Annotated in this window: 194 protein-coding genes and 5 tRNA genes (2 of these 199 running past the window's edge); 72 read left to right on the top strand and 127 right to left on the bottom strand. The window is 71.0% G+C overall.

The features are described 5' to 3' along the window. From AC07DC_RS13570 to AC07DC_RS13560, 3 genes are all read left to right on the top strand, one after another. Nucleotides 1-166, top strand: partial view of an MFS transporter gene (locus AC07DC_RS13570; RefSeq protein ID WP_478914520.1) — the 3' portion only. The gene continues 1,277 nt to the left of window position 1, outside the view; the window shows 166 of its 1,443 coding nt (coding positions 1,278-1,443); its start codon lies off the left edge, out of view; the stop codon is at nt 164-166. 89 nt (nt 167-255) lie between these two features. Beyond that, a complete protein-coding gene (locus AC07DC_RS13565) occupies nt 256-1,266 on the top strand; it encodes an aldo/keto reductase (protein ID WP_478914641.1) in 1,011 nt (336 codons plus the stop codon). A gap of 197 nt (nt 1,267-1,463) precedes the next feature. Further along, nucleotides 1,464-2,108 (top strand): TetR/AcrR family transcriptional regulator, encoded by a 645-nt coding sequence (locus tag AC07DC_RS13560; RefSeq protein WP_478914519.1) that lies wholly within the window; start codon nt 1,464-1,466, stop codon nt 2,106-2,108. Here AC07DC_RS13560 and AC07DC_RS13555 read toward each other — a convergent pair. From AC07DC_RS13555 to AC07DC_RS13545, 3 genes are read right to left on the bottom strand one after another with little or no spacing between them, the layout of a single operon-like run. Continuing rightward, complete coding sequence (locus AC07DC_RS13555; protein WP_478914518.1) at nt 2,051-2,914, bottom strand: DUF4097 family beta strand repeat-containing protein; 864 nt, start codon at nt 2,912-2,914, stop codon at nt 2,051-2,053. The two genes, AC07DC_RS13560 and AC07DC_RS13555, sit on opposite strands and share 58 nt — an antisense overlap. Continuing rightward, nucleotides 2,911-3,555 carry a response regulator gene (locus tag AC07DC_RS13550; RefSeq protein ID WP_478914517.1) on the bottom strand — a complete coding sequence of 215 codons (645 nt, stop codon included), beginning with the start codon at nt 3,553-3,555 and terminating at the stop codon, nt 2,911-2,913. Before AC07DC_RS13550 ends, AC07DC_RS13555 begins: the two co-directional genes overlap by 4 nt. Continuing rightward, on the bottom strand, nt 3,543-4,787 hold the full coding sequence (locus tag AC07DC_RS13545) for a sensor histidine kinase (RefSeq protein WP_478914516.1): 1,245 nt from the start codon (nt 4,785-4,787) through the stop codon (nt 3,543-3,545). The genes AC07DC_RS13550 and AC07DC_RS13545 overlap by 13 nt, the downstream gene beginning before the upstream one ends. Nucleotides 4,788-4,956: 169 nt before the next feature. On the opposite strand from AC07DC_RS13545, the gene AC07DC_RS13540 reads away from it, so the two are divergent. After that, a complete protein-coding gene (locus AC07DC_RS13540; protein ID WP_478914515.1) occupies nt 4,957-5,475 on the top strand; it encodes a hypothetical protein in 519 nt (172 codons plus the stop codon). Nucleotides 5,476-5,534: 59 nt separating this feature from the next. Here the strand turns inward: AC07DC_RS13540 and AC07DC_RS13535 are convergent, their stop codons facing one another. Next, nucleotides 5,535-6,917 carry a glycine--tRNA ligase gene (locus tag AC07DC_RS13535; RefSeq protein ID WP_250975825.1) on the bottom strand — a complete coding sequence of 461 codons (1,383 nt, stop codon included), beginning with the start codon at nt 6,915-6,917 and terminating at the stop codon, nt 5,535-5,537. A 141-nt stretch (nt 6,918-7,058) separates the two neighbouring features. Here AC07DC_RS13535 and AC07DC_RS13530 point away from each other — a divergent pair, with 141 nt between their 5' ends. The 4 genes from AC07DC_RS13530 (at nt 7,059) to AC07DC_RS13515 (ending at nt 10,211) form a co-directional block, all read left to right on the top strand. Next, nucleotides 7,059-8,024 (top strand): metal ABC transporter substrate-binding protein, encoded by a 966-nt coding sequence (locus AC07DC_RS13530; RefSeq protein WP_478914514.1) that lies wholly within the window; start codon nt 7,059-7,061, stop codon nt 8,022-8,024. Between the two features lie 8 nt (nt 8,025-8,032). Continuing rightward, entirely contained in the window at nt 8,033-8,818 is a 786-nt protein-coding gene (locus AC07DC_RS13525) for a metal ABC transporter ATP-binding protein (RefSeq protein WP_478914513.1), read from the top strand. After that, entirely contained in the window at nt 8,818-9,711 is an 894-nt protein-coding gene (locus AC07DC_RS13520; RefSeq protein ID WP_478914512.1) for a metal ABC transporter permease, read from the top strand. The genes AC07DC_RS13525 and AC07DC_RS13520 overlap by 1 nt, the downstream gene beginning before the upstream one ends. A 74-nt stretch (nt 9,712-9,785) precedes the next feature. Next, a complete protein-coding gene (locus AC07DC_RS13515; protein WP_478914511.1) occupies nt 9,786-10,211 on the top strand; it encodes a Fur family transcriptional regulator in 426 nt (141 codons plus the stop codon). An 80-nt stretch (nt 10,212-10,291) separates the two neighbouring features. Here the strand turns inward: AC07DC_RS13515 and AC07DC_RS13510 are convergent, their stop codons facing one another. Further along, on the bottom strand, nt 10,292-11,122 hold the full coding sequence (locus tag AC07DC_RS13510) for an isoprenyl transferase (protein WP_478914510.1): 831 nt from the start codon (nt 11,120-11,122) through the stop codon (nt 10,292-10,294). Between the two features lie 74 nt (nt 11,123-11,196). Beyond that, the gene (gene recO / locus AC07DC_RS13505) at nt 11,197-11,943 is read right to left on the bottom strand and encodes a DNA repair protein RecO (protein WP_269272521.1); all 747 of its coding nucleotides are present in this window, start codon (nt 11,941-11,943) and stop codon (nt 11,197-11,199) included. Between the two features lie 82 nt (nt 11,944-12,025). Here recO and AC07DC_RS13500 point away from each other — a divergent pair, with 82 nt between their 5' ends. Beyond that, entirely contained in the window at nt 12,026-12,388 is a 363-nt protein-coding gene (locus tag AC07DC_RS13500) for a DUF1304 domain-containing protein (RefSeq protein ID WP_478914509.1), read from the top strand. A gap of 49 nt (nt 12,389-12,437) precedes the next feature. On the opposite strand, the gene AC07DC_RS13495 is transcribed toward AC07DC_RS13500, so the two are convergent. From AC07DC_RS13495 to leuA, 5 genes are all read right to left on the bottom strand, one after another. Next, nucleotides 12,438-13,151, bottom strand: a complete 714-nt coding sequence (locus tag AC07DC_RS13495) for a response regulator transcription factor (protein WP_478914508.1) — start codon at nt 13,149-13,151, stop codon at nt 12,438-12,440. Continuing rightward, nucleotides 13,148-14,458 carry a sensor histidine kinase gene (locus AC07DC_RS13490; RefSeq protein ID WP_478914507.1) on the bottom strand — a complete coding sequence of 437 codons (1,311 nt, stop codon included), beginning with the start codon at nt 14,456-14,458 and terminating at the stop codon, nt 13,148-13,150. The genes AC07DC_RS13495 and AC07DC_RS13490 overlap by 4 nt, the downstream gene beginning before the upstream one ends. Nucleotides 14,459-14,568: 110 nt before the next feature. Continuing rightward, on the bottom strand, nt 14,569-16,650 hold the full coding sequence (locus AC07DC_RS13485) for an MMPL family transporter (protein WP_478914506.1): 2,082 nt from the start codon (nt 16,648-16,650) through the stop codon (nt 14,569-14,571). A gap of 139 nt (nt 16,651-16,789) precedes the next feature. Next, nucleotides 16,790-17,557, bottom strand: coding sequence for a TerB family tellurite resistance protein (locus AC07DC_RS13480; RefSeq protein ID WP_478914505.1), 768 nt, complete (start codon nt 17,555-17,557; stop codon nt 16,790-16,792). Nucleotides 17,558-17,887: 330 nt separating this feature from the next. Next, nucleotides 17,888-19,657 carry a 2-isopropylmalate synthase gene (gene leuA / locus AC07DC_RS13475; RefSeq protein ID WP_478914504.1) on the bottom strand — a complete coding sequence of 590 codons (1,770 nt, stop codon included), beginning with the start codon at nt 19,655-19,657 and terminating at the stop codon, nt 17,888-17,890. Nucleotides 19,658-19,962: 305 nt separating this feature from the next. Between leuA and AC07DC_RS13470 the strand changes: the two genes are divergently transcribed. Both AC07DC_RS13470 and AC07DC_RS13465 read left to right on the top strand, forming a co-directional pair. Then, the gene (locus tag AC07DC_RS13470) at nt 19,963-21,015 is read left to right on the top strand and encodes a M4 family metallopeptidase (protein WP_478914503.1); all 1,053 of its coding nucleotides are present in this window, start codon (nt 19,963-19,965) and stop codon (nt 21,013-21,015) included. 30 nt (nt 21,016-21,045) lie between these two features. After that, nucleotides 21,046-21,312, top strand: coding sequence for a protealysin inhibitor emfourin (locus AC07DC_RS13465; protein ID WP_478914502.1), 267 nt, complete (start codon nt 21,046-21,048; stop codon nt 21,310-21,312). A 69-nt stretch (nt 21,313-21,381) separates the two neighbouring features. Here the strand turns inward: AC07DC_RS13465 and era are convergent, their stop codons facing one another. Continuing rightward, on the bottom strand, nt 21,382-22,332 hold the full coding sequence (era, locus tag AC07DC_RS13460) for a GTPase Era (protein ID WP_478914501.1): 951 nt from the start codon (nt 22,330-22,332) through the stop codon (nt 21,382-21,384). A 200-nt stretch (nt 22,333-22,532) separates the two neighbouring features. Between era and AC07DC_RS13455 the strand changes: the two genes are divergently transcribed. Both AC07DC_RS13455 and AC07DC_RS13450 read left to right on the top strand, forming a co-directional pair. Further along, a complete protein-coding gene (locus AC07DC_RS13455; RefSeq protein WP_478914500.1) occupies nt 22,533-23,861 on the top strand; it encodes an ammonium transporter in 1,329 nt (442 codons plus the stop codon). Next, a complete protein-coding gene (locus AC07DC_RS13450) occupies nt 23,858-24,196 on the top strand; it encodes a P-II family nitrogen regulator (RefSeq protein ID WP_478914499.1) in 339 nt (112 codons plus the stop codon). The genes AC07DC_RS13455 and AC07DC_RS13450 overlap by 4 nt, the downstream gene beginning before the upstream one ends. Before the next feature lie 23 nt (nt 24,197-24,219). On the opposite strand, the gene AC07DC_RS13445 is transcribed toward AC07DC_RS13450, so the two are convergent. Together AC07DC_RS13445 and AC07DC_RS13440 are read right to left on the bottom strand one after the other, a co-directional pair. Continuing rightward, complete coding sequence (locus AC07DC_RS13445; protein WP_478914498.1) at nt 24,220-24,573, bottom strand: cytidine deaminase; 354 nt, start codon at nt 24,571-24,573, stop codon at nt 24,220-24,222. 89 nt (nt 24,574-24,662) lie between these two features. Further along, entirely contained in the window at nt 24,663-25,478 is an 816-nt protein-coding gene (locus AC07DC_RS13440; protein ID WP_478914640.1) for a helix-turn-helix transcriptional regulator, read from the bottom strand. A 152-nt stretch (nt 25,479-25,630) separates the two neighbouring features. Between AC07DC_RS13440 and AC07DC_RS13435 the strand changes: the two genes are divergently transcribed. Both AC07DC_RS13435 and AC07DC_RS13430 read left to right on the top strand, forming a co-directional pair. Beyond that, nucleotides 25,631-27,085: an MFS transporter gene (locus AC07DC_RS13435; protein ID WP_478914497.1), complete on the top strand. Its 1,455-nt coding sequence runs from the start codon at nt 25,631-25,633 to the stop codon at nt 27,083-27,085. A 255-nt stretch (nt 27,086-27,340) separates the two neighbouring features. Then, the gene (locus AC07DC_RS13430) at nt 27,341-28,489 is read left to right on the top strand and encodes an esterase/lipase family protein (RefSeq protein WP_478914496.1); all 1,149 of its coding nucleotides are present in this window, start codon (nt 27,341-27,343) and stop codon (nt 28,487-28,489) included. Nucleotides 28,490-29,134: 645 nt separating this feature from the next. On the opposite strand, the gene AC07DC_RS13425 is transcribed toward AC07DC_RS13430, so the two are convergent. Beyond that, nucleotides 29,135-29,572 carry a hypothetical protein gene (locus AC07DC_RS13425; RefSeq protein WP_478914495.1) on the bottom strand — a complete coding sequence of 146 codons (438 nt, stop codon included), beginning with the start codon at nt 29,570-29,572 and terminating at the stop codon, nt 29,135-29,137. A gap of 127 nt (nt 29,573-29,699) precedes the next feature. Between AC07DC_RS13425 and AC07DC_RS13420 the strand changes: the two genes are divergently transcribed. Both AC07DC_RS13420 and AC07DC_RS13415 read left to right on the top strand, forming a co-directional pair. Then, nucleotides 29,700-30,512 carry a helix-turn-helix domain-containing protein gene (locus tag AC07DC_RS13420; protein ID WP_478914494.1) on the top strand — a complete coding sequence of 271 codons (813 nt, stop codon included), beginning with the start codon at nt 29,700-29,702 and terminating at the stop codon, nt 30,510-30,512. Continuing rightward, nucleotides 30,509-30,754 (top strand): DUF397 domain-containing protein, encoded by a 246-nt coding sequence (locus AC07DC_RS13415; RefSeq protein ID WP_478914493.1) that lies wholly within the window; start codon nt 30,509-30,511, stop codon nt 30,752-30,754. The genes AC07DC_RS13420 and AC07DC_RS13415 overlap by 4 nt, the downstream gene beginning before the upstream one ends. A gap of 126 nt (nt 30,755-30,880) precedes the next feature. On the opposite strand, the gene AC07DC_RS13410 is transcribed toward AC07DC_RS13415, so the two are convergent. The 4 genes from AC07DC_RS13410 to AC07DC_RS13395 form a co-directional block, all read right to left on the bottom strand. Beyond that, nucleotides 30,881-32,212, bottom strand: a complete 1,332-nt coding sequence (locus AC07DC_RS13410; protein WP_478914492.1) for a hemolysin family protein — start codon at nt 32,210-32,212, stop codon at nt 30,881-30,883. A gap of 5 nt (nt 32,213-32,217) precedes the next feature. Further along, nucleotides 32,218-32,715 carry an rRNA maturation RNase YbeY gene (gene ybeY, locus AC07DC_RS13405; protein WP_478914491.1) on the bottom strand — a complete coding sequence of 166 codons (498 nt, stop codon included), beginning with the start codon at nt 32,713-32,715 and terminating at the stop codon, nt 32,218-32,220. A 22-nt stretch (nt 32,716-32,737) separates the two neighbouring features. Further along, nucleotides 32,738-33,784: a PhoH family protein gene (locus AC07DC_RS13400; RefSeq protein ID WP_478914490.1), complete on the bottom strand. Its 1,047-nt coding sequence runs from the start codon at nt 33,782-33,784 to the stop codon at nt 32,738-32,740. Nucleotides 33,785-33,977: 193 nt separating this feature from the next. After that, on the bottom strand, nt 33,978-35,093 hold the full coding sequence (locus tag AC07DC_RS13395; protein WP_478914489.1) for a carbohydrate kinase family protein: 1,116 nt from the start codon (nt 35,091-35,093) through the stop codon (nt 33,978-33,980). 46 nt (nt 35,094-35,139) lie between these two features. On the opposite strand from AC07DC_RS13395, the gene AC07DC_RS13390 reads away from it, so the two are divergent. Continuing rightward, a complete protein-coding gene (locus AC07DC_RS13390; protein WP_478914488.1) occupies nt 35,140-36,474 on the top strand; it encodes a family 4 glycosyl hydrolase in 1,335 nt (444 codons plus the stop codon). A 114-nt stretch (nt 36,475-36,588) separates the two neighbouring features. Here the strand turns inward: AC07DC_RS13390 and AC07DC_RS13385 are convergent, their stop codons facing one another. Then, nucleotides 36,589-36,732, bottom strand: a complete 144-nt coding sequence (locus AC07DC_RS13385) for a hypothetical protein (protein WP_478914650.1) — start codon at nt 36,730-36,732, stop codon at nt 36,589-36,591. A gap of 60 nt (nt 36,733-36,792) precedes the next feature. Here AC07DC_RS13385 and AC07DC_RS13380 point away from each other — a divergent pair, with 60 nt between their 5' ends. Continuing rightward, nucleotides 36,793-37,581: an HAD family acid phosphatase gene (locus tag AC07DC_RS13380; RefSeq protein WP_478914487.1), complete on the top strand. Its 789-nt coding sequence runs from the start codon at nt 36,793-36,795 to the stop codon at nt 37,579-37,581. A gap of 91 nt (nt 37,582-37,672) precedes the next feature. On the opposite strand, the gene AC07DC_RS13375 is transcribed toward AC07DC_RS13380, so the two are convergent. From AC07DC_RS13375 to hrcA, 9 genes are all read right to left on the bottom strand, one after another. Continuing rightward, nucleotides 37,673-38,665, bottom strand: coding sequence for an adenosine deaminase (locus AC07DC_RS13375; RefSeq protein ID WP_478914486.1), 993 nt, complete (start codon nt 38,663-38,665; stop codon nt 37,673-37,675). Nucleotides 38,666-38,937: 272 nt separating this feature from the next. Then, nucleotides 38,938-39,843: a ribonuclease Z gene (locus AC07DC_RS13370; protein ID WP_478914485.1), complete on the bottom strand. Its 906-nt coding sequence runs from the start codon at nt 39,841-39,843 to the stop codon at nt 38,938-38,940. 5 nt (nt 39,844-39,848) lie between these two features. Beyond that, on the bottom strand, nt 39,849-40,208 hold the full coding sequence (locus AC07DC_RS13365) for a histidine triad nucleotide-binding protein (protein WP_478914484.1): 360 nt from the start codon (nt 40,206-40,208) through the stop codon (nt 39,849-39,851). A gap of 113 nt (nt 40,209-40,321) precedes the next feature. Further along, nucleotides 40,322-43,567 carry a S41 family peptidase gene (locus AC07DC_RS13360; RefSeq protein ID WP_478914483.1) on the bottom strand — a complete coding sequence of 1,082 codons (3,246 nt, stop codon included), beginning with the start codon at nt 43,565-43,567 and terminating at the stop codon, nt 40,322-40,324. A 46-nt stretch (nt 43,568-43,613) separates the two neighbouring features. Further along, the gene (locus AC07DC_RS13355) at nt 43,614-44,078 is read right to left on the bottom strand and encodes a hypothetical protein (protein WP_478914482.1); all 465 of its coding nucleotides are present in this window, start codon (nt 44,076-44,078) and stop codon (nt 43,614-43,616) included. Nucleotides 44,079-44,217: 139 nt separating this feature from the next. Then, nucleotides 44,218-45,021, bottom strand: a complete 804-nt coding sequence (locus AC07DC_RS13350) for a 16S rRNA (uracil(1498)-N(3))-methyltransferase (RefSeq protein WP_478914481.1) — start codon at nt 45,019-45,021, stop codon at nt 44,218-44,220. Then, on the bottom strand, nt 45,018-46,082 hold the full coding sequence (locus AC07DC_RS13345) for a nitronate monooxygenase (protein WP_478914480.1): 1,065 nt from the start codon (nt 46,080-46,082) through the stop codon (nt 45,018-45,020). The genes AC07DC_RS13350 and AC07DC_RS13345 overlap by 4 nt, the downstream gene beginning before the upstream one ends. Nucleotides 46,083-46,206: 124 nt before the next feature. Next, a complete protein-coding gene (gene dnaJ, locus AC07DC_RS13340; protein WP_138353165.1) occupies nt 46,207-47,340 on the bottom strand; it encodes a molecular chaperone DnaJ in 1,134 nt (377 codons plus the stop codon). After that, the gene (gene hrcA / locus AC07DC_RS13335) at nt 47,341-48,357 is read right to left on the bottom strand and encodes a heat-inducible transcriptional repressor HrcA (RefSeq protein ID WP_138353257.1); all 1,017 of its coding nucleotides are present in this window, start codon (nt 48,355-48,357) and stop codon (nt 47,341-47,343) included. A 168-nt stretch (nt 48,358-48,525) separates the two neighbouring features. Between hrcA and AC07DC_RS13330 the strand changes: the two genes are divergently transcribed. After that, the gene (locus tag AC07DC_RS13330; RefSeq protein ID WP_478914479.1) at nt 48,526-49,251 is read left to right on the top strand and encodes an MBL fold metallo-hydrolase; all 726 of its coding nucleotides are present in this window, start codon (nt 48,526-48,528) and stop codon (nt 49,249-49,251) included. A gap of 38 nt (nt 49,252-49,289) precedes the next feature. Further along, nucleotides 49,290-50,123: a DUF3097 domain-containing protein gene (locus AC07DC_RS13325; RefSeq protein WP_478914478.1), complete on the top strand. Its 834-nt coding sequence runs from the start codon at nt 49,290-49,292 to the stop codon at nt 50,121-50,123. Nucleotides 50,124-50,232: 109 nt separating this feature from the next. Here the strand turns inward: AC07DC_RS13325 and hemW are convergent, their stop codons facing one another. The 3 genes from hemW to lepA form a co-directional block, all read right to left on the bottom strand. Continuing rightward, the gene (gene hemW / locus AC07DC_RS13320; protein WP_478914477.1) at nt 50,233-51,465 is read right to left on the bottom strand and encodes a radical SAM family heme chaperone HemW; all 1,233 of its coding nucleotides are present in this window, start codon (nt 51,463-51,465) and stop codon (nt 50,233-50,235) included. A gap of 104 nt (nt 51,466-51,569) precedes the next feature. Continuing rightward, entirely contained in the window at nt 51,570-53,459 is a 1,890-nt protein-coding gene (locus tag AC07DC_RS13315) for an AMP-dependent synthetase/ligase (protein WP_478914476.1), read from the bottom strand. 285 nt (nt 53,460-53,744) lie between these two features. Next, complete coding sequence (gene lepA / locus AC07DC_RS13310) at nt 53,745-55,631, bottom strand: translation elongation factor 4 (protein WP_478914475.1); 1,887 nt, start codon at nt 55,629-55,631, stop codon at nt 53,745-53,747. A gap of 197 nt (nt 55,632-55,828) precedes the next feature. On the opposite strand from lepA, the gene rpsT reads away from it, so the two are divergent. Continuing rightward, the gene (gene rpsT / locus AC07DC_RS13305; protein ID WP_478914474.1) at nt 55,829-56,095 is read left to right on the top strand and encodes a 30S ribosomal protein S20; all 267 of its coding nucleotides are present in this window, start codon (nt 55,829-55,831) and stop codon (nt 56,093-56,095) included. A gap of 203 nt (nt 56,096-56,298) precedes the next feature. Further along, nucleotides 56,299-57,162, top strand: coding sequence for a hypothetical protein (locus AC07DC_RS13300; protein WP_478914473.1), 864 nt, complete (start codon nt 56,299-56,301; stop codon nt 57,160-57,162). Between the two features lie 121 nt (nt 57,163-57,283). Here the strand turns inward: AC07DC_RS13300 and holA are convergent, their stop codons facing one another. Continuing rightward, on the bottom strand, nt 57,284-58,270 hold the full coding sequence (holA, locus tag AC07DC_RS13295) for a DNA polymerase III subunit delta (protein WP_478914472.1): 987 nt from the start codon (nt 58,268-58,270) through the stop codon (nt 57,284-57,286). 57 nt (nt 58,271-58,327) lie between these two features. Here holA and AC07DC_RS13290 point away from each other — a divergent pair, with 57 nt between their 5' ends. The 3 genes from AC07DC_RS13290 to AC07DC_RS13280 all read left to right on the top strand — a co-directional run bounded on the left by AC07DC_RS13290 (nt 58,328) and on the right by AC07DC_RS13280 (nt 60,820). Continuing rightward, entirely contained in the window at nt 58,328-58,579 is a 252-nt protein-coding gene (locus tag AC07DC_RS13290; RefSeq protein WP_478914471.1) for a hypothetical protein, read from the top strand. 95 nt (nt 58,580-58,674) lie between these two features. Continuing rightward, entirely contained in the window at nt 58,675-59,160 is a 486-nt protein-coding gene (locus AC07DC_RS13285; RefSeq protein ID WP_478914470.1) for a pyridoxamine 5'-phosphate oxidase family protein, read from the top strand. Between the two features lie 211 nt (nt 59,161-59,371). Next, nucleotides 59,372-60,820, top strand: a complete 1,449-nt coding sequence (locus AC07DC_RS13280; RefSeq protein ID WP_478914469.1) for an APC family permease — start codon at nt 59,372-59,374, stop codon at nt 60,818-60,820. A 19-nt stretch (nt 60,821-60,839) separates the two neighbouring features. On the opposite strand, the gene AC07DC_RS13275 is transcribed toward AC07DC_RS13280, so the two are convergent. The 8 genes from AC07DC_RS13275 to AC07DC_RS13240 all read right to left on the bottom strand — a co-directional run bounded on the left by AC07DC_RS13275 (nt 60,840) and on the right by AC07DC_RS13240 (nt 73,559). Further along, a complete protein-coding gene (locus tag AC07DC_RS13275; protein WP_478914468.1) occupies nt 60,840-62,120 on the bottom strand; it encodes an MFS transporter in 1,281 nt (426 codons plus the stop codon). Nucleotides 62,121-62,122: 2 nt separating this feature from the next. Then, complete coding sequence (locus AC07DC_RS13270; RefSeq protein ID WP_478914467.1) at nt 62,123-62,740, bottom strand: helix-turn-helix domain-containing protein; 618 nt, start codon at nt 62,738-62,740, stop codon at nt 62,123-62,125. A gap of 43 nt (nt 62,741-62,783) precedes the next feature. Continuing rightward, nucleotides 62,784-65,237: a ComEC/Rec2 family competence protein gene (locus AC07DC_RS13265; protein WP_478914639.1), complete on the bottom strand. Its 2,454-nt coding sequence runs from the start codon at nt 65,235-65,237 to the stop codon at nt 62,784-62,786. 203 nt (nt 65,238-65,440) lie between these two features. Next, nucleotides 65,441-66,211, bottom strand: coding sequence for a ComEA family DNA-binding protein (locus AC07DC_RS13260; RefSeq protein ID WP_478914466.1), 771 nt, complete (start codon nt 66,209-66,211; stop codon nt 65,441-65,443). A gap of 365 nt (nt 66,212-66,576) precedes the next feature. Next, complete coding sequence (locus AC07DC_RS13255; protein ID WP_478914465.1) at nt 66,577-67,422, bottom strand: DegV family protein; 846 nt, start codon at nt 67,420-67,422, stop codon at nt 66,577-66,579. Nucleotides 67,423-67,470: 48 nt separating this feature from the next. Continuing rightward, the gene (locus tag AC07DC_RS13250; protein ID WP_478914464.1) at nt 67,471-68,124 is read right to left on the bottom strand and encodes a hypothetical protein; all 654 of its coding nucleotides are present in this window, start codon (nt 68,122-68,124) and stop codon (nt 67,471-67,473) included. Nucleotides 68,125-68,444: 320 nt separating this feature from the next. Then, nucleotides 68,445-71,333, bottom strand: coding sequence for a leucine--tRNA ligase (gene leuS, locus AC07DC_RS13245; RefSeq protein ID WP_478914463.1), 2,889 nt, complete (start codon nt 71,331-71,333; stop codon nt 68,445-68,447). A gap of 264 nt (nt 71,334-71,597) precedes the next feature. Continuing rightward, nucleotides 71,598-73,559 carry a S53 family peptidase gene (locus AC07DC_RS13240; protein ID WP_478914462.1) on the bottom strand — a complete coding sequence of 654 codons (1,962 nt, stop codon included), beginning with the start codon at nt 73,557-73,559 and terminating at the stop codon, nt 71,598-71,600. Between the two features lie 277 nt (nt 73,560-73,836). Here AC07DC_RS13240 and AC07DC_RS13235 point away from each other — a divergent pair, with 277 nt between their 5' ends. Next, the gene (locus tag AC07DC_RS13235) at nt 73,837-74,649 is read left to right on the top strand and encodes a hypothetical protein (protein WP_478914461.1); all 813 of its coding nucleotides are present in this window, start codon (nt 73,837-73,839) and stop codon (nt 74,647-74,649) included. 119 nt (nt 74,650-74,768) lie between these two features. Here the strand turns inward: AC07DC_RS13235 and AC07DC_RS13230 are convergent. Then, nucleotides 74,769-74,841, bottom strand: a tRNA-Ala gene (locus tag AC07DC_RS13230). Nucleotides 74,842-75,050: 209 nt separating this feature from the next. Here AC07DC_RS13230 and AC07DC_RS13225 point away from each other — a divergent pair. Beyond that, nucleotides 75,051-76,400, top strand: a complete 1,350-nt coding sequence (locus tag AC07DC_RS13225; RefSeq protein WP_478914460.1) for a glycosyltransferase 87 family protein — start codon at nt 75,051-75,053, stop codon at nt 76,398-76,400. Between the two features lie 83 nt (nt 76,401-76,483). Here AC07DC_RS13225 and AC07DC_RS13220 read toward each other — a convergent pair whose 3' ends face one another. Then, a complete protein-coding gene (locus AC07DC_RS13220) occupies nt 76,484-77,839 on the bottom strand; it encodes an MFS transporter (RefSeq protein WP_478914638.1) in 1,356 nt (451 codons plus the stop codon). A gap of 187 nt (nt 77,840-78,026) precedes the next feature. On the opposite strand from AC07DC_RS13220, the gene AC07DC_RS13215 reads away from it, so the two are divergent. Continuing rightward, entirely contained in the window at nt 78,027-78,986 is a 960-nt protein-coding gene (locus AC07DC_RS13215) for a helix-turn-helix transcriptional regulator (RefSeq protein ID WP_478914459.1), read from the top strand. 51 nt (nt 78,987-79,037) lie between these two features. On the opposite strand, the gene AC07DC_RS13210 is transcribed toward AC07DC_RS13215, so the two are convergent. Together AC07DC_RS13210 and AC07DC_RS13205 are read right to left on the bottom strand one after the other, a co-directional pair. Further along, nucleotides 79,038-79,679 (bottom strand): NAD(P)-dependent oxidoreductase, encoded by a 642-nt coding sequence (locus tag AC07DC_RS13210; RefSeq protein WP_478914458.1) that lies wholly within the window; start codon nt 79,677-79,679, stop codon nt 79,038-79,040. A 2-nt stretch (nt 79,680-79,681) separates the two neighbouring features. Continuing rightward, nucleotides 79,682-80,665 (bottom strand): EamA family transporter, encoded by a 984-nt coding sequence (locus tag AC07DC_RS13205; RefSeq protein ID WP_478914457.1) that lies wholly within the window; start codon nt 80,663-80,665, stop codon nt 79,682-79,684. A gap of 44 nt (nt 80,666-80,709) precedes the next feature. On the opposite strand from AC07DC_RS13205, the gene AC07DC_RS13200 reads away from it, so the two are divergent. Then, entirely contained in the window at nt 80,710-81,207 is a 498-nt protein-coding gene (locus AC07DC_RS13200; RefSeq protein ID WP_478914456.1) for a MarR family winged helix-turn-helix transcriptional regulator, read from the top strand. A gap of 105 nt (nt 81,208-81,312) precedes the next feature. Here AC07DC_RS13200 and AC07DC_RS13195 read toward each other — a convergent pair. From AC07DC_RS13195 to AC07DC_RS13170, 6 genes are all read right to left on the bottom strand, one after another. After that, nucleotides 81,313-81,385 (bottom strand) — tRNA-Ala (locus AC07DC_RS13195). Between the two features lie 94 nt (nt 81,386-81,479). Beyond that, on the bottom strand, nt 81,480-82,133 hold the full coding sequence (locus AC07DC_RS13190) for a histidine phosphatase family protein (protein WP_478914637.1): 654 nt from the start codon (nt 82,131-82,133) through the stop codon (nt 81,480-81,482). Further along, on the bottom strand, nt 82,130-82,564 hold the full coding sequence (gene rsfS / locus AC07DC_RS13185; RefSeq protein ID WP_138353142.1) for a ribosome silencing factor: 435 nt from the start codon (nt 82,562-82,564) through the stop codon (nt 82,130-82,132). The genes AC07DC_RS13190 and rsfS overlap by 4 nt, the downstream gene beginning before the upstream one ends. 140 nt (nt 82,565-82,704) lie before the next feature. After that, nucleotides 82,705-84,438, bottom strand: coding sequence for an LCP family protein (locus AC07DC_RS13180; protein WP_478914455.1), 1,734 nt, complete (start codon nt 84,436-84,438; stop codon nt 82,705-82,707). A 27-nt stretch (nt 84,439-84,465) separates the two neighbouring features. Beyond that, on the bottom strand, nt 84,466-85,068 hold the full coding sequence (gene nadD / locus AC07DC_RS13175) for a nicotinate-nucleotide adenylyltransferase (RefSeq protein ID WP_478914454.1): 603 nt from the start codon (nt 85,066-85,068) through the stop codon (nt 84,466-84,468). 8 nt (nt 85,069-85,076) lie between these two features. After that, nucleotides 85,077-85,229 carry a hypothetical protein gene (locus AC07DC_RS13170; protein WP_187144878.1) on the bottom strand — a complete coding sequence of 51 codons (153 nt, stop codon included), beginning with the start codon at nt 85,227-85,229 and terminating at the stop codon, nt 85,077-85,079. A gap of 136 nt (nt 85,230-85,365) precedes the next feature. Between AC07DC_RS13170 and AC07DC_RS13165 the strand changes: the two genes are divergently transcribed. Then, nucleotides 85,366-86,511: a M48 family metallopeptidase gene (locus AC07DC_RS13165; RefSeq protein ID WP_478914453.1), complete on the top strand. Its 1,146-nt coding sequence runs from the start codon at nt 85,366-85,368 to the stop codon at nt 86,509-86,511. 35 nt (nt 86,512-86,546) lie between these two features. Here the strand turns inward: AC07DC_RS13165 and AC07DC_RS13160 are convergent, their stop codons facing one another. The 6 genes from AC07DC_RS13160 to galE all read right to left on the bottom strand — a co-directional run bounded on the left by AC07DC_RS13160 (nt 86,547) and on the right by galE (nt 92,566). Continuing rightward, complete coding sequence (locus tag AC07DC_RS13160; protein ID WP_478914452.1) at nt 86,547-87,650, bottom strand: SCO2583 family membrane protein; 1,104 nt, start codon at nt 87,648-87,650, stop codon at nt 86,547-86,549. 79 nt (nt 87,651-87,729) lie between these two features. After that, a complete protein-coding gene (locus AC07DC_RS13155) occupies nt 87,730-88,164 on the bottom strand; it encodes an SCO2583/SCO2584 N-terminal domain-containing protein (RefSeq protein WP_478914451.1) in 435 nt (144 codons plus the stop codon). A gap of 99 nt (nt 88,165-88,263) precedes the next feature. After that, nucleotides 88,264-89,574 carry a glutamate-5-semialdehyde dehydrogenase gene (locus tag AC07DC_RS13150; protein ID WP_478914450.1) on the bottom strand — a complete coding sequence of 437 codons (1,311 nt, stop codon included), beginning with the start codon at nt 89,572-89,574 and terminating at the stop codon, nt 88,264-88,266. 99 nt (nt 89,575-89,673) lie between these two features. After that, complete coding sequence (locus AC07DC_RS13145) at nt 89,674-90,126, bottom strand: hypothetical protein (RefSeq protein WP_478914449.1); 453 nt, start codon at nt 90,124-90,126, stop codon at nt 89,674-89,676. 169 nt (nt 90,127-90,295) lie between these two features. Continuing rightward, a complete protein-coding gene (gene proB, locus AC07DC_RS13140) occupies nt 90,296-91,426 on the bottom strand; it encodes a glutamate 5-kinase (protein ID WP_478914448.1) in 1,131 nt (376 codons plus the stop codon). Between the two features lie 159 nt (nt 91,427-91,585). Next, nucleotides 91,586-92,566 (bottom strand): UDP-glucose 4-epimerase GalE, encoded by a 981-nt coding sequence (gene galE / locus AC07DC_RS13135; RefSeq protein WP_478914447.1) that lies wholly within the window; start codon nt 92,564-92,566, stop codon nt 91,586-91,588. A 122-nt stretch (nt 92,567-92,688) separates the two neighbouring features. Between galE and AC07DC_RS13130 the strand changes: the two genes are divergently transcribed. Continuing rightward, nucleotides 92,689-96,258: a bifunctional glycosyltransferase/CDP-glycerol:glycerophosphate glycerophosphotransferase gene (locus tag AC07DC_RS13130; RefSeq protein ID WP_478914446.1), complete on the top strand. Its 3,570-nt coding sequence runs from the start codon at nt 92,689-92,691 to the stop codon at nt 96,256-96,258. Nucleotides 96,259-96,335: 77 nt separating this feature from the next. Here AC07DC_RS13130 and AC07DC_RS13125 read toward each other — a convergent pair whose 3' ends face one another. From AC07DC_RS13125 to AC07DC_RS13090, 8 genes are all read right to left on the bottom strand, one after another. Continuing rightward, complete coding sequence (locus AC07DC_RS13125) at nt 96,336-97,898, bottom strand: glycosyltransferase family 2 protein (RefSeq protein WP_478914445.1); 1,563 nt, start codon at nt 97,896-97,898, stop codon at nt 96,336-96,338. Between the two features lie 120 nt (nt 97,899-98,018). After that, nucleotides 98,019-99,449, bottom strand: a complete 1,431-nt coding sequence (gene obgE, locus AC07DC_RS13120; RefSeq protein WP_478914444.1) for a GTPase ObgE — start codon at nt 99,447-99,449, stop codon at nt 98,019-98,021. Nucleotides 99,450-99,584: 135 nt separating this feature from the next. After that, entirely contained in the window at nt 99,585-99,842 is a 258-nt protein-coding gene (gene rpmA, locus AC07DC_RS13115) for a 50S ribosomal protein L27 (protein ID WP_138359421.1), read from the bottom strand. 14 nt (nt 99,843-99,856) lie between these two features. Continuing rightward, a complete protein-coding gene (gene rplU / locus AC07DC_RS13110; protein ID WP_138359423.1) occupies nt 99,857-100,177 on the bottom strand; it encodes a 50S ribosomal protein L21 in 321 nt (106 codons plus the stop codon). A 262-nt stretch (nt 100,178-100,439) separates the two neighbouring features. Beyond that, nucleotides 100,440-104,441: an Rne/Rng family ribonuclease gene (locus AC07DC_RS13105; protein WP_478914443.1), complete on the bottom strand. Its 4,002-nt coding sequence runs from the start codon at nt 104,439-104,441 to the stop codon at nt 100,440-100,442. 222 nt (nt 104,442-104,663) lie between these two features. Then, the gene (locus AC07DC_RS13100; RefSeq protein ID WP_478914442.1) at nt 104,664-105,443 is read right to left on the bottom strand and encodes a TIGR03936 family radical SAM-associated protein; all 780 of its coding nucleotides are present in this window, start codon (nt 105,441-105,443) and stop codon (nt 104,664-104,666) included. A gap of 227 nt (nt 105,444-105,670) precedes the next feature. After that, nucleotides 105,671-107,128, bottom strand: a complete 1,458-nt coding sequence (locus tag AC07DC_RS13095) for a hypothetical protein (protein WP_478914441.1) — start codon at nt 107,126-107,128, stop codon at nt 105,671-105,673. Between the two features lie 91 nt (nt 107,129-107,219). Further along, nucleotides 107,220-108,686: an APC family permease gene (locus AC07DC_RS13090; protein WP_478914440.1), complete on the bottom strand. Its 1,467-nt coding sequence runs from the start codon at nt 108,684-108,686 to the stop codon at nt 107,220-107,222. A 146-nt stretch (nt 108,687-108,832) separates the two neighbouring features. Between AC07DC_RS13090 and AC07DC_RS13085 the strand changes: the two genes are divergently transcribed. Beyond that, complete coding sequence (locus AC07DC_RS13085) at nt 108,833-110,017, top strand: ROK family transcriptional regulator (protein ID WP_478914439.1); 1,185 nt, start codon at nt 108,833-108,835, stop codon at nt 110,015-110,017. Nucleotides 110,018-110,040: 23 nt separating this feature from the next. Here the strand turns inward: AC07DC_RS13085 and AC07DC_RS13080 are convergent, their stop codons facing one another. The 11 genes from AC07DC_RS13080 to AC07DC_RS13030 all read right to left on the bottom strand — a co-directional run bounded on the left by AC07DC_RS13080 (nt 110,041) and on the right by AC07DC_RS13030 (nt 125,317). Further along, entirely contained in the window at nt 110,041-111,966 is a 1,926-nt protein-coding gene (locus tag AC07DC_RS13080; RefSeq protein WP_478914438.1) for a TIGR03960 family B12-binding radical SAM protein, read from the bottom strand. An 89-nt stretch (nt 111,967-112,055) separates the two neighbouring features. Then, nucleotides 112,056-113,582, bottom strand: a complete 1,527-nt coding sequence (locus AC07DC_RS13075) for a CYTH and CHAD domain-containing protein (protein WP_478914437.1) — start codon at nt 113,580-113,582, stop codon at nt 112,056-112,058. A gap of 83 nt (nt 113,583-113,665) precedes the next feature. Further along, nucleotides 113,666-114,862, bottom strand: a complete 1,197-nt coding sequence (rodA, locus tag AC07DC_RS13070; protein ID WP_478914436.1) for a rod shape-determining protein RodA — start codon at nt 114,860-114,862, stop codon at nt 113,666-113,668. Then, nucleotides 114,859-117,072 (bottom strand): penicillin-binding protein 2, encoded by a 2,214-nt coding sequence (gene mrdA, locus AC07DC_RS13065; protein ID WP_478914435.1) that lies wholly within the window; start codon nt 117,070-117,072, stop codon nt 114,859-114,861. The genes rodA and mrdA overlap by 4 nt, the downstream gene beginning before the upstream one ends. Nucleotides 117,073-117,147: 75 nt before the next feature. After that, a complete protein-coding gene (gene mreD, locus AC07DC_RS13060) occupies nt 117,148-117,786 on the bottom strand; it encodes a rod shape-determining protein MreD (protein ID WP_478914434.1) in 639 nt (212 codons plus the stop codon). A 2-nt stretch (nt 117,787-117,788) separates the two neighbouring features. Continuing rightward, nucleotides 117,789-118,742 (bottom strand): rod shape-determining protein MreC, encoded by a 954-nt coding sequence (gene mreC / locus AC07DC_RS13055; RefSeq protein WP_478914433.1) that lies wholly within the window; start codon nt 118,740-118,742, stop codon nt 117,789-117,791. A gap of 128 nt (nt 118,743-118,870) precedes the next feature. After that, the gene (locus AC07DC_RS13050; RefSeq protein WP_250980162.1) at nt 118,871-119,896 is read right to left on the bottom strand and encodes a rod shape-determining protein; all 1,026 of its coding nucleotides are present in this window, start codon (nt 119,894-119,896) and stop codon (nt 118,871-118,873) included. 309 nt (nt 119,897-120,205) lie between these two features. Next, nucleotides 120,206-120,619: a nucleoside-diphosphate kinase gene (ndk, locus tag AC07DC_RS13045; protein ID WP_478914432.1), complete on the bottom strand. Its 414-nt coding sequence runs from the start codon at nt 120,617-120,619 to the stop codon at nt 120,206-120,208. A gap of 50 nt (nt 120,620-120,669) precedes the next feature. Beyond that, nucleotides 120,670-121,005 carry a DUF4233 domain-containing protein gene (locus tag AC07DC_RS13040; protein ID WP_478914431.1) on the bottom strand — a complete coding sequence of 112 codons (336 nt, stop codon included), beginning with the start codon at nt 121,003-121,005 and terminating at the stop codon, nt 120,670-120,672. A 9-nt stretch (nt 121,006-121,014) separates the two neighbouring features. After that, the gene (gene folC, locus AC07DC_RS13035) at nt 121,015-122,502 is read right to left on the bottom strand and encodes a bifunctional tetrahydrofolate synthase/dihydrofolate synthase (RefSeq protein WP_478914636.1); all 1,488 of its coding nucleotides are present in this window, start codon (nt 122,500-122,502) and stop codon (nt 121,015-121,017) included. A gap of 184 nt (nt 122,503-122,686) precedes the next feature. Continuing rightward, nucleotides 122,687-125,317 (bottom strand): valine--tRNA ligase, encoded by a 2,631-nt coding sequence (locus AC07DC_RS13030; RefSeq protein WP_478914430.1) that lies wholly within the window; start codon nt 125,315-125,317, stop codon nt 122,687-122,689. Nucleotides 125,318-125,437: 120 nt separating this feature from the next. Between AC07DC_RS13030 and AC07DC_RS13025 the strand changes: the two genes are divergently transcribed. Further along, nucleotides 125,438-126,376, top strand: coding sequence for a hypothetical protein (locus AC07DC_RS13025; RefSeq protein WP_478914429.1), 939 nt, complete (start codon nt 125,438-125,440; stop codon nt 126,374-126,376). A 118-nt stretch (nt 126,377-126,494) separates the two neighbouring features. Continuing rightward, a complete protein-coding gene (locus AC07DC_RS13020; RefSeq protein WP_478914428.1) occupies nt 126,495-127,271 on the top strand; it encodes a hypothetical protein in 777 nt (258 codons plus the stop codon). 81 nt (nt 127,272-127,352) lie between these two features. Here AC07DC_RS13020 and clpX read toward each other — a convergent pair whose 3' ends face one another. The 5 genes from clpX to AC07DC_RS12995 form a co-directional block, all read right to left on the bottom strand. Beyond that, complete coding sequence (gene clpX, locus AC07DC_RS13015; protein ID WP_138357760.1) at nt 127,353-128,636, bottom strand: ATP-dependent Clp protease ATP-binding subunit ClpX; 1,284 nt, start codon at nt 128,634-128,636, stop codon at nt 127,353-127,355. Between the two features lie 173 nt (nt 128,637-128,809). Then, nucleotides 128,810-129,448, bottom strand: a complete 639-nt coding sequence (locus AC07DC_RS13010) for an ATP-dependent Clp protease proteolytic subunit (RefSeq protein WP_478914635.1) — start codon at nt 129,446-129,448, stop codon at nt 128,810-128,812. A gap of 106 nt (nt 129,449-129,554) precedes the next feature. Beyond that, a complete protein-coding gene (locus tag AC07DC_RS13005) occupies nt 129,555-130,160 on the bottom strand; it encodes an ATP-dependent Clp protease proteolytic subunit (RefSeq protein WP_478914634.1) in 606 nt (201 codons plus the stop codon). A 272-nt stretch (nt 130,161-130,432) separates the two neighbouring features. Continuing rightward, nucleotides 130,433-131,839 carry a trigger factor gene (gene tig / locus AC07DC_RS13000; protein ID WP_478914427.1) on the bottom strand — a complete coding sequence of 469 codons (1,407 nt, stop codon included), beginning with the start codon at nt 131,837-131,839 and terminating at the stop codon, nt 130,433-130,435. Nucleotides 131,840-132,032: 193 nt separating this feature from the next. Beyond that, nucleotides 132,033-132,109, bottom strand: a tRNA-Pro gene (locus AC07DC_RS12995). 180 nt (nt 132,110-132,289) lie between these two features. Between AC07DC_RS12995 and AC07DC_RS12990 the strand changes: the two genes are divergently transcribed. Both AC07DC_RS12990 and AC07DC_RS12985 read left to right on the top strand, forming a co-directional pair. After that, nucleotides 132,290-132,360, top strand: a tRNA-Gly gene (locus AC07DC_RS12990). Nucleotides 132,361-132,433: 73 nt separating this feature from the next. Continuing rightward, on the top strand, nt 132,434-132,823 hold the full coding sequence (locus AC07DC_RS12985) for an arsenate reductase family protein (protein WP_478914426.1): 390 nt from the start codon (nt 132,434-132,436) through the stop codon (nt 132,821-132,823). Here the strand turns inward: AC07DC_RS12985 and AC07DC_RS12980 are convergent. Beyond that, a complete protein-coding gene (locus AC07DC_RS12980; protein ID WP_138357640.1) occupies nt 132,792-133,244 on the bottom strand; it encodes an Lrp/AsnC family transcriptional regulator in 453 nt (150 codons plus the stop codon). The genes AC07DC_RS12985 and AC07DC_RS12980 overlap by 32 nt on opposite strands. Nucleotides 133,245-133,361: 117 nt before the next feature. On the opposite strand from AC07DC_RS12980, the gene AC07DC_RS12975 reads away from it, so the two are divergent. Continuing rightward, the gene (locus AC07DC_RS12975; protein ID WP_478914633.1) at nt 133,362-134,375 is read left to right on the top strand and encodes an asparaginase; all 1,014 of its coding nucleotides are present in this window, start codon (nt 133,362-133,364) and stop codon (nt 134,373-134,375) included. Here AC07DC_RS12975 and AC07DC_RS12970 read toward each other — a convergent pair. Both AC07DC_RS12970 and AC07DC_RS12965 read right to left on the bottom strand, forming a co-directional pair. Further along, nucleotides 134,340-134,534, bottom strand: coding sequence for a hypothetical protein (locus tag AC07DC_RS12970; protein ID WP_478914425.1), 195 nt, complete (start codon nt 134,532-134,534; stop codon nt 134,340-134,342). The two genes, AC07DC_RS12975 and AC07DC_RS12970, sit on opposite strands and share 36 nt — an antisense overlap. A 229-nt stretch (nt 134,535-134,763) precedes the next feature. Next, a complete protein-coding gene (locus AC07DC_RS12965; protein ID WP_478914424.1) occupies nt 134,764-135,906 on the bottom strand; it encodes a SpoIIE family protein phosphatase in 1,143 nt (380 codons plus the stop codon). Between the two features lie 112 nt (nt 135,907-136,018). On the opposite strand from AC07DC_RS12965, the gene AC07DC_RS12960 reads away from it, so the two are divergent. Beyond that, the gene (locus AC07DC_RS12960; protein ID WP_478914423.1) at nt 136,019-137,251 is read left to right on the top strand and encodes a GNAT family N-acetyltransferase; all 1,233 of its coding nucleotides are present in this window, start codon (nt 136,019-136,021) and stop codon (nt 137,249-137,251) included. Between the two features lie 9 nt (nt 137,252-137,260). On the opposite strand, the gene AC07DC_RS12955 is transcribed toward AC07DC_RS12960, so the two are convergent. Together AC07DC_RS12955 and AC07DC_RS12950 are read right to left on the bottom strand one after the other, a co-directional pair. Next, nucleotides 137,261-138,085, bottom strand: a complete 825-nt coding sequence (locus AC07DC_RS12955; protein WP_478914422.1) for an Fpg/Nei family DNA glycosylase — start codon at nt 138,083-138,085, stop codon at nt 137,261-137,263. A 7-nt stretch (nt 138,086-138,092) separates the two neighbouring features. Beyond that, nucleotides 138,093-138,578, bottom strand: coding sequence for a ribose-5-phosphate isomerase (locus tag AC07DC_RS12950; protein ID WP_478914421.1), 486 nt, complete (start codon nt 138,576-138,578; stop codon nt 138,093-138,095). Between the two features lie 148 nt (nt 138,579-138,726). On the opposite strand from AC07DC_RS12950, the gene AC07DC_RS12945 reads away from it, so the two are divergent. Next, nucleotides 138,727-140,172 (top strand): amino acid permease, encoded by a 1,446-nt coding sequence (locus AC07DC_RS12945; RefSeq protein ID WP_478914420.1) that lies wholly within the window; start codon nt 138,727-138,729, stop codon nt 140,170-140,172. 61 nt (nt 140,173-140,233) lie between these two features. Here the strand turns inward: AC07DC_RS12945 and AC07DC_RS12940 are convergent, their stop codons facing one another. Further along, a complete protein-coding gene (locus tag AC07DC_RS12940) occupies nt 140,234-140,836 on the bottom strand; it encodes a biotin transporter BioY (RefSeq protein ID WP_478914419.1) in 603 nt (200 codons plus the stop codon). A gap of 382 nt (nt 140,837-141,218) precedes the next feature. Here AC07DC_RS12940 and AC07DC_RS12935 point away from each other — a divergent pair, with 382 nt between their 5' ends. After that, nucleotides 141,219-141,563, top strand: a complete 345-nt coding sequence (locus tag AC07DC_RS12935; RefSeq protein WP_478914632.1) for a Fe-Mn family superoxide dismutase — start codon at nt 141,219-141,221, stop codon at nt 141,561-141,563. An 87-nt stretch (nt 141,564-141,650) separates the two neighbouring features. On the opposite strand, the gene AC07DC_RS12930 is transcribed toward AC07DC_RS12935, so the two are convergent. Together AC07DC_RS12930 and AC07DC_RS12925 are read right to left on the bottom strand one after the other, a co-directional pair. After that, nucleotides 141,651-142,037, bottom strand: a complete 387-nt coding sequence (locus AC07DC_RS12930) for a VOC family protein (protein WP_478914418.1) — start codon at nt 142,035-142,037, stop codon at nt 141,651-141,653. Continuing rightward, nucleotides 142,037-142,675 (bottom strand): mycothiol-dependent nitroreductase Rv2466c family protein, encoded by a 639-nt coding sequence (locus AC07DC_RS12925; protein WP_478914417.1) that lies wholly within the window; start codon nt 142,673-142,675, stop codon nt 142,037-142,039. Before AC07DC_RS12925 ends, AC07DC_RS12930 begins: the two co-directional genes overlap by 1 nt. Before the next feature lie 150 nt (nt 142,676-142,825). Between AC07DC_RS12925 and pepN (AC07DC_RS12920) the strand changes: the two genes are divergently transcribed. The 3 genes from pepN (AC07DC_RS12920) to AC07DC_RS12910 all read left to right on the top strand — a co-directional run bounded on the left by pepN (AC07DC_RS12920) (nt 142,826) and on the right by AC07DC_RS12910 (nt 150,298). Further along, nucleotides 142,826-145,402: an aminopeptidase N gene (gene pepN, locus AC07DC_RS12920; RefSeq protein ID WP_478914416.1), complete on the top strand. Its 2,577-nt coding sequence runs from the start codon at nt 142,826-142,828 to the stop codon at nt 145,400-145,402. Nucleotides 145,403-145,814: 412 nt separating this feature from the next. Continuing rightward, nucleotides 145,815-146,822 carry a hypothetical protein gene (locus AC07DC_RS12915; protein WP_478914415.1) on the top strand — a complete coding sequence of 336 codons (1,008 nt, stop codon included), beginning with the start codon at nt 145,815-145,817 and terminating at the stop codon, nt 146,820-146,822. A 155-nt stretch (nt 146,823-146,977) separates the two neighbouring features. Then, nucleotides 146,978-150,298 carry a S8 family serine peptidase gene (locus AC07DC_RS12910; RefSeq protein WP_478914414.1) on the top strand — a complete coding sequence of 1,107 codons (3,321 nt, stop codon included), beginning with the start codon at nt 146,978-146,980 and terminating at the stop codon, nt 150,296-150,298. 100 nt (nt 150,299-150,398) lie between these two features. Here AC07DC_RS12910 and AC07DC_RS12905 read toward each other — a convergent pair whose 3' ends face one another. Then, a complete protein-coding gene (locus AC07DC_RS12905; protein ID WP_478914413.1) occupies nt 150,399-152,930 on the bottom strand; it encodes an FtsX-like permease family protein in 2,532 nt (843 codons plus the stop codon). Continuing rightward, nucleotides 152,927-153,796 (bottom strand): ABC transporter ATP-binding protein, encoded by an 870-nt coding sequence (locus AC07DC_RS12900; protein WP_478914412.1) that lies wholly within the window; start codon nt 153,794-153,796, stop codon nt 152,927-152,929. Before AC07DC_RS12900 ends, AC07DC_RS12905 begins: the two co-directional genes overlap by 4 nt. A gap of 184 nt (nt 153,797-153,980) precedes the next feature. Between AC07DC_RS12900 and pepN (AC07DC_RS12895) the strand changes: the two genes are divergently transcribed. Together pepN (AC07DC_RS12895) and AC07DC_RS12890 are read left to right on the top strand one after the other, a co-directional pair. After that, complete coding sequence (gene pepN / locus AC07DC_RS12895) at nt 153,981-156,560, top strand: aminopeptidase N (protein ID WP_478914411.1); 2,580 nt, start codon at nt 153,981-153,983, stop codon at nt 156,558-156,560. Nucleotides 156,561-156,720: 160 nt separating this feature from the next. Then, the gene (locus AC07DC_RS12890; protein WP_478914410.1) at nt 156,721-158,142 is read left to right on the top strand and encodes an ATP-binding protein; all 1,422 of its coding nucleotides are present in this window, start codon (nt 156,721-156,723) and stop codon (nt 158,140-158,142) included. Here the strand turns inward: AC07DC_RS12890 and AC07DC_RS12885 are convergent. After that, nucleotides 158,126-159,070 carry a DMT family transporter gene (locus AC07DC_RS12885; protein WP_478914409.1) on the bottom strand — a complete coding sequence of 315 codons (945 nt, stop codon included), beginning with the start codon at nt 159,068-159,070 and terminating at the stop codon, nt 158,126-158,128. The genes AC07DC_RS12890 and AC07DC_RS12885 overlap by 17 nt on opposite strands. 148 nt (nt 159,071-159,218) lie before the next feature. On the opposite strand from AC07DC_RS12885, the gene AC07DC_RS12880 reads away from it, so the two are divergent. Beyond that, nucleotides 159,219-159,842 carry a class I SAM-dependent methyltransferase gene (locus AC07DC_RS12880; RefSeq protein ID WP_478914408.1) on the top strand — a complete coding sequence of 208 codons (624 nt, stop codon included), beginning with the start codon at nt 159,219-159,221 and terminating at the stop codon, nt 159,840-159,842. Nucleotides 159,843-159,862: 20 nt separating this feature from the next. Here the strand turns inward: AC07DC_RS12880 and AC07DC_RS12875 are convergent, their stop codons facing one another. Further along, a complete protein-coding gene (locus tag AC07DC_RS12875; protein ID WP_478914407.1) occupies nt 159,863-160,795 on the bottom strand; it encodes an EamA family transporter in 933 nt (310 codons plus the stop codon). Between the two features lie 87 nt (nt 160,796-160,882). Then, nucleotides 160,883-162,163 (bottom strand): MFS transporter, encoded by a 1,281-nt coding sequence (locus tag AC07DC_RS12870; RefSeq protein WP_478914406.1) that lies wholly within the window; start codon nt 162,161-162,163, stop codon nt 160,883-160,885. Nucleotides 162,164-162,278: 115 nt separating this feature from the next. Between AC07DC_RS12870 and AC07DC_RS12865 the strand changes: the two genes are divergently transcribed. Then, nucleotides 162,279-162,809 carry a MarR family winged helix-turn-helix transcriptional regulator gene (locus AC07DC_RS12865; RefSeq protein WP_478914405.1) on the top strand — a complete coding sequence of 177 codons (531 nt, stop codon included), beginning with the start codon at nt 162,279-162,281 and terminating at the stop codon, nt 162,807-162,809. Nucleotides 162,810-162,854: 45 nt separating this feature from the next. Here the strand turns inward: AC07DC_RS12865 and AC07DC_RS12860 are convergent, their stop codons facing one another. The 3 genes from AC07DC_RS12860 to AC07DC_RS12850 form a co-directional block, all read right to left on the bottom strand. Further along, a complete protein-coding gene (locus AC07DC_RS12860; protein ID WP_478914631.1) occupies nt 162,855-163,040 on the bottom strand; it encodes a hypothetical protein in 186 nt (61 codons plus the stop codon). 164 nt (nt 163,041-163,204) lie between these two features. After that, on the bottom strand, nt 163,205-165,259 hold the full coding sequence (gene malQ, locus AC07DC_RS12855) for a 4-alpha-glucanotransferase (protein WP_478914404.1): 2,055 nt from the start codon (nt 165,257-165,259) through the stop codon (nt 163,205-163,207). A gap of 92 nt (nt 165,260-165,351) precedes the next feature. Continuing rightward, a complete protein-coding gene (locus AC07DC_RS12850; protein ID WP_478914403.1) occupies nt 165,352-166,758 on the bottom strand; it encodes an amidase in 1,407 nt (468 codons plus the stop codon). Between the two features lie 672 nt (nt 166,759-167,430). Here AC07DC_RS12850 and AC07DC_RS12845 point away from each other — a divergent pair. Then, nucleotides 167,431-170,895 (top strand): beta-N-acetylglucosaminidase domain-containing protein, encoded by a 3,465-nt coding sequence (locus tag AC07DC_RS12845; RefSeq protein ID WP_478914402.1) that lies wholly within the window; start codon nt 167,431-167,433, stop codon nt 170,893-170,895. Between the two features lie 217 nt (nt 170,896-171,112). On the opposite strand, the gene AC07DC_RS12840 is transcribed toward AC07DC_RS12845, so the two are convergent. Then, entirely contained in the window at nt 171,113-171,649 is a 537-nt protein-coding gene (locus AC07DC_RS12840; RefSeq protein ID WP_138355113.1) for an HNH endonuclease, read from the bottom strand. 233 nt (nt 171,650-171,882) lie between these two features. Here AC07DC_RS12840 and AC07DC_RS12835 point away from each other — a divergent pair, with 233 nt between their 5' ends. The 15 genes from AC07DC_RS12835 to AC07DC_RS12765 all read left to right on the top strand — a co-directional run bounded on the left by AC07DC_RS12835 (nt 171,883) and on the right by AC07DC_RS12765 (nt 193,792). Next, nucleotides 171,883-172,950 carry a mechanosensitive ion channel family protein gene (locus tag AC07DC_RS12835; protein WP_478914401.1) on the top strand — a complete coding sequence of 356 codons (1,068 nt, stop codon included), beginning with the start codon at nt 171,883-171,885 and terminating at the stop codon, nt 172,948-172,950. A 200-nt stretch (nt 172,951-173,150) separates the two neighbouring features. Continuing rightward, nucleotides 173,151-174,389: an ROK family transcriptional regulator gene (locus AC07DC_RS12830; RefSeq protein WP_478914400.1), complete on the top strand. Its 1,239-nt coding sequence runs from the start codon at nt 173,151-173,153 to the stop codon at nt 174,387-174,389. 132 nt (nt 174,390-174,521) lie between these two features. Then, entirely contained in the window at nt 174,522-175,850 is a 1,329-nt protein-coding gene (locus AC07DC_RS12825) for an extracellular solute-binding protein (protein WP_478914399.1), read from the top strand. After that, nucleotides 175,850-176,797, top strand: a complete 948-nt coding sequence (locus AC07DC_RS12820) for a carbohydrate ABC transporter permease (RefSeq protein WP_478914398.1) — start codon at nt 175,850-175,852, stop codon at nt 176,795-176,797. Before AC07DC_RS12825 ends, AC07DC_RS12820 begins: the two co-directional genes overlap by 1 nt. 6 nt (nt 176,798-176,803) lie before the next feature. Further along, complete coding sequence (locus AC07DC_RS12815) at nt 176,804-177,709, top strand: carbohydrate ABC transporter permease (protein ID WP_478914397.1); 906 nt, start codon at nt 176,804-176,806, stop codon at nt 177,707-177,709. Then, nucleotides 177,706-178,968 (top strand): 6-phospho-beta-glucosidase, encoded by a 1,263-nt coding sequence (locus tag AC07DC_RS12810; RefSeq protein WP_478914396.1) that lies wholly within the window; start codon nt 177,706-177,708, stop codon nt 178,966-178,968. The genes AC07DC_RS12815 and AC07DC_RS12810 overlap by 4 nt, the downstream gene beginning before the upstream one ends. Further along, nucleotides 178,959-179,957: an N-acetylglucosamine kinase gene (locus AC07DC_RS12805; protein WP_478914395.1), complete on the top strand. Its 999-nt coding sequence runs from the start codon at nt 178,959-178,961 to the stop codon at nt 179,955-179,957. Before AC07DC_RS12810 ends, AC07DC_RS12805 begins: the two co-directional genes overlap by 10 nt. Before the next feature lie 247 nt (nt 179,958-180,204). Beyond that, the gene (locus AC07DC_RS12800; protein WP_478914394.1) at nt 180,205-181,665 is read left to right on the top strand and encodes a hypothetical protein; all 1,461 of its coding nucleotides are present in this window, start codon (nt 180,205-180,207) and stop codon (nt 181,663-181,665) included. A 29-nt stretch (nt 181,666-181,694) separates the two neighbouring features. Beyond that, nucleotides 181,695-182,711: a glutamate ABC transporter substrate-binding protein gene (locus AC07DC_RS12795; protein WP_478914630.1), complete on the top strand. Its 1,017-nt coding sequence runs from the start codon at nt 181,695-181,697 to the stop codon at nt 182,709-182,711. A gap of 90 nt (nt 182,712-182,801) precedes the next feature. Beyond that, entirely contained in the window at nt 182,802-184,121 is a 1,320-nt protein-coding gene (locus AC07DC_RS12790) for a hypothetical protein (protein ID WP_478914393.1), read from the top strand. A 127-nt stretch (nt 184,122-184,248) separates the two neighbouring features. After that, entirely contained in the window at nt 184,249-186,840 is a 2,592-nt protein-coding gene (locus tag AC07DC_RS12785; protein ID WP_478914629.1) for a serine/threonine-protein kinase, read from the top strand. A 13-nt stretch (nt 186,841-186,853) separates the two neighbouring features. Continuing rightward, nucleotides 186,854-188,128: a PP2C family protein-serine/threonine phosphatase gene (locus AC07DC_RS12780; RefSeq protein ID WP_478914628.1), complete on the top strand. Its 1,275-nt coding sequence runs from the start codon at nt 186,854-186,856 to the stop codon at nt 188,126-188,128. A 58-nt stretch (nt 188,129-188,186) separates the two neighbouring features. Beyond that, on the top strand, nt 188,187-189,530 hold the full coding sequence (locus AC07DC_RS12775; protein ID WP_478914392.1) for a vWA domain-containing protein: 1,344 nt from the start codon (nt 188,187-188,189) through the stop codon (nt 189,528-189,530). Nucleotides 189,531-189,562: 32 nt separating this feature from the next. Further along, nucleotides 189,563-190,477 carry an FHA domain-containing protein gene (locus AC07DC_RS12770; protein ID WP_478914391.1) on the top strand — a complete coding sequence of 305 codons (915 nt, stop codon included), beginning with the start codon at nt 189,563-189,565 and terminating at the stop codon, nt 190,475-190,477. 345 nt (nt 190,478-190,822) lie between these two features. Continuing rightward, nucleotides 190,823-193,792: a S53 family peptidase gene (locus AC07DC_RS12765; RefSeq protein ID WP_478914390.1), complete on the top strand. Its 2,970-nt coding sequence runs from the start codon at nt 190,823-190,825 to the stop codon at nt 193,790-193,792. Between the two features lie 102 nt (nt 193,793-193,894). Here the strand turns inward: AC07DC_RS12765 and AC07DC_RS12760 are convergent, their stop codons facing one another. Beyond that, nucleotides 193,895-195,061 carry a methyltransferase domain-containing protein gene (locus tag AC07DC_RS12760; protein WP_478914389.1) on the bottom strand — a complete coding sequence of 389 codons (1,167 nt, stop codon included), beginning with the start codon at nt 195,059-195,061 and terminating at the stop codon, nt 193,895-193,897. A gap of 227 nt (nt 195,062-195,288) precedes the next feature. Here AC07DC_RS12760 and AC07DC_RS12755 point away from each other — a divergent pair, with 227 nt between their 5' ends. The 4 genes from AC07DC_RS12755 (at nt 195,289) to AC07DC_RS12740 (ending at nt 203,049) form a co-directional block, all read left to right on the top strand. Continuing rightward, entirely contained in the window at nt 195,289-195,693 is a 405-nt protein-coding gene (locus AC07DC_RS12755) for a globin (protein WP_478914388.1), read from the top strand. Between the two features lie 192 nt (nt 195,694-195,885). Continuing rightward, nucleotides 195,886-199,227 carry an FtsX-like permease family protein gene (locus tag AC07DC_RS12750; RefSeq protein WP_478914387.1) on the top strand — a complete coding sequence of 1,114 codons (3,342 nt, stop codon included), beginning with the start codon at nt 195,886-195,888 and terminating at the stop codon, nt 199,225-199,227. Nucleotide 199,228: 1 nt separating this feature from the next. Beyond that, nucleotides 199,229-202,057, top strand: a complete 2,829-nt coding sequence (locus tag AC07DC_RS12745; RefSeq protein ID WP_478914386.1) for an FtsX-like permease family protein — start codon at nt 199,229-199,231, stop codon at nt 202,055-202,057. Then, on the top strand, nt 202,054-203,049 hold the full coding sequence (locus AC07DC_RS12740; protein ID WP_478914385.1) for an ABC transporter ATP-binding protein: 996 nt from the start codon (nt 202,054-202,056) through the stop codon (nt 203,047-203,049). Before AC07DC_RS12745 ends, AC07DC_RS12740 begins: the two co-directional genes overlap by 4 nt. A 155-nt stretch (nt 203,050-203,204) precedes the next feature. Here AC07DC_RS12740 and AC07DC_RS12735 read toward each other — a convergent pair whose 3' ends face one another. The 7 genes from AC07DC_RS12735 to AC07DC_RS12705 form a co-directional block, all read right to left on the bottom strand. Continuing rightward, nucleotides 203,205-203,897: a DUF8185 domain-containing protein gene (locus AC07DC_RS12735; protein ID WP_478914384.1), complete on the bottom strand. Its 693-nt coding sequence runs from the start codon at nt 203,895-203,897 to the stop codon at nt 203,205-203,207. Next, entirely contained in the window at nt 203,894-204,346 is a 453-nt protein-coding gene (locus AC07DC_RS12730) for an acyl-CoA thioesterase (RefSeq protein WP_478914383.1), read from the bottom strand. Before AC07DC_RS12730 ends, AC07DC_RS12735 begins: the two co-directional genes overlap by 4 nt. Then, the gene (gene ettA, locus AC07DC_RS12725; RefSeq protein ID WP_138355090.1) at nt 204,346-206,010 is read right to left on the bottom strand and encodes an energy-dependent translational throttle protein EttA; all 1,665 of its coding nucleotides are present in this window, start codon (nt 206,008-206,010) and stop codon (nt 204,346-204,348) included. Before ettA ends, AC07DC_RS12730 begins: the two co-directional genes overlap by 1 nt. 364 nt (nt 206,011-206,374) lie before the next feature. Then, a complete protein-coding gene (locus AC07DC_RS12720) occupies nt 206,375-207,766 on the bottom strand; it encodes an LAETG motif-containing sortase-dependent surface protein (RefSeq protein WP_478914382.1) in 1,392 nt (463 codons plus the stop codon). 236 nt (nt 207,767-208,002) lie between these two features. Then, nucleotides 208,003-208,407 carry a single-stranded DNA-binding protein gene (locus tag AC07DC_RS12715; protein ID WP_478914627.1) on the bottom strand — a complete coding sequence of 135 codons (405 nt, stop codon included), beginning with the start codon at nt 208,405-208,407 and terminating at the stop codon, nt 208,003-208,005. Between the two features lie 268 nt (nt 208,408-208,675). Continuing rightward, nucleotides 208,676-210,325: a GTPase gene (locus AC07DC_RS12710; protein ID WP_478914381.1), complete on the bottom strand. Its 1,650-nt coding sequence runs from the start codon at nt 210,323-210,325 to the stop codon at nt 208,676-208,678. Nucleotides 210,326-210,435: 110 nt separating this feature from the next. Further along, the gene (locus AC07DC_RS12705; RefSeq protein WP_478914626.1) at nt 210,436-212,037 is read right to left on the bottom strand and encodes a dynamin family protein; all 1,602 of its coding nucleotides are present in this window, start codon (nt 212,035-212,037) and stop codon (nt 210,436-210,438) included. A gap of 327 nt (nt 212,038-212,364) precedes the next feature. Between AC07DC_RS12705 and AC07DC_RS12700 the strand changes: the two genes are divergently transcribed. Together AC07DC_RS12700 and AC07DC_RS12695 are read left to right on the top strand one after the other, a co-directional pair. After that, nucleotides 212,365-212,440, top strand: a tRNA-Arg gene (locus tag AC07DC_RS12700). Nucleotides 212,441-212,668: 228 nt separating this feature from the next. After that, nucleotides 212,669-212,968: a barstar family protein gene (locus AC07DC_RS12695; RefSeq protein ID WP_478914380.1), complete on the top strand. Its 300-nt coding sequence runs from the start codon at nt 212,669-212,671 to the stop codon at nt 212,966-212,968. 765 nt (nt 212,969-213,733) lie between these two features. Here AC07DC_RS12695 and AC07DC_RS12690 read toward each other — a convergent pair. The 20 genes from AC07DC_RS12690 to AC07DC_RS12595 form a co-directional block, all read right to left on the bottom strand. Beyond that, a complete protein-coding gene (locus AC07DC_RS12690; protein WP_478914379.1) occupies nt 213,734-214,948 on the bottom strand; it encodes a hypothetical protein in 1,215 nt (404 codons plus the stop codon). Between the two features lie 629 nt (nt 214,949-215,577). Then, nucleotides 215,578-216,942 carry a tyrosine-type recombinase/integrase gene (locus AC07DC_RS12685; protein ID WP_478914378.1) on the bottom strand — a complete coding sequence of 455 codons (1,365 nt, stop codon included), beginning with the start codon at nt 216,940-216,942 and terminating at the stop codon, nt 215,578-215,580. Next, nucleotides 216,942-217,142 (bottom strand): helix-turn-helix transcriptional regulator, encoded by a 201-nt coding sequence (locus AC07DC_RS12680; RefSeq protein WP_478914377.1) that lies wholly within the window; start codon nt 217,140-217,142, stop codon nt 216,942-216,944. Before AC07DC_RS12680 ends, AC07DC_RS12685 begins: the two co-directional genes overlap by 1 nt. Further along, a complete protein-coding gene (locus tag AC07DC_RS12675) occupies nt 217,139-218,287 on the bottom strand; it encodes an AAA family ATPase (protein WP_478914376.1) in 1,149 nt (382 codons plus the stop codon). Before AC07DC_RS12675 ends, AC07DC_RS12680 begins: the two co-directional genes overlap by 4 nt. Next, nucleotides 218,284-219,180 carry a bifunctional DNA primase/polymerase gene (locus tag AC07DC_RS12670; RefSeq protein WP_478914375.1) on the bottom strand — a complete coding sequence of 299 codons (897 nt, stop codon included), beginning with the start codon at nt 219,178-219,180 and terminating at the stop codon, nt 218,284-218,286. Before AC07DC_RS12670 ends, AC07DC_RS12675 begins: the two co-directional genes overlap by 4 nt. An 88-nt stretch (nt 219,181-219,268) precedes the next feature. After that, the gene (gene ssb, locus AC07DC_RS12665) at nt 219,269-219,742 is read right to left on the bottom strand and encodes a single-stranded DNA-binding protein (RefSeq protein ID WP_478914374.1); all 474 of its coding nucleotides are present in this window, start codon (nt 219,740-219,742) and stop codon (nt 219,269-219,271) included. 46 nt (nt 219,743-219,788) lie between these two features. After that, nucleotides 219,789-221,228 carry a DNA cytosine methyltransferase gene (locus AC07DC_RS12660; protein WP_478914373.1) on the bottom strand — a complete coding sequence of 480 codons (1,440 nt, stop codon included), beginning with the start codon at nt 221,226-221,228 and terminating at the stop codon, nt 219,789-219,791. A gap of 90 nt (nt 221,229-221,318) precedes the next feature. Beyond that, nucleotides 221,319-221,543 (bottom strand): hypothetical protein, encoded by a 225-nt coding sequence (locus AC07DC_RS12655; protein WP_478914372.1) that lies wholly within the window; start codon nt 221,541-221,543, stop codon nt 221,319-221,321. 56 nt (nt 221,544-221,599) lie between these two features. Next, entirely contained in the window at nt 221,600-221,842 is a 243-nt protein-coding gene (locus AC07DC_RS12650) for a hypothetical protein (RefSeq protein WP_478914371.1), read from the bottom strand. Next, nucleotides 221,839-222,048: a hypothetical protein gene (locus tag AC07DC_RS12645; protein ID WP_478914370.1), complete on the bottom strand. Its 210-nt coding sequence runs from the start codon at nt 222,046-222,048 to the stop codon at nt 221,839-221,841. The genes AC07DC_RS12650 and AC07DC_RS12645 overlap by 4 nt, the downstream gene beginning before the upstream one ends. A 16-nt stretch (nt 222,049-222,064) precedes the next feature. After that, complete coding sequence (locus AC07DC_RS12640; protein ID WP_478914369.1) at nt 222,065-222,259, bottom strand: hypothetical protein; 195 nt, start codon at nt 222,257-222,259, stop codon at nt 222,065-222,067. Between the two features lie 94 nt (nt 222,260-222,353). After that, nucleotides 222,354-222,605 (bottom strand): hypothetical protein, encoded by a 252-nt coding sequence (locus AC07DC_RS12635; RefSeq protein ID WP_478914368.1) that lies wholly within the window; start codon nt 222,603-222,605, stop codon nt 222,354-222,356. Between the two features lie 140 nt (nt 222,606-222,745). Next, complete coding sequence (locus AC07DC_RS12630; RefSeq protein ID WP_478914367.1) at nt 222,746-224,962, bottom strand: cell division protein FtsK; 2,217 nt, start codon at nt 224,960-224,962, stop codon at nt 222,746-222,748. Between the two features lie 82 nt (nt 224,963-225,044). After that, nucleotides 225,045-225,356, bottom strand: a complete 312-nt coding sequence (locus AC07DC_RS12625) for a hypothetical protein (RefSeq protein WP_478914366.1) — start codon at nt 225,354-225,356, stop codon at nt 225,045-225,047. Beyond that, nucleotides 225,353-226,018: a hypothetical protein gene (locus AC07DC_RS12620; protein ID WP_478914365.1), complete on the bottom strand. Its 666-nt coding sequence runs from the start codon at nt 226,016-226,018 to the stop codon at nt 225,353-225,355. The genes AC07DC_RS12625 and AC07DC_RS12620 overlap by 4 nt, the downstream gene beginning before the upstream one ends. Next, a complete protein-coding gene (locus AC07DC_RS12615) occupies nt 226,015-226,362 on the bottom strand; it encodes a hypothetical protein (RefSeq protein ID WP_478914364.1) in 348 nt (115 codons plus the stop codon). The genes AC07DC_RS12620 and AC07DC_RS12615 overlap by 4 nt, the downstream gene beginning before the upstream one ends. Then, nucleotides 226,359-227,396: a DUF2637 domain-containing protein gene (locus AC07DC_RS12610; protein WP_478914363.1), complete on the bottom strand. Its 1,038-nt coding sequence runs from the start codon at nt 227,394-227,396 to the stop codon at nt 226,359-226,361. Before AC07DC_RS12610 ends, AC07DC_RS12615 begins: the two co-directional genes overlap by 4 nt. Continuing rightward, nucleotides 227,393-228,049, bottom strand: coding sequence for a GGDEF domain-containing protein (locus tag AC07DC_RS12605; RefSeq protein WP_478914362.1), 657 nt, complete (start codon nt 228,047-228,049; stop codon nt 227,393-227,395). Before AC07DC_RS12605 ends, AC07DC_RS12610 begins: the two co-directional genes overlap by 4 nt. Then, entirely contained in the window at nt 228,046-228,168 is a 123-nt protein-coding gene (locus AC07DC_RS12600) for a hypothetical protein (RefSeq protein WP_478914361.1), read from the bottom strand. The genes AC07DC_RS12605 and AC07DC_RS12600 overlap by 4 nt, the downstream gene beginning before the upstream one ends. Next, nucleotides 228,165-228,464: a hypothetical protein gene (locus tag AC07DC_RS12595; protein ID WP_478914625.1), complete on the bottom strand. Its 300-nt coding sequence runs from the start codon at nt 228,462-228,464 to the stop codon at nt 228,165-228,167. Before AC07DC_RS12595 ends, AC07DC_RS12600 begins: the two co-directional genes overlap by 4 nt. Nucleotides 228,465-228,988: 524 nt before the next feature. On the opposite strand from AC07DC_RS12595, the gene AC07DC_RS12590 reads away from it, so the two are divergent. Next, nucleotides 228,989-230,107, top strand: coding sequence for a hypothetical protein (locus AC07DC_RS12590; protein WP_478914360.1), 1,119 nt, complete (start codon nt 228,989-228,991; stop codon nt 230,105-230,107). Nucleotides 230,108-230,111: 4 nt separating this feature from the next. Further along, nucleotides 230,112-230,372 carry a hypothetical protein gene (locus AC07DC_RS12585; protein ID WP_478914359.1) on the top strand — a complete coding sequence of 87 codons (261 nt, stop codon included), beginning with the start codon at nt 230,112-230,114 and terminating at the stop codon, nt 230,370-230,372. Here AC07DC_RS12585 and AC07DC_RS12580 read toward each other — a convergent pair. Next, nucleotides 230,369-230,686: the end of a phosphotransferase enzyme family protein gene (locus AC07DC_RS12580; RefSeq protein WP_478914358.1), read on the bottom strand. 585 nt of this gene lie beyond the right edge of the window; only the last 318 of its 903 coding nucleotides appear in the window; its start codon lies beyond the right edge, outside the window; its stop codon occupies nt 230,369-230,371. The genes AC07DC_RS12585 and AC07DC_RS12580 overlap by 4 nt on opposite strands.

Below are 230,686 nucleotides of genomic sequence, written 5' to 3'. Positions count from 1 at the left end.
GCAGTCCGCGCTCGCGCTCGGCGTGGCGACGCTCGGAACGCTCTTCCTCGCCCTGATCCCCTCGGCCGGTATGCGGAACGCCCTGGTCATCACGCTGCTCGTGCAGCTCGGCGCGGTCGCGCTGACGATCCTGCTGAGCCTGCGGCTCCCCCGCCACGTCTCCTGAGCCGAGTGGAATGACAATTATTGAAATCTGTCACTCCATATGCCATGCTTCAGTCATCCCCTCCTCCACCGTCCAAGGAGCACCCCGTGCTGAAGCACCGCACCCTCGGAACCACCGGCCCCTCCGTCTCCGCCCTCGGCCTCGGCGCCATGGGCATGTCGGCCCTCTACGGCGGCACTGACGACGTCGAGTCGACCGCCACCATCCATGCCGCCCTCGACGCCGGCGTCACCCTCATCGACACCGGCGACTTCTACGGCATGGGCCACAACGAACTCCTCATCCGCGACGCCCTGCGCAGCAGCTCGCAGGGGCGCGACCAGGCCGTCATCAGCGTCAAGTTCGGGGCGCTGCGCGACATCGACGGCGGCTGGTCCGGCTACGACGGCCGGCCCGCCGCCGTGAAGAACTTCCTCGCCTACTCCCTCAACCGCCTCGGCACCGACCACATCGACATCTACCGGATCGCCCGCGTCGACCCCGGCGTGCCGATCGAGGAGACCGTCGGCGCCATCGCCGAGCAGGTCCAGGCCGGTCACGTACGGCACATCGGCCTCTCCGAGGTCGGCGCGGACGCGCTGCGCCGGGCCGCGGCCACCGCCCCGATCTCGGACCTGCAGATCGAGTACTCGCTCTTCTCCCGCGGCATCGAGGCGGAGATCCTGCCCACCGCCCGTGAGCTGGGCATCGGCGTCACCGCGTACGGCGTGCTCTCCCGCGGGCTGCTCAGCGGCCACTGGACCCGCGAGCGCTCCGAGCAGAGCAGCGCCAACGGTGACTTCCGCGGGATGAGCCCGCGCTTCTCCGGCGACAACCTGGACCGCAACCTCGGCCTCGTCGAGGCGCTCCGCAAGATCGCCGGGGCCAAGGGCGTCAGCGTCGCGCAGGCCGCGATCGGCTGGGTGCTGGCGCAGGGCGAGGACATCGTGCCGCTCGTCGGCGCGCGCCGTCGCGACCGCCTCACCGAGGCGCTCGGCGCCCTGGACGTCACCTTCGACGCGGCCGACCTCGCGGCCATCGAGGCCGCCGTCCCGGCCGGCGCCGCGGCCGGCGACCGCTACCCGCAGGCGCAGATGGCCCACCTGGACAGCGAGCAGTAGCCCTCCCGGCGGGTCAGGTAAGTGAGCACCTGCGGCGGGGGTGCGGGTACGTAGGTCCCTGCGGCACCGTTGCGCCTGCGGCGGGCTTTCCCCACCCTCCCGCCCATTGCCTCCCGGCGGGGTCGCCTGCGGCGGACTTCGGACACGCCTCCGCACCCGCACACTGGGGACGTAGCACCCCGCACCGAAAGGCCACCATGCCGCCCGTGACCCTGACCACCGACCGCATCCTCGAAGCCACCGAGGACGTGCTCCGCCGCTTCGGCCCCGCCAAGGCCACCGTCGTGGATGTGGCGCGGGCCCTGGGCGTCAGCCATGGCACCGTCTACCGGCACTTCGCCAGCAAGGCGGCGCTCCGCGAGGCCGTCACCCAGCGGTGGCTGGACCAGTCGCACTCGACGCTGTCCGCCGTCGCGGCCGGGCCGCAGCCCGCGCCCGTACGGCTGCGGCAGTGGCTGACGGAGCTGTTCGCCTCGAAGCGCCGCAAGGCCGGCGGTGACCCGGAGCTGTTCGCGACGTACATGGCGCTCGCGGGCGAGGCCAGCGCGGTGGTCGCCCGGCACGTCGAGGACCTGGTCGGGCAGCTCGCGGGCATCGTCGAGGACGGGGTCGGTCGCGGAGAGTTCTCGCTGCCCGCATCCGTCGACCCCGCCACCGCCGCCCGCGCCGTCTGGGACGCCACCGGCCGCTTCCACGACCCGGCGTACGCCGCCGAGTGGTCGCAGCCCGGTATCGACGCCGCCTTCGACGCGGTCTGTGACCTGCTGCTGCACGGACTGCGGGCTCAGGGCGCGGCCGGCGCCCCCGGCACCCCGGACGCCGCCGGATCCCCGGACGTGTAGCCGACGTCCACCGCGCCCGATCCCGCCGTCGCGTCGATGATCCGCGGCGAAGTGCTCTCCTCCAGCCCCGTGGCGTACTCCCGCGACCCGCTCCCGCTGCGCCCGACCACCTGGTAGTGGGAGCCCGGCGGGACGCCGATCGTCACGGAGCCGGAGCGCACCTTCGCCGTCACCCTGTCGGGGGCGGCGGCGAACGACAGGTCCAGCGAACCGGAGTTCGCCCCCACGTCGGCAGTCCGGAAGGTGAGCCCGGTGCCGTCGATCGCACCCGATCCGGTGCGGGCCCAGATGGTGCCGCCGACATCGGTCAGGGTGGTCGACCCCGAGGTGCTCGTCAGGTCCAGGCGGCCGGTGGTGCCGCGCACCTCGGTGGAGCCCGAGGTGCCGACGATCTGGATCTCGATCTCCGGCGGGACGTCGAACTCCAGCTTCACCGAGCAGTCCAGCCCGGTCAGCGACCACCAGCCGGGGCACTCCGCCTGCACCTTCAGGACACCGCCGTCCCACACCTTCCTGACCTGCGGCTTCGTCGTGGACCAGGTCAGCGTCTGCTTGACGCGCACCTGGCCGGCGGGCCCGGGGCGCACCGTCACCGACGCGCTGCCCGCGTCCACCTGCAGCCGCTGGACCCGTCCCGCCGGAGGGAGTTCGAGCGTCTGGGTGGGCTCGGGCCGGTGCCCGCCGAAGTACGCCCAGGTCTCCACGGCCATCGGCGACACGATGAACAGCGCGCTGATCACCGCGACAACGAGCCATGCCCCGCGGTGCTTCCGGCGCCCCGCACCCACGGCGCCTCCGGCGCTCACGCCCCCTCCAGGAAGCGCAGTACGGCGAGCACCCGGCGGTGGTCGCCGTCGGCCTGCGGCAGATCCAGCTTGGCGAAGATGTTGTTGATGTGTTTCGCGACCGCGCTCTCGCTGACCACCAGGTGCTCGGCGATACCCGCGTTGGAGCGGCCCTCCGCCATCAGCGAGAGCACCTCGCGCTCGCGCGGTGTCAGCCGCTCCAGCGGGTCGGAGTTGCGCCGCAGCAGCAGCTGCGCGACCACCTGCGGGTCCAGCGCGGTGCCGCCGTTCGCCACCCGGCGCAGCGCGTCGATGAACTCCTCGACGTCCGCGACCCGTTGCTTGAGCAGATAGCCGATACCGCCGCCGCGCGCCGACAGCAGATCGGCCGCGTACCGCTCCTCGACGAACTGGGAGAGCAGCAGGACGGCGGTGTCCGGCCACTGCCGCCGGATCATCAGGGCGGCCCGTACGCCCTCGTCGGTGAAGCCGGGCGGCATCCTGACGTCCACCAGGGCCAGTTGCGGCCGGTGTTCGTCGACGGCCGACAACAGGGCCTCGGCGTCGCCCACTTCGGCGGCGACCTCGAAGCCCGCGGTCTCCAGGACCTTGGCCAGTCCGATGCGCAACAGGACCGAGTCCTCGGCGATTACAGCCCGCACGGCAACTCCACAGTGATGATGGTCGGGCCCCCTGCGGGGCTGCTGATCCTGATCGATCCGTCGACGGAGCCGACGCGCTGCGCGAGCCCGGCGAGTCCGGTACCGCCCGCCACGTCCGCGCCGCCGATCCCGTCGTCGGTGACGGTCACCCGCAGGACGTCCTCGCGCGACCGCACCGCGACGTCCACCCGCTCCGCCCGGGCGTGCTTGGCGACGTTCGCGAGCGCCTCGGAGACCACGAAGTACGCGACGGCCTCCACGGTGGGCGAAGCGCGCCGCTCCATCTCCACCTTCAGATGGACCGGCAGCGGCGCCCGCGCGGCCACCCCGGACAGCGCGGCGTCCAGGCCCCGGTCGTCCAGGACGGCCGGGTGCAGGCCGCGCACCAGATTGCTGAGCTCCTCGATGGCCTCCTTGGCCTCGCGGTGCGCCTCGTCGATCACCCGGCGCGCCTCGGGCGGCAGGTCCTTGAGGGTGGCGCGGGCCAGGCCCAGGTTCATCGCGAGGGAGACCAGCCGCTGCTGCGCGCCGTCGTGCAGATCGCGTTCGATCCGGCGGCGTTCGGCGTCCGCGGCGTCCACCACCCCCGCCCGGCTCTCGGCGAGGTCCTCGACGCGGCGCCGCAGCTCCTTTGCCCGGTTGGGCCCCAGCAGCGCGGCGGCGGCCGAGGTGTCGAGCCGGGCGACGCCGGCGGCCAGGAAGGGCGCCAGGAGCAGCAGGACGATCCCCACGACGGTGACGAGCGTGTACCGCTCGGTCCAGCCGGGCAGCCGGTCCTCCACGGGCAGCGCCCACACCCAGGAGAAGACCAGCGCGCCGAAGATCCCCGCGACCCAGGAGCAGACGACGAGCACCGCTCCGGCCGCCGCCAGCGGGGCCGCCACCAGGTGGTAGCCGAACTGCCGCCAGGTCGCCTCCGAACGCAGCCACTGCCAGCCGCCGCGCGGGGTGTACCAGGGGTGCGCCCTCGGCACCCGGGGGACGTTCAGCCCCAGCAGCGACCAGAACCGGCTGCGCTGGAGCAGCGTCAGCGGACCGCACACCAGGGGCAGCGCGGGCAGCAGGATCACCGACCGCCAGTCCGTCACGAGGTCGAAGACCAGCAGCGCGCTCACCCCGGCCAGCGGCACGCCCGCCGTGACGAACGCCGTGTTGCGCCATGCCCAGGCCGACCACGGGGCGTACCCGGCGGCTTGCTGGAGTGCACGCCGCAGCGGCCCTGTTGATGCCATGCGCTCACCGTAGAGCCCCAGGTGGGGCGGTGTGCATCCCGTAGGGGTCCGCTCTCGGGGTATAGCCAGCACCACCACAGGTCGGACCCGGGCGTTACTGACCTTCGCGGGCCGGACGACGAGGCTTGTTCCCGTACCCGACCGCCGGGTCCGGAAGGAGTTCACCACCATGTCCGTCCTGGAGATGCCGGCCACCCGGATCCGTCCGACCGCCACCGAGCACGGCAGCACCGGTGCCGAGATCATCGAGTTGTACGCCGTCCCGGAGCGGGAGCCGCGCCGGCCCAGACCGCTCGGCTACGTCCTGATCGCGCTCGGACTGGCCCTGATCCCCTGGCTCTTCGTCCTCGCGACCTCGCTCCCGGCCACCGCGCAGGCGTCCCACTGGTCGACGGCCTGGGTGGGCCTCGACGCCCTGGAGGCCGTCGGCCTCATCGGCACCGGCCTGCTCCTGCGCCGCCGCGACCACCGCCGCGGCCTCGCGGCGGCCGCCACCGCGATGCTGCTCGTGGTCGACGCCTGGTTCGACGTCACAACAGCCGCCCCGGGGGCGGACGTCGCGTCCGCCCTGCTGATGGCGGTCTTCCTCGAACTGCCGCTGGCCGCGCTGTGCGCGGTGCTGGCCGTACGGACGTCCGCACACGCAAACGCCGGCGGGGCTGGAAAATCCAGCCCGGCCGGCGTTTGAGGCGATTCGTGCAACCCGCCTGGAGGGCGACTAGTGCTCTGGCCTTTCCGGTCAGAGCACTAGCAGCCGAGGAGCCGACCGCCGAGGTACGACTGGATCTGGTCCAGTGACACGCGCTCCTGCTTCATGGTGTCGCGCTCGCGCACCGTCACCGCGTTGTCGTCGAGGGTGTCGAAGTCCACGGTGACGCAGAACGGCGTACCGATCTCGTCCTGACGGCGGTAGCGGCGGCCGATGGCACCCGCGTCGTCGAATTCGATGTTCCAGTTCTTCCGCAGGTCGGTCGCCAGGCCCTTGGCCTTCGGCGACAGCTGCGGGTTGCGGGACAGCGGCAGGACGGCGACCTTGACCGGCGCCAGGCGCGGGTCGAGGCGCATGACCGTGCGCTTCTCCATGACGCCCTTGGCGTTGGGCGCCTCGTCCTCGTTGTACGCGTCGAGCATGAAGGCGAGCATGGCGCGGTTGACGCCCGCCGCCGGCTCGATGACGTACGGGAACCAGCGCTCGCCGGCCTCCTGGTCGAAGTACGACAGGTCCTGGCCGGAGGCCTCGGAGTGCGCCTTGAGGTCGAAGTCGGTGCGGTTGGCCACACCCTCCAGCTCGGAGAACTCGTTGCCACCGAAGTTGAAGCGGTACTCGATGTCAGTGGTGCGCTTCGAGTAGTGCGACAGCTTCTCCTTGGCGTGCTCGAACCAGCGCATGTTGTCCGGGTTGAGGCCCAGGCCGGTGTACCAGTTCCAGCGCTGCTCCATCCAGTACTCGTGCCACTGCTCGTCCTCGCCCGGCTTGACGAAGAACTCCATCTCCATCTGCTCGAACTCGCGGGTCCGGAAGATGAAGTTGCCGGGCGTGATCTCGTTGCGGAAGCTCTTGCCGGTCTGGGCGATACCGAACGGCGGCTTCTTGCGCGAGGTCGTCTGCACCTGGGCGAAGTTGGTGAAGATGCCCTGGGCGGTCTCCGGCCGCAGGTACGCGACGGAGCCCGCGTCCTGGGTCGGGCCGAGGTGCGTCTGCAGCATGCCGGAGAACTGCTTGGGCTCGGTGAAGGCGCCCTTGTTGCCGCAGTTCGGGCAGTTGATGTCGGCGAGACCGTTGGCCGGCGGACGGCCGTGCTTGGACTCGTACGCCTCCTCCAGGTGGTCCGCGCGGTAGCGCTTGTGACAGGAGGTGCACTCGGTCAGCGGGTCCGAGAACGTCGCGACGTGGCCGGACGCCTCCCAGACCTCGCGCGCCAGGATCACCGACGAGTCGAGTCCGACAACGTCGTCGCGCGAGGTGACCATGGAGCGCCACCACTGGCGCTTGATGTTCTCCTTGAGCTCGACGCCGAGCGGCCCGTAGTCCCAGGCGGCCTTCGAGCCGCCGTAGATCTCACTGCACGGGAAAACGAAGCCTCGGCGCTTGCTCAGGCTGACGATGGTGTCGATCTTGTCGGCGGCCACGGTGCTCTCTTCAGTACGACGAAGCGGTCAGTTGCCCCAGGTTACCGGCGGGCCCGGCCCCCATATCAAATCGGTTCCGGTGGAACTCCGGGGACCGAGGGCAATTGACAATCGTTTCCACTTCAGATGAAAATGAGTGTCATGAACAAACGCTCCCGTCTGATACCCGCCGTCGTCGCCGGATCCGCCGCCCTGGGCCTGCTCACGCTGAGTGCCTGCTCGGCGTCCGACGCCGCGGACGGTGCGGGAAGCAACGGAAAACTGAAGGTCACAGCGTCCTTCTACCCCATGGAATTCCTGGCGAAGGAGATCGGCGGCGACCATGTCGCTGTGACGGCGCTCACCAAGCCGGGCGTCGAACCGCACGATCTGGAGCTCACCCCGCGGCAGACCGCCGCCCTCGGCAAGGCCGACGTGATCGTCTACCTCAAGGGCCTGCAGCCCGCCGTGGACGAGGCCGTCAAGCAGTCCGGCGTGAAGAACACCGCCGATGCCGCTTCGCTGACCGCCCTCGAAGAGCACGGCACCGAGGTCGACGGCCACGCGCACACCACCGGCGACAACCACTCCGGCGAGGGCGAGGCCGGCGCCGACCCGCACATCTGGCTCGACCCGGTGAAGTACGCCGAGGTCGCCAAGGGCGTCAACACCACGCTCGCCAAGGCCGACCCCGACAACGCCGCCACGTACCAGAAGAACACGGACGCGCTGGTCAAGAAGTTGGACGCGCTGAACAACCAGTTCAAGGACGGTCTCAAGAACCGCGCCTCCGACACCTTCATCACCACCCACGCGGCCTTCGGCTACCTCGCCGAGCGGTACGGACTGGTCGAGGAGGCCATCGGCGGCATCGACCCGGAGGCCGAGCCCAGCGGCGCCCGCATCAAGGCGCTGCAGCAGCTCTCCTCCGAGCACCACGTCACGACGGTCTTCTTCGAGACGCTCGCCAGCAACGCCACCGCCAAGACCCTGGCCGGCGACCTGAAGCTCAAGACCGATGTACTGGATCCCCTCGAGGGCATCACCGACAAGTCCAAGGGCGCCGACTACTTCGAGGTCCAGCAGAGCAACCTCAAGGCTCTGCAGACGGCGCTCGGCAGCAAGTGAAGGAAGCGATGACGGAGGTAGGCATGGAGCCGGTCCCGGTCATATCCCTGCGCGGGGCGACGGCCTCGCTCGGATCCCGGCCCGTACTGCGCGGGGTGGACCTGACGGTCGGCTGCGGCGAGGTCGTCGCGCTGCTCGGCGCGAACGGCTCCGGCAAGTCGACGGCGGTCCGCGCCGTCGTCGGCCAGGTGCCGCTCAGCGAAGGCCGGCTGGAACTCTTCGGCACCCCGCTCAAGCGCTTCCGCGACTGGGCCAGGATCGGCTACGTGCCGCAGCGCACCACCGCCGCCAGCGGCGTGCCCGCCACCGTCCGCGAGGTCGTCTCCTCCGGCCGGCTGGCCCGCACCCGGCTGCGGCCGCTCGGCCGGGACGACCGCGCGGCGGTCGACCGGGCGCTGGAGCTGGTCGGCATGGCCGACCGCGCCAAGGACTCCGTCAACGCGCTGTCCGGCGGACAGCACCAGCGGGTGCTCATCGCCCGTGCGCTGGCCGTGAGCCCCGAACTGCTGATCATGGACGAGCCGATGGCCGGCGTGGACGTCGCCAGCCAGGAGATCCTGGCCGGCACGCTGCGCGAGCAGGTCGCGGGCGGCGCCACCGTGCTCCTCGTGCTGCACGAGCTCGGCCCGCTGGAGCCGCTGATCGACCGCGCGGTGGTGCTGCGCGACGGCTGCGTCGTCCACGACGGACCGCCGCCGCGCGCCGTTGGCCAGCACGCGCTGCCCGGCCACGACCATGTGCACCCGCACGCGGCGCACGACGCCGAACCGATCAGGACGGGGCTGCTGAGCTGATGGACATCCTCGACTACGCCTTCATGCAGCGGGCCCTGATCGCCGCCGTCCTGGTCGGCATCACCGCCCCCGCCATCGGCATCTACCTCGTCCAGCGCCGCCAGGCGCTGATGGGCGACGGCATCGGCCATGTCGCGATGACCGGCGTCGGCCTCGGCTTCCTGCTGAACGCCAGCCCGATCCGGATGGCGACCGCCGTCGCCGTCGTCGGCTCCGTGGCCATCGAGCTGATCCGCTGGTACGGCAAGACGCACGGCGACATCGCGCTCGCGATGCTCTTCTACGGCGGCATGGCCGGCGGCGTGATGCTGATGAGCATGTCCGACACGGGATCCAACGCCAACCTCGTCACGTACCTCTTCGGCTCCCTCAACACCGTCTCACCGCAGGACGTCACCACCATCTGCGTGCTCGCCGCGTTTGTGGTGCTCGTCACGGTCGGGCTGCGCCGGCAGCTCTTCGCGATCTGTCAGGACGAGGAGTTCGCCCGCGTCACGGGCCTGCCGGTCCGGCTGCTGAACCTGCTCGTGGCGGTCACCGCCGCGGTCACCGTCACCGTCGCGATGCGCGTCGTCGGCCTGCTGCTCGTCAGCGCCCTCATGGTCGTCCCGGTCGCCGCCGCCCAGCAGCTGTCCCGCAGCTTCGCGATGACGTTCGCGCTGGCCGTCCTGATCGGCGTGACGGTCTCGCTCTCCGGAGCCGTCACCTCGTTCTACGTCGATGTACCTTCGGGGCCCACGATCGTTCTGCTGGCCATCGCCATCTTCATCGCCCTGGCCCTGCTGGCAGGTCCGCTGGCAAGAAAACGGGCTCGCGGTTCCGCTGCCGCCGCGGAACGGTGCACCCTGGAGGTACCCGGCGCGCGCGTCCCCCAGGACGACGTTCGGGTTTAGGCCCTGTGGCCTGACACAATGACGACCGACCGGACATCTGGACGGTGACGGTTACGACCGAGAAGGAGGCACCGGTGACGACCGCCAAGCCCCCCGTGCAGGGCCGATCGACCCGGCAGCGTGCTGCCGTCGCCGCCGCGCTCGACGAGGTCGAGGAATTCCGCAGCGCCCAGGACCTCCACGACCTTCTCAAGCACCGCGGCGACTCCGTCGGCCTCACCACCGTCTACCGCACGCTGCAGTCGCTCGCCGACGCCGGCGAGGTCGACGTGCTGCGCACGGACGACGGCGAGTCCGTCTACCGCCGCTGCTCCGACGGCCACCACCACCACCTCGTCTGCCGCATGTGCGGCAAGGCCGTCGAGGTCGAGGGCCCGGCCGTCGAGAAGTGGGCCGAGGCCATCGCCACCGACCACGGCTTCGTCAACGTCGCCCACACCGTAGAGATCTTCGGCACCTGCGCCGACTGCGCCACCCCGCCTCCGACTACGGAAGCCTGACCGCAGAGCAGTCACGACGAAAGCCGATGGTCCGCCGCGTCTTACGCAGCGGACCATCGGCTTTCGCGCTCACGCGCGCCTCAGCCGCGCTTGTCCGCGTCCGGGGCGAGGTCGTTCGGGAGGGCGCCGCCGAAGCGGCGGTCGCGGGAGGCGTATTCGTGGCAGGCGCGCCAGAGGTCGCGGCGGTCGAAGTCGGGCCACAGGACGTCCTGGAAGACCATCTCGGCGTAGGCGGTCTGCCAGAGCAGGAAGTTGGAGGTGCGCTGCTCGCCGGAGGGGCGGATGAAGAGGTCCACGTCCGGCATGTCCGGGTAGTACAGGTACTTCGCGAAGGTCTTCTCGTTGACCTTGGAGGGGTCGAGCTTGCCGGCCTTCACGTCCGCGGCCATGGCGGCGGCCGCGTCCGCGACCTCCGCGCGGCCGCCGTAGTTGACGCAGAAGTACAGCGTCATGGCGTCGTTGTCCTTCGTCTGCTCCTGGGCGACCTGGAGCTCCTGGACGACGGACTTCCACAGCTTGGGCATCCGGCCCACCCAGCGGATGCGGATACCGAGGGCGTCCATCTCGTCGCGGCGGCGGCGGATGACGTCGCGGTTGAAGTTCATGAGGAAGCGCACCTCGTCGGGCGAGCGCTTCCAGTTCTCGGTGGAGAAGGCGTACAGGGAGAGGTTCTTGACGCCCAGCTCGATGCTGCCCTTGAGGACGTCGAGGACGACGGATTCGCCGACCTTGTGGCCCTCGGTGCGCGGGAGACCGCGCTCCTTCGCCCAGCGGCCGTTGCCGTCCATGACGATGGCGACGTGCTGCGGCACCAGCTCCCCCGGAATCTTGGGGGGCACCGCACCGGACGGATGCGGGTCCGGAGTCCGGTACTCCGGTCGGGAACGGCCCAGAATCCCGCGACGTGCCATGCGCGTTGCCTCTCCTACATCTCGGTACTACTACTGCCAGTCCTGCGTGCTGCCGGTTCTGCGTGCTGCCAGGTCTACTTCTCGACGAATTTCAACGAGCGCAGCCCGCGCTCCAGGTGCCACTGCAGATACGCCGCGACCAGCCCGCTGCCCTCCCGGCAGAAGTGCGGCTCGCAGGCGTCCGCCGTCTCCCAGTCCCCGCCCAGCAGCGCGCCGAGGAGTTCCAGGGACTCCCGTGAGGGTACGACGCTTCCCGGCACACGGCACTCGGCGCAGACGACTCCTCCCGCTCCTACCGAAAAGAACCGATTCGGCCCGTCCATACCGCATTTGGCACAGTTGTCGAAGCTCGGCGCGTAGCCGTTCACGGCCAGCGAGCGCAGCAGGAAGGCATCGAGGATCAGCCGCGGCTGGTGCTCGCCGGAGGCCAGGGTGCGCAGGGCGCCGACGAGGAGCAGGTACTGCTGGACGGCTGGTTCGCCCTCGTGATCGGTGAACCGTTCCGCCGTCTCCAGCATCGCCGTGCCGGCGGTGTAGCGGTCGTAGTCGGCCGCGATGGCGCTACCGTACGGAGCGATCGTCTCACCCTGCGTACACAACGGCAGCCCGCGCCCGACCAGTTCCCCGCCCCGCGCGAACAGCTGCACATCGACATGGCTGAACGGCTCCAGCCGCGCCCCGAACTTCGATTTCGTGCGGCGCACCCCCCGGGCCACCGCCCGGACCCTCCCGTGCCTGCGGGTGAGCAGCGTGATGATCCGGTCCGCCTCACCCAGCTTCTGGGTGCGCAGCACGATGCCGTCGTCGCGGAACAGACTCATACGGCCCATTGTCCCGTACGGGAAGGGACCTCCGGGCACCCTGGGGCCCCATGGCTGTCACGGGCCCCATACGCTGCCGCCTATGTCGATCACCGCAACCGTGGCAGTGCTGGCCATCGCCGCCCTGCATGTGTACATCCTGGTCCTGGAGATGTTCCTGTGGACCACTCCGAAGGGCAGGGCCGCCTTCGGTCTGACGCCGGAGTTCGCCGCCGAGACCAAGGCCCTGGCCGCGAATCAGGGGCTCTACAACGGGTTCCTCGCGGCCGGCCTGGCGTGGGCCGCGTTCGCCTCCGACCCGGTGGGCTTCCAGACGAGGATCTTCTTCCTGGCCTGCGTCGCCGTGGCCGGCGTGTACGGGGCCGCCACCGCGAGCCGCCGCATCCTCTTCGTCCAGACCGTGCCGGCACTCGTCGCGCTGGCACTGGTCCTCATCGCCCACTGACGCCGGGCCGAGGCGGTGACCGGCACCGCCCGGTCCGGCCGGACCGTCCCTAGCCTTCTCCTGCCGCCCGGATCAGTCCCGACTCGTAGGCGGCGATGACCAGTTGGGCGCGGTCGCGGACATCGAGCTTGCCCATGATGCGGCTGACGTGCGTCTTGGCGGTGAGCGGGCTGAGCCCGAGGGCCTCGCCGATCTCGGTGTTGTTCAGGCCCCGGCCGACGAGGGTCAGCACCTCCCGCTCCCGGTCCGACAGACCCGTGAGACCGACCGGGGCGGGGCCGGGCGGCGGCCGGTCCGGCAGCCGCAGGACACGGGCGATGAGGCGGGCCGTGGGTCCGGGCGACAACAGCGCATCGCCCGCGGCGACGGTGCGGATGGCGTCCAGGAGCTCGGCGGGCCTGGTGTCCTTGACCAGGAAGCCGCTGGCTCCCGCCCGGAGCGCCGCGACCACGTGCTCGTCGGTGTCGTACGTGGTGAGCACCAGCACCCGCACCCCGGCGAGAGCGCCGTCCGCGGCGATGATCCTGGTCGCCTCGATGCCGTCGAGGTCCGGCATCCGAATGTCCATCACCACCACATCGGCGCCGGTGCTGCCGGCCAGCGCCGCGGCCTCCCGGCCGGTCCCCGCCTGCCCGACCACCTCCATGTCGGCCGCGGACCCGACCAGCATCGCGAACGCGGCCCGCACCAGCGTCTGATCATCGGCGAGCAGCACCCGGATCGTCGGCGGAGCGGTCACGGGCGATGCCATGGGTGACGTCATCGGGTCGCTCCCTCAAGTGGATCTGCGATCGGGTCTGTGAGCAGGACGTCCGGCCGGGCTGCCGGTGGTCCTTCCATCATGTCGTCGCCGTCCTCGGGCGATCCCCCGAGCGGGAGCACCGCCGTGACGGCGAACCCGGCGCCGTCCGCCCGGGGTTCGGCCGCCAGCCGGCCGCCGACGCTGCGGGCCCGCTCCCGCATGCCGACGATTCCGTAGCCGTCGGTACGGGCCGGTCCGTGCGGAGTGCCCACGGCCGGGCCGTCGTCCAGGACGGACACGTCGAGCACCGCCGCGCGGCGGGTGAGCGTCACCCGGACATGCGAGCCGCTCGCGTGCCGCGCGGCGTTGGTGAGCGCCTCCTGCACGATGCGGTAGGCGGCGGCGCCGACCGCGGGCGGCGCGTGGTCCGCGCCCTCGCCGATCATGAGTTCCACCCGCGCCCCGGCCGCCTCGGCGACACGGACCAGGTCGGGTACGCCCGGCAGCCCCGGCAGCGGCCCCAGTGGGCCGTCGGATCCCAGTGCGCCCTGGCCGGCATCGGCGGTGTCGGATCGCAACACCCGTAAAGTGGCGCGGAGTTCCGCGCGGGCGTCCCGGCAGGTGTCGGAGATGGCTTCCAGCGAGGCGGCGATCGCCTCCCGGTCCAGCTTGTCCGGGTCGGCGATCAGGACATGCGCGGCCACCGAGGTCTGCACGCCCACCAGCGTGATCGTGTGCGCCAGCAGATCGTGGAGATCGCGGGCGATCCGCAGCCGCTCCTCCGCGACCCGGCGGGCCGCTTCCTCCTCGCGGGTGCGCTCCGCCCGCTCGGCGCGTTCCACGATCGCCCCGATGTACTTGCGGTGCATCCGTACCGCCTCGCCGACCAGCACGACCGCGAAGATCCAGCCGGCGTTGCTGAGCATGTGAACGCCCGTGTCGGGCCGGTCGAGCGTGAGCGTCATCACCACGGCCATGAAGCCGACCAGGGCCGGGACCACCAGGAAGGTGCGCAGTGGCGGCCCGGCGACCGCCAGGCTGTAGAGCGCGACCATGGTGGCGGGGATCACCGCCTGGTGGACGTTGTCCATGCCGTGGTAGGTCGCCGCGACCGGCGCCAGTGCCAGCACCATGAGCAGCGGCGCCCGCCGCCGCCACACCTGGAAGACCGCGATGGCCACCAGGAGCGTCCACCCCACGGCATCCGGCCGGTGGCCGTTACCGGCTGAGACGGGCAGCGTCAGGGCCATGACCGTCTGGAGCGCCAGCAGCCCGGCGGCGAGCAGTAGATCGTTGCGCGTGAGGCGCACCTCGGGGGTGGTTCTCATGGATGACACCGTTCCATCCTGCGGGCTGTTCGACGACGTGTCACCGGACGGGCTGCTCCCAGCCCGTCCGGCGCTCGGTGAGAAGGTTCTCAACGACGTGGTCCGTGTGCCTAGCGGACCAACTCCAGTTCCACGGCCGTCGGCTCGGGCGGCCGGGGAACCTCACGGCTGAGGCCGCCCGGCCACCAGACGCGGGCGCCCAGCAGGGTGCTCGCGGCCGGGACCAGGAAGGTCCGCACCACGAAAGTGTCCAGCAGGACGCCGAGGGCGATCGTCGTACCCATCTCGACCATCATCACCAGGGGCAGGGAGGCGAGGACGGTGAAGGTGGCAGCGAGCACGATGCCCGCCGAGGCGATGACACCGCCGGTCGCCTCCAGGGCGGTGACGGCCGACCGCCCGGCGTCGGCGCCGTGTTCGGCCTCCTCCCGCATCCGGTGCATGAGGAAGATCCCGTAATCGACGCCGAGGGCGACGAGGAAGACGAAGCTCAGCAGTGGCAGCCCCGGATCCATGCCGTGGAAGCCGAGGACCGGGCCGAAGACCAGTCCGCCGATGCCGAGCGAGGCCGCCCAGACGGCGGCCATCGCCGCCACCAGCAGCAGGGGTGCGACCAGGCTGCGCAGCAGCGCGGCGAGCAGCAGGAAGACGGCGACGAGCACCAGCGGCACGACGATCTTCCGGTCGCGGGAGGACGTGTCGGCGGTGTCGAGCTGCTGGGCGCTGAAGCCGCCGACGAGCCCGTGGTCGGCGGCCGTCCCGGTACGCAGCCGTTCGATCGTGCCGCGCTCGGCGGCCGTGTCGGGCGCGGCGGACGGGAAGGCCTCGATCTCGGTCCACCCGTTCGCGGTCCTGCCCTTCGCCGTTCCCGCGACGCCGTCGGTGGCGCGGATCCTGGCCAGGACCGTGTCGGCGCGGGCGCTGGGGGCCAGCACGACGACAGCCTGGGCGCTGCGCTCGGGGAAGGCCCGCTGAAGGGTGTGCGCGGCCGTCACGGACTCCGAGGTGACGGTGAAGGTGTCGTCCTGGCGCAGGTCGCCGGGGAGGTTCCCGATGCCGAGCGCGAGCGCCCCGACGGCGACCGCGGAGGCGGCCAGCACCGCCACCGGACGGCGTACGACGAGCGCGCCGATCCGGCCGTAGAAGCCGCTGCCCGCCTTCTTCGGCTCGCTGCCGTAGCCGGGGATCAGCGGCCAGAACACCCGGCGGCCGAGCAGCACCAGGACGGCGGGGAGCAGGGTGGTCATCGCGGCGAGCGCGCAGACGATGCCGATGGCGCCGGTCGGGCCGAGGCCGCGGCTGCTGTTGAGGTCGGCGGCGAGCAGGCAGAGCAGCCCGGCGACCACGGTCCCGGCGGAGGTGAGCACGGCGGGGCCGACGCCGCGCAGGGCGGTGCGCATGGCCTCGTACGGGTCCGTCCGGCGGCGCAGTTCCTCCCGATAGCGGGCGATGAGCAGCAGCGCGTAGTCCGTTCCCGCGCCGAAGATGAGAACGGTCATCACCGAGGAGCTCATGCTGGAGACGGTCAGTCCGAAGGCCCGCACCATGGCGTAGACGATGGCCATCGCGGTCCCCGCGGCGACGCCGACGCAGACGAGGGGCACCAGCCACAGGAACGGGCTGCGGTAGGTGACGATCAGCAGGAGCGCGACGACGGCGACGGTACCGATGAGCAGGGTGCCGTCGATGCTGTTGAAGACGGTCTTGGCGTCGGCCTGCATCCCGCCGGGGCCGCCGACGCGGACGGTCAGCCCGTCCGGACGGTCCTTGGCGAGCATCACCCGGACGTCTGCGACCACGTCCTCGGGCTTTCCGTCCTTTTCGGCGATCGCAACCGGCACCATCAGTGTCCGGCCGTCCTTCGCCGCCACGACCCGGGGCGCGCCGCCCACCAGGTCGTACGCGGCGTCCACGGACGCCGTCTGCCGCTGGACCGCGGCGCGGTCGGTGCCGGTGATCCCGGAGGCACGGTCGTAGACCAGCACGAGATCCGTCGACCCGCCGCCCGGCATCGTCTGCTGGATCTTCGCGACCTGGGTCGACTGGGCACTCGCCGGCAGATAGTCGACGGCGTCGTCGTGCTTGACGCCGTCGAGTTTCCCGGCGAACACCCCGGTGACGGCGAGCACCACGATCCAGAACCCGATCACCGCCCATGGCAGCGCTCTGCGTTTCGTCCGTGTGGCCCGCATCAGGGCCTCCCCTCGTGGAACGGCTGGTTTCCTACGCACCAGCGTCCCCGTGGAAGGGATCTCTTTCGTCGCGCTCACGGCCGACCTTGCCGCTACTCCCGCCGTTGCCCGCCCGCCCGGCTACTCCCCCGGGAGTACGTCAGGACGGCGCGCCCGCGGCCTCGGCGAGGAGCCGGTCGGTGTCCCCCGCGGGCAGTGACAGGCAGCGGCCGACCGCCACCAGCGCCTCCCGCTCGGCGGGCAGGTAGGGACCGTCGGCGAGGGCGATCCTCGCCCCCTGCAGCAGGATCCGCTCGCGCCCCTGCGGGGCGAGGTGGGCGGAGAGCGGTTCCAGCGCCTCATGGAGCTCGATGGAGAGCCAACTGCCGCAGCCGTCCAGGGCGTCGGCGAAGGAGTCCGGGCCGAGGGCGTCGGCGGCGCCGGGGAACCGGCCCGCGTCGGCGACGATCGCCGCCAGCAGTCCGAGGAGCTGGTCCTCCGTGCAGTCGGTGAAGCCCGCCGAGCGCACCGCGCGGACGGCCTCTTCCCGGGCCGGCCGGCCGGTGGCCCCGCCCGCCGTCAGCACAGCGAGTGCGACGGTGTGGACGGCGTCGCGCAGCATCGCCGAGAACCGGGTCGTCGTGAGGTGGTCGAGCGTCTCGGCACCGAAGTGCCCGTGGCAGCCGCTGCATTCGATGACGACACCGGCCGGACCCCGCGTCAGCAGGGGAACGTTGAGCACGGTCAGGCGCCGCGTGCCGCTGCGCCGGTGATAGGCACGGTCGCCACCGCAGTCGGGGCAGAAGAACTCCCCGTCGTCCTCGGTGTGCCATGCGGTGCGCACACCCCAGAAGCACAGCCCTCGCAGCTGAACCACGTTGCACCCTCCGGCGTTTCGTCCCGGTACGCACCGATCCGGCACGCACATGTGCGTAACGCCTCGGCAACGGTGCCGTTACTGCTGCCGTGATGTTAGCCACACCAATGACGCGCAGTCAGTACCGCGTAAGGGGGGATTTCCGGATCGGCCGCGTCCGCACCACGTCGTGGCAGGTCACAGCGGGTCGGCCGGAGAAGAGGATTGACGTGATCTCGCATTTCGCCCGCACCCCGATGTTGCAGGGCACACGACAGGGGTTGCCGGACGCGCCAACGGCCGCGGCGAGGCCCGTGAGGGCCGCCGCGGCCGTTGCCGAGGGGTTGCGTCCGTCCGCCGGCGGGCCGGCTCAGGAGCGGATGCGCTCACCCGAAGGGAGACTCAGCGGGACGCCCGGTTGACGGCCGAGACGACCGCCTTCAGGGAGGCGCGCGTGGTGTTGGGGTCGATGCCGATGCCCCACAGCACCTTGCCGTCGATCGCGCACTCGATGTACGACGCCGCCCGGGCGCTCGCGCCCTCGCTCAGCGTGTGCTCGGTGTAGTCCAGCAGCCGCGCGTCGATGCCGACCGAGGACAGCGCATCGAAGAACGCGGAGATCGGACCGTTGCCGCGACCGGTGAGCACCGTCGGGACGCCGTCCACGACCGCTTCCACGGTCAGCGCGTCGCCGCCGTCGGTCGTGGTCTCGGCCTGGGCGGAGCGCAGTTCGATGCGGCCCCAGGCGTTCTCCGTCGTCGGCAGGTACTCGTCGCGGAAGGCCGCCCAGATCTCGGCGGGCGTGATCTCGCCGCCCACGTCATCGGTCCTGGTCTGAATGATCTTGGAGAACTCGATCTGCATGCGGCGCGGCAGGTCCAGCTTGTGGTCGTTCTTCAGGACGTACGCGATACCGCCCTTGCCGGACTGCGAGTTGACCCGGATGACGGCCTCGTAGGAGCGGCCGACGTCCTTCGGGTCGATCGGCAGGTACGGGACGGCCCAGGGGATCTCGTCGACGGTCTTGCCGGCGGCGGCCGCGTCGGCCTCCATCGCCTCGAAGCCCTTCTTGATGGCGTCCTGGTGGGAGCCGGAGAAGGACGTGTAGACCAGGTCGCCCGCGTACGGGTGGCGCGGGTGGATCTCCATCTGGTTGCAGTACTCGGTGGTGCGGCGGATCTCGTCGATCTGCGAGAAGTCGATCTCCGGGTCCACGCCCTGGCTGAACAGGTTCATGCCCAGCGTGACCAGGTCGACGTTGCCGGTGCGCTCGCCCTGCCCGAACAGGCACCCCTCGATACGGTCGGCGCCCGCCATGATCGCCAGCTCAGCGGCGGCCACCGCGGTGCCCCGGTCGTTGTGCGGGTGCACCGACAGGCACACGTTCTCGCGGCGCGACAGGTTGCGCGACATCCACTCGAAGCGGTCGGCGTGCGTGCTGGCGGCGGAGCGCTCGACGGTCGCCGGCAGGTTCAGGATGATCTCGCGGCCGGCCTCCGGCTGCCAGACGTCCATGACGCCCTCGCAGACCTCCAGGGCGAAGTCCAGCTCGGTGTCGGTGAAGATCTCCGGGCTGTACTGGTAGCCGAAGACCGTGTCGGAGCCCAGGATCTTGTCCGCGTACTCCATGACCAGCCGGGTGCCGTCCACGGCGATCGCCTTGACCTGCTCCTTGGTGCCGCGGAAGACCACCCGGCGGAAGACCGGCGCCGTCGCGTTGTACAGGTGGACGGTGGCCTGGCGCGCGCCGACCAGCGATTCGACGGTCCGCTCGATCAGTTCCTCGCGGGCCTGCGTCAGGACGGAGATCGTCACGTCCTCGGGGATCGCGCCCTCTTCGATGATGGAGCGCACGAACGCGAAGTCCGTCTCGCCGGATGACGGAAACCCGACCTCGATCTCCTTGTAGCCCATCTTCACCAGCAGATCGAACATCGCCCGCTTGCGCGCCGGGGACATCGGGTCGATCAGGGCCTGGTTGCCGTCCCGCAGGTCCGTGGAGAGCCAGCGCGGCGCCTTGGTGATCCGCGTGTTCGGCCAGGTGCGGTCGGCGATGTCGACGGCGCCGTAGGGCGCGTACTTGTGGATCGGCATCGCGGTGGGGCGCTGGCGCACGCTCGCCGCCGTGATGGGCGTGGGGCGGCCTACGGAATTCACAGGGTTCTGGGACATCTGCGGTGGGCTCCTCATGGGTCCGGCTCCAGTACGGCCGACGGCGATGCGCACGCCAGAACTCCGCGGGGAGGGGGTCGGCCTACGACTACAGGCCCTCGCCGCGGCAGCTAAGGAGAAGCAGCCCGAAACGCATGATGTGGACGACCATAGCCGAGCCCGCTCGAATATCGCACTCGAAGCGCGCTCCCTCTCAGTATGCAAGACGAGTGGTTCTGTCCAGTAAAACCATGATCTTCCCTCCCTTTTCGGTAATCATCGTTGCAAGCAGTGACAGGACGGTCGCGGCGTGCCAGATTGCCGCCATGGACGCGACACGCACTTTCTGCACGATCATTCCTCCGCACGTCCTCGACAAGATGGCCACGTCCGAGGACCGCGCGCTCTCCGAGCTCGGCCGCCGCACCCTGGAGCGGGATGCCTACGAGCGCACTCACCGCCGGCTGACCACCGTCATCGGCGCACCTTCCATCGCCGGCGCGATCGTCTCCGACCAGCCGAAACGGACCATCTTCGACGCCAAGCACCAGACGGCGCTGCCCGGCCGCAAGACGCACGGCGAGGCCGACAAGGACAGCAAGGACCAGACCGTCAACCGCGCGCACAGCGGTCTCGGCGCCACCTTCGAGCTGTACCTCAAGGCGTACGGGCGGCATTCGATCGACGATCAGGGCCTGCCGCTCAACGCGACCGTGCACTACAGCCAGGGGTACAACAACGCCTTCTGGAACGGCGAGCAGATGGTCTTCGGGGACGGCGACGGGGAGATCTTCCTCGACTTCACCCTGCCCGTGGACGTGATCGGCCACGAGCTCACCCACGGCGTCACCCAGTACACGGCGAACCTGGCCTACTTCGGCCAGTCGGGCGCGCTCAACGAGTCGATGTCCGACGTGTTCGGCTCGCTCATCAAGCAGTACTCACTGCAGCAGACGGCCGATACGGCCGACTGGCTCATCGGCGCCGGACTGCTCGGCCCGAACATCCACGGTGACGCGCTGCGCTCGATGAGGGCACCCGGCACGGCCTACGACGACCCGCAGCTCGGCAAGGACCCGCAGCCCGGCAGCATGGACCAGTATGTGACGACCGGCCGCGACAACGGCGGTGTGCACATCAACTCCGGCATCCCCAACCACGCCTTCTACCTGGTGGCCGAGTCCATCGGCGGGAATGCCTGGGAGAAGGCCGGGCAGATCTGGTACGACGTGCTGGTCGGCGGGGAGCTCTCCACGAAGGCGACGTTCGACGAGTTCGCCCGGCTGACCGTCGCCGCCGCCCAGGCGCGGTTCGGGGAGGGCGAGGCGCACCAGGCCGTACTGAAGGCGTGGTCGCAGGTCGGAGTCCCCACGTCCTGAAGGCGTGGGCCATGAGGGCTGAGGAGCACCGTGCATATTGAAGTCATCCGTTCCGGCGGCTTCGCCGGAATCGAGCGTCGGGCCGTGCTGGACACCACCGGCCGACCCGATGCCGATCATCTGCACGGTGTGGCCCTCAAGGCCGTCGAGGAGGGTGGTTCCGCGCCGGACCGCGGGGTGCCGGACGGTTTCCACTACGAGATCACGGTCGACGGCCGCACGGTCCACTGCGCGGACCCGCACCTGACCGACGCGCAGCGCGATCTGATCCAGACGGTGCTCAAAGAAGGTGCGTGACGGGTGGCTTCGAGCGCCGACCGGCGCTCGAAGCCACCTCCGTCCACATCCGACTGAAATCGGGCCCGGTCAGAAGCCGAGCTTGCGCAGCTGCTTGGGGTCGCGCTGCCAGTCCTTGGCGATCTTGACGTGCAGGTCCAGGAAGACCGGAGTGCCGAGCAGCGCCTCGATGTGCTTGCGCGACTTGGTGCCGACGTCCTTGAGGCGGGCGCCCTTCGGGCCGATGATGATGCCCTTCTGGCTGGACCGCTCGATGTAGATGTTGGCGTGGATGTCGAGCAGCGGCCTGTCCTTCGGCCGGTCCTCGCGCGGGATCATCTCCTCGACGACGACCGCGATGGAGTGCGGCAGCTCGTCGCGTACGCCTTCGAGCGCGGCCTCGCGGATCAGCTCGGCGACCATGATCTGCTCGGGCTCGTCGGTGAGGTCGCCGTCCGCGTAGAGCTGCGGGCCCTCCGGGAGCAGCGGGATGATGAGGTCGGCGAGCAGGCCGACCTGGACGTCCGCGACGGCCGAGACGGGGATGATCTCCGCCCATTCGATGCCCAGCTCGCGGCCGAGCTCCGAGATGGCGAGGAGCTGCTCGCGCAGCACCTTGTCGTCGACCAGGTCCGTCTTCGTGACGATCGCGATCTTCGGGGTCTTGCGGACCCCCGCGAGCTCCTTGGCGATGTACTTGTCACCGGGGCCGAGCTTCTGGTCGGCGGGCACGCAGAAGCCGATCACGTCGACCTCGGCCCAGGTGGAGCGGACCACGTCGTTGAGCCGCTCGCCCAGCAGCGTGCGCGGCTTGTGCAGACCAGGGGTGTCGACCAGGATCAACTGCGCGTCCGGGCGGTGCACGATGCCGCGCACCGTGTGCCGGGTGGTCTGCGGCCGGCTTGAGGTGATGGCGACCTTGATGCCGACGAGAGCGTTCGTGAGGGTCGACTTGCCCGCGTTGGGGCGGCCGACGAAGCATGCGAAGCCGGACCGGTGGACGGCCTCGGAGGACTGGGTACTGGCGCTCATGCGGCCCATTCTCCCCGATCGCGGCGGGCCCGGGTCACACCGGCACCCGGGGAGCCGGGCGGCGGCCGGATGTGAGGCGCCGGAAACTCCTCCGCAACACGAAACACGGCGGAAACACGTCTGCCCACATCCGGAAACCGCCGACGGTGAGGCTCGTGTCCATCCACCGCCGCGCACCACCCCCCGCCGCCCCGGGAAGGGATGTCCTCGTGCCGTATCTGTCGGCCGGAATCGACTCCGGAGACACCGCCTGGCTGCTCGCCGCCACCGCGCTCGTCCTGCTGATGACACCGGGCCTCGCCCTGTTCTACGGCGGCATGGTCCGCACGAAGAGCGTCCTCAACATGCTGATGATGAGCTTCGTGTCGATCGCGCTCGTGACGGTGGTCTGGCTGGTCGCGGGCTATTCGCTCGCCTTCGGGCCGGACGCCGGAGGCCTCGGGCTGATCGGCGGCCTCGACCATCTGGGCATGCACGACATCGGCCCGACGAGCGTCACCGGCCATGTACCGACGCTGCTGTTCGCCACGTTCCAGCTGACGTTCGCCGTCGTCACGGCCGCGCTGATCAGCGGCGCCATCGCCGACCGCGCGAAGTTCGGCGCCTGGGTGGCCTTCGTCCTCGTCTGGACGCTGCTCGTATACGTCCCGGTGGCCCACTGGGTCTTCGGCACCGGTGGCTGGATCGTGACGAAGCTGGGCGCTCTGGACTTCGCGGGCGGCACCGTCGTCGAGGTCTGCTCCGGCGCCTCCGGGCTGGCGCTGGCGCTGGTCCTCGGCCCGCGGCTCGGCTTCCGCAAGGAGGCCATGCGCCCGCACAACCTTCCGCTGGTGGTGCTCGGCGCGGGCCTGCTCTGGTTCGGCTGGTTCGGCTTCAACGCGGGCTCGGCACTCGGCGCGAACGGCCTGGCCGCGGCCGCGTTCCTCAACACCCAGGTCGCGGGGTGCGCCGGACTGCTCGGCTGGCTGATCGTGGAGAAGCGCCGCGACGGTCACGCCACGACGCTGGGCGCCGCCTCCGGTGCGGTGGCCGGTCTGGTCGCGATCACCCCGGCCTGCGGCTCGGTGGACCTGATGGGTGCGCTGGTCGTGGGCCTGGCGGCCGGGGTGCTCTGCTCGTTCGCCGTCAGCTGGAAGTTCCGGCTCGGCTACGACGACTCCCTCGACGTGGTCGGGGTGCACCTCATCGGTGGCATCGTCGGGACCCTGCTCATCGGCTTCCTCGCGACCGCCACCATGACCGGCGGCCCCGAGGGGCTGTTCTACGGCGGCGGCCTCGGCCAACTCGGCAAGCAGGCCGTCGCGGTCGCGGTCGTCGGGGCGTACGCCTTCACCGTCACGTACGGGATCGGGAAGGTCATCGACCGGCTGATGGGCTTCCGGGTCTCCGCGGAGGACGAACTCACCGGCCTCGACCTGACCGTCCACGCGGAGTCGGCATACGATCACGGCGTCGTCTCGCAGGGCGCCCCGCACGTGCACGCCTCGGCTCTCGCCCAGGCCCTTGCCCACGCCAAGAACAGGAGCTCCGCCGAATGAAGCTGGTCACCGGCGTCATCAAGCCGTTCAAGCTGGACGAGGTGAAGACGGCGCTCCTGGAGCTCGGCGTCCACGGCCTCACCGTCACCGAGGCCAGCGGCTACGGGCGCCAGCGCGGCCACACCGAGGTCTACCGGGGCGCCGAGTACCGCGTCGACCTCGTCCCGAAGGTCCGTATCGAGGTGCTGGTGGAGGACGCCGACGCCGAGGCCGTCATCGAGGCGGTGGTCGACGCCGCCCGCACCGGCAAGATCGGCGACGGCAAGGTCTGGTCGGTGCCGGTCGAGACGGCCGTACGGGTCCGCACCGGCGAGCGCGGACCCGACGCGCTCTGAGAGCTTCCGTCCGAGCGTTACCGTCAGCCGGCCTGGACGGTGACGCGCAGCGTTCCGTCGGGGCCCGCGAGGTGCACCGGGGTGTCCGGTCCACCGAGGTCGCGGACGGCGGCCCGGTCGGCGTCGGCCGGGGTCTCGGCGGCGCTGACGACGGCCGCCGCCTCCAGGGACTGGGCGCCGCTGGCGACCGCCATCGCGACGGCGGTCTGCAGGGCGCTGAGCTTCAGCGAGTCCAGCGCGACGGTGCCGGCGACGTACGTACGGCCGGTCTCGTCGCGGACGGCCGCACCTTCGGGCACGCCGTTGCGGGCGCGGGCGGACCGCGCCAGGGTGATGATCTTCAGGTCCTCGGGCCCCAGCGGGGTCGCATCGCTCATACCGGCGAGCATAAAGCGCCCGCCCCGGCAACGTTCCCGGGGCTCGGCCCGCGTCGACCGGCCGGGCCCCGGCCCGCGACCGGAGGGTCCTAGCCCGCGACCGGCCGCATCGTGTCCCGGCGCCCCTGCGGGGACGTCAGCCGCTCCAGCTTGGCCGCGGTCTCCGTGCCCGGGAGCGGGTTGTGCATGACGATGGTCAGGTCCGGGCGGGCCGGCAGCCGCAGCTGGGTGCTCTCGAAGTGCAGCGACCCGACGGTCGGATGCACGATCTCCTTCAGCGTCTGCCCGCTGGCCTGCACATCCCCGCGCGCCCAGAGCTCCGCGAACTCCGGGCTGACGGCGGCCAGTTCCTCGACCACCGTGCGGAAACCCTCGTCGTCCGGCCGCTCGGAGGCCGTCGCGCGGTACTGGGCGACGACGGTCGCGGCCAGCTCCGCGCGGTTGTTGGTGCGGCTGCGGTACAGCGGGCTGGTGAAGAAGGAGACCAGGCAGTTCGTGTCGTCCTTCGTGAAGCCGAAGGTCAGCCCGGCCGCGTCGTTGAAGGCGACGATGTTCCAGTACGCGTCCATGACGTGGGCGGGGAACGGCATCCAGGCGTCGATCAGCCGGTGCAGCCCGTCGCAGAAGTCGGTGTCGGGAACGGCCTCCGGCAGCGGCGGGTTGAGCCCGGCCAGCCCGTAGAGATGGCGGCGCTCGGTGCCGTTCAGCTTCAGTACGCGCGCCACCGCGTCCAGCACCTGCGGCGAGACGGTGATCTCGCGCCCCTGCTCCAACCACTGGTACCAGGACACCCCGACCCCGGCGAGCACCGCGACCTCCTCGCGGCGCAGCCCCGGGGTGCGGCGGCGGGCGCCGCCGTCCGGCAGGCCGGCCTCGGCGGGGCTGATCCGGGCCCGGCGGGCCATCAGGAACTCGCGCAACTCCTGACGGCGGTACGACTTGGCGGACGGTGTCGACTTGGCCGCGTTCTCCACTCCCGCTCCCCCTGGCTGGTGGTCCGGCCACCAGCATAAGCACGGGCTCCCCACCCCGTGGTGATCAGCCCGAGGGTTGGGGCATGGCGATCGAGACCCCCTCCCCAACTGCCCCGGCTCCGACCCAGGCCCCGACCACCGGCCCGGCGCCGTCCCCCGGCGCCGACAAGCTCACCACCCGCGCGAAGCTGGTCCTGTTCGTGCTGTGCGCGGCCCAGTTCATGGTCGCGCTCGACTTCTCCATCCTGAACGTCTCGCTGCCGGTGCTCGGCAAGGACCTGGGCATGACCCAGGCCAATCTGCAGTGGGCCGTCACCGCGTTCGCGCTGCCCTCCGGCGGCTTCCTGCTGCTCTTCGGCCGGATCGCGGACCTCGTCGGACGGCGCAAGCTCTTCCTGACCGGTCTTGCCGTCTTCACCGCGGCCTCGGTCCTGGCGACCCTGGCCTGGGACCCGGCCTCCTTCCTGGCCGCCCGCGCGATCCAGGGCCTGGGCGCGGCCGTCATCGTGCCGACCGGCATGTCCCTGCTGACCACCACGTTCCCCGAGGGCCCGCAGCGGGACCGCGCGCTCGGCATCAGCGGCACGCTGCTCTCGCTGGGCTTCACCATCGGCGTCGTCCTGGGCGGCGTCTTCACCGACAACTTCGGCTGGCGCTCCACCATGGCCATCCTCGCCGTGGCCGGCGTCATCGTGCTGGCCGCCGCTCCCGGCCTGCTGACCGAGTCACGGCACCCGCAGCGTCCCCGGATCGACATCCCCGGCGCGATCACCGTCACCGGTGGCCTGCTGGCGCTGATCTACGCCCTGACCACCGCCGCCCAGCAGGGCTTCGGACGGGCCGACGTCGTCGGCTCGCTCGTCGCGGGGTTCGCGCTGTTGATCGCGTTCGTCGTGGTCGAGTCCCGTGCCGCCGAGCCGCTGGTCTCGCTGCAGATGCTGCGCAAGCGCACGGTGGCCTGGGGCAACCTCGCCGGGATCACCACCTTCGCGATGATGAGCACCGTCGTGTTCCTGCTGACCCTGTACCTGCAGGAGATCCGCGGACTCTCCGCGTTCCGGACGGGTCTGGTCTTCGGCGTGCAGGGAATCGGCGCCGCGATCACCGGCATGACGGCGTCCAGGGTGATCGGCCGCTTCGGCACCCGCGCCGTCCTGATCGGCGGCCTGCTCCTGCAGGCCGCGCTGACCGCCGCGCTGCTCTTCCTCGGCACCGGCCCCTCCGGCACCTGGATCGCCCTGGTCGCCGTCACCGTGGCCTGCGTCGGACACCTCTGGGTGATCGTCTCCTACGGCATCACCGCCACCTCCGGGCTGCCCGACCACGAACAGGGGCTGGCCACCGGTCTGGTCACCAGCTCCCAGCAGATCGGCCTCACCATCGGCATCCCGCTGCTGAGTGCCCTGGCCTCCAGCCGCAGCCGGCTGCTCGACGGCATCCACCTGGCGATCGCCGCCGACGTCGCGATCCTGCTCGTGGTGGCAGTACTGGTGACGGTCGGCCTGCGGCGGGCCGGCGCGACGCGCAAGACGGCCTAACGGGCCAATTGATCCTGCTATAAGCGTCTTTTGGCCTTATTACCGGTGTTCGGTCATGTTCGGATTACTTCTTGCCGCTTCCGGCGATACGTTCGCGGCGGCCGTCGGGGATCCCGGCGGCCACCGGGAGCACGGAGGGCCCACGGGCCCATGGGGCACATAGGAGGGGACCGACCTATGACCGGACCTGCTGTTCAACCGTTCGGCTCACTGGGAGCCACCACCCGCGCGACACGCGAACCTCACGTCGGACCCGTGGTCGACGAGACCTGGGAGTTCGAGGGCGGCACCGCCTGGGTGTTCTACGCCGAAGGCCACACGGAACTGGTGAAGCCCGTCATCCTGAGCGACGGCTTCTCGATGGGACCGAGCAATCTCTTCCTGTTCTGGGAAGGGCTGGACCACGGCGAGTACCCGTTCGTCCGCGAACTGGGCGCCCGCGGCTACGACTTGATCATCCTCGGTTACGCCGAGCGGTCCGCGTCGATCCTGAAGAACGCGGAGGTCGCGATCTCCTGTATCAACCGCGCGAAGGACCAGCGCGCGAACAAGAGCGACCTCATGGCGGTCGGCGGGTTCAGCATGGGAGGGCTCGTCACCCGGTTCGCCCTCGCCAAGATGGAGCACGAGGGCAGCAACCACGAGGTCGGCACCTACATCTCCTACGACAGCCCGCACCGGGGCGCCTGGATCCCGCTCAGCCTGCAGTCGCTGGCGCACTTCCTCGCGCCGATCAGCGACGGCATGAAGAACATGATCAACAGCGAGGCCGCCACCGAACTCATGTGGCGGCACAAGGCGAGCATCGTCGCAGAGCCCATCCAGCACAAGAACCGTACGGACTTCCTCGCGAAGCTGGCGGAGTACGGATGGTGGCCGACCGGCCCCCTCAACCCGAACGGGATCCGCAAGATCGGCGTCGCCAACGGCTCCGGCACCGGCGCCCCCAACGGCGTCCCGGCCGGCGATCTGGCCCTGGAGATCACCGGCGGCCTCTTCAAGGACACCGCCCTGTACCTCCAGGACGACACCGAGAACCAACTCGTGGCCTACCTCAAGGTGTTCCTCCAGCCCGCCAAGGAGGTCCGTACCTCGGGGTTGCCCGAAATGGACGGAGCTCCCGGCGGAACCCTCGAATCCTTCGGCATCGCCGCCGACGAACTCAACGGCGCCGACCAGCCCGCCACCGCCCACTACCGCTCGATCGCCTTCGTCCCGGCCGTCAGCGCGGTCGCCATCCGCGACATCGACACCCACGAGGACCTCTACGCCGACATCAGCGCGATCCCGTCCCAGGAGAGCGAACTCGACGCATTCCTGTGCGCCTCCCAGAACGAGGAACACACCCTCATGACGGAGGAACTGGGCAGCTGGATCATCGACCAACTGGAGCTCAACAAGTAGCCCTCCGGGGGGAGGGGTAAGGGAGGCCCGCCCGGGAGGGCGGGCCTCCTCCCGTGTGTACGGGTGCGGGTGGGTGGGTGGCTGGCTGGGGTCAGAGCGGTACGGAGTGCTTTTCTGCGTCGCTTCGCGCCTTGACCGGGCGGAGGGAGGGGCCACGGCGCTGCGCGCCTGCCAGTGAGGCCGGCCCGCTGCGCGGCCCGGAGCGAAGCGAGGGCGGTCCGCTGCGCTCCCCTTGCCGGGTGGTGGGGTTACGGCCGGGGGTGCCCTGCGGGTGGCGGTCGTCGGCCGGGATGGACTTCCGATCCACTCTCCCTGCTGGAATGTGGGGCAGATGTGACGAGTGGACTCTCATGGGACCTATGAGGCGGTCCTTCAGTGGATGTGGATCACTAAGGACGGCCAAATGTCCACTTGGCGGGGCTCCGGCCGTCCCACTCTCAGCAACCAACCCCCACTCCGCGCCCGGGAAGCGCAGCGGACCGGCCTCACTTCGCACCCGGGGAGCGAAGCGGACCGGATTCGCCGCACATCAACCGGGCCGCGCAGCGGGGCGGACTCACTGGCAGGCGCGCAGCGCCGGGGCCTCCCCCTCCGCCCGGTCAAGGCGCGCAGCGACGCAGAAGAACACTTCGCATCGCCTGAACCTCAGCCCCTCCCCAACGGGCGCGGTTCCCAGCCGAGTTGCGCGCAGAGCGTGCCGTGCAGGAGATCCGGATCGACGAGCCGGCGATCCGGCAGGGGCGCGCAGCGCCAGCTCAGGGGCCAGGTGAGTCCGGTGAGCGCGGGAATGCCTACGTAGGCGTCGCGGCCACCCGATCCCAGACGGGTGGTGCCCGGTGGCCAACTGCGGCCCGCGGAACTCCCGGCCGCGACCAGGAAGTACATCCACCGGCACCCGGCCGACTCCCCGATCACCGGCCCCGGTTCACCGTTCGTCAGAGCTTCGAGACGCGTCGCCAGCTCCTCCCCGACCTCTTCCGCGACACGTACCGCATCGAAGAAGACGCCCGCCTTGCGCAGCCGGTGCCCGGAAACCGGCAGCCAGGGGTGCAGGACGTTTACCCGGTTACTTTCTGTATTCATACGTCCACTGTCGGCACGCACAGCTAGCCTGAACAGGACCGGACCCTCGACAGAGGCTGGGTGGGGGTTCGGTTCGAACTCCCGTGGAGACGTGTGGAATTGAGCTGACGGGTGTGGGGTGGCGGGAATGGGTCAAAGCGCTGGATCCTCGGGGACCGCACGGTACTTCGCCGAGCTATTGCGTACGTTCCGCAAGTCGCGCGGCCTCACACAGGCCCAGCTGGGCGAGCTGGTCCATGTCTCCGACTCGTACGTCAGCGCCGTCGAGACCTGCGAACGGATCCCGTCGCCTGAGTTCATCGCGGCGGCTGATCAGGCGCTGGAAGCGGGTGGATTTCTGGCGATCGCTACTGAGCACCTGGCTAACGACCGGTACCCCGCGTTCTTCAAGGACTTCGCGAAGTTGGAGGCGGAGGCGCTGAGTGTCTCGTCCTACAGCACGCACATGCTGAACGGGCTGCTGCAGACGGAGACTTATGCGCGGGCCGTGATCGGCTCGCGCTTCCCGCCGCTGGAGGACGAGGAGGTCGAGCGACTGGTCGAGGCGCGCCTCGCACGGCAGACGCTGTTCTTCCGCAAGCCGGTGGCGTTGTTCAGCTTCGTGATCGAAGAGTCCGTCCTGAGGCGCCGGTTCGGCAACCGCGACGTCATACACGAGCTGCTTGACCACATCCTGCGCTGCGCGGCCCTGCGGAACGTGGTCCTCCAGGTCGCGTCATCGGATCACGGCGAGCATGCCGGAGCCGATGGCCCACTGACTCTGGTGGAGACTCCCGGCCATAAACATTTGGCCTATCTTGAGGCCCAGGAACGCAGCCTGCTGATCTCAGACCCGGATGAGGTGGCCCGCTACTCCCAGCGTTATGCAATGATCCGAACGCAGGCCCTCGGGATCGAGGAATCCGCAGCTCTGATCAAGCAGTTGGCGGGAGAATTATGAACGACCTGGTCTGGTTCAAAAGCACCTACAGCGGCGCCAGCGGCGGCGAGTGCATCGAGATCGCCTACGACTGGCGCAAGTCCACCCACAGTGGCAGCAGCGGCGGTGAGTGCGTGGAAGTAGCCATCCACCCCACCACCGTCCACATCCGCGACTCCAAGGACCCGCAGGGGCCGGCCCTCGCCGTCCCCGCCTCCTCCTGGGCCGCTTTCGTCGCTTTCGCCGCCGCTCAGCCCAGCTGAGCTGAGCACAGTCGGGGGTCACCGGGCGCTCTATATGGTCAGCCGCCGCGCCCGCGTGCGCGTCCTCAAGGACGGGACCGTCGTCCCGATCACGTCACGCCAGCGCGGCGCTGCACAGCGAACCCGCTACTCGCTGCCGTTCACCACAGCCGCCGGCCCTCCGTTCGACCCCGCCGTCGTGCCGATCGGCTCGACCAGTACCGTGCCGATGCGGTTGCGGCGGCCGGCCTGGGTTTCGGCGGTGAGGCGCAGGGCGGTGGGCTGGTCCGGGGTGTACGAGCCGTCCTGCGGGAGTTCGACGAAGGCGGAGGCGCCGGGGATCGGGACGCGGCCGAGGGACTTGGCGAGCAGGCCGCCGACGGTCTCGACGTCGTCGTCGTCGAGTTCGACGCCGTAGAGGTCGCCGAGGTCGCCGATGTCGAGGCGGGCGGTGACGCGGTAGGAGCCGCCGCCGAGGTCTTCGACGGGCGGGACCTCGCGGTCGTACTCGTCGGTGATCTCACCGACGATCTCCTCGAGGATGTCCTCGATGGTGACGATTCCCGCCGTGCCGCCGTATTCGTCGATGGCGACGGCGACGTGGTTGCGCTCCTGCTGCATCTCGCGCAGCAGGTCGCCGGCGTTCTTGGTGTCGGGGACGAAGGTGGCGGGCCGCATGACGGACGAGACGAGGTCGTTCTCGGAGTCGCGGTTGATGTGCACCCGGCGGGCGAGGTCCTTGAGGTAGACGATGCCGACGATGTCGTCCTCGCTCTCGCCGGTGACCGGGATGCGGGAGAAGCCGCTGCGCAGGGCGAGCGTCATGGCCTGGCGGATGGTCTTGAAGCGCTCGATCATCACCAGGTCGGTGCGGGGCACCATCACCTCGCGGACGATGGTGTCGCCGAGTTCGAAGACGGAGTGCACCATGCGGCGCTCGTCGTCCTCGATGAGGGACTCGGACTCGGCGAGGTCGACCATCGCGCGCAGTTCGGCCTCGCTCGCGAACGGGCCGCGTTTGAAGCCCTTGCCGGGGGTGAGGGCGTTGCCGAGGAGGATCAGCAGGCCGGGGATGGGGCCCATGATGCGGGCCAGCGGCAGCAGGACGTAGGACGCCGCCGTGGCCGTATTGAGCGGGTGCTGGCGGCCGATGGTGCGCGGGGAGACGCCGACCGCGACGTAGCTGACGAGCACCATGATGCCGATGGCGACGCCGAGCACCTGCCAGGTCCGGTCGAAGTTGCGGTCGCAGACGACCGTCACCAGGACGGCCGCCGCCATCTCGCAGCCGACCCGGACGAGCAGCGCCACGTTGAGGTAGCGGGTGGGGTCGGAGGCGACGGCCATCAGTTTGTCGGCGCCGCGCCGGCCGGTACGGACGGACTCCTCGGCGCGGAAGCGCGAGGTGCGGGCGATACCGGCTTCGGCGCAGGCGGCGAGCCAGGCGACGACGACGAGCAGTACGGCAGAGAGGACCATCGCCGTCAGTGGGTGGTGGTCGGGGCCGGTGAGGGGCCCTCGACGCCGTGCTCGGTGCGCCAGCCGTCGAGGATGGCCTTCTGGAGGCCGAACATCTCGGCCTTCTGGTCGGCTTCCTCGTGGTCGTAACCGAGCAGGTGCAGCACCCCATGGACGGTGAGGAGCTGGAGCTCCTCGTCCATGGAGTGCTGCGTCTCCGCTTCCTCGCCCTGCTTCTTCGCCACTTCCGGGCAGAGCACGATGTCGCCGAGGAGGCCCTGCGGGGGCTCCTCGTCGTCCTTCCCGGGGCGCAGTTCGTCCATCGGGAAGGACATGACGTCGGTCGGACCGGGGAGGTCCATCCACTGGATGTGCAGCTGCTCCATGGCGGCCGCGTCCACGACGATCACCGACAGTTCGGCGAGCGGGTGGATCCGCATGCGCTGGAGGGCGTAGCGGGCGATGTCGAGAACCGCCTGCTCGTCGATCTCCCAGCCTGACTCGTTGTTGACGTCGATCGCCATGGTGCGGTGCGACTACTCTCGGTTAGGGGGTGCGGGCTTTGCCGCCGTTTGAGGCGCTTCGCCCGGCGTTCCCGTCGTCGAAACGCTCATACGCATCAACGATGCGCCCCACCAGCTTATGACGCACGACGTCGGTGCTCGTCAGGCGCGAGAAGTGGACGTCCTCGACGCCGTCCAGAATCGCCTGCACCTGTCGCAGGCCGCTCTTCGTGCCGTTCGGCAGGTCGACCTGGGTGACGTCGCCGGTGATGACCATCTTGGATTCGAAGCCGAGCCGGGTCAGGAACATCTTCATCTGTTCGGCGCTGGTGTTCTGCGCCTCGTCGAGGATGATGAACGCGTCGTTGAGCGTGCGGCCGCGCATGTACGCCAGCGGGGCGACCTCGATCGTCCCGGAGGCCATGAGGCGCGGGATGGTGTCGGGGTCGATCATGTCGTGCAGCGCGTCGACCAGGGGGCGCAGATACGGGTCGATCTTCTCGAAGAGCGTGCCGGGCAGGAAGCCGAGGCGCTCACCGGCCTCGACGGCCGGCCGCGTGAGGATGATCCGGCTGACCTGCTTGGCCTGCAGGGCCTGGATGGCCTTGGCCATGGCCAGGTAGGTCTTGCCGGTGCCCGCGGGGCCGATGCCGAAGACGATGGTGTTCCTGTCGATGGCGTCGACGTAACGCTTCTGGTTGAGCGTCATGGGGCGGATGGTGCGGCCGCGGTTGGACAGGATGTTCTGCGTGAGCACCTGTGCCGGGGTCTCCCCCTCCGGGTCGGCCGCGTTGCCGTTGGTGCGCAGCATCGCGATGGACCTCTCCACTCCGTCTTCCGTCATCGGCTGGCCGGTGCGGAGCACCAGCAACATCTCGTCGAAGAGCCGCTGGATGAGGGCGACGTCCTTGGGTTTCCCGGTCGCGCTGATCTCGTTGCCCCGGACATGGATGTCCACGGTCGGGAAGGCCGTTTCGATCACCCGGAGTAGGGCGTCTCCCGATCCCAGGACCGTCACCATGGGGTGCTTGGCCGGAACGACGAAGTGGGCGCGTGCCTGCGGCTGGTGCTGTGTCGGTGTCTGAGTCATGGGCCGGCTCGGAGCCTGGGAAACCCACCTTCTGATGACGACATGCCCGGTGAGGGCCTTGGAACACCAAGGGTACGTCGGTGACCCTTCTGGCCCGAGGGGTTTTACGCCGGGGTTTCGTGACTGGTTTCGTGACTGGTTTCGCGACCGGTTGCGTGACCGGTTGCGTGACGGGTGGGATTTGCCCCGGGGCTCAGCGTCTGCCCTTCCCCGCGGGTCCCGTCGGGCGCCGGAAGCCGATGGTCGGTACCGCCCGGGGCAGCGGGCCGGGCCGGGTGCCGGACGGCAGCAGGGCGTCGAGGAAGGCGTACCGGCGCATCGTGGTCTGGTCCTGCTCGTCGAAGGCCTTGGCGTGCTGCCACCAGGCGGCGATCTCGATCCAGCCAGGGGCCGACAGCGAGCCGCCGAACTCCTGGACGGACAGGGCAGCGGACAGGCAGGCGAAGGCGAGCCGGTCGGGGAGCGGCCAGCCGGCGAGGGAGCCGGTGACGAAGGCGGCGACGAAGACATCACCGGCGCCCGTCGGATCCAGCGCCTCGATCAGCAGGGCCGGGACCTCGGCGGTCTCGCCCGTCGCGGAGTCCACGGCGTACGCGCCCTCGGCGCCGAGGGTGACGACGGCCAGCGGCACCAGCTCGGCCAGCTTGCGGGCGGCGGCGCGCGGGCACTCGGTGCGGGTGTAGTGCATGGCCTCGGTGGCGTTGGGGAGGAAGGCCGCGCAGTGCTCCAGGTCCGCGAGGTCGGCCGGGTCCCAGCGGCCGGAGTCGTCCCAGCCCACGTCGGCGAAGATCCGGCTGCCGTGCCGGGCCGCGTGCCCGATCCACTCCTGGCCGGGGCCGCCCGGCTCCAGCGACGCCACGCAGGCGCGGGCCGCGGGCGGGCACTCGGGGGCCGGTTCCTCGGGCGGCGGCGCCTCGTGGCCGTGCGAGACCATCGTGCGCTCGCCCTCGTAGGCCATGGAGACCGTGACGGGCGAGTGCCAGCCGGGGATCCGGCGGGACAGGCCGAGGTCGATGCCCTCCCCCACCGCCAGGCTGTCCCAGCAGTAGTCGCCGTACATGTCGTCGCCGAAGGCCGCGGCCAGCGTGGTGCGCAGGCCGAGCCGGGCCAGGGCGGTGGCCATGTTGGCGATGCCGCCGGGGCTGGAGCCCATGCCGCGCGCCCATGACTCCGTGCCCCGCACCGGCGCGCTGTCCAGACCGGTGAAGATGATGTCCAGGAAGACAGTCCCGGTCAGGTACACATCGGATGCCGGGTCGGCGGGAGAGCGGACCTCCGCCAGCGGATCGAATACGGGCTGGTCGTCCATGAACAACACTGTGCACGATGAGACTGACAGTGGAGGTCACAGACGCATGAGACTCGTGATTCTCGGTGGCGGCGGTTTCCGCGTGCCTCTGGTGTACCGGGCGCTGCTCGCGGACGCGGGCGCGCCGGGCGCCTGCCACGAGCTGGTGCTGCACGACACCGATCCGCTGCGGCTGCGGGTCGTCGCGTCGGTGCTGGCCGCCCAGGCGGCGGACGTGCCGGGCGCTCCGGCGGTCCGGATCGCCCCTGACCTGGACGACGCGCTGCGCGGCGCCGATTTCGTCTTCTCCGCCATCCGGGTCGGCGGCACCGCCGGCCGGGTGCGGGACGAGCGGGTGCCGCTCGCGGAGGGCGTGCTCGGGCAGGAGACCGTCGGCGCGGGCGGGGTGCTGTACGGGCTGCGGACGCTGCCGGTCGCGGTCGCCATCGCGGAGCGGGTGAAGGCGCTGGCGCCGGACGCCTGGGTCATCAACTTCACCAACCCGGCCGGGATGGTGACCGAGGCCATGTCACGGGTGCTGGGCGAGCGGGTGATCGGCATCTGCGACTCCCCGGTCGGACTCGTCCGCCGGGCCGCGCGCGCCGCGGGCGCCGATCCGGACTCCCCGGCGTTCCGCTACGACTACGTGGGCCTGAACCATCTGGGGTGGCTGCGCCGGATGTCGGACGGCGGCCCCGACCTGCTGCCGGGTCTGCTCGCCGACCCCGGGGCACTGGACACGTTCGAGGAGGGCCGGCTCTTCGGCGCGGCGTGGCTGGCCGCGCTGGGGTCGCTGCCCAACGAGTACCTGCACTACTACTACTTCGAGCGGGAGGCCCTGGCGGCGGTGCGGTCGGCCGAGGCGACCCGCGGGGAGTTCCTGGACCGGCAGCAGGGCGCGTTCTTCGACGCGGCGGCCTCTGCTTCGGATCGGCCGTCCGAGGCGTACACCCTCTGGGACCGGTCCCGTCTGGAGCGCGAGGAGACGTACATGGCGGAGAACCGTGCCGCCACGGGCGGCTGGCAGCGCGATCCGCAGGATCTGGACGGCGGCGGCTACGACCGGGTCGCGCTGGCCCTCATGCGGGCCATCGCGCGCGACGAGCGGACCACGTTGATCCTGAACGTGCCGAACGGGACGACCGTCCCCGCGCTCGACGCGGAGGCGATCATCGAAGTTCCCTGCGAGGTGGGCGCCTTCGGGGCGCGGCCGCTGCCGGTGACGGCGCCCACCGAGCACCAGGCCGGACTGATGCTCACCCTCAAGGCGGTCGAGCGGTCGGCGATCGAGGCCGCCGCCTCGGGCTCCCGGGCGGCGGCCCTGCGGGCGCTGGCGCTGCACCCGCTGGTGGATTCTGCGGCGGTCGCGGGCCGCATCCTGGACGCCGCACTGCCGCGGTAGTCCGGGCCGCGGAAGTCCAGGCGGCGGAAATCCGGGCTGCGACGATCTGACAGGACGTACTGGGGGTCGGCTCGGCCGCGCGGCGATATCCGCACGGCCGGGCCGACCCGTGCGTCAGGCCAGCTTGCGGCAGAGCAGTGCGTCCGGTGTCCGGCGGGAGCCGACCCGGCCGGTGTAGGCGATACCGGCCGCGTACTCGTCTTCCCGGGGAAATGCCGACGTCGGGTCCTCGCGCGTAGACCATCCTTGACCAGCCATGATCATGGGTCTAGGTTCGCGGAATCACTGGATGTGCACATGACGTTAAGGAGCACCGCCATGCCCCGCACCCGGGCCCTGGCGCTCACCGCCGCGACCCTTGCGGTCGGCGCCACCCTCTACGGAGTCGGCAGCGCCACCGCCGGCAACTCGGTGCCGCGCAGCGACAAGCAGATCCCCAACCTCACCAACGTCGTCACCGAGATCAAGGCGTACTACGGCGACACCGTGGACGCCGCCGGTGAGCACAACGCGTCGCCCGAGAGCAGCTACGCGAAGCAGGTCGCGGGCATCGAGAGCAAGGCGAAGGACTACCTCGCGGACACCGTGCGGCACGACCGCGGCCACGGGAACGGGCACGGCGCCAAGCCCGCGATCGTCCTCGATGTCGACGACACGACGCTGCTGACGTACAACTACGAGCTGGAGGTGGGCTTCAACTACACGCCCGCCACCAACGACACGTACATCCGCACCAAGAACATGGCGCCGGTCTTCGGCATGCCGGACCTCGTCAACTGGGCCTCGGCGCACGGCATCACGGTCTTCTACCTCACCGGCCGCCCGGAGGCGCAACGCGACCCCTCCACGGCCAACCTCGCCGTCGCGGGCTACAAGCCGGTCGCCGACGCGGCGCACTTCTTCCTGAAGAACAAGACGAGCCCGCCGGCGTACCTGCCGTGCGGCGCGACGTGCACGACCGTCGAGTACAAGTCGGGTACCCGCAAGCACATCGAGTCGCTCGGCTACAACATCGTCGCCAACTTCGGCGACCAGTACAGCGACCTTGAAGGCGGCTACGGGGACAAGACCTTCAAGCTCCCCAACCCCATGTACTTCCTGCCGTAGGCGCACGCTTCGGCCCGGCCGCGGCTCCCAGGAGACACCGGCCGGGCCGGCCGGGCCGATCACGGTCAACGGCGATCAATCGCAGCGGCGGTCAGTCGAAGACGTACGCCTCGACCTCGGCGAGGTACCGGGCGCGCAGGGCCTCGTCCCCGTCGAGGAACGCCGCCTCGAACGAGTTGCGGGCCAACTCCCGTACCGTCGCGTCGTCCAGGCCGAGGGCGGTCCGGACCGCGTCGTAGTTGTCGCCGGCGTACCCGCCGAAGTACGCGGGGTCGTCGGAGTTGACGGTCGCCAGCAGGCCGGCGTCGAGCATCGCGCGCAGCGGGTGGTCCTCGATGCGGTCGATGCAGCGCAGCCGGACGTTGGAGAGGGGGCAGAGCGTGAGCGGGATGCGGTCGCGGACGAGGCGGGCGACGAGCTCCGGGTCCTCCAGCGCACGCAGACCGTGGTCGACGCGCTCGACGCCGAGCACGTCGAGGGCCTCCCAGATGTACGAGGGCGGGCCCTCCTCGCCCGCGTGGGCGACGCGGCGCAGCCCCTCGGCGGCGGCCCGCTCGTAGACCTCGCGGAACTTCGACGGCGGGTTGCCGACCTCGGCGGAGTCCAGTCCGACGGCGGAGATCCGGGACAGATACGGCTTGGCGGCGTCGAAGGTGTCCAGCGCGGACTGCGCGGACTCGTCCCGCAGGAAGCACATGATCAGCTGGGTGGTGATGCCGTGCCGTTCCCGGCTGCCGTCCAGCGCGCGGGTCAGACCCTCGATGACGGTGCCGATGTCGACGCCGCGCTCGGTGTGCGCCTGCGGGTCGAAGAAGATCTCGGCGTGCCGTACGCCCTGCTCTGCGGCGCGCGCGAGATAGGCGTCGGCGAGGTCGGCGAAGTCGCCCTCGGTGCGCAGGACGGCCATCAGCGCGTAGTACAGGTCCAGGAAGGACTGCAGGTCCGTGAAGGAGTAGGCGCGGCGGAGCTCGTCGGCGTCCGCGTACGGCAGCGAGATCCCGCCGCGTGCGGCGAGCGCGAACGCCAGTTCCGGCTCCAGGGTGCCTTCGATGTGGAGGTGCAGTTCAGCCTTGGGAATGGGCACGGAGGAATCACTTCACAGTCGGTACGGCGGCGAGGGGTCGTACAACGGTACAGGTCAGCGCGGTGCGAGCCGCGCCCGGCGGGTCAGCCGGGGCAGGAGCTGCTGCCGCCCAGGGGCCAGGTCGTTGAACCCCCGGTCCCCGGCCTGCAGAGCGCACCGGTCCTCCAGATACCCGGCGAACCCCTCCTGCCGGTCCTCACCGTGGTGATCGCCTGGGGCCGCATCGGGCCGGACTCCTTCTGACAGTCGACGATCCGTCAGCAGAGCAAGGCTCAGCGGCGCTTCGGGACCGGGATGCGCATCAGGTCCTCCGCCACCGTCAGTTCGCCCTCGAAGCCGGCCTCGCGGGCCTGGCGGCCGAAGAGGGAGGGGTCGGTGTAGCGCTGGGAGAAATGGGTGAGGACCAGATGGCGGACGCCGGCTTCGGCGGCCACCTGGGCGGCTTGGCCCGCGGTGAGGTGGCCGTGGTCCCTGGCGAGGTGCTCGTCCTCGTTGAGGAAGGTGGACTCGATGACCAGGAGATCGCACCCCTCGGCGAGGGCGTGGACGCCGTCGCAGAGGCGGGTGTCCATGATGAAGGCGAAGCGCTGGCCGGTGCGGACCTCGCTCACCTCGTCGAGGGTCACCCCGTCGAGCACGCCGTCGCGCTGCAGACGGCCCACGTCCGGGCCGGTGATGCCGTGGGCGGCGAGGCGCGCGGGGATGAGCCGGCGGCCGTCGGGCTCGACGAGGCGGTAACCGAAGCTCTCGACGGGGTGCGAGAGCTTCGCGGCGGAGAGCGTGAAGGCACCGGTGGTGGCCAGCACGCCGTCCGCGGCGACCGGGTGCTCGGTGATCACGGCCGTCTCGCGGTAGGCCGTCGAGTAGCGCAGCCGCTCGAAGAAGTGCTGCCCGCTCGCCGGGTAGTGGGCCGCGATCGGGTGCGGGACGCGGTCGAGGTTGATCCGCTGGATCACCCCGGCCAGCCCGAGCGAATGGTCGCCGTGGAAGTGCGTGACGCAGATCCGGGTCAGATCGTGCGCGGCGACGCCCGCCAGCAGCATCTGGCGCTGGGTGCCCTCTCCGGGGTCGAAGAGGATGCCCTCGTCGCCCCAGCGCAGCAGGTAGCCGTTGTGGTTGCGGAGCCGGGTCGGGACCTGGCTGGCGGTGCCGAGCACCACGAATTCACGGATGGACAAGGCCGCTATCCGGGGGGCCACTCAAGGCCGCGCCCGCCCAGTACGTGGGCGTGCGCGTGGAAGACGGTCTGTCCGGCGCCCGCGCCGGTGTTGAAGACGACGCGGTAGCCGCTGCCGACGATCTTCTCCTCGGCCGCCACCTCGCCCGCCTCGCGCAGCACGTCGGCGACGGCCTGCGGGTCGGCGACCGCCAGCGCGGCCGCGTCCGGATAGTGCACCTTGGGGATCACCAGCACATGTGTGGGGGCCTGCGGGTTGATGTCGCGGAACGCCACCGTCGTGTCGGTCTCGCGGACGATCGTCGCCGGGATGTCACCGGCCGCGATCTTGCAGAACAGGCAGTCCGCCTGGGGTTCTCCCGCCACGGGAACAGCTCCCTCTTCGGTCTCTTCGACCATCGCGATCGATTCGGTTGTCGACCCGGTGGTCGGTCCGGTCGTTGAAAGGCGCATCGTATCGGCCGGGCGCCGCCCAGGCCCTAAGGCAGCGGCGGCGGTGTCTTGGCCGGGTGCTCCGCCAGGGACGCCAGGGCCAGGTCGACGGCGGTGTCGAGCTGCGGATCGACGCCCGCGGCCCAGTCCTGCGGGCGCTGCAGCACCTCGACGTCCGGGTCGACGCCGTGGTTCTCGACGTCCCAGCCGTATCCCTCGAACCAGAAGGCGTACTTGGGCTGGGTGACGGCCGTGCCGTCCACCAGGTCGTACCGGCTGTCGATGCCCACCACGCCGCCCCAGGTGCGGGTGCCGACGACCGGGCCGATGTTCAGGGCCTTGATGGCGGCGTTGACGACGTCGCCGTCCGAGCCGGAGAACTCGTTGGCGACGGCGACGACCGGTCCGCGCGGCGCGTCCAGCGGGTAGCTCTGCGGGCGCAGGCCGCGCGGGACGTCCCAGCCGACGATGCGGCGGGCGAGCTTCTCGATGACGAGCTGCGACGTGTGCCCACCGCGGTTCTCGCGGACGTCCACGACCAGGCCCTCGCGGGCGACCTCCACCCGCAGATCGCGGTGGAGCTGGGCCCAGCCGAAGCCGACCATGTCCGGGACGTGCACATAGCCGAGCCGGCCCCCGGAGCGCTCGTGGACGTGGGCCCGGCGGCCCGCGACCCAGTCGTGGTACCGCAGCGGCTCCTCGTCGGCGAGCGGTACGACGACCACGTACCGGACCGCGCCACCGTCCGCCGGGGCGACGGTGAGCTCGACGGGCTTGCCCGCCGTACCGGTCAGCAGTGGGCCGGGCCCGGCGACCGGGTCGACGGGGTGGCCGTCGACCGCGAGCAGGCTGTCGCCGGCGCGCACCGCGACGCCGGGCGCGGCGAGCGGGGAGCGGGCCTGCGGGTCGGAGGACTCGCCGGGCAGCACCCGGACGACCTGCCAGCGGCCGTCCTCCGCGCGGGCGATGTCCGCGCCGAGCAGGCCCTGCCGGGTCAGCGCGTCCCGGTGGCCGCCGGGCGGGGTGACGTAGGCGTGCGAGGTGCCGAGCTCCCCCTGCACCTCCCACAGCAGGTCCATCAGGTCGTCATGGGTGGCGGCGCGCTCCAGGACGGGCAGGTAGCGCTCACCGACCGCGTTCCAGTCGACGCCGCTCATGTCGGCGCGCCAGAAGTTGTCGCGCATCAACCGGTGCGCCTCGGCGTACATCTGCCGCCACTCGTCCTGCGGCCGCACGGTCACCCGGATCCGCGACAGGTCGACGGTGATGTTCGCGTCCGAGTCGTCGTCGTCCGACGCCTTGCTGTCGGCGGGTACGACGCGCAGCCGGCCGTTGGCGGCCAGCAGCACCTTGGTGCCGTCACCGCTGACCGCGAAGTCCTCGGCGTCGTCCGCGAGTTCCTCGACGCGCAGCTGCTTGAGGTCGTAGCGCTCCAGGACGCTGCCGGGCGGCTGCGCCTCGGGCGTGGCCAGGGCGGTGCCGAGGGTGCCGACCAGCGGGTGGCGCAGCCACAGCAGGCCGCTCTTGGCGGCGGTCAGGCCGGTGTACCGGCCGGCCTCGACGGGGAACGCGACGATGCGGTCGGCGATCCCGTCGAGGTCGACGCGGGTGGCCGGGACGCGTGGGCGGTCCTCGCCGTCGGAGCTCTCGGTCTCCTTGTCGCCCTGGGACTTCTCGTCCTTGGCCCCGTCATCGTCTGGCTCCTCGACCGGGCGGCCGTGCCGCTGCGGGCCGAAGGGCGACGGAGTGGTGGCGGCCAGCGTGATCAGGTGCGGGCGGCAGGCGTTGGGGAAGGACAGGTCGAAGACATGGGCGTCGTAGACCGGGTCGAAGGCCCGCTCGGACAGGAAGGCGAGGTGCTTTCCGTCCGGGGTGAACGCGGGCGCGTAGTCGTTGAAGCGCAGCGGCGTCGCGTCGGCGACGGACAGGTCGGACGTCGCGGCGATCTTGAGCTGGCGCAGCGGGTCGGGGCCGGGGTGCGACCAGGCGAGCCAGGCGGAGTCCGGCGAGAACGCCAGACCGGTCACATCGCCCGCGTCGCTCGCCGCGACCTCGCGCACCTCGCCGGTCTGCGTCTCGACGAGCAGCACCCGGCCGTCGTGCGAGGCGACCGCGATCCGGTGGCCGTCGGGCGACACTTCGAGCTCCAGGACGCGGCCGAGGCGGCCGGCCGCGAGGCGGCGCGGCCTGACGCCGGGCGCCAGACCGGCCGCCGGGGAGAGTTCGAGTGCGTCCTCGCCCTCCGCGTCGGTGACCCAGACGACCTGCTGGTCGCCCTCGCCGCCGAAGGTGCGCGGCAGCCGCGTCCGGACGCCGGGCTCGGCGGCGAGGGCGCGCGCCGGGCCGCCCCGGTGGGTGACCCAGTGCGTGGTGCCGCGGACCTCGACGGCGCTGCCGCGTCCGGTGTGGTCCGGGCGGGCGTCGCCGAGGTGGTGCGCGGCGCGGACCGGGTGCGGCTGCATGTCGGTGCGCTGGCCGCCGAGGCGGACGGCGAGCCGGCGCGGCTCGGCCGACTCCAGGTCGTCGAGCAGGTGGAGTTCGCCGGCGGAGCTGTACACGACGCGGGTGCCGTCGGTCGCGGCCTGCCGGGCGTAGAAGCCGTCGAGCGGGGTGTGACGGCGCAGGTCCGAGCCGTCCGGGAGGCTGGAGTAGAGCGCGCCGGTGCCTTCGTGGTCGGAGAGGAACGCGACGCGTTCGTTGACCCACAGCGGGGATTCGAGGTTGCCGTCGAGGTCCGCGTGCAGCCGCTCGAAGTCGCCGCCGCCCGTCAGGTCGATCCACAGCTTGCCCGCCGTGCCGCCGCGGTAGCGCTTCCAGGCCGCGGCCTCTCTGCCCATCGTCGCCGACAGCAGCAGCACCGCGCCCTCGGGCCCGTACGCCAGATCGCCGACCGGCCCGTACGGCAGCGTGCGCGCGGGCCCGCCGTCCAGCGGGACCGCCCGCGCCCAGGTGCGGCGCAGCGAGGGCTGGCCCTGCGTGCTGATCGCGACGACCTCGCCGTCCGGCGTCCAGCCGCGCACCGAGGTCTTGGCGCTGCCCCAGTGCGTCAGCCGCTTCGAGGGGCCACCGTCGACGGGCGCCACATGCACCTCGGGCGCGCCGTCGCGGGTGGACGTCCAGGCGACCGTCGTCCCGTCCGGAGAGATGCGCGGATGGTCGACCGGCATGTTGTCGGCGCTGACCCGCCAGGCACGCCCGCCGTCGAGCGGCGCCACCCAGACGTCGTCCTCAGCGACAAAAGCGGCCAACTCACCGTTTACATGCGGATACCGGAGGTACGAAGGCTGTGTCACTCCGCCACATTAACCATGATCGAGGACGCGAACGAGCGCTTTCTCTTCAGCTTCTGGCGGATGTGACGGAGGTTTTGGCGGTCGGGCCGGACGTCGCCGAGCAGTCGCCCAGCCCGTTCACGTCGAAGACCGTGCGCTTGCCGACCTGCGCCGTCAGCCGGCCGCGCACGCAGCGCCCGTCCAACTGCTCGGTCACCCGGCCGGTGATGGTGATCTTCTGCTTGTCGGTGGTCTCGCCCTGGCAGTCCACGGACGCGACGCCCTTGACCGTCGCGCCGGACGGCCGGGGGCTCGCCGTGCCCGAGGCGGTCGTGGCGCCGTCCACCGACGCGAAGCACGACACCCACTGCACGCTGATCCCGCGGTCCTTCAACGCCCGGGTCCCCAGCTGGTCCGTCGTGATCGACACCGCCGAGGACGTCATTCCGGTGGCCGGATCGCACGCCACCACTCCGCCGAACGCGGCCAGTGCGAGGCCTCCGGCCACTCCCCACTGCTGTAAACGATTCATACCGGCAGCGTCCCGCCGTCCCGTCCGGCGCACATCGCCCACACGACGTAGAACGCCCCTTACGGGACCGGGATTTCGCCAGATTCCGGTGTTCTTCGGTCCGGTCGAAGACCGGCCGGGGAACCGCCCCGGCAGCCGCTCAGGACCAGCGGCCGGTGCGTCCCAGGAGCAGGGCGGTGGCGGCGACCCCGGCGGTGGAGGTGCGCAGCACCGTCGCGCCGAGCCGGTACGGCTTGGCCCCGGCGGCGGCGAACGCGGCGAGCTCGTCGGGCGAGACCCCGCCCTCCGGGCCGACGATCAGCAGGATGTCGCCCTCGGACGGAAGCGTGGCGTCGGCCAGCGGCGCGGAGCCCTCCTCGTGCAGGACCGCGGCGAACGCGGCCCCGCCGAGCAGGCCCGCCAGCTGCCGGGTCGTCATCGCCTCGGTGACCTCGGGGAACCGCAGCCGCCGGGACTGCTTCGCGGCCTCCCGCGCCGTGGAACGCCATTTGGCGAGCGCCTTGGCACCCCGCTCGCCGCGCCACTGCGTGATGCACCGGGACGCCGCCCACGGCACGATCGCGTCGACGCCGGTCTCCGTCATCGTCTCGACGGCCAGCTCGCCGCGGTCGCCCTTCGGCAGCGCCTGGACGACGGTGATCCGCGGCGACGGTGCCGGCTCGGTGCGCAGCTCCGCGACCGCGACCTCCAGCCGGTCCTTGCCCTCGACGGAGGCGACCACGCCGTACGCCCCGACGCCCTCGCCGTCCGTCAGCACGATCTCCTCGCCGACCGCGAGCCGCCGCACCGACACCGCGTGCCGCCCCTCGGCGCCGGAGAGCACGATCCTCCCCCAACCTTCGGCCGGGGGCGCCCCCATCCCTTCGGCCGGGGGTACCCCCCTGCCGGCCCCCGGCCCGCCCCGCAACTGCTCCGGCTCGACGATGAATACCGGCGCGGTCATACGAGTGCCTCCCGTGCTGCGTTGAGTTCCTCCATGAGCACGGCGACGAGTTCGGCCGCCGGCAGGTCGCGTGCCAACCGGTGCCCCTGCCCGGCCCACAGCGCCATCGCCTGCGGGTCACCGGCGGCCGCGGCGGCCTTGCGCAGTCCCGCGGTCAGATGGTGGATCTGCGGATATCCGGCGGGGGCGTACGGCCCGTGCTCGCGCATGAAGCGGTTGACCAGCCCGCGCGCCGGCCGCCCGGAGAACGCCCGGGTGAGCTCGGTGCGCGCGAAGACCGGGTCGGTGAGGGCGCGCTTGTGCAGCGCGTTGGCCCCGGACTCGGGGCAGACGAGGAAGGCGGTGCCCAGCTGCGCCGCGTCCGCGCCCATCGCCAGGACGGCCGCGATCTGGTTGCCGCGCATCAGCCCGCCCGTGGCGATGATGGGCAGTTGGACCGCCTCACGCACCAGCGGGACGAGCGGCAGCAGCCCGAATCCCGCGTGGTCCAGCTCCGGATCGTCCCGGTGGGTGCCCTGGTGGCCGCCCGCCTCCACCCCTTGGACGCACACCGCGTCGGCGCCCGCCCACTGGGCGGCGAGCGCCTCACCAGGGGTGGTGACGGTGACCACGGTGTACGTCCCGGCCTTCGCGAACGCGTCGAAGACCGGCCGGTCCGGGCAGCCGAGCGTGAAGCTGACCACGGGGACCGGATTGTCCAGCAGTATCGCGACCTTGGCGTCGTACGCGTCGCACCGGCCCGATTCGGGGTCACCGAGCGGGGTGGAGTACCAGGCGGCCTCGCCCGCGAGCTGCTCGGCGTAGACCTCGACGGCGGACCGGTCTGCGGTGTCGGGCTGCGGCATGAACAGGTTCACGCCGAAGGGGTTCGACGTCAGCCCGCGCAGCTGCCGGATCTCCTCGTACATCGCTTCCGGCGTCTTGTACCCGGCGGCGAGGAAGCCCAGGCCCCCTGCGTCACTGACGGCCGCCGCGAGCCGCGGGCCGGAGCCGCCGCCGGCCATCGGCGCCTGGATGATCGGGAACGCCGAGAACGACGAGAGATCGGTCAACGCGGACATACGCCCATCGTTTCACGCCGGGCGGGCCCGAACAGATCGGGCCCGCCCCATGGGGGCACCCCCGGCCGGAGGCTGGGGGACGGTCGGAGCCGGAACCGGCGGCCGGCCGGCGGCTCCGGCGGCCTCAGCGGCCGTTGAAAGCGTCCTTCAACCGGGAGAACAGCCCCTGCTGACCCGGCTGGAAGTGACCGGTGGGCCGCTCCTCGCCCCGCAACTTGGCCAGCTGCCGCAGCAGGTCCTCCTGTGCGGCGTCGAGCTTGTTGGGCGTGATGACCTCGACGTGCACGATCAGGTCACCGCGGCCGCCGCCCCGCAGATGGGTCACCCCGCGCTGGTGCAGCGGGATCGACTGGCCGGACTGGGTACCCGGCCTGACGTCGATCTCCTCCATGCCGTCGAGCGTCTCCAGCGGGCATTTGGTGCCCAGGGAGGCCGCCGTCATCGGGATGGTGACCGTGCAGTGCAGATCGTCGCCGCGCCGCTGGAAGGTCGGGTGCGGAAGCTCCCGGATCTCGACGTACAGGTCGCCTGCGGGGCCGCCGCCGGGGCCGACCTCGCCCTCGCCCGCCAGCTGGATACGGGTGCCGTTGTCGACGCCCGCCGGGATCTTGACCGTGAGCGTACGGCGGGACCTGACCCGGCCGTCGCCCGCGCACTCGGGGCACGGGGTCGGCACGACGGTGCCGAAGCCCTGGCACTGCGGGCACGGCCGCGAGGTCATGACCTGGCCCAGGAAGGACCGGGTGACCTGCGAGACCTCACCGCGGCCACGGCACATGTCGCAGGTCTGCGCCGCCGTGCCGGGCGCCGCGCCCTCGCCGGAGCAGGTGCCGCACGTCACCGCCGTGTCGACCTGGAGGTCCTTCGTGGTGCCGAAGGCCGCCTCGTCCAGCTCGATCTCCAGCCGGATCATGGCGTCCTGGCCGCGCCGGGTCCGCGACCGCGGCCCGCGCTGCTGGGACTGCCCGAAGAAGGCGTCCATGATGTCGCTGAAGTTGCCGAAGCCGGCACCGAAGCCGCCCGCGCCTCCGCCGCCGGAGGACGACAGGGGGTCCCCGCCCAGGTCGTAGACCTGCTTCTTCGCCGGGTCCGAGAGCACCTCGTACGCGGCGTTGATCTCCTTGAACCGCTCCTGGGTCTTCGGATCCGGATTCACATCCGGATGCAGCTCGCGCGCGAGTCGGCGGAAGGCCTTCTTGATCTCGTCCTGTCCGGCGTCACGGCGCACGCCAAGGACCGCGTAATAGTCCGTGGCCACTTACGACTCCGCCAGGATCTGTCCGACGTAACGTGCCACTGCGCGTACCGCTCCCATCGTTCCGGGGTAGTCCATGCGGGTCGGTCCGACCACACCGAGTTTGGCGACTGCCTCGTCGCCCGAACCGTAGCCGACCGCCACAACGGATGTGGAATTCAAGCCCTCGTGAAAATTCTCATGCCCGATCCGCACGGTCATGCCCGAGTCGTTGGCCTCACCGAGGAGCTTGAGGAGCACCATCTGCTCCTCAAGGGCTTCCATCACCGGCCGGATCGTCAACGGGAAGTCGTGGTTGAAGCGCGTGAGGTTCGCCGCGCCGCCGAGCATGATGCGCTCCTCGGTCTCCTCGACGAGCGTCTCCAGCAGCGTCGCCAGCAGGATCGACACCGACGGCCGGTCGTCGTACTCGAAGCCGTCCGGCAGATCCGCCACCAGCGGCGGGACATCCGCGAACCGGCGGCCCACCACCCGGGCGTTCAACCGGGCCCGCACATCGGCGAGCAGCGTGTCGCTCATCGGCGCCGGGCAGTCGATGAGCCGCTGCTCGACGCGTCCGGTGTCCGTGATGAGGACCAGCATGATCCGCGCCGGGGCCAGCGCCAGCAGCTCGACGTGGCGCACCGAGGAACGGGTGAGCGACGGGTACTGGACGACGGCGACCTGCCGGGTGAGCTGCGCGAGCAGCCGTACGGTGCGGCCCACCACATCGTCGAGATCCACCGCGCCGTCCAGGAAGTTCTGGATCGCGCGGCGCTCGGCGGACGTGAGCGGCTTCACTCCGGCCAGCTTGTCGACGAACAGCCGGTACCCCTTGTCCGTGGGGATCCGGCCCGCGCTGGTGTGGGGCTGGTGGATGTAGCCCTCGTCCTCCAGCGCCGCCATGTCGTTGCGCACCGTGGCCGGCGAGACGCCCAGGCCATGGCGCTCGGTGAGCGCCTTGGAGCCGACCGGCTCCTCCGTGCCCACATAGTCCTGGACGATGGCGCGCAGTACTTCGAGTCTGCGTTCGCTGAGCATCGCGCACACCTCCAGCCGTAGATCCCGCACCAGCACTGCCGTGGCCTGGCACTCATCCGATACGAGTGCCAGCATCCCCCGCAGTCAGTGTACGGCGGAGTAGCAAGGCCCCGGCAAGGGTCGCAACGGTAGCGCGCGGGGAGGGGTCCCCGGCGATAGCGTCACAGTGTGGATACCGCAGAGTCCGGCACCGACGGCTGGGAGCACCTGGCTCCCGGCGTCGCCCGCCGCCGTCTTCCCTTCCTGGACGTCACGATCGGCCTCGTCGTCGGTGACGAGAGCGTGCTGCTCATCGACACCGGCTCCACCATCGCCGAGGGCGCTCGACTCCGGCTGCAGGTGCGGGAACTGACCGGGCGCCCCGTCACGCACATCGCCCTCACCCACGGGCACTTCGACCACGTCTTCGGCACCGCCGCCTTCTCCGGGGTGCGGGTGTACGGGCACCCGGCGCTCGACGGCTGCCTGGAGCGCGGACGGGACGCGCTCCGCGAGGACGCGGTCACGCACGGCGTCGACCCCGGTCCCGCGGCCGAGGCCGCCGACGTCCTGGTCCGCCCGGACCGGCTCGTCGAGGACGCGTACGAACTCGACCTCGGCGGCGGCCGTACGGCCCGCCTCTTCCACCCCGGCACCGGCCACACCACCCACGACCTGGCCGTGTACGTCCCGGGCACGCCCGCTGTCGTCTTCTGCGGCGACCTCGTCGAGGAGTCCGGCGAACCGCTCGCGGGCCCCGACGCCGTCCCGGCCGCCTGGCCCGCCACCCTCGACCGGCTGCTCGCGCTGGGCGGCGAGACCGCGCTGTACGTCCCCGGCCACGGCGCGGTCGTGGACGCCCGCTTCGTCCGCGCCCAACGCGACGCCCTGACCGCCCGGTTCACCGCGTCGTAGCGCCCGCCCAGGACGCTGTCCTCGATACGATCCGCCCCATGCGCAGCAGAGAGTACGGCCCCGACCTCACCCCACCGTGGAAGAAGAGCGTGCCCGCGCCCGAGGTGGCGGCGGAGCCGGATCTGGTGGTGGAGGAGGTCTCGACGGGCTTCTGCGGGGCGGTGGTCCGCTGCGAGAAGACGGCGGAGGGGCTGACCGTGACGCTGGAGGACCGCTTCGGCAAGCACCGGGTCTTCCCGATGGAGCCGCGCGGCTTCCTGCTCGACGGCAAACCCGTCACCCTCGTCCGCCCGCGTACCGGCGCTCCCGGGGCGCAGCGCGGGCCGCTGCTGTCCGCGTCGGGCTCGATCGCGGTGCAGGGCGCCCGCGCCCGGGTGGCGCGGGCGGGGCGGATCTACGTGGAGGGCCGGCACGACGCGGAGCTGGTCGAGCGGGTCTGGGGGCACGACCTGCGCGTCGAGGGCATCGTCGTCGAGTACCTGGAGGGCATCGACGACCTGCCGGCGATCGTCGCCGCCTTCTCCCCCGGCCCGGATGCCCGGCTCGGTGTCCTCGTCGACCACCTGGTGCCGGGCTCCAAGGAGTCCCGGATCGCGAGCCAGGTCAGCGGTGTCAGCGATGTCCTGGTCGTCGGCCACCCCTACATCGACGTCTGGGAGGCCGTGAAGCCGTCCTCGGTCGGCATCCCCGCCTGGCCGACGGTGCCGCGCGGCCAGGACTGGAAGACGGGCGTCTGCGAGGCGCTGGGCTGGCGGGAGACGACGGGCGAGGCGTGGCAGCGGATCCTGGCCTCGGTGCGGTCCTACAAGGACCTGGAGCCGGTCCTGCTGGGGCGCGTGGAGGAACTGATCGACTTCGTCACGGCACCGTGAGTGCCCTGCGGGGCTGTTCCCCTACCCCGCCCCTTCCCGAAACTGGGGGCAAGCCCCCAGGCCCCCTTGGTCCTCAAACGCCGGACGGGCTGATTCGCCCCCCACCCGCTCAGTCGACCAGGTCCCGCACCACCGCGTCGGCCAGCAGCCGGCCCCGCAGCGTGAGAACGGCCCGCCCGGCCGCATAGGGCTCCGGCTGGAGCAGCCCGTCGGTCACCGCTCGCGCCGCGGCCGCCGCCCCCGCCGGAGCGAGCAGGTCCAGCGGGCAGCCGGCAGCGAGCCGCAGCTCCAGCAGGATCCGCTCGACGCGCCGGTCCTCGTCCGCGAGCAGTTCCCGTCCCGCGCCGGGGCTGCGCCCCTCCGACAGAGCCTGCGCGTACGCGCCCGGGTGCTTGACGTTCCACCACCGCACGCCGCCGACGTGGCTGTGTGCGCCGGGGCCCGCGCCCCACCAGTCGGCGCCGGTCCAGTACAGCTCGTTGTGTCGGCAGCGCCCCGGCTCGGACGTCGCCCAGTTCGACACCTCGTACCAGTCGAATCCGGCCGCGGCGAACCGCTCGTCGGCGATCAGATACCGGTCGGCGTGGACGTCGTCGTCGGTCATCGGCACCTCGCCGCGGCGGATCCGCCGCGCCAGCTGGGTGCCCTCCTCAACGATCAGGGCGTACGCCGACACATGGTCGGGTCCCGCGCCGATCGCCGCGTCCAGGGAGGCCCGCCAATCGTCGTCCGACTCGCCCGGCGTGCCGTAGATCAGGTCCAGGTTGACGTGCTCGAACCCGGCGGCGCGCGCCTCCGCGACGCACGCTTCCGGCCGGCCCGGGGTGTGTTTGCGGTCCAGGATCTTCAGAACGTGCTGCTTCGCGCTCTGCATGCCGAACGAGACCCGGTTGTAGCCGCCGGCCCGCAGCTCCGTCAGATAGGCGGGGTCGACGGATTCCGGGTTGGCCTCCGTGGAGATCTCCGCGCCCGGCGCGAGGCCGAACTCGTCACGGATCGCGGCCAGCATCCTGACCAGGTCGGCGGCCGGGAGCAGGGTCGGCGTGCCGCCGCCGACGAAGACGGTCTCGACCTGGCGCGGGTCGTCGCCGAGCACCTTGCGGGCGAGCCGGACCTCGTCGATCAGATAGTCCGCGTAGTTCTCCCGCGAGGCGAGCACGCCGCCGGAGCCGCGCAGCTCGCTCGCGGTGTAGGTGTTGAAGTCGCAGTAGCCGCAGCGGGTGGCGCAGTACGGGACGTGCAGGTAGAACCCCAGCGGCCGGGCGTCCGCCCCTGCGAGCGCGCTCGCGGGCAGCGCCCCGTCCTCGGGCATCGGCTCACCATCAGGCAGTACGGAAGGCATGACCCCATTGTCCGCCCCCGGCGAGGCCGCTCGTCCCACCCGCTCGGCGGCGGACCCCGCAGGGCCCGCCGCTCACAGCGTCGAAAGGACGGGCGCCGCCCCGGCTACGCCTCGTGCGATCCCGCGTACATGTCGTCGATCAGCGACTGGAACTCCCGCTCGACGACCGGCCGCTTCAGCTTGAGGCTGGGGGTCAGGTCGCCGTGCTCGACGTCCAGGTCGCGCGGCAGCAGCCGGAACTGCTTGATCTGCTGCCAGCGCTGCAGCCCCTCGTTGACGCGCACCACATAGGCCTCGATCAGCTCGCGGGCCTGCGGGGAGGCGACCACGTCGGCGTAGCTCTTGCCTTCGAGCCCGTTCTCGCCGGCCCAGCCGAGAATCGTCGGCTCGTCCAGGGCGAGCAGCGCGGTGCAGAAATTCCGGTCCGCGCCGATCACCAGGACGTTGCTGACGAACGGGCAGACCGCCTTGAACTGGCCTTCCACCGCGGCGGGCGCGATGTACTTGCCGTTCGAGTTCTTGATGATGTCCTTTTTGCGGTCGGTGATCGTCAGGAAGCCGTCCGCGGACAGCTCGCCGATGTCACCGGTGTGGAACCAGCCGTCGGGCTCCAGGACCTCGGCGGTCTTCTCCGGCAGGCCGTGGTAGCCCTGCATGATGCCGGGGCCGCGCAGCATGATCTCGCCGTCCTCCGCGATCCGGACCTCGAGGCCGGGCAGCGGCTTGCCGACGGTGCCGGTGCGGTACGACTCACCGGGATTGATGAAGCTGGCGGCGCTGGACTCGGTGAGCCCGTACCCCTCCAGGATGTGGATACCGACGCCGGAGAAGAAGTAGCCGATCTCGGGCGCCAGCGCGGCGGAGCCGGAGACGCAGGCGCGCAGCCGGCCGCCGAACGCCTCGCGGATCTTGGCGTAGACGAGCTTGTCGGCCACGGCGTGCTTGGTGGAGAGCCCGAAGGGGGCGGTCGCCTTGCCGGTCAGCCGCAGGTTGTTCTGGGTGACCTTGGCGTACTCGCGGGCCACTTCCGACGCCCACTTGAAGATCTTGTACTTGGCGCCGCCGCCCGCACGGGCCTTGGCCGCCACACCGTTGTAGACCTTCTCGAAGATCCTCGGCACGGCCGCCATGTAGGTCGGCTGGACCAGCGGCAGATTGGTGATGATCTTGTCGACCCGGCCGTCCACGGCGGTGATGTGTCCCACCGTGATGTGCCCGGCCGTCAGCACCTTGCCGAAGACGTGTGCCAGTGGCAGCCACAGGTACTGGACGTCGTTCTCGTCGAGCAGGCCGACCGCCTGAATCGCGCGGGCCATGTAGGCCCAGCAGTCGTGCGGCAGCCGCACGCCCTTGGGGCGGCCGGTGGTGCCGGAGGTGTAGATGAGCGTCGCGAGCTGGTCGCGGGTGATGGCGCCGACAGCGGCCTTGACCGCCTCGGGGTGCTTCTCCAGATACGCCGCCCCACGCCGCTCCAGCTCGGCCAGCGAGAGGACCCAGCCGTCACTGCCGGAGGCGTCGGCGTCCTCGACGCCGGTGGCGTCGATCACGATCACATGGGCCAGCTCGGGAAGCTCCGCCCGCCGCTCGCGGGCCTTGGCGACCTGCGCGGCGTCCTCCGCGATCAGCACCCGGCTGCCGGAGTCCGCGAGGATGAAGGCCGTCTCGTCGGCGTTGGTGCTGGGGTAGACCGTGGTGGTGGCCGCACCCGCGCACAGCACCCCGAGGTCGGCGAGGATCCACTCGACCCGCGTCGCGGAGGCGATCGCCACCCGCTCCTCGGACCGGATCCCCAGGTCCATCAGACCGGCCGCGATCGCGAACACCCGGCCCGAGGCCTCGCCCCAGGTCAGCGAATGCCAGCTGTCCGGGCCCCCGGCCGCGTCGATCACGGGGTAGCGGTACGCCTCCGCGTCCGGCGTCGACTCCACCCGTTCCAAGAAGAGTGTCGCCACGGATGGCGGTCGGGTCTCGATCAGCGTCTGTGTCTCTGTCACGACATCCTCCGGGCCCGCGCCTGCTCTGTTAACTCACCAGTAACCTCTGCGTCGCGATCAGAGTAGAGGCCCATCGCCCGGCGCGTAAGGGGCTTCGGGCCGCTCGTTGCAACCGTAACCAATCGAGTAGGTGCCAGGTACATGCTTCGAACCCGTCGCAGGTGGGGGTTGCGGACACGGACCGTACCGGAAACGCGGAGGGCGCCCGTCCGTTTCCGGAGGGGCGCCCTGGGCGCGAGTGCGGCGCGTTGACGGCCGTTGCGGCGCGTTGACGGCCGCCGGGAGCTACTTCTTGCCCTTGCTCTCGCTGCCGCCGCCGTCGGAGTCGGTGGACAGCACCGCGATGAAGGCCTCCTGCGGGACCTCCACGCTGCCGACCATCTTCATCCGCTTCTTGCCTTCCTTCTGCTTCTCCAGCAGCTTGCGCTTACGGGAGATGTCGCCGCCGTAGCACTTGGCGAGCACGTCCTTGCGGATCGCGCGGACCGTCTCACGGGCGATGACGCGGCTGCCGACCGCGGCCTGGATCGGGATCTCGAAGTTCTGCCGCGGGATGAGCTTGCGCAGCTTGTCGACCATCCGGACGCCGTACGCGTACGCCTTGTCCTTGTGCAGGATGGCGGAGAACGCGTCCACCTTGTCGTGGTGCAGCAGGATGTCGACCTTGACGAGGTCGGCGGTCTGCTCGCCCTTGGGCTCGTAGTCCAGCGACGCGTAGCCGCGGGTCTTGGACTTCAGGTTGTCGAAGAAGTCGAAGACGATCTCGGCCATCGGCAGGTCGTAGCGCAGCTCGACGCGGTCCGCCGACAGGTAGTCCATGCCCAGCAGCGAGCCGCGGCGGGACTGGCACAGCTCCATGATCGCGCCGACGAACTCGTTCGGCGCGAGGATGGTCGACTTCACCATCGGCTCGTACACCGAGGTGATCTTGCCCTCGGGGAACTCGCTCGGGTTGGTGACGATGTGCTCGGAGCGGTCCTCCATCACCACGCGGTAGACCACGTTGGGCGCGGTGGCGATCAGTTCGAGACCGAACTCGCGCTCCAGCCGCTCGCGGACCACGTCCAGGTGCAGCAGGCCGAGGAAGCCGACGCGGAAGCCGAAGCCGAGCGCGGCCGAGGTCTCCGGCTCGTAGACCAGCGCGGCGTCGTTGAGCTGGAGCTTGTCCAGCGCCTCGCGCAGCTCGGGGTAGTCCGAGCCGTCGAGCGGGTACAGCCCGGAGAACACCATCGGCTTGGGGTCCTTGTAGCCGCCCAGGGCCACGGTGGCGCCCTTGGCCTGCGACGTGATCGTGTCACCGACCCTGGACTGCCGGACGTCCTTCACACCGGTGATGATGTAGCCGACCTCACCGACGCCGAGGCCGTCGGAGGGTGTCATCTCCGGGCCGGAGATGCCGATCTCCAGCAGCTCGTGGGTCGCGCCGGTCGACATCATCTGGATGCGCTCGCGCTTCTTGAGCTCGCCGTCCACGACCCGCACGTACGTGACCACGCCACGGTAGGAGTCATAGACCGAGTCGAAGATCATCGCGCGGGCCGGGGCCTCGGAGATGTTGGCGCCGACCGGGGCCGGCACCTTCTGTACGACCTCGTTGAGCAGCTCGGGCACGCCGATGCCGGTCTTCGCGGAGACCTTGAGCACATCGGCGGGGTCACAGCCGATGATGTGCGCCAGCTCTTCGGCGAACTTCTCCGGCTGGGCGGCCGGCAGGTCGATCTTGTTGAGAACCGGGATGATCGTGAGGTCGTTCTCCAGCGCCAGGTACAGGTTGGCGAGGGTCTGGGCCTCGATCCCCTGCGCGGCGTCGACGAGGAGGACCGTGCCCTCGCAGGCGGCGAGCGACCGCGAGACCTCGTACGTGAAGTCCACGTGGCCCGGGGTGTCGATCATGTTCAGGATGTGGGTCGGGGCCGTGGGCTCGCCGTCGGTGGGCGCCCAGGGCAACCGGACCGCCTGAGACTTGATGGTGATGCCACGCTCACGCTCGATGTCCATGCGATCGAGGTACTGGGCGCGCATCTGCCGCTGATCGACCACGCCGGTCAGCTGGAGCATCCGGTCGGCGAGCGTCGACTTGCCATGGTCGATGTGCGCGATGATGCAGAAGTTACGGATCAGCGCCGGGTCGGTACGGCTCGGCTGCGGAACATTGGTCGGGGTCGCGGGCACGCAGGGTCCTGTTTCTCGACGCTTGACGTCTGACGTCTGTAGGCGGATCGATACGTTGACCCCCATCGTCCCACGGCTGACGGCCTGGGACCGGTTTGGGAGGTCGTGCGGGCGGCTGGTAGCCTGGAGCACTGTGCCTCGTGCCCTGTGACCCGAGGCGCTCAATGAAAAGTACCCGAACCTGAGAAGGCTCTTTCGTGGCGAACATCAAGTCCCAGATCAAGCGGAACAAGACCAACGAGAAGGCGCGCCTGCGCAACAAGGCGGTCAAGTCCGCGCTCAAGACCGCGATCCGCAAGGCCCGCGAGGCTGCGGCGACCGGTGACCTCGAGAAGGCCACTGTCGCCAACCGCGAGGCCGCGCAGAAGCTCGACAAGGCCGTCAGCAAGGGCGTCATCCACAAGAACCAGGCCGCGAACAAGAAGTCCGCGCTGGCTCACAAGGTCGCCTCGATCAAGGCCTGACCTGTTCCACCGGGGCCCCTGGGGCCCCACCTCGCCGGAAACGGAACCAGCGGCCCCTCTACCGCCCGGACCGGCAACCTGAAGACATCGCGCCGCGCTCGGCCGTTCGCCACGCGGGTGCGGCGCACAGCTTGATCCGAAGGCCCCGATGCCATCCTCACGGGACGGCAGCGGGGCCTTCGGCGTTGCCATATCCTCACGGCATGTCGACGCCGCCTGATCAGCCGAGCGCCTACCCGTATCCGGGTCCGCAGTCCGCAGCGCAGCCCTCGCCCGGGTTCGGGCCGCCGGTTCCGGCGCAGCAGAATCCGTACGCGCAGCCCGTGCCGCAGCAGATACCGCAGCAGCCGGGCCAGCCGGGGGGCCCGCCGGGGTCCTACTACGGACCGCAGAGCCAGCCGCCGGTACCGCAGCTGCCTCCCCCGCCGCCGGGCGGTGGCTCGGGCGCCGGGAAGGCCGTGCTGTGGGCGGCCGTGGGCGCGGTGGTCGCGTCCGCGCTCTGGGGCGGCGGGGTGTTCCTGCTCGGCGGGAAGGACAGCGCGACCGCCGACCTCAAGGGGTACAAGGTCCAGTCCGATGTCTGCACGGCCGCCGACGTCTCGGCCTTCAAGGGCACCTACCCGGAGACCGACAGCTCCCCGGTGACGTACACGCTCAAGCACGACGCGCTGGACGACATGTACTGCGACATGGACCTGAAGGCGTCGGGGTCGACCTACGCGGACGCCTATCTGTCCACCACGGTGCAACTGCACAAGACGACCGACCCGTCGGCCGAGTTCGTGGCGCGGTGGGAGAGCTACACGCAGCGCAAGGGCGACTACAAGGCCGAGAAGGTCAGCGGCTTCGGCGACGCGGCCTACCTGATCACCGAGGACACGATCAGCGGCTCGTCGGGCTCGCGCTCGGTGACGCTGGCCGTGCGGGACGGCTGGATGACGTACCAGATGGGCTGGAGCATGTACCTGTCCTCGCTCGACAAGGACAAGTCCCCGCCGTCGGTGAGCGAGGTCACCGGCTGGGTGAAGAGCTCCACGACCGCGACGCTGGCCAAGCTGAAGAACTGAGGCAGGCAGGCTGACGGACGGGCTCGGGGGCGGTGTGGCCCTGGGCCCGTCCGCTTGCTGTTTTGGGGAGCGGGCGCGGTGCTGGGAGCGGGCGCGGCGGGTTCCAGGAGCGAGCGCGGTGCTACGAGCGGGCTCGGGCGGCGCGGGCCACGGCCACGACGGCCTTCTCCAGGGCGTACGCGGGGTCCGCGCTGCCGCCCTTGACCGCGGCGTCCGCCTCGGCGACGGCGCGCAGCGCGGCGGAGACCCCGTCGCCGGTCCAGCCGCGCATCTGCTGGCGCACCCGGTCGATCTTCCACGGGGGCATGCCCAGGTCGCGGGCGAGCTGGCCGGGGTTGGCGCCGCGGGGGGCGGAGGCGAGCTTGCCGATGGCGCGCACGCCCGAGGCGAGGGCGAAGGTGATGCCGGGCAGCGGCTGGCCCACCGAGAGGGCCCAGCGCAGCCGCTCCAGCGCCTCCGCGGTCCGACCGGTGACGGCGAAGTCGGCGACCTCGAAGCCGGTGGCCTCGGCGCGGCCCGTGTAGTACCGGGCGACGACGGCCTCGTCGATCGTGCCCTCGACATCGGCGACCAGCTGGGCGGCGGCGCTGGCCAGCTCGCGCAGATCGCTGCCGATGGCGTCGACCAGCGTCTGGGTGGCCTCGGGGGTCGCGGAGCGGCCCAGGGCGCGGAACTCGCCCCGGACGAACGCCAGCCGGTCGGCCGGCTTGGTCATCTTCGGGCAGGCGACCTCGCGGGCCCCCGCCTTGCGGGCCGCGTCCAGCAGCGCCTTGCCCTTGGCACCGCCGGCGTGCAGCAGCACCAGGGTGATCTCCTCGGCGGGCGAGTCCAGGTACGCCTTGACGTCCTTGATCGTTTCCGCGCCGAGGTCCTGCGCCTCGCGCACGATGACGACCTTGCGCTCGGCGAAGAGCGAGGGGCTGGTCAGCTCGGCGAGGGTGCCCGGCTGCAGCGCTCCGGGGGCGAGGTCACGTACATCGGTGTCGGCGTCGGCGGCGCGCGCCGCCACGATCACCTCCCGCACGGCGCGGTCGAGCAGCAGGTCCTCCTGGCCCACGGCGAGCGTGAGCGGAGCGAGCAGATCGTCTGGGGAACTCTTCCTGGCCATCGCGGACCAGCATCCCACGGGGCACTGACAGCGGCGGCCATGGCGGAGAATGGTCCCGTGAGCGACGTACGACATGTCCTGGTGCTGCCCGACCGCGATGCCGCCGAGGAGGCCGCCGAGGCGGCCATGGAGCGTTTCGGCCTCGCCTTCGAGCCGCAGCTCGTCCGTGACGCCCTGGCCGGCGAGGACGACGCCGAGGACGCCCAGTGGCTGGTGGTGGTGGAGGACGAGGAGGGGCTGCTCGAAGGCGCCGCCCTGCACGCCCTGGCGGAGGAGTTCGACGGCTGGCGCGAGCTGCCCCGCGAGTGACGGGGCCAGTCACGACGTCGACACGGTCCTAGGTCCGGAGATGTAGGACCGCGGCCTGTGGCGACGCCCGCCGGCCCTCGGTAGCGTCGCGGGGCATGACGACACCTGCCGAACCACTCACCCCTCCCGTTCCGACCGGTCCCCGGAGCCTGAAGCAGCGCAAGGACGAGGCGCTGCACCGGCTCGAACACGACGCGGACGTATGGGTCGCCACCGCCGACGCCCAGGGGACGCCGTGCCTGGTGCCGCTGTTCTTCCTGTGGGACGGCGAGGCGCTGTGGCTGTCCACCCGCGGTACCAATCCCACCGGCCGCAATCTGCGGGACAGCGGGCTGCTGCGGGTCTGCCTGGGGCACACCCGCGACGTTGTGCAGATCGACGCCACGGCCACGACCCTGACCGCGGCGGAGCTGCCCGTCGAGATCGGTGACGCCTTCGCCGCGAAGGGCGACTGGGATCCGCGCGCCGACGGACCGTCCTATCTGTGGTTCCGGATCCAGCCGCACACCATCCAGGCGTGGGGCACCGTGGCCGAGTTGAAGGACCGCGAACTCATGCGTGAGGGGCAGTGGATCATCTAGCGAGAATCTGTCGAGGTCGATAGATCAGGTGATCCATTGCTTCGCATACACCATGGAACGGCGATATTGACGACGGATTTCGTTGTTCTGAATCTATTGACGCGTTCTTGGCAGCCGGGGTTTGATGCCGGGGATGAAGCGGTCGTTCCGCTTCGATTTTCCCTGGACCGGAGGCGGTAAGCCCCCTCAGCACCTCCTGATCGGACCCCGCATGACTGACACGCTGCGCCCTCCGCACTCCCCCATCGCGCCGCCCGTCACCCCGCCGAAGGCCCTCACCCGGTCCATCGGTGTGGTGGGCGGCACGCTGCTGACGCTCTCCTGCCTGACACCCGCCTCGTCGCTCTTCGTCATCGTGCCGGGCCTCTTCGGGGATCTGGGGACCGGAACGGCGCTGACCATCGTGATCGCGGCCGTGCTCTGCATCGCGGTGGCCTTCTGCTACTCCGAGCTGGGAACGCTCATCCCCAGCGCGGGCGGCGAGTACGCCATGGTCGGGACGCTGATCGGACGGCTGGCGGGCTGGATCGTCTTCATCCTGTCGCTGATCGTGGTGATGATCGTGCCGCCGATCATCGCGCTCGGCACCGGCGAATACCTCGAACCGATCATGCACATCAACGGCCAGCTGGCGGGGGCGGGCGTCATGCTGCTGGCCACCGTCATGGGCCTGCTCGATCTGCGGGCCAACGCCTGGATCACCGGCGTCTTCCTGGTCCTGGAGGTCATCGCGGCCGGAGTGGTCGCCGTCCTCGGCTTCTCGCACTCCTCCCGTTCGGCGTCCACGCTCATCCACCCGGTCGTCGAGGCGACGGGCGGCGCAGCGGGCAGCCCGGCCACCGCGGCCCTCACCGGCGGCGCGATCGTCGCGGGGCTGGCCGTCGCGCTCTTCGTGCTGCAGGGCTTCAGCACGGCGGTGTACCTGTCGGAGGAGATGGAGAACCCGCGCCGCAACGTCTCGCGGACCGTGCTGTGGACGCTGGGTATCGGCGCCGTGGTCGTCATCGTCCCCACCATCGCGATCACGCTGGGCGCGCCCGATCTGCAGACCCTGACCGAGGGCAACCTCTCGGCGATGGTGAAGGCCTGGAGCAACTCGGCCGTGGGGACGTTCGTCAGCCTCTGCATCGCGTTGGCGATCATCAACGCGGGCATCGTCATGGTCATCCAGAACTCCCGGGTGCTCTACGCCTCGGCCCGCGACCGTGCCTGGCCGCGGCCGGTCAACAACGCGTTCTCCACCCTGAGCAACCGCTTCGGCTCGCCGTGGGTGGCCACCCTCGCGGTCGGCCTGCCGGGTGCGGCGCTCTGCTTCGCGCCGCTGGACACCCTCACCAACGTCACCGGGGTCGCGGTCGCCGGGATGTACCTGCTGGTGGCGATCGGCGCCCTCGCCTCCCGGCGCGGCACCCACAAGTCGCGGCCCGCGTGGCGGATGCCGCTGTGGCCCGCGATCCCGGTGGTCCTGATCCTGGTGATGGCCTACGTGCTGTACGTGCAGGAGATCAAGGACCTCGCGATCACCGGCGGCATCGTGGCCGTCGCCTGTCTGTACTGGCTGCTCTACCTGCGACCCCGCCAGAACACCCGCTGGGTGATCACGGTGCCCGAGGAGCAGCTCGGCCTGGACGAGGAGCCCGCGACGCACGCGGCCGTCTGACGGCGCGGGCGGCGCCGCGTCACGCCGGTTCCATCGCAGTGGCCTCCCGGGCCGGGATCTCCTCCTGGTCCGGGAGTTCGCGTATCCGGGGCACCGGCGAGGGCAGCAGCCACAGGACGCACAGCACTCCACCGGCGGTGGCGATCCACAGGGTGGGCCGCAGTCCGAGTGCCGTGCCGAGCACGCCGCCCGCGAGGGCGCCGAGCGGACGGATGCCGTGGTTGAGCATGCGGTAGGCCCCGGTCACCCGGGCCCGCAGCCGGTCGGGGATGACGGCGCTCTGCAGGGAGCCGCTGGCTATGTCGAGCACCATCACCCCGAATCCGGAGCCGAATTCGGCGAGGAAGAGCAGGGCGAGGACCAGCGGGGTGGGTCCGCCGGCCAGCGGCACCAGGATCAGCGGGGTGGGGAAGACCACGAAGCCGAGGACGACCGCCGGGCCGATACCGACCCGCCGGACGATCCGGCCGCTGAGAGCCGCACCGATGAGTCCGCCGACCGCCCCGGCGCCGATCACCAGCCCCAGAACGCCCGCGTTCAGGCCGAGTTCACCGACCGCGTAGAGCACGACGACGGTGTGGAAGACGAAGTTGAAGAAGTTCACCGTCGCGGCGGCGGCCAGCAGCGGGCGCAGGACGCGAGAGCCCGCTATGAACCGCAGCCCGGCGGTGAAGTGCCCCTTCTCCGCCGGGGCCGCCGGTGGTTCCACCGGGGAAATGCGTGCCAGGTAGCCGGCCGAGACCAGGTAGGAGACGGCGTCGACGAGCAGCGTGAGCGGTGCGGCGAGTAACTGCACCAGCAGTCCGCCCACGCTGGGTCCCGCCACGAAGGAGAAGGCCCGGCTGCCGTTGACGAGCGCGTTGCCGTCCACGTACTGGCCGGGCCGCACGAGGGAGACGAAGAGCGTGGCGTTGGAGACGTCGAAGGCGACACTGCAGGCGCCGACGGCGAAGGCGATCACATACAGGTGGGTGAGGGTCAGCGCGTCCAGAGCGTAGGCGGCGGGCAGCGAGAGCATCAGCGCGGCGCGCACCAGGTCGGCGGCGATCATGATGCGCCGCCGGCTGCCCCTCCGGTCGGCCCAGGCGCCCGTGGGCAGCGAGAACAGCAGGGCCGGCAGCAGACCCGCGGCGGAGAGCCAGCCCATCTGCGCGGCATCCGCGTGCAGCACCAGGACGGCCGCGAGCGGTATCGCGAGGAATGACACCTGATCGCCGAAGAGCGAGACGGTCTGGCCGGTCCAGTACCGGCGGAACGGGCGTTCGCGCAGCAGAGCCGGCACGCGCTCGGCGACGTTCATGGCTACTCCTCGGCGGTGTCGGAGGCGTGCTCGCTGTCAGGGGCGTGTGGTTCGGTTTCCCGGTCCAGGAAGGCGATCCGCAGGAAGGAGACGCGTTGGGCGCCCTCGGGACGGAGTGCGGGATCCGTATCGCGGTCCGCGAACGCCTCCAGCAGCTCGTCCACCTTCGCGCCCAGCGCGGTCAGTTCCTCCGGAGTGAGGTACAGCGCCCTGTCGCCGAAGTGCTCCGCCTCCTGCCAGGCGCGCGGCAGTTCGCGGCGGGTCTCCAGCGCCTTGGTCATCTTCTGGAAGTAGCTCTCGGCGACGGCGACGGTGAGCGCGTCGGCCGCTTCCGCCACCGCCGGGTCGTCCGAGTAGCCGGGCCAGTCCGTGAAGCGCGCCGTGGCCCGCCACGGCTTCTGCCGGCCGCGGCCGCCCTCGGCCTCCTCGACCAGCCCGAACTTGGCGAGCACCCGCAGATGGTAGGAGCAGCTGGCGACGGACTCCCCCGTCAGCTCCGCGGCGCGCGTCGCGGTGAACGGTCCCTCCCGGCGGAGCAGGCCGGTGAGCATCATGCGCGTCGGGTGGGCGTAGGCCCGCAGGGCACGTGGGTCGGTGAGCTGTATCTTCCTCTCGGCCATGATGTAAAGATACCTTTAGAAAGAAGTCTTTACAACGAAGTCTTTACATAGCGCTCCCCACCACGGTGGCCCGTAGATCGTCCGGACGGTCCCCCACCACCGCGACCGAGCCGTCGGTGTCCGTCCGCAGCACCGTCGCGCCCCGCGCGCGCAGCGCCGCGACCGTACGCGGCGCCGGGTGGCCGTACGGGTTGTCCGCGCCGCAGGAGATGAGTGCCAGGCGCGGCCGGAGCCGGGCGAGCAGGACCGGGTCCTGGTACGCCGAGCCGTGGTGCGCGACCTTCAGGACATCCACCCGGGGCAGATCGGGAACGGCGGCCAGCAGCTGCCGTTGGGCCGGCGGCTCCAGGTCGCCGAGGAGCAGGAACGTCAGCCCCGCCGTACGGACCAGCAGGACGACGCTGGAGTCGTTCGGGCCGTTGTCCGGCAGCGCCCCGGGGTCCGCGGGCGGCCAGAGCAGCTGCCACTCCAGCGCTCCCAGCCGGCGCCGCTCCCCCGCCACCGCGCGGACCACCGGGATCCGCGCCGCGGCCGCCTGTCTGCGGACGAAGGCCGCCTGCTCGGGGGGTTCGTCCAGCGTCGTGGTCTCGATCGCACCGACCCTGCGGCCGCGCAGCACCCCCGGGAGCCCGTCCACATGGTCGGCGTGGAAGTGGGTCAGGATCAGCAGCGCGATCGAGGTCACTCCCAGCGATCGCAGGCAGCGGTCGGCGAGGGCCGGCTCCGGCCCCGCGTCGATGACGACGGCCGACCCGTCCGCCCCGGACAGCACCAGGGAATCCCCCTGCCCCACATCGCACATCGCGAGCCGCCACCCGGGCGGCGGCCAGCCCGTGATGACGCGCGGGAGCTGTACGGGCCGCACCACCGCGAGCAGCAGCAGGAACGCGGCCGCCGCGCAGGGCCACGGGCGGGCGGCCAGGCGGCGGCCCGTCGTCACAACTGCCGCGGTGAGTACGGCGAGCAGCAGGCCGCCGCCCCAGCCGCCGGGCCAGCCGATCCCGGCTCCGGGCAGCGCGGCGCCGTGCCGGGCGACGGCCGCGATCCAGCTGGTGGGCCATCCGGCCAGCCATGCCAGTGCCTCTGCGGCCGGCATCGCGAACGGCGCGGCGGCCAGCGCCGCGAACCCGAGCACCGTGGCCGGCCCCACCGCCAGTTCCGCGAGCAGGTTGCACGGGATCGCGACCAGGCTCACCTGCCCGGCGAGCACCACGATCACCGGAGCGCAGACCGCCTGCGCCGCGCCCGCCGCGCCCAGCGCCTCGGCCGGTCCCGGCGGCACCCCGCGGCGGCGCAGAGCCGCGCTCCACCGCGGGGAGATCGTCAGGAGCGCGCCGGTGGCCAGCACCGACAGCAGGAACCCGTAGGAGCGGGCCAGCCAGGGGTCGTAGAGGACGAGGAGCAGCACCGCCGCGGCCAGCGCCGGCAGCAGGGAGCGGCGCCGGCCCGTACCGATCGCCAGTAGCGTGATCAGACCGCAGGCGGCGGCCCGCAGCACGCTCGGATCCGGGCGGCAGACAATGACGAACCCGACGGTGAGCAGCCCACCGAGGGCGGCGGTCATGCGCAGCGGGATCCCGATCCGCGGGGCGAGCCCGCGCCGCTCGGCGCGGATGGCGAGGCCGGGCGGACCGATGAGCAGCAGCAGGACAATGGTCAGATTCGAACCGGAGACCGCCGTCAGATGGGTCAGATCCGTGGCCCGGAACACCTCGCGCAGTTCGGAAGTGAGCCGTGAGGTGTCCCCGACGACGAGCCCGGGGAGCAGCGCCCGCGCATCGGGTGGCAGCCCGTCCGTCGCCGCGCGCAGGCCCGCCCGGAGCCGGCCCGCGAAGCGCTGCACCGCCGTGGGCGGACCACTGACGCGCGGCGGCCCGTGCACCGACAGCACGGCGGCGCTCCGCTCGCCGGGCCGGGCGGGCGGTGCGATCCGCGCCGCCACGACGACGCGGGTGGACGGCAGCAGCCCGAGCCACGGATCGTCGGCCGCTGCTGACGCCCCATCACCTCCGGGGATCGACGCGGCCCGGCGCGCTCCCGGCCCCGACCGTTTCCCCGGCCAGTGTTCCGATCCCGGTCCCGATCGCGGGCCCGCTCCTGGCCCTGGCGGTGTGTCCGTTTCGGCGATGACCAGGACCGGAGTGCGGATCCTGGTGGTCACGCCGTGCGCGGTGACACGGACGGCCTCCGCCTCGACCATCACGGCCTCCGGGGCACGGGCCGCGCCCCGGACGTGCGGGCGGGTCGACCTCGGGTCGCCGGTGATCCTCAACTCGACGACGGCGTGGGCATGTTCGGCGGCCAGCTCCGGCAGCGGCCCTCGATGCCCGTCGGCCGCATGCAGCGCCGCGACCGCCGTCGCGGCGGAAGCGCACAGCAGCGCGGTGGCGGTGGCCGCCGCCAACCCGGCGGCAGGCCGCGCCCGCCCGGCCACCAGCAGCGCCGCCCCCAGTACGGCGGCGGCCACGGCACACCAGGCCGCCACCCCTCCCGGCATCCCCAGGGCGACCGCCGCCGCGAACCAGGCGGCGAGGGCCGGCGGCACGAGCCGCAGGTCCGCAGGTCCCTCCTGGTGCGGGTTGGACGCGCCCAGCGGTGACGCGGCCGCCGCGTGCACGGCCGAACGTGCCGCGGTGCCCGCGGCGCCCGCCGCGTTCGCCGGGCGGTCCGGCGCGGCACCGGGCCCCGCCCTGGGACCGGTCACGGCTGGACCAGGGGCTTGAGATCGGAAAAACGCCGGTCACCGATTCCGGTCACGTTGCGCAGCTCGTCGACGGAGGCGAAGCCGCCGTGCTGGGCGCGGTAGTCGAGGATGTGCTGGGCCAGGACCGGGCCGACGCCCGGCAAGGTCTCCAGCTGGGCGCCGGTCGCGGAGTTGAGACTCACAGGCCCGGCGGGCGCACCGCCGCTCGGCCCCGGGGCGGCGGGCGCGGGCGGCCCGCCGACGACGACCTGCTCACCGTCGGCGAGCACCCGGGCAAGGTTGAGCGCGCTCGTGTCCGTCCCCGGGAGCGCACCACCGGCCGCCGCGAGAGCGTCGGCCACCCGCGACCCGGCGGGCAGCCTGCGCACCCCGGGATGGCGCGCCTTGCCCGCCACATCCACCGTCAGGATCGTCTTCCCCGCCACGGCGGAAGGCGGCACACCCGGCCCGAACCCACCCGGCCCGAACCCACCCGGTCCGGAACCCTCCGGCGCGGAACCGTCCGGCCCGGACCCCGGACCCCGTGTCGGGATCAGTGAGGCGCCGGGCGACGGCCCGTCGAGTCGCGCCGGGGCCGAGACCGTCCGCGGGCGCCCGGTCCAGAAGTGCTGCACCGCGAAGCCGACGGCAATGGCCAGAACGACCAGCAGCGCCACAGCGGTCCTGAACTCGAGGCCGCAGCGCACGTACAGCCAGCCCCGCAAGGCTCGTAACCGCTCGGCCGGGGTCAGCCGGAACCGCGGCACGTCCTCAAGCGCCGACGCCACAACCGGAGGAGCAGGCGAGGCCCCAACCGAAGCGGCACCGGGAGGGGGATCAGCAGCAGGGGCACGAGCAGGAGCAGTGGCGGAGTCGGCGGAACCAGCAAGCGGATGCGGGTCTTCGCCCCGCCGGCCGGGTGGATCGAAGAGCGCGGCGGCGCGCTGCCCCACCGTCTCCTGGAGGAGGTTCTGGCGGCCCGGGCGGCCCTGGCGGCTCCGAACGCCCCGATTGCCCTGGACGTGACTACGACGGCGGCTGATCGCGGTGAGCGCTGTTGTTCCCATGCCGCGAAACTAAGCGGGATCGCCGCACAAAGATGATCACTGCCAAACCCTGTGGAAAACCCACGAGTTGTGGACAACTCGCTCACTCAATGCGGTGAAATCACCGCTCCGAGCAGCCCCGGCCCCGCGTGCGCGCCGATCACCGCGCCCACCTCGCTCACCACCAGCTCGTCCAGCCCCGGCACCCGCTCCCGCAGCCGTTCCGCCAGCGCCGCCGCACGGTCGGCGGCGGCCAGGTGGTGGACCGCGATGGCCACCCGCCGGGACCCGGCCCGCTCGACGACGATCTCCTCCAGCCGCGTGATCGCCCGGGAGGCCGTACGGACCTTCTCCAGCGGCTCGATCCTGCCGTCCACCAGCTGCAGGATCGGCTTGACCGCCAGCGCCGACCCGAGCAGCGCCTGCGCCGCGCCGATCCGTCCGCCCCGCCGCAGGTAGTCCAGGGTGTCCACGTAGAAGTACGCCATGGTGTCCGCCGCGCGCTTCTCCGCGGCGGCCACGACCTCGTCGGCCGAACCCCCCGACGCGGCGGTCTCGGCCGCCGCCAGGACCGTGAAACCGAGCGCCATCGCGACCATGCCGGTGTCGACGACCCGTACCGGAACGGGCGCGTCGCGCGCGGCGACCAGCGCCGCGTCATAGGTGCCGGAGAACTCGGCGGACAGGTGCAGGGAGACGATGTGGTCCGCCCCCGCGTCCGCCACGGCCCGGTAGCACGCGGCGAACTCCGCCGGGCTGGGCCGGGAGGTCGTCACCGGACGCCGGCGCTGCAGGGCCCTGGCAACCGCCGGGGCGGAGATCTCCGTGCCCTCTTCGAGCGCCTCGTCGCCGATCACCACGGTCAGCGGAACGACGGTGATGCCGTGCCGGGCCAGCGCCTCCTGCGACAGGTAGGCCGTGGAATCCGTGACGATAGCGACATGCGGGGACATGTGCGGGAGGTTACCCGGGGCCCGGGCGCGGCGACAGTGCGGCCCCGGTCAAGATCGGCTGATGTGCTTGGGATCGCCCGCCGGACTGTCGATCGGACCACCGATGGGACTGCCGGTGGGAGTACCGGCAGAACCGGGACCGCCGGTCGGCAGCGTGCTCGGCGCCCAGTGCCGCAGGGCTCCGGCCTCGATGTCGATCTGCTGCGCCAGCGACGTCAGATCGTCGTCCGCGAACTGCCGCGCCCGGTCCTGGGCGGCCCAGCGCAGCGCGTCGGCGGAGTGGGTGATGCGCTCGGTGCGCTCGGCCAGGGACGGCAGCCGATCGGCGATCCGCGCCTTGTCCGGCTCGCGCTCCAGCACCCTCAGCTCGCTGTCCAGCACGCGCGCGTGATCGTTGAGCCGGGCGAGCAGGGCGGCCGCCTCGGAGAGCGAGGCGTCCTCGGACGCACCGGCTTCCAGCGCCCGGTAGGTGCTGTCGATGGAGCTGCGCAGGTCCAGACGGAGTTGCGCCAGGTCGCCCGCCGCGCCCATCAGCGTGTAGCGGCGCGCCTTGAGGGCGGTGTCCTCGACGACCCGGCGGGCCTGCGCGCTACCGCGCTCCACGCTGCGCTTCACCGCTCGCACGGTCCGTACCGCGGCCACGACGCCCAACGTCACGAACGACGCGAAGAGCAGCAGCAGCACAACGACGGCGATATCCACGGGTGCTCCTCCGGTCGAACGGGCGCGGGCAGCCGGGTGGCCGCACCGTCAACGGTAATCGCACCGGGCGGATCGGTGGCTCCGTAGGAACCCCCAATCCGCCCGTAAGGGAAACCCCTGGTACCCGGCGCCCGGCTCAGCCGGTGATGCCCGCCCGCTCGTAAGGTGACCATCGCCCGGCCCACAGCCCGTGGCAATAGCCCGGCCCAGCCCGTGGCAATCACCCGGTTCACCCGCTGATGACAGCCCTGCTCAACCAGTGACACCGCCCCGCTCGGCCCGTGACCGCCGCCCGGCTCGCCGGGCGGCAATCACCCGGCTCAGCCGGTGACGATGTTGACCAGCTTCGGCGCCCGCACGATCACCTTGCGCACCGCCGCGCCGGCCAGCGCCGCGACCACACCCTCGTCGGCCAGCGCCAGCGCCTCCAGGTCCGCGTCGGAGATCGTCGGCGGCACCTCCAGGCGCGCCTTGACCTTGCCCTTGATCTGTACGACGCAGATCACGGCCTCGTCCTGGACCAGCGCCGGATCCGCGACCGGGAACGGCGCGTGGACCAGCGAGCCGTCGTGGCCCAGCAGGCGCCACAGCTCCTCGGCGATGTGCGGGGCCAGCGGGGCGACCAGCAGCACCAGCGGCTCGGCGATGGCGCGCGGCACCGCTCCGCCCGCCTTGGTCAGGAAGTTGTTCAGCTCGGTGACCTTGGCGATGGCGGTGTTGAAGCGCAGGCCCGCCATGTCCTGGCCGACGCCGTCGATCGCCTTGTGCAGCGCGCGCAGCGTCGCCTCGTCGGGCTCGGCGTCGGAGACGGTGACCTCACCGGTCTCCTCGTCGACGACGTTGCGCCACAGCCGCTGCAGCAGCCGGTACTGGCCGACCACCGCGCGGGTGTCCCAGGGGCGGGAGACGTCCAGCGGGCCCATCGCCATCTCGTACAGGCGCAGCGTGTCGGCGCCGTACTCGGCGCAGATCTCGTCCGGGGTGACGGCGTTCTTCAGGGACTTGCCCATCTTGCCCAGGACGCGGCTGACGGGCTTGCCGAAGTGCAGGTACTGCCCGTCGCGCTCCTCGATCTCGGTGGCCGGTACCGGGAAGCCGCGGCTGTCCCGGTAGACGAACGCCTGGATCATGCCCTGGTTGTACAGCTTGTGGAACGGCTCGGAGGACGAGATGTGGCCCAGGTCGAACAGCACCTTGGACCAGAAGCGCGCGTACAGCAGGTGCAGCACCGCGTGCTCCGCGCCGCCGACGTACAGGTCGACGCCGCCGTGCGGCTGGCCCTCGCGCGGACCCATCCAGTACTGCTCGATCGAGGGGTCGACCAGCTGCTCGCTGTTGTTCGGGTCCAGGTAGCGCAGCTCGTACCAGCACGAACCGGCCCAGTTGGGCATGGTGTTGGTCTCGCGGCGGTAGCGCCGCGTCCCGTTGCCGTCACCCAGGTCCAGGTCCACGTTGACCCAGTCCGCGTTGCGGGACAGCGGGGTCTCCGGCTGGGTGTCCGCGTCGTCCGGGTCGAAGGTGCGCGGCGAGTAGTCGTCGACCTCCGGCAGCTCCAGCGGCAGCATCGACTCGGGCAGCGGGTGCGCCACGCCGGCCTCGTCGTAGACGATCGGGAAGGGCTCGCCCCAGTAGCGCTGCCGGCTGAACAGCCAGTCGCGCAGCCGGAAGTTGACGGTGGCCTCACCGATGCCGCGCTCGGCCAGCCACTTGGTGATCTTCGCCTTGGCGTCGGCGACGCCCAGGCCGTCCAGCGAGATCTCGCCGTTGGCGGAGTTGACCAGCTGCGCCTCGTACGCGGCGAAGGCGTCGTCCCACGTCGCCGGGTCGGTGTCGCGGCCGTCGCCGGGCTGGACGACGCAGCGCATCGGCAGCTCGAAGGCGCGGGCGAAGGCGAAGTCACGGGTGTCGTGCGCCGGTACGGCCATGATCGCGCCGGTGCCGTACCCCATCAGTACGTAGTCGGCGATGAAGACCGGGACCTGGTCCCCGCTGACCGGGTTCACGGCGTAGGCGCCGGTGAAGACGCCGGTCTTCTCCTTGGCGTCGGCCTGCCGCTCGACGTCGGACTTGGCGGCGGCCATCTTGCGGTACGCGGCCACGGCCTCGGTCGGGGTGGCGTGCCCGCCGGTCCACACGTCGTGTGTGCCCTCGGGCCAGGCGGCCGGGACGATCGTCTCGACCAGCTCGTGCTCGGGCGCCAGCACCATGTAGGTGGCGCCGAACAGCGTGTCCTGGCGGGTCGTGAAGACGGTGATCTTCTCGTCGCCGACGGCGAAGTCGACCCGGGCGCCCTCGGAGCGGCCGATCCAGTTGCGCTGCTGCAGCTTGATGGCCTCCGGCCAGTCCAGCGGCTCCAGGTCGTCGATCAGCCGGTCCGCGTAGGCCGTGATGCGCATGTTCCACTGGCGCAGCTTGGACTTGAAGACCGGGAAGTTGCCGCGCTCGGAGCGGCCGTCCGCGGTGACTTCCTCGTTCGCCAGGACGGTGCCCAGACCCGGGCACCAGTTGACGCGCGACTCCGACGCGTACGCCAGCCGGTACTCACCCAGCAGGTCGGAGCGCTCGATGGGGCTCAGCGCTGCCCAGGCCCGTCCGTCGGGGGTCGGGCGGGCGCCGGAGGCGAACTGCTCGACCAGGGTGTCGATCGGACGGGCCCGGCCCGCCTCCTCGTCGTACCAGGAGTTGAAGATCTGCAGGAAGATCCACTGGGTCCACTTGTAGTACGCCGGGTCGATCGTCTCGACCGAGCGGCGCATGTCGTGGCCCAGGCCCAGCCGGCGCAGCTGGCGCCGCATGTTCTCGATGGCGTCCTCGGTGGAGGCCCGCGGGTGCGTCCCGGTGGCGACCGCGTGCTGCTCGGCGGGCAGCCCGAAGGAGTCGAAGCCCAGGGTGTGCAGCACGTTGTGGCCGGTCATCCGCTGGTGGCGGGCGTACACATCGGTGGCGATGTAGCCCAGCGGGTGGCCGACGTGCAGCCCGGAACCCGAGGGGTACGGGAACATGTCCATGATGAACTTCTTGGGCTTGGCGGCCAGCTCGGCGTCGCCCGCCAGGTCACCGCTGGGGTTCGGCGCCTCGTAGGTGCCCGACGCCTCCCAGAAGTCCTGCCAGCGGGCCTCGATGTCGGCGGCCAGCTGAGCGGTGTACTTGAAGGTGGGCACAGTACGGTGCGGCTCGGCTGCCTCAGTGGCGGCGGTGGTCTCGCTCATCGTCCTCGAAGCTCCATCGTGATCATGACGGGCGTACGCCGCGTCTGCTGCCTGCCTGCGGAAACGAAAAAACCCCTCGCACAGGAGGGGCCGCCGCACTGACTCGGATCGCTCTGGATCGCTTTCAGTGCGGCTTGCTAAGCAGAAGGCGTACGGCACGCATGGGGTCAGGTTACCGCAGCGCGCGAGGGGCCCGCACCGGGATTGCCCCGGTGCGGGCCCGTGCACTGGCTCAGGAGCTCAGCCCGTGCGCCGACCGTGAGGTCAGCGGTGGTTCTTCTTCGGCAGGTACGAGGTCACGTAGTCGGTACCGGGGGTACCGACGCCGGTGACGTCGTCGAAGCCGACCGTGGCGTGCAGCGACGCGTCCTTGCCGAGGCTGCGCAGGGACGTGATCGTGCCGTCCGCCGCGTCGACACCGTTGACGAAGTCAACGCGGACGACCGCCTGGTCACGGCCCTGGCCCAGCGGGTGGTCCGTGACGTCGTGGTAGGCCGAGGTGGCGTACCGGTCGTAGATGAGCGGGTTGGCGAAGCCGACCGGGATCCCGTGCCGCGCCTGCTGCACGAGCGCCTGGACGCCGGCGATCACCGGGGCGGCGAGCGAGGTGCCACCGATCCGGTACTCGCTGTACGCCAGCGACCCGTCCGCGAGGGACTGGGTCTGGCCCACCAGGAAGCCGGTGTTCGGGTCGGCGACCGCCGAGATGTCCGGCTCGACGCGCTGCTTCACGCCGCCGCCGTTGGCGAGGGCGAGCGAGTCCGGAACGACGTTGCGCTGGTAGAACGGCTGCGCGTAGAGGTTGCTGGTGCCGCCGCCCGCGCCCGAGGTGTAGGCGCCGGGGAAGCCCGTCCAGCTGTTGCCGTCAGCCGACAGCACGGCCTTCTGGGTGCCCCAGCCGGTCTCCCACTGGTACTTCTCGCCCTTGCCGACGTTCAGCGAGGTGCCGCCGACCGAGGTGGCCCAGGGGGAGTTTCCGGGGGTGTCGACCTGCTTCTTGCCGGTCTTGGCGACGTTGTCGCCGGAGTCACCGGAGGAGAAGTAGAAGCCGATGCCCTCGACAGCACCCTGCAGGAAGACCTGGTCGTAGGCCGCGGCCACGTCCGGGGTCTCGTTGGCCTCGACGTCGCCCCACGAGTTGGAGACGATGTCGGCCAGCCGGCCGTCGACGATCTTGTTCAGAGCGTCGAGCAGGTCGTTGTCCTGGCAGGACGCGCCACCGACGTAGACGATGTCGGCGTCGGGGGCCACGGCGTGCACGGCCTCGACGTCGAGCGTCTCCTCGCCGTACCAGCCGCCCGCGTCGCAGGCCTCGGTCGAGTTGTAGTCCGCCGGGAGCACCTGCGAGAGCTGGCCCTGGCGGTACGCCTTGTCACCGTTGTTCTTCGCGTACTTCTTGGCGTCCTGGACGATGTACGGAGACGCGTACGCATCCGTGATCGCGACCGTGACGCCCTTGCCGGTGTAGCTCTTCGCGCCGTAGGCGGCGCGCAGGTCCTTGCCGGTGTAGCCCTTGATCGCGTACGGCGCCTTGGTGCCGTAGGCGGAGGGCAGGCTCGTGTTGGTCTTCGAGCCGAAGTAGGTCGAGAACGGCCCGGCGTTCTTGAACACGCCGCTGGGCGGCGGCAGCGCCTCGTCGTGCTTGGCAATCTTGGGAGCATTGTCCAGGCCGACGACCGTGAGCACCGCGCCGTTCAGCGCGGCCGGCGCGGAGGCCGTCGTCGCCGGGGCGTGGTAAGTCTTGCCGTCCTTGGCGAAGTTGTGCAGCTGGGTGCCGAACGCCTTCTCCGCGGCCGCCACGTCACCGCTCACGGTGATGTAGTGCTGGGTGGTACCGGTCACCTTGAGGCCCGAGGACTTCAGCCATGCGGTGACCTGGGCTATCTGGTCCTTCGTCGCACCGAACCGCGCCTGCGTCTGCGCCGCGGTCAGATACTTGCCGTAGGACGCCGAGTTCGGGTCGGACACCGCGGTCGCATAGGCCGTGAGGCCCTTCGCGTCCCGGCCCGCCAGGTAGACACGGGCGGTAACGCCGCTGGCGTCCGCCGTGTCACCCTTGTCCGCATTCGCGGTTGCCCACAGCGGCTTGGTGCCACTGAGCAGCTGCCTGCCGTGCGGTTGGTCAGCCTGCGCGGCAGGTGTGCCCAGCGCGAGCGCGCCGGCCATCAGCGGCAGCGCTGCGGCCACCGCCAGTCCGGCACGTGTTCTTTTGCGCTCAAATCTCATGAAACCCCCATGCGAAGCGAGTTGACGCCGATTACGGTGTCGCCGCTATGCGTACGGCTCGTACCGCAGAGCGCCACTCTTCCGCCGAAAGGCTCATGTCAGGGGCATGCAATTGCCAAGAGCAGGCCAAGGAAACGCCAGCGAACGGTAATCGGCGCGAGGCGGCCACCGGCGGCTGGTACCCGAACGGATCGACGTTAGCAGCGGCGGCAACGACACGGCCGGAGTTGGCGGAAGCCGGCCCTCCGGCCGCGCCGGTCCGCCTAGCGTCCCGGCCATGCCAATGCGCAAGTACCGCGAGCGCCGGGGGCACCGGGTGTATCGGACCCGGGGCGTCAACGGCGGGACGGCGCAAGGCTCGTCGCACACCCTGTCCCGTATCGCCGTGGGCACCGCGACCGCCGTCGTCGTCCTCACCCTGACCCTCGCCTCGGGACCCGGCGTGCGCGGATTCCTCCAGTTCACCTCCGGCGTGCTCACCCTGGTGTCGCTCACGGCGACCGCCGTCTGGGGTCTGATCTCCACCGACCGCAGGCTGTTGGGGCCGCGGCACCGGCTTCTCGCCCAGGCCGTGCACCGGGCCACCGCCGTCGGCGCGCTCGGCTTCCTGACCCTGCACATCTCGGTGCAGATCGCCGTCGGACGGGTCCCGCTCTCGGGCGCGCTGCTCCCCGCCGGATTGCTGCCGTTCGGCCTGCGGGGCGGCGCCGCGCTGATCGCGATCGGCACTCTGTCCGGCTACCTCATGGTGCTCGCCGCCGCGACGGGCGCGCTGCGCAGCGCTTTCGCCGGGCGGGGGCGGGCCGGACGGTGGCGGGTGCTGCACTCCTGCGCGTATGTGTCCTGGTGTCTGGCGATCGTGCACGGCCTCAAGGCCGGCCGCACACCCGCCGGCTGGGTGGTCGCCGCATACGTCCTGTGCCTGGTGGCCGTCGCCACGGCGCTCGTCGTACGGCTGCGCCCGCCGCGCGACGACCGAGGCGGCGGGCGCGACCGGGGCCACCCGCGCGGCGCGCACCGCGCCGTCGAGCTCCCGCGGCAGCCGCCGCCGCTTCCCGGCACGCGCACTGCACCTCGAACACCTCGATAGCCTCGAATGGCGCAGTGCCCGCACCGCGGCGCAGGACGCGGGCGCTCCCGCCGTGACCGCGGGTACCGGCATAACGAAAAAGGTCCGATCGCCGGATCGGCGATCGGACCTTTTGATTGTGGAGCTACGGAGAATTGAACTCCGGACCTCTTGCATGCCATGCAAGCGCTCTACCAACTGAGCTACAGCCCCGCGTCCTACTCCGCCGGGTTCCCCCGGCGACTCGGCATACATTACACGGCCCTGGGGGTGTTTCGCCAAATCGATTACCGGGGAGCGGGGGGCTCACCTGGAGGAACCGTTGCCCTGCTGTTGTGACGCCCGGCCCGGTACTGTCGGGATTCCGTGCCCGGTTCACCGGCGCCCCGTGCCCCCCACCAGTCTCCCTGGAGCAGCGCACTGTGACAGCGACGCAGCTGACCGCCGACACCCGCATCCTCGCGGCCAGGACGTTCATTCTGCGGCGGGCGACGCTGCTCGCCGCCACGGTGTGCCTCATCTCGTTCGTCGGCTTCTGGATGGCGCAGCGCGCCTCCCACGTGTCGATGATCGACCTCATGGTCTACCGGGCCGAGGGCGCGACCGCGCGCAACGGTGGTGATCTCTACGAGATGCGGGCCACGTACGCGAACCTCCCGACCACCTATCCACCGTTCGCCGCTCTGCTGTTCATGCCCCTGACGTGGATCGGCGTGGGCGCGATGCGGGCGGCTGCGACCGTGGCGAACCTGGGCCTGCTGGTGACGCTGGTGCACCTGTCGCTGCGGCTGACCGGGCGGCCGGTCAAGCTGCCGGCCGCGGCGGTGACGCTGGCCATCGCGTCGGTCGCGGTGTGGTGCGAGCCGGTGTGGACGACCCTGCGGTACGGACAGATCAACCTGCTGCTGGCCGTGCTGGTGCTGTGGGACCTGACGCGCCGCGCGGACCACCGCTGGGCGGGGTTCGGGACCGGCATCGCGGCGGGCATCAAGCTGACGCCCGCGCTGTTCGCGGTGCTCCTGGCGCTGGCCGGCGTGGCACTGGGGTGGCGACGGCTGCGCCGGGGCCACGGCCCGTGGAACGTGCACCTGCGGCGGGCCGCGGTGGCGGTGGTGACATTCATCGGGACGGTGGCGATGGCCGCGGTGGCGCTGCCGCACGACTCGCGGCGGTTCTGGACCGAGATGCTCTTCGCGGCGGACCGGGTCGGCTTCGGTGAGGACACCGCCAACCAGTCGCTGCGCGGGATCTTCGCCCGACTCCTGCACACCGGCGACCCGGGCAGCGGCTGGCTGCTGGCGGCCGCCTTCGTCGGCTGCGCCGGGCTCGCGGTCTCGGGAGCGGCGCTGCTCGCCGGGGACCGGCTCCCGTACAACGTGGCCTGGGCCACGCTGGCGTGCGCGGTGACCGCGCTGCTGGTCAGCCCGGTCTCCTGGTCGCACCACTGGGTGTGGGGGGTGCCGATGGTGATCCTGCTCGGCACCGAGGCGCTGCGCCGCCGGGACGCGCTGTGGGCGGCGGGGGCGGCCCTGACCGGACTGCTGTTCTGCTCGTTCATGCTGTGGCTGGTGCCGCACGGCGCGGGGCGGTACGAGCTGGCTCAGACCGGCTCGCAGATGGCGCTGTCCGCGATCTACCCGGTGATCGGCGCCACGTTCCTCGCGGTGGCCGGCACGCTCGCGTTCCAGGCCTTCCTCAACGATCCGCGCCGGCGGCGGCCCGCGCCCCTGGCGACACCGCGGCGGACCGCGTACGACTACGTCAACCGCTGACCGGCCCGACCACCCGGCGCTGGTCCGGACGGGGCCGCCCCGGCCATGGCCGGGGCGGCCCCGTCCAGCCCCGTCCGGCCTGGTTACGCCTTGTCGCGCCGCAGGCCCAGCAGGGCCGCGGCCGCCGCGATGACGGCCAGCGCCGTGACCGTCACGGCGAAGGCATGGGCCGAAGGGTGCGGTCCCGCGACGTCGAGACGGTTCAGGAACAACGTGCCGAGGGTGGCCACGCCCACCAGCATGCCGAGCTGGGTGACGGTGGCCAGCAGCCCGCTGGCGTCGGCCGCGTCCTGCGGGGCCACCTTGCCCAGTGCGCGGGTGAGGGTGGGGCTGAACGCCGCTCCCAGCCCCAGGCCGATCCCCGCCAGACCCGCGTAGAGCGCGAACCCGCCGTGTCCGCCGCCGCGCAGTGCCAGGCCGAGCGTGCCGAACGCGAGCGCCGCGACGGCGAAACCGGCCGGAGCCAGCAGATGGTGCCAACGCTGCGGCAGGCGACGCCAGTTGAGGCCGATCAGTCCGAAGAACACCGCCGCGACGGCGAAGGTGAGGCCGGTGCGCAGCGCGCTGTCCCCCAGCCCGGTCTGCAGATGCAGGGCGATGCTGAACAGGAAGCCCGCATTGAGCGCCATGGCCAGGCCGATCATCGTCGCCGCCCGCGCCATCCCGGGTGCCCGCAGCACCCGGCCGGAGACCAGTGGGTCGCCGCCGCGCCGCGCCAGCCGCGACTCCAGCACCACGAACACCCCGAACAGCGCCGCGCTCAGACCCAGGCAGATCCAGCCCCACACCGGCCAGCCCTCCTCCTGGCCGAGCACCAGCGGCACGGTGAACAGCGTCACCGCGGCGCCCAGCGTCACCAGGCCCGGCAGGTCGAGCCCGCGCCGCCGTTCCGGGGCGCTGCGTACGTCGGCCGGGATCACGCGCGGCGCGACGACCAGCATGACCAGCCCGATCGGCACGTTCACCAGGAACACCGGCCGCCAGCCGGTGCCGAACAGATCCGCGCTGACCAGCACGCCGCCGAGCGACTGGCCGATCGCCGCGCCCGAGGCGAGCACCGCCGAGTAGACGCTGAGGGCCTTCGACCGCGCCTCGCCGGTGAACGTCAGCTGGATCAGGCTGAGCACCTGAGGAATCATCAGGGCCGAGCCGGCGCCCTGGACGAACCGGAAACCGATCAACTGCCCGGTGGACTGGGCGAGTCCGCAGGCCAGTGACGAGGCCGTGAAGAGGGCGAGGCCGGACAGGAAGACCCGCCGGTGGCCGAGCAGATCGCCGATCCGGGCGCCGGTGATCAGCAGCACGGCGTACGCGATGGTGTACCCGGCCACGATGAGCTGCAGCCCGGCGCCCGAGGCGTGCAGATCGGTACGGATGGTGGGCGCGGCGACATTCACGATGAAGACGTCGAGCAGGGCCATGAACTGGCCCGTCAGAATGATGCCGAGCAGCAGGCCGGCACGCGGGCGCCGGACGGCGCCGGGGAGGGTCTCCTTGTCGGTGACGGGGGTCGGAAGCACGGAATTCGTCATGTCCGCCAGCCTGCGCTGCGCGCACTACTGGTAACGAGAGCCCTGTGATGCTGGTACTGGCAGCACCTGGCAAGCGCGCCCGGCCCGATGGAGTATGGACAGCATGCCCCAACGCCGCACCGAGTTGGCCGCCTTTCTCCGCAGCCGTCGCGCCCGCATCACCCCCGCGGACGTGGGCATGCCGCCCGGCCTGCGGCGCCGCACGCCCGGCCTGCGCCGCGAGGAGGTCGCGCAGCTCGCCGGGGTCGGGGTCACCTGGTACACGTGGCTGGAACAGGGCCGCCCCATCAACGCGAGCGTGCAGGTGCTGGACGCGGTCGGCCGGGTGCTCCAGCTCGACGTGACCGAACGTGAGCACCTCTACCGGCTGGCCGGGGTGCCGTTCGTCCGCCAGGACGTCTCCGACGCGGAGGTGGTCGGCGACGAGGTCCAGGGCATCCTCGACGCCCTGGATCCGCTCCCCGCCGTCGTCTACAGCGCGCGCTACGACGTACAGGCCTCCAACGCCGCCTACCGCGACATCTGGCCCGCGACCGCTTTCGTGCCGCGCTCGGAACGCAATGTGCTGCTGAAGCTGTTCACCATCCCGCAGTGCTGCTCGTCGATGGTGAACAGCGAGGAGGAGCTGCCCCGCATGGTCGGGCAGCTGCGCGCCGCCTACGGCCGTCATGTCGGGGAACCGGTCTGGGAGTCGTTCATCGCACGCCTCATCCATGAGAGCCCGGAGTTCGCGCAGATGTGGGCGCGCGGCGACGTCGCCTCGCCGGGGCCGCGGCTCAAGGTGTTCCGGCACGCGTCGGTCGGGCTGATCAACCTGACCTCGGTCTCGCTGGCCATCGACGGCATGAGCGAGCACCGGATGGTCGTCTACACCCCGGGCGACGACGAGAGCCGCGCGCAGATCGAGCGGCTGCGCACCATGGACGACCCGATGATCGGCTGCCCCGTGCACCGGCGGAAGGTCTCGGAGATCGTCGCGGAGCGAACGGCGGAGCAGGTGGCCGGCCGGACGGCCGGCCAGATGGCGGAGCAGGTGGAGTCCCGCCTCCCGTGAGGAGGCGGGACACCCGCAGGCCGGTAACCGCTGCCGTCTGCCCTCCGGGGATCAGTACCCGGCGGTGAACCGGGCCCTGTGGTGGCGGGGCCGCTCCGCCTCGTCCAGCAGCGCCACCGCCAGGTCCTCCATGGATATCGCGGACTCCCCCTTGGCATCGACCAGCAGCTCATCGGTGCCCAGCCGGTACCGCCCGGTGCGCACTCCCGGCTCCAGCAGCGCGGACGGGCTCAGATAGGCCCAGTCCACCGCGGTCTCCGCACGGCAGGCGTCGAGCTGCTCGTTGCAGGCCAGCGCGATCGGCCGCCAGGAGGCGGGGAAGTCCGGTCCGTCGATGACCGTGTCGCCCCCGGTGCCGGGCACCGTCAGACTGCCCGCCCCGCCGACGACCAGCAGCCGAACGCCGGTCCCGGCGAGCCCGGCCAGCAACCCCCGGGTGGCCGTGACGAGTTCACCCTCACTGCCGGGGGCCGGACGCGTCGCACCGATCACCACATCCTGGCCGGCGCTCAGTGCGGCCACATCGCCGGCGTTCGCGGCGTTGCCCGCCCGGGCATCGGCAGCGGGGGGCAACTCGGGGAAGCGGGCCGGATCGCGGACGACGGCGGTGACCTGATGGCCCCGCGACAGCGCCTCCGCCACCACCCGGCGTCCCACGTTTCCCGCTGCTCCGAAGACGGTGATGCGCATCATGCTCAGCTCCTGGTCGATGAGTTGCTCGAAGGGTCGGACAGAGGGTTCGTGACCGCGCCGGGTTCCGGGGCGCCGCCTGCACCGGTGGTGGCGCTCCGCGACTGCGGGGGTATGCCTGGGCCGGGCCGGCTCGCCCCGGGCCGCGTCTGGGCCACGACGAGAGCGGCGAGGACGACGAGGCCGCCCAGGATCTGGGCCGCGGTGAGCTCCTGGTCCAGCACGAGCCAGCCGAGCGCGGTGGCGACCACGGGGCTGAGCAGGCCGAGGAAGGTCACGCTGGTGGGCGACAGGTCGCGGATGCCCCGGAACCACAAGGCGTAGGCGAAGGCCGCGCCGATGATCGAGAGATAGCCGTAGCCCGCCAGATTCGCGGTGCTCAGGCTCGCGGGCGGCGGCCCTTCGACGAGCAGGGCGACCGGGAGCAGCAGCAGACCGCCGGCGACAAGCTGCCAGCCAGTGGTGGCGAGCAGCGGCGCGGGCGACGCCCACCGCTTGCTGAGGACGACGCCGGTGGCCATCACGACCGCGCCGCCGAGGGCGGCCGCGACACCGACGGCGTCGAGTCGGGCGTCGGCCCGCAGGACGAGCAGGCTGACGCCGGCCACCCCGGCGATGCCGGCCAGCACGGTGCGCGGGGACAGCCGCTCGCCGAGCAGGCCGGAGGACAGGCCCGCGACCAGCAGTGGCTGAAGCGCGCCGAGGGTCGCGGCGACCCCGCCCGGCAGCCGGTAGGCGGCGATGAACAGCAGCGCGAGGAACGCCCCGATGTTGAGGGAGCCGAGCACGAGGGCCCGCCACCACCACGACCCCTTCGGCAGCCGCCGGGTGAGGGCGACGAGCACGAGGCCCGCGGGAAGCGCGCGCAGCAGCGCGGCCAGCAGCGGCCGGTCGGGCGGCAGCAGCTCGGTGGTGACGAGGTAGGTGGTGCCCCAGATCGCGGGCGCCAGCGCGGTCACGACGATGATCCGGACTCGGTTACTTAGCACTAAGACAATGTATCTCATCGCTAAGACATTGGTACAGTGCTCAGGTGGCAGACCATGTGGACCGTGTACTGGAGCAGTGGGGAACGCAGCGCCCCGACCTCGACGTCTCACCGATGGCGGTGATCGGCCGGCTGAAACGACTCTCGCGGGTGATCGACGCCGAACTCCGCCGGACGTTCGCCGCGCACGGGCTCGACGCCGCGTCGTTCGACGTCCTCGCCACGCTGCGCCGCAGCGGGCCCGAGAACCGGCTGACACCGGCCGAGTTGATGCTGGCGGCCATGGTCACCTCGGGCGCCGTCACCCAGCGACTGGACCGCCTCCAGGACCGCGGCCTGGTGACGCGGACCCCCAGCGCTTCGGACCGCCGCGTCGTGCACGTCGCCCTCACCCGTGACGGCCGCGCGCTCGTCGACCAGGTGCTGCCCGATCACCTCGCCACCGAGAACCGGCTGCTCGCCGCCCTGACCGAACCCGAGCGGGCGGCCCTCGCCAACGCCCTGCGGCATCTCTCCGAGTCCCTCGGCGACACCATCGACTGATCCGCGCCCTGACCTGCGCCTGATCTGCGACCGACCCGCACCGGGCTGACCTGCGGAAACGCAAAGATCCCGCCCGATCGGAACGATCGGACGGGATCTTTATTGTGGAGCTACGGAGAATTGAACTCCGGACCTCTTGCATGCCATGCAAGCGCTCTACCAACTGAGCTACAGCCCCGCCGTTTCCAGCGGCTCGCGCTGGGAACGAGAAGAAGCTTAACCGGTCTCCCGGGCAGATGCGAAATCCGCCCGGTGATCCACCGGGAAGTGGATCAGCTGTCGTCGCCGAGCACCGGTTCGGGCAGCGTGCCCGCGTTGTGCTCCAGCAGCCGCCAGCCGCGCGCACCCTCGCCCAGCACGGACCAGCAGCAGTTCGACAGACCGCCGAGGGCCTCCCAGTTGCCCGGTTCCAGACCCAGCAGCCGGCCGATCGTGGTGCGGATCGTGCCACCGTGGCTGACGACCACGAGAGTGCCACCGTCGGCCAGCTTGTCGGCCTCGCGCAGCACCACGGGAGCCGCCCGGTCGGCGACCTCGGTCTCCAGCTCGCCGCCGCCGCGCCGTACGGGCTCGCCGCGCTTCCAGGCGGCGTACTGCTCGCCGTGCAGAGCGACGATCTCCGTGTGGGTCAGACCCTGCCAGTCCCCCGCGTACGTCTCGCGCAGCCCCTCGTAGTGGGTCACGCCGAGGCCGGTCACGGCGGTCAGCTCGGCTGCCGTCGCGGAAGCGCGCTGCAGGTCGGACGCGATGATCGCGGCCGGTTCCAGAGCGCCGAGCAACCTGGCCGCGCGCCGGGCCTGGGCGATACCGTCCGCGGTCAGCGGGATGTCGGTACTGCCCTGGAAGCGCTGCTCCAGGTTCCACTCGGTCTGGCCGTGCCGCCAAAGAACGATCCGGCGGCCGCGGCCCGTCGTGTGCCCGTTCAGCTCAGGTCTCCGTCCGCTTCGGCCGCGTACAGCTTCGCGTGCTCCTCGCCCTTGCCACGGGTGGCGACGGCGTCGGCGGGCAGCTCGATCTCGGGGCAGTCCTTCCACAGCCGCTCGAGGGCGTAGAAGACACGCTCCTCGGAGTGCTGCACGTGGACCACGATGTCGATGTAGTCGAGCAGCACCCAGCGGCCGTCGCGCTCGCCCTCGCGGCGCACCGGCTTGGTGCCCAGCTCCTTGAGGAGCGCCTCTTCGATACCGTCGACGATGCCCTTGACCTGCCGGTCGTTCGGGGCGGAGGCCACCAGGAACGCGTCGGTGATGGAGAGGACGTCGCTGACGTCATAGGCGATGATGTCGTGCGCGAGCTTGTCGGCGGCGGCCTGTGCGGCGGCCTTGATGAGCTCGATGGAGTGGTCAGTGGCGGTCACAGGTGAGGCTTTCGGGTCGAGGGCGTGTCTCTCCAGGGTCTCACGCCCCACGGACAGCCCCCGACCCGTTATTCATCAGGGCTGGTCAGGCCCCCTGAGCGGATTCCCGGCCGGTCGCCGGCCGCCGCTCAGGGGTGGTGTCAGCCCTTGTAGTCCTTGCCGAGGACGACCGCGATGTCCGCATTGGCCGCGACCGTGCCCTTCTTCACCGCGCCCGCCGGCAGCCCCAGCGTCTTGGCCACGTCGGCCGCCGCCGCCTTGCGGGCGTCGTCGGCGTACAGCACCTCGGAGAGCGGCTGCGCCGTCGGGGCTGTACCTCCCGCCACGTAGGTGTACGAGCCGCCGTTCAGGATCGCGGCCTGGGCCAGGCCCGCCGCCTTCTTGTCGCCGGAGGCGTCCTTGATCATCACCCGGGCCTGCGCCGAGGCTCCGGCGTTCTTGACGGTGCCGCCCAGCACGTCCTTCACGACACTCTCGGTCGCCTGCGCGCTCAGCGTTCCGTTCGGCTGCACCGGCAGCAGCGCGGTGCTGTAGGCGCCCGTCTTGGCCTGCTCGGCGAGCTGCGCCAGGGAGGCGCCGAGCGCGTTGGTGGGCAGTGAGGGGTCGGGGATCGAGTTCAGCGCGTCGACGGTCTTCGTGGCGGAAGCCGCGTCACTGGGCATCTTCTCCAGGACTGCCCGCATCACCTGGCCGAAGCGCAGGAGCTGCTTGGCCTGCGCCTCGCCGGGGCCGCGGTGGGTGGCGTACGCGACGGCCCCCTGGCCGTTGAGCGCCTGCGACTTGCCCTGGTTGACCAGGACCTTGCCCTGCGCCCCGTCCACCCCGGTGTCGGTGTCCACGGTGATGCCGCCGAGGGACTCGACGAGGATCTCCAGATAGGGGGTGTCCAGCCGCCAGCTGCCCTTGATGTCGGAACCGAGCAGCGTGTTCAGCCCCTGCCGGGTCGGCTCCTGGCCCTGGTTGATCTGCTTGCCGAGGGTGGTCGCGCCGCCGTCGTCGGTGCTGAGGGAGAGCGTGTTCGGCAGCAGCACCGTGGTGCCCTTGCCGGTGGTCTGGTTGCTGACCAGCAGCGCCGTGGAGGAGTCCGAGCCGTCGACCGGCCGCAGGTTCACCACGATCACATCCCGCTTCTGGCCGCCCGCGCCGGCCGCCGCCGTGGTCTTGCCGGGCGCGTCGAGGCCGGGGATCCGGCCGGTCTTCCACAGGTAGCCGGTGCCGCCGACCAGGGCCACCACCACGAGCAGCACCAGTGCGATCTTGCGCTTGCGACCGCGCCGCTTGCGCTCGTCACGGCGCTCGGTGCGGGACTCCGAGAACTTCAGCCAGTCGATGACCTCTTCGGACTCCTCGTCGTCCTCGTCGACGAAGGCGAACTGCTCGGTGCGGTAGTCCTGCCCGGCCTGCTGCTGCGGCGGTACGACGTCGGGCCCGGAGGACTGCGCGGGCACCGGGGGCGCGGCCGGGGCGGGGGCGGGGTCCGCGTAGTACGGCTGCGCGGGCGGTGCGCCGTACTGCGGCTGCTGTGGGTACTGCGGCGCCTCCTGGTACGGCGGCTGCTGCAACGGCTGCGGCTGCGCGTACTGGGGGTCCGGATACGGCTGCTGCTGCGGGATCCAGCCCTGCTGCTGGCCGGCGTACGTCTGCGCCGGGTCCGCGTAGTACGGGTCGGCGTACCCCGGCTGCTGCGGGGGCTGTTGCTGCGGCGGCTGCTGTGGCCGGGGCTGCTGCTCCGGCTGCTGTGCGTACGGGTCGTATCCGTACTGCTGCGCGTAGTAAGGGTCCTGGGGCGCGGGCGGGTCCTGCGGTGCGTACGGGTCCCGACCGTTCTCAGGACCTCCCTCGGCGTATTGCCAACGGGGGTTTGCGTCGTTCACGAGGACCCCTTCACTGCGATGCGTCCGCTACCCGGCGTCCCGGTAGAGCCTGCGTTTGTCGATGTAGCGAACCACTCCGTCCGGCACCAAGTACCAGACCGGATCCCCCTTGGCCACTCTCTGGCGGCAGTCCGTCGACGAGATCGCCAGCGCGGGAACCTCGACCAGCGAGACCCCGCCCTCCGGGAAGCCCGGATCCGCCAGGGTATGCCCAGGACGGGTCACTCCGATGAAATGAGCGAGGGAGAAGAGCTCCTCGGCGTTCCGCCAGGAGAAGATCTGGTTGAGCGCGTCCGCGCCGGTGATGAAGAAAAGGTCCGCGTCGCCGTGCTCGTCGTGCAGGTCCCGCAGGGTGTCGATGGTGTACGTCCGGCCGCCGCGGTCGATGTCGCTGCGGCTCACCGAGAACTGCGGGTTGGAGGCGGTGGCGATGACCGTCATCAGATAGCGGTCCTCGGCCGGTGAGACCGGTTTGTCGGCCTTCTGCCACGGCCGGCCGGTCGGCACGAAGACGACCTCGTCGAGCTGGAACAGGCTCGCCACCTCGCTGGCGGCGACCAGGTGACCGTGGTGGACGGGGTCGAACGTTCCGCCCATCACGCCGATCCGCTTCCTCACGCTCTCAGGCATCGCGGAGACTAGTCCCGGTTGAAGCGGGTCGTGATCCACAGCAGGAGGAGCAGCGCGAACAGCGCGCCGCCGCCGGTGAGATACGGGCTGAGGCTCTCGTGGTTCCCCCCACCCGACTCCTCGGCGAGGGTGGTCAGTGCGGCAGCTGCGTATGACGTCATGGTCGGCAGGACCTTTGCGGTTTCGAGGGCGGACGGGAAGACTCACGCACATCGTACGGGCGGGCCCTGTGGAACTTCGCGCAGGCTCCGCGCGTCCAGAGTATGTACCGGTTGGCTATCAGGGGGTTGGGTCACTATGTCCGTGCCGAACGATCCGAGCGACTCCACGGAGTCCAGCGGCGGTGCCGAGAAGGTACCCAGCCGCACGCGCAAGCGCTTCCCGGGGATCTCCTCGCGGGCGTACGAGCATCCCGCCGACCGGTCCGCGCTCGTCGCGCTCCGCAAGCTGACCGGTTTCGACACCGCCTTCAAGGCGCTCAGCGGACTGCTCCCCGAGCGCTCGCTGAGACTGCTGTTCCTCTCGGACTCCGTCCGGGTGAGCGACCAGCAGTTCGCACACCTGAACGTCATGCTGCTCGACGCCTGCTACATCCTGGACCTGGAGAAGGTCCCGTCGATGTACGTCACGCAGGACCCGCAGCCGAACGCCATGTGTATCGGTATGGACGCGCCGATCATCGTGGTCACCACCGGCCTGGTCGAGCTGCTCGACGAGGAGGAGATGCGGGCGGTCGTGGGCCATGAGGTGGGCCACGCGCTCTCCGGCCACTCGGTCTACCGCACGATCCTGCTGTTCCTGACGAACCTGGCCGTGCGGGTCGCGTGGATCCCCCTGGGCAACCTGGCGATCCTGGCGATCGTCACGGCGCTGCGCGAGTGGTTCCGCAAGTCCGAACTGTCGGCCGACCGGGCCGGGCTGCTGGTCGGGCAGGACCTGCAGGCGTCGATGCGCGGGCTGATGAAGATCGCCGGCGGCAACCACCTGCACGAGATGAACGTGGACGCGTTCCTGAAGCAGGCCGAGGAGTACGAGGCCGCGGGCGACCTGCGGGACTCCGTCCTGAAGATCCTGAACGTGCTGCCGCGCAGCCACCCCTTCACCACCGTGCGTGCCGTCGAGCTGAAGAAGTGGGCCGCCAGCCGCGACTACCAGCGGCTGATGGACGGGCACTACCCGCGCAGGACCGAGGACAAGGACACCTCGGTCTACGAATCCTTCAAGGAGTCGGCGAACCACTACGCGGACAACGTCAAGACCAGCAAGGACCCGCTGATGGGCCTGATCCGCGACATATCGACGGGTGCGGGCGACATCGGCGGCAAGCTGCGGAACAAGTTCACCGGTCCCGGTGGCACGCAGACCAGCACGCAGGAGCGGCCGGCGGACGGGACGCAGGACAGCCCCGGGGACCGTCCGGAGGACGGCCCGCGCGCGGAGTGACACCGGCCGACAGGTCGTAGCACCCCGGGCGCAGGCTAGGGCGCGACAGCGGACGTGGTGGAGGGCACCGCCGGGGAACCGGTGGCGCCGTCCGCCAGCCCCGCACAGACCGAGGCGGCCGGACGGTCGCGGTCATAGGGGTCGGCCGCGGTCGGGCCCTGCGGCGACTGGCCGGCGAGCAGCGGCCGGAAGTAGTCGGCGGCTGCCGACGAGCAGGACAGCGGCCCGGCTGCGACATCGGCCTGCACGATCTCCATGTGGTGATCCCGCAGGTCGTCGCGGTCGAAGCGGAACCGCATCTCGCGCCGCACGGTGAACAGCGAGGTGGCGCCCTGCGCCGCTCCGGACCCGGTGACGCCCTGCACCGCGTACACGAAGGTGTGGTCGGCCACGACCTCCAGCCGGTCGTCACTGACCTGGGTCACGGTGATCGTGCCGTTCACCCGTACCTTCTGGTCGGCCAGCCGCACCTTGGCCGGGTCCAGCCGCACCAGCCAGCCGGTCGCCGCGTGCAGCCCGTCATCGGCCGGGGCGCTCAGGCTGCGGTCGAACTGGTCGACCTGGCCGGGATCGATCAGATCCCGGACGGCGCGCACACCGCCGCCCGTAACCGCTTCCGGGTCGAGCGCAGAGGCCACCAGGTACTCCTTGGTGGTGCTCAGCGCAGCCATGACCTGACTCTCGGTGAAGTCCCCGACACGGCGCGCGGTCGGCAGCGGGACCCCTTCGGCCCCGGCCCGGTAGTGCGCGGCCGGATCCTTCTCGTACAGCGACTTCGCGTTCACGGCCGGCACCGGGCCCGGCGGCACCAGCGGTATCAGCGTGATCCGCAGCGGCTCCACGGCGGCCGGTGCGGAACTGCTGTAAGGGTGGCGAATGCCCAGGTAGATCGCGGTGCCGAAGGCGATGGCGATGAGCACGACCAGAATCAGGGCCTGGCGCGGAGCACCGGCGACAGGCCACATATGGCGGACGCGTACCGCCCGCGAAGCCCCGTCGAGACGCTCGCGGGCCGAGTACTCCTGGATCCGGGCAGCTCGAACAAACGACTCGTCGAAGACGACGGATCGGTACTCGTCCTCACCACCTCCCGGGACTCCCTCAGGGGCGCCCTCAGGAGGGTCTCCAGGACCGGCCATACCACAAGGTTAAGTCTCCGGAGGCACATATAAACGCCGTGATACGCGACAACTTCTGACAGCAGATCAGTGCGGCGGATCAGGGCAGCGGGGTGGCCGCCACCGGCGGCAGGGTCTGACTGCCCACCCGGCCGCTCGACGGCGGCGCCGGTACGGCCGGCTGACGGCCGCCGCCGGCACCCCGATACACGGCCGCGAACGTCAGCGCCACCACGCCGATGCCCATCAGCACGGCCAGCAGCCAGGCCAGCGAGCGGTGCCAGCGGACGCTGCCGCCGCGGTACGGGCGGCCTTCGGCCATCCGGACGTGCTGCAGATACAGATCGTCCGATTCACCGGTGTCGTACCGGACGGGATCGGCCGGCACGGACCCGGCGCCGGGCACGCTCTCGGCCTCGGCACGGGCCCGCGCGGCGGCGAGCATCCGCTGTCGCGCGGTGGGCTCGTGCACGGGCGCGGACCGTACGAAGTCCTCGTCGAAGACCAGGGATGCGAACTCGTCATCATCCGGCATCCGACCAGGGTAGTCCGGGCAATGGCGCTTTGGGCAGGGAGCGGATGAAATACGCTGCCCACCCGCCCAGTTGGCCCTGTGCACCGACCGCTGGAGGTGCTACCGGATGTGACCGTCGCCGGTCACGATGTACTTGGTCGACGTCAGCTCCGGCAGGCCCATCGGGCCGCGGGCGTGCAGCTTCTGGGTGGAAATACCGATCTCCGCGCCGAAGCCGAACTGGCCACCGTCGGTGAACCGTGTCGAGGCGTTGACGACGACCGCGGCGGCGTCCACCAACTGGGTGAAGCGGCGCGCCGCGGGCTGCGAGGTGGTCACGATCGCCTCGGTGTGGCCGGACGACCAGAGCCGGATGTGGTGCACGGCCGCGTCCAGCGAGTCGACGACCCCCGCCGCGATGTCGTAGCTCAGGTACTCGGTCTCCCAGTCCTCCATGGTGGCCGGCACCACGGTGGCCTTGGAGCCGCACCGCCCGGCCAGCGCCAGCACCCGCTCGTCGCCGTGCACCGTCACCCCGGCCTCGGCCAGCGCCTCCAGCGCCAGCGGCAGGAACGCCTCGGCGATGTCCTGGTGCACCAGCAGGGTCTCGGCGGAGTTGCAGACGCTGGGACGCTGCGCCTTGGAGTTGACGAGCACCTCCACCGCCATCGCGAGATCGGCCTGCGCATCCACGTAGACGTGGCAGTTCCCGGTACCCGTCTCGATGACCGGCACCGTCGACTGTTCGACGACCGTCCTGATCAGCGACGCTCCGCCGCGCGGGATGAGGACGTCGACCATGCCGCGGGCCCGCATCAGCTCCCTGACGGAGTCCCGGCTCTCGCCCGGGACCAGTTGGACCGCGTCGGCCGGCAGCCCGGCGCCGCCGACCGCGTCACGCACCACCTTCACGAGTGCCTCGTTGGAGGCGTAGGCGGAGGACGAGCCGCGCAGCAGCACCGCGTTTCCGGACTTCAGGCACAGTGCGGCCGCGTCCACGGTCACGTTCGGCCGGGCCTCGTAGATGATGCCGACCACGCCCAGCGGCACCCGTACCTGGCGCAGGTCGAGCCCGTTGGGCAGCGTCGATCCGCGCACGACCTCGCCGACCGGGTCCGGCAGGCCGGCCACGTCGCGTACGTCGGCGGCGATGGCCGCCACCCGCTCGCGGGTCAGCGTCAGCCGGTCGATGACCGTCTCGCCGGTCCCCGCCGCCCGCGCCCGCGCCACGTCCCGCGCGTTCGCCTCGACGATCTCCTTCGTCCGCACCACCAGCGCGTCGGCGATGGCGTGCAGCGCGTCGTCCTTCACCGAGCGCGGCAGCGGCGCCAGATCGGCCGCGGCGGCCCTGGCCCGGTAGGCAGCCCGCAGCACGGCGGACTCGGGCAGGGGGGAGGGCAGGGACGGGGCGTCATGGCTGCTGCTGCTCATATCAGGCAGCCTACGGCGCGCGCCGGGGACGGCGGGACGGGATTCCGGCCGTTGAGACGCCGCCCCACCGGCCCGGCAAGGGTTAGGGCCGGGCAGGCCCTAGAACGGGTGGACACCCACCGGGACCGCCGGCGGGGGGCCGTACCCCTCGGAAATGCGATGGTGATAGGTCTCACGGTCGATCACTTCGAGGCCGACCGTCTCCCATGGGGGAAGGTTGGCCGTCGAGCGGTGCTCGCCCCACAGGCGCAGCGCGATGGCCGCGGCGTCATGGAGGTCACGGGCCTCCTCCCAGTACCTGATCTCGGCATGGTCATTGGCATATCGGCTGGTCAGCAGGAACGGGTGATCGTGTGCGAGCTGTTCCAACGCGCGTCTGACCTCCGGAAGCGGGGCCCCGGGCCCGGAGACGCTGAGCGTGACGTGCCAGAGCCGGGAGCTGCTGCGCGCTTCCGGCTGATGGTCCGCACTGGTATCCGCTCCGCTGTCGACGCTGACCAGTGCCCGTTCCGTCGTCCCCCGGGGGAACGAACCTGGGCGCCCTCGTCTCACCGGCGGCCTCCCTGTGGCGTTCTGCTTTGCGAGCGCCCGCCCGTCCCCGCGGCGGTATTGGCGACTCCTCCGCTTCAAAGTTGACCAGGGTGCGGGCGACCGCGGGGGCGTTTTCGACAAGAAGTCCCCGACTGGGTCTGCCGGGCCGGTCCCTCGGCGCACCAGGTCGTCAGTGCTGGTGCAGCACAACGAGGTCGTCGCGGTGCACGACCTCGCGCTCGTACGCGGGTCCGAGTTCGCGGGCGAGGTCGTGGGTCGAACGGCCGAGCAGCCGCGGCAGCTCGCGGGCGTCGAAGTTGACGAGGCCCCGGGCGACGGCCCGGCCGGACTCGTCGAGCAGGTCGACCGGGTCGCCGGCCACGAACTGCCCCTCGACGCCGGTCAGTCCGGCCGGCAGCAGCGAGGTACGGCGCTCCGTGACGGCCTTGACGGCGCCCGGGTCCAGGCGCAGCGCGCCGCGCGGGGTGGAGGCGTGCGCGAGCCACAGCAGCCGGTCGGCGGACCGCTTGCCGGTGCGGTGGAAGAGCGTGCCGGTGACCCGTCCGGCGAGGGCGTCGGCGGCGTGGCTGGCGGAGGTGAGGACGACGGGGATGCCGGCGGCGGCCGCGATCCGGGCCGCCTCGACCTTGGTGACCATGCCGCCGGTGCCGACCCCGGCCTTGCCGGCGCTGCCGATCGTGACGCCTTCGAGGTCGGCCGGTCCCGCGACCTCGTCGATGCGGGTGGCGCCCGGTGAGCGCGGGTCCCCGTCGTAGAGCCCGTCCACGTCGGACAGGAGCACCAGCAGGTCGGCGCGGACCAGGTGGGCGACGAGGGACGCCAGCCGGTCGTTGTCGCCGAAGCGGATCTCGTCGGTGGCGACGGTGTCGTTCTCGTTGACGACCGGCACCGCGCCCATGACGAGCAGTTGGTCCAGGGTCCGGTAGGCGTTGCGGTAGTGGGCGCGGCGGCTGATGTCGTCGGAGGTCAGCAGCACCTGGCCGACCCGGATCCCGTACCGGGCGAACGACGCGGTGTACCGCGCCACCAGCAGCCCCTGGCCGACGCTGGCGGCGGCCTGCTGGCGGGCCAGGTCGCGGGGGCGCTTGGCGAGGCCGAGCGGGGCGAGTCCGGCGGCGATGGCGCCGGAGGAGACCAGCACGATCTCCTTCGGGCCGTTGTCACGGGCCGTGGCCAGCACGTCCACGAGGGCGTCGACGCGGTCCGCGTCCAGTCCGCCGGAGGCCGTCGTCAGCGAGGACGACCCGACCTTGACCACGACCCTGCGGGCCTCCACCACGTCCTGCCGCGCCGCTGCCACGTACGTCCCCTGTGCTCGCCTGTTCCCGTCGGTCCACCTGCCCCGATCCGTGCAATCTACGTGATCCGGGGCACCGTGCGGCCGGGCGTATCGCGCCCTGGACACCGCGCCCCCGGACCCGCCGGGGCGGCGGGTCCGGGATGCGGGTCGGGGTGCGGGTTACGCCTGCGGCTCCGGGTGGCGCAGCTGCCAGCCGGCCCAGGCCGAGGTGACCATCTGGCGGACGTCGTACCGGGCGGACCAGCCCAGCTCCTTGCCGATCAGCTCGGCCGAAGCGACGACCCGGGCCGGGTCGCCGGCGCGGCGCGGGACCACCTCGGGCGCCAGGTCGGTGCGGCCGGAGACCTCGCGGATGAGATCGATCATCTCGGCCACCGACACGCCCTCACCGGTGCCGATGTTGAGCTTCAGGGACGCCGAAGGGTCGGTGGTCAGCCGCCGCGCCGCGGCGACATGGGCGGAGGCGACGTCCTCGATGTGGATGTAGTCACGGACGCAGGTGCCGTCCGGCGTCGGGTAGTCGTCACCGAAGATCAGCGGCGGCTTGCCCTGGGCCAGCCGCTCGAACACCATCGGCACCAGGTTGAAGATCCCCGGGTCACCGAGTTCCGCGGAGGCGGCGCCCGCCACGTTGAAGTAGCGCAGCGAGGCGGTGGCCATGCCGTGGGCCCGGCCCACCGCGCCGACCATCCACTCCCCCGTGAGTTTCGTCTCTCCGTACGGGCTCATCGGGTCGCAGGGGGTCTGCTCGGTGACGAGATCCACATCGGGCATGCCGTAGACCGCGGCGGAGGAGGAGAAGAGGAAGCGGCTCACCCCGGCGTCGGCGGCGGCCTCCAGGACCGTCTGCAGGCCGACGACGTTCTCGCGGTAGTAGTGGAGCGGTCGCTCGACCGACTCGCCGACCTGCTTCTTCGCCGCGATGTGCACGATCCCGCGCACCGCGTACTGGGCCAGGACGCGGTCCAGCACCGCCCGGTCCAGCACCGAGCCCTGCTCCAGGGGCACTCCGGCCGGCAGCCGCGCGGCGTCACCCGTACTGAGATCGTCGAGGACGACCACCTGTTCGCCGCTGTCGACGAGAGCCTTGACGACATGCGATCCGATATATCCGGCCCCGCCGGTGATCATCCAGGTCATCCGGTCAGTCTAAGTCGGTGAGTAGCCATGCGATAAACTCGGAGTGAACCCTCAGCAGGCTGCGCTCCTCGGAGCAGGACCTCGGTTCGTCATTCTCCGCCACGGAAAGGTTGTCCTGACCCATGGTCCCTCGGCTCTCGGTGGTAGTGCCGATTTACAACGTCGAGATGTTTCTCGAGGAGTGCCTCGAATCCCTCGCCGGTCAGACGCTCCGTGAGCTCGAAGTCATCATGGTCAACGACGGTTCGACGGACAGCAGTGGTGAGATCGCCACCGCCTTCGCCGCCCGCGACCCCCGCTTCCGCGTCGTCGAGCAGGCGAACGGCGGCCTTGGCCACGCCCGCAACACCGGTGTGCGCAACTGCACTCCGGGGGTGGATTACCTCACATTCGTCGACAGCGACGACATCATCCCGGACTACGCCTACGAGCACTTCCTGTCGACGCTGGACGAGACGGGGTCGGACTTCGCGTCCGGCAACGTGTTCACGCTGGACTCGAAAGGCACCGCCCAGTCGGCCATGCACCGCAAGGCCACGGCGACGACGCGGCTGAAGACGCACATCACCCGGGACCCGGCACTGATCGCCGACCGGCTCGCCCCCAACAAGGTGTTCCGCCGCACCTTCTGGGACAAGTATTCGATGGAATTCCCCGAAGGTGTGCTCTACGAGGACACGCCTTTGACGGTCCCGGCGCACTTCAGGGCCCGTAGCGTCGACATCCTCGGCGAGCCCACGTACTACTGGCGGCAGCGCGAGGGCGGCGCGGCACCGTCCATCACCCAGCGCCGCACCGAGCTGAAGTCGGTCCGCGACCGCGTCGCCGCCGTCGACTCGGTGAGCCGGTTCCTCGCCGCGCAGCCGGGCAAGGAGTACCGCAAGTACAAGCGCTGGTACGACGAGACGGCCCTCGCCAGCGACATCCGGATCTTCATCAATGTGCTGCCCGACGCCGACCAGGAGTTCCGCGAGCTCTTCATGAAGGTCGCCTCGGACTTCCTGAGCCGGGTCGACCCCCGCGCCCTTGACGCGCTGCCGGCCCTCATGCGGCTGAAGTGGCACCTGATCCGGCACGGCAAGCTGGATGAGCTGCTCGAAGTCCTGTCGTACGAGAAGAAGGAGACCGGCGCCTCGCTGCCGGTCGTCCGGCGCTTCCGCCGCTACGGCAAGTTCCCGTTCTTCGGCAACCGCACCGTGGGTGTGCCGAACCACGTGTACCGCCTCAAGCAGGAACTGGCGCTGCGCACCAAGGTGTCCTCGATCACCTGGCACGGCGACGAGCTGAAGATCGAGGGCTTCTCCTACGTCAGCAACCTGAACGTCCACAAGCGGCGCATGTCGCTCAAGGTCATCGCGCTGCGCAACAGCAAGTCCAAGCGCACGCTGGTCATTCCGGCGCGTACGGTCTTCCGTCCCGAGGCCACGTCGACCTCCGGCCAGAACCGCTACTCGTACGACTGGTCCGGCTTCGAGCTGACGGTCAACGCGCAGAAGCTCAAGCAGCGCGGCCACTGGAACGAGTCCACCTGGCGCTTCGCGATCGGCAACCTCAGCCGCGGCCTGCTGCGCAAGGGCGCGCTGAACCCGGGCGCCTTCGGCTCCGGTACGCACCCGCCGGTGCACTACGTCGACGCCGAGACCCGGATCGTCCCGCTGTTCATCGGCGGCCGGCTGCGGCTGCGGGTGGAGAAGGTCCAGGCCCGGGTCACCGGGCACGAGCTGGCCGACGGCATCATCGAGATCCGCGGGGTGGCGACCGGCAAGCTCGCCGGCGGCAGCCTGCTGCGCATGCAGCACCTCAAGACCCCCAGCTCGCACGAGTACCCGCTGGAGATCGCCGACGGCTCCACCAAGGGGCAGACGGCCTTCACCGTTCGCATCCCGCTGGACGACATCGTCGACGGCCGGATGACGGAGATCGCCCCGTCGTCGGTCAAGGCGCCGGACAGCGAGACCTGGCGCACCGAGATCGTCGTGCCCGGCGAGCGCAAGTCGCGCCAGTTGATCGCCGACGACGACCTGGCGCCGGGCCGCTACGCGCTCGCGCCCTCGACCTCCGGTCTCCCCCGCGAGCTGGCCCTGCACCGCAACGCGCCGGGGTACCTGCTGCTGAGCGACCGGATCGTACGGCCCGTCGTGGACCGTCTGACCTGGCAGTCGGACGGCTCGCTGCTCGTCGAGGGCGAGTGCCCGACCAGCGCCACGGACCCGGCCAACCTGGTGCTGATGCACCGGGCGCACCACGAGGAGAAGATCTTCCCCGTGGAGGTGGCCGACGGCCGGTTCTCCTCGACCCTCACCGTGCACGCCGTCCCGGGGATGGCCGGCACCCTGCCGCTGCGCCCCGGCCGCTGGAACCTGATGTTCCAGAACCTGGTGGAGGACAACGAGCGCACCCCCGTCGTCATCAGCCCCGCGCTGATCGACGAGCTGCCCGCCGAGACCATGGTCGCCGGCCGCAAGTACGTCGCGGCCGCGCACTCCTACGACCGGCTGGCGCTCGAAGTCACCGCGTCGCTGCGCACCGACGAGCAGGGCCCGTACCGGCAGCGCCAGCTGCGGACGCAGTTCTACCCCGAGGCGCGCACCCAGCCGCTGCGCGAGTCGGTGCTGTACGACAGCTACACCGGCAAGCAGTTCTCCGACTCACCGCGCGCGGTGTTCGAGGAGCTGATGCGGCGCGGCGACGACCTGGAGCACCTGTGGGTCGTCCGCGACGAGCAGGTGGAACTGCCGCCGGGCGCGAAGGCCGTCCGCATGTGGGGCCGGGAGTGGTTCGAGGCACTGGCCCGCAGCCGGTACATCGTCACCAACGCGCACCTGCCGTACTGGCTGAAGCGGCGTGAGGGCCAGGTCGTCGTCCAGGCGTGGCACGGCACCCCGCTGAAGAAGATCGGCCACGACATCGAGGACGTCCAGTTCACCAACGGGCGGTACCTGGAGAACGTGGCGAAGGAGTCGAAGAGCTGGAGCTTCATCGTCTCCCCCAACCGTTTCAGCACGCCGATCCTGAAGCGCGCGTTCGCGTTCGACGGTGAGCTGCTCGAAGCGGGCTACCCGCGCAACGACATGCTCTACGCACCGGAGCGCGACGAGATCGCCCAGAAGGTGCGCGAGCGCATCGGGCTCCCCGCGGGCAAGAAGGTCGTGCTCTACGCCCCGACCTGGCGCGACGACCAGTACTACGGCCCCGGCCGGTACAAGCTCGACCTGCAGGTCGATCTGGTCAAGGCCAAGCAGGAGCTCGGCGACGACTTCGTGCTCCTGGTCCGGCGCCACCCGAACGTGGTGGACACGGTGCCGGGCGCCGGCGAGGGCTTCGTCTGGGACGTCTCGGAATACCCGGAGATCGGCGAGCTGTTCCTCGCCGCGGACGTGCTGATCACTGACTACTCGTCACTGATGTTCGACTACGCGAACACCGGGCGCCCGATGCTGTTCTTCACCTACGACCTGGCGCATTACCGCGACCAACTGCGCGGCTTCTACTTCGACTTCGAGAAGGAGGCCCCCGGGCCGCTGATCTCCACGTCGGACGAGCTGATCGCGTCGCTCCAGGACCTGGACGCGGTGACGGACCGGTACAAGGACGCGTACAAGAAGTTCCAGGACGTCTTCTGCGACCTGGACGACGGCCAGGCCGCGGGCAGGGTCATCGACCGGATGCAGGAGCTGGCCAAGGAGGCCTGACCGCACCGCTTTTCCACGCGAAAGGGCGGCCACCCCGCAGGGGGTGGCCGCCCTTTCGGGTACCTCCGGCAGCCGCGTCAGCGGCCGAGCAGCCTGCGCATCCGGGCCTCGGCGACCCTGCGGGCGCCCTGCAGCCCGTCGGCGACCCGCAGGACCAGCGCGCGGCCGCCGGTGACATGCGTCTGGACCAGCAGCACCCGGCCGGTGGGACGCACCACGATGCCGCGGCGAGCCGCCTGGGCGCCGGAGGCGCGTACCTCCACCGGGGTGGCGGCGCCGTCGGCGTACCGGATCTCCGCCCGTACGCTCCACACGCCCAACTGCCCGGGGCAGGCCAGCGCCCCGGTCGACAGCCGCACCTCGGCGGTCCAGCCGTCGCCATTAGGGACCAGCGGTGCCTCCACGCCGACCGCGGGCCTGCTTCCGGTGCGCTCCTCCAGCTCGACATGGACGGTGCGCGGGCCGAGCTCGGCGAGCCGCCCGTACAGCTCGTGCACGCGCAGGCTCAGCCGGGTGCTGCCACCGGCCCTGACCCGGCCGTCGACGGCCACCGGCAGCTCTTCGGTGGTCAGCAGGCCGAGGCCCACGGGCGGTGCGGCGAGGTCGTACGGGGGGATCAGCCGGGGCGGGCGCGCGGTCAGCTCCACCAGCCGGCCGATGCCGGCCGGCTCCGGCGCGGCCAGGATCGCGCCGGCGATCCAGCGGGAGACCACGGCCGCGCAGGCGATGCCCTCCGGGTCGAACCCGGCCAGGTAGTCGCGGGTGATCCGCCACCAGTCGGCCACGTACTCCTGGTCGCGCTGCGGGAGTTCCCGCAGATACATCGGCAGGTCGTAGTCGCAGAACTTGGCCTGCGCGTGCAGCGCCAGCTCCTCGCGTCCCGCGGAGCTCAGCACCTCCACGACTCCCCGGTGGGCGGTGATCCGGGACTGCCAGTTCCTGATGGCGCCGCGGCTCAGCGAGATCGACAGCTTCGCCGCCTGGCGGCGCACCTGCCAGCGGTAGACGGGCTCGTCGGTCACCGCCAGCCGCGGGTCGGCGGCGTAGACCCGCGCGGTGAAGACGAAGTCCTCGTAGTGGAAGGCGCCGTCGGGGAAGGTGATGCCGTGCTTCTCCAGGAACGCCCGGCGGTAGAGCTTGTTGACCGACAGGGTGTCCCACAGCATGCGGGGCCGGTCCTCGATCCCCTCGATCACGGTGCCGGGCAGATCGGCGCCCGCCGAGCGGTCGTAGATCGACGGGGCCCAGACGGTGGTCGCGCCCTCCGGAAGCTCGACGCGCAGGCACTGACCGGCGACGACGTCGGTACGCCGCTCCTCGGCGATCGGCAGCAGGGCGCCGATCGCGCCCGGCGGCAGTATGTCGTCGCTGTCCAGGAACATCACGTACGGGAAGGCGGCGGCGGCCATGCCGTCGTTGCGCGGTGTCCCGCAGCCCCCGCTGTTCGTCTCCCTGGCGAGGATCCTGACCCGGGGGTCCGCGGCGAGCGGCGCGAGCGCGTCGAGGGTGCCGTCCGTCGAACAGTCGTCGACGACGATCACCTCGCCCACCTCGGGCCCCTGCGCGAGCGCCGACTCAACGGCGCTCACGATCCGGGAGGCGTCGTTGTAGACGATCACAACGATGCTGACGTGTCCCATACCCGACCCCATGTCCCTGACCATCAGGAGATCATCTCATCCGGCACCGGCCGGCCGAACGGAGACGGCCCCCTCGGAACGCCACTCGCGGCGCTCCTCGGGGGCCGTTCGGACGACTGCTCAGAACGCTTCGAAGTCGTCGAACTCCTGCTGCGCGTCGTCCTTGTCGCTCTTGTCGCGGCGGCGGTTGACGGCCGGGCGCGGCGGGTCGAAGCGGTGGTCCTCGCCACGGCGGCCGAGCATCTCGGCGCCGGCGGCCATCGTCGGCTCCCAGTCGAAGACGACCGCGTTCTCCTCCTCGCCGATGATGATCTCGTCGCCCGCCTGGGCGCCGGCCTTCATCAGCCGCTCCTCGACACCGAGGCGCGAGAGGCGGTCGGCGAGGTAGCCGACGGCCTCGTCGTTGGAGAAGTCGGTCTGCCGCACCCAGCGCTCGGGCTTCTCGCCGCGCACGCGGTAGGAGCCGTCCTCCTCGGTGACGGTGAAGCCGGCGTCGTCCACCGCGACCGGGCGGATGACGACCCGGGTCGACTCCTGCGCGGGCTTGGCGGCGCGGGTCTCGGCGACGATCTTCGCCAGGGCGAAGGAGAGCTCGCGCAGGCCCAGCCGGGAGACGGCCGAGACTTCGAAGACCTGGTAGCCGCGGGCCTCCAGCTCCGGACGGATGATGTCGGCGAGGTCCTTGCCGTCCGGCACGTCGATCTTGTTCAGCACGACGATGCGCGGCCGGTCGCCCAGGCCGCCGTACTCGGCCAGCTCGGCCTCGATGACGTCGAGGTCGGTCACCGGGTCCCGGTCGGACTCCAGCGTCGCGGTGTCCAGGATGTGCACCAGCACCGAGCAGCGCTCGACGTGCCGCAGGAACTCCAGGCCCAGGCCGCGGCCCTGGCTGGCGCCCGGGATCAGGCCGGGGACGTCCGCGATCGTGTAGACGACCTCGCCGGCGGTGACCACGCCCAGGTTCGGGACCAGGGTGGTGAAGGGGTAGTCGGCGATCTTCGGCTTGGCGGCCGAGAGCACCGAGATGAGCGAGGACTTGCCCGCGCTCGGGTAACCGACCAGCGCCACGTCGGCGACGGTCTTGAGCTCCAGGACGATGTCCCGGGCCTTGCCGGGCTCGCCGAGCAGCGCGAAGCCGGGGGCCTTGCGGCGGGCCGAGGCCAGCGCCGCGTTGCCGAGGCCGCCGCGGCCGCCCTGGCCGGCGACGAAGGTGGTGCCCTGGCCGACGAGGTCGGCGAGGAGATTGCCGTCCTTGTCCAGGACGACGGTGCCGTCCGGCACCGGCAGGACCAGGTCCTGGCCCTCGGAGCCGGTGCGGTTGCCGCCGGCTCCGCCCTTGCCGTTGGTGGCCTTGCGGTGCGGGGTGTGGTGGTAGTCGAGGAGCGTCGTGACGTCCTGGTCCACGACCAGGATCACATCGCCGCCACGGCCGCCGTTGCCGCCGTCCGGACCGCCGAGCGGCTTGAACTTCTCCCGGTGAACGGAGGCGCAGCCGTGGCCTCCGTTACCCGCGGCGACATGCAGCTCGACGCGGTCCACGAAGGTGGTCATACGGATTGCCTCCAGATAAATACGGGATTGTCTCAGTACTAACGCACCGAGGGCGGACCCTCTTCCCGCGCGCGGTGCGCGTCGGGGAAGTGGAATCCGCCCTCAGTGGTGTGCTGTGTTCGTTGCGGAGCCGTATTAGACGGCGGCCGGAACGATGTTCACTACCCTGCGGCCACGCGCGGTGCCGAACTCGACCACACCGGCGGCGAGAGCGAACAGCGTGTCGTCCTTGCCGCGGCCCATGTTCGAACCGGGGTGGAAGTGCGTGCCACGCTGGCGGACGATGATCTCGCCGGCGTTGACGACCTGGCCGCCGAAACGCTTCACGCCGAGAAACTGAGCGTTGGAGTCACGTCCGTTACGGGTGGACGATGCACCCTTCTTGTGTGCCATGTTTTCTCAGTCCCTTACTTCGCAGCCGCGGGGATACCGGTGATCTTGATCGCCGTGTACTGCTGACGGTGACCCTGACGACGGCGGTAGCCGGTCTTGTTCTTGTACCGCAGGATGTCGATCTTGACACCCTTGTGGTGGTCCACGATCTCGGCCGCGACCTTGATACCGGCCAGGACCCACGGGTCGCTGGTGACGGAGTCGCCATCGACGACGAGCAGCGTCGAGAGCTCGACCGCGTCGCCCACCTTGCCGGTGGAAATCTTGTCAACCTCGACGACATCGCCAACGGCCACCTTGTGCTGGCGGCCGCCGCTGCGCACGATTGCGTACACGCGGAACTCACTCTCAAGCTCGAATCGGGTACTCCTGAAGCCAGCCATCCCTGTCCAACATTGGGGGGCCTCTCCCGGCGGACCGGGAGGGATTTGCTCAGGAGCGGGCGCAAAAACGCCGAAGGCCAAGGCTACGGGGCCGGTGGCGCAGGGTCAAACCGGGTGGCCCGGCGGCCGGCGGCGGCAGTGCGGAGGGGCGGGCCCGAGGTCTCCGGGCCCGCCCCTCACCGTCCTGGAACGGCTGCTGTCACCAGCAGTTGGGCTACTCGCTGTCGGCCGCGTCGGCGGTCTTCTTGGCGGCCGCCTTCTTGGCCGGCGCCTTCTTGGCGACGGTCTTCTTGGCCGCCGTCTTCTTCGCGACGGCCTTCTTCGCCGCCGGCGCCTTCTTCGCGGCCGCCTTGCGCGGCGCCCGCTTCTTGGGCTCCGCGACCGTCCCGTCGGCCTCAGCGGCCTCCAGGACCGGCTCTGCGGCCTCCGTGGCGGGCTCGGTGTGCTCGGCGCTGACGACGACCACCGCGGCGCCCTCGGCCGCCGGAGCGGTCACCTCGCGGGTCGCACGGCGGCGGGCCCGCGGCGGCGCGGCTGAGGTGGCGGGCTTCGCCGCTTCCGCGACCGGCTCCGGCGTCTGCTCGACGACGGGGGCGGCCTCGACCACAGTGATGGGCTCGGCCTCGGAGGAGGCCGGGGAACCCGCCGGAGCGCTCACCTTGCGGGTGGCACGGCGGCGCGTACGGCCGGGGGCCTGCGCCTCCACGACCGGTTCCGCGACGGGTGCCGGTTCTGCGACCGCCACCGGCTCCGGCTCGACGACCGGCTCCGGGGTCCCGTCCGCGGCGGGCTCGATCACGAACTCGAGCACCTCTGCGGCCGGCGGCTGCCGGTCCGCGAAGGGTGCGCCGGCGGGGGCGGTGGCCTTGCGGCTCGCCCGACGTCGGCCACGGCCGCGCGACGTCGCCGCGGCCTCCGCCTCGGCGGCGCTGCTGAACCACTCGTCGTCGGTCGCGACCGTCGGCACCAGTTCGGCCTCGGTCACGGCGACGGGCTCGAGGTACTCGTCCGCGTCCTCGTGCGCCTCGTACTCGTCGTTCTCGCTGTCGTTCTCCGTGTCGCTCTCGGTGTCGTGCTCGTGCGTGTGCTCGTCGCCCGCACCGATACCGGCCTTGCCGCGGCGCTTGCGCTTGCCGCCGCCACCGGTGGTCGTCGCCTGGTCCATGTGGACGATGACGCCGCGCCCGTTGCAGTGCACGCAGACCTCGGAGAAGGACTCCAGCAGACCCTGGCCGACCCGCTTGCGGGTCATCTGCACCAGGCCCAGCGAGGTGACCTCGGCGACCTGGTGCTTGGTCCGGTCCCGGCCCAGGCACTCCAGCAGACGCCGCATGACGAGGTCGCGGTTGGACTCCAGGACCATGTCGATGAAGTCGATGACGACGATGCCGCCCAGGTCGCGCAGCCGCAGCTGGCGCACGATCTCCTCGGCCGCCTCCAGGTTGTTCCTGGTGACGGTCTCCTCGAGGTTTCCGCCCTGACCGGTGAACTTGCCGGTGTTGACGTCGACGACGATCATCGCCTCGGTCTTGTCGATCACCAGCGAACCGCCGGACGGCAACCAGACCTTGCGGTCCAGCGCCTTCAGCAGCTGCTCGTCGATCCGGTACGTCGCGAAGACGTCGACCTCGGAGGTCCACCGGTTGAGCCGGTCGGTCAGGTCGGGGGCGACCTGGCTGACGTACTCGTGGATGGTGCCCCACGCCTCGTCACCGCTGACGATGACCTTGGTGAAGTCCTCGTTGAAGATGTCGCGGACGACGCGGACGGTCATGTCCGGCTCGCCGTACAGCAGCGTCGGGGCGTTGCCGCCCTTCGCCCGCTTCTGGATGTCGTCCCACTGGCCCTGCAGCCGCTCGACGTCGCGGCGCAGCTCCTCCTCGCTCGCACCCTCGGCGGCGGTGCGCACGATGACGCCCGCGTCCTCGGGGACGATCTTCTTGAGGATGGTCTTGAGCCGGGCGCGCTCGGTGTCGGGCAGCTTGCGGCTGATACCGGTCATCGAGCCCTCGGGCACGTAGACCAGGTAGCGGCCGGGCAGCGAGACCTGGCTGGTGAGGCGGGCGCCCTTGTGTCCGATCGGGTCCTTGGTGACCTGCACCAGGACCGACTGGCCGGACTTCAGCGCGCTCTCGATCCGGCGCGGGCCGTTGGCCATGCCCAGCGCCTCGAAGTTGACCTCGCCGGCGTACAGCACCGCGTTGCGGCCCTTGCCGATGTCGACGAAGGCGGCCTCCATGGACGGCAGCACGTTCTGGACCTTGCCCAGGTAGACGTTGCCGACGTACGAGGTGGCCTGCTCCTTGTTGACGTAGTGCTCGACGAGGACGTTGTCCTCCAGCACGCCGATCTGGGTGCGCTCACCGCTCTGCCGGACGACCATGACGCGCTCGACGGCCTCGCGGCGGGCGAGGAACTCGGCCTCGGTGATGATCGGGACGCGGCGGCGGCCCTGCTCGCGGCCCTCACGGCGGCGCTGCTTCTTCGCCTCCATGCGGGTGGAGCCCTTGATGGACGTCACCTCGTCGAAGCCGGTGCCCAGGCTCGGCTCGGCCTTGGCGCGCGGCTCGCGGACCTTGACGACCGTGCGCTCCGGGTCGTCCGCGACCGTGCCGTCGTCCCCGCCCGAGTCGCCACTGCGGCGACGGCGGCGGCGACGCCGGCGGCTGCTGGTGGAGCCGTGGTCGTCGTCGTCCGGTCCACCGTCCGACGCCTCGGCGTCGTCCTCGGTGTCGTCCTCGTGCTCCTCGTCCTCGGCGGACTGCTCGTCGCCCTCCGCGGACTCGCCACGACGGCGGCGGCGGCCACCCCGGCGGCGGCGGCGCGAAGGACGGTCGTCCGACTCGTCGTCGTCCTCGTCGGAGACGGTCTCCTCGGACACCGCGTCGGCGGTCTCGTCCTCGGCCTCGACGGGCGCGGCTTCGGTCACCACGTCCTCGGCCGGGGCGCCGCGGCGACGGCGGCGGCGGCGCGAACCGCCCTCCTGCTCGTCGTCCTCGTCACGGACCCGGGCGGCCGGAGCCTGCGGCTCCTCCTGGACCGGTTCGGCGGCGACGGGGGCGGTGACGTGCTCGGCGGCCTGGAAGACCGGCGGCTGGAAGACCATCGTCGGCGGGCGCACCACGCGGCGGCGGCCACGGGCCGGCGCCGGCTCGGCCGGAGCCTCCTCGGCCTCGACCTCCACCGGTGCGGCGGCCTCGACGGGCTCGGCGGGCTCGACGGGACGGGCGGCCTCGACGGCCTGCTCGGCGGCGACGGCGCGCTTGCGGGTGCGACGGTTGCGGGCCGGGGCCTCCGCCTCGGGCGCCTCGGTGACGGTCTCCTCGACCGGGGTGAACTGGGGAGCGGCCTCGGCGGTGCCCTTGCGGGTGGCGCGGCGGGCGGCACGCGGGGCGGCGGGCACCTCGGTCTCCTCCTCGTCCGGCACGGCGGGCTGCGCGGCCGGTGCGGCCGCTGCGAAACCGTCGTCCTTCGGTGCCAGCGCGCCCGGCTTCAGCCGGCGGGCGCCGTCGCCGGCGGACGGGGCCGACGGGGCGGAGGGGGTGGCGCGCTTGCGGGAGGAGCGGCGGCCGCGGGCCGGGGCCTCGGCCTCGGCGGGCGCGGCGGCAGCGGGAGCCGCGGCGACGGGCGCCGGAGCGGCGGGCGCTTCCTCGACGAACTGCGGAGCGGCGGCAGGCGCGGCGACCTTACGGGTCGCGCGGCGGCGGGCCCGGGTCGGGGCTGCGGGGTCCACGGCCGGCTCGGCGGCCGGCGCCTCGACAGCGGCCGGCTGCTCGGCGGCGGGTGCTTCCTGCGCTGCCTGCGGGGCCTCGGACGGCGCGGTGACCTTGCGGGTCGCACGACGACGGGCGCGCGGCGGCGCGGCGGAGGTGTCCGGGGCGTCAGCGGCCTCGGCGGGGGCTTCGGAGGCGGCGGCCGGTGCGGCCGCCGGGGTCTCCACAGCTTCGGGCGCCGCGGGGGCGCCGGCCGGGGCCGTCACTTTGCGGGTCGCACGGCGACGGGCGCGCGGCGGCGCGGCGGAGGTCTCGGTGTCCTCGGTGGACGCCGGGCTCGCGGCCGGGGCGGCCTCGTCGGCGGAAGTGGCCGGTATGGCCGGCGCGGCGGGCGGGCCCGCCGGGCGGGACACGGCGCGGCGGCGACGGCGGGGGGCCGTGGCTTCTTCGCTGGATGCGGCGCCGTTGTCCGGCGCCTCGTTGGGCTCGTTGTGATCGAGCATTCGGGCAGTGCTCCCGTCATGCTCCCGGGCGCCGCGCTCTGTTCCGGTGGCGGCGGGCCGCGACGTCGGTCGTGGTGCCGCTGTCCGGGGGCGCGGGCGCCGCACGGGAGCTGTTGTCTCGCTCGTCGGCACGCCTGTGACGGGCCGACGAAAGTCTTATTAGGTCAGCGTCGCCGGGCCCGGGTGGCTCCCTGGCGCGTCGGCAACACGTCGACGGCGTTCCTACGCGGAAGCTTCCCCAGCCTTCGGCGGGGACTCCCCACTCGGCACCGTCGCGGCGTCGCGATCTGGCGCGAGCGGGTCGGTGACCGTCCCGGACTCTTCGTGGAGCGGCCCCTGCGCCAGCCTGGTCACCGCTGCGGGGACCGGCGGCGCGAGGTCGGCCGTCACACGGAGGCCGGACAGGACGTCGTCGGGTCGCACGGCGGGTGTCAAGTGCCGAACGACTAGCCGCAGTATCGCACAGGCGGCAGGCCCGGGCCTATCGGCACCCTGTTCGAGCGCGTCAACCGGTACGACCTCGAGCCGGGTGACGGCGTCGCGCGCGTCGAAAGCACGTATGCCGTTCTTGGTCTTCCGCTCGACCTGGACGGTCTCGGCGGCGAGGAACAGCGCGACCGCGCGCTCCGCCTCGGCCTGCTCGACACCGTCGAGCCGCAGCTGCCAGACGGAGGCCTGCAGCCGCTCGGCGAGGCCGGAGGTACGGGCCTCCACCGCATCGGTGATGTCGAGCCCGGCGGGCAGCGACTCGTCGAGCAGCAGTCGCAGCTTCTCGGGATCGCGGGCCTCGGTGAGGCCGATCTCCAGGTACTCGGCCTCGCTGCCGACGCCGGTGGGAGCGGCGTTGGCGTACGAGACCTTGGGGTGCGGGGTGAAGCCCGCCGAGTACGCCATGGGCACCTCGGCGCGGCGCAGGGCCCGCTCGAAGGCGCGCTGGAAATCGCGGTGACTGGTGAACCGGAGGCGGCCGCGCTTGGTGTAGCGCAGGCGGATGCGCTGCACCGTCGGTGCGGGCGGTGGGCCTTCGGGCTGTCGCTTGCCCAGTGTCGTTCAGTCCCTCATAGGTCTGCGGGGGCCTTGTCGGGGCCCGTTTGTCGTACCCAAGGTTACGCCGCGTCGCGCACAGGTGATGACGGGCCGGGTGGCGCGGCCGGGCCCGCGGGATTTCGGCCAAAGTTCATCCGCGCCGCCGATCACCCGCTGACGGCCGCGTCCCGCCGGGGTCCCGCTCAGCGGTGGCGCGGCGGGACGCGCTTGACGAGGTCCGGGGCGGGCGCGGCGGGCGCCGCGCTCTGCTCCGGAATCCGCGCGGCGCGTTTCGGCGCGCCGAACAGCATCCGGCGGGCGTCCGCACGGGCCTCGCGGACGGTCTCGCGCACGGTGCTCAGCGCGTCCTGGACCGTCCGGCGGGCCTCGCCGACCACCCGTCCGACCGGTGCCAGCACTTCGCGCCGCGTCCAGCGGCCCACGGCGCGCGCGGCATCGGCGGCCGGCACGACGACCGTCCGCCACACCCAGCGCGCCGGATCGGCGATCAGCGTCCGCCCCAGCCACTTCAGCCCGCGCCCCACCGCCCGCGAGATGTACCCGGCGACCCGCCAGGCGTGGCCGAGCGCGGCGGCGATCTCCCGTCCCACCGGGGCGAGTACGTAGCGGTAGAGGGCCACGACCGGGACCACGAGCAGATACCGCAGCAGCCAGCCGGCGGCCGTTCCCAGCGCCCGCACCGACCACGCGACGGCCGTTCCGAGCGCCCGCACCGACCAGGCGGCGGCCCGGCCCAGCGGCGCCAGTACGTACCGGTAGAGCGCCACCACCGGCACCACGAACAGCACGCGGAGGAGCCACACCGCGGCGGTGCCGGACGCCCGTGCCGTCCAGGCCGCGGCGTGGCCCAGCGGGGTGAGCACGTAGCGGTAGAGGGCCACGACCGGGAGCACGAGCAGATACCGCAGCAGCCAGCCGGCGGCCGTTCCCAGCGCCCGCGCCGACCACGTGGCGGCCCGGCCGACCGGCGTCAGCACGTACCGGTACAGAAGCACCAGCGGAGCGACGAGCAGCACGCGCAGCAGCCACCGCGCGGCGGCGCCGGTGCCGCGGCCGGTGGCCGCGAGGGCGGCGACCATCGCGCGGGCGGCCGGGGCCAGGACGGCGGTGTGCAGCAGCCGCAGCGGCCGGACGAGAAGGTGGGTCACGAGCAGGACGAGACCGGTTCCGAGCAGCCGGACCGCCGCGGCGAGACCGGATCCGGCGGTGCGCAGCGACCACGTCACGCCGTGGCCGATCGGCGTCAGGACGTACCGGTACAGGGCACTGAGCGGCACCACGATCAGCGTGCGCACCAGCCACCGGGCCGCGGTGGCGGTGGCCCGGCCGGCCGGGGCGAGTACCGACGTCCAGAGCCAGACCAGTGGGGCGGCGATGAGTACGCGGCCCAGCCGGGCGAGGGCGCCGCCCAGCCACCGGAGGGCGCGGCCGGCGCCGCGGGCCACGGCGCTGAGCGGTTCGACGACGATGCGGCGCCAGAGCCAGCCGAGGCCGGCGCCCAGGCCGCGGCCCAGCGCGGCGAGCGCGTCCCACGCCATGCGCACGGGAAGGATCACGACGAGCGCGAAGATCCGCACCGGCATGCGTATCGCGACCGTCAAGCAGCCCTGGTTAGTGTCCCGTTCCCCCGTCACGCTCATGCGCGCACGGTACGTGACGCCGGCCGGAACCCGGAAAGCGGCGGGGCCCCGGGCAGTGCGCCCGGGGCCCCGCCGTGCCTCCCCGCGTCCGTCAGACGGCCGCCGGTGCAGTGTCCTGCTCGGTGTCGGGGTCGATCCCCTGGAGGTACTCCTCGGTGATCTCCTTCGGCCCGAAGGGCCACACCTTCTCGAAGCGGGCCCACAGGACGAACGCGACGCAGCCGAGGGCGACCCACGCCAGGGACCACTCGATGGGGTGACGGCCGGGCGAGTTCTTGTCCGCGTAGCCGTAGATCACCAGCCAGCCGACGAGGGCGATGATGCTCGGCAGCGGGTAGAGCCACATCTTGTACGGCCGGTGCAGGCCGGGTTGGCGGCGGCGCAGCACCGAGACGGCGAGGATCTGCGCGAGCGCCTGGACGATCACCATGACGGTGGTGAGCAGTTGGATGAGGGTGGCCAGGTCGGTGTGGCGGCCGATCAGGAACCCGATCGCGGTGATGACACCCATGGTGGCCAGGCCCAGCATCGGGAAGCGGTGCCTGGCGTGCAGCTTCCCGTACTGGCGGAAGAAGACGCGGTCACGGGCCGCGTCGTAGGGCACCCGGGAGCCGCCGAGCAGCCCGGTGAAGACCGAGGCGAAGGCGGTGATGAGGATCAGGACGGTGACGGTGTCGGCGGCGCCCTTGCCCCAGGTCTTCTCCATGACGGCGGAGGCGACGGACGAGGAGGCGATGTCGTCGGCGTTGAGCATCCGATGCCAGTCGATGACACCGAGGGTGCCGATCTGGAGCAGCAGGTAGATCCCCATGATGCCGAGGATCGAGAAGATGATGGAGCGCGGCAGGATGCGCCCCGGGTCCTTGATCTCGGCGCCCATGTACGCGGTGGTGTTGTAGCCGAGGTAGTCGTAGATGCCGATGGTGAGGCCCGCGGCGAAGCCGATCCAGAAGGTGTGGCTGGTCACTTCGAAGGCGTGCGCGGGGTAGGTGAACGCCAGGTCCGCGTCGAAGTGCGTGAACGCGGCGAGGATGACGAGCGCGACGGACAGGATCATCACGCACCACATGACGGCGGTGATCCGGGCGATGTGCTCGATACCGCGCCACAGCAGCAGGATGACGAGCGCGATCATGCCGAGACCGACGGCGTCCCCCGCGTTCTGGCCCATGTCAGGGGCCAGATAGCCGAGGTACTGGACGAAGCCGACGACTCCGGTGGACATGATCAGCGGGATGAAGAGCATGGCCGTCCAGACGAACAGGAACGGCATGAGCTTGCCCGAGCGGTACTGGAACGCCTGCCGGAGGTAGACGTAGGAGCCGCCGGAACCGGGCATCGCCGCGCCCATCTCGGCCCAGATGAGCCCGTCGGCCAGGGCCAGCAGGGCGCCGGCCAGGAAGCCGATCACGGCCTGCGGTCCGCCGAACGCGGCGACCATCAGGGGGATGGTGACGAACGGTCCGATACCGCACATCTGGCTCATGTTGATGGCGGTGGCCTGGAACAGGCCGATACGGCGGACAAAGCCGCCGGCGGGTGGCGGGGAGCCGGACACGGTGCCTCCCTGGGCAGGTGACGGGGACGGGGAACGGGCTGCCGTTTCGCCAGTGCAGGGGTTCGCCTCGGCGCCGGGCGTGCTTAAGTTAAGTACCTTTACTTGATGCGTCAAGGGGTCACGGCGATATGCATGAGAATGGTCCGATGAGCAGCAGCGACGGCGGCGCGGAACAGCCCTGGAACCGGCAGCGACTGCGCAGCACCAACGAGCGGCTCCTGCTGGAGCGGCTGCGGACCGGCGGTGTCGCCTCCCGCGCCCAACTCGCCCGCGAGACCGGGCTGTCCAAGCCGACGGTCTCCAGCGCCCTCGCCTTCCTCGAACTGGCGGGCCTGGTCCGCGAAGCCGGACTGCACACTCCCGAACGCGGCCGCGTCGCCGTGCTCTACGCCCCCGACGCCTCGGCCGGCTACGCGCTCGGCATCGACATCGGCCGTGCCTGGCTGCGGGTCGCGCTCGCCGACCTCGACGGAACGGTCGTCGCCCGCGCCGACGTCCGCAACCGCGCCCGCACCTCCGCCGCGATGGCCGACCTCGTGGTCGCCACCTCCCACCAGGTCGTCGCCGACTCAGGCGTCGCCCCCGCCAAGGTCGCGCACGCGGTCGTCGGCACACCCGGCGTGTACGACGAGGCGCAGCGCCGGGTCCGCTACGCGCAGCACCTGCCCGGCTGGGGCCGGGCTGGCCTCTTCGACCGGATGCGGGACGAGCTCGGCGTGCCGCTGGCCGTCCACAACGACGCCAACCTGGCCGCGCTCGGCGAGTACACCTTCGGCGTCGGCGCGGGCAGCAGGCTCTTCGTCTACGTCATGATCGGCACCGGGCTGGGCATGGGCGTGGTCGCCGAGGGCCGGCTCTTCACCGGCGCGCACGGCGCCGCGGGCGAGATCGGCTACCTGCCGTGGGCGGGCCCCGGCCACCACAAGCCGGACACCCTGGAGGGCGCGGTCGCGGCCGACGCCGTCGTCCAGGCCGCCCGCGGGCTGGGCATGAGCGGCCCGCTGACCGCCAAGGACGTCTTCGAGGCGGCGCGGGCCGGGGATGTCGCGGCCGTGGCCGCCGTCCGCCAGGAGGGGGAACGGCTCGCGCACACGGTGGCGGCGGTGGCTGCGGTGCTCGACCCGGACCTGGTGGTCCTGGGCGGGGGCGTGGGGCACAGCGCGGATCTGCTGCTGAGCACCGTGCGGGAGACCCTGCGGGCGCTGACCCCGCTACGACCGAAGGTCGTGCCCAGCGCCCTCGGAGAGGACGCGGTGGTTCTCGGCGCCGTTGCCACGGCGCTGGGGACGGCGCGGGATGTGGTGTTCGAACAGCGGTCGGCGTCGTCCTAGAACGACGCCGACCGCGGCGGTTGTTACTTGACCACCGTCAAGGGCAGCAACTTCTTGCCGGTCGGGCCGATCTGGATGTCCAGGTCGAGCTGGGGGCAGACGCCGCAGTCGAAGCACGGGGTCCAGCGGCAGTCCTCGACCTCGGTCTCGTCCAGCGACTCCTGCCAGTCCTGCCAGAGCCAGTCCTTGTCGAGGCCCGAGTCCAGGTGGTCCCAGGGCAGGACCTCTTCCTCGGTGCGCTCGCGGGTGGTGTACCAGTCCAGGTCGACACCGGTTCCGGGGAGCGCCGTGTCGACGGCCCGCATCCAGCGGTCGTAGCTGAAGTGCTCGCGCCAGCCGTCGAAGCGGCCGCCGTCCTCGTACACCGCGCGGATGACCGCGCCGATCCGCCGGTCGCCACGGGAGAGCATGCCCTCGACGATGCCGGGCTTGCCGTCGTGGTAGCGGAAGCCGATGTTGCGGCCGTACTTCTTGTCGTTGCGGATGGCGTCCCGCAGCTTGGCGAGCCGGGCGTCCGTCTCCTCGACGCCGAGCTGCCCCGCCCACTGGAACGGGGTGTGCGGCTTGGGCACGAAACCGCCGATGGAGACCGTGCAGCGGATGTCGTTCTGCCCGGTGACCTCGCGGCCCTTCTGGATGACGTTGCGCGCCATGTCGGCGATCTGCAGGACGTCCTCGTCGGTCTCGGTGGGGAGGCCGACCATGAAGTACAGCTTCACCTGGCGCCAGCCGTTGCCGTACGCGGTGGCGACCGTACGGATCAGGTCCTCCTCCGAGACCATCTTGTTGATGACCTTGCGGATGCGCTCGCTGCCGCCCTCGGGGGCGAACGTGAGGCCGGACCGGCGCCCGTTACGGGTCAGCTCGTTGGCGAGGTCGATGTTGAACGCGTCGACACGGGTGGAGGGTAGCGACAGGCCGACCTTGTCCTCCGTGTAGCGGTCCGCGAGGCCCTTGGCGATCTCACCGATCTCGCTGTGGTCGGCGGAGGAGAGCGAGAGCAGGCCGACCTCTTCGAAGCCGGTGGCCTTGAGGCCCTTCTCGACCATCTCGCCGATACCGGTGATGCTTCGCTCCCGCACGGGGCGCGTGATCATGCCGGCCTGGCAGAAACGGCAGCCGCGGGTGCAGCCGCGGAAGATCTCGACGGACATGCGCTCGTGGACGGTCTCCGCGAGCGGGACCAGCGGCTGCTTCGGGTAGGGCCACTCGTCGAGGTCCATGACGGTGTGCTTGGAGACCCGCCACGGCACGCCCGAGCGGTTGGGGACGACGCGGGAGATCCGGCCGTCCTCCAGGTACTCGACGTCGTAGAACTTCGGGACGTACACCCCGCCGGTCTTCGCGAGCCGGAAGAGCACCTCGTCACGGCCACCGGGCCGGCCCTCGGCCTTCCAGGCCCGGATGATCTCGGTCATCGCCAGGACGGCCTGCTCGCCGTCGCCGATCACCGCGGCGTCGATGAACTCCGCGATCGGCTCGGGGTTGAAGGCCGCGTGGCCGCCCGCGAGCACGATCGGATCGTCGAGGGTGCGGTCGGCGGCGTTGAGGGGGATGCCGGCGAGGTCGAGCGCGGTGAGCATGTTGGTGTAGCCGAGCTCGGTCGAGAAGCTCAGGCCGAACACGTCGAACGCCTTGACCGGACGGTGCGCGTCGACCGTGAACTGCGGGACCTGGTGCTCGCGCATCAGGGCCTCCAGGTCGGGCCACACGCTGTACGTGCGCTCGGCGAGGACGCCTTCCTGCTCGTTGAGCACCTCGTAAAGGATCATGACGCCCTGGTTGGGCAGACCGACCTCGTACGCGTCCGGGTACATCAGCGCCCAGCGCACATCGCAGGAGTCCCAGTCCTTGACGGTGGAGTTCAGCTCGCCACCGACGTACTGGATGGGCTTCTGGACGTGCGGGAGAAGCGCTTCCAGACGGGGGAAGACCGACTCGACAGGCATCAGAGATGTCTTTCATCAGCGGGCAGGGGGTGACCCTCAAGACTAGCGTGCCCGAGGAGCCAACCCCACCGGCCGGGATTCGCACGCGATCACGGCCGGAAGTCGGCCTCCCGCCAGCGCTCGGGGAGCTGCTCCTCCACCTCGGTCGCGCGGTCCCGTTCCAGCTGGCTGAGCGCCCCGTACGGGAAGGCGCTCTCACCTGCCGCGACGGCCTCCTGCGCCAGCCGCGCTATCGCGACCCGGCACATCACGCTGTCCTGGTGCTCGCCGAGCAGCTGCTGCACGGACTTCATGCGGGCGGTGTGCTCCTTCGCCGTAGAGCCGAGCAGGGGGCGGGCGGCCTCGGCGCAGTAGCGGGCGCGTTTGGCCGCCTTGCGGGCCTCGTGCAGCGCCACGTCCCGCGCCTGGCCGCGTTCGACGGCCATGGCGGCCTCGACCAGCTTCCGCAGCCGGCGGTGGTCACGGCGTACGGCCTTCTGCACCGCGGGCGTCGCGGGCGCCTTCGCGCCCTCCAGGTACGGCGGGTCCGCGAGCAGCCCCTCGAACGTGTCCAGCACCTGGAAGTAGTGGGCGCCGCCGAGCACCCGCAGCACGGCGGCGTGCGTCTCGCCGTGCGCCCCGGTGCGTTCCGCGAAGAGCCGGTTGCGGAGCGTTACGTCGACCAGCGTCGGATCGAGCTCCGTGAGCCGCGCCTCCAGCCGCTCGGCCAGCACCTCCCGGTCGCGTTCCATGCCGAGTACCGTGCCGAGCCACTTCAGCTCCTCGCCGACCGGATCGGTCACCGTCCGGTCCAGTTCCCGGCGGAAGGTCTTCAGCGCGCTGCGCGCCCGCCGGGCCGCGACCCGCATCTGGTGCACGGCGTCGGGCTCGGTCCGCCGGACCTCGGGGTCCAGTGCGATCAGGGCCCGCAGCTGCTCGTGCAGATAGGCCAGCGCCGCGTCCCCGGCGGTGAGGATCTCGGCGGGCGGTCCGGGCGGTGCGGTCGCGGTCGCGGCCGTCAGCCGGTCGCCGAGCGCGTGGGCGAGCTTGGAGGGCGAGTCCGACCGGTGCAGTCCAGCGGCGGCCAGCCGCTGTTCGACGGCGTCCAGCAGTGCGGGCTTTCCGCCGACGAGTTCGACCTCGAACTCGGTCCAGGTGATCGCCACGGCCTTGTTCGCCGGGCCGGCTCCCAGCAGCTGGGCGGTGACGTGATCGTGCGCGATCTCCGCCAGCGGCTCCCCCGCCGCGTCGAGCAGATGCTGCCGCTCGCGGTGGTTCTTGAGCCGCACGACGGGGATCAGCCGCCGGCCCCGGGTGTGCACGGCCACCTCGGCGGCCAGATCTTTCGGAACGGTGCGGGTCGCGCGGCCGAGCGGGGCGTGCACCTCGGTGCGGGTGTCGGCCTCGGTGGTCGGCAGTTTCAGATGCCAGCCGGCGTCGTCCCCGCCCGTACGGCGGCGCAGGGTGATCCTGCGGGCCGCGAGGCGCAGGTCCTCGGTGTCGAAGTAGACGGCGTCCAGTTCCGCCGGGTCCAGGTCACAGCTGCCTGAGACCTTGGGCAGCCCGCTGAGATCGGGCTGCTCGAACCGGCCGTCCGCTTCGTATTTGCGCTCGGTCTCCCGCACACGCTTGCCCATGAAGGGAACGTAGTGGCGGGTTCCGCTGCGGGCAATGGGGCGTACCACCCACCGGCCGGATCATTCCGGCCGGTGGACGGTGCTCAGGCCGACATGGGGCGCTGCATCCGGACCGCCTGCAGCAGCCCGATGGCGATCCAGATCGCGAACATCGACGAACCGCCGTACGAGACGAAGGGCAGCGGCAGGCCGGCGACCGGCATGATGCCGAGCGTCATCCCGATGTTCTCGAACGCCTGGAACGCGAACCAGGCGACGATGCCGGCCGCGACGATGGTGCCGTACAGGTCGGTGGCGCTGCGGGCGATCGCGCAGGCCCGCCAGACGATCAGCCCGAGCAGGACGATGATCGCGGCGGCCCCCACGAAGCCGAGTTCCTCGCCGGCGACGGTGAAGACGAAGTCGGTCTGCTGCTCGGGCACGAACTGGCCGGTGGTCTGGCTGCCGTGGAAGAGGCCCTTGCCGAACAGGCCGCCCGAGCCGATCGCGATGAGCGCCTGGTGGGTGTTGTAGCCGACGCCCGCCGGGTCCAGGGCGGGGTTGGCGAACGCCGCGAACCGGTCGACCTGGTACTTGTCGAGCACGCCGAGCTGCCAGATCAACCCGGCGCCCACCGCGCCGGCCGTGATCAGGCCCAGTACCCAGCGGTTGGAGGCGCCGGAGGCGAGCAGCACCCCGAGGATGATCACCGCCATCACCATCACCGAGCCGAGGTCCGGCATCAGCATGATGATCGCTATGGGCAGCGCGGCCCAGATCAGGGACTGCAGGACGGTGCGGTGGTCGGGGTGCACGCGGTCGCCCGCGTCCACCCGCGCCGACAGCAGCATCGCCATGGTCAGGATGATGGTGAGCTTGACGAACTCGGACGGCTGGAGCGAGAAGCCGCCGCCGATCACGATCCACGAGTGCGCGCCGTTGATCGTGGTGCCCAGCGGGCTGAGCACGGACAGGATCAGCAGCACCGAGATCACGTAGAGCACCGGCACGGCGCCGCGCAGCCGGCGGTGTCCCAGCGCCACGACCCCCGCGCCGAGGCCCAGGCCGATGCCGGTGTTCATGAGATGGCGCAGCAGGAAGTAGTACTGGTCGCCATGGGTGAGGTTGGTGCGCCCGCGGGTCGCCGAGTAGACCAGCAGCGTGCCGATCGCGGACAGCGCGAGCGCGGAGCCCAGCAGGACCCAGTCCATCCGGCGCAGTATCGAGTCGCGGGCGAGCAGCTTGCCCAGCGTGCTGCGTTCCGGGGTGAAGCGGCGGATCGTGTAGCCGCCCGCGGTCATGAGACGTACCTCCGGCCCAGCAGGAGCTTGTCGTCGCGGCCGGGGGCGAGCGCGGCGAGCAGCGGGCCGCCGGCGGGCGCGGAGGGCGCGCCGGACGACGGGGCGAAGGTGGTGACGGCGGACGCGGGCTGAACGACGGACCCGTCGTCGCTGAACTTCGGCAGCTTCGTCTCGGGGGTCGGCAGCAGCGCCTTCTTGCTGTCGATCGAGCCGTTGGCCTGGATGCCGTACATCGCCTCGTAGATCTTGCGGACCGCGGGGCCGGAGCCGCCGGAGCCGGTGCCGCCCTGAGAGATCGTCATGACGATCGCGTAGTCCTTGGTGTACGTCGTCAGCCAGGACGTCGTCTGCTTGCCGTCGACCTCGGCGGTACCGGTCTTGGCGTGCAGCTGGATCTTGTCCTGCGGCCAACCACCGAAGCGCCAGGCGGCGGTACCGCTGGTCACGACGCCCGCGGTGGCCTGGTTGATGTACTTCAGGGTCTCCGCGGTGTCCGGCAGTTTGCCGGTGGCCTTGGGCGCGATGGGCTTGACCGTCTTGCCGTCGGCGCTGACGATCGCCTTCCCTATGGTCGGCTGGTAGAGCGTGCCGCCGTTGGCGAGGGCCGAGTAGATCCGCGCCATCTGGACCGGGGTGACGAGGGTGTCGCCCTGGCCGATCGCGAAGTTGACCGAGTCACCGGCGCGCATCACATTGCCGTCCACGCAGTTCTCGCGGGCGATCTTGGTCGCGTAGTCCTGCTTGTTGGTCTTCCCCTCCCGGCACCAGTAGTCCACGTTGGCCTCGTAGTAGGCCTGCTTCCACTGGCGGTCGGGGACGCGGCCCTTGACCTCGCCCGGCAGGTCGATGCCGGTCTTGGCGCCGAGGCCGAACTGGTGGGCGGTCTTGTAGAAGAAGTCCTTGGGGTTCTTGGGCTTGACGCCGCCGTCCGCGAGCCACTGGTTGTACGAGAGGCCGTAGAAGACGGTGTCGCAGGAGATCTCCAGCGCCTTGCCGAGGTTGATCGAGCCGAAGCTCTCGCCCTCGAAGTTCTTGAACACGCGGCCGCCGATGGTCATCGACGAGGTGCAGGGGTAGGCGCCGTCGAGCGGGTACCCGGCGTTGACGGCCGCCGACGTCGAGATCACCTTGAAGGTCGAGCCGGGCGCCGACAGACCCTGGATGGCCCGGTTCAGCAGCGGGTAGTTGGATTCCTTACCGGTCAGCTGCTTGTAGTCGGCCGGCGAGATGCCGCCGACCCACGCGTTCGGGTCGTACGTCGGGGCGCTGGCCATCGCCACGACCTGGCCGGTGTGCACGTCCATGACCGTGACCGCGCCCGAGTCGGCCTTGTAGTTGGTGCCGGTGACCGTGTCGAAGGTCTTGCGGGCCTCCGTCATCGCCGCGAGCAGCTCCTTCTCTGCGACGGCCTGGACGCGTGAGTCGATGCTGGTCACCAGGTTGGCGCCGGCTTCGGCGGGAGTGTCGCCCGCCTTGCCGATCACCCGGCCGAGGTTGTCCACCTCGTACCGGGTCACACCCGCGGTACCGCGCAGCGCCGCGTCGTACTGGCGCTCCAGCCCGGAGCGGCCGACCTGGTCGGAGCGGAGCAGCGGGGTGCCGTTCTTCTGCGAGGCGGTGATCTCGTCGTCCGTGACGGGTGAGAGGTACCCGAGCACCTGGGCGGCGTTGGCCTTGAACGGCGCCGGGTAGCGGCGCACCGCGGTCGGCTCGGCGGTCACGCCGGGGAAGTCCTCGCGGCGCTCCATGATCTGCAGCGCCTGCTGGGTGGTGGCCTTGTCGGTGATCGGGATCGGCTGGTAGGGCGATCCGTTCCAGCAGGGCTGGGGGGTCTTGGAGTCGCAGAGCCGGACCTTGGCGACGACGTCGCCGGGCGGCATGGCGAGCACCGCGGCGAGCCGGGTGAGGACGGCCTTGCCGTCGTCCTTCTGCTTGAGCAGCTCGGTGCGGCTGGCGGAGACCACCAGCCGGGTCTCGTTGTCGGCGATGGGCACGCCGCGCGCGTCCAGGATCGCACCGCGGACCGCGGGGGTGACGACCTGCTGGATGTGGTTGCTGGCGGCCTTCTCGGTGTACTCGTCACCGTTGCGGATCTGCAGGTACCACAAGCGTCCGCCGAGGGTGAGCAGCAGCGAGAAGACCAGGATCTGCAGGATGACCAGGCGGATCGTGACGCGGGAGGTGCGGCCGGTCTCGGGAATGTTAGACATCGGCGCGCAGCGCCTTCCTCGGCGGGGTGGTGGCGGTGGGCCGCGCCGCGGCGGCGGCCGGGAGACGGTGGGCGTTCACAGCCTGCGGCCCCCCTTGGCGATGCCGACGCGGCCGCCGCGGCCGACCCGGCTGAACAGGCCGACGCGCTGGCTGCCGATCCGGCTTCCGATCCGGCCGCCGTAACCGCCCGCAGCGTCCTCGGCGAGCGGATCGCTGTCGAAGCGTCTGGCCAGCGCCATGACGAGCGGGACGATGAACGGCGCCAGCAGCAGGTCGTAGACGGCAGCGGTGAAGATCAGCTTGGCCAGGCCCACGTGGGCACCGGCGGTGTCGCCGACCAGGGAGCCGACGCCCGCGTAGAGCAGGGTGCCGCCGATCGCCGCCGCGACGACGACGAGCATCGGCATGGCGGCGGTCCGCAGCTGCCCGGTCTCGGGCTTGGCGAGGCCGGCCAGGTAGCCGATGACACACAGCACGAGCGCGTACCGGCCCACGGCGTGGTCGGCGGGCGGTGCCAGGTCGGCGAGCATGCCGGCGCCGAAGCCGACCAGGCAGCCGCCGACGTGGCCGTAGGTCAGCGCGAGGCCGAGCACGGTGAGCAGCAGCAGGTCCGGTACGGCGCCCGGCAGGTGCAGCCGGGCCAGCACGCTGACCTGGACGACCATCGCGACGAGGACCAGGACGGTGGAGAGCAGGATCCGGTTGAGTCGCATGGTCAGCTCCTGGTGGTGCTGGAGGGCGCACCGGAGGGGGTGGTGCCCGGCTTCCGCGCCGGCGGGGCGACCTTGGCCGCGGCGGGCGAAGGCGTGGGCTTGGGCGGCAGCACGCTGTCGCGGGGGTCGGTGCGCGGGCCCTCGACGACGACGCCGACGATGTCGAGCCGGGAGAAGCCGACGTACGGCTCGACCTGGACCGTACGGGTCAGGCTGCCCGCGGACGGGTCGATCGCGACGACCTTGCCGACCGGGACGCCGGGGACGAACGGTTTGCCCGCCTGGGAGCCGAAGGTGACCAGCCGGTCGCCCTTGTTCACCTTGGCCTTGCCGTTGAGCAGTTGGACGCGCATCGGCCGGTCGCCCTGGCCGGTCGCGAAGCCCAGCTCCATCGAGCCCTCCATCCGGGTCCCGACGGTGAAGTCCGGGTCGTTGGCGAGCAGCACGGTGGCGGTGGACGGACCGACGGTGGTGACCCGTCCGACCAGGCCGTCGCCGTTGATGACGGTCTGGTCGCGGAGGATTCCGTCAGCGCTTCCGGCGTCGATGGTGACCGTCCAGGAGAATCCCTGGGCGGCTCCTATGGCGATGATCTGGGCGCCCTTGACGGCGTACTGGCCGGCTCCCGCGGTCTTCAGGAGCTGGTCCAGTTCATGCGCCCTGTTGCGGGTGATGTCCTTGCTGCCGAGCTGCTGCTTGAGCTCCGCGTTCTCGCGCTCCAGGCGGCTGATCGTGCTGTGCCGGTCGCCGGAGTCGCGCACCGCGGAGATCGCGTTGCCGACCGGGTCGACAGCGGACGCCACGCCCTTCTCGACCGGTCCGAAGGCCCGGGCCGCAGCCTGTCGGGGGCCGTCCATCGGTGACTGTTCGCCACCGCGGATGTCCACGGTGATCAGCGCGAACGCGATCGCGATCAACAGCACCAGCAGAAGCCGGCTCTCTCGTGTGTCCCTCACGGGCGCCAGTCCGTGCCTTCCTCGAACGGACCGGTCGGCTGCGGTCCCCGGCCGGTCGAAGTGTGTGACGCAGTGAGAACGATCCCGCGGGCAGGCGGGCAGTCACCCGCACGCAGGACCCTACGAACTCATCTGCGCGGCTGGGCGTCCAGAACCTGCTGCAACGCCTCGAACTCCTCGACGCACTTGCCGGCGCCGAGCGCCACGCAGTCCAGCGGGGATTCCGCGATGTGGATCGGCATTCCGGTCTCGTGCCGCAGTCGCTCGTCCAGCCCGCGGAGCATCGCTCCACCGCCGGCCAGCACGATGCCACGGTCCATGATGTCGCCGGAGAGCTCGGGCGGGCACTTGTCGAGCGTGGTCTTGACCGCGTCGACGATCGCGTTGACCGGTTCCTCGATGGCCTTGCGAACCTCGGCGGCCGAGATCACCACGGTCTTGGGCAGGCCGCTGACCAGGTCACGGCCCCGGATCTCGGTGTGCTCGTCCTTCTCCAGCTTCGGGTCGAACGCCGACCCGATGGTGAGCTTGATCTGCTCCGCGCTGCGTTCGCCGAGCAGGAGGCTGTACTCCTTCTTGATGTGCTGGATGATCGAACTGTCCAGCTCGTCGCCGGCGACCCGGATGGACTGCGCGGTGACGATGCCGCCGAGCGAGATCACGGCGACCTCGGTGGTGCCGCCGCCGATGTCGACCACCATGTTGCCGGTGGCCTCGTGGACCGGGAGCCCGGCGCCGATCGCGGCCGCCATCGGCTCCTCGATGATGTGCACCTGGCGGGCGCCGGCCTGGGTGGTGGCCTCGATGACGGCGCGTCGCTCGACCCCGGTGATACCGGAGGGCACGCAGACGACGACGCGGGGGCGGGCCAGGTAGCGACGCTTGTGGATCTTGAGGATGAAGTAGCGGAGCATCCGCTCGGTGATCTCGAAGTCGGCGATGACGCCGTCCTTCAGCGGGCGGACCGCGACGATGTTTCCCGGGGTGCGGCCGATCATCTTCTTGGCCTCGGCGCCGACCGCCAGGATGCCGCCGGTGTTCGTGTTGATGGCGACGACCGAGGGCTCGTTGAGGACGATCCCGCGACCCCTGACGTACACCAGCGTGTTGGCAGTCCCGAGGTCGACAGCCATGTCACGGCCGATGAACGACATGTTGTTCGCCATGTGGATACGTCTGGCCTTCCCGAGCTTGAGCGGAGATTCCATCGTAGTCGCGCCCCACGGGGCACGGGGTCGGGGTTCCGACGTCATTGTCATCAGAACACACAGCGTCCGCTGGTAATGGTGACGCCGTGTCGGAGAGATTGGTTCCCGATAATGCGCTGCATATGCCAGAGGCGACCGAATTTCCCCGGTCGCCTCTGAGCTGATCGGTCGTCAGCCAGTTGGCCGTCACCGCAGGTCAAAGTGGGTGCCGCCGGTTGGGGCGTACACCCGGAAGCGGGACGGCCGGCCGATTGTTCAGACCAGGCCGGGGAAGAACAGCTTGATCTCACGCTCGGCGGACTCCGGAGAGTCCGAGGCGTGGATGAGGTTCTCGCGCACGATGGTGCCGAAATCCCCCCGGATGGAGCCGGGGGCGGCGGCGATCGGGTCGGTCGGGCCGGCCAGCGCCCGTACGCCCTCGACGACGCGCTCGCCCTCGACGACCAGCGCGACGGCCGGACCCGAGGCCATGAACTCCATCAGCGGCTCGTAGAACGGGCGGCCGACGTGCTCGGCGTAGTGCTGCTCCAGGGTGCCGAGATCGAGCGTGCGCAGTTCGAGGGCGCCGATCGTCCAGCCTGCCTTGCGCTCGATCCGGCCGATGATCTCGCCGATCAGGCCGCGGCGGACGGCGTCCGGCTTGAGAAGGACAAGGGTGCGCTGGCTCACGGTACGGCTCCTACTGACGGTGACGGGTATGACGACATTACAAGGCGTGGTCAGGCCACCTGCGCCGAGTGCCTCGCCTTGGCCTCGTCGATCTTCCGGCCGTAGTGGATCGAGGCCCACCACAGGGCCGCGAAGACCACGCCCAGGAAGTACATCGTCCCCACCCAGTAGCCGCTCACGACCAGGGCGATCTGCAGTGCCCAGCCGACCGCGAGGGCGCCGGGGCGGGACAGCATGCCGCACAGCAGCACGCACAGCACCATGCCGGCGGCGCACACCGCCCACACCGTGCCGGCCGTCAGATCGTCCTGCTTCATCGCGACGAGACCGGCGAAACCGATCACGAAGAACTCACCGATCAGAGTGCTCGCGCACAAGGTCCGCATCGTGCCGCCTCACTTCCGGCCCAGCAGCAGCCGGGCCTCTCCCACGGTGAACACCGAACCGGTGACCAGCACGCCCGCCCCGGAGTACGCGCCCTCGTCCTCGGCGAGGGTGATCGCGGCCTCGATGGCGTCGTCCAGCCGCGCCTCGACCTGCACGCGGTCGTCGCCGAAGACCTCGACGGCCAGCGCGGCCAGCGCGTCCACGTCCATCGCCCGGCTGGTCGAGTTCCGGGTCACCACGACCTCCGCGAGGACCGGCTCGAACGCCTCCAGCAGCCCGCGGACGTCCTTCTCGGCGCTCGGACCGACGACGCCCACCAGATGGGTGAAGTCGAAGACCTCACTGACCGCGGCAGCCGTCGCCCGCGCGCCGGCCGGGTTGTGCGCGGCGTCCAGGACGACGGTCGGGCTGCGCCGGATGATCTCCAGGCGGCCGGGCGAGGTCACGGACGCGAAGGCGCCGCGGATGGTGTCGATGTCGAGCGAGCCCACCCGGGTGGTGCCGATGCCGAAGAACGCCTCGACCGCCGCCAGCGCGACCGCCGCGTTCTGCGCCTGGTGCTCGCCGTGCAGCGGCAGGAAGATCTGCTCGTACTCGCCGCCGAGCCCGCGCAGCGTCAGCAACTGGCCGCCGACCGCGATCTCGCGGTGCACGACCCCGAACTCCATGCCCTCGCGGGCCACCGTCGCGTCGACCTCGACGGCATGCTTGAGCAGCACGGTCGCGGCGTCGGCGGGCTGCTGGGACAGCACGACGGCCGCGTCCTTCTTGATGATCCCGGACTTCTCCACGGCGATCTCGCCGGGCGTCGCGCCGAGCCGGTCGGTGTGGTCGAGCGCGATCGGGGTGACGACGGCGACCGAGCCGTCGACCACGTTGGTGGCGTCCCAGCTGCCGCCCATGCCGACCTCGACGACCGCGACATCGACCGGAGCGTCGGCGAAGGCCGCGTAGGCCATCGCGGTGAGCACCTCGAAGAATGACAGCCGGTGCGGCTGCGCGTTGTCCGTCAGCTCGATGTACGGCTGGATGTCGCGGTACGTCTCGATGAACTTCTCGGCGCTGATCGGCTGCCCGTCCAGGCTGATCCGCTCGGTCATCGCCTGCACGTGCGGGCTGGTGTAGCGGCCGGTGCGCAGGTGGAAGCCGAGCAGCAGCTGCTCGATCATGCGGGCGGTGCTGGTCTTGCCGTTGGTCCCGGTGATGTGGATGGCCGGGTAGGTGCGCTGCGGCTCGCCCAGGATGTCCATGAGCGCGGTCATCCGGTCGAGCGACGGCTCCAGCTTCGTCTCGGGCCAGCGGCCGGTCAGCTCCCCCTCGATCTCGCGCAGCTCGCGCTCGGTCTCGGGGTCCTTGGGCCGGTCGGGTACGCCGTCGTCCGGCGTGAGCGGGACGGGCGTGCGCAGGGTACGGCTGCCTGCCTCGATCACCGCCATGTCGGCTTCCCGGACGGGCCCGCCGTCGGGGGCGTCGTCGTCCGGAGTCTCGTCGAACAGGTTTGCTGCCGCGTCGTCGTTCTGGGGGTGCTCGCTCACGCCGCCAGTCTACGGAGCCGGTGGGGGTCCACATGCCCGGGTGAGCGAGCGGCGGACCGCGCGTCCCCCACAACGCGACGGACGCGGGGCCGGTCCGTGGGAACGGGCCGGCCCCGTGTCCAGGAGGTCACGGTGGTGCCGCTGGTCAGCCCTGCGGCAGACCGGCCAGCTGGGCGGTGATGCGGGCGATGTCCGCCTCCGCCGTCGCCAGCCGGGTCCTGAGCTTGGCCACGACGGGCTCGGGCGCCTTGGCGAGGAACGCCTCGTTGCCGAGCTTGCCCAGCGCCTGCGCCTTCTCCTTCTCGGCCAGCCCGATGTCCTTGGTCAGCCGCTTGCGCTCGGCCTCGACGTCGATCGTGCCGGACAGGTCCATCGCGATGGTGCCGCCGGCGACCGGGAGGGTCGCGGTGGCGCTGAAGTCGTCACCGGCCGGCTGCAGGCGCAGCAGCTGGCGGATGGGCGCCTCGTGGGCCGCCAGGGCGCCCGGCAGGGTGAGCTGCGCGGGAACCTTCTGGCCGGGCTGCAGGCCCTGGTCGGCGCGGAACCGGCGGACCTCGGTGACCACCTGCTGAACGCCGGCGATCTCCTTCTCGGCCGCCGCGTCCCGGAAGCCGCTGTCCTTCGGCCAGTCGGCGATGACGACCGACTCGGCGCCGGTGAGCGTGGTCCACAGCGTCTCGGTGACGAACGGGACCACCGGGTGCAGCAGGCGCAGCAGCACGTCCAGCACCTCGCCGAGCACCCGGCCGGAGACCTCGGCGCCGCGGCCGCCCGCGAAGAAGGTGGTCTTCGACAGCTCGACGTACCAGTCGAAGACCTCGTCCCACGCGAAGTGGTAGAGCGCCTCGGAGAGCTTGGAGAACTGGTAGTCCTCGTAGAGCGCGTCGACTTCGGCGACGACCGTGTTGAGCCGGGACAGCACCCAGCGGTCGGTGGCCGACATCTCCTCGACGGGCGGGAGTTCACCCTCGACCGTCGCGCCGTTCATGAGCGCGAAGCGCGTCGCGTTCCAGATCTTGTTGGTGAACTTGCCGGAGGCCTGGACCCAGTCCTCGCCGATCGGCACGTCAACACCGGGATTGGCGCCGCGGGCCAGGGTGAAGCGGACGGCGTCGGAGCCGTACTTGTCCATCCATTCCAGCGGGTTGACCGCGTTGCCGAAGGACTTCGACATCTTCTTGCCGAACTGGTCGCGGACCATGCCGTGCAGGGCGATGGTGTGGAACGGCGGGGTGCCGTCCATCGCGTACAGGCCGAACATCATCATCCGGGCGACCCAGAAGAAGAGGATGTCGTACCCGGTGACCAGCACCGAGTTGGGATAGAACTTCTCCAGCGACTCGGTCTGCTCGGGCCAGCCCAGCGTGGAGAACGGCCACAGGCCCGACGAGAACCACGTGTCGAGCACGTCGGTGTCCTGCGTCCAGCCCTCACCGCTCGGCGGCCGCTCGTCCGGTCCGACGCAGACGACCTCGCCGGCCGGGCCGTACCAGACCGGGATGCGGTGGCCCCACCAGAGCTGCCGCGAGATGCACCAGTCGTGGAGGTTGTCGACCCAGCTGAAGTAGCGGGACTCCATCTCCTTGGGGTGGATCTTCACCCGGCCGTCGCGGACCGCGTCACCGGCCGCCTGGGCCAGCGGGCCGACCTTGACCCACCACTGCAGCGACAGCCGCGGCTCGATGGTGGTCTTGCAGCGCGAGCAGTGCCCGACGGAGTGCGAGTACGGACGCTTCTCGGCGACGATCCGGCCCTCGGCGCGCAGTGCGCCGACGATGGCGCTGCGCGCCTCGAGCCGGTCCAGGCCCTCGAACGGGCCGGGGACGGTGATGATCGCCCGCTCGTTCATGACGCTGAGGTTCGGCAGGTCGTGCCGGCGGCCGATCTCGAAGTCGTTCGGGTCGTGCGCCGGGGTCACCTTGACGGCGCCGGTGCCGAACTCCGGGTCCACGTGCTCGTCCGCGACGATCGGGATGCGGCGGCCGGTGAGCGGCAGCTCGATCTCGGTGCCGACCAGGTGCGCGTACCGCTCGTCGTCCGGGTGGACGGCGACTGCGGTGTCACCGAGCATCGTCTCGGCGCGGGTCGTCGCGACGACGATGGCGTTGTCGCCCTCGCCGTAGCGGATCGAGACGAGCTCGCCGTCGTCGTCCTGGTACTCCACCTCGATGTCCGAGATGGCGGTCAGACAGCGCGGGCACCAGTTGATGATGCGCTCGGCGCGGTAGATCAGCTCGTCGTCGTAGAGCTTCTTGAAGATGGTCTGGACGGACTGCGACAGGCCCTCGTCCATGGTGAAGCGCTCGCGCGACCAGTCGACGCCGTCGCCGAGGCGGCGCATCTGGCCGGAGATCTGGCCGCCGGACTCGTCCTTCCACTGCCAGACCTTCTCGACGAAAGCCTCGCGGCCGAGGTCGTGGCGGGACTTGCCCTCCTTGGCCAGCTCGCGCTCGACGACGTTCTGGGTGGCGATGCCCGCGTGGTCCATGCCGGGCTGCCACAGCGTCTCGTACCCCTGCATCCGCTTGCGGCGGGTCAGGGAGTCGATGATCGTGTGCTCGAAGGCGTGGCCCAGGTGCAGGCTGCCCGTCACGTTCGGCGGCGGGATGACGATCGTGTACGGCGGCTTGTCGCTCTTGGCGTCGGCCTCGAAGTACCCACGTTCCACCCAGCGCTCGTACAGCTTCCCCTCTACCTCGGCCGGCACGTACTGGGTCGGCAGTTCGGGGGTGCTGTTCGGCCCGCCATGGGGGCTGCGCTGAGAGTTGTCGGTCACGCGGTCATTCTACGGGCGCCCCGCACCGCTCGTTACGAAGCCGTAGCGGGCCCGGCGTAAGCGGCGGGTAAGACATCCGGAAGGATGGGCGCACGGTCGTTTACGGAGGGGACGAGTCACATGAGCTACAACCAACCGCCGCCCGATCCCGGTTACGGCGGGCAGCCGAACCCTTACGGGCAGCAGCCGCAGCAGCCCGGTGGGTACGGCCAGCCCCAGCAGGGCGGCTACGGGCAGCAGCCCCAGCAGCCCGGGTACGGCTACCCGGCCCAGGTCCCCCCGCAGCCCGGCCCGTACGGACAGCAGCCGCAGCAGGGCTACGGCGGCGGCTACCCGTCGCAGCCGCCGGCCGGCAAGAAGAACACGGCGTGGATCGTCGTCGCCGCCGTGGTCGTCGTCGCCGCGATCGGTGGGGGCGTCTTCGCCCTCGTCGGCAGCGGAAGCGACAAGGACAAGGACAAGGGCACCGTCAGCAGCAGTGGCGGCAACAGTGGTGGCAGCAACGGCAGCGGCAGCGACGACGGCAAGAAGTACAAGCTGACCGCTCCGCAGACCGTTGCCGGCGAATTCCAGCTCAAGGACCCGCTGGACGACGACAGCAAGACCGAGATGAAGGCCGTGCCCGGGGTCGCCAACCCGGAGCCGGCGGGCGGCAGTTATGAGACCAGCACCAAGAAGAAGATGCTGTTCAGGGGCGTGTGGGGCACGGTCGCCAATCCCGAGTTGGAGGTGGACGCGCTCTTCGTCGGCGGCACCAAGGACATCACGAAGGACGGCGACGCCGAACTCGTCGGGACCCCGCAGAAGGTCACGCCCGAGGGGCTCGACGGCGGAGCCGTCATGAAGTGCCAGATCGTCAGGTTCAAGGCGCCCTCCAGCAGCACCTCTCCGGTGAAGAGCGCGGACGTGCCGCTGTGCATCTGGTCCGACAAGAGCACCGTGGCCATGGTCATGGTGGTCGACCCGATCGCCGCGCTCGCCGGCAGCGGCCCCAGCATCAGCGACGGCGCGGCCACCACCGCCAAGGTGCGCAAGGACGCCCGCGTCGAGATCAAGTAGTCGGGATCCAGCAGATCGAGACCGCGTAGCGGTACGCGGTCGCACGAAGCACGAAGCACACAGCACGAAGCACACAGCACGCAGCACGACGTTCGTTCCACGAGGGGAAGCACCGCACATGAGCTACAACCAGCCGCCGCCGGGCTACGGCCAGCAGCCGCAGCAGCCGCAGCAGCCCTATGGTCAGCCGCAGCCCCAGCCCGGTTACGGCGGCTACCCCCAGCAGCCGCAGCAGCCACAGCAGCAGGGCTGGCCGCAGCAGCAGGGTTACCCGCAGCAGCCCCAGCAGGGTTGGGACGGGCAGCAGCCCGGCTACCCGCCGCAGCCTCCGAAGGGCAAGGGCAAGGCCGTCGGCGTGGTGATCGGTGTCGTGGTGCTCGCCGCGATCGCCGGCGGCATCTACTTCGCCACCAGCGGCGGTTCCAGCAGCGGCGGCGACTACAAGATCGCCTTCCCGGAGAAGATCGTCGACGGCAAGTACACCAAGTCGTCGGAGAACATCGGCACCCCTGAGAAGGGCAAGTCGGACGCGGGCATCACCGACCCGACCAGTGTGCAGGGACGGTACAAGTCCGACAAGGAGACGGTCACCCTCTCCGGCGGCGAAGGCAACGTCACGGACCCCAAGGGCGCGGTCGAAAAGCTCCTGGGGACCAGTCTCGGCAAGAGCGGCTCCCCGGCCACCGAGCAGCACCCGGCCGGGTTCGACGGCGCCGTGATGAAGTGCGCCGGCGGCGGCGACTCCATGCCGTACTGCGTCTGGGGCGACGACAGCACCGTGATGATCTCGATGTACATCAACATCGACTTCTCCGGTACGTCCAAGCCGCCCACCGCCGCCGAGTGGGCGGACACCACGGCCAAGATCCGCAGCGAGATCCGCGTCAAGAAGTAGCCGCACCCGTGCGGTAGTCGCACAACGCGAAGGGGGCGCCCGGCAGTTGCCGGGCGCCCCCTTCGGTGTCGGTACGGAGCGCTAGGCGCTCTTCTGCTCGCCCTTGCCGATGATGCGCGGCTCGCGCGGCACCAGGGTCGGGTTGACGTTGGAGTGCACGACCTCGTCGGTGATGACGACGCGGGCGACGTCCTTGCGGGACGGCACCTCGTACATCACGGACATCAGCACCTCCTCCATGATGGCGCGCAACCCGCGCGCGCCGGTCTGGCGGAGGATCGCCTGGTCGGCGATGGCTTCCAGCGCGCTGTGCTCGAACTCCAGCTCCACACCGTCGAGTTCGAAGAGCTTCTGGTACTGCTTCACCAGCGCGTTCTTCGGCTCCACGAGGATCTGCAGCAGCGCCTCACGGTCCAGGTTGTGGACGGAGGTGATGACCGGCAGACGGCCGATGAACTCGGGAATCATCCCGAACTTCACCAGGTCCTCCGGCATGATCTCCTGGAACTGGTTGGCGGCCTGGATCTCGCGCTTGGAGCGGATCGTCGCGCCGAAGCCGATGCCCTTGGCGCCGGCCCGCGACTCGATGATCTTCTCCAGGCCCGCGAAGGCGCCACCGACGATGAAGAGCACGTTCGTCGTGTCGATCTGGATGAACTCCTGGTGCGGGTGCTTGCGCCCGCCCTGGGGCGGCACTGAGGCCGTCGTGCCTTCCAGGATCTTCAGCAGCGCCTGCTGGACGCCCTCGCCGGACACATCCCGCGTGATCGAAGGATTTTCACTCTTGCGAGCGACCTTGTCGATCTCGTCGATGTAGATGATCCCGGTCTCGGCCTTCTTGACGTCGTAGTCGGCCGCCTGGATCAGCTTGAGCAGGATGTTCTCGACATCCTCGCCGACGTAACCCGCCTCGGTGAGCGCGGTGGCGTCGGCGATGGCGAACGGCACGTTCAGCATCCGGGCGAGCGTCTGCGCGAGCAGGGTCTTGCCGGAGCCGGTGGGGCCGAGGAGCAGGATGTTGGACTTGGCGAGCTCGATGGCGTCGTCGTGGCCCCGACCGTTGTTCTCACCGGCCTGCACCCGCTTGTAATGGTTGTAGACCGCGACCGAGAGGGCCTTCTTCGCCGGCTCCTGGCCGACGACGTAGCTCTCCAGGAACTCGTAGATCTCCCGCGGCTTGGGCAGATCCTCCCACCGCACTTCGGAGGACTCGGCCAGCTCCTCCTCGATGATCTCGTTGCAGAGATCGATGCACTCATCGCAGATGTACACACCAGGCCCTGCGATGAGCTTCTTCACCTGCTTCTGGCTCTTGCCGCAGAACGAGCACTTGAGCAGGTCGCCGCCGTCACCGATGCGTGCCACGAGGTGTTTCCCCTTCGCCTGGGATCCGCCTAGTCCAACGGAACCTGGTGCTTCTCTCATCGACGGTACCTTGCCGCGCCCCCCGTGCGGGCCCCCCTTGGACCTACTCAGTCCAAGGAGGGCGGTAACGCTTCCGCACCGCGGTACCCCCGTGGGGCACCACGATCCCTCCGTCAGACCGACGCGGAGGTCTTACGGGTGGAGACGATCTGGTCGACCAGACCGTACGCGAGGGCTTCCTCGGCGGTCAGGATCTTGTCGCGCTCGATGTCCTCGCGGATCTGCTCGATCGGCGTGGTGGAGTGCTTGGCGAGCATCTCCTCCAGCTGCGCGCGCATCCGGATGATCTCGTTGGCCGCGATCTCCAGGTCGGAGACCTGACCCCGGCCGGTCTCGCTGTACGGCTGGTGGATCAGGATCCGGGCGTTCGGCAGCGCCATCCGCTTGCCGGGGCTGCCGGCCGCGAGCAGCACGGCCGCGGCGGAGGCCGCCTGGCCCATGCAGACCGTCTGGATGTCCGGCTTCACGAACTGCATGGTGTCGTAGATGGCCGTGAGGGCCGTGAACGAGCCACCGGGCGAGTTGATGTAGACGGAGATGTCGCGGTCCGGGTCCATCGACTCCAGGCACAGCAGCTGCGCCATGACGTCGTTGGCCGACGCGTCGTCGATCTGCACGCCGAGGAAGATCACGCGCTCCTCGAAGAGCTTCGCGTACGGGTCGTACTCGCGCACGCCCTGCGAAGTGCGCTCGACGAAGCGCGGAATGATGTAACGGGCCTCGGCACCGAGCACACCGGGCGCCTCGGCCATCGTGCGCTCGTAGAGGCCGCTACCGGGGAAATTCAGGGAGTTCACTTTCACCGTCCTGGTGATGAGCAGTGGGCTGGGCGGATTCGGCGGAGGGGGCCTGAAGTGCTCAGGCAGCCCCGGTGCCGCCACCGCCCGGAACGCCGGAGGCGGTGAGCATGACCCCGTCGAGCAGGCCGTAGGTGGTGGCCTCCTCGGCCGAGAACCAGCGGTCGCGGTCGGAGTCCTTGGTGATCTGCTCGACGCTCTGGCCGCTGTGCTGCGCGATGAGCTCGGCCATCCGCCGCTTGGTGTGCAGCAGCTGCTCGGCCTGGATCTTGATGTCGGTGGCGGAGCCACCCAGACCCGCGGAGGGCTGGTGCATCAGGATCCGGGTGTTCGGCAGCGCGAAGCGCTTGCCGGGCGTGCCCGCGGTGAGCAGGAACTGGCCCATCGAGGCGGCGAGGCCCATGGCGATCGTCACGACGTCGTTCTTGATGAACTGCATCGTGTCGTAGATCGCCATGCCGGCCGTCACGGAGCCGCCGGGCGAGTTGATGTAGAGGTAGATGTCCTTGTCCGGGTCAGCGGCGAGAAGGAGCAGCTGCGCGGTGATCTTGTTGGCGATATCGTCGTCGACCGCCTGGCCGAGGAAGATGATCCGCTCGTTGAGCAGTCGGTTGTAGACCTGGTCGCCGAGTCCACCGATGGTCGGCTCGCCGGCGGCGGAAGGCATCGGAGTCGTCACGTATCCACCTGCTCGTTGTCGGACGGCCCGTGGCCGTCTCAGCGTCTTCGTCTTCGCGTGTTCGCGACTTCGCGTCTTCGCGTGTTCTCGAGAGGGGGCTCGGGTGTCAGTCCCCCAGCCTTCTTACTTGGACCCTAACGCGCAGGTGGGGCCCAGCAATCCCCTACGCGAAACTGTTCGCTGTGAGCGCAGGCTCGGCCCCCGGGTAAGCAAAACGGGCCCGAACGCAGCTTCGCGTCCGGGCCCGTCGTGCGAACAGGTCAGGCCTTGTCGGAGGTCGCCTCGGGGGCGTCCTCGACCACGGCGGCGATCTCCTCGTCGGAGCCCTCCACCGTCACGGCACCCTCGTCCTCGACCTCGTCGTCCAGGTCGACCGTCTCACCGTTGGTGTCGGTGACCTTGGCGGCCTCGACGACCACCGCGAGCGCCTTGCCGCGGGCGACCTCGCCGACGAGCATCGGCACCTGGCCGCCCTCGACGACGGCCTGGGCGAACTGGTCCGGGCTCATGCCCGAGGAGGCGGCGCGGCGCATGAGGTGCTCGGTGAGCTCCTCCTGGTTGACCGACAGCTGCTCCTTGGAGACCAGCTCATCCAGGATGAACTGGGTCTTGATGCCCTTGGTGGCCTGCGCGCCGAGCTCCGCGTCGTGCTCCTCGGCGGTCTTGCCCTCGCGCTCCAGGTAGCTGTCCCAGTCCAGGCCCATGGCCGGGAACTGGTGGTGCTCCAGGTTGTGCTTGCGGGTCTGGATCTCGTCCGCCAGGAGCTTCTCCGGCATCGGGACCTCGACCAGCTCCAGGAGGGCGTCGAGCACCTTCTCCTGGGCCTGGGTGGCCTGGTCGTAACGCTTCATGTTCTCGAGGCGCTTGACGCTGTCCGCGCGCAGCTCCTCGAGGGTGTCGAACTCGCTCGCCAGCTGGGCGAAGTCGTCGTCCAGCTCGGGCAGCTCGCGGGCCTGGACGGACGTCACATCCACCTTGACCGACGAGGTCTTGCCGGCGGCGGAGCCGCCCTTGAGCTCGGAGTCGAAGGTGGCGGTGCCGCCGGCCTCGAGACCGATGACGGCCTCGTCGATGCCCTCGAGCAGCTGGCCGGAGCCGATGGTGTAGCTGATGCCCTTGGCGACGCCGTCCTCGAGGACCTCGCCGTCCACGGACGCCTCGAGGTCCACGACCACGACATCGCCCTCGGCGGCGGCGCGCTCGACCGGGGAGGTCGAGGCGAAGCGCTCGCGGAGCTGCTCCAGCGACTTGTCGATGTCCTCGTCCGACACCTCGAGGGCGTCGACGGTGACCTCGATGCCGGAGTAGTCCGGGATCTCGATCGCCGGACGGATGTCGACCTCGGCGGTGAACTTGAGGTCCTGGCCGTCGTTGAACTCGGTGATGTCGACGTCGGGCTGGCCGAGAACGTTCAGCTCACCCTCGCTGACAGCCTCCGTGTAGAACTTCGGCAGTGCGTCGTTGATGGCCTCTTCGAGGACCGAGCCGCGACCGAACCGCTGGTCGATGACGCGCGCGGGGATCTTGCCCTTACGGAAGCCCGGCACCGTGACCTGCTGGTTGATCTTCTTGTAGGCCGCGTCGAGGCTGGGCTTGAGCTCCTCGAAGGGCACCTCGACAGTGAGTCGAACCCGGGTCGGGTTCAGAGTCTCGACGGCGCTCTTCACGGTTGGGTCTCCTTGGGGCTGACATCAGGGGCTTTAGAGAATCGCGCCAACACCCGGTTCCCACCATGCGAGCGGAACCGGCGGCCGACGAGACGTACTACTCGGGGACTGCGCCCCTACGTCGCCCCGTATACAGGCGCCATTGCATAGTACCGGTCCGACGGGCACGCCCGTCCCGCTCGGTCTTTTCATCTGGTCGGGGTGGCCGGATTCGAACCGACGGCCTTCCGCTCCCAAAGCGGACGCGCTACCAAGCTGCGCCACACCCCGCTGGTGCGAGACGTAGAGTACATGCCCTGATACACGCGGGCGGCCAATATTCCGTCGCGACTTCAACTGATTCCGGGCTGATCCCGGACTGATCCCGGCCACGTTCTCCGCCCGGATCTATCGGTGTGCGACGAGGGCGTGCGAGCCGCTACGATGCGGTGTGCCAGAATCTGTGGCGCTGCGGGCGTAGCTCAATGGTAGAGCCCTAGTCTTCCAAACTAGCTACGCGGGTTCGATTCCCGTCGCCCGCTCTGTACGGCTCCGGCCCGTGCCCGAGGACTTGTGTCCCTGGACACGGGCCGGACGCGTTCTAGGGTGCTGTGCATGGAGATCTGGATCAATCCCGCCTGTTCGAAATGCCGCTCGGCGCTGAGCGCGCTGGACGCCGAGGGTGCGGAGTACACCGTCCGCCGCTATCTGGAGGACCCGCCGGACGCGGCCGAACTGCGGGCGGTCCTGGAGCGGCTGGGGCTGGAGCCGTGGGACATCGCCCGGACGCAGGAGCCGGCCGCCGCCGGGCTGGGTCTGAAGGAGTGGGGCCGCGGCCCCGCGGACCGCGACCGCTGGATCGACGCCCTCGCCGCCCACCCTTCGCTCATCCAGCGCCCGATCATCACCTCGGACGACGGCACGGCCCAGGTCGCCCGGACCGAGGACGCGGTCCGCGACGCGCTGGCGCGGGTCAGTCGACCGGGACGCCCTGGGGGGCCTTGATGCGCTTCATGATCATCTGAGAGTTGACGTCGCTCACACCCGGGAGGGAGATCAGCTTCTCGGTCCAGAAGCGCTCGTAGGCCTCGCTGTCGGCGACGGCGATGCGCAGCAGGCAGCCGGGGGCGCCGTAGAGGCGGTAGGCCTCGACCACGTCCGGGGTGGACTGGAGCTGGGCCTCGAAGGCGGCGACGGAGTCGCGGTCGCGGCGGACCTCGACGGAGGCGAAGACCTCGAAGCCGCGTCCGACGGCGGCCGGCTCGACAACGGCGCGGTAGCTGCGGATCACCCCGTCGTCCTCGAGCTGGCGCACCCGGCGCAGGCACGGGGACGGGGTGAGGCCGACCCGCTGGGCCAGCTCCTGGTTGGTCAGCCGGCCGTCGGCCTGCAACTCGCGCAAGATTCGTCTGTCGATGGCGTCCATGGTGACATTTTCTAGCACTGTCCCCGCCATTTCGCGCCGTAATCAGCAATCAAATGTTGCCTATATCCGCATATCCTTGCTGTGGACTTATCAGACAACACGCGGAAGCGGGTCACAGTGCCGCACATCGTCGTCATCAGCACCGGGGGCACGATAGCCAGCAGGTGGCAGGGAGCCGGTTACGCGGCGGAGGCCGCGGGCCTGGAAGTGCTGGCCGCGGGGGCGATCCCCGAGGGCGTCGACGTGCGGGTCGTCGACCTGTTCACGGTCAACAGCTCCCGGCTGACCACCGCCCACCAGCTGGAACTGCTGCGCACGGTGCACGAGGTGCTGGCCGACCCGGCCGTCGACGGTGTGGTCGTCACGCACGGCACGGACACCCTGGAGGAGTCCGCCTTCCTGCTGGACCTGCACCACGCGGACCGCAGGCCGGTCGTGCTCACCGGGGCGCAGAAGCCGCTCGACGCGACCGACGGCGACGCGGCGGGCAATCTCTACGACGCGCTGCTGACGGCCTCCACCGGCCGGGACATCGGCGCGGTCATCGCCTTCGGCGGGCTGGTGCACGCGGCCCGGGGAACGGTGAAGAAGCACACCGTGGACGTCCAGGCGTTCGCCGACCCGACGGGGCTGCCGCTGGGCCGGGTGCAGTTCGGCCGGGTCACCTGGGGGCGGCACCGCCCCCGGCCGGAGGCGCTGCCGCTGCCCGCCGCGGGCGTACGGCCGCCGCGGGTGGACATCGTGATGCACCACAGCGACGCCGACCCGGTGCTGTTCGACGCCGCGCTGGCCGCCGGCGCCGAGGGCATCGTGCTGGTCGGGACCGGCGCCGGCAACGCGACCCCCGACTTCGCGGCCGCGGTCGGCCGGGCGGTGGCGGCCGGCGTCCTCGTCGCGGTCAGCACCCGGGTGGCGGCCGGCGCGGTGGCGCCGATCTACACCGGCGGCGGAGCGGTGGACCTGGTCGAGGCGGGCGCCGTGCTGGCCGGCACGCTGCGCGCGGGACAGGCCCGCATCGCGGTGCTGTCCGCACTGCTGTCCACCCCCGACCGCACGGAACGCCCCGCCGCGCTGCGCCGGATCGTGGACTCGACGTCAGAGCTTTATCTGGTTGATGGTGTCGGCAAGTGAGGTGAGGAATCGGTTGACCGAGGGCGCCATGTTGGTCGACGCGATGAAGAAGCCGAACAGGGCGGCCACTATCGCGGGGCCGACCTTGATCGACTTCCCCCTGATCATGACCACCAGAATGATGCCCAACAACAGGACTACGGACAGGGAGATGGCCACAGCGGATCACTTCCTCTTCGGTACGCCGCAACGGTCCGGGGAGTCGCCGCGCCCCCGCGCCACATCCATCGTGCCACCAAGCACCGACACTATGGACCCGGGAACCACATCGTTCCACGACAACCCGGCCACAAACAGGCGGCCTCAAGAACAGGGGTGGCGAACTGGCGTGCGGGCCAGCGGTGTTGGGGGGCGTGGTGACGGCGGTGCCGGAGGGGACGCCGCGCCGTCAGTCACGACACACGACCAGCAACGCACGGTCGTCGTTGACGTCCTTGGCGACCGCCTCGATCAACCGCCAGGCGGCGCCGCGGAATCCCGTGGCGACGAACCGGTCGGCCTCGCCGATGAGCCGGTCGATGCCCTCGGTGATGTCCCGGTCCGCGGCCTCGACGAGGCCGTCGGTGAACAGCAGCAGAACATCGCCTGACCGCAACGTGCCCTTGACGCCGTGGAATTCGGCGCCGTCGTAGACCCCCAGCAGCGGGCCCTCCGCCGCCATCTCCTCCCAGCGGCCGGTTCCGGCGCTGAGCTGGACGCCGGGCAGGTGTCCGGCCGAGAGCAACTCGTAGTCGCCGCTCTCCAGATCGAGCACCAGGTGGATGGAGGTCGCGAAGCCCTCGTCCCAGTTCTGCCGCAGCAGATAGCCGTTGGCGGCGGTCAGGAACGCGTGCGGCGGCAGCGAGCCGAGCAGGCCGCCGAAGGCGCCGGACAGCAGCAGCGAACGGGACGCGGCGTCCATGCCCTTGCCCGACACGTCGGTCAGCACCGCTTCGAGCACCCGGCCGCCCAGTGTGCGGGTGGCGACCACGAAGTCGCCGGAGAAGGACTGGCCGCCGGCCGGGCGCAGCGCCATCTCCGCGTGCCACCCGGCCGGCAGCTTCGGCAGCCGGCTCTGCACGCGGATCCGTTCGCGCAGGTCGAAGAGCATCGTGTGGCCACCCCGCCACGGCACGCCGACCCGGCTGCGGAACTGGGCGATGAGCAGCCCGGACAGGGCGACGGCGGAGACCACCAGGACGGTGCCGGGGGTCACCGTGGACGGGCCCTCGCGGTACGGGCCGAGGACCGCGGACTCGACGACCAGGGCGACCGCGGAGGTCGTGTAGAGCACCAGGAGGCTCGCCGGGCGCAGCAGCAGGCCGCCGGTGAGGATCGGCAGCACGAGGGCGCTGGGCGGGCACCAGAGGGGGATGCAGATGGTGGTGTACGCGAGGGCCGGGATCGTGAGCATGAGCACGGTCAGTGCCAGCCAGTCCGAGGCGTCCCCGCGGAAGTAGTCGACGGCGGACTTGCGCAGGCCGAGGCGGACCCTGTGCAGCGACCGGCGCCACCGGGTTCCGAGACTGTCTCTTGCCGCGTCCTTACCCATGTTCCGGCGACCCTACCCACCCTTTCGGCGGCACGTCGATTCCCCGGACGGTGGGTCGCTGCCTGCGGTAAATGCGCTCGCATCCCGGCAAGAGGGCTGGTAGGCAGGGTGTATGACGACCGAATTGCGGGTGCTCGACGCCGGGCAGTGGGACGACTGGTACGCAAAGTTGGAGCGCGCCTTCGGAGGTCCTGCCGAGTCCCGGGAGGAACGGGCGCTGTGGCGGGAGCTGACCGAGTGCGAACGGTCCCTCGCGGCCTGGGACGAGGACGAGATCGCCGGCACTGCGGGGGCGTTCTCGTTCCGGCTGTCGGTGCCGGGCGGCGCGCTCGTGCCGGCGGCCGGCGTGACGATGGTGAGCGTGCAGCCGACGCACCGCAGGCGCGGCGTGCTGACGTCGATGATGCGCAGACAGCTCGAGGACGTGCACGCGGCGGGCGAGCCGCTGGCGGTGCTCACCGCCTCGGAGCCGGCGATCTACGGCCGCTTCGGGTACGGCCAGGCGACGGAGCAGATGCGGCTGGAGATCGACACCACGCGCGTCCGGCTGGACCTGCCCGCCGGGACCGACCGGGTACGGCTGCGGATCGTGGCGCCCGCGGCGGCACGGGAGACGTGCGAGGCGGTGTACGCGCGACGGGTCGCCGCCCGGCCGGGGATGCTCGCCCGGCAACCGGGCTGGGACCAACTGCCGTTGATCGACCCGAAGTCGATGCGGGACGGCGCGGGCGAGCTGCTGTGCGTGCTCGCCGAGGTGGACGGGGAGGTGCGCGGGTACGCGCGGTACGCGGTGAAGCCGCGGTGGAGCGCGGCGGCCGGGCCCGACGGCACGGTACTGCTGCGCGACGTCGAGGCGCTCGACCCGGTGGCTTACGCCGCGCTGTGGAACTTCCTGTTCGACATCGACCTGACGTCCTCGGTCCAGATCCGCAACCGGCCGGCCGACGACCCGGTACTGCACCTGGTCTCCGACGTACGGCGGTGCGGCATCGGCGTCCGCGACGGGTTGTTCGTCCGGACCGTGGACGTCGGGGCGGCGCTGGAGGCGCGTACGTACGCGACCGCGGTGGACGTGGTGCTCGACGTCGAGGACGCGTTCTGTCCGTGGAACGCCGGGCGCTGGCGGCTGGCGGGCGACGCGAAGGGCGCGACGTGTGCCCGTACCGATGACGCGGCGGATCTTGCGCTCTCGGCGCGGGAGTTGGGGGCGGCGTATCTGGGCGGGTTCTCGCTCGGCGCGTTGGCGGCGGCCGGGCGAGTGACGGAGTTGCGGCCCGGCGCGCTGGCGGAGGCGTCGGCGGCGTTCGGGAGCGACGTCAGGCCGTGGTTGCCGCACGGGTTCTAGCAGGTCGCTCTAGCCCGCCGCCTCGGGCCGCCCCTGGCAGCGCGGGCACCAGAAGAGGTTTCTTGTTGCCAGGCCGGCCGTGCGGATCTCTCCGTCGCAGATCAGGCACGGCTGCCCGGTGCGGCGGTAGACGTAGACCTCGCCGCCGTGGTCGTCCTGGCGGGGCGGGCGGCCCATCGCTTCGGGTTCGTGTTCCGGGCGCACGGTGTCGATGCGGTTGTTGCGCACGCCCTCGCGCATCAGGGCGGCGAGGTCGGTCCACATCGCGTCCCATTCGGCGCGGGTGATGTCGCGGCCGAGGCGGTACGGGTCGATGCCGAGCCGGAAGAGGACCTCGGCCCGGTAGACGTTCCCCACCCCCGCGATGACCTTCTGGTCCATCAGGAGCGCCGCGATGGTGGTGCGGCTCCTGGAGATTCGCGCCCATGCCGTGTCCGGATTGTCCGCCGGGCGCAGCGGGTCCGGGCCCAGCCGGGCGTGTATCGCGCGCTTCTCGCCGTCGGTGATCAGCGCACAGGTGGTGGGCCCGCGCAGGTCGGCGTACGCGTCGGGGTTGGCGAGCCGCAGCCGGACGGTGTCGGTGGGCGGTGGGGCCTTGCCGTCGCCGAACCCGAGTTTGCCGAACAGGCCGAGGTGGATGTGGACCCAGCCCGTCACCTCGAAGCCCAGGAACAGGTGCTTGCCGTGGGCGTCGACGCGGTCGAGGACCGCGCCGTCGAGGAGCGCGGCGCTGTCGGAGAACTTGCCCTGCGGGCTGCTCGCCCGCACAGGACGGCCGCCGAACCTCTCGAAGTGGTCGGCGGCCAGCCGGTGGATCGTGTGCCCTTCGGGCATCGTGCGGTCAGCCCTGCGGGTGGTGGGCCGGGATCGGGGGGAGTTCGCCGGTGTTCTCGTACGCCGAGAGCATGTCGATGCGGCGGGTGTGCCGCGCCTCACCGGAGTACGGGGTGGCGAGGAAGATCTCGACGAACTTGGTCGCCTCGTCCTCGGTGTGCATCCGGCCGCCGATGCTGATCACGTTGGCGTCGTTGTGCTCACGGCTGAGCGCGGCGGTCTGCTCGCTCCAGGCGAGCGCGGCGCGGACGCCCTTGACCTTGTTGGCGGCGATCTGCTCGCCGTTGCCGGAGCCGCCGATGACGATGCCGAGGCTGCCGGGGTCGGCGGCGGTCTGCACCGCGGCCCGCAGGCAGAACGGCGGGTAGTCGTCCTCCGCGTCATAGATGTGCGGACCGCAGTCCGTCACCTCATGGCCGTTGGCCTTGAGCCAGTCGACGAGGTGGTTCTTGAGTTCGAAGCCGGCATGGTCGGAGCCGAGATACACGCGCATACGGACGAGTGTGGCATGTCCGAAGGCGGGCAGAGGTCAGGGGGGCATCGGGCGCGCTTGAGGGTTATTTGAGGTTAAAGCAACGAATTGGCCTCAGCTGTCCTTCGCTGTTCCGTAAGTGGTCGTTCCGGGTATTGGATGCGACCCCATGAGCTCACTTCCCCCCTCAGTTGTGACCGACGCCCCCAAACAGGACGACAAGGCTCCACAGCAGTCGTCCGGTCTCCAGGCCGGACTGAAAAACCGCCATCTGTCGATGATCGCGATCGGTGGTGTCATCGGCGCCGGCCTGTTCGTCGGCTCCGGTTCCGGCATCGCGACAGCAGGCCCGGGCATCCTGCTCTCGTACGCCCTGGTCGGCACGATGGTCGTGTTCGTCATGCGGATGCTGGGCGAGATGGCCGTGGCCAACCCCACATCCGGCTCGTTCTCCGCCTACGCGGACCGGGCACTCGGCCGCTGGGCCGGGTTCTCCATCGGCTGGCTCTACTGGTTCTTCTGGGTCGTGGTGCTGGCGGTCGAGGCGACGGCCGGTGCGACGATCCTGCACGGCTGGGTGTCCTCGGTCCCGCAGTGGGCCTGGGCACTGATCGTGATGGCGGTGCTGACCGCGACCAACCTGGTCTCCGTCGGCTCGTACGGCGAGTTCGAGTTCTGGTTCGCCGGGATCAAGGTCGTCGCGATCGCCGCCTTCATCGTCATCGGCGGCCTCGCCGCCTTCGGCATCCTGCCGGGCTCCGACCACGAAGCGGTCGGTATGGCCAACCTCACCGGGCACGGCGGCTTCCTGCCGAACGGCCCGGGCGCGATCCTCACCGGTGTGCTGATGGTGGTCTTCTCGTTCATGGGCAGCGAGATCGTCACCCTCGCGGCGGGCGAGTCCCAGAACCCGCGCAAGGCGATCACCAAGGCGACCAACAGCGTGATCTGGCGCGTCGGCGTCTTCTACCTCGGCTCGATCCTCATCGTGGTGTCCCTGCTGAAGTGGGACGACCCGGCGATCACCAAGAAGGGCTCGTACGTCGCGGCCCTGGACTCCATAGGTATCGCGCACGCCGGCGAGATCATGAACGTCATCGTGCTGACGGCCGTGCTCTCCTGCCTCAACTCCGGCCTGTACACCGCTTCCCGGATGGCCTTCTCGCTCGGGCAGCGCGGTGACGCGCCGCGCCAGTTCGCGCTCACCAGCCAGGGCGGGGTGCCGCGGAACGCGATCCTGGGATCGGTCCTGTTCGGCTTCGTCGCCGTCTTCTTCAACTACGAGTGGCCGGACACCGTCTTCAAGTTCCTGCTCAACTCGTCCGGCGCGGTCGCGCTCTTCGTCTGGCTGGTCATCTGCTTCTCGCAGCTGAAGATGCGCCGGATCATCGAGCGTGAGGAACCGGAGAAGCTCATCGTGCGGATGTGGCTCTTCCCGTACCTGACGTGGGCGACGATCGGCATGATCTCGTTCGTGCTCGTCTACATGCTCACCGACAAGGACGGCCGGCCGCAGGTGCTGCTGTCGCTGCTGGTGGCCGCCGTGGTCATCGCGATCTCGCTGGTCCGCGAGCGGATGCAGAGCGGTCGCCGGAACGCCGTCACCCGGTTGTAGGTGCCGTAAAAGCACGGCGGCCCGGTCCCCCGAGGGGCCGGGCCGCCGTGCTGCGGGGTCGTCAGCCCCGGCGCCCCACCAGCTGCCAGGCGGCGGGCAGCACGCCCATCGCCAGCGCCGCCTTGAGCGCGTCACCGAGAAGGTACGGCGTCAGGCCGAGCGATACGGCCTTGCCAAGGGAGAGATGCGCGGCCAGTGCCAGGTACGGCACGCCGACCGCGTAGATGATCACGCTGCCGAGCACCATGGCGCCGGCGGTCCGCAGCACGGTGCGGTCCGCTCCGCGGCGGGCGAGCGCGCCCACGGCGGCCGAGGCGAGCAGCATCCCGAGGATGTAGCCGAAGCTCGGCATGGCGGAGCCGGACGAGCCCTCCGCGAACCACGGCATACCGGCGACGCCCGCGACCGCGTACAGCGCCAAAGCCGCGAAGCCGCGGCGGGCGCCGAGCGCGGTGCCGACGAGCAGCGCCGCGAAGGTCTGGCCGGTGACCGGGACCGGGGAGCCGGGGACCGGCACCGAGAGCTGCGCGGCCAGGCCGGTGAGTACGGCCCCGCCGAGCACCAGCGCCACATCGCGCACCCGGGCGCGGGCGGCCGAGGATGCGGGGAGCAGATCGGCGAGGACCGTGCCGGTCCGGGTGTCAGAGACAGCAGCGGTGCTCATCGGTACTCCGTGGGTGAGAGGCCGGCTGGGCCGGATTGCACAGGTGCGTGCGGGTTTCGGGTTCGCACAGGTGCGTGCGAGTTCGGTTCACACAGATGCGTGCGGGGTTCGTACAGGTGACGCCGCGACGCTAGCGCAGCCGACAACCCAAGATCACCGTCGATAGACGACAAAGGCGTGCTCGCCGACTTGGAGAGTTCCCTGCAGCGGCCGGCCTCCGCCGCCGCGCTTGCGTTTCGCTTGTTTCAGCAGGTCACGTGATGCTCGTCACGATCGGCGCGGGGCTCCGCGTCCGGCGGGGACGGATTTTGCGGAGCGCGGCCGGCCATGGGAACACTGTGGGGTCCCACCAAAGCCCACAGCCTTTTCCACCGTCCCCCTCCTGCTGTCGGCGCTCAACGCCAATCTGTACGGCTCGTCGCGGATGATCTTCTCGCTCGCCAAGGCCGCCGCCACCACGCAGGGCTCCGGCCGGGGCGTACTGGCGTACGAGCCGCTCGGCGAGCGGCTGATCGTCGAGCAGATCTACGACCACCAGGGGAACGTCGGCCAGGGCAGCATTCCGCTGCTCGTCTTCGACGCCTGGGAGCACGCGTTCTATCTTCAGTACCGCAACCAGAAGGTCGACTTCGTCGAGGCGATGTGGCGCGTCGTGAACTGGCAGGACGTCCAGGCCAGGTTCGCCGCCGCGACGGAGCGGGCGAGTGGGCTGCTGCTGGCGCCGTAGGTCCTGTCGGCCAGGGCGCCCCGGAAGCCGAAGGCCCCCGCGCGGTGGTGTCGCGCGGGGGCCTTCACCCTCTCCTGCCGACCGGGATCAGCGGGGTTCGATGAGGTCCCAGCGGTTGCCGTACAGGTCCTGGAAGACCACGACAGAACCGTAGACCTCGTGCCGGGGCTCCTCCTCGAAGACGACGCCGGCCGCCACCATGTGCTTGTAGTCGCGGTCGAAGTCGTCGGTGTTCAGGAAGTGCCCGACGCGACCGCCGGTCTGGCCGCCGATCCGCGCCTCCTGCTCGGGGGTCGAAGCGCGCGACAGGAGCAGCCCGGTCCCCTGCGACCCGCGCGGAGCGACGACCACCCAGCGGCTGCCGTCGTCGCGCGGGGTGTCCTCGCGCAGCTCGAAGCCGAGAGCGCCGGTGTAGAAGGCGATCGCCTCGTCGTAGTCGCGGACGACGAGGGTCACCAGTCCGAGGTGCGGCATCAGTCGAAGATCGGCCCGGCGGTCCGGGTGCGCTTGATCTCGTAGAAGCCGGGGATAGAGGCCACCAGCAGCGTGCCGTCCCACAGGCGGGCCGCGGCCTCGCCCTTGGGGGCGGGGGTGACGACCGGGCCGAAGAACGCGATCTGCTCGCCGTCGGCGCCGGGAACGGCGATGACCGGGGTGCCGACGTCCTGGCCGACCTTGTCGATGCCCTCCTTGTGGGAGGCGCGCACCTCGGCGTCGTAGGTGTCCTTGTCCGCGTAGTCGATCAGGTCCGCCGGGAGCCCGGCGTCCTCCAGGGCTCCCGCGATCGCCTCGAGGGTCGCGCCCTCGCCGCGGTTGTGGATCCGGGTACCGAGCGCGGTGTAGAGCTTTCCGACGACCTCGTCACCGTGCTTGTGCTGGGCCGCGGCCACCACGCGCACCGGCCGCCAGCCCTTGGGGCCGAGCAGCTCGCGGTACCGCTCGGGCAGCTCGTCGAGCTTGGGCTCGTTGAGGACGGCCAGGCTCATGATGTGCCAGCGGACCTCGACCGGCCGGACCTTCTCGACCTCCAGCATCCAGCGCGAGGTCATCCACGCCCAGGGGCACAGCGGGTCGAACCAGAAGTCGACGGGGGTCTTCTCGCCTGTGGTCACTTCTTCGTCTCCTCAGGAACAAAACAACAGGGCACAGGAGTGCTCGTACCTCGGAAACCTCGGGATCGGGGGCCGCATTCCCGCCTGTCGCCCATTGGTGTGGCGTGGGAGTATTCGAATCGATCGACGATGCTGACAAAGGAGTCATCAGTGCCCGGTGAGAACCTGTCCCGCGACGAGGCCCGCGAACGCGCCCGGATCCTGTCGGTCGACGGATACGAGGTCGCGCTCGACCTGCGGTCGGCCACCCGGCCCGACGAGGACACGTTCCGCTCGGTGACCACGATCCGTTTCCGCTCCGGGCAGCCGGGCGCGGCCACCTTCGTGGACCTGCTCGCACCGTCCGTCGAGTCCGTGGTGCTGAACGGCCGGGTCCTGGACCCGGCGGCGGTGTTCGACGGGACGCGGATCGCGCTGGACGACCTCGCCGCCGAGAACGTCCTCACCGTGGACGCGCGGTGCGCGTACAGCCGTACCGGCGAGGGGCTGCACCGGTTCGCCGACCCGGAGGACGGCGAGACGTACCTGTACACGCAGTACGAGCCGGCCGACGCCCGCCGGGTCTTCGCCACCTTCGAGCAGCCGGACCTCAAGGCGCCCTTCACCTTCTCGGTGACCGCGCCCGCGCACTGGACCGTACTGAGCAACGAGGCTCAGGCCGGCCCCGCGCGGAAAGCCGACCCCTCCTCCGCGACCTGGGACTTCGCCCCCACCAAGCCGATCTCGACGTACATCACGGCCGTCGTCGCCGGGCCGTACCACGTGGTGCGCGACCACTACTCGCGCACCCTCGACGACGGCACCGTGCTGGACATCCCGCTCGGCGCGCTGTGCCGGGCCTCGCTCGCTCCGCACTTCGACGCGGACGACATCTTCACCGTCACCAAGCAGGGCCTGGACTTCTTCCACGACACCTTCGACTACCCGTACCCCTTCGGGAAGTACGACCAGGCGTTCGTGCCCGAGTACAACATCGGCGCGATGGAGAACCCGGGCTGCGTCACGTTCCGCGAGGAGTTCGTGTTCCGCGGCAAGGTGACGCAGGCCGCGTACGAGGGCCGGGCCAACGTCATCCTGCACGAGATGGCGCACATGTGGTTCGGCGACCTGGTCACCATGCAGTGGTGGGACGACCTGTGGCTCAAGGAGTCGTTCGCCGACTTCATGGGCGCGTACTCGCAGGTGGAGGCCACCCGCTTCACCGACGGCTGGATCACCTTCGCCAACCGCCGCAAGGCGTGGGCGTACCGGGCCGACCAGCTGCCCTCGACGCACCCGGTCACCGCGGACATCCACGACCTGCAGGACGCCAAGCTCAACTTCGACGGCATCACGTACGCCAAGGGCGCGTCCGTACTGAAGCAGCTCGTCGCCTATGTCGGCGCCGACGCCTTCCTGGAGGCGGCCAGGCGCTACTTCAAGCGCCACGCGTACGGGAACACCACGCTGGCGGACCTGCTGGCGGTGCTGGAGGAGACCTCGGGCCGGGACATGGCGCAGTGGTCCCGCGCCTGGCTGCAGACCGCGGGCGTCAACTCGCTGACGCCGGAGGCCGTGTACGACTCCGAGGACCGGATCACCCGGCTGTCCGTCCTGCAGACCGCCGCCACGTCCCACCCCGAACTGCGGCCGCACCGCGTCGCCGTCGGCCTGTACCGGCGGGCCGCGGGCGGCGCGCTGGAGCGCTACGCCCGCGCCGAGACCGATGTGACGGGATCGCGGACGATCGTGGCGGAGCTGGCCGGCGCCGAGCGGCCGGATCTGATCCTGGTCAACGACGAGGACCTCACGTACTGCAAGATCCGCTTCGACCCGGACTCGCTCGACACCCTGCGCAGGCACCTGGGCGACCTGTCCGACCCGATGGCGCGGGCGCTGGCCTGGTCGGCGGTGTGGAACATGACGCGGGACGCGCTGATGCCGGCCCGCGACTACATCGGCCTCGTGCTGCGGTTCGCCGGGCAGGAGTCCGACATCGGCGTGCTGCAGTCGCTGCACCAGCAGGTGCGGACCGCGCTGCACCAGTACACCGACCCGAAGTGGCGCGCCGAGGGCGCCAGGATGCTGGCCGACGGCGCGCTGACCGAACTGCGGCAGGCGGAGCCGGGCAGCGGGCACCAGCTCGCCTGGGCGCGGTTCTTCGCCTCGGTCGCCTCGTCGGCGGCCGATCTCCAACTGCTGCGCGGGCTGCTGGAAGGGGGCGCCAAGATCGACGGTCTGGAGATCGACCAGGAGCTGCGCTGGTCCTTCCTGGAGCCGCTGGCCGCCGAGGGCGAGGTCGACGAGGTCGGGATCGGGGCCGAACTGGCCCGCGACGACACCGCCTCCGGCCGGCGGCACCAGGTGCGCTGCCTGGCCGCCCGGCCGTCGGCCGCGGTCAAGGCGCAGGTGTGGGCGTCCGTCGTCGAATCCGACACCCTGTCGAACGCGCTGGTCGAGGCGAGCATCGCCGGGTTCGGCCAGCCGGGCCAGGAGGAGCTGCTCGCGCCTTATGCCGATCGGTACTTCGACATGATCGACCGGATCTGGTCGCAGCGCTCGATCGAGATCGGCATGGCGATCGTGCGGGGCTTCTTCCCGAGGTACCGGATCGCCCAGGAGACCGTCGACGCGGCCGCCGCGTGGCTCGACGCGCACGCGGACGCGGCGCCCGCCCTGCGCCGGCTGGTCCTGGAGGCCGGCGACGACCTGTCCCGCGCGCTGCGCGCCCAGGCCATCGACAGCTAGTGCTCTGGCCTGAAAGGTTTGCCTGGTTCGCGGCGGCCGGCGCGGTGCATCGCAAGGCGGAGGATCGTCCTCGTACCGGGCGTACTCGGACGACTCCGACAACGCAGCGAGGTGCCGTGCCGGGCGTCGCGAACCGGTGAACCTTTCCGGTCAGAGCACTAGCTCTCCCCCGGACCCGCGGTTCCCGAACCCCGTCGCGTCACCCGATCGATCGGTGACCCGGCGGGGTTCCGCCGTGCGGCGGGCACGCTTCCGCAGCTCGGCCGCCCGACGCCCGACCGCCCGTCATCCGAATAGGTGAAAACCGCCCATCGGCATCCGAACGCCTGAACTTTAGTGCGGAGTTGTCCCGGTTTGTCGACGGCTGTGTAACAGCGGTTAGCGGGCGGTCCGGCGGCGGAACTGACCCGACATGAACCACAACGCACCGCACACCCCGCGCCCCCTGGACCACCTCTCCCGCACCCAGCAAAGGATCTTGACGACACGTCAGCTCCGTGAGCACGGCGTGACGGCGAGCACCCTGGCGGAACGCTGCCGGCCCGGCGGCCCGTGGCAGCAGCTGCTGCCGCAGGTGTTCCTGCTGCACGCGGGACCGCCCACCAGTGAGGAACGGCTGCGGGCGGCGCTGCTGTACGCGGGCTGCGAACCGGGCACCACGGGCGGGCCGGGCGACGGCGAGGCGATGGTCACCGGGCTCGCGGCGCTGGCGCTGCACCGGTTCTCCTCGGTGCCGCCGCTGCTGGGGATCGGCCGGATCGACGTCCTCGTTCCGCGCCAGCGACGGCTGCGGGACGCCGGCGACGTGGCGATCCACCGGGCGCACACGCTGCCCCGACCGCAGCAGGTGACCGGGCTGCCGTGCGCCCCGGTACCGCGCGCGCTGGCCGACGCGGTGGCGGACCTCGACGACGCCGAGACCGTACGCCGGCTGCTCACCGAGGCCGTGCGCGGCGGGCACTGCGAGGCCGCCGCGGTGGTCCGGGAGTTGACCCGGGCGCGGCTGCTGTCCCGGGCGCACGTGGTGGACGCGGTGGACGCGCTGCTGGCGGAGGGCCGGGCCCTCGCCGAGGGCCGGCTGTACGAGATGGTGACCTGCTACGGGCTGCCGGACCCGGTGTGGCACGTCGACCTGCGGCTGCCGGGCGGACCGTCGCTGGGCAGCGTGGACGCGTACTGGCCGGAGCACGCGGTGGCGCTGGAGATCGACGCGCGCGGACCCCGCCAGGACGACGACGCCCTGTGGTCGCAGTACGCGCAGAAGCGCGAGCATCTGGAGGGGCTCGGCATCACCGTCGTGCACCTCACCCCGAAGAAGCTGCGGGACGCGCTGGACCAGCAGGCGACCGTCGTGCGGACCGCGCTGATGGCTTCGTCGGACCGGACTCCCGCCGCTTACGTCGTCGTGACTCCGAGTTGACCGGCGCTTTACTCCTTTACGCGCGCTTTGCCTGGCATGGCGTATGGCGGAAATGCGTCATGTCCCCATCCTGCCTCGGACAACTCTCCACAAACACCGGTCGCTTACGTGACTCTTAGCGGTCAACCGGCACCGTTTTCCGAACAAGGATGCCCATGCCTCTCGATCACATACGCGCCAAGAGACGCGTGGCCCGCGTCGCGCTCGCCGCGGGCCTGGTGGCCGCACTGGCCGCGACCGGGTCCGCCACCGCGTTCGCCGACAACGCCCCCAGCGGCACTCCGGCCGGCGGCCCCGCTTCAGCCCCGGTCAAGGCTTCCACCGACAAGCTCGGTTCTGCCGACGCCGCGCTCCTGGCCAAGGCCAAGTCCGACGGCGACAAGACCGTGACGATGATGATCGCCACCGCTCCCGGCGCCACCAAGCAGGTCGTCGATCAGCTCGGCGCCTCAGGTGCCTCGGTGGGGAGCACCTACGACAAGCTCGGCTACGTGCGCGCGACCGTCCCGACCGCCAAGGCGGACGCGGCGATCGCCAAGGCGCAGAAGCTGACCGCGGTCCACGGCATCGACCTCAAGCAGGAGATCGCGCTCGACGACCCGACGCCCGTGGCGGACACCGCCAAGGGCGCGACGGTGAAGGCCAAGGCCAAGGCCGCGAAGACCTACCCCGGTCCCAGCGCGAGCACCCTGGTGAAGAACCCGTACCAGCCGGCTTTCGAGACCGGCGCGGTGGACTTCGTCAAGAACCAGCCCAAGGCCGACGGCCGCGGCGTGACCATCGGGATCCTGGACTCCGGTGTCGACCTCGGTCACCCGGCGCTGCAGAAGACCACCACCGGCGAGCGCAAGATCGTCGACTGGGTCACCGCGACCGACCCCATAACCGACGGCGACGCCACCTGGCGCCGGATGACGGCCGATGTGGCGGGCCCCAGCTTCACCATCGCCGGACGGACCTGGACCGCGCCGGCCGGCGCCTACAAGTTCAACCTGTTCTCCGAGGCCGCGACGGTCGGCGGCGACATGGCGGGCGACCTCAACCGTGACGGCGACACCACCGATGTCTGGGGCGTGCTCTACGACGCCGCCGCGGGCACCGTGCGCGTCGACCTGAACAACAACGGCGATTTCAGCGACGACGAGGCGCTCAAGCCGTACAAGAACGGCTTCCAGATCGCGCACTTCGGGACGGACAACCCGGACACCGCCATCTCCGAGTCGATCCCGTTCGTCGTCCAGATCCGCAAGGACGTCCCGACGGACCCGTACGGCGGCGACTGGGTCGGCAAGAAGGCCGACTTCGTCAACATCGGCCTCGTCCAGTCCGAGCACGGCACCCACGTCGCGGGCATCACCTCCGCGAACGGCCTGTTCGGCGGCAAGATGAGCGGTGCGGCTCCCGGCGCGAAGATCGTCTCCTCGCGCGCCTGCACCTGGAGCGGCGGCTGCACCAACGTCGCGCTCACCGAGGGCATGATCGACCTCGTCGTGAACCACGGCGTGGACATCGTGAACATGTCCATCGGCGGCCTGCCCGCGCTGAACGACGCCAACAACGCGCGCGCCGAGCTGTACACGCGCCTCATCGACACCTACGGCGTCCAGCTGGTCATCTCGGCCGGCAACAGCGGCCCGGGTGCCAACACCATCGGTGACCCCGGCCTGGCCGACAAGGTCCTGAGCGTCGGTGCGTCGATCTCCAAGGACACCTGGGCGGCCAACTACGGCTCGCAGGTGGACAAGGCGTACGCGATGATGCCGTTCTCCTCGCGCGGCCCGCGTGAGGACGGTGGCTTCACGCCGACCATCACCGCGCCCGGCGCCTCGATCAACACCGTCCCGACCTGGGAGGCCGGCAGCCCGGTCGCCGAGGCCGGCTACAGCCTGCCGCCCGGCTACGCGATGCTCCAGGGCACCTCGATGGCCTCCCCGCAGGCCGCGGGCGCCGGCGCACTGCTGATCTCCGCCGCGAAGCAGAAGAACATCGCCCTGAACCCGGCCGCCCTGCGGACCGCGCTGACCAGCTCCGCGAAGCACATCGCGGGCACGCAGGCGTACGAAGAGGGCTCCGGTCTGATCGACATCAACGGTGCCTGGAACCTGATCAAGGCGGGTGTCTCGGCCAACGAGTACACCGTCAAGGCTCCGGTCAACACCGCGCTGTCGGCGTTCCTGAAGACCCCGGGCTTCGGCACCGGCATCTACGACCGGGAGGGCGGCCTCAAGACCGGCCAGACCCGGACGTACGACGTCACCATCACCCGCACCACCGGCTCCGACCGCCCGGTCAAGCACTCGCTGGCGCTGGTCAACAACGACGGCACCTTCAAGCTCGCCGGCAGCAGCGAGGTCTCGCTGCCGCTGAACGTGCCGGTCACCGTCAAGGTCACCGCGAAGGCGAAGACCACGGGTCTGCACAGCGTGATCCTGACCGTCGACGACAAGCGCACCAAGGGCACCGACCAGCAGATCCTGGCCACTGTCGTGGTCTCGAAGCCGCTGGCCCAGCCCGCCTTCTCCACCAAGGAGTCGGGCGTGGTGCAGCGCAACAGCACCACCTCGTACTTCCTGAACGTGCCGGCCGGCGCCAAGTCCCTGGAGATCGCCCTCGGCGGCATCCAGGCGACCAGCCAGACCCGGTTCATCGCGATCAACCCGTACGGCGTTCCGATGGACGACACGTCCACCCCGTCGTGCTACCTCAACTACGTGAACCCGAACAACAAGTGCCGTCCGGACCTGCGGTCGTACGCCAACCCGCTGCCGGGCGTCTGGGAGATCGAGGTCGAGGCGCGTCGTACCTCGCCGCTGCTGAACAACCCGTACGCCGTCACGGCGTCGGTGCTGGGTGTCACCTTCGACCCGGCCGTGCAGACCCTCGACGAGGCCAAGGTCGGTACCCCCGCCGCGGTCAACTGGAAGGTCACCAACGGCTTCGCCGCCCTTGACGGCAAGCTGAAGGGCGGCGCCCTCGGCTCCGCGCTGACCGCCCGCCCGACCATCGCGCAGGGCGAGACGAAGGAGACGACGCTCGTCGTCGGCCCCGGCGCCTCCCGGCTCGACGTGGCGATCGGTTCCACCTCGGACACCGGCGCCGACCTCGACCTCGAGGTCTACCTCGGTTCCACCAAGGTCGGTTCGTCCGCGGACGGCGACTCCGAGGAAGCGGTCAGCCTCGCCAACCCGGCGGCCGGTACGTACACCATCGTCGTGACCGGCTACTCGGTCCCGGCGGGCACCACGGAGTACGACTACAAGGACGTGTACTTCGCGGACTCGCTCGGCCAGGTCAAGGTCGACGAGACCAAGACCGTCTCGCTGGCGAACGGCGCCTCGGCGTCCTTCTCCGCGCAGGTCGTGGCCGCGTCCCCGGCCCCCGAAGGACGTCAGTTCTTCGGTGAGGTGCAGCTCCTGAACTCCCGCGGCACCGTCGCCGGAGTCGGCAGCGTCATCATCAAGAAGGTCACCAGCTGACCACCTGATCAGCTGTAGGACCGCGGTACGGCGGGGCGGGTGCTCTCACGAGCACTCGCCCCGTCGCGTTGCGCCCCCGGCGCCCGCTGCTCGCCGTCCGTTACTCCCGCCCGGCGCCCGCCTCCATGGGGCGGGTGCGCAGCAGCGCGCGGGCCGGGAGGCCGGTCGCGGCCAGGCCCAGGAGGAGCACTCCGCCGGTGATGGCGGCCGCGACGGTGGGCGGTACGTACGGGGCGCCACCGGTCAGCCCGCGGGCGATCGGGGTGAGCGTCGCCCAGGCGATGGCCGTCCCGATCACGAGGCCCGCGGTGCCGACGAGCAGTGCCTCCCAGCGCATCATCCCGAGCACCTGGCGGCGGGTGGTGCCCGCCAGCCGCAGGAGGGCGACCTCGCGGCGCCGGTCGAGGACCGTCATCACCAGGGTGTTGGCCGCCGCGACGGCGGCGAATCCGCCGAGTACCGCGGCCATCACACGGTTCGCCCAGGCGTTGAGCTCCAGGTCCTTGTCGACCTGCGCGGTGTAGCCGGCCCGGTCGGTGACCGCGACGCCCGGGGCGTCGAGCCGCTGCAGCGCGCTCGCGACGGCGGCCCGGTCGGCGCCTGCCGCGTCACGGACGAGCACCTGGCTGTCGTACGCGGCCGACACATGTCCGGCGACCGCCGAGCGTGCCATCACCACCTGGCCGAGGCCCAGGCCGCGCTCGTAGACCGCGACGACCCGGGGACGCACCGTCGCGCCGTCGCCGAGCCGCAGTTCGATGCGGTCGCCGACCGAGACGTCGGCGCCGCCGGCGAGCAGCGTGTCCAGCGCGACGGTGTCGTTGCCCGCCAGCCCGGACAGTGTGCCCTGCTTGACGCCGAGGTCGAGCACCTTGGCCAGGTCGGCCGGGCTCCCGGAGACCCCCAGCGTGGAGGCGGTGCTGAACGCGCCGGCCGTCCGGTACAGGACGCCGGTGCGCAGTACGCCGACGGCCGCGTCCACGCCCTTCACCCGCGCCGCCTCGGCGGCGGTCGTGCCGGGCAGTCCGGCGCCGGTGCCGCTGACGATCTGGTCGGCGACGACACCGTCGCGCACCTGCTCCGCGGAGGCGTGCTTGATGGTGCTCTGCATGAAGACCAACGTGCCGCAGAAGGCGATGACCAGCACGATCGGGGTGATCGCGGAGGCCAGCCGGCGGGAGTTGGCACGGGTGTTGGCGGCGGCGAGCGCCCCCGGCGCTCCACCCACCCGCAGCGGCGCTCCGAGAACGGCGGCGGCGAGCCCGGCGACGACCGGTCCGAGCAGGGCCACGCTGAGCATGAAGAGCATCACGACGCCGAGCGCGATGTTGGCCGCGTCCTCGCCCGTGGCGTGGGCCGCGAGCGACGCCACGACGATGCCACCGGCGAGGGCGGCCGCGCCGAGCACCGTACGGACGATCCCGGGGCGCCGCCGCTCCACCGCGGCCTCGCCCAGCGCCTGGCTGGGCCGGGCCTTGGATGGCCGGCGGGCGGCCAGGTAGCCGGCGACGAGCGAGCCGAGCAGGCCCGCGCCGACCGCGCTGACCATCGGGATCCAGCCGGTGGACAGCTGCAGTCCGGCGGGCAGCGCGTCACGGTCGAGGAGTTGGCCGAACCACCAGTGGGCGAGCGCCAGCCCCGGCAGGATGCCGAGCGCCCCGGCGAGCGGGGCGACGATGACCGCCTCGGTGGCCACGGTGCGGCGGATCTGCCGCGGGGTCGCGCCGATCGCCCGCAGCAGGGCGATCTCCCGGCTGCGCTGGCCGATGGCTAGGGCGACGGTGCCCATGACGACGAAGACCGCGGTCATGGCGGCGATGCCGCCGAAGGATCCGCCCAGCCCCATCAGCATCTCCTTGCCGCCGGCGAGTTCGGTGTGTTCGACCTCGCCTCGGGCGTCCCCCGTCTTCACCAGGGCGTGGCCGTCGACGGCGTGCCCGACCTGTTCGGCGAGCTGCCGGGTGCTGACTCCGGCGCGTGCGTAGACGGCGATGGCGTCCGCCTGGCCCTGGTGCCCGGCGAGCCGGGCCGCCGACGCGTCGTCGAACCACGCGGTGGCGGTCCCGGCCCGCTCCGCCGTCAGGCCGGAGATCCGGTAACTGCCGGTGCGGTCGGGCGCGGTGAGGGTGACGGCGTCACCGGTGGAGAGCTTCGCGGCGTGCGCCGTCGCGGCGTCGAGGACGACCTCGCCCGCCGCCGGGGCGCGGCCCTCGGCGAGCGCGTTCGCGGTCGGGGTGGTGGCGGTGATCGCGGTGGCCGACCAGTCGCGGCCGGTCAGCGCCGGCAGGGACTTGCTCTGCACGGGGAACGACAGATCGGGCACGGCCGCGGCGACGCCCGGTTCGCGGGCTATACGGTCCGCGAGACCCGCATCGACGCGGGCCTTGTCGGGCAGCGGCTCGGAATCCTCGTCGCGGTCCTCGCCGTGGCCGACGGTCATCCGGGCGTGCTGCTCGGCGGCGACGACCACCGGGGCACCGGCGTACCGCTCGGGCGTGAGGTGCGCGACGATCCCGGTCTGCAGCAGGGTGCCGCAGGCGGTGATGATCGCGGCGGCGAAGAGCAGAGCGATGAACGTCCCGGCGAAGGACGCCGGCCGGAAGCGCACGGAGGCGCGGGCGAGACCGTTCACGCGGCGGCCCTCGCAACGTCCTGCGGGCGGGCGCCGGTGGTGAGCTCGACCATGCGGTCCGCGATCTCCATCGGCTCCGGGCGCTCCAGGTGGCCGGCGAGCGCGCCGTCGGCGAGGAAGAGCACCCGGTCCGCGAAGGAGGCCGCGACCGGATCGTGGGTGACCATGACGACGGTGGCGCCGAGCCGGTCGACGGCGTGCCGCAGCAGACCCAGCACCTCGCGGGCGGTGTTGGTGTCCAGGGCGCCGGTCGGTTCGTCGGCGAAGACCACCTCGGGGGCGGTGATCAGGGCGCGGGCGATGGCCACGCGCTGCTGCTGGCCGCCGGAGAGCTGTCCCGGCCGGCGCCCCCCGTACCCCTCGAGGCCGACCTGCGCGAGCAACTGGCCCGCCCGCCGCCGGTCGGGGCGCACACCGGCCAGCCGCTGCGGCAGCAGGACGTTCTGCTGCACGGTCAGTGACGGCAGCAGGTTGAAGGACTGGAAGACGAACCCGATGCGGCTGCGCCGCAGCCGGGTGAGCTTGTTCTCGTTGAGGCCGGTGATGTCGTCGCCCCCGAGGAGTACGGAGCCCGCCGTGGGCCTGTCGAGCCCGGCGGCGCACTGCAGGAAGGTGCTCTTGCCGGAGCCGGAGGGACCCATCACCGCGGTGAAGCTGCCCCGCGGCAGCGCCAGGTCGATGCCGCGCAGCGCGTGCACCGTGGAGTCGCCGCGGCCGTAGGTGCGACGGACCGAGCGCAGCTCGACGGCCGCACCGGACACCGCTCCGGCACCGCTGTAAGCGGTGTCGCCGCTGGTCCGCGGCGGGTACTGCGGTGCTGCGGGGGCCGTGGGGGCGGTGGTGGAGTGCTTCGACCGGAGTCGCATGAGGTCCTCTGTTTCGGTTGCCGACGACCCTTCCGAAGTTACGGATCACCCGGTGCCCGCGGCCATGCCGGTTCCCGGCCTCTTGGGGGTGGGGAAAACCCGAGGCCGGAGCTGGTGCAGACCCTGATCACGGCCTCCGCAGCGTGCGAGGATGGCGGTCAGTCTCATTAAGGAGTGGCCTACCGTGCCTGGCACGAACCTCACCCGCGAGGAGGCGCAGCAGCGTGCTCGCCTTCTCACCGTGGACGCGTACGAGATCGACCTCGACCTGAGCGGTGCGCAGGACGGGGGCACCTTCCGCTCGGTGACCACGGTGCGTTTCGACGCCGCGAAGGCGGGGTCGTCATTCATCGATCTGGTCGCCCCGACCCTGCACGAGGTGGTGCTGAACGGCACCGCGCTCGACCCGTCGGAGGTGTTCGCGGACTCGCGCATCGCCCTGCCGTCGCTCCTGGCCGGCCGCAACGAGTTGCGCGTCGTCGCGGATTGCGCTTATACCAACACCGGTGAGGGCCTGCACCGTTTCGTCGACCCCGTCGACAAGCAGGCTTATCTGTACACGCAGTTCGAGGTGCCGGACGCGCGCCGAGTCTTCGCCAGTTTCGAGCAGCCGGACCTCAAGGGCACGTTCCGGTTCACGGTGACCGCCCCGGCGGGCTGGACGGTCATCTCCAACTCCCCGACGCCGAAGCCCGAGGACGTCAAGGAGAACGTCTGGCGCTTCGAGCCGACGCCGCGCATCTCCTCGTACATCACCGCGCTGATCGCCGGCCCGTACACGGCCGTGCACAGCACCTGGGAGGGCGAGGGCCGCAGCGTCCCGCTGGCGATCTACTGCCGCCCGTCGCTGGCCGAGTTCCTGGACGCGGACGCGATCTTCGACGTCACGCGGCAGGGCTTCGACTGGTTCGAGGAGAAGTTCGACTTCCCGTACCCGTTCGCCAAGTACGACCAGCTCTTCGTGCCGGAGTTCAACGCGGGCGCGATGGAGAACGCGGGCGCGGTCACCATCCGTGACCAGTACGTCTTCCGCTCCAAGGTGACGGACGCGGCGTACGAGACGCGCGCCGAGACCATCCTGCACGAGCTGGCCCACATGTGGTTCGGCGACCTGGTCACGATGGAGTGGTGGAACGACCTCTGGCTGAACGAGTCGTTCGCCACGTACACCTCGATCGCCTGCCAGGCGTACGCGCCGGGCAGCAAGTTCCCGCACTCGTGGACCACGTTCGCCAACTCCATGAAGACCTGGGCGTACCGGCAGGACCAGCTGCCGTCCACCCACCCGATCATGGCGGAGATCAACGACCTCGACGACGTCCTGGTCAACTTCGACGGCATCACGTACGCCAAGGGCGCCTCGGTGCTCAAGCAGCTCGTCGCCTACGTCGGCATGGACGAGTTCTTCGCCGGTGTGCAGGCGTACTTCAAGCAGCACGCCTGGGGCAACACCCAGCTCTCCGACCTGCTCGGCGCGTTGGAGAAGACCTCGGGCCGTGACCTGAAGAGCTGGTCGAAGGCGTGGCTGGAGACCGCGGGCATCAACATCCTGCGCCCGGAGATCACGCTCGCCGAGGACGGCACGATCACGTCCTTCGCGGTCCGCCAGGAGGCCCCGGCGCTGCCGGCGGGCGCCAAGGGCGAGGCCGTGCTGCGGCCGCACCGGATCGCCATCGGCTGCTACGACCTCCAGGACGGCAAGCTGGTCCGCACCAGCCGTATCGAGCTGGATGTCGACGGCGAGCTGACCGAGGTGCCGTTCCCGCAGAACACCCGGCGCCCCGCGGTGATCCTGCTCAACGACGACGACCTGACGTACGCCAAGGTCCGCCTCGACGACGAGTCCCTCGCCGTCGTCCGCGACCACCTCGGCGACTTCACCGAGTCCCTCCCCCGCGCCCTGATCTGGTCCGCGGCCTGGGACATGACGCGCGACGGCGAGCTCGCCACCCGCGACTACCTGGAACTGGTGCTCTCCGGCGTCACCAAGGAGTCGGACATCGGCGTCGTCCAGTCGCTGCACCGTCAGCTCAAGCTCGCGCTCGACCTGTACGCGGACCCGGCCTGGCGCGACACCGGCCTGGCCCGCTGGACGGAGGCCGCACTGGAGCAGCTGCGCGCCGCAGCTCCCGGCAGCGACCACCAGCTCGCGTGGGCACGCGCCTTCGCGGCGACCGCCCGCACCCCGGAGCAGCTGGAGCTGCTCGCCGGGCTGCTGGACGGCACGCAGGTCATCGACGGCCTGGCCGTCGACACCGAGCTGCGCTGGTCGCTGCTGCACCGGCTCGCCGCGACCGGCCGGGCCGACGAGCAGGCCATCACGGCCGAGCTCGCCCTCGACCCGACCTCGGCCGGCGAGGAGCATGCGGCCGGCGCCCGCGCCGCCCGTCCGACCGCCGACGCCAAGGCCGCGGTCTGGGCCGCGGTCGTCGAGGACGACAAGCTCGCCAACTCCGTGCAGGAGGCCGCGATCGGCGGCTTCGTCCAGACCGATCAGCGTGAGCTCCTCGCGCCCTACACCGAGCGGTACTTCAGCGCGGTCAAGGGCGTCTGGGACTCCCGCAGCTACGAGATCGCCCAGCAGATCGTGATCGGTCTCTACCCGTCCCTCCAGGTCTCCCAGGAGACCCTGGACGCCACCGACGCCTGGCTCGCCTCGGCGACCCCGGTGCCGGCCCTGCGCCGGCTCGTCATCGAGGCCCGCTCCGGCGTGGAACGCGCCCTGAAGGCCCAGGCGGCCGACGCGGCGGCGGCCACCGCGTAGTCGGGCACGGAACATGTACGGGAGGCCCCGGCCCGCACGGTCCGGGGCCTCCCGTATGTCCGGCGCGACGATGTTCGGCGTGACGCACGACACATCCATTTCTGGTATGTTCAATTTTGGATGTACCATATTTGGACCTATTGATCACAGGGTGGCCGCGGTGGACAACTTCATCGGCCGGGAGCGGGAGCTGGCCGCGCTCAACCGCATGCTGCGGCCTGTCGCGGACGGCGGGCGGACCGGGCGGCCGGGCAAGGCGATGCTGATCCGCGGCCGCCGCCGCGTCGGGAAGTCACGGCTGGTCGAGGAGTTCATCGAGCGGTCCGGGCTGCCGAGCGTCTTCTTCACGGCCTCGCAGCAGTCCACCGCCGACACGGACCTGCGGATGTTCGTCGAGGCCGCCGCGGCATCCGACCTGCCGGGCGCCGCGACGCTGGTCGGCCAGTCGCCCAGGGACTGGGACGCCGCCCTTCGCCTGCTGGTCGCCGCCCTGCCCGACGACCGGCCGAGCGCCGTCGTCCTCGACGAGATGCCGTACCTGATCAAGAACGATCCGGGCTTCGAGGGCACCCTCCAGAAGCTCTTCGACCGCGAGCTGTCCAGGAAGCCGGTGCTGCTGCTCTGCGTCGGCTCCGACCTGGCCATGATGGAGCGGCTCAACGACTACGACCGCCCGTTCCACCAGCGCGGCACCGAGATGGTGGTCCCCGCGCTGAGCCCGGCCGACGTGGCCGACATGCTGCAACTGCCGCCCGCCGACGCGTTCGACGCGTTCCTCGTCTCCGGCGGGCTGCCGCTGGTGCTCGAGGAGTGGCCGCGTGGCGCGGGAGTCTTCGACTACCTCGCCGAGGTCGTGGAGGACCCGACCTCCGCGCTGCTCGTGAGCGGGGAACGGTCGCTGGCGGCCGAGTTCCCGGCCGACGCACAGGCGCGGTTGGTGCTGGGGGCCATCGGTTCGGGTGAGCGGACGCGCACGCTGATCGGCCGGGCGGCCGGCGATCTCGCCCCCACCAGCCTCAACCGCTCGCTCCAACTGCTCACCGCCAAGCGTGTGGTGGAGGCCGTCACCCCGCTGTCGACCCGCCCCTCGAAGGAGACCCGCTACTACGTCGCCGATCCGCATCTGCGCTTCTGGCTCGCCCTGCTCGGCCCGTACATGTCCGAGATCGAACGCGGCCGTGGCGACCTGACGTTCGCGCGCATCCTGCAGACGTGGACCTCGTGGCGCGGACGAGCGATCGAACCCGTGGTGCGCGATGCCCTCTTCCGCATGCGGGCGGGCGGCGTACCCGACGACACCGGCGCGGTGGGCGGCTACTGGACCCGCAACAACGATCCCGAGATCGATGTCGTCGCGGCCGACCGCGGGCCGATCGCCAAGCGCATCACCGCCGTCGGCTCCATCAAGTGGCTGGAGAACCGGCCTTTCGACGCGCACGACCTCGCGAAACTGATCGTCCATCGCTCGCAGCTGCCGGGGGCGGACACCTCGACGCCGCTGGTCGCGGTGGCGCGCAGCGGCGTGTCGGTGGATGGCGTCCAGGCCGTGGGGCCCGACGAGCTGATCACCGCCTGGCGGTGACCGGGCCGGAGGCGCCGAGGGCGACGCCGGCCAGGATCAGGACCATGCACAGGATCTGCAGCGGGCCGGTGTGCTCGCCGAGGAGGGCGAAGGAGAGCAGGGCGACGCAGACGGGTTGCAGGTAGTAGACGATTCCGGCGCGGGCGGGGCCGATGAGCGAGATGGCCTTGTTCCAGGCGAAGAAGGCGACGGCCGAGGAGCACACCCCGACGTAGAGCAGCGGTCCCACCGTCCCGGCGGAGGGGGCGAAGCCGCCCTGCGTCACCAGACTGACCACGTACGCCGGCGACAGCAGGGTCGCGCCGAGCGCGAAGGTGGCGAAGAGGAACGGCAGTTGGCCGATCCGCGCCGGCTTGCGGCGCAGCAGCGCCCTGTACCCGGCGAACGACCCGGCGGCGGCGAGCATCCACAGGTCGCCGGTGGTGAAGTCGAGACGGAGCAGCGCGGCCGGAGAGCCCTTGCCCAGCAGGGTCAGAACGCCCACGAGCGCCGTCACCAGCCCCACGGCCCGCCGTCCACCGATGCGCTGCCGGGCGAAGGCGGCGATCAGCACCGGCGCCGCCGCCATGATCATGCCCATGTTGCTCGCGGAGGTACTGACCCCGGCCTGGTTGACCAGCGTGTTGTACACGGCGATGCCGAGCAGCGCCGCGAGCGCGATGTACCCGAAGTGACGTCTCAGCAGCGCCCGTTGCCGCCGCGCCTGCCCCGCCGCGAACGGCGCGACCGCGAGGAGCGCGATCACCCATCGCCAGAACGCCGCCTGCACGGGCGGCACGCTGTCGTGCAGCGCCCGCGCGACGACGAAGCTCCCGGACCACACCACGGTGGCCACCGCCGCGAGCACCAGGCCGCCTCCGGCGGTGGAACGGGCCGGGCGAGCGGTGCGGGGTGCAGTGGTTGCGGGGGCGTGGTCCAGGACGGTCACGAGGCTCCTTCGGTCGGCGGTGTCCCCACTGTCACACCGGCCGAACGATCAGGTCCATCGAATGTTTCTGACACATACGTTCAGTTGCTCTAATCAGTGCGTCGGGCCCGCTCCGGTGCCATTCTGGAAGGGAGACGCGGAGGTCGCCATGGGAATCTATGCCGAACACGTCGTGCCGCGGATCATCAACTTCGCCTGCGGGATGAAGCTGGCCGTACCGCTGCGACGCCGGGTCTGCGAGGGCCTGGAGGGCGAAGTCATCGAGATCGGATTCGGCACCGGGCACAACGTTCCCTACTACCCGTCGACCGTCACGGGCGTGACCGCGATCGAGCCCTCCGACGTCGGATGGCGGCTCGCCGCCGAGCGGGTCAGAGCGGCCACGGTCCCGGTACGCCGCGCCGGCCTGGACGGCCAGTCGCTGCCCTTCGTCGACGACAGCTTCGACGCGGCCCTGTCCACGTGGACGCTGTGCACCATCCCCGACGCCGGCGCCGCGCTGCGCGAGGTACGGCGCGTCCTCAAGCCCGGCGGAACGCTGCACTTCATCGAACACGGGCTGGCCCCGGAGAACGACGAGAACGTACGCCGCTGGCAACGCCGCCTCGAACCCGTGAACAAACGCCTCCTCGGCGGGTGCCACCTCACCCGGCCGACCGTCGAGATGCTGACGACCGCGGGCTTCACCATCAGGGAAGTCGACATCTTCTACGAAGACGGCGCCCCCAAACCCATGGGCGCCGCCGCCCTCGGCGTCGCGGTCTCTCCGTAGCGGGCGGAGGACCGGGGTTACTACCTGGTCGGCGAGGAGATCTTCGGGGTCGCCGGGAAGCTCGTGCGGTGCGACAGCAGCACCGGGGTCGGCGCCGCCGCGCGCTGGTAGTGCAGCTGTCCCAGCAGAGTGCCGCTGAACGCGATCGCCATGCCCAGCAGCTGGACGGGGGCGAGGGCCTGGTCCAGGACGGCCCAGCCGATGGCGGCGGCGGAGATCGGGCTGAGGAAGCCGAGGAGGGAGACGGACGTGGCCGGGAGGCTGCCGATGCCGCGGAACCAGAGCCAGTACGCGGCCGCGGTGTTGGCCACCGCCAGATACGCGTAGCCGGTGACCGCGCGGGCGTCGAGGGCCGGCGGCAGGCCCTCGAAGAGGAGGGCGACCGGGGCGATCAGCAGGCCGCCGGCGGTGAGCTGCCAGCCGGTGAAGGCGAGCGGGCCGACGCCCTCGGGGCGTCCCCAGCGCTTGGTCAGGACGGTCCCGGCCGACATGCTCGCGGAGCCGGCGATCCCGGCCAGCAGGCCGAGGGCGTCGAATCCGGCGCCGGCCCGCAGCACGACCAGGCTGACGCCGACCGCACCGATGACCGCGGCCGTGAGCGTACGGGCGCTGGGGCGCTCGCTGAGCAGGGCGGCCGCGAGGCCCGCCACGAACAACGGGCCCACCGACCCGACGACGGAGGCGACGCCGCCGGGCAGCCGGTAGGCGGCGAGGAACAGCAGCGGGAAGAAGGCGCCGATGTTGAGGGTGCCGAGCACCGCCGACTTCCACCACCAGGCGCCGCGCGGCAGCGCCCGGGTGGCGGCGAGCAGCACCAGCCCGGCGGGCAGCGCCCGCATCAGGCCGGCGAACAACGGGCGGTCCGGCGGGAGGAGTTGGGTGGTGACCGCGTAGGTGGAGCCCCAGGCGAGCGGGGCGAGGGCGGTGAGCGCGATGGTCGAAAGACGGGACATCTGTGGACTCCTCACAAGAACAGCGGGCACAGGAGCAGCGGCCGCAGGGACGGCGGTCACAGGAACAGCGGGCAAGTGGAGCGACGGTCAGACGGCCGGGACGAGCTCCGGCTTCGGGGAGGCGGCCACCGGTCGCGGGGTCGCCGGGTGGATCGCGTCGGCCGCCAGGTACGGCTCCAGCCGCACCAGGAGGAGCGCGGCGCCGAGCGTGGTTCCGATGAGCAGCAGCCACGGGAGCCGGCCGTCGACGGCCATCAGGCCGGTGAACAGCGACGGGGCGATGGCCCGCACCAGCTGCCAGGAGAACTGGTAGGCGGCCATGTAGCGGCCGCGCAGCGCGTCGGGGGCGGCGGCGATGGCCAGTGCTCCGGCCGACGGGTTGTGCACCATCTCCCCGACGGTGTGCACCGTGATGATCACGGCGAGCCCGGCGCCGATCGCCCAGCCGGCCTGCGGGCGCACCGTACCGAGCACGATCTGTCCGGCGAAGGCCGCCGCGAAGAGCACCGCGCCGAGCGCCGCGGACCGGTTGCGGCGGGCGCCGCGGCGGCGCACGAAGGAGGCGACCAGAATGCCGCCCACCGCGCACAGCACGGTGTTGACGGTGAAGGCGGCGCCGGTCAGGGACTCGGGGCCGTGCAGCCAGGTGGAGATGTAGAGCGGGTACAGGACGGGCAGCGCGGTGTAGCCCAGGGCGATGAGGAAGTTGGCCGCCGTCAGACCGAGGAACGGGCGGTCCCGGAGCACCAGCCGGTATCCGGCCTTCTGGCGGGCGACGGCGGCCGCGTCCCGCACCGCCTGGGCCGGGCGCACCCGCCACATCAGCAGCGCCGAGAAGATGAAGCTGGCCGCGTTGAGCCAGGCCGCCACGGTGAAGCCGGTGTCCCCGCCGAAGCCGACGACGAGCGAGGCGAGCAGCGCCCCGGCGCCCATGCCGCCGTTGCTCAGCGCCCGGGAGGCGGCCTGCAGCCGGTCCCGGTCGGAGCCGCGGGCGATCTCGCCGAGGAAGGACTGCTGGACGGCGGGGAAGGCGCCGTCGCCGATGATCGTGACCAGGGCGACGACGGCGAAGGCGGGCACCGAGTGCGCGAACGGGTAGAGCGCGAAGCCCAGCCCCCGTACCCCGAAGAGCCCCAGCTGGATGCGGCGGGCCCCGAAGCGGTCGACGGCGGTGCCGGCCAGCGGCAGCGCCGTGAGCCCGATGAGACCGGCCGCGGTGAGCACCGCGCCGACGGCGGCGAAGGACAGGCCCGTGACGTGGTGGAAGAAGATCAGGGTGAAGGGGAGGTACATCCCGGAGCCGACCGCGTTGACGGTCATCGCGGCGAGCATGGACCGCTCGCCGGGTATCCGTGAAGTGCTGGGCATGTCCGCTCCTGGGATCGTCGCCGAAGTAGCTCGATGGTGATTAGCTTACTACTAAGCGACTTACCGTCAAGCTACTTTCTTGCAAGCGATCGTTCTTCGTCCGATACTGCTGCGTATGACCACGCCGCCGCCGCAATCCCCGGACCCCCTCGACGCCCCGGACCCCCTGGACAAGATCACCGCCCAGTGGAACGCGGTCCGCCCCGACCTCGACACCGTGCCGATGGCGATCTTCGGCCGCATCTACCGCATCGCGCGTGCGGTCGGTGACCGGATGGAGAAGGAGTACGGCCGCTTCGGCATCAGCCGCGGCGAGTTCGATGTGCTGGCGACGCTGCGCAGGGCCGGCGAGCCGCACACCCTGTCACCGCGCGAGCTCTCCTCGACGCTGCTGCTCACCACCGGCGGCATGACGGGACGGCTGGACAAGCTGGAGCGCGCCGGTCTCGTGGAGCGCAGCCCGGACCCGCACGACCGGCGCGGCCTGCGGGTCACCCTCACCGAACGCGGCCTCGCGCTGCTGCACGAGGCGGTGGGCGCCGGGCTCGCCGTACAGAAGGCGGCTCTGGGCGCGATGGACGACGAACAGGCCGCCCAGCTCTCCGACCTGCTGCGGCAGCTGCTCAGCTCGTCGGAACAGCACTGAGCCCCCTGCCGCGCATGCGGTCAGGGGGCCGGCAGAAGGAGGGCGTCAGCCGCGCTCTTGCTGCTGCTTACGGGTCTTGTCGGTCGCCATCACCACGCCGGCGATGATCGCGAACAGCGCGATCGGCGCGAGCACGAACAGGCCGAGGGTCTGTACGACACTCAGGCCCGTACCCGGGTCGTCGCCGTCGTCGCGGGAGACCGCGAACGCGGGGGACGACATCAGCAGCATCAGCGTCGTCCCGGCGGTGATGACCCCGGCGCGCACGGCCTTTTTGTTGAGCTTCTTGTCCACGCCCTCAATGTAGTGAACGGCCTTCCGGCCCGCACGCCCGGGGTGTCCTTATGGGTGTCCTTGCCCATGTCTTTACGCGCCCATGCCCTTGCGACCTGGTGTTACTCCGGGCCTGCCGCCAGCGCGGCCCGCACCTCGTCCAGCAGCGCGTGCAGCCGGGGCGATCCGGCCAGCTGCTCAAGGGTGACCGGCCGGCCCGTCGCGTCGGCCACCGGCAGCCGCCAGTTCGGGTACTGGTCCCAGGTGCCCGGCAGGTTCTGCGGCCGGCGGTCGCCGACCGCGTCCGGCAGCCAGACGCCGACCATCGCCGCGGGAGTGCGCGCCAGGAACCGGTGGACGGCCTTGACGACGGCCTCCTCGTCCGCCGCGCCCTCCGGCAGCAGCCCCAGCCGGCCCAGCAGCGCGATCCACTCCGCGACCTCCGCCGCGTCCTCCGCCTGCTCCTCGGCCAGCGGCCGGGTCAGCAGCCCCAGCCGGTAGCGCAGCTCGACGTGCTCACCGGTCAGCCGGGCCGCCGTGCTGGGCAGATCGTGCGTGGTGACGGTCGCCAGGCAGGCCTGCCGCCAGGCCTCCGGCGCCAGCGGCTTCCCGTCCCCGTCGTGGTTCCGCTCGAACCACAGCACCGACGTGCCGAGGATGCCGCGCTCCGACAGCTGCTCCCTGACCCCGGACTCCACCGTCCCCAGGTCCTCACCGATGACCACCGCACCCGCGCGGTGCGCCTCCAGGGCGAGCACGCCGAGCATCGCCTCCGCGTCGTACCGGACATAGGCGCCCTCGGTCGGCGGCCGGCCCTCCGGCACCCACCAGAGCCGGAACAGCCCCATCACATGGTCGATCCGCAGCGCCCCCGCATGCCGCAGCAGCCGGCTCAGCAGATCCCGGTACGGGGTGTACCCGGTGGCCGCCAGCGCGTCCGGCCGCCAGGGCGGCAGGCCCCAGTCCTGGCCGCGCGAGTTGAACGCGTCCGGCGGCGCGCCCACCGACATGCCCCGCGCCAGGGCGTCCTGCATCGCCCACGCGTCCGAACCCGAGGGATGCACCCCGACCGCCAGGTCGTGCACGATCCCCACCGGCATCCCCGCGGCCCGCGCCGCCGCCTGCGCCGCACCCAGCTGATCGTCCGTCAGCCAGGTGAGCCAGCAGTAGAAGTCCACCCGGTCGAGCAGTTCGCTGCGCGCCCGCGCGACCTGCGCCGAGCGCGGATCGCGCAGCCCCGCCGGCCACGCGTGCCAGTCCGGCCCGTGCACCTCCGCCAGCGCGCACCACGTCGCGTGATCGTCCAGCGACTGGCCCTGCTCGGCCAGGAAGTCGGCGTACCCGGCCCGGCGGCCCGGCTGCAGCGGCACCTTCCGCACCAGCCCCAGCGCCTCCAGCTTCAGTTCCCACACCGCGTCCCGGTCGATCAGCGCGTCCTTGTGGAGCACGCCCGCCCGCAACGCGGCGGCCCGGCCGGCCAGCTCCACGGCCTGCGCCCGGTCGTCCGGCGCCAGATACGCGTACTCCGGGACGTCCTCGACCCGCAGATACACCGGGTCGGGGAACCGCCGGGACGACGGACGGTACGGCGAGGGATCCGTCGGCCGCCCCGGCACCGCGATGTGCAGCGGGTTGATCTGCAGGAACCCGGCCCCCAGCGCCCGCCCCGACCAGGCCGCCAGATCCGCGAGATCGCCCAGATCGCCCATCCCCCAGGAGCGCTCCGACAACGTCGAGTACAGCTGCGCCATGAAGCCGAACGTGCGCCCCGGCGGACCCGGCAGCCGCTCGGGCGCGATCACCAGATCGGCCCGCGCCGTCCGCCCGTCCAACGCGGTCGCCCGCACCACATGCCTGCCGAGCGGAATCCGCTCCCAGTCACCGGCGTCGAACACCTCGCCCGACTCCGCCTCGATCAGCACCCGGGCCCCCTCGGGGAGCCCGAGCGGCAGAGGGCGGCCGGTCCGCACCACCGTGCACGGCGCCAGCAGCCGCTGCCGGTCGCGGTGCTCGTACGCGGCCAGCGCGTCCCGCACCGCCTGCGGCGTCGAGGCGTCCACACCCAGCGCGGCCAGCACGGCGACCACCGTCTCCTCCGGAACCCGGATCACCTGGTCGGGACCGGGGCGGTACGTCGTGTCCACGCCGTGCAGCGCGGCCAGCCGCTCCCGGTCCATCGGGCCTCCAAGATCACAGTGCGGGGTGGGGGTCACCCCAGCCTTACCCCACCGGACACCCCGTCAGACGCCGCCACCCCGCCCGGCCACCGCTACCAACCGGTCGGCCGCCGCTCCCGCCACGGCGCCGCCGCCTCCACCTGAGCCGCGAGCGCCAGCAGCGGGCCCTCCGCACCGTGCGGCGCGCCGAGCATCATCCCGACCGGCAGCCCGTCGTCCGTCCACTCCACCGGCAGCGACACCGCCGGCAACCCCGCGATGTTCCACGCACCCGTGAACGGCGTGAACGCGTACTGCGCAGCGAAATCCGCCGCCGGATCCCCGTCGTCGCGCAATGCCCCCACCGGCTGGGGCAGCTGGGCCAGCGTCGGCGTCAACACCGCGTCGAACGGCGCCACCGCCGCCGCGAACTTCCGCCCCACCGCCTGCATCGCCCCCAGCGCCAGCGCGAACCGCTCCCCCGAAGCCGCCCGGCCGCGCTCCCGCAGCCACCGCGTCAACGGCATCAACTCCACCTCCCGCTCCGCCGGAACCGGCGCCAGCAGCGCCATCACTTCCCACACCGGATCGAACGAACCGTGATCCCCAGGACCCAGCGGCTGCTCGACGTCCACCACCTCGTGGCCCAGCCCCGCCAGCAGTGCCGACGTCCGCTCGTACGCCGCCAGCACCACCGGATCCACCGGCACGTCGACATCGGGCCGCGCCCACCGCCCGATCCGCAACCGCCGCGGCTCCCGGTCGCACCACTCCAGGAACGACGTCCCCGACGCCGCCACCGGCATCGGATCCCCCGGCACCGGCCCCGCCATCACATCCAGCAGCGCCGCCGTGTCCCGCACGTTCCGGGCGATCGGCCCCGTCACCGCCAGCCCCGTCACATCCCCGTACGGCGCCGGGCTCACCCGCCCCCGGCTCGGCTTCAGCCCCACCACCCCGCAGCAGCTCGCCGGAATCCGGATCGAGCCCCCGCCGTCATTCCCGTGCGCGGCGGGCGCCAGCCCGGCGGCCACGGCCGCCGCGGCTCCCCCGCTCGACCCGCCCGCCATCAGCTCCCTGCCGTACGGGCTCCTCGCCGGAGGGGCGACCCGGCCCTCGGTGTACGCCGGCAGCCCGAACTCGGGCGTGTTCGTCTTCCCGAGCAGCACCGTCCCCGCGGCCCGCAGCAGATCCACGACGTGCGTCCCCGACTCGGCGACCCGCTCGGCGAACACGACCGACCCCGACGTCCACCGCACCCCCGCCACCGGGATCAGATCCTTCACCGGCACCGGCACCCCCAACAGCGGCGGCAGCACCCCACCTTCCGCCAACCGCCGCTCCGCCCGCCGCGCATCCTCGACCGCCCGCTCCGGCGTCACGGTCACATACGCCCCGACGGCATCGTTCAGCCGGTCGATCCTCCCGAGGTAATGCCGCGCCAATTCCGTCGGCGACAGCTCCCCGGCCCGCATCGCAGCGGCCTGCTCCAGCATCGTCAACTCATGAGGTTCGCCCATCCGGGCAGGCTACGTCCTGACGTCCCGTCACCCCCCCCGCCACACGCCTCCGGAGGGGGCACGCGGACGGCCCGCGCCGCCACGCCGCCTCCGGCGGGGGGTACAGGCGCGGCCGCCCGCGGCGCCGCAACGCCTGCGGCGGGCTCACGCCCACCCACCCGCCCTTTTCGCCTACCGGCGGGAGCACGGGCACGTCGGCACCCGCAGCGCCGTTGCTCCTGCGGCGGGCCTTTGCCCACCCACCCGCCCTTTCGCCTACCGGCGGGGTCGGACGGCCCGCCGGCCCGTTGCGCCACGCGCCACCGGTAGGAGTGCGGGTACATGAGCGCCCTCGCCTCCGTTGCGCCTGCGGCGAGCCTTCGCCCACCCGCCCACCCATACGCCTACCGGCGGGGTCGGTGCACGCGGGCCCCATGCCCAGCGCGCCTCCGGCGGGGGTACAGGTACACGCAGGGGTGGGGGTTGTCTGGGCGTGAGGGGGGCGGGGCCGGAGGGGTGGGGGTTCGAAATGCTGCCGAGCTATTTGAGGGCCGCCAGGCCCTAAACAGTGGATTTCGAACCCCCACCCCGCAGGACCCGGCCCCCGACCCGGACCCGGGCAACCCGCGTTGACACGACCGCCAACAGAGTGATGGGCTCAGCGCTCATCACCGGCCGCCGCAAGGAGGACCCGTGCAACCCTTGCGCAGCAGATCCGCAGTGGCGTTCGTGGCCGCCGTCATCGGTGGCGTCCTCGGAAACGTGCCGGCCGCCGGCGCCGCACCCGTGCCACCGCCGCACCAGCAGCAAGACCAGGACCAGGCCCAGACGCAAGCACAGCCGACCGTCTGGCCGCGCCCCCAGTCCATCCGCACCCCGGGCGGCGCCGCACCGGCCCCAGTGACTCCCACCGTCACACTCATCGCCGGACCCGCAGCCGACCCGTACGCCCTCGACACCATCCGCGCCGTCCTGCGGCAAGCCGGCGCCCGCACCATCCAAGAGACCACCGCCACAACCACCGCCACCACCACCGGCCTGACCGTCTACGCCGACGGCCCCGCCGCCGAAGCCCAGCTGAGCCGCCTCAAGGCGCAGCCACAGGCGGACCTGCCGGCCGGCGGCTACCGGCTCGCCGTCGACCGCGACACCGTCGCCCTCGCCGGCGTCGGCGCCGACGGTCTGTTCCACGCCGCACAGACCCTGCGCCAGCTGCTCCGCGGCGACGCCTTCGCCCCAGCCCTGGTCCGGGACTGGCCGACCGCCAAGGTCCGCGGTACCGCGGAGAGCTTCTACGGAGTCCCCTGGACCCAGGCCCAGCGCCTGTCCCAGCTGGACTTCATGGGCCGCACCAAGCAGAACCGGCTGCTGTACGCGCCGGGCGACGACCCGTACCGGCAGGCGGCGAAGTGGCGCGAGCCGTACCCGGCCGCGCAGCGGGCGGAGTTCCGGGCGCTCGCCGGACGCGCGGCGGCGAACCATGTGACGCTCGCCTGGGCCGTAGCCCCCGGCCAGGGATTCTGCTTCTCGTCGGCGGACGATCTGCGGGCCCTGACCCGCAAGGTCGACGCCATGTGGGCGCTCGGCGTCCGCGCGTTCCAGCTGCAGTTCCAGGACGTGAGCTACACGGAGTGGCACTGCGGCGCGGACGCCAAGGAGTTCGGCAAGGGCCCGGAAGCGGCCGCCCGCGCACAGGCACGGGTGACCAACGCGCTCGCCGACCATCTGACAGAACGCCAAGGCGCAGGCGCAGCCGAACTGTCACTCATGCCGACCGAGTACTACCAGGACGGCCCCACGAAGTACCGCACCGCGCTGGCGAGCGCCCTGCGCCCCGGCGTCGAGGTGGCGTGGACGGGCGTCGGGGTCGTCCCCGAACGGATCACCGGCGCCCAACTGGCCACCACAGCGGCAGCGTTCCGGCACCCGCTCCTGACCGTGGACAACTACCCGGTCAACGACTACGCGCCCACCCGGCTCTTCCTCGGTCCGTACACCGGCCGCGAGCCGGCCGTGGCGAGCGTGTCGGCCGGGGTGGTCGCGGCGGCGATGCAGCAGCCGGCGGCGTCGCGGATCGCGCTGTTCACCGCGGCCGACTACGCGTGGAACGCGCACGGGTACAACGCCCAGGCCTCGTGGCAGGCGGCGATCGACGATCTGGCCGGTCCCGATCCGGCCGCCCGGGAGGCGCTGCGCGCGCTCGCGGGCAATGACGTGTCGTCGGCGCTCGGCGGTACGGAGTCGGCGTATCTGCGGCCGCTGCTGGCGGACTTCTGGACGGCGTACGGTTCGGCGGACCACAAGGGGTTGCCGGACGCGGCCCGCCGGCTGCGGGCCGCGTTCACCACCATGCGGTGGGCGCCGGGCCGCCTCGCGGGGCTGGCGGACGGCGCGTTCGGCGGTGAAGTGCGGCCGTGGCTGGACCGGTTGGCGCTGTACGGCACGGCGGGCGAGCGGGCGGTCGACATGCTGGTCGCGCAGGCGCGCGGTGACGGGGCGGCCGGCTGGCAGGGGCGGCTGGCGGTGCAGCGGGCCCGTACCGGGCTCGGCGCGGGCACCGCGAAGGTGGGCGGCAGCGCCGTCCTGGACTCGTTCCTGACGGCGGCCACGACGACGGCGGACTCGTGGGCGGGCGTGCACGCCGACGGGCGGAAGGCGACCGTCACGCAGGGTTCGGCGCGGGCCACCGATCCGTCGCTGATGATCGACGGCAGGGACAGCACGGCGTGGTCGAGCGATACGCCGCCGCAGGCGGGCGACTCGTTCGGGGTGGACCTCGGCGTGGTCCGGCCGGTGGGCGGGGTGCGGATAGCGATGGGCAGCGCGGCCGACTCCGAGGACCATCTGCACGACGCGGTGCTGGAGTACTCGGCGGGCGACGACGCCGGCTGGCAGTCGGCCGGGGTCTTCCACGACCGGCGGACGATCGCGGTGCGGCTACCGGCCGGCGCCCGCGCGCGCTTCGTCCGCCTGCGGGCGACGGGCGCGCAGCCCAGCTCGGTGACGGTGCGGGAGTTCGACGTACCGGTCGACGCGACGCCGGCGTCGGTGGTCGGCGGCGGCCCGGCCGCGCGTGCCGTGACCGACAACGACGTGACGACCTCGTACCGGCCCGACGGGCCGCTGACCGTCGAATTCGGCGCGGCCCGGCCGCTGGAGGCGGTGACGGTGCTGACGGAACCGGGCGGCGCGGCCCCAACCCCCGCCCCGGCCCCAGCCCCGGGCGCCACGGCCTCCCCGGCCTCCGTCGAGATACGGATCCCCGGCAGGGGCTGGCAGCGTTTGGGAGCCCTCGCGGACGGTTGGACGGAGCTGTCGGCCCACGGGGTGACGGCCGACGCCATACGCCTCACCACGACCGGCGGCAGCGGTACTCCGAGCCCCGCCGTCCACGAGATCGTGCCGTGGTTCACCGAACCGCCGCAGATCACGCTGGACGACGCCGAGGTCGACGCGGAGATCGGCGGCGGCCCGGTCACCGTCCACGCGGAGCTGCGCTCCGGGCGCCCGCAGGACACGCAAGGAACCTTGGAGGCGGCGGTCCCGAAAGGCGGCGTGCGCGTTGAAGTGCTCGGTTCCGTCGTGGTGCGGCGTGGTGCGGCCCCGGTCGTGCCGGTGCGCGTGTCCGTGCCGGCGGGTTCGGCGCCGGGGACGTACTCCGTTCCGGTGCATTTCCTGGTGGACGGCCGTTCGGCGGAGCAGCGGATCACCGTACGGGCGCAGCCGCGGACCGGCGGCCCGGACCTGGTCAGGGGCGCGCGAGCCACGTCCTCCGGTGACGAGACCCCGGACTTTCCGGCCTCGGCGATCGCGGACGGTGATCCGGAAACCCGCTGGTCATCGCCGGTGCAGGACGACGCGTGGGTCCAGGTGGAGCTGTCCGCGCCAGCCCGGGTCGGCCGGGTGGTGCTGCACTGGCAGGACGCGTACGCCGCCCGCTACGAGGTGCAGACCTCGTCCGACGGGGTGAACTGGCACACCGCGGCGACGGTGCGCGACGGCAAGGGCGGCACCGAATCGGTCCGGCTGGACGACACGGCCGCCACGGGGCCCGCCGCGGGGCCGGGGACCAGGTTCCTGCGGGTCCACGGCGTGCAGCGCGCGACGAAGTACAGCTACAGCCTCTTCGCGGTGGAGGCGTACGCCGTCCTGCCGTGACCGGGCCACACCAATCACGGCACAGCGACGCGCAGCGCAGGGACCGCGCCACAGCGACGCGCAGCGATCGCGGCACCGGGACCGCAGCCCGGCGACCGTGGCGCAGCAAGGTGCCGGCCGGGCCGCAGCCCGGCCGGCACCGCCACCAGCGCCGCCGCAACCACCGGCACCGCCACAACCACCCGACACCGTCCCCGCAGACACGAAAGCCCGGATATCAGGCAGAGATGCCGTCAATCCGGGCCAGGGCGTCGTCCGCGCCGAATGGTTGCAGGTACGGCAGCCAGCGCGGGTCTCTGTGTCCCGTACCGATGATCCGCCAGGCCAGGCCCGCCGGTGGTGCGGGCGTATGGCGCAGCCGCCAGCCCAGCTCCGCGACATGGCGGTCCGCTTTGACGTGGTTGCAGCGTCTGCACGCGGCGACAACGTTCTCCCAGGCGTGCTGACCGCCGCGGCTGCGCGGGATGACGTGGTCGACGCTGGTTGCGGCGGCTCCGCAGTACGCGCACTTGCCGCCGTCGCGGGCGAAGAGTGCCCTACGGGTCAGCGGGACAGTGCCTCGAAAGGGGACTCGCACAAATTTGGTGAGTTTGACGACACTGGGCGCCGGAAGAGCGCAGGACTCGCTGTGCAGATAGGCGCCGGTTTCCTCGAGGCACACGGCCTTCTTGTTCAGTACGAGGACAAGCGCACGGCGGAGCGGTACGACGCCGAGCGGCTCGTACGACGCGTTGAGGACCAGGACATGCGGCACGGGTGCCTCCTTATACGCCGGCGGCGCGTGGCTCGCGCCGGGACGATCTGCCCTCAGTCTCTCCGGAAGCCGGGTGGCGGCGCCACCATGACCAGGTAACGGACTCAGGGTGTTTTCGACCACACTCCTTTACTTCCCCACCTTTCAGGCTGTTGGCCCTCGAACATGGCAACGAGGCATATCCGTTAGCCCGTTAGTGTGGAGGGTCTGTCCCACAACGGAGGTTTACCACCGTGTCCACCCCCGCACCGTCACCGAGTGCTCCTGCAACCAGCTTCGACGACGCCCAGAAATCCGCGACCGAGGCCGCGGGCTGGGTCGAGGCCAACTGGGCGGACTGGCTCGGAGCGGGCCTGAGAATTCTGCTGATCATCGTGATCGCGCTGGTGCTGCGCGCACTGGTCCGGCGGACGATCAGCAAGCTGATCGACCGGATGAACCGGGGTGTCGAGGTCGCGCAGGGCACCACCCTGGGCGGGCTGCTGGTGGTCAACGCGGAGCGGCGCAAGCAGCGCAGCGAGGCGATCGGCTCGGTGCTGCGCAGCATCGCCTCGTTCACGATCCTGGGCACCGCGGCGCTGACCGTGCTGTCGGTGCTGCAGATCAACCTGGCGCCACTGCTGGCGAGCGCCGGGGTCGCGGGTGTCGCGATCGGTTTCGGCGCCCGGAACCTGGTGACGGACTTCCTGTCCGGTGTCTTCATGATCCTTGAGGACCAGTACGGCGTGGGCGACGTGATCGACGCCGGTGTGGCCAGTGGCACGGTGATCGAGGTCGGGCTGCGGGTGACGAAGCTGCGGGGCGACAACGGCGAGATCTGGTACGTCCGCAACGGCGAGGTCAAGCGGATCGGGAACCTGAGCCAGGGCTGGGCGACGGCCGTGGTGGATGTGCAGGTCGGCTACGCGCAGGATCTGGAGCGGGCGCGCGCGGTGATCGAGGCCGCCGCCGAGGACATGGCGAAGACCGATCCGTGGGACGAGGCGCTGTGGGAGCCGGTACAGGTGCTGGGCCTGGAGTCGGTGAGCGCGGACTCGGTGGTGATCCAGGCGCAGGCCAAGACGATGCCGGGCAAGGCCACGGCGGTCGCGCGGGAGCTGCGCTGGCGGATCAAGCGGGCCTTCGACGAGGCGGGCATCACGATCGTCGGCGGCGCGCCGACCGCGGCCGTGGACGACAGCGGTGTGCCGGCCGATCCGATGGTGGCGGTGGCGGCACCTTCCGCGCACTCCAACCCGGATTCACCGCAGGCGATGGCGGCCCGGCCGGTGCCCTCGCAGGGGGCGGAAGGCGCCAAGTAGCCAGGCGCCCCTCGGGTCTCCTCCTTTCGGCGGTCTTGACAAATGCCGCTGCCGGCCTCTGGCGCACTGCGCCGGGGGCCGCTTTCATGGAGGTAACGCTTTGGTCGATCTGTGGCCGACCCCCCTTGACGCTCTGCCGAAAGCGGGCCTACCTTTCGTTTCACCAATAGGAAAGTTTCCTAACAGTGAACTGAGGGAGGATGGCGCGCATGGCTGGCACTCCTGGAACCCCGCGCGTACTGCGCGCCATGAACGACCGCGCGGCACTCGACCTCCTTCTGGAGCACGGTCCGCTGTCGCGCACCCGGATCGGCAAGCTCACCGGACTCTCCAAGCCGACCGCCTCCCAACTCCTGGCCCGGCTCGAAGCCGCCGGACTGGTACTCGCCACCGGCACCACGGCGGGCCGGCCCGGGCCCAACGCCCAGCTGTACTCGGTGAACCCGGCCGCGGCACATGTCGCCGGGCTGGACGTGACGCCGATAAGGATCAAGGCCGCCGTCGCGGACATCACCGGTCGTACCGTCGGCGAGTTCGAACTGCCGACACCGGGGCGCCGCGCGCAGGGCACCGTCGAGCAGGTCGTCCAGGCGGTGGACGAGGCCGCCAAGGCCGCCGGGCTCAACCGCTCGGACCTGCACCGGGTCGTGATCGGCACGCCCGGCGCCTTCGACCCGAGCACCGGCCGGCTGCGCTACGCCAGCCACCTCCCGGGCTGGCACTCCACCACGCTGCTCGACGAACTGGCCGCCGCGCTCGCCGTACCGCTGGAGTACGAGAACGACGTGAACCTCGCCGCGGTGGCCGAGCAGCGGGTCGGCGCCGCCCGTGACCACGAGGACTTCGTCCTGCTGTGGAACGAGGAGGGCATCGGCGCCGCCATCGTCATGGGCGGCCGGCTGCACCGCGGCTGGACCGGCGGCGCCGGCGAGGTCGGCTTCCTGCCGGTGCCCGGCACTCCCCTGGTCCGGAATGTGGCCAAGGCCAACAACGGCGGCTTCCAGGAGCTGGCCGGCTGCAACGCGGTGCTGCGCGTCGCGCGGGAGCTGGGCCTCGCCCCCGTCTCCGGCGCCCCGCTGCAGGACCTGGCCGCCACGCTGCTCGCCGAGGCCGCGCAGGCGGCGGAGACGGCAGAACGCGACGGCACAGCGCACACCGGGTCGCACGCCGAGCTGCTGGCGCGGATCGCCACCGGTCTGGCCGTCGGCCTGGCCTCGATGGTCGCCGTCCTCGACCCCGAACTCATCGTCCTCACCGGCAGCGTGATCGTCGCCGGCGGGGAGCCCCTCCGTGCCCTCATCCAGGCCGAGCTGGCGGAACTCGCCGTGCCCAGGCCCCGGTTGGTGATCGGCGCGGTGCAGGAACACCCCGTCCTGTGCGGGGCGCTGCAGAGCGCCCTCGCCACCACACGCGACGAGGTGTTCGACACCTCGCGCTGACCCCCGCTCCCCCGCCGACCACCACTCGACACACCACACACCAGAGCGTCACCGCGTTCCGGACCGGCCCCGATGGCCGGCCCGTTGGCTTCGCACACCCTTCAACCCCTCTCATCCCCCGGAGGAAGCGCAGTGTCCCGTACCAAGAAGGTGGCCGCCGCCGTCGCGGCCACGGCCGCGATATCCCTGTTCGCGAGCGCCTGTACCGGCCAGAGCACCACCCAGGCGAACGATGACGCCACCAAGGACGTCACCATCACCTTCTGGCACGGCTGGACCGCCCCCAACGAGCTCAAGGCGATCAACGACAACGTCGCCCGCTTCCAGAAGGCGCACCCGAACATCCACGTCAAGGTGCAGGCCAACATCACCGACGACAAGATCAACCAGGCGCTGCGGGCCGGCGGCGCCACCGCCCCCGACGTCGTGTCGTCCTTCACCACCGACAACGTCGGCAAGTTCTGCTCCTCGGGCGCGTTCGCCGACCTGGCGCCGTTCCTGAAGAAGGACAACATCGACCCGGCGAAGGTCTTCCCGAAGCCGATGCTCGAGTACACCCAGTTCCAGGGCAAGCGCTGCACGCTGCCGCTGCTCGGCGACGTCTACGGGCTCTACTACAACAAGAAGGCCTTCCAGGAGGCCGGCATCGCGGGCCCGCCGAAGACCATGTCGGAGTTCAAGGCCGACGCGATCAAGCTGACGAAGTCCACCGGTTCCTCGTACTCCCAGCTGGGCTTCATGCCCAACTTCCACGGCTACGAGTCCACTCCGGGCCACCTCGCCGCGCAGTGGGGCGCCAAGTACTTCGACGCCGGCGGCAAGGCCCAGATGGCCAAGGACAAGGGCTTCGCGGAGATGTTCACCTGGCAGCAGGACATGGTGAAGTCCCTCGGCGGCTTCGACAAGCTGGAGAAGTACCGCAACACCTTCGGTGACGAGTTCGGCGCCAAGAACCCGCTGCACACCGGCCAGGTCGCGATGGGCATCGACGGCGAGTGGCGGCTGGGCATGGCCAAGGACGCGGGCGCCACCGCCGACCTCGCTGTCGCGCCGTTCCCGGTCCCGGACGACCAGGCCGACACCTACGGCCGCGGCTACCTCTCCGGCACCATCGTCGGCGTCGCCAACACCAGCGCCAAGAAGAACGCCGCCTGGGAGCTGGTCAAGTTCATGACCACCGACACGCAGGCCGTCGTGTCGTTCGCCAACGCGATCCACAACGTGCCGTCCACCTTCGAGGCGCAGAAGTCGCCCGAACTGACCAGCGTCCCGAAGGTCTTCCTGGACATCGCGCAGAACCCGAACAGCAACACCACCCCGGCCAGCATCAACGGCGGCGCCTACCAGGTGACGCTCCAGGACTTCGGCTACGCCTTCGAGTCCGGCAAGAAGACGGATGTCCAGGCCGGTCTGCAGGGTGTCGACGTTCAGGTCGACAAGGACATCGCGCAGGCCAAGTGATGACCGCCATCCATCCCCTGCTCAAGGCGAAGCGCAGGAAATCAGCACTCCGCACCCTCGGCTTCCTCTCGCCGTGGCTGATCGGCTTCAGCGTCTTCTTCGCCTACCCGCTGCTGTCGACCGTCTACTTCTCCTTCATGAAGTACGACGGGTTCAACGCCCCGACGTTCGCCGGCCTCAAGAACTGGTCGTACGTCTTCAACGACTACCCCCTGTTCTGGCCGGCACTGCGCAACACCCTGTGGCTGGTCGTCGTCATGGTGACCCTGCGGGTGGTCTTCGGACTCGGGATCGGCCTGCTGATCACCAAGATCAAGACAGGTGCGGGCTTCTTCCGTACGGCCTTCTACCTGCCGTACCTCGCCCCGCCGGTCGCGGCCACCATGGCATTCGTCTTCCTGCTCAACCCCGGCACCGGTCCGGTCAACCACATCCTGGAATCGGTGGGCATCCCGACCCCCGGCTGGTTCACCGATCCGACGTGGTCCAAGCCGGCGCTGACCATCCTGGCCGTGTGGGGCATCGGCGACCTCATGGTCATCTTCATGGCCGCGCTGCTCGACGTGCCCAAGGACCAGTACGAGGCGGCCGAGCTGGACGGCGCGGGCGCATGGGCGCGGTTCCGCTTCGTGACGCTGCCCAACATCTCGCCCATCATCATGTTCGCGGTGGTCACGGGCGTCATCCAGACCATGCAGTACTACACACAGCCGCTGGTCGCGGGAAAGGTCGCCTCCGGCATCATCGGCAACTCCGGCCAGCAGTTCGAGCCCGGTTACCCGGACAAGTCGACCCTGACCCTGCCCCAGCTCGTGTACAACCGCGGCTTCCAGGCCTTCGACTACGGCTCCGCCTGCGTCATCGCACTGGTGCTCTTCGTGCTGGCGATGGCGTTCACGGCGCTGCTCCTGCGACGCCGCAACGGCTTCCTGTCGGCGGAGGACTGATTCACCATGACCCACGCAACTCTCGCCCCGCCGGCCCCGGCGCCGGTTCCCCCCGCCGTCGCGGTGGCCGCCAGACGCACCGCGAAGCGCAAGGAGGCACTGCACTGGATCGCGGTGCACTCGCTCGGCCTCGCCGCGGCGCTCTTCTTCGTCCTGCCGTTCGTCTTCGTCTTCCTGACGGCCTTGATGAGCGACAACCAGGCGCTCAGCCGCGACCTGTGGCCGCACGACTGGCAGTGGAGCAACTTCCGGCAGGTCTGGGACACCCCGGGCTTCCTGACCTGGTGGCGCAACACCCTGGTGTACGCGGTCTCCGGCACCGTGCTGACCGTCGTGTCCAGCCTGCCCGTCGCCTACGCGCTCGCGAAGTTCCGCTTCCGCGGCCGCAATCTGGTGATGGTGCTGGTCATCTCCACGATGATGCTGCCGCCCCAGGTCATCATCATTCCGATGTACCTGTTCTGGACCCGGCAGATGGGCATGGACGGGACGCTGTACCCGCTCATCATCCCGATGGCGTTCGGTGACGCGTTCACCATCTTCCTGCTGCGGCAGTTCCTGCTGACGATCCCGAAGGAGTACACGGAGGCCGCCAAGGTCGACGGCTGCGGCGAGTTCCGCACGCTCCTCACGGTGATCGTGCCGATGATCAAGCCGGCCATCGCCGCCGTGGCGCTCTTCCAGTTCTTCTACTGCTGGAACGACTACTTCGGCCCGCAGATCTACGCCAGCTCCAACTCGGCCGCCTGGACCCTCAGCTACGGCCTGGAATCGTTCAAGGGCGCCCACCACACCAACTGGAATCTCACCATGGCCGCCACCGTTCTGGTGATGGCCCCCGTGATCGTGGTCTTCTTCTTCGCCCAAAAGGCCTTCATCGAAGGCGTGACCCTGACTGGAGTCAAGGGATGAAACTGGCAGTTGTCGGCGGTGGCTCGACCTACACCCCCGAACTCATCGACGGTTTCGCGCGGTTGCGCGACACGCTGCCGATCGAGGAGCTGGTGCTGGTCGACCCGGCCGCCGAGCGCCTCGAACTCGTCGGCGGCCTCGCCCGGCGGATCTTCGCCAAGCAGGGACATCCCGGAAAGGTCACCACCACCGCGAACCTGGAGGCCGGCGTCGCCGGCGCCGACGCCGTACTGCTCCAGCTGCGCATCGGCGGACAGGCCGCGCGCAACCAGGACGAGACCTGGCCGCTGGAGTGCGGCTGCGTCGGCCAGGAGACCACCGGGGCCGGCGGCCTCGCCAAGGCGCTGCGTACCGTCCCGGTCGTGCTCGACATCGCCGAGCGGGTCCGCAGGGCGGCGCCCGACGCCTGGATCATCGACTTCACCAACCCCGTCGGCATCGTGACCCGCGCCCTGCTGCAGGCCGGCCACAAGGCCGTCGGCCTGTGCAACGTCGCGATCGGCTTCCAGCGGAAGTTCGCCGCGCTCCTCGACGTGGCGCCCGGCGAGGTCCACCTGGACCACGTCGGCCTCAACCACCTCACCTGGGAGCGCGGGGTCCGCCTCGGCGGCCCCGGCGGCGAGGACCTGCTGCCCAAACTCCTCGCGGAACACGGCGACGCCATCGCGGAGGACCTGCACCTGCCGCGGGTGATCCTGGACCGGCTCGGCGTCGTCCCCTCGTACTACCTGCGCTACTACTACGCGCACGACGAGGTCGTCCGCGAGCTGCGCACCAAGCCGTCCCGGGCCGCCGAGGTCGCCGAGATGGAGAAGCAGCTGCTGGAGATGTACGGCGACCCGGCGCTGGACGAGAAGCCCGAGCTGCTCTCCAAGCGCGGCGGCGCCTTCTACTCCGAGGCGGCGGTGGCCCTGGCCTCCTCCCTGCTGCGGAACACCGGCGACATCCAGGTCGTCAACACGTACAACAACGGGACCCTGCCGTTCCTCCCGGACGACGCGGTGATCGAGGTACCGGCGACGGTGGACGGCAACGGCACCAAGCCGCTGCCCGTCGCCCCGCTGGAGCCGCTCTACGCGGGCCTGATCGCCAATGTCACCGCCTACGAGGACCTGGCCCTGGAAGCCGCCGTCCACGGAGGCCGGGACCGGGTGTTCAAGGCACTGCTGTCGCACCCGCTCATCGGCCAGTACGAGTACGCCGAAGCGCTCACCGACAGTCTCATCGCGCACAACCGGGAGCACCTGGCGTGGGCCTGAACGAACCGCTCGTGCCGGGTGGCGTCCTCGCCATCGACGCGGGCAACAGCAAGACCGACGTGGCGATCGTGGCCGCCGACGGGACGGTGCTCGGCACCGCCCGCGGTGGCGGCTTCCAGCCGCCGGTCGTCGGTGTCGAGGCGGCCGTCGCGGCCCTGGCGGCCATCGTCGCCCGCGCCGCCGCCGCGGCCGGTCTGACCCTCGGCGAGCGCCCGCTGACCGAGCACACCTCGGCCTGTCTGGCCAACGCCGACCTGCCGGTGGAGGAGCAGCAGCTCGAACTGGCCGTGCACGCCCAGGGTTGGAGCCTGAGCACCCGCGTCGCCAACGACACGTTCGCGATACTGCGCGCGGGCGTCGACGAGCCGCGCGGGGTCGCGGTCGTGTGCGGCGCGGGCATCAACTGCGTCGGCATGCTGCCGGACGGCCGGACGGCCCGCTTCCCGGCGATCGGCAAGATCTCCGGCGACTGGGGCGGCGGATCGGGTCTGGCGGAGGAGGCCCTGTTCCACGCCGCCCGGGCCGAGGACGGCCGCGGCGGCCCGACCGAACTGGCCGTCGCGCTGCCCGCGCACTTCGGCCTCACCTCGATGTACGCCCTGATCGAGGCGCTGCACCTGGAGCACATCCCGCCGTCCCGCAAGTACGAGCTGACGCCCGTACTGTTCCGCACCGCGGACGCGGGCGATGCGGTGGCCCGGGAGATCGTCAGCCGGCAGGCCGACGAGATCGTCGCGCTGGCGAGCGTGGCCCTGGGGCGGCTCGGCCTGCTCGACGAGGAGGCCGACGTGGTGCTCGGCGGCGGAGTCATGGCGGCCGGAAATCCGACCCTGATGGACGCCATCGCGGACCGTCTCACCGCCCGCGCGCCCAAGGCCGTCACCCGTGTGGTGAGCGCCGCCCCGGTGCTGGGTGCCGCGCTCCTCGGCCTGGATCACGTCGCCGCGGAGCCCGCGGCCCACGCCAGGCTGCGCGCGCACTACGCGTAGTGCCGTCCCCGAACGCCGGACGGGCCCGCTCCACGGGCCCGTCCGGCGTTTCGTGGGTGACCCCCCGGAACCGCGCACGGGTCCCGGGCGTGATGGGATATGGGAGAAGTTTCGTTCGGCAGGGCCGCATAGCGGGCAGTTCGCGCAAGATCCACGCAATCCCTAGGTGGATGACACCGCCTACGGCCATACTGCTGGCCAAGAGCTTGGCTGCCGTGCGCTGGGGAGTCGTACCGGGGGAGGGTCAGTGACACAAACGCCGACGGGGAGCGGAATCCCGGCCGCGCAGGGCTACGGAGCCCCGCCCGCGCCGCGCGTTCCCCAGCCGCCCGCGAGGCCTCCGGCCGTGCCGCCGCCCCCGCCGCCCCGCCGGCGCGCCTGGAGCGAGGGCGTGGACCGGCTGCGCGCCGCGGCGACGACCGAGCCGGGCCGGCTGCGGATCATCGGCGCCGTACTGGCCGTGCTGGTCGTGGCGTTCGGCGCGGTGACGGCATGGCAGATCACCGACCGTGCGTCGGCTGCGAGCGATGTGGTCAACCACAGCGCCCCGTTGAGCGCCAAGGCCGCCGAGATCTACCGGTCGCTGGCGGACGCGGACACCACCGCCTCCGGCGGCTTCCTCATCGGCGGCCAGCAGCCGAAGAGCGTCACGGACCGGTACGACGCCGATCTGCGGACGGCGTCGAAGCTGATCGCCGAGGCGGCGGGGAACGCCCAGGGGTCGGCGACGACCCTGGAACAGATCTCGCTGCTCAACCAGCAGCTCAAGGGGTACACCGAAGAGGTGGCGAGGGCCGGCGTCAACAACCGGCAGGGCTTCCCGGTCGGTGGCGCCCATCTGCGGTACGCCAACGAGCTGATGCGCCAGGACGGCGGCCTGCTGGACACCGCCGACAAGCTCTACAAGGCGGAGACGGCCCGGCTTGGCGAGGACTACGGCTCGGCCAAGGCGCTGCCGTGGCTCGCCTGGTCGCTCGGGGTGGTCGCGCTCGGCGGTCTGCTGTGGGCCCAGCGCCGCTCGTACCGGCGCACCAACCGCGTCTTCAACCAGGGGATGCTGGCCGCCAGCGCGGCGTCCGTGGTCGTCCTGCTCTGGGCGGTGGTCGGCCACACCGTCGCCGCCTCCCAGCTCGACACCTCGTACAACCACGGCGCGAAGTCCCTGCAGGTGCTCAACAGCGCCAGGATCGGTGTCCTGCAGGCCCGCGGCGACGAGAACCTGACGCTGGTCGCCCGCGGCGCCGGTGCCTCGTACGAGACCAACTTCCAGGGCGGCATGGCGACTCTGGCCGGCAAGGACCCCAAGGGCGTCGGCGGCGAGATGGCGCAGGCCCTCGCGCTCGCGGACGACGAGGCGGGCCGCAGCCCGGTCAATGACGCGATCAAGGGCGTACAGGCCTGGCGGGGCCGGCACACCACGGCCCGCGCCAGCGACAACGAGGGCAACTACGCGGACGCCGTCGCTCAGGTGATCGGCGGCAAGAACCAGCAGGGCGAGGTGGTCACCGAGACCACCGGCCAGTGCTTCGACGTGGTGGACGCCAGCCTGCGCAAGGCCGTCGACCACGAGCAGCAGGAATTCGTACAGGCCGCGAACGACGGCCGCGGGGCGCTGACCGGGCTTCCGGTGGGCGCCGCGCTGCTGGCCGTGCTGGCCGCCGCCGGCGCCGCTCTCGGCATCGGTCGCCGGCTGTCGGAGTACCGGTGACCGGGGTGACCGGCCAGGCCGGTGGAGGGATGCGGACCATGGGCGAGGACACGCCGCGGACGCGGCGGACGCGCCGCAGTTGGCGCGGCTGGGGTGGAGTCGCGGGAATGGCGGCGGCCTGCGCGCTCGTCATCACCGCCGTGGCGGTCCCGCTGCGCGGTGCCGGCACGACGCAGGACGCGCGGTCGGCGACGCCGGGGAGCGTCTCCAGCGCGAAGTACGCGTCCACCGAGGACACCTGCGACCACCCGGAGGCCAGCGCTCAGCGGCCCTCGACGGTGGACGGTGACGCCGTGCGGCGGATCAAGGAGCACGGCAAGCTCATCGTCGGCGTGGACCAGAACAGCTACCTGTGGGGCTTCCGCGATCCGGCCACCGGCCAGATCACCGGCTTCGACATCGACCTGGTGCGTGCCATCGCCAAGGACATCCTCGGCGACCCGGAGAAGGTTCAGTACCTGACGGTGCCGACCGACCAGCGCATCCCGATGATCAAGGCGGGGAAGGTGGACATGGTGGTGCGCACCATGACCATCAACTGCTCGCGGCTGAAGGACGTGGCGTTCTCCACCGCGTACTTCGAGGCCGGACAGCAGCTCCTCGTCCCCCTGCAGGGCACCACCATCACCGGCTTCAACAGCTCCCTCGACGGCCGGACGGTCTGCACCGCGAAGGGCTCCACGGGTGAGACCAAGCTCAAGGAGGACGCGCACGGTGCCAAGGTCGTCCTCGTACCGAACCAGCTCGACTGCCTCGTGCGGCTGCAGTTGAACCTGGTGGACGCGGTGTTCACCGACAACGCGCTGGCAGCCGGCCAGGCGGCGCAGGACCCGTCGGTCCACCTCATCGGCCAGAAGGTCACCAAGGAGCCGTACGGGGTGGCCATGAACCTCAAGGACACCGATCTGGTGGCCCGCGTCAACAAGGTGCTGGAGGATTACCGCAGCGGTGGCGTCAACAGCCCCTGGATGCAGGCGTACCGTCACTGGCTGGCTGCCAAGCTGCCGGATGTGACCGGGCCGCCCGCGCCGCTCTACCAGAACTGAGCCACCGGGCCACGAGGGCCGAACCACAGGGATCGACCCAGCAGGACTGAGCTCCGCACACGACGTGCCGGTTACGGGAAAGAAGGTTCGATGGCGGAGGGGGCACCTCCCGGCCGGAGGTCGGTGGAGGGACCGTCCGGGCCGGTGATGGGCCGGGAGGAGGTCGACCGTGCCCTGGCGCGGCTCAGCGCGGACCACGAGGCGATCGAGTCCTCGCTGCTCGCGCTCCAGGACCACTCCGGCCGCAGGCTGCTCGAAGGCGCCGAGCTGACCGGCGTCACCAAGGAGCGCTGGGCCGAGACGGATTCGGCGATCACCCTGCTGTGGACGCACTTCGAGGCGTACACCGCCGCCCTGAACTCCGCGCGCGAGCTGCGCGGCCGCCGCCGCTGGCCCACCCAGACCGATCTGAACGCGCTCACCGAACTGCTGCGAGGCTCCGGTGTGTCGGTGTCCGGCGGCGCGGTCCCGGACGCCGCCCGCAGCCTGACCGGCCCCGCCGTGCTCACCGAACGGTTCACCCTGGAGCAGCTGCTCGACCGGATGAACGGCTGGTACGAGCAGGCCATGGCGATGGTCGCCGGCGCCGACTCCGTCTGGTCCGCGCTGCCCGCCCGGATCGATCTGCTCGCCGCGGACGTGCAGCGGGTCCGCTCGCTGGCCCACTCGGTGGGGGTGCGCCCCGGCGCCCACCCCTCGGGGGACGAGCTGGAGCGGCTCATCACCGACCTGGCCGCGCTGCGCGCCCAGGTGGTCTCCGACCCGCTGGCGTTCTGGCTGCCGGAGCCGAAGCCGGGCCGCGCGGACACCGCCCGCTACGAGCAGGCCGGCCGCCGGCTGGAGGAGCTGCGCCGCGAGGTCGACGCCGTGCTGCATGTGCGCGACGACGCCGACCAGCGGCTGCTGCACCTGCGGGACGTACTGTCCCGGGCGGACCGCACCCTCACCGAGGCGCGCAGCGCACGCGTCGAGGTGCTGGCGAAGATAGCGGCGTCGGAGGTGCCGGCGGTCAGCGGCCCGTCGTCCGCGCTGCACGAGCGGCTCGCGGCGGCGGACGACTACCGCAGGACCGGTCAGTGGCACCGGCTCTCCCCGCTGCTGGACCGGCTGGAGCAGCACGCGGACGAGGAGTTGCTGCGGGCCCGCGACTCCCTGACGGCGGTGACGGCGCCGCTCGCGGTCCGCGCCGAGCTGCGCGGCCGGCTGGACGCCTACCGCGCGAAGGTGGCGCGGCACGGCATGGCGGAGGACCCGCTGCTGATCGAGCGGTACGACCAGGCGCGCCGCATGCTGTGGAGCGCGCCGTGCGATCTGCGGGCCGCGGAGTCGACGGTGCTGCGCTACCAGCAGGCGGTGGCCGAGGTGCTGGGGCCGAGGCAGTCCCAGCCCGCGGACAGGCGGGAACACTGATGCGGGACCATCGGACAGCGGGACCACTGAAGAGGGTTGGACGGTCGCCGGGCGGCCGCACGAGTGAACGAGGGGGGACACCGTGAGCAAGTGCCAACGGCCCGGCTGCGGCGGGGCTCTGGAGGACATGGGCGGCGGCGAGCTGTACTGCGACACGTGCGGACTGGCTCCCGTACCCGTCGTGTCGGCGAGCGGTTCCGCGCGGTCGGCCGCCGGCAGCGGCCCCGAGTCGGGCCGGGCGTCGGCGCACTCCTCGCGTTCGTCCAAGTCGTCGTCGCGCTCCTCGCGCCGCTCGGTGTCCGGGCGGCTCTCCCGCGCTCTCAGTGGTTCCACCACCGGCCGTTCGGTGTCGGTGCGCAGCTCGCGCGGTACGGGCAGCGGTTCGACCCGCGGCAAGCTCGGCGCCGGGCTGGTCTCCGTACCGCCCATCCCGCGCCCCGATCCGGCCGCCGCCGTCCTGGAGAACCCGCAGGTCCCCGAGCGCAAGCGGTACTGCAGCAAGGGCGACTGCGGGGCGCCGGTGGGCCGCAGCCGCGGTGACAAGGCCGGCCGCACCGAGGGCTTCTGCACCAAGTGCGGGCACCCGTACTCCTTCTCGCCGAAGCTGCGGGCCGGCGATGTCGTGCGCGGCCAGTACGAGGTCGTGGGCTGCCTGGCGCACGGCGGGCTCGGCTGGATCTACCTCGCGGTGGACCGCGCGGTCTCCGACCGCTGGGTCGTGCTCAAGGGCCTGCTGGACACCGGGGACGAGGACGCGCTGGCCGCGGCCGTCTCCGAGCGGCGGTTCCTCGCCGAGATCGAGCACCCGAACATCGTCCGCATCTACAACTTCGTCGAGCACCTGGACCAGCGTTCCGGCACCCTCGACGGCTACATCGTGATGGCCTACGTCGGCGGCAAGTCGCTGAAGGAGATCGCCAACGACCGGCGCGGTCCCGACGGCAAGCGGGCGCCGCTGCCGGTGGCGACCGCCATCGCGTACGCCATCGAGGCGCTGGACGCGCTCGGCTATCTGCACAGCCGCAACCTGCTGTACTGCGACTTCAAGGTCGACAACGCCATCCAGCAGGAGGACCGCCTCGAACTGATCGACATGGGCGCGGTCCGCCGGATGGACGACAACGACAGCGCGATCTACGGCACGGTCGGCTACCAGGCCCCGGAGGTCGCCGAGCTGGGCCCGTCCGTCGCCTCCGACCTGTACACCGTCGCGCGCACGCTGGCCGTGCTGACCTTCGACTTCCAGGGCTACACCAACGTCTTCGCCGACAGCCTGCCCGACCCCGACAACATCGACGTCTTCTCCCGCTACGAGTCCTTCTACCGGCTGCTGGTGCGCGCCACCGACCCGGATCCGGACAAGCGCTTCGCGTCCGCGGAGGAGATGTCGGACCAGCTGATGGGCGTGCTGCGCGAGGTCGTGGCGCTGGAAACGGGCAACCCGCGGCCGGCGCTGTCGACCCTCTTCGGCCCGGAGATCCGGGTGGTGGACACGGAGTTGGTGCAGCCGCTGCCCGGCGACGCGTCCCGACTCGGTGCGGACCGCCGCCGCAGGACCGCCGCCGTGGCCGCCAACGGCGCGAACGGCGCTCAGCCCGCGTTCGTCCCGCCGCAGTCCGCCGGCCGACCGCCGGCCCTGGCGGGCACCCCGGGCGCCCCCGCGCTGCCTCCCGGCGCCCCCGTCCCGTACAACGCGACCGTCGTCGGCTCGCTGCCCGTCGCCCCGGCCGGTCTGCCGGGGGCGGCCGGCCCGGTGGGTGACGGGACCGGATTCGGCTTTCCGTCGGTCACCCGGCTCGACACGTCCGCCGCCGTACTGGCGCTGCCCGTTCCGCATGTGGACCCGGCCGACCCCAACGCCGGCTTCCTGGCGGGCCTGTCGTCCGCGGCGCCCGCCGAACTGATCTCCGCGCTGCAGTCCTCGCCCGTCGAGTCGGTGGAGCGGCGGCTGCGCGATCTGCGGGCCCGGCTCGAACTGGGCGACGGCAGTGCCGCGCTGCTCGTTCTGCAGGGCCTGGCCGACGATGACCTGGAGGACTGGCGGGTCGTCTGGCACCGCGGCCTCACCGCGCTGACGACCGGCGACCACGAGACGGCCGCGCTCTCCTTCGACGCGGTCTACGACGCCTTCCCCGGCGAATCCGCGCCGAAGCTCGCGCTGGGCATCTGCGCCGAGGTGCTCGGCCAGCTGGACAACGCGGCCGAGTACTACCGCCTGGTGTGGACCACCGACCAGAGCTACGTCAGCGCCGCCTTCGGCCTCGCCCGGGTGCGGCTGGCGGCGGGCGACCGGCCCGGCGCCGTACGGGTCCTGGAGTCGGTGCCCGAGTCGTCCATCCACTTCACGGCGGCACGGGTCGCGGCGATCCGGGCCCGGCTGCGCGACCGGTCCCCGCACGAACCGCTGCTGGAGGACCTCGCGGCCGCCGGCCGCCAGGTCGAACAGCTGCAGCAGCAGGGCCTCGACGCCGACCGGCGCGAGCAGTTGTCCGCCGAGGTGCTGGGCAGCGCGCTCGACTGGGTACTGGCGGGCGAGCAGGGCGCACCACCCGCCGCCGGCACCCGTCCGGCGCTCCTGGGCAGCGCCCTGGACGAACGCGGCCTGCGCTTCGGCCTGGAGCGCTCGTACCGGGTACTGGCCCGGCTGGCCCAGAAAGACCGCACAAGGATCGAACTGGTGGAGCGGGCCAACCGTTTCCGCCCCCGGACGTGGGTGTAACCGAATGCCAGGACTGCCCGAGTCGGCCCAGTCAGCTCAGTCGATCAGCTGCCCCAGCTGCGCGGAACCGCTGGAGGAGGGCGACAAGTTCTGCGGCGTATGCGGCGCGGACGTGACCGCGCCGCTCCCCGCCGCGGACGGAGGCCTGCCCGGAAACGGACCCTCCGGCAACGGCTCGGCGGCGGGCGCGGCGCCCGGAAACGGGGAGTACACCGACCCGTTCGCGCTCGCCCCGCCGCAGAGCCCCGCCGCGGGCCCCGGGCAGCCGGCGCCGGGGCGGTCCCCCGCGATCGGTGACTCCCCCGCCGCGCCGCAGCCCGCCGCGGAGGTCACCGACCCCCGCGAGGAGCTGCTCGTCGGGCCTGTCCCGCAGGGGCGGACCTGCGTGGCGTGCGGGGTCGGCGGGGTCGACGCCGACGGGTACTGCGAGCACTGCGGGCACGCGCAGCCGCGGCTGCGCGACCACCAGGAGCGCGAACTCGAAGGCGTGGCCGCGGTCAGCGACCGCGGCCTGCGGCACCACCGCAACGAGGACGCGTTCGCGGTGGCGGCGACGTCGCTCCCGGACGGCACCCCGGCGGTCATCGCGGTGGTGTGCGACGGCGTCTCGTCCGCGTACCGCCCGGACGACGCCTCGGCGGCGGCCGCCGCCGTGGGCAGCGAGAAGCTGCTCGACGCGCTGGAGCACGGCAGTCCGCCGGAACAGGCCATGCACGACGCCCTGCTGGCGGCGGCCCACGCGGTGGCGGTGTTGGCCGAGGAGGACGACAGCGGCCGGGGCCCCCACCACAACGCTCCTGCCTGCACCTGCGTGAGCGCCGTCACCGCGGGCCCGGTCTTCACCGTCGGCTGGATCGGCGACAGCCGCGCGTACTGGGTCCCGGACGACCGGAGCACCCCGTCCGCCCGGCTCACCGAGGACGACTCGTGGGCGGCCCGCATGGTGTCGGCGGGGCTGATGACGGAGGCCGAGGCGTACGCGGACGAGCGCGCCCACGCGATCACCGGCTGGCTCGGCGCCGACGCCGTCGAAATCGATCCGCACACCGCTTCCTTCCAGCCGGAGGGAACGGGTGTAGTGGTCGTGTGCACCGACGGGTTGTGGAACTACGCCGAGTCCGCGGCCGAACTGGCGGCGGTGGTGCCGGCCGACGCCCGCACCCGGCCGCTGCACTGCGCGCAGACGTTGCTGGGGGTGGCGCTCGACGGCGGGGGCCACGACAACGTAACAGTCGCCGTACTTCCGTTCCCGGCCACGGTGGGGCGGGCAGGATCCGAACCTGCGTAGAACCGGTCCCTCTCCGGGGGATGTCTTTGTGGACTGAGGAGCGCGAGGAGCTCACGCGATGGCCAATTTCTCCAAGTCGAACGTGCCGCAGTTTTCGGTCGACATCTACCAGAACGAGTACCTGCCCGAGGGCGGCCGCGAGGTCAATGCCATCGTCACGGTGACGTCGACCGGCGGCGGCACCTCCGGCGGTCACCCGCTGGCGGCTCCCGGTTACGCCACCGACGGCGCCCCGGGCGGAGCCGTGGTGATCATGGTGGACTGCTCCGGTTCGATGGACTACCCGCCCACGAAGATGCGCAACGCGCGGGACGCGACCGCCGCCGCGATCGACACGATCCGCGACGGCGTGGCCTTCGCCGTGGTCGGCGGCACCCATCAGGCCCGCGAGGTCTACCCCGCCAACGGCGGTCTCGCGGTGGCCGATGCGCAGACCCGCGGCCAGGCCAAGCAGTCGCTGCGCAAGCTCACCGCCGGCGGCGGCACCGCGATCGGCACCTGGCTGCGGCTCGCCGACCGGCTGCTGGCGACCGCCGATGTGCCGATCCGGCACGGCATCCTGCTGACCGACGGCCGCAACGAGCACGAGAAGCCGGAGGACCTGCGGGCCACCCTGGAAGCCTGCGCCGGCCGCTTCACCTGTGACGCGCGGGGGGTGGGGACGGACTGGGAGGTCAAGGAGCTGACCGGGATCGCCTCCGCGATGCTCGGCTCCGTCGACATCGTCGCCGACCCGGCCGGGCTGAAGGCCGACTTCCAGGCGATGATGGAGACCGCGATGGGCAAGGAGGTCGCGGACGTGGGCCTGCGGCTGTGGACCCCGCAGGGCTCCGAGATCAAGTTCGTGAAGCAGGTCGCACCGACGGTCGAGGACCTGACCTCGCGCCGCACCGAGGCCGGTCCGCGGGCCGGTGACTACCCGACCGGCTCCTGGGGCGACGAGTCCCGCGACTACCACGTGTGCGTCCAGGTCCCGAACGCCGGTGTCGGACAGGAGATGCTCGCCGCCCGCCTCTCGCTGGTCCTGCCGCAGCCGGACGGCACCTCGCAGGTGCTCTCCCAGGGCCTGGTGCGGGCGGTGTGGACGGACGACATGGCTGCCTCGACCCGGATCAACCCGCAGGTCGCGCACTACACCGGTCAGGCGGAGCTCGCCTCCGTCATCCAGGAGGGCCTGGAAGCACGCAAGTCGGGCGACATCGACGGAGCGACCGCGAAGCTGGGCCGCGCGGTGCAGCTCGCGAGCGCCTCGGGCAATGACGACACCGCGAAGCTGCTGGCCAAGGTGGTCGACGTGGTCGACGCGCCGAGCGGTACCGTACGGCTGAAGGCAAGGGTCGCGGACGCCGACGAGATGACCTTGGAGACCCGGTCGACGAAGACCGTCCGCGTCAAGAAGTAACCGCGCTCGCAGGCGGAGGGGGAGCCAGCCGTATGTCGACTTGTCCGAACGGTCACCAGTCGGGAACCGACGACTGGTGCGAGGTGTGCGGCCACCGCATGTCCGCACCGGCCGTGTCCCCCTCCTCCGCGGCCTCCGGGCCGTCCGGGCCGGTGGTCTCCGGTTACGACCCGGACGCGACGGCGGCGGCCGAGCCGTGCCCGAGCTGCGGTACGCCGCGGGAGGGTCTGGCGCTGTTCTGCGAGGAGTGCCGCTACAACTTCCAGACGCACACCGCCACCACCTTCGTCCCGCCGCCCTCCCCTCCCTCGCCGGGGTTCCCGCCCTACCAGCGGTACGAGTCGCAGCGCTCGCGCCCGTCGCAGATGAACCGCCCGGCCGAGCCGCTGGCTCCCGACGCGATCACCCCGGGCGATTCCGGCGACTTCCTGCTCACCCCGCCGAGTGTGCCCTCCACCCCGTCGGCCCCGTCGGCTCCTTCGGTCCCTTCGCGGCCCGAGCCCGTCGCGGTGCCCGAGCCGGTACCGGTCGCGCCCGAGGTGACGACCTGGACGGCCACCGTCGCCGCGGACCGCGACTACTTCACCGCGATGATGGCCCGCAGCGGACCCGACGCCACCGGCCTGTACTTCCCCTCGTACTCCCCCGAGTTGCGGCTGCCGCTGCTCGGCAACCAGATCACCATCGGCCGCCGCCGCCACAGCACGGGCGAGGCCCCCGACATCGACCTGTCCCGCGCCCCCGAGGACCCGGGCGTCTCGCACAAGCACGCCGTGCTGGTGCAACAGCCGGACGGCGGCTGGTCCGTCGTCGACCAGGACTCGACGAACGGCACCACGGTCAACGGGGCGGCGGACCCGATCCAGCCCTACCTCCCGGTACCGCTGAAGGACGGCGACCGCGTCCATGTCGGGGCCTGGACGACGATCACCGTCAGCCGCGGCTGAATATCACTCCCGTCCCACCTTTACCAAGGATGGGCAAAGTCGCACACCTGAGCGACGCTTCCGGTCGCACAGCTGATAGAAAGCCTTGCTGGCTGTTCTCATCCGGCGAAAGGGTCCGGTCACCTTTCGCCCGGTGAATCCGCCGGGGGGGCTATTCGCAGGTCCAGCACGGGTCGTACCCGTGCATGGGGGGACCAACTCTTCTTCGCCGCCGTCCGCCGCGCTGTGCGCGGTGCCGGCGGTGCCCTCTCGCGGTTTCGCCGTGGCCGCACGGCCGTTCGACGCGGAACTTGAGGGAGTTGACGCATGGGCATTGCAGCCCGTGAAAAGGTTTTTCGTATAGGCATGGTGACCGCCACCGCGGTGGCGATGCTCGCCACCGCGGCGCCCGCCGCCCTGGCCGACACCACCCCGGCCCCGGCGCCGAAGCGCATCGGGTCCGCCCCGGTCGCCCCGCACGACGCCGTCCGCACCGGCGCACCCGCCGGTGACGCGTCGCTGGAGCTGAGCGTGTCGCTCAGCCCGCGCGACCCGGCCGGGTTGAAGAGCTTCATCGCGGCGGTGTCCGACCCCGCCTCGCCGCAGTACCACCACTACCTCAAGACCGGCGAGTTCGGTCCGGCCTTCGGCCCGACCCGGGCCACCGTCGACCGGGTGCGCGCCGCTCTCAGGTCCCAGGGCCTGGCCCCGGGCGAGGTCTCGGCGGACGGCTTCTCCATCCCGGTGCACACCACGGTGAGCGCCGCCGCCAAGGCGTTCGGGACCAGCTTCTCGGACTACAAGCTGGCGGACGGCCGCACCGGCCTGACCAACAACGCAGCGCCGGCCCTGCCGGCCGATGTCGCGTCGGCGATCACCGGCGTCGTCGGGCTCAACACCCTGACCACCCTGCGGCCGCACATCGCCCGCCCCAAGGCGAAGTTCGCCGCAACGGCGCCCTCGGCTTCCGGCACGGTCGCCCCGCACGCCGCGGGCAAGTCCCCGCAGCTGTGCAGCAGCGTCAAGGCGCAGCTGAGCGACGACTCGCTGTACGACGGTCAGCAGTACTGGAGTGCCGGCGCGCTCTCCAATGCCTACGGGATGAACAACCGGCCGATTCCCACCACCGGCGTCTCCATAGCCGTCTTCGAGCTGGAGAACTACGACCCGAAGGACGTCGCCGCCTACCAGGCGTGCTACGGCACGAAGGTCCCGGTCAGCGCCATCAAGGTCGACGGCGGTCCGACGGATCCGGCGAACGCCAACACGGGCGTCGGCGCCGAGTCGGTCATCGACATCGAGGACCTCATCGGCCTGGTGCCGGAAGCCTCGATCCTGGTCTACCAGGGCCCGGACGCCGACAAGGCGACGTGGAACCAGGTGCTCGACACCTACAAGAAGATCGTCACGGACAACCGTGCCCAGGTGATCTCCAGCAGCTGGGGCTCCTGCGAGGCCCACACGCCCGGCGACTTCATGAACGCCGAGAACGTGGTCTTCCAGCAGGCGGCCGCACAGGGCCAGACCGTCGTGTCGGCCGCGGGTGACAGCGGTTCCACCGGCTGCTCGCGTTCCGACGCGGCCGACCCCGCTCTCGCGACGGACGACCCCGCCAGCCAGCCGTACGTGCTCGGCGTCGGCGGCACCAACATGTACGGCGCGAACGAGTCCGTCTGGAACGACGGCAGCGGCGCCACCGGCGGCGGCGTCTCCTCCGTCTGGAAGTCGGTCACCGCGAGCAGCTACCAGAACGGCTTCACCGGCCCCGGGTACGACGGCAATGTATGCGGCGCCGGCGCGGGCGAGAGCTGCCGTCAGGTACCGGACGTGGCGGCTCTGGGTGACCCGAACACCGGGTACCCGATCGCCTACGGCCGCGACGCCCAGGGCAAGGAGTACTGGCCCATTTACGGCGGCACCAGCGCGTCCGCGCCGACCTGGGCCGCGCTGATCGCGCAGGCCGACATGGACCTGGCATGCGCGGCCGACGGCCCGCTCGGCTTCGTGAACCCGGCGCTCTACAAGCTGCCGGCCTCCTCGTTCCGTGATGTCGTCTCCGGCAACAACGACCTGACGTCCTCCGGTTACTTCGGCGGTCTCTACCAGGCCGCAACCGGCTACGACCTGGCCACCGGCCTCGGCGCCCCGCACGGCCGCGCGATCGTCACCGGCCTGTGCAAGGCCCTTCCGGAGAAGCCGGCCGGTACCTTCACCCCGGCCAACCCGGCCCGTCTGCTGGACACCCGGGCCGCGATCGGCGTCCCCGGCACCGCTCCGGTCGCCGCCAACGCCACGGTGAACCTCAAGGTCAAGAACGCTCCCGGGGCCCCGGCCTCCGGCCTGACCGCCGTGGTCCTCAACGTCACCGTCACCGCGACCACGCAGCCGGGCTACCTGACCGCCTGGCCGCACGGCGCGACCCGTCCGAGCTCGTCCAACCTCAACTGGGTGAAGGGCGACACCGTCGCCAACCTGGTGACCGTCCCGGTCGGTGCCGACGGCTCGGTCGACCTGGCCAACTCCACCGGCGGAACGACGCACATCATCGCCGATGTCTTCGGCTACTACTCCACGGACGCCTCGGGTTCCACCTACGCCTCCGCGGGTCCGGTCCGGCTGCTGGACACCCGGTCCGCGATCGGCGTCCCCGGCACCACGCCGGCCGCCGCCAAGGGCACGGTCAACTTCAAGGTCGCGGGCACCTCGGGCATCCCGGCGACCGGCGTCACCGCCGTGGTCCTCAACACCACCGTCACCGCGACCACGCAGGGCGGCTTCCTGACCGCCTGGCCGCACGGCACGACCCGTCCGACCTCCTCCAACCTCAACTGGGCGAAGGGCCAGACCATCGCCAACTCGGTGATCGTCCCGGTCGGCGCCGACGGCACGGTGGATCTCTTCAACGGCAGCACCGGATCCGCTCACATCATCGCTGACGTCTTCGGCTACTTCACCAGCGCCGGAACCGGCACGACGTTCCACACCGCGGGTCCGACCCGGCTGCTCGACACCCGTTCCGGAGTCGGCACCACCGGCAACGGCGGTCCGATGGCGTCCGCCGCCCAGCTGTCGCTGAACCTGAACGACGGCAACGTGCTGGCCAACGCGAAGGCCGTCGTCCTGAACGTCACCGTCACCGGTGGCACCAACGCCGGTTTCCTCACCGTGTGGCCCGACGGGACGACCCGTCCCAACGCCTCCAACATCAACTGGGTCACCGGCCAGACGATCCCCAACCTGGTCACGGTCCCCGTGGTCAACGGCAAGATCGACTTCCGGAACGCCAGCCCCGGCACCGTCCAGGTCGTCGCGGACCTGTTCGGCTACTACAGCTGACACCGGTGGTCCGGTGATCCGGACCCCGGTATTCGCAGCACGCAGAAGGCCCCGCACCCGGCAGTTCGCCGGGTGCGGGGCCTTTCCGCTGCCGCCGGCCGCTCAGACCGCCGGGACGTCCCAGACGTGCGGCCCGTCCGGGGCGTCGAGCCAGGTCCACTGGCGGCTGCCGCGGACGGAGAGGCCGTAGCGGTCACGCGGTGGCCAGGACTCGCGCCGCCACAGGTCGTGGGCGCCCTCCGCGATCGACCACAGGTCGCGGGGGCCGGCCAGCAGGACAGTGCCGTCAAGGTCGGCGCGGGCGCTGGAGCCGTCCGGGGCGGTGAGGGCCACGCCGCGGTCGCCGTTGGCCCAGCGGACCTCCAGCGCGCCCGCCTGGAGGGACAGCAGGAAGCGGAAGAGATCGTCTTCCAGGACCTGCGTCGGCAGGGTGGACCTGCGGATCCGCGCCCGCGCATCGTCCGGCAGCCCCTCCCGCGGCCCGTCCGGTGGCCCGTCCGGCGCGGGAACCGGCCGGTGGGAGGCGGCCGTGCCGCGCAGCGGGACGAAGTAGGCGGCCGTGTGCAGGAAACGGCCCTCCGCCCGGTCGGGGGCGGTGACCGTCAGCTGGATCAGACCGCCCGCGAAGGGCGCGAGGATCCGGCCGCCCGGGCGGCACTGGCGCAGCCAGGCCTCCGGCACGGAGGGCAGCTCGCAGGTCGCGACGATCCGGTCGTAGGGGGCCCGGCCCGGGTGACCGAGGGCTCCGTCGCCGGTGACGACGGCCGGCGCGGCACCCGCCGTCGCGAGGTGCGCACGGGCCGCGTCGGTGATCTCGGAGTCCAGGTCGACGGTGGTGACCGCGTCGTCGCCGAGGCGGTGGGCGAACAGCGCCGCGTTGTAGCCGGTGCCGGCACCGATCTCCAGCACCGTGCGCCCCTCCCGCACCTCCAGTGCCTCGGCCATCGAGGCCATCAGGGACGGCTGGCTGCTGGAGGAGATCAGCCGCCCGTCCCGCACGTGCGTGACCAGCGGAACGTCCTCGTAGGCACCCGCCAGCCAGCGGGCGCGCTCCGCGGGATCGGGGTCGTCCGCGCTGAGGCGCTCGTATCCGCCGCCGTGCCGTGGGCGGAAGTACTCGGGGACGAAGAGATGGCGCGGCACCTGCTCGAAGGCGGCCCGCCACCCGGGGTCCGCCAGCCCACCCGCCGCGACGATCCGCTGCACCAGCAGGCCGCGCAGCACGGCCGCCTCCTGTGCGTGCCGATCCTTCCGGTCCGCGTCCTCCATAGCTCCACTGTGCGGCGGCCGGGCCCGATCCGCGATGCCCCGGGTCCTAGCCGGCGCGGCCGGGGTGGCTGGGGGCGGCCGCAGGCCGGGACCTACGTCCCAGGTCCTCCGCCTGGTCGTCTGAGACCATGGAGGGGTGCCGCGCACTTCCGGGGGGCGACCCCGGTGCCCCGCGCGCACCACGTCGACCGGCGCCGGGCCGGTGCGACATCTTGAGGTGGAGCTGAGTGAACGAGACCCCGCAGGACACGGCGCCGCAGCAGACGTTCTTCGACGCCGTCGGCGGCGAGCAGACGTTCCGGCGTCTGGTGCACCGCTTCTACGAGGGCGTCGCGGCCGACCCCGAACTGCGGGCGATGTACCCGGAGGAGGACCTCGGCCCGGCCGAGGAGCGGCTGACGCTCTTTCTCATGCAGTACTGGGGCGGTCCGCGCACCTACAGCGACAACCGCGGCCACCCGCGGCTGCGGATGCGTCACGCGCCCTTCCAGGTCGACCAGGCCGCGCACGACGCGTGGCTGCGCCATATGCGCGACGCGGTCGACGAGTTGGCGCTGGCGCCCGAGCACGAGCGGCAGTTGTGGGACTACCTGGTGTACGCCGCCGCGTCGATGGTGAACACCGCGGGCTGAGCGGAAGGCCGTTGCCGTAGTTCCCACCGTCGGCGCCGGTGCCGCCGTTGCCGCTGATGCCGCTTTGTCCGTCCGCTGACCGGACAACGGACAACGGACAACGGGTCACGATCGTATTGCGACAATCTTCTACACTTCCTCACGCCCGATCTGTTTGAGAGCATCCGAACAGCGGGCGAACGGGGGATTGGCGTGACGGGGTTTGTGTTTCTGCGTGTCCGCGCGCACCGATTGCTGCTGACCGCCGCCCTGCTCACCGTGGTTCTCACCACCAGCGTGCTGGCCACGCTCGCCGCGTTCACCAGCGCCATCGGCGATGCCGGGCTGCGCCGCACGCTGGAGCACCAGTCGGCGGCGCGGACCACCGTCAACGTCCAGATGAACGTCACGGCCGACGCCTGGCGCACCGCGGACGCCGGGATACGCAAGACCCTGGGGAGCGCGTACGACGGGCTGCCCACGCAGGTGCGGTCCAGCACCCGGTCCGGGCCGTACGCACTGCCGGTCACGCTCGGTCGTTCCGCCGCGGGTGCCCGCAAGGGCGCCGACCCGGACCTGACGCTGCTGGCCACGTTCGACCGGGCCCGGGTGACGCTGGTCCAGGGCGGCTGGCCGACCGCCGTCGACCGGACCACCGGAGTCCTGCCGGTGGCGGTCCCCGAGCCCGTGGCGCGCTCCCTGGGCGTGCGGCCCGGCGCCCTGATCGATCTGACCAGCCGGCTCGGCGGCCCGAAGCTCCACATCCGGGTCACCGGCACCTACCGCCCGACGGACCGCAGCGACCCGTACTGGCAGCTCGACCCCATGGGCGGGCACGGCATCCGCACCCTGTCCTTCACCACCTACGGGCCGCTGCTCGCCGACCCGAGCGTCTTCGGCTCCGGCCGCCTCGCGCCCGCCGAGATGTCCTGGCAGAGCACCGCCGACTTCCGGAACCTGGGCGTGGCCGGGATCCCCGGCGTGCGCGAGGACGTGCAGCGGAGCATCGCCGCCACCACCAAGGACCCGGCGAACTCCGGTGTCCAGGTCTCCTCCGAGCTGCCCGACCTGCTCACCGGGGTGCAGCGCACCCTGCTGGTGACCCGCTCCACCCTGCTGATCGGCGCACTGCAGCTGCTGATCCTCGCCGGTTTCGCCCTGCTGCTCGTCGCCCAGCTGCTGTCCGAGGAACGGGCCGGCGAGACCGCGCTGCTGCGGGCCCGCGGCGGCTCGCGCGGCCGTGTCGCCCGGCTGGCCGCGACGGAGTCGCTGCTGCTCGCGGTGCCCGCCGGACTGGCCGCGCCGCTGCTCGCCGGGCCGGTCATCCGGCTGCTGGCCGGGCAGGGCGCGCTGGCCAGGTCCGGCACCGACCTGGGCGGCGCGATCGGTGCGACCGCCTGGTGGGTGGCTGCCGGAACCGCGCTGGCCTGCGCGTTCGCCGTGATCGTGCCGGCCCTGCGCGGGGCGGGGAGCTATGTCGCGGAGCGCTCGGCGCGGGCCCGCCGCGGGGCGCTGCCCGCCGCGGTACAGGCCGGTGCCGACCTCGGGCTGCTGCTGCTCGCCGGAATCGCGTACTGGCAGCTGTCCCGCCGCGCCAAGGACAGCGGGGTGCTGAGCGCCGACACCGGCGGGAGCCTCGGTGTGGACCCGGTGCTGGTCGCGGCGCCCGCGCTGTGTCTGCTGGCCGGCACCGTCCTGGTCCTGCGGCTGCTGCCGCTGGCCGCCCGGCTGGGCGAGCGCCGGGCGGCGCGGGGCAGCGGATTGGCGCTCGCCCTCGCGGGCTGGCAGCTCTCCCGCCGGCCGCGGCGCGGCGCCGGAGCCGTACTGCTGCTCGTACTGGCCGTCGCCATGGGCATGTTCGCGATCGGGCAGGGCGCCAGCTGGGACCGGTCGCAGCGCGACCAGGCCGACTTCACGGTGGGCGCGGACCTGCGGGTGACCGGCTCCACCACTGCGCCGTTCGGACAGGCGGGGGTGTTCGAGCACGTTCCGGGCATCGCCACCGCCGCCCCCGCGGCGCGCGCCCAACTGCAGCTGCCCGAGCAGCGCGTGGCCTCCATCCTCATGATCGACACGGCGAAGGCCGGCGAGGTGATGCGGTTCCGCGACGATCTTGCCGACCGCCCGCTGCCCGAGCTGCTCCGGCCGCTGCGGGCCGGGGCGTCCGGTGGCGCGTCCGGCGGGGCCAAGGAGACCGGCGGCTTCGCCTTCGCGGCCACCGCCCAGGAGTTGCGCTTCACCGCCCGGCTCGAATCCGACGGGCACGGTGAGGTCGTCGACACGCTCACCGCGATCGTCAAGGACGGCAACGGCGTCCTGTACTCCCTCCAGCTCGGCGATGTCCCGGCCGACGGAAAACCGCACCTCCTGGTCGCGGACCTCGCCGACGCGGCGGGCCGGACGGGCGGGTCCCCCGCGGGACCCTTGCGACTCACCCGTATCGAAGTCGACTACGCGGCCCCCGAATACGTCGAGAAGCACCGGCTCACCCTCGCGCCGGCGACCGTCTCCGCGGACGGCGGCATCCGTCCGATCACCGCGGCCGCCGGCTCGTCCTGGGTCGCGAGAGCGCAGATGCAGCGGAACGACGTCGTGCTCGGCGCTGACGCCGGCCTCCAGCCGGCCGCCGGAACCGCCGCCCTGTCGGCGGACGGTGCCGCGCTGACCGTCGCGTACTCCACCGGGGCCATGGCGAGCGACCCGGCGCTGGAGGACTCCAAAGGCGCGCACCTCTCCGTACGCCTCGCAGAACCAGCCGCCCCGCCGCTCGCCGGGGTCGCCACCGACGCCTTCCTGAAGGCCACCGGCAGCAAGGTGGGCGGCGAGGTCCGGGTCGAACTGAACGGCGTCGAGACGACCGTACGCATCACCGGTGCGACCCGCGCACTGCCCGGCACCACCGCCGCGTCGTCCTTGCAGGACGGCGGAGCGCTGCTGCTGGACCTGCGCGCCGTGAACCGGATGCTCGACGCGACGGGCGGCCGCGGCATGGAACCCAGCGAGTGGTGGCTGTCGGCCCGGCCGGGCGCCACCGGACAGATCGCCGCGGCGCTGCGCGACCGCGCTGACATCGACTCGCTGCTGGTGCGCGACGAGACCGCGTCGGAGATGCGCGCCGACCCGCTCGGCGCCGGGCCGCAGTCGGTGCTGCCGGCCGCCGTGATCGCCGCGGCCGTACTGGCGGCGGTGGGCTTCGCGGTGAGTTCGGCCGGCGCGATCCGCGAACGCAGCGGGGAGTTCGCGGTGCTGCGGGCGCTGGGCGCGCCGCGCCGCAAGCTCGCCCGGATGATGGCCGCGGAGCAGGGCCTGCTGGTGCTGCTGGCCCTGGTGGTCGGCGTCGCGCTGGGCGCGCTGCTGACCCGGCTGGTGGTGCCGCTGATCGTGCTGACGGCGCAGGCGTCCCAGCCCGTCCCCGGGCTGCTGGTCACCCTGCCGGTGGGGCCGCTCGCCCAGCTGATCGCCATCGTGCTGGTCGTACCGCTGCTGGTGGTCGTCCTGACGGCGGTCCGGCGCGGCGACCCGGTCACCGCACTGCGCAGGCAAGGGGAGGACTGACATGACGAACGGGACCGAAGGTCTCCCCGGCGGGACGGACCGGGACGGTGTTCCCGCCACATCAGGGGCCTCGCGCACCGCCGCGCTCTCCTGGGTACGGGTCCGGCTGCGTGCCGCACCGGCGGCGGCCATCGCGATGGCCCTGCTGGTCCTGGTCACCGCCTTTCTGGCCGCCGCGCTGCCGCGAGCGGTTGACCGCTACGAGGTCAAGGCGCTGCGCGGTTCGCTCGCCGACGCCAACCTGCGCAGCCGCACCCTCACCCTCAGCGACTCCTCGTCGGGTGCGGAGGGAGCGGGGGACGCGTCGCGGTTCGCACCGGAGTCGCTCGCCGGCGTGGAGTCGGAGTTCCAGAAGCTCGTACGACCGCCTCTGCGGCTGCTGCCGGGCCAGTCCGTGGTGGGGATCAGGACCGGCAGCGACTCCGCGGCGCTGGATCCCGCACTGCCCCGGCCGACCAAGACGCTGAACCCGAAGGCCGACCTCGTCGCCCAGCAGGGTCTGGAGCAGCACTCCCGGCTGGTGGCCGGCAGCATGCCGCGCGGTACCGCTGCCACCGACGCGTCGGGCGATCTGAACCGCGTCGATGCGGCGGTCACCGAGCAGACCGCCAAGGTGATGGGCCTGCGTCCCGGCTCCGAGATCCACCTCAGCACCCTGGGCACGGGGTTCACCGTTCATGTGACCGGCATCGTCTCGCCCACCGACCCGGGCGGGCCGTACTGGAACGAGGAACAGGACGTCCTCACCCCCCAGTTGACGTCCCCTCCCCCGAAACCCGGCGAGTACCCCACGTTCTACTGGCACTTCACCGCGCTGATCGCGCCGGAGGCGGCACCCACCCTGCTCAGCCTGGGCAAGGGCGCCTCCTTCTACTGGCACCACCCCGTCGACACGAGCCGCCTCACCCCCCAGGACGTGGCCCCGCTCCAAACACAACTGGCCTCGCTCGACAGCGGCCCGGACGCGACCGCGATGCAGTCGGGTTACGGGAGTTACCTTCACACCACCACCGGACTCGGCCGGCTGCTCTCCTCCTACGAACGCGACCGGACGGCGGCGCTGCCGCTGGTCCTGGTCGCCGCGATCGGGGTCGGCGCCACCGCGTTCGCCGTCCTGCTGATGGCCGGCGGGCTCGCGGCCGAGCGGCGGCGGGGCGAACTCGCCCTGCTGCGCTCGCGCGGCGGATCCGTACGCGGCCTGGCAGGACGCCTGCTCGGCGAGACGGCGGTGGCCTCGGTGCCGGCCGCGATCGTCGGCATCGCGCTCGCCCTCGTCCTCCTGCCGACCGACCGGTACCTGCTGTCGCTGCTGCTGGGGGCCGCCGTGGCCGCTACGGCCTCGCTGGCCCTGCCGCTGCGGGCCGTCGCCGTGCACCGCCGCCCGCGCCCGGCCGCCCGCGAGGACGTGGCCAACGCCCGGCCCTCCCGGCGCCGTACGGTCGTCGAACTCACGATCACCGTCCTGGTCATCGGCGCGGTGACCGCCCTGCGGAGGCGGGGCACCGTCAGCGGCACCGACCCGTTCCTGGCCGCCGCGCCCGTTCTCGTCGCCATCGCCGCCGCGCTGATCCTGCTGCGCCTGTACCCGCTGCCACTGCGGCTGCTCGCCCGGCCCGCGGCCCGGCTGACCGGCGCCGTCACCCACCTCGGCTTGGCCCGTGCGGGCCGCTCCCCGGCCAGTGCCCAACTGCCGCTGCTTGCACTGCTGATGTCGCTCACCGTGGCCTCGTTCGGCGGATCGGTGCTCGCCGGGGTGGCGGACGGCCGCGACGAGGCGGCCCGTGCGGCCGTCGGCGCCGACGCCAGGATCGACGCCAACTTCGTCCTGCCCGAGAAGCTCGCGGCCAACATCCGGAAGGTGCCCGGCGTCGCCGGGACCCTCGGCGTCCGGGTCGAGCCCAGCGCTTCCACCGCCGGTTTCGGGATGCCCTACAGCCTGATCAGCGTCGACCCGGTTGCCTACGCCGCCCTGACCCGTTCCATCGGACTCCCCGACTTCCCCGCCGACGCGCTCCTGCACGACAACGGCACCGGTCCGATGCCTGCCGTCGTCTCCCGGAAGGTCGCCACGATGCTCGCGGGCGGAACCGTCTCCGTGCAGCCCGCGATCGGAACGACCGAGATCAGGGCCGCCGCGGTGCTGGACCTCACCCCGGCGGCACCCAACTCCGATTTCGTGATCGTCTCGTCCGCGCAACTCGCCAAGCGCCACCCTGACATGAACTACAGCCAGTACACCGGCCCCACCGTACTGATGGCCACCGCTGACGGCCCGATCGACGGCAAGGCGCTGCGCGCCGCCACCGCCGCGACCGGCGGCAACATGTTCGTGGCCCTGCTGAGCGAGGAGCGCGGCGCGCTCTCCGACTCGGCCCTGCAGTCCGGGGCGCGGGGCATCTATCTCGCCGCGGTCGCGGGCGGCGCCGGCTACAGCGCGCTCGCGCTGCTGCTGTCCCTGCTCCAGGCCGCTCCCCAACGCGCCGCGCTGCTCGCCCGGCTGCGGACCATGGGGATGGGCCGGCGCGACGGGCGACGGCTGGTGTTCCTGGAAATGCTGCCGCAGGCGCTGCTGGCGGCGATCGGCGGCGTGCTCGTCGGTCTCGCGGTGATCCCGCTGCTCGGGCCCGGCGTGGACATCACCGCGCTGGCGTTCGGCAGCGACCCGAACACGACCGTGCCGGCCGGCCTCGGGCTGCGCGCCGACCCGCTCTCGCTGGCACTGCCGTCGGCCGGACTGCTGGCACTGGCCTGTGTGGTGCTGCTGGCGCAGGTGTGGGTGACCGGACGGCGCCGTGAGAGTACGGACCTGAGAGTAGGAGACCGCTCATGACCAATACCACCGAGAGCGGCGCCGGCGGCGCCACGACCACCCTGGCCGATCTGGAACAGCGGGCGGCCGCCCGCCGCGAGCAGCCCGCCTACGGGCAGAACGCCCTCATCAGCTGCGACCGGCTGGTACGGATCTTCACGGCCGACGGCGTCGAGGTCCAGGCGCTGCAGGGCCTGGACCTGCTCGTCGCGGAGGGCGAGCTGATGGCCCTGGTCGGCGCCTCGGGCAGCGGCAAGTCCACCCTGCTGAACATCCTCGCCGGCCTCGACGTACCGACCGCGGGCGCCGCCTCCGTCGGCGGTTACGACCTGCTCGACATGGACGCCAAGTCCCGGCTGCGCTACCGCCGCGAGGTCGTCGGCTTCGTCTGGCAGCAGACCGCCCGCAATCTGCTGCCCTATCTGACGGCGGCTCAGAACGTCGTGCTGCCGATGCAGTTGTCAGGGCGTGACGGCTTCCGCGCCAAGCGGCTGCACGCCGCCCGCGCCACGGAGCTGCTCACCATGCTCGGCGTCGGCTACTGCCACGACCGGCACCCCGGGCAGATGTCCGGCGGCGAGCAGCAGCGCACCGCCATCGCGGTGGCGCTCGCCAACTCCCCGTCCCTGGTGCTGGCCGACGAGCCCACCGGTGAACTGGACTCCGCCACCGGCGAGCAGGTGTTCGCCGCCTTCAGGACCGCCAACGAGGAGCTCGGCACCACCGTTGTCGTCGTCACCCACGACCACGCCGTGGCCGACGCCGTACGCCGCACGGTCGCCATCCGGGACGGCCGGACGGCCTCCGAGGTGCTGCGCCACACCGAGATCGACGAGCACGGCCAGGAGTCGGTCGTCGCCCGCGAGTACGCCACCGTCGACCGCGCCGGCCGGCTGCAGCTCCCGCGCGACTACACGGCGGCGCTCTCCATCGAGAACCGCGTCCTGCTGGAACTCGAATCCGACCACATCGGCGTCTGGCCGGACCGCCCGACGGCGCCGGAACAGGACTGACACCGCCGGAACAGGACTGATCAGCCCGAGCCGGACCAATCCGGGCGGAGCGGGGCGTAGTCGGGGGCTTTCGCGGTCAGGTGGGCGTGATCAGACGCTTCCCCGGTCTGGTGGGCGTGGGCGTCGGCAGCTGCGACCCTCAGGGGGCGTGACCGTCAGGTGGGCGTGACCGTCAGGCCGGAACCGAGGGCGGTGCGCCGTACGGCGACCGACCCGTAGGGCGTCCGCAGCCGAAGCCAGGCCCCTGCCGTCAGCAGCGTGAAGGGGTCCTCGCCGCCGCCCCGCAGGAATCCCAGCGCCTGCGCCGCGTGCACGGCGCGCATGGGCAGCACCGTGTCCCCGACCGGCCGGGACCAGACCTCCTCGGCGAGCGCGTCGAGCTCGGCCCGCGTCCGCCGCTCCGGCACCAGCACTTCGGTACGGGAGCGGAACTCCCCCACCAGCCGCTCGGCGGCGCCACGTACGTCCTCGGGCGCGAACTCGGCGATCCGCTGCCAGCCACCGCGCGGCGGCAGCAGTCCGGCCCATGCGGGGCCGGTGACGGACGCCGGGACCACGACGGCGTCGCCGCTCCGGCCGGGGGCTTCCACGGTGGAGTCCCCGGTGCCTTCCTCGATGCCTTCCAGCAGCTGGCCTGCCGAGACGGTGGCATCCAAGTCGAGGACGTCGCGGAGCGAGGCCGTGCGAATGGCCAGCACGCCGCCGAACGGCGGCTGGCCGAAGACCGCGAGCACGCCCTCCGCGGAGCGCAGACGCACCACGGCGGCCTTGTCCCAGCGGACCAGCCGGCCCAGGAAGGCGGCGAGACCCGCCGCCTCCCCGGCACCGGCGAGGAGCAGTCGCGTCATGCGGCGACGGCCTCTTCCGACACGGCCTCCGCGTCCGACGGCAGGTCGTCGCGGTACGCCTCCAGGAAGGACCGTTCCTCCGCGCTGATCCGCCGCGGCCGCCCTTCCGCGAGGTTGTACGGGACCACGATCGTGGAGGCCCGTACGTACACGGTCTCCTCGTCCTTGATCTCGTATGCGACGGTCATCGAGGCCGCGCCGATCTTCGTCACCCACGACTCGATGGTCACCGGCGCGTGCCGGTGGACCAGCGGTCGCAGATAGTCGATCTCGTGCCGGGCCACGACGGACCCGCCCGTGAACGACGTGCTGCCCTCGCCCGGCGCCAGCCGGAACATGAAGTCGATCCGCGCCTCTTCCAGGTACCGCAGGAAGACCACGTTGTTGACGTGCCCGAAGGCATCCATGTCCGACCAGCGCAGCGGGCAGCTGTAGATGTGCCGGGCCATCAGCCGCGGGTCAGCTTCTTGTAGGTGGCACGGTGCGGACGGGCCGCGTCGGCGCCGAGCCGCTCGACCTTGTTCTTCTCGTACGACTCGAAGTTGCCCTCGAACCAGTACCACTTGGACTCACCCTCGTACGCGAGGATGTGGGTCGCGACCCGGTCCAGGAACCAGCGGTCGTGGGAGATGACCACAGCCGCGCCCGGGAACTCGAGCAGCGCGTTCTCGAGCGAGGACAAGGTCTCGACGTCGAGGTCGTTGGTGGGCTCGTCGAGGAGCAGCAGGTTGCCGCCCTCCTTGAGCGTGAGCGCCAGGTTCAGGCGGTTGCGCTCACCACCGGACAGGACGCCGGCGGGCTTCTGCTGGTCCGGCCCCTTGAAGCCGAAGGCGGAGACGTAGGCCCGCGACGGCATCTCGACCTGGCCGACGTTGATGTAGTCCAGCTCGTCCGACACGACCGCCCAGAGGGTCTTCTTGGGGTCGATGTTGGCGCGGCTCTGGTCGACGTAGCTGATCTTGACCGTGTCGCCGATCTTGACCGAGCCCGAGTCCGCGGGCTCCAGGCCCTGGATCATCTTGAACAGCGTCGTCTTGCCGGCGCCGTTCGGGCCGATGATGCCGACGATGCCGTTACGGGGCAGGGTGAAGGACAGGTCGTCGACCAGGACCTTGTCGCCGAACGCCTTCGAAAGGTTGTTGACCTCGACGACGATGGAGCCCAGACGCGGGCCCGGCGGGATCTGGATCTCCTCGAAGTCCAGCTTCCGCACCTTGTCGGCCTCGGCCGCCATCTCCTCGTAACGGGCGAGGCGCGCCTTGGACTTGACCTGGCGGCCCTTGGCGTTGGAGCGGACCCACTCCAGCTCTTCCTTGAGGCGCTTGGCGCGCTTCTCGTCCTTGCGGCCCTCGACCTTGAGGCGGGTGGCCTTCTTCTCCAGGTACGTGGAGTAGTTGCCCTCGTAGGGGATCGCGCGGCCGCGGTCGAGCTCGAGGATCCACTCGGCGACGTTGTTCAGGAAGTACCGGTCGTGAGTGACGGCGACGACGGCGCCCGCGTACTTCGAGAGGTGCTGCTCCAGCCAGTTCACCGACTCGGCGTCGAGGTGGTTGGTGGGCTCGTCGAGGAGAAGCAGGTCCGGTGCCTCGATCAGCAGCTTGCAGAGCGCCACGCGGCGCTTCTCGCCACCGGAGAGGGTGGTGACCGGCCAGTCGCCGGGCGGGCAGCCCAGCGCGTCCATGGCCTGCTCCAGCTGCGCGTCGAGGTCCCAGGCGTTGGCGTGGTCCAGGTCCTCCTGGAGCTTGCCCATCTCGTCCAGCAGCGCGTCCGAGTAGTCGGTCGCCATGAGCTCGGCGACCTCGTTGAAGCGCTTGAGCTTGCCCATGATCTCGGCGGCGCCGTCCTGGACGTTCTCCAGGACCGTCTTGGACTCGTCGAGCTTCGGCTCCTGCATGAGGATGCCGACGGTGAACCCGGGCGACAGGAACGCGTCACCGTTGGAAGGCTGCTCCAGGCCGGCCATGATCTTCAGCACCGTGGACTTACCGGCACCGTTGGGACCCACCACACCGATCTTCGCGCCGGGCAGGAAGCTCAGCGTCACGTCGTCAAGGATCACCTTGTCGCCGTGTGCCTTGCGCGTCTTGCGCATCGTGTAGATGTACTCAGCCAAGAGAAACCGTCCGGCAATCGATGTGTGGGCAGATACACCCCATCTTGCCGTACGTCCACCCCGACGGGCGAACGAGTAGGTCAGAGAGCCCCTGCCCGCGGCGCCGCCGCCGGCCCCACGGCCCCCACCAGCACCACCGGCACTGCCACCCGCCCGGAAGCCGGCACCGCCCGGAGACCGGCCACCGCCCGGTCCGGAACCGCCACTGCCCGGTCCGGAACCGCCACCGCCCGGTCCGGAACGGCCACCGCCCGGTCTCCGCATGGTTGCGGGGACCGGGCGGGAACGAACCGGGGGCGGGACTCCAAGAGTCCCGCCCCCGTCACTTCAGCCTGCGTCTACAACCCGCTACTACTGGCCTGGACTACTGGCCCGCGGGAGTTCCGGCCGACTTCTTCCGGCGGAGGAAGAAGACCGCGCCGCCGCCGACCGCGACGAGCGCGACGGCGATGCCCGCGATCATCGGGGTGGCGCTGCTGCCACCCGTCTGAGCGAGGTCACCACCGGTGGTGCCGGTGGTGGAACCGGCCGAGGCCGGGCTGGGCTGGGTGGTCGGCGTGCTCGGCGCCGGGGTGGGCGTGCCGGTCGTCTTGCAGTCCAGAACACCCTTGAACGTCTTGGTGAAGCCGTTCGGGCCGGAGATCGTGATCTCGTACTTCTGGTCTTCCTTCACCGGGACGGTGATGGTCTTCGACTTGCCGGCCTCGATGGAGAACTTCTGGCCCGCGAGCTCGAAGGTGAACGCCTCGTCGCCCTTGTTGGTGGCGGTGACGTCGACACCGTTCTTGGCGCAGTCGACCGTGGCGGAGACCGCCGGGATCGGGCCCTTCTTGGCCCAGGTGCCCGTGGCCGTGGCCGTCGCGGTGGTTGCGCTGGAGCCCGCGAGGATCTGGACCTGGCTCTTGCTGTCGACGCCCGTGAACGCGCGGCCGACCGGAACCTGGGTGACGGCCGTGGCCGTCACCGACGTGGTGCCGTCGGCGGCACCCGCCGGGATGGAGAAGAAGAGCTGGTCACCGTTGACCGCGGAGGTGACGGCCTTGCCCGACTTGTTGACGATCTTCACGCCCGCGGGGATGTCCGCGGCGGGCTGGATCTGCACGGGCGCGGTGGAGGAGGTGTGCACCGTGACCGGGCCGAGCTTGTCGCCGGACTTGCCGGAGACGGCCGGCGGGTCGAGCGTCAGGGACGCCTTGGGCTCGGGGGTGTCCGTCGCCGCCTTGCCCAGGTAATCGGCGAGCTGCTCGGCAGCCTTGTCGTTCGCGTCGACGTTCGCCTTGTCCGAGAAGCGCCAGATGGCGACCTGGGTGCCGGCCGCGGCGGTCTTCTCGGTCAGCGGACCGGTGCCGGCGGCCTTGGCCAGCGCGGCCAGGTCGGCCACCTGCGGGTAGGAGTGCTGCAGGATCCAGTTGATCTTGCCCGCGTCAGGGTTGTTGTGCAGCGAAGAGGAGTCCCACGGGACCTCCTGGTACTTCGCGTGCTTCTGCGTCGGGTTGTGAATGTCGATGCAGTACGTCTGGATGGTGCCGCCACCGACGTCCATGGTGAAGAGACCGGCGTTGATCGCCTTGTCCTTACCACCCTCGTGGATGACGACGCCGTCCGACTTGTCGGCCTGCAGGCCGCCCAGCACCGCGGTGGCACCGCCGTCCGCGAAAGCGGCACCCGCGCCGGATATCGCACCAGCTGCGAACAGACCTGTGGCCAGGCCCGCGGCGGCGAGGCGGGCAGTGCCTCGCCTCTGAATCTTGAACATGGAACTCCCCTTCGGGCGAAGCCGGGTCGTGAGGGTGGCCTCGCCTGCGGCTCCGAGAGCATCCGGGCCCCCGCAGTACCGAAGGAATCCTAGGAACCACAGGTATCGCGACCACCAACAATCCGTTCCCATAACCAATTCGAATCGCAATCGTTATGTAATTTAGGGATGGTCATGAGAATGTCGATAAGTCACCGATGCCATTCGCTCGCATAAAAGCTGCGCAACCGGGATTCTCAGGACATCTCAGCCGACCGAGGCGAAACGAGTTCCTGTCGGACCACCGACACCCGCCGGAACGCCGCCGTCCCCCGGGACAAATCGTGCCCGATCGCCACCGCGTCGATGTCCGCCGCGACGTACCACCGGCCCTCGTGCTCCTCCTCACGGACCCTCAGCCGCCCCCGCACGACCAACGGTTCACCGACCTGGACCGATGTCCGAACATTGGCCGCCAGCGTCCGCCACGCCCGCACCATGAAGAAGCTCGTACTGCCGTCACTCCAGGCCCTCCGCTCCGCGTCCCAGCGGCGAGCCGTCGTCTCCAGCCGGAACCGGATTACCGGCACACCCGTCGCCGTCTCCCGGAATTCGGGCTGCGTCACGACATTCCCCACCACCGTCACCGACGTCTCATTCATCCGCCCGCTCTCCCCCGCTGTCGAAATCCCGCTCCCGAGTGCCCTGGGGACATCGTGCACGAGTCGGACGGAGCGCGGAAAAACCGGCCGTAATCTGTGGATTACCGGCCGGTTGTGGATATCTCCGTCACTCCTGGGAGTGAAATCTCAGCCCAGACACCGGGTCTCGGGCCCGGGTCTCGAGCCCCGGACACCAGCGCCCGGCGCCGTTCCTGGGTGCCGGTCCCGGCGCCGTTCCTGGGTGCCGGCACCGGCACCGCCCCCGCCCTCAGCCCCCGGCCACCACCGCGTACTGTTCCCGCACCTCGCGATAGCGCAGCAGCTCCGCCGCCACCGGCTCCAGCACCCGCGCCCGGCCGCAGTCCGCCGCGGCGGCCCGCAGCCGCCGCTCGGCCGCCTGCCCGTACCGGCGGGCCGGACCGCGCGCGGCGATACGGCAGGCCCCGGCGAGCGCCGGGCCGCCGAGGGCGCCGACCCCGAGCAGGACGACCGGCAGCCACCAGGAGGCATCGAGCGAACCCACCGCGATCGCGACCAGGCACACCACCCCGGCCACCGCGAGGCTCATCAGCAGCCATTGGGCGGCACCCACCGCCGACCACCAGGCGGGCCGCTCAGGCCCCGCCGGCTCGGCGCGGGCGGCCGCCGTGTCCAGCGCCGCCGGCAGTCCCTCGCCGCCGCGCCGCGCCGCGTCCCGCACGGCCCGCGCCCACGGGACGGGCAGCCCCTGGGCCGCGTCGTCCGCGAGTGCCCGCACCGCCTCGTCCACCGCGGGGCGGGACGCGGCGAGTCCGGCCGGACCGCGGGCCACCGAGTCCGTCCCACCCTGGCGATCGGCGGTCAGCCGCCCCCACGGTGTGCCACAGGCGGTCTCCGCGGCGCGCGTCCAGTCGCGTTCCGCCGCCTCACCGGCGCCCGCGACTCCCACCGCGTCGGCCAGCCGGTCGACGAACTCCTCGCGGGCCGGATCCGTCAGGCCCACAGCGCCCTCTCCGACGTACAGCGACTGCAGGCGGCCGGCGGTGCGGTCCACGTCGGCCGCGAGCCGCCGGTTCGCCGCTCCCCGTTCGGCCACGATCTGCCCGAGGCAGGCCCGCAGATCGGGCACACCGACCCCGTTGAGCGCCGAGACCGCGAGCACCACCGCGCCGGCGTCGCCGTGTTCCCCGACCGCGAGTCCGTCCTCGTCCAGCAGGCGCCGCAGATCGTCCAGCACCTGGTCGGCGGCGTCGCCGGGCAGCCGGTCCACCTGGTTGAGCACCAGCAGCGTGACGTCCGCGTGCCCGGCCAGCGGCCGCAGATAGCGTTCGTGCAGCGCGGCGTCCGCGTACTTCTCCGGGTCGAGCACCCACACCACCACGTCCACCAGCTGCAGCAGCCGGTCCACCTGGTCGCGGTGGCCGGGCGCGGCCGAGTCGTGGTCCGGCATGTCCAGCAGCACGAGACCGGCCAGCCGCTCGTCCGTCCCAGGAACGCGATCGGTGCCGTCCAGCACGCTCCGTCTGGCGTAACGATCCTGCGGGGCGATACCGAGCCGATCGAGCAGTCCGGCCGCGCCCTCGGGGTCCCAGGAGCAGGAGACAGGCGCGGCGGTCGTCGGCCGGCGGACGCCCGTCGCCGACAGTTCCAGTCCCGCGAGAGCGTTGAACAGAGTCGACTTTCCGCTCCCGGTGGCACCGGCCAGCGCGACGACCGTGTGGTCGAGCGACAGCCGCCGCCGCTCCCCGACCCGCTCCAACAGCGCTCCGGTCTCGGCCAGTTCGTCCGGGCTGACGCGCGTCCGGGACAGCCCGAGCAACTCCCCGAGCGCGTCGACCCGCGCCGCGAGCGGATCCGGGGAGCGCCGAGCGCCGTGCGAGCCGCCGGAAGTGCGGACTCCGTTTTCCCGCACCGCGCCCGTTCCTCGGGCGAAGCCCATTGCTCCGTCGGAGACTCGTTCTCCGGAGACTCGTCCTCCGGAGGAGGAGTCTCCGGAAACTCTTGCTCCGGCGGCGCCCGTGCCGGTTCCTGCCGTGGATGCCACCGCGATCACCTTTCCTTCTGCAGTAGGGACAGTGCGGCGATCAGCGACGACTGCTGCTGAGCGGTCACATCGAGGCCGTCCACGGGCGCGAGCCGCCGCTCGCACTCACCGCGCAGCAGACCGGCGACCCCGTCCTCCAGCTGCTCGCGCGCACGGTCGCGCATCCGCAGCGCGGCCTGCGCGCCGACCGTCTCCGCCAGCCGTTCGCCCGCCGCGCTCCCGCGCCGACCGCCGAGCAGGACGGTCGCCAGCAGCGCCGCCGCGTCCTCCGGGTCGGCAGGGGCCCGTTCGGCGTCGCGGGCGGCCCGTACCTCGGCGTAGGCGAGGTCGGTGAGACCCTCGCGCCACCGCGCGACCCCCGCGTCGATCCGGTCCGCGGTGGCCGCCCGGTCCGGCCGCGCGTCCGGCTCCGCGAGCATCGCGGCCCCGGCGCGGTCCCGCCGCCACCCTGCGGCAGTGCGTTCGTCGGCCGCGTCGACCTCGGAACGCAGCAGCGTCGCGAGCCCCTCGGCGAGCGCGCACTGCAGCGCCTCGCGCCCGCAGTGCGGGTACTCCAGCCAGCGCGCCAGCGCCTCACCGGCCAGCGGCACCCCGGCCGTCACGGCGCTGTCGATCCGTTCCGCGGCCTCCGCGTACGCGTCCTCCGCACCACGGGCCAGCCGTACCGCCGCGGCGTGCTGGACGGCCGAGGCCGAGGCCAGCGCCGGCATCCTGGCGCGCATCGAGTCCAGGACGCCGACCGCGGTCCTGTGCGCCGCCTGCTGGCGGGCGGCCGGGTCCTCGGCGTTGTGCACCAGCCACTGGCGCAGCGCGGCGACCGCGGTCTGCGGCAGCAGCCCGCCCCCGCCCGCCGATTCGGGCAGCTCCGGCACGGTGAAGCGCGGTACGTCCCCGAGCCCGGCCTTCGTCAGGAGCGCCGCGTAGTGCCGGGCGACGTCCTCGGCGATCTGGTGCGGCACCCGGTCCAGCACGGTGGCCAGCGTGACGTTGTACTCCTTGGCAGTGCGCAGCAGATGCCAGGGCAGCGCGTCCGCGTACCGCGACGCCGTCGTGACCAGGATCCAGATGTCCGCCGCACAGATCAGCTCCGCGGCCAGCTCACGGTTTCGTGAGACGAGCGAGTCGATGTCCGGGGCATCCAGCAGCGCGAGACCCCTGGGCAGCGCGTCGTCGGTCTCCAGCCGCAGCAGTTCGCCCTCCGCGCCCTCGTCCCCGTCCCCGTTCTGTGTCACGGGTGGTGCGGACCAGGCCCGTGCCAGGCCCGGCAGGATCCGCGGATCGGCGAACCAGGCCCGGTCCGCGGGGTGGCACACCAGCACCGGCGTCCGGGTCGTCGGACGCAGCACCCCCGCCTCGCTGACCCGTCGCCCCACCAACGAGTTGACCAGCGTCGACTTCCCCGCCCCCGTCGATCCGCCGACCACCGCCAGCAGCGGCGCTTCAGGGGTCCGCAGCCGGGGCACCAGATAGTCGTCGAGCTGCGCGATCAGCTCCTGGCGGGTACGGCGGGCCCGCGCGGCTCCAGGAAGTGGGAACGGAAAACGCGCGATGTCGACGCGGTCGCGCAGCGCGGACAGCGCGTCGAGCAGCTCGGGCCGTACGTCCAAGATCGCCACAGTGGCAGAATGCCCCATTTTGGCGCATTTTTGAAGCGTATACCGCCCAGTTCACGCCTTTTTGGCCCGCACGCACCCGATACGGCGGTAAGGGAGGCGGACGAGACTCGGGCATAACGAGTGCACAACGGCCACCGACTGAGGAGGAAAAAGCGGTGCAGCATTCGTACCCGCCTGCGATTATCGGACCGCTTCACCGAACCTCCACAACGTGTCACGGAGGTGAAGCAACCGGTAGTAGGTCCACCGCGCCCTATCCTTGACCCCGGCCAGGTCACGGAACCACCCAGGGGCGGAGACAGCCGCGGCCACTGTCCGGCCCCCATAGCTCAGTGGATAGAGCAGGTGCCTTCTAAGCACTTGGCCGCAGGTTCGAGTCCTGCTGGGGGCACCACCGCTTCACCCGTCCGGCGTACCCGCGAGGGGAAACCTTTCCGCAGGTCAGCGCCAGAACGACGCCACACACACGCAGCCGTCCCTGCCTACTCTCGAAGAGTAGGCAGGGACGGCTCCGTCCGGCTGTCACCGGGTTTCTGCGGGTGGCTGCGGCGAATACGCGGCGAAGTTTTGCCTCGGGGGCCGGCCGGGGTCCCCCGCCCCGCGTCGGCGGTAGCCTCCCCGGATGGCTCAAACCAGGCTGGTAGCCGATCTACGAAGGCAGCAGATCCTCACCCTCAAGGACTTCCGGGAGGCGATGAGAGCCCCTTGCGGCCTGCCCGACTGGATGGGCAGCAGCGTCGATGCCTGGTGGGACACCATCGAGACCCGAGCCATCTCGGCGACCATCGATGCACACGACCTGCTCGCCGTGTACGCCGACGAACATGGCCTCTTCAGCGACGGCAACGCTGACGGCGCAGCCCTGCGTCAGGTCTTCCGGGACTCCACCCATGCCGTCCTGGAACTCAGCCCGCGTAAGTAGCGCCCGTGGGTATAGAGGGCGGCCCGCCGCGGTTAGAGCGGCCTCGACTGGTCCCGCCATATCTGAGCCCGGGACCTGGCCAGCCAACTTCGACATGGACCGCCGGGACCCAGTGGAAAACCCCCCGGTCGTCGACCCACCTGACGATTGCACCCCCCGCCGGCACCCAGTGACGCCGCCGCCCCTTCTCCGGTCTTGCGAGGTCAATCGCCTCCGGAGGCCAAGGCGTCCTAGCTGTTTCCGCAGCTCAGGCGGGCTGCTGCACGTCAGGCGTCTCTATCCATCCCACAAATACGCCGTGGCTGGGGTGATCACCTCGATGCGAACTACGGATGCCAGCCGCTGATGCACGGGCAGAATGACGCGACGAATGATCACCAGCAGCGTGGTCGCGCCTCCAGAACCGCACTCGCCGAATGCACGCCCATCACACAGCTCACGATGCGACCACTACGCAGCCCGACAGGACCATGGGCCTGGCGAGGAAGCGGACGGTCCCCGTCTGTCAAGTATCGACCGAGCTGCTACCCGGCCTAGGGGTTCCTTGGGAGGGGGAGGGGGAGATGGCGGCACTGCTCGAAGGCTCCTGGTAGGCCCCACTGAGAAGTCCGATCCCGAAAGCTCGGCCTTGATCAGTCAACCCATCATCTGGCCATGCCTGACGTCCATCGAGGGTCTGCACCCAAATGAATCGATCTTCGCCCTGCCCGCTAATGCGTCGAGGCATAGCGGCACCTCCTCACTGACCCAATCACTGTCGCACGTTCATCCACCTGATGAAAGCCCTGGGCTGGTTTCATCACTCTTTCGCGCCGCCATCGCGCTCTGTTTACTGTTCGTAATTCTGCGTATACACCATGGCAGGATCACCAATGTTAGTAGTGCACCCTGCACCATGAGCAACACGAAGAAACCCAATCTCATGCACCCCGTTGAATTCACGCAGAACATGACAAGGGCTGCCGAGAAGCACACGATTGGGATGCACCACGAGACACCCCGAAGGCCCACTAGCATCTTATCTTCCAACGCATGCACTTTTGAGGAGGACGAGGACTTGGCCAGAATTGTTATGGAGGCAGCGCCAACCGCGAGGAATATAGTCGTCAGAAGAACAGTAAAGTTCAAGGAGGGTTCGGCCGCACCGTTACCGACTGCCTTAGCGGAGACGAGGTCGGCGCTTTTTTCGTGTCCAACCAACAAAAGAGCCACCACGGCCAGGCATGTCGCCAGAGTCGCGGACAGCCAGCCTCTAAGCTCAGACCTTAGCCTCAAACGCAATGTATATTCTTGTCCGCCCCCGAAATCGTGGGCCGCTAGGTGATACCCGTGCCGACCGAGGTATCCCACATGAGGCTTAGGCAACCCAGGCGTCAAGCCAGGTGAACCTGGATCTATTTCCACGCCTGTCGGCGACCATAGTTCACAGTGGTAGCTTCTTGGATCCCCGACGGGCGGTGCTATTTTGAATTCCCACGTTCCCCAACCGAGGAGTACCGATACTCCACGCCAGGGTTTCCCTGTTGCCACTTCCCATTCTTGGGGAACATCCGTCGTTATCTTCACCATACATTCACCATCTGGTTCACCCGGAACCAAAGCGCATAGCATGTGACATTCAGTCAACGTCATCACGGAGATCCGGAAGAACTCTGATGCCAGTTTGTCCGCAGTGCCGAAGAGGCGGTCGTGCTGGTCGGAGCTTAGTCCCCACGGCATTTCACGCATCAATTCATAGGTGTTCTTTCCATCGCGAATCACGGATGTAGTGATGCGTCTAAATGCTGATGTTAGGCCGTCCGGGAGGCCAGGAAGCCAGGGTGTTTTGGGGATCGCTCCGCCAATGATGGATTCAGTGACAGAGTTTAGAAAATTGAACTCAAGGGACGCGCACTCCTCGCTGCGCAACCTGGGGAGGGAGTGGCCCTCGGAATCACACATCCGGAACCGGTAGGAAAGGCTGGCTTTATCGAGCAGCATGAGAGGAACTAGACATTGACGTTGGCCCGCCAGGCCTTTGAGTATTACTCCAGACGGTGGAACAGTGAAATGGAATCCGATGTTGCAACGCACAGTCTCGGCGTCGATAAATTCGAGCGTATCAACCCGCCGATGCATCCAACTAGATCGGGACAGCCACAGCAATCCCAATCGTCGCCCTGCGTCTGGCTGCTCGAATTCATCGCGGCCATCCAACGTAAGCGAGTCCGGGAAAGCGTTCCCTGGTCCAGGCATCGCTGCTCGCCTTCTGCGCGTAGCCCTTTACAACCTGCATGCAGCGCAGGCCTGTTGAGGGTGGATGCTTCGTCTCCCGTCGCTTCAACGGCCTAGTTCTAGGGTGGACGTCGGCTGAACACTTCGCAAGCCGAGGAATCTGCCCCTTCTTGGTGGTGCTGGAATCCTGAGCAGCGTTACAGGGTGCCTCTCCGACAGTCTCTCAAGGACTCCCCCAGCATCGGGAGGAGCGCTGGGCCGAACGGAGAAAGTATCGCTTGCTTATCGGCGATCAGGAATCTTCGGCTCTGGGACTCAGCCCCCGGCAGGACACCCCCCTTGATGTTGGGGGCGCCCTGCCGTGTCTGCGCCGGCTTCTACCACGACCACGTGCGCTACAACCCGCTGATGTCCTGCGCGGCCTCGATACGCCTTTGGAGGTCCTTGGTCTGTCCGGAGATACAGCGGGCGTAGGTGGCCAGCAGGACGGCCACGCTGTTGCCCGCCCATTCCGCGACCTGCGCGGGTGGGACGCCATGGTTGAGCCATGTCGTCAGGCAGGTGTGGCGCAGATCGTAGACCCGTTTGCCGAGCGGCGACGCGTATTCGTCCGCGGTGAGAATCTCCTTCCGGGCTCGGTCCCATCCTCTGCGAAAGACGGACCCTGCCAGGGCATCTCCCTTCTCTCCTCGGAACAACAGATCGCCAGGCTTCAGCCCTTCAGCCTTGATGTGTTCGCGCAGGATCTTCACCAGGGCGGGGTGGCACGGGACGACACGGGTATCCCCCTGTGCCCGCCCCTTCAGGTGACGCCTGTCATGGATCTCTCCGGAGTCGGTCCATCGTCTGCCGACCTCCGGGGTCGCCGTATGCGCGAGGATCTCGCCCCACCCCTCCTCAGGCAGGTCGACATCGCGCACATCGAGCGCGACAGATTCCTCTGGCCTCAGGCCTGCGTAGTACTGCGTGGCATAGAAGGCGTGCAGCCGCCGGCCGCCGCGGGGGCGGCGACGGACCCAACTGAGCAGAGCTGCCGCTTGCGATGGGTTGAGCAGGCTCCGTTTGTCCACCGAGGTGGAGCTTTTTGGGCTCGTGCCCTTGCCCTTGGGTAGTGGATTGTTCAGCAGGATCCCGCGTGTCACCGCGTACTCCATGGCGACGTTGAGTACGCGTCGCGCGCGCTTCACCGATGAGGCTGCGGCTGGCTTACCGTCGAGCTTCGTCGTAATGACCTCCAATACCTCCTCTACCTTGCCGGGGTCTTCCCAGGCGGACATCGTGAATGTGTTGCGTTGAACCCACGCGAGGATGACCTTCACTTCAGGAGGTGCGCTGTCCCGTTGGTTCCGGTTGAAGGCCCATTCGCGCAGCGCCGTGCGGACGTCGACAGGCTTGAAGTCGTTATGGACGGCGCGGAGCAGGGCGACCGTCGTCGCCATGAACACCACGGCGATGTTCTTGCGGTTGTTCGCCGACGTCCGGGGCCATTTCGCATCGATGAACTGGACCGCGAAGTCGTACCAGTTCGTGGCGGCAGCTATGGATCGGTGCGAGACGGGGAGACCCGTGGTGAGGCTGAACGCCTCACCACGGCGGGTGGCTGTGACCAGCTCGGAGCGAAATGCATCCGCCTGTGCCTCCATCGGGAAAGTGTCCCTGAACGCCTTCCCGCCTACCGTCCAGCGGACGGTGTACGTCGTGCCGCGCTTTCCCTTGTAAGCCCGGATCTTCCAGATACGAGCGTCGTAGGTGTCGGCCATCAGGCGCGGTCCTCACGGTCGTCGAGCCAGTTGTCCAGGACGCCCCGGCGGACGCGCAAGTCCCCGTTGGGGAGCTTGATGCACCGGGGCGCGCGGCCCTTTTGCCGCCAGTCGTAGAAGGTGGAACGCGAGATCTTCAGCTCTTCGCAGACCTCGGCGAGGGTGAGCTTTTCCCGAGATCTGAAGGCCGCTGTCGTCATGGAGCGCTCCCCTCTTCGGAACCGGACACCCGGACAGCACTGTCCGGGTGCTGTCCGGTCTGTTTCTGCTGGTCAGCGCGCTGACCGGACAGCCCGGACAGGTGGGACAGTTCCGGGATGCTGTCCTGCTTTGCTGCGGTGTCCGCGAAGTAGCGGCCGCCGTTGTCCTTGACGAGTTGGCCGTCGCTGGCCATGCGGGCGCAGGTCTTACGGATGGTGTCCGCGTCCACCTGGGGCACCACCGACGCGAGGTCTCGCGGACGGGTTCCGGGGTTGGCGCGGACGTGGCGCAGGATGGCCGCCCGGGTCTCCCCCACCAGGTGGTCGCCTGCCGGCCCGTCCAGGAGGCGCCAGGCTCCGGAGGCGGCCTCGAAGGTGAGGGCGTATTCGGCTTCGTCCACGTCGCGGCCGGTGGTGTGGAGGATGCCGTCGGCATGGCCGCGGGCACGTTTGAGGACCAGGGTGGCGTCAGCGGCGCCGGCGATGCCGTTGGTTCCGGAGACTTCGGCGAGGAAGTCCTCAGAGGCCATTTTGCGGACGTGGTGGACCAGGACGACGGCGATGCCGTAGTGGTCCGCGATCCGCTTGGGGTGGCCGACGGCGGCGTAGTCCGCTTCGTAGGCGGACGCGCCGGGGGCGGCGGGGCCGCGCATTTTGGTGAAGACGTCGATGACGACCATGCGGGCGTCGGGGTGGCGGTCGAGCCATCCGGCGATGGCTTCGTTGCCGCCCTGGGGGAAGGGCGGGCATTCGGTGACCAGGGTCAGGCCGGCTGGGGCTTTGCCACCTGCGAGGAGTTTGCCCATGCGGGTCTGGAGGCGTCGCGGGGTGTCCTCCAGCGCCAGGTACAGGACGGGTCCGCCGTCCACCGGGACGGAGCCGAACGCCATTTCACCGGCCGCGACGCACAGTCCCAGTCCCAGGGACAGCCAGGACTTGCCGACTTTCGGGGGGCCGCACAGCAGGGTGACGCCTTCGGCGAGGATGCCGGGGACGGCCCATTTCGGGTCGGGGAACTGGGTGGCCATGAGCTGATCGGCTGTCCAGGCTGTGCGGGGACGCTCGCGGGCGGGCGGTAGTTCGGGGGCCGGTTCCTGGCGGACGGAATGCAGGTGCAGTGGAGGGATGGGGTTGGCGCTGGTCATGCCGCGACCCTTCGGGGGCGCTTGGCCCCTGCCCTGAGCCCGGAGGCGATGGTGCGCTGGGTCTCGCGTTCGCCCAGTCCGATCTGTGTGGCGGCGGATGCGAGCCAGACGGTCACTTCGCCTTCGACGAGTTCTCCCCCGGCGACGAGCTGTCCGAGGGCGACAGCGGCGAGGTAGACCTTTTCGTTGCGCTTGCCGCCTTGGGAGGTGGTGACCTTGGCGAGTTCGTCGGTGATCGCAACGCGCAGGTAGGCGCCGCGACGGTCGGTGGCGAGCGGGACCGTGACGGGACGCTGCGGGGGCAGCGGTGCCGGGCGCAGCAGGTCGGTGAGCCAGGCGGGCAGCGGTACCGGGTCGGTGTCGTGGGTGAGCGTGTAGGGGTGGCCGTTGACGGTGCTGCCCGTTCCGACGACGTAGCCGCCGCCGGCGCGGGTGTCGACCTTCCAGCCGAGTTTGCCCGCGGTGTTACGCAGCTCGGTGCCGTCCGGGGCGGTGAAGTACAGGTGGGTGCCGCCTGACCCGGTGCGGACGGTGTGGGTGTCGGAGGGGTAGGGCTGCCCGTGCTGGTGGGCCAGGTCGGCGAGGACGTCGGCGCCATCGGTGATCCCGGCGTCGTCCCACCGGGGCGGGGCGGTGTCCGCCGGTCCCTTGGGGGTGTCCAGGTCGATGACCACCAGGTGCGAGGGGCCGGGGGCGATGCCGATGTTGTAGGGGGCATGGGTCCAGCAGCGGCGGATGCGGGACGGGTCGATGGTGGCCCGGTGTTCCCAGTCGGTGATGGCGGGCCGCTTGTCGGCGGGGATGAGCGGGAAAACGTGCCAGCCGCGGTCGGCGGCGGTCAGGGCTGCGTGAAGCACTTGGTTGGTGTCGTGCGAGTGGGAGGAGTCAGGCATCCTGGAATCTCCTTCTCGGTCCTGTACCGGGGATGGGGTCCGGGGCGGCGGGCTGTCTTGGCTGGGAGTGCCGCCGCCCCGGGGTTAGCTAGAAGGGCGGCTCGTCACTGAAGCCGCGCGGCGCCGTGCCTTCCGGGGCGCCGGGAGTGTTCGTCGCGGTTGACCACTGGTCCCGCGAGGGAGCGGCCTGCGTGCGCTGGGCGCGGTGCACGGTGATGGTGGCGAAGCGCAGGGACGGGCCGATGTCGTCGACTTCCAGCGCGAGCATGGAGCGGTTCTCGCCCTCGGCGTTCTGCCAGTTCTGTTGCCGCAGCCGCCCAGTGACCACGACCCGGGCGCCCTTGGTCAGAGATTCGCTGATGTGTGTGGCCAGGTCGCGCCAGGCGGTGCAGCGCAGGAACATCGCCGTGCCGTCCTTCCACTGCCCGGTGGTCTTGTCGTAGCTGCGCGGGGTGGAGGCGACGGTGAACTTCGCCAGCGGGTCACCTGCGGCGGTGAACTTCAGCTCGGGGTCGTCTGCGAGGTTGCCGACGACGGTGATCGGGGTTTCTCCGACGGTCATGATTGGGCTCCTTGTCAGGTGCTGCGGTGGGGTGCTTCGGATTGGTTCAGGCGAGGGCTGCGGCGACGCGTTCGCCGATCCATTGGGCGACGTTGCAGGACACGGCGTTGCCGGCCTGTGCGGTCTGTTCGCCTTTGGTGCCGTGCACGATGTACGCGGCCGGGAAGCGCTGCGCGGTGAGCTGTTCGCGCGGCTGGAGCATCCGGAAGTAGCAGTCCTCGATGTCCGGGGCCGCGCTGACCAGGGCGGCGGAATCCCGCGTGGCCAGCGTGTGCAGCGGCTGCCCGGTGCTCTTGGGTGCGGCGTTGCGGTAGGGGATGACCAGCCCGTGGTGGTTGCCGCCGGCGGTGACGGTGGCCAGCGGGCGGACGACGGATTCGGCGGTGCCGTTGCGCCGGTATTCCACGACGAACGGCGCGGAGAGCAGGGCTTCGTAGCCCTTGGGGTTGGCCATCCGGGTGCGCATCGGCTCTGCGGTGGTGGTGGGGACGGCGTTCCATCCGCCGCCGCACGGCACGAGCAGCCCCTCACCGATCTTCACCGTGCGAGCGGGCAACGGGCCGGCGTCGGCGGGCAGGGCTCGCCCGTCGTGCCCGCTGTGGTTGACGGTCAGCACGGTGCGCTGTGTCGGGAACAGCCGCAGCCCGGTCCGGATGCGCTCCATGGTCGTGGCGGCCAGCGGGCGGGGGCGGTCGCCGATGCGGGCGCCGGTGTTGGTCCAGTCGATGATGTCGGCCGCCGCCCGCACGTACGGCTCGACCAGGGCGTGACGGCAGGCGTTGTTGGGGCACCGGTAGTCGTACTGCTGCTTGTACTTGCCGATCCGGCGCCCGTTGCGCCAGGACTGCACCGCGTCCACATCCTCGGCACAGACGGGGCAGAAGGCGCGGGGGCGGGGCTTGAGGTCGGGCAGCGGGATGCCGTGGCGGGTGTAGACGATGTAGATGCGGTCGCGCCACTGCGGGGCATGCGCGTTGCCCGCACCGCCGACGTGCGCGGAGGACACGGACACGATCTGGGAGTGGTAGCCGAGCTTCTCCATGCCGGCCCGCCACCAGTCGAACAGCTCCCAGTCCGCGGCGAATTCGACGACGTTCTCGCACAGCACCGCCCGGTAGCGGTGGATCTCGGTAGCCCGGATGACGTCGTAGGCGGTGGCCCGGGTGCGTTCCCAGGCGGCGGGCTCGACCGCCCCGTACTCCTCGAAGGCGAAGGCGGTCTGGCCCTTGGCGCGGCGCTTGCGTCCGCCGGCGGGGCTGGATTCCTGGCAGATCGGGGAGGCCCACAGGATGTCGGTGCGCGGCAGGCGCCGCATGTCGTAGTTGTTGATGTCGGCGCAGATGTGTTCCGCGTCGTGGTTCGCGGCATGGGTGGCTATCGCGATCCGGCTGTGGTTCGCGGCGAGCTTCAGCTCCATGCCCGCGGCCACCAGGCCGGTGGACGAACCACCGGCGCCACAGAAGATGTCGGTGAATGTCAGGCTCATCGGCCCGACCTCCTTCAGGTTGCGTTCAGGGGTTGGGGATCCGGGGCGGTTGGCTGTCGTCGGCTGGGAGTGCCGCCGTCCCGGGTTGATCTAGGCCGCGTGGCCCGGGGTGAGGGCGGCGTCACGCCACGCGTGCCACTCGGGGTGGTTGACAGTGAGGTTCCCGGGCTGCAGCGCGGTCGCGGCGGCGATGGCGAGTGCCGCGTGGACCTGCGCTTTGGCGACGATGTGCGCCTGGACGGTCAGGCCGCCTTTGGCGAAAGCTGCTTCGTCCAGGAGCCGTTCGGCGATGCGGTAGTGCTCTGCTCCGGTCATGTGGTCCATTCCTTTCGGCGAGGTAGTGCCCTCGGGGTTCTGCCGGGTGGGCGCCGCTATGCGGCGCGACGATTGGGAAGAGCAATGACCGTTGCCAGGCCCGCGATCGGCGCGACAGGTGCGGGGAGGGGCTCACGGGAGTCCGGCGGCGGTTCGGGCGCTGAGTTGTGGGTCTCGCTCAGCACCAGGTCGACGGCGGCGATCTCGCGCCGGCCCCGCACGTAGCCGACAGCCACGGCAGGGGCGGCGAGGATGCCGGGGCCGAACAGGCATGCAGCGGCGATCAGGTCGGCGCTCATGCCGCGCCCTCCCGGGCGGTGGCCAGGAGTTCCAGGAGCGTCCCGCCGAGGGCTGCGAGACGGTGCTCGATGGCCTGCCAGGAGGTTGGGTCGATGCTCATCAGCCCGTGCGCGGCGGCAGCAACGTCACCGGAGCGCAGGGCTTGGAGGGCGTCGCGGAGTTCACCGGCGGCCATGAGCGTGATGCGATCGGTGTGCTGGTTCATGGGGCTCCGATCGGGACTAGTTGATGACCTTGTTCATGGAGTTCACGACGGCGGTCATCAGCTCATCGACCGTGGTGGAGGCTCCGGTGCGGGCGAGGTAGAAGCCGAACATCAGGGCGATGAAGGCCGATCCGGCGCCGAGGGTCTTGGAGCGGAGGAGGAAGAACAGGACGAGGCCGAACAGGAAGAGCAGGGACACGGTCACGGCCATGGCAGGCGCTCCTTGGGAGGTCGCGTGACGGGCTGGGGTGGGCCCCGCCGGGCGCGGGCGCGGGGCCGGCGCGCCGGGCGGGGGTGTGGTGCGGTTAGCGGGTGCCGTCGCGGTGGATGCGGCGGGCGACGTTGAACAGGTGGCGGCCGACGCGTATGCGCTTGCGGTCGCCGTGGCAGCGGCGGCAGGTCTTGCCGGGCTTGGGGCGTCCGCGGCGGTCGGTCTTGAGCGCGTAGCCGAAGCCCTTGCACTTGCGGCAGTTGCCGAACGGGCTGGCCGCACACAGACTCGCGTAACACAGAGTAATGACGAGTAGGCAGGCGATAGCGAGGAGCGTTGGGGGCATGGCGGGGCCTCCAGGCCGGTTTTCGGGGTTTCCGCAGGTAGGCCGCTATGCACTAGCGAGCTGATCAGCGCACATGGGGGCCGCTATCGGGGCTGCTATCGATAGCAGGTGCGACCGCTATCGATAGCAGCCCCGCCGGGTCAGCTCGCGTCCCGGTTTTGATTACGCTCCGCGATCGCGGTGGTGATGTCGTCGCGCTTGATTCCGCGCTTGTTGACGAACTTGCCGTCGATGCGGCGGCCGACCTGCCCGGCGGTGATGCCGTAGGGCTTGAGCGTGGCGGTCAGGTGCGCGGTCTGCTCCTCACCGGTCATCTGGGCCCAGGCGCCGTAGCGTTCGGGCCGCAGGTCCGCCAGGCGTTCGACCACCGTCTCGTTCCACACCTTGCTCTCCTCGACGGGGAGCACGGCGAGGATGTCGGGCAGCAACGTGTCCGCGACCCGTTCGGCCTTGGGGGCGTCGGGGTTGGGGAGGGTGCCGGCGGCGGCGCGGGCGGTCTTGGCGCGCTTGCAGATCGTCTCGGCGGTGACGTTGTCGATGTAGTAGGAGCGGACGATCTGCGGGTTCGGTCCTGCCCCGACCAGGTAGCCGATGCCCAGGTCTTCGGCGGTGAACGATGTCGCGCGGATGCCGTTCTTGTACATGGACGTGCCCAGGACCATGTCGTTCTCGGGCTGGCCCATGACCTGCAGGCAGAACCGGATGCCGACGTTGGCGCTGATGGCCTTGGGCAGGCTGTCTGCGTCGGGGCGCTGCGTGCCGAGCAGCAGGATCACGCCGAGCGCGCGGCCCCGCTTGATGATGGCGGTGGCCTTCTCGGCGGCACGCTTGCCGAACTTCTCGTGGGTGAAGACCTCCTGGCACTCGTCGATGGACATCACCAGCGGGTGCAGGCCCAGGGACTTCTTCGCCGCCAGGGCCGGGGTGACCTTGTTCTCCGGGCAGATGTCCTTGGGCAGCCCGTTGATGACCCGTGCCCGGCGGTCGAGTTCGCCGTAGACGTAGTCGAGCGCGTCCATGCAGCTCTCGACCGTGGCGTCATCGCCCGGCCCGGAGCCGTAGGAGTGCGAGATCGCCTCGAACGCGGAGAAGTCGCCGGTGCCCTTGAACTCCCAGGTGTGCAGTTCCGCGGTCGGATCCATGGCGGCGGCGAGCAGCAGGATCCGCAGCGCGAACGTCTTACCGCGGCCGGGCATGGCGCCGGTCAGGAAGTTCGCGTACATCAGGTCGAAGCCGACCTGTCGGCCCCGCGGATCGGTGCCGTACGGGACCGGTTTGAACAGCGAGGTGGTACCGGTCTTGAGCAGCGGCCAGGCCGGTTGCGGGGCACGGGCCATGTCCTGATCGCCGACCCACAGCATCACGCGCCCGGGGTGCTCGCCGGGGACCGGCTCGGGCCACACGCAACCCAGCGACTTGCGCAACCCGGACGCAAGGCGTTCGCGCCGGTCGAGCACGTCGGAGACGGTCACGCCGTACGGGACGTCGATGTCGGCCCTCCAGCCCTTGCCGTCGCGCTGGATCGGGGCCTTGAACTCGATGCCCGGATGCCCTTTGGAGATCTGCTTGTTGATCTCCGCGATACCCAGCGCCCCGAAAGCGCGGGCCACGATGTCGGAGGTCAGACGCAGTACCTGCGGCAGGTCCACCGCCCGGGTGATGACCGGTGCGTCCTCCGCCCGTCCGAGGTGCCCCAGGGCCATGAGCAGGGCGCCGAGCGAGACAGCCTGAAGCCAGCCCGGGGCGAGCACATGCAGGGCGAGCGCTGCCCCCAAGCCAACGACAGATGCGAGCACCGTGATCAGGGTCCGCAGCCGCACCCGGCCATCCCGCTGCCGCGACAGCTTCAGGTACTCGCCGGCGTCCTCCTTTTCCACCATCGCCAGGCGGACCGGCTCACCTTCCTTGTCTGCGACCCACCGCAGCGTTCCGCCGAGGAACTTCGCCGCCCCACGCGGGGACAACAGCGCGAGCCGGACCGCATACGCCGGGGAGCGGAAGGCGTGATACCCGGCGGTGTGGCCGTAGTGCCCAGCCACCCACCCGGCAGCCGCCCTCAACTCCGCAGCCGACTGCAGCCACAGGGGCACGACCGGGCGGCGCTTGGCGCCCTTGATGCGGTCCATGAACCCGGGCCCGACCGGGGCCGGTCCATCGACCATCACCGGACCCGACCCCGGACCCGACGGGCCCGACGCCAGGTCGGCCGACCGGTTGCCCGACTCGCCGGTGTGGGAGTCGGCCGACTCGGTGCGGGCGGATCGGGCTTTGTCCAGGGACAGCACCTCGCCCCCGGAGTCGGCCGCGAGGTCGCTCTCCAGTCGATTGAACAGTTCGTTCTCGTCGTCGTGATTCACTGAACGTCCTTCCCTTACGGGTAGGTAGCGGGGCCCGGTCGTCGCTTTGGTCGGTTGCCGACCGGGCCCCGGATCGAATGATTCAGAACAGGGATTCCTGCGCCTCGGCGGCAGCGGCCTCACGGGCGGCGCGCACGAGAGCGCGGGCGTGACCGAGGCATCCAGGGCACCAGGCACGCAGCTCAGTGGTGGCCTCAACGATGGCGTCCACCGTGGCCGCAGGTTCGGCCGGAGCAACGATCAGAACCGCGCGCGGATGGCTCTCCTTGGCGCACACCCCGCCGGCGGCGTGGGGGCGTCCGCACTGCCCGGTGCACTGGCACTGCCCGCCGGCCGCGTCGATGACGGAGGTGTACAGGGCGGCACCGGCGATGGGGGCCCGCATCCCGTTCACGCGGCCTTCGCCGTGCTGCGGGTGACGCCGAGCGCGTCGGCCCACAGTCCGTGCAGAACGGACTGCCGGGACGGGCTGGTCTTTTCTCGGCTCTGGACGGGCATTTGCAGGCCCACGAAGTCATCTCCGCACGCGATCAGCAGCGGCTTGGTGGCGCCCGCGCCCCAGATGGTGAGCGGGACGTTGCGGGCAGCAGTGGCCCACCGCCCGAGCAACGTGGGGTTGAGATCGACCTCCATCGTCAGGTTCGGCACGGCCCGCATCGCGTCGGCGATGAGCGCGCGCCAGGCGATCCGGCGCGCCTCCGCCGGCGACAGCTCCACCGTCGGCACCGCAAGAGTCAGGGCGCCGGCGGTGAACGTCAGGCGCTGACCGCACGGCGACAGGTCCAGGAACAGGGGCGTGAGGCGGGTCAGCGTCGCGAACGACCGGACCGCCTTCAGATCGGCGGCCGAGACGAACGCCGACCATCCGGCGGCGGTCCCGCTGCTGACTGGGCGGCGGGTGACGGCCATCGTGTAGCGGTCGGTGGCGATCGCGTACAGGTGGGTGGCGTCCGCCTCGAACCGAACACCATTGATCACGGGCAGGGTGGTGCCCGCCGAGATGTGCGGGGTGACCTGCTTGAGCAGGTGCGGGAAGTCGCTGATCGGCCCGATCATGACGCCACCTCCACACCCGATGTGAGACTGGAGGTGGTGTCGTAGACGCGCAGCGACACCAGCACCCCGGCGTAATGGCCGTTCGCCCGCAACGACTGGTAGCCGTCCGCGACGGGCTGCCTCCACTCGACCGTTGCCGGGTCCAGGTCGAGTGCTTCACGCCAGGTCTCGAAGTCCGCCAGGTGGCCGTAGTCCATGCGGACTTCCAGTCCCAGCTCGGTGCCGCCGGCCAGGCTGATCATGCAGACTTCCACGTCCGCGGCCGGAAGGTGCGGCAGCGCGGTCAGGATGTGGGACAGGGCCACAATCGCCGGTGTCCGGTGCTTCATCGTCTGTGCGGTCATGCTGCTTCTCCCTCGATGGGATCCGTTTCGGTTGTGCCGATGTCGGGGTCGGCGGTGGGTTGGTCGGTGCTCTGGACGGTCCGCAGGGGCTGGGACCGCTCCGCTTTGAGGGCGTCGCGCAGGGCGCGGGCGTTGGCCTGCGAGGTGTGAACCTCCGTGCGGATGCGATCGGCGGTCAACGCGTCGTCTGACCACCCGGCGGTGGCCTGGCGGGCGGCGGCGAGCAGCTCCTCACGGGTTCGCGAGGTAGGGGCCGGCTTGGCCGAGCGGCGCGACTTCCGCGCCTTGGCGGGCGGTTGCTTGGATTCCGCGCCCAGGACGGGCGCCTGCGGGGTGTCCGGTTCGGCGGCGGGCGGGTCGGCGGGCGTCGGTTCGGGGGTCGCGTCGCCGAGCTTGAGCAGGACCCGTGTGCGGCGAGGGGTCTTGGACCGCCACCGGCGACCGTGTTCCTCGCGCAGGTCCGCACGCAGCAACTGGCGTTCGCGCTCACGGTCCAGGGCCTCGCCGTATTTGGTGATCTCCCACAGCGTCATCCGACGCCACAGGGCGAAGGTGGACAGGGGTGCGAGGATCCAGCGGGAGCGGCGGATCTTCTCCATCCGCCGCCCGGTCACCGCACCGATCCGCGTCGCGTAGACGTGCGCGGCGACCTCGGACAGCACCACCCACAGCAGCGGCATCGTGCCGTGCGCGATCCTCGCCGACAGGGAATGACCAGCGGCGATGTTGAGCCAGCACGTCACCCCGGTCAAGAACCACGGCACGAACCGCACCCACGCAAGCGGCATGTCCATACGGATCAGCAGCAGATTCACCAGAGTGAAAGCCGGAATGGCCAGGTCGATGCCGATCGGGAGCATCTGCGGGACGGTGAAGTCCCAGCTCCGCGCGGCGGCCGTCACGGTGTCGAAGGAGAGAGCGAAACCGGTCCCTCCGACCCCGACCCCCAGCACTGTGGCCACGCTCAGCAGGGCTCGTTCGGAACGGGTCAGCGGAGGCACCCGGACCGGCTCAGGCATGGGTGGTGAGGTCATGATCCGCCTTCCGTCATGGGCACGTGTGTTCCGGGGCGGCCGGCTCGGCGGCCGTTGACCGTGTGGCGAGGCGCCGTGAGACGGTCGGTGACGTAGACCCCGCCCCCGTTGCGCTTCGCGGTGTACATCGCTTCGTCCGCGCTCCTGAGCAGTACGGGCAGGTACACCACCACCCCTTCGGGGCTCCACACACCGCCCACCGATGCGCCCAGCGGCAGCGCGTGGTCGTCGTAGAGGACCGGTGCGCACAGTGCGAGGTGCAGGTCACCCAGGATCCGTACGAGGTCATTGGCAGTCGGGACGCGCAGCGCGATGGCGAACTCATCGCCACCCAACCGCGCTACCGACCCGCCGTTGTTGTCCTTGACCCATCGGGCCAGGCGGGTGCCGGTCGCCCGGATCGCGGCGTCACCGGCCGCGTGGCCGGCCGTGTCGTTGAGCTGCTTGAAGCCGTCCAGATCGATGACCACCATGGACACCCCGCCAAGGCGGGAGAGGCGCAGCGCTTGGGCGCTGAAATCCTCGCGGGTCGGCAGGCCCGTCAGCGGATCCCGGCGCGCGCACTCGATCCGCCGGTGCAGCCGCAGACCATGGATGCACCAACCTGCCGCGAGCGGGAAAGCCGCAGCTGCAGCGGGAAGGATTGCGCTCACCGGGCACCCCCGATGAAGTCGACGTTGACCAGCCCGGTCAGGTCCGCGACCGCCGCGCCGGTTACGAGGCTGCGGACAAAGTCCAACAGTTCCTCATGGTCAGGAACCGAAGTCCTCATGCCGCTGCTCCCGACCTGCGCGGCCGGCGGTGCGCCGCCGTCGCACCGAGTGCGGTCGGGGGCAGGGCCAGCACCTGGGGCGCCATGACCGCGAGAACGTGTGTCATAGCTGCGGCGGCTCGGTCGAACAGTTCCGGATCATCGGCGAGGATGTCCCGCGCAGCGGTCCGGCGAGCGGCCCGCTCTTCTTCGGTCTCGCCCTCTACTCCGAGCCACAGCTCCGGAGGCGTACCCAAAGCCAATTCCACGAACTCATCAGTGTTGCGAGCTTCTTGTCCCGCGACGAACACGTGCATACGCATGGCGTAGCTCCTCAGGTCACTGGATGGGGGCGGGGTGGCCGGCTGTCCTTGGCTGGGAGTGCGGCCACCCCGACGGGGATGTGTCGAGCGGTCTGCGCCACTGGTCGGCGGCGACCGGAGCGCATCAGGCACGGCCTGGAGCCGTGCGGTCCGCCTTTTCAAACTGAGGGAGGCGGGGCCCACCTGTGGAGTTGTAAAGGAACGAGCGCTGCCTTCAAGCCCGTCTCACGGGGCCCTCCGGGCTCGGCATCACATATCGTTTATGCGTGGTGTGTACTACCTACCACTCACGTTGGCAGATCGATTCCGCGTCGTCAAGCGCTCTGGCTTTTGAACTAGGAACCACTGGCCTGCCGTGCGGCGATGACTCAACTATTGCCAGGCGGCGCGGACTTCAGGAGCGTGTACTTGGGGGTGCACTCGTGCACCCCCAAGGGCAAACCGCCTGCATCCATGGCCTGACCTGCATAGACTGACGGTGCGTCAACCTGGGACTTCGGCCACTCCATGGGGGATCGATGGCAGACCGGAACGACAGACTGGCCGCGCTCATGGATGAAGGCGGCTTCTCCCACAAGTCGCTTGCTCGCGCAGTGATCGTTGCGGCCATCCGTTCAGGCGAAGACACCACCTGCGATCACACGTACGTGAGCCGATGGCTCAAAGGATCGATCCCGCGGGGCAGCATGCCGCAGCACATCGCCGATGCCATCGGGCGCAAGCTGGGTCGCCCGGTCACAATCGACGACATCGGTATGGGTGCCGCTGCAGTCTCCGCCGTCCAGCACGACCTGGGGCTTGATTTCGCGGACCGGCCCGAGACTGTCACCACCACCGTGGGCGACCTTTGGCGCGCTGACCTTGCCGAAGCCGAACCGCTGACACGAGCACTGCCAGATCCTGCTGCATGGAACGAAGCTGCCGTGCGGTGGCTCGTCTCGCCCCCGCACGGCGAGCTCGCCCGTTCGGGCCACCGCTCCATCGGCGCGGTAGACGTGGACATGGTGCGCTCGACCGCCGAGGCGTTCAGCATGCTCGATGGCAAGTTCGGAGGTGGCCACGCAAGGCGCGCGCTGATCCAGTATCTGCACACGGACGTACGGCCCATGCTGGACGGCAAACACTCCGATGCCGTAGGCAAGCAGCTCCACTCGGCAGTAGCCGAAGCGCTCTTGCTTGCCGCGTGGATGTCGTACGACAGCGGCCTTCACGGCATCGCGCAGCGTTACTTCATTCAGGCACTTCGGATGGCGCAGGGGGCCGGCGACAGGCTTCTAGGCGCAAGCATTCTCTCCGCAATGAGCCATCAGGCCACGTTCGTTGGTCGATATCGCGAGGCGGCGATGCTTGCGCGAGCCGCCTTCACAGGACCCGGCGCGGGCCTCACGCCAACGCTGGCCGCACAATTTCGAGCAATGGAGGCGCGCGCGCTGGCGCGCTTGGGCGACCGGCGCGGCTGCGATCTCGCTCTATGTGAGGCTGAACGGCATCTGAGCTTGCGCACCGCAGATAGCGATCCCGCGTACATCGCGTACTTCGATGAAGTGGAACTCGCAGCCGAGTTCGGCCACTGCTTTCCGCGATCTAGGCCGTTCCGCGCAAGCAGCGGAACGTGGGACAGGGTCCATCTTCGGTGACGGCATGAACAACCGCAGTGACTTCTTCGCGACGATGGTGCAGGCAGAGGTGTACATCCACCAGGGAGATACCGGGCATGGGTTCGACATCGCGTTGAGCGCACTGCGGCTTGGGGACGGCTTGAAGTCGGCGCGCTGTGTCCAGTACGTCCGAGAGTTCCAGGGACGCATCACGGATGGAATGAAACGGGCTGCGGAGTTCCGCGATTTCGCGGAACAGGCCCGCAGCTTCCGCCTCTGGCAACAGCTTGGATCGCAGCCCTAGAAGGGTGCCCAGTCACGTCTCGACCCACCCGATCGCAGGGTTTCCACTCTCTTTTCAACTTCCACCGCTGCCTGCGGATTCGCGCCAGCGTTCTGTGAGAGCCACGTGACCATGAGCAGCTCACGAACACGACGCAGCACGGCATACCCGGACCACTCTCGGACATCGAAGCCGTAGCCCTGTACGAAATCGGCGTACTCGTCCTCGGTGTGCCAGCCAAAGCTGTCGTAGTACATCGCGGTGTGCATGAGATCCCACTCACGTGGCCCAGTCGCGAAGCCGTCCAGATCGATGACCTTCGGGTTTCCTCCCGC

Source organism: Streptomyces sp. NPDC045021 (genome assembly GCF_056432645.1).
Note: the sequence above shows the minus strand (reverse complement) of the source record. Positions and strands in the feature narration are given on the sequence as shown.

Coding starts and splice junctions, on each gene's coding strand:
- AC07DC_RS12680 (WP_478914377.1), bottom strand. CDS start 217,142: ATGACGACAGCGGCCTTCAGATCTCGGGAAAAGCTCACCCTCGCCGAG.
- AC07DC_RS13025 (WP_478914429.1), top strand. CDS start 125,438: ATGAGCTACAACCAACCGCCGCCCGATCCCGGTTACGGCGGGCAGCCG.
- AC07DC_RS13385 (WP_478914650.1), bottom strand. CDS start 36,732: ATGGCTGGTCAAGGATGGTCTACGCGCGAGGACCCGACGTCGGCATTT.
- AC07DC_RS12790 (WP_478914393.1), top strand. CDS start 182,802: ATGGCGGAGGGGGCACCTCCCGGCCGGAGGTCGGTGGAGGGACCGTCC.
- AC07DC_RS13390 (WP_478914488.1), top strand. CDS start 35,140: ATGAGACTCGTGATTCTCGGTGGCGGCGGTTTCCGCGTGCCTCTGGTG.
- AC07DC_RS12760 (WP_478914389.1), bottom strand. CDS start 195,061: ATGGAGGACGCGGACCGGAAGGATCGGCACGCACAGGAGGCGGCCGTG.
- AC07DC_RS13020 (WP_478914428.1), top strand. CDS start 126,495: ATGAGCTACAACCAGCCGCCGCCGGGCTACGGCCAGCAGCCGCAGCAG.
- AC07DC_RS13530 (WP_478914514.1), top strand. CDS start 7,059: ATGAACAAACGCTCCCGTCTGATACCCGCCGTCGTCGCCGGATCCGCC.
- mrdA (WP_478914435.1), bottom strand. CDS start 117,072: ATGTCTAACATTCCCGAGACCGGCCGCACCTCCCGCGTCACGATCCGC.
- AC07DC_RS13075 (WP_478914437.1), bottom strand. CDS start 113,582: ATGGGCAAGCGTGTGCGGGAGACCGAGCGCAAATACGAAGCGGACGGC.
- mreD (WP_478914434.1), bottom strand. CDS start 117,786: ATGCGACTCAACCGGATCCTGCTCTCCACCGTCCTGGTCCTCGTCGCG.
- AC07DC_RS12735 (WP_478914384.1), bottom strand. CDS start 203,897: ATGACGCGACTGCTCCTCGCCGGTGCCGGGGAGGCGGCGGGTCTCGCC.
- AC07DC_RS13080 (WP_478914438.1), bottom strand. CDS start 111,966: ATGCCTGTCGAGTCGGTCTTCCCCCGTCTGGAAGCGCTTCTCCCGCAC.
- AC07DC_RS12670 (WP_478914375.1), bottom strand. CDS start 219,180: ATGCCTGACTCCTCCCACTCGCACGACACCAACCAAGTGCTTCACGCA.
- AC07DC_RS12870 (WP_478914406.1), bottom strand. CDS start 162,163: ATGCCCAGCACTTCACGGATACCCGGCGAGCGGTCCATGCTCGCCGCG.
- AC07DC_RS13470 (WP_478914503.1), top strand. CDS start 19,963: ATGGACGCGACACGCACTTTCTGCACGATCATTCCTCCGCACGTCCTC.
- AC07DC_RS13280 (WP_478914469.1), top strand. CDS start 59,372: ATGACTGACACGCTGCGCCCTCCGCACTCCCCCATCGCGCCGCCCGTC.
- AC07DC_RS13490 (WP_478914507.1), bottom strand. CDS start 14,458: ATGAGAACCACCCCCGAGGTGCGCCTCACGCGCAACGATCTACTGCTC.
- AC07DC_RS12715 (WP_478914627.1), bottom strand. CDS start 208,407: ATGAATGAGACGTCGGTGACGGTGGTGGGGAATGTCGTGACGCAGCCC.
- AC07DC_RS13275 (WP_478914468.1), bottom strand. CDS start 62,120: ATGAACGTCGCCGAGCGCGTGCCGGCTCTGCTGCGCGAACGCCCGTTC.
- AC07DC_RS12710 (WP_478914381.1), bottom strand. CDS start 210,325: ATGGGCTTCGCCCGAGGAACGGGCGCGGTGCGGGAAAACGGAGTCCGC.
- AC07DC_RS12765 (WP_478914390.1), top strand. CDS start 190,823: ATGGTGACCGCCACCGCGGTGGCGATGCTCGCCACCGCGGCGCCCGCC.
- AC07DC_RS13040 (WP_478914431.1), bottom strand. CDS start 121,005: ATGCGGACCTTGTGCGCGAGCACTCTGATCGGTGAGTTCTTCGTGATC.
- AC07DC_RS12950 (WP_478914421.1), bottom strand. CDS start 138,578: ATGCGCGTGTATCTCGGCTCCGACCATGCCGGCTTCGAACTCAAGAAC.
- recO (WP_269272521.1), bottom strand. CDS start 11,943: ATGAGTCTGTTCCGCGACGACGGCATCGTGCTGCGCACCCAGAAGCTG.
- AC07DC_RS12945 (WP_478914420.1), top strand. CDS start 138,727: ATGAGCTCACTTCCCCCCTCAGTTGTGACCGACGCCCCCAAACAGGAC.
- AC07DC_RS13540 (WP_478914515.1), top strand. CDS start 4,957: ATGTCCGTCCTGGAGATGCCGGCCACCCGGATCCGTCCGACCGCCACC.
- AC07DC_RS12645 (WP_478914370.1), bottom strand. CDS start 222,048: ATGAACCAGCACACCGATCGCATCACGCTCATGGCCGCCGGTGAACTC.
- AC07DC_RS12985 (WP_478914426.1), top strand. CDS start 132,434: ATGGAGATCTGGATCAATCCCGCCTGTTCGAAATGCCGCTCGGCGCTG.
- AC07DC_RS13095 (WP_478914441.1), bottom strand. CDS start 107,128: ATGAGCGTGACGGGGGAACGGGACACTAACCAGGGCTGCTTGACGGTC.
- AC07DC_RS13170 (WP_187144878.1), bottom strand. CDS start 85,229: ATGACGTCATACGCAGCTGCCGCACTGACCACCCTCGCCGAGGAGTCG.
- AC07DC_RS13420 (WP_478914494.1), top strand. CDS start 29,700: ATGGGTCAAAGCGCTGGATCCTCGGGGACCGCACGGTACTTCGCCGAG.
- AC07DC_RS12740 (WP_478914385.1), top strand. CDS start 202,054: ATGACCAATACCACCGAGAGCGGCGCCGGCGGCGCCACGACCACCCTG.
- AC07DC_RS12600 (WP_478914361.1), bottom strand. CDS start 228,168: ATGAGGACTTCGGTTCCTGACCATGAGGAACTGTTGGACTTTGTCCGC.
- AC07DC_RS12660 (WP_478914373.1), bottom strand. CDS start 221,228: ATGAGCCTGACATTCACCGACATCTTCTGTGGCGCCGGTGGTTCGTCC.
- AC07DC_RS13235 (WP_478914461.1), top strand. CDS start 73,837: ATGCCAATGCGCAAGTACCGCGAGCGCCGGGGGCACCGGGTGTATCGG.
- AC07DC_RS13155 (WP_478914451.1), bottom strand. CDS start 88,164: ATGCCGGATGATGACGAGTTCGCATCCCTGGTCTTCGACGAGGACTTC.
- AC07DC_RS13395 (WP_478914489.1), bottom strand. CDS start 35,093: ATGGACGACCAGCCCGTATTCGATCCGCTGGCGGAGGTCCGCTCTCCC.
- AC07DC_RS13435 (WP_478914497.1), top strand. CDS start 25,631: ATGGCGATCGAGACCCCCTCCCCAACTGCCCCGGCTCCGACCCAGGCC.
- AC07DC_RS13300 (WP_478914473.1), top strand. CDS start 56,299: ATGTCGACGCCGCCTGATCAGCCGAGCGCCTACCCGTATCCGGGTCCG.
- AC07DC_RS13215 (WP_478914459.1), top strand. CDS start 78,027: ATGGACAGCATGCCCCAACGCCGCACCGAGTTGGCCGCCTTTCTCCGC.
- AC07DC_RS13150 (WP_478914450.1), bottom strand. CDS start 89,574: ATGAGCAGCAGCAGCCATGACGCCCCGTCCCTGCCCTCCCCCCTGCCC.
- AC07DC_RS12655 (WP_478914372.1), bottom strand. CDS start 221,543: ATGACCGGAGCAGAGCACTACCGCATCGCCGAACGGCTCCTGGACGAA.
- AC07DC_RS12980 (WP_138357640.1), bottom strand. CDS start 133,244: ATGGACGCCATCGACAGACGAATCTTGCGCGAGTTGCAGGCCGACGGC.
- AC07DC_RS13165 (WP_478914453.1), top strand. CDS start 85,366: ATGTCCGTGCCGAACGATCCGAGCGACTCCACGGAGTCCAGCGGCGGT.
- AC07DC_RS12785 (WP_478914629.1), top strand. CDS start 184,249: ATGGGCGGCGGCGAGCTGTACTGCGACACGTGCGGACTGGCTCCCGTA.
- AC07DC_RS13355 (WP_478914482.1), bottom strand. CDS start 44,078: ATGAATCGTTTACAGCAGTGGGGAGTGGCCGGAGGCCTCGCACTGGCC.
- AC07DC_RS12965 (WP_478914424.1), bottom strand. CDS start 135,906: ATGGGTAAGGACGCGGCAAGAGACAGTCTCGGAACCCGGTGGCGCCGG.
- AC07DC_RS12675 (WP_478914376.1), bottom strand. CDS start 218,287: ATGACCAGCGCCAACCCCATCCCTCCACTGCACCTGCATTCCGTCCGC.
- AC07DC_RS12610 (WP_478914363.1), bottom strand. CDS start 227,396: ATGACCTCACCACCCATGCCTGAGCCGGTCCGGGTGCCTCCGCTGACC.
- era (WP_478914501.1), bottom strand. CDS start 22,332: ATGGGCCGCATGAGCGCCAGTACCCAGTCCTCCGAGGCCGTCCACCGG.
- AC07DC_RS12910 (WP_478914414.1), top strand. CDS start 146,978: ATGCCTCTCGATCACATACGCGCCAAGAGACGCGTGGCCCGCGTCGCG.
- AC07DC_RS12820 (WP_478914398.1), top strand. CDS start 175,850: ATGACCGCCATCCATCCCCTGCTCAAGGCGAAGCGCAGGAAATCAGCA.
- rodA (WP_478914436.1), bottom strand. CDS start 114,862: ATGACCGCGGGCGGCTACACGATCCGCCGCTTCACCCCGGAACGCAGC.
- AC07DC_RS12690 (WP_478914379.1), bottom strand. CDS start 214,948: ATGCTGCTCGATAAAGCCAGCCTTTCCTACCGGTTCCGGATGTGTGAT.
- AC07DC_RS12585 (WP_478914359.1), top strand. CDS start 230,112: ATGAACAACCGCAGTGACTTCTTCGCGACGATGGTGCAGGCAGAGGTG.
- AC07DC_RS12850 (WP_478914403.1), bottom strand. CDS start 166,758: ATGGGCGAACCTCATGAGTTGACGATGCTGGAGCAGGCCGCTGCGATG.
- AC07DC_RS12810 (WP_478914396.1), top strand. CDS start 177,706: ATGAAACTGGCAGTTGTCGGCGGTGGCTCGACCTACACCCCCGAACTC.
- AC07DC_RS13380 (WP_478914487.1), top strand. CDS start 36,793: ATGCCCCGCACCCGGGCCCTGGCGCTCACCGCCGCGACCCTTGCGGTC.
- AC07DC_RS13125 (WP_478914445.1), bottom strand. CDS start 97,898: ATGGGACACGTCAGCATCGTTGTGATCGTCTACAACGACGCCTCCCGG.
- AC07DC_RS13440 (WP_478914640.1), bottom strand. CDS start 25,478: ATGGCCCGCCGGGCCCGGATCAGCCCCGCCGAGGCCGGCCTGCCGGAC.
- AC07DC_RS13105 (WP_478914443.1), bottom strand. CDS start 104,441: ATGCTCGATCACAACGAGCCCAACGAGGCGCCGGACAACGGCGCCGCA.
- AC07DC_RS12960 (WP_478914423.1), top strand. CDS start 136,019: ATGACGACCGAATTGCGGGTGCTCGACGCCGGGCAGTGGGACGACTGG.
- AC07DC_RS13525 (WP_478914513.1), top strand. CDS start 8,033: ATGACGGAGGTAGGCATGGAGCCGGTCCCGGTCATATCCCTGCGCGGG.
- AC07DC_RS13270 (WP_478914467.1), bottom strand. CDS start 62,740: ATGGCCGAGAGGAAGATACAGCTCACCGACCCACGTGCCCTGCGGGCC.
- AC07DC_RS13425 (WP_478914495.1), bottom strand. CDS start 29,572: ATGAATACAGAAAGTAACCGGGTAAACGTCCTGCACCCCTGGCTGCCG.
- AC07DC_RS12730 (WP_478914383.1), bottom strand. CDS start 204,346: ATGGCCCGGCACATCTACAGCTGCCCGCTGCGCTGGTCGGACATGGAT.
- AC07DC_RS12875 (WP_478914407.1), bottom strand. CDS start 160,795: ATGTCCCGTCTTTCGACCATCGCGCTCACCGCCCTCGCCCCGCTCGCC.
- AC07DC_RS12880 (WP_478914408.1), top strand. CDS start 159,219: ATGGGAATCTATGCCGAACACGTCGTGCCGCGGATCATCAACTTCGCC.
- AC07DC_RS13400 (WP_478914490.1), bottom strand. CDS start 33,784: ATGACTCAGACACCGACACAGCACCAGCCGCAGGCACGCGCCCACTTC.
- obgE (WP_478914444.1), bottom strand. CDS start 99,449: ATGACCACCTTCGTGGACCGCGTCGAGCTGCATGTCGCCGCGGGTAAC.
- malQ (WP_478914404.1), bottom strand. CDS start 165,259: ATGGACCGGGAGCGGCTGGCCGCGCTGCACGGCGTGGACACGACGTAC.
- AC07DC_RS13240 (WP_478914462.1), bottom strand. CDS start 73,559: ATGAGATTTGAGCGCAAAAGAACACGTGCCGGACTGGCGGTGGCCGCA.
- AC07DC_RS12685 (WP_478914378.1), bottom strand. CDS start 216,942: ATGGCCGACACCTACGACGCTCGTATCTGGAAGATCCGGGCTTACAAG.
- AC07DC_RS13445 (WP_478914498.1), bottom strand. CDS start 24,573: ATGAGCGATGCGACCCCGCTGGGGCCCGAGGACCTGAAGATCATCACC.
- AC07DC_RS13510 (WP_478914510.1), bottom strand. CDS start 11,122: ATGGCACGTCGCGGGATTCTGGGCCGTTCCCGACCGGAGTACCGGACT.
- rpmA (WP_138359421.1), bottom strand. CDS start 99,842: ATGGCACACAAGAAGGGTGCATCGTCCACCCGTAACGGACGTGACTCC.
- AC07DC_RS12795 (WP_478914630.1), top strand. CDS start 181,695: ATGCGGACCATGGGCGAGGACACGCCGCGGACGCGGCGGACGCGCCGC.
- AC07DC_RS13210 (WP_478914458.1), bottom strand. CDS start 79,679: ATGATGCGCATCACCGTCTTCGGAGCAGCGGGAAACGTGGGACGCCGG.
- AC07DC_RS12770 (WP_478914391.1), top strand. CDS start 189,563: ATGTCGACTTGTCCGAACGGTCACCAGTCGGGAACCGACGACTGGTGC.
- ssb (WP_478914374.1), bottom strand. CDS start 219,742: ATGACCGTCGGAGAAACCCCGATCACCGTCGTCGGCAACCTCGCAGAC.
- AC07DC_RS12635 (WP_478914368.1), bottom strand. CDS start 222,605: ATGCCCCCAACGCTCCTCGCTATCGCCTGCCTACTCGTCATTACTCTG.
- AC07DC_RS12930 (WP_478914418.1), bottom strand. CDS start 142,037: ATGCCGCACCTCGGACTGGTGACCCTCGTCGTCCGCGACTACGACGAG.
- AC07DC_RS13265 (WP_478914639.1), bottom strand. CDS start 65,237: ATGCCGGGAGGGGTGGCGGCCTGGTGTGCCGTGGCCGCCGCCGTACTG.
- AC07DC_RS13325 (WP_478914478.1), top strand. CDS start 49,290: ATGCGCAGCAGAGAGTACGGCCCCGACCTCACCCCACCGTGGAAGAAG.
- AC07DC_RS13285 (WP_478914470.1), top strand. CDS start 58,675: ATGACGACACCTGCCGAACCACTCACCCCTCCCGTTCCGACCGGTCCC.
- galE (WP_478914447.1), bottom strand. CDS start 92,566: ATGACCTGGATGATCACCGGCGGGGCCGGATATATCGGATCGCATGTC.
- leuA (WP_478914504.1), bottom strand. CDS start 19,657: ATGTCCCAGAACCCTGTGAATTCCGTAGGCCGCCCCACGCCCATCACG.
- AC07DC_RS12955 (WP_478914422.1), bottom strand. CDS start 138,085: ATGCCCGAAGGGCACACGATCCACCGGCTGGCCGCCGACCACTTCGAG.
- AC07DC_RS12865 (WP_478914405.1), top strand. CDS start 162,279: ATGACCACGCCGCCGCCGCAATCCCCGGACCCCCTCGACGCCCCGGAC.
- nadD (WP_478914454.1), bottom strand. CDS start 85,068: ATGCCTGAGAGCGTGAGGAAGCGGATCGGCGTGATGGGCGGAACGTTC.
- AC07DC_RS13520 (WP_478914512.1), top strand. CDS start 8,818: ATGGACATCCTCGACTACGCCTTCATGCAGCGGGCCCTGATCGCCGCC.
- AC07DC_RS12830 (WP_478914400.1), top strand. CDS start 173,151: ATGGCGCGCATGGCTGGCACTCCTGGAACCCCGCGCGTACTGCGCGCC.
- AC07DC_RS12720 (WP_478914382.1), bottom strand. CDS start 207,766: ATGTTCAAGATTCAGAGGCGAGGCACTGCCCGCCTCGCCGCCGCGGGC.
- AC07DC_RS13345 (WP_478914480.1), bottom strand. CDS start 46,082: ATGTCCGCGTTGACCGATCTCTCGTCGTTCTCGGCGTTCCCGATCATC.
- AC07DC_RS12650 (WP_478914371.1), bottom strand. CDS start 221,842: ATGAGCGCCGACCTGATCGCCGCTGCATGCCTGTTCGGCCCCGGCATC.
- AC07DC_RS12775 (WP_478914392.1), top strand. CDS start 188,187: ATGGCCAATTTCTCCAAGTCGAACGTGCCGCAGTTTTCGGTCGACATC.
- AC07DC_RS12940 (WP_478914419.1), bottom strand. CDS start 140,836: ATGAGCACCGCTGCTGTCTCTGACACCCGGACCGGCACGGTCCTCGCC.
- AC07DC_RS13350 (WP_478914481.1), bottom strand. CDS start 45,021: ATGACCGCGCCGGTATTCATCGTCGAGCCGGAGCAGTTGCGGGGCGGG.
- ybeY (WP_478914491.1), bottom strand. CDS start 32,715: ATGGCGATCGACGTCAACAACGAGTCAGGCTGGGAGATCGACGAGCAG.
- AC07DC_RS13450 (WP_478914499.1), top strand. CDS start 23,858: ATGAAGCTGGTCACCGGCGTCATCAAGCCGTTCAAGCTGGACGAGGTG.
- AC07DC_RS12615 (WP_478914364.1), bottom strand. CDS start 226,362: ATGACCGCACAGACGATGAAGCACCGGACACCGGCGATTGTGGCCCTG.
- hemW (WP_478914477.1), bottom strand. CDS start 51,465: ATGCCTTCCGTACTGCCTGATGGTGAGCCGATGCCCGAGGACGGGGCG.
- holA (WP_478914472.1), bottom strand. CDS start 58,270: ATGGCCAGGAAGAGTTCCCCAGACGATCTGCTCGCTCCGCTCACGCTC.
- hrcA (WP_138353257.1), bottom strand. CDS start 48,357: ATGCTCAGCGAACGCAGACTCGAAGTACTGCGCGCCATCGTCCAGGAC.
- AC07DC_RS12640 (WP_478914369.1), bottom strand. CDS start 222,259: ATGGCCGTGACCGTGTCCCTGCTCTTCCTGTTCGGCCTCGTCCTGTTC.
- AC07DC_RS12745 (WP_478914386.1), top strand. CDS start 199,229: ATGACGAACGGGACCGAAGGTCTCCCCGGCGGGACGGACCGGGACGGT.
- AC07DC_RS13480 (WP_478914505.1), bottom strand. CDS start 17,557: ATGTGCGTGCCGGATCGGTGCGTACCGGGACGAAACGCCGGAGGGTGC.
- AC07DC_RS13050 (WP_250980162.1), bottom strand. CDS start 119,896: ATGTCGTTCATCGGCCGTGACATGGCTGTCGACCTCGGGACTGCCAAC.
- AC07DC_RS13495 (WP_478914508.1), bottom strand. CDS start 13,151: ATGACGTCACCCATGGCATCGCCCGTGACCGCTCCGCCGACGATCCGG.
- AC07DC_RS13255 (WP_478914465.1), bottom strand. CDS start 67,422: ATGTCCCCGCATGTCGCTATCGTCACGGATTCCACGGCCTACCTGTCG.
- AC07DC_RS12915 (WP_478914415.1), top strand. CDS start 145,815: ATGAACCACAACGCACCGCACACCCCGCGCCCCCTGGACCACCTCTCC.
- AC07DC_RS12860 (WP_478914631.1), bottom strand. CDS start 163,040: ATGCTGCTGATGTCGTCCCCCGCGTTCGCGGTCTCCCGCGACGACGGC.
- AC07DC_RS13010 (WP_478914635.1), bottom strand. CDS start 129,448: ATGGCCGAGGCGCCCGGTGTGCTCGGTGCCGAGGCCCGTTACATCATT.
- leuS (WP_478914463.1), bottom strand. CDS start 71,333: ATGAGCGAGACCACCGCCGCCACTGAGGCAGCCGAGCCGCACCGTACT.
- AC07DC_RS12815 (WP_478914397.1), top strand. CDS start 176,804: ATGACCCACGCAACTCTCGCCCCGCCGGCCCCGGCGCCGGTTCCCCCC.
- AC07DC_RS13005 (WP_478914634.1), bottom strand. CDS start 130,160: ATGCCTTCCGCCGCCGGCGAGCCGACCATCGGTGGACTCGGCGACCAG.
- AC07DC_RS13485 (WP_478914506.1), bottom strand. CDS start 16,650: ATGCGGGCCACACGGACGAAACGCAGAGCGCTGCCATGGGCGGTGATC.
- AC07DC_RS13560 (WP_478914519.1), top strand. CDS start 1,464: ATGCCGCCCGTGACCCTGACCACCGACCGCATCCTCGAAGCCACCGAG.
- AC07DC_RS13545 (WP_478914516.1), bottom strand. CDS start 4,787: ATGGCATCAACAGGGCCGCTGCGGCGTGCACTCCAGCAAGCCGCCGGG.
- AC07DC_RS13130 (WP_478914446.1), top strand. CDS start 92,689: ATGGTCCCTCGGCTCTCGGTGGTAGTGCCGATTTACAACGTCGAGATG.
- AC07DC_RS12620 (WP_478914365.1), bottom strand. CDS start 226,018: ATGATCGGGCCGATCAGCGACTTCCCGCACCTGCTCAAGCAGGTCACC.
- AC07DC_RS12900 (WP_478914412.1), bottom strand. CDS start 153,796: ATGCGACTCCGGTCGAAGCACTCCACCACCGCCCCCACGGCCCCCGCA.
- AC07DC_RS12590 (WP_478914360.1), top strand. CDS start 228,989: ATGGCAGACCGGAACGACAGACTGGCCGCGCTCATGGATGAAGGCGGC.
- AC07DC_RS13160 (WP_478914452.1), bottom strand. CDS start 87,650: ATGGCCGGTCCTGGAGACCCTCCTGAGGGCGCCCCTGAGGGAGTCCCG.
- AC07DC_RS13415 (WP_478914493.1), top strand. CDS start 30,509: ATGAACGACCTGGTCTGGTTCAAAAGCACCTACAGCGGCGCCAGCGGC.
- AC07DC_RS12595 (WP_478914625.1), bottom strand. CDS start 228,464: ATGCACGTGTTCGTCGCGGGACAAGAAGCTCGCAACACTGATGAGTTC.
- AC07DC_RS13500 (WP_478914509.1), top strand. CDS start 12,026: ATGTCGATCACCGCAACCGTGGCAGTGCTGGCCATCGCCGCCCTGCAT.
- AC07DC_RS12695 (WP_478914380.1), top strand. CDS start 212,669: ATGGCTCAAACCAGGCTGGTAGCCGATCTACGAAGGCAGCAGATCCTC.
- AC07DC_RS13085 (WP_478914439.1), top strand. CDS start 108,833: ATGAGCAGCAGCGACGGCGGCGCGGAACAGCCCTGGAACCGGCAGCGA.
- AC07DC_RS13410 (WP_478914492.1), bottom strand. CDS start 32,212: ATGGTCCTCTCTGCCGTACTGCTCGTCGTCGTCGCCTGGCTCGCCGCC.